219 protein-coding genes, 4 tRNA genes, 4 pseudogenes, 1 CRISPR repeat array, 2 riboswitches and 1 other annotated feature (2 of these 231 only partly in view) are annotated in these 230,686 nt (G+C 40.2%); of the genes and pseudogenes, 114 read left to right on the plus strand and 113 right to left on the minus strand.

Annotation, left to right across the window (positions count from 1 at the left end; all coding sequences use genetic code 11):
- Window positions 1–109: the 5' end (the start) of a BCCT family transporter gene (locus IEU81_RS06485; RefSeq protein WP_186089644.1), read on the minus strand. Its footprint begins 1,538 nt before the window's first position; 109 of the gene's 1,647 nt are visible here — the first part of the coding sequence; the start codon lies at window positions 107–109; its stop codon lies off the left edge, out of view.
- A gap of 425 nt (window positions 110–534) precedes the next feature.
- Between IEU81_RS06485 and IEU81_RS06490 the strand changes: the two genes are divergently transcribed.
- Complete coding sequence (locus IEU81_RS06490) at window positions 535–1,002, plus strand: YbaK/EbsC family protein (RefSeq protein ID WP_186089642.1); 468 nt, start codon at window positions 535–537, stop codon at window positions 1,000–1,002.
- A 112-nt stretch (window positions 1,003–1,114) separates the two neighbouring features.
- A CRISPR array of direct repeats spans window positions 1,115–2,268; the repeat unit is 37 nt; unit sequence AGCTTTACCACTTTCTAAACGATCATAGTTCTAAAAC.
- Between the two features lie 62 nt (window positions 2,269–2,330).
- Here the strand turns inward: IEU81_RS06490 and IEU81_RS06495 are convergent.
- The 7 genes from IEU81_RS06495 to IEU81_RS06525 all read right to left on the minus strand — a co-directional run bounded on the left by IEU81_RS06495 (window position 2,331) and on the right by IEU81_RS06525 (window position 11,741).
- Window positions 2,331–3,200: a hypothetical protein gene (locus IEU81_RS06495; RefSeq protein WP_188352521.1), complete on the minus strand. Its 870-nt coding sequence runs from the start codon at window positions 3,198–3,200 to the stop codon at window positions 2,331–2,333.
- Window positions 3,197–3,532: a CRISPR-associated endonuclease Cas2 gene (gene cas2 / locus IEU81_RS06500; protein WP_308807833.1), complete on the minus strand. Its 336-nt coding sequence runs from the start codon at window positions 3,530–3,532 to the stop codon at window positions 3,197–3,199. The genes IEU81_RS06495 and cas2 overlap by 4 nt, the downstream gene beginning before the upstream one ends.
- Window positions 3,529–4,404 carry a type II CRISPR-associated endonuclease Cas1 gene (gene cas1 / locus IEU81_RS06505; RefSeq protein ID WP_186089639.1) on the minus strand — a complete coding sequence of 292 codons (876 nt, stop codon included), beginning with the start codon at window positions 4,402–4,404 and terminating at the stop codon, window positions 3,529–3,531. Before cas1 ends, cas2 begins: the two co-directional genes overlap by 4 nt.
- Before the next feature lies 1 nt (window position 4,405).
- Entirely contained in the window at window positions 4,406–8,476 is a 4,071-nt protein-coding gene (cas9, locus tag IEU81_RS06510) for a type II CRISPR RNA-guided endonuclease Cas9 (protein ID WP_186089638.1), read from the minus strand.
- A gap of 297 nt (window positions 8,477–8,773) precedes the next feature.
- Window positions 8,774–9,673, minus strand: a complete 900-nt coding sequence (locus tag IEU81_RS06515) for an RluA family pseudouridine synthase (RefSeq protein WP_186089637.1) — start codon at window positions 9,671–9,673, stop codon at window positions 8,774–8,776.
- Window positions 9,674–9,823: 150 nt separating this feature from the next.
- Window positions 9,824–10,264, minus strand: a complete 441-nt coding sequence (locus tag IEU81_RS06520) for an SRPBCC family protein (RefSeq protein ID WP_186089636.1) — start codon at window positions 10,262–10,264, stop codon at window positions 9,824–9,826.
- A 67-nt stretch (window positions 10,265–10,331) separates the two neighbouring features.
- On the minus strand, window positions 10,332–11,741 hold the full coding sequence (locus IEU81_RS06525; RefSeq protein ID WP_186089635.1) for a YfcC family protein: 1,410 nt from the start codon (window positions 11,739–11,741) through the stop codon (window positions 10,332–10,334).
- 423 nt (window positions 11,742–12,164) lie between these two features.
- On the opposite strand from IEU81_RS06525, the gene codB reads away from it, so the two are divergent.
- The 5 genes from codB (at window position 12,165) to IEU81_RS06550 (ending at window position 15,921) form a co-directional block, all read left to right on the plus strand.
- A complete protein-coding gene (codB, locus tag IEU81_RS06530) occupies window positions 12,165–13,445 on the plus strand; it encodes a cytosine permease (RefSeq protein WP_092597647.1) in 1,281 nt (426 codons plus the stop codon).
- Complete coding sequence (locus IEU81_RS06535; RefSeq protein ID WP_269461380.1) at window positions 13,435–14,694, plus strand: cytosine deaminase; 1,260 nt, start codon at window positions 13,435–13,437, stop codon at window positions 14,692–14,694. Before codB ends, IEU81_RS06535 begins: the two co-directional genes overlap by 11 nt.
- A 103-nt stretch (window positions 14,695–14,797) precedes the next feature.
- On the plus strand, window positions 14,798–15,037 hold the full coding sequence (locus tag IEU81_RS06540; RefSeq protein WP_092597641.1) for a glutaredoxin family protein: 240 nt from the start codon (window positions 14,798–14,800) through the stop codon (window positions 15,035–15,037).
- A 60-nt stretch (window positions 15,038–15,097) separates the two neighbouring features.
- On the plus strand, window positions 15,098–15,274 hold the full coding sequence (locus tag IEU81_RS06545; protein ID WP_188352522.1) for a hypothetical protein: 177 nt from the start codon (window positions 15,098–15,100) through the stop codon (window positions 15,272–15,274).
- Window positions 15,274–15,921, plus strand: coding sequence for a DsbA family oxidoreductase (locus tag IEU81_RS06550; protein ID WP_092597638.1), 648 nt, complete (start codon window positions 15,274–15,276; stop codon window positions 15,919–15,921). The genes IEU81_RS06545 and IEU81_RS06550 overlap by 1 nt, the downstream gene beginning before the upstream one ends.
- Before the next feature lie 529 nt (window positions 15,922–16,450).
- Here IEU81_RS06550 and IEU81_RS06555 read toward each other — a convergent pair.
- Window positions 16,451–17,590 (minus strand): glycerate kinase family protein, encoded by a 1,140-nt coding sequence (locus tag IEU81_RS06555; RefSeq protein WP_186089632.1) that lies wholly within the window; start codon window positions 17,588–17,590, stop codon window positions 16,451–16,453.
- A gap of 141 nt (window positions 17,591–17,731) precedes the next feature.
- Here IEU81_RS06555 and IEU81_RS06560 point away from each other — a divergent pair, with 141 nt between their 5' ends.
- A complete protein-coding gene (locus IEU81_RS06560; protein ID WP_186089631.1) occupies window positions 17,732–18,724 on the plus strand; it encodes an acrylyl-CoA reductase family protein in 993 nt (330 codons plus the stop codon).
- A 41-nt stretch (window positions 18,725–18,765) separates the two neighbouring features.
- On the opposite strand, the gene IEU81_RS06565 is transcribed toward IEU81_RS06560, so the two are convergent.
- Both IEU81_RS06565 and IEU81_RS06570 read right to left on the minus strand, forming a co-directional pair.
- On the minus strand, window positions 18,766–20,133 hold the full coding sequence (locus IEU81_RS06565; RefSeq protein ID WP_186089630.1) for a lanthionine synthetase LanC family protein: 1,368 nt from the start codon (window positions 20,131–20,133) through the stop codon (window positions 18,766–18,768).
- A gap of 29 nt (window positions 20,134–20,162) precedes the next feature.
- Complete coding sequence (locus IEU81_RS06570) at window positions 20,163–21,761, minus strand: M20/M25/M40 family metallo-hydrolase (RefSeq protein ID WP_186089629.1); 1,599 nt, start codon at window positions 21,759–21,761, stop codon at window positions 20,163–20,165.
- 247 nt (window positions 21,762–22,008) lie between these two features.
- Here IEU81_RS06570 and IEU81_RS06575 point away from each other — a divergent pair, with 247 nt between their 5' ends.
- A complete protein-coding gene (locus tag IEU81_RS06575; RefSeq protein ID WP_186089628.1) occupies window positions 22,009–22,689 on the plus strand; it encodes a DUF554 domain-containing protein in 681 nt (226 codons plus the stop codon).
- A gap of 54 nt (window positions 22,690–22,743) precedes the next feature.
- Window positions 22,744–22,816: transfer RNA gene (locus IEU81_RS06580), tRNA-Ala, on the plus strand.
- A gap of 39 nt (window positions 22,817–22,855) precedes the next feature.
- On the opposite strand, the gene IEU81_RS06585 is transcribed toward IEU81_RS06580, so the two are convergent.
- The 7 genes from IEU81_RS06585 to IEU81_RS06615 form a co-directional block, all read right to left on the minus strand.
- Window positions 22,856–23,494, minus strand: coding sequence for a pentapeptide repeat-containing protein (locus tag IEU81_RS06585; RefSeq protein WP_186089627.1), 639 nt, complete (start codon window positions 23,492–23,494; stop codon window positions 22,856–22,858).
- Window positions 23,495–23,678: 184 nt separating this feature from the next.
- Window positions 23,679–24,707 carry a M42 family metallopeptidase gene (locus tag IEU81_RS06590; protein ID WP_092597617.1) on the minus strand — a complete coding sequence of 343 codons (1,029 nt, stop codon included), beginning with the start codon at window positions 24,705–24,707 and terminating at the stop codon, window positions 23,679–23,681.
- A gap of 80 nt (window positions 24,708–24,787) precedes the next feature.
- Window positions 24,788–25,087, minus strand: a complete 300-nt coding sequence (locus IEU81_RS06595; protein WP_092597614.1) for a cupin domain-containing protein — start codon at window positions 25,085–25,087, stop codon at window positions 24,788–24,790.
- A gap of 83 nt (window positions 25,088–25,170) precedes the next feature.
- Window positions 25,171–26,019 (minus strand): serine/threonine-protein kinase, encoded by an 849-nt coding sequence (locus IEU81_RS06600; RefSeq protein ID WP_176760620.1) that lies wholly within the window; start codon window positions 26,017–26,019, stop codon window positions 25,171–25,173.
- A 16-nt stretch (window positions 26,020–26,035) separates the two neighbouring features.
- Window positions 26,036–27,907 carry an ABC transporter ATP-binding protein gene (locus tag IEU81_RS06605; protein ID WP_186089626.1) on the minus strand — a complete coding sequence of 624 codons (1,872 nt, stop codon included), beginning with the start codon at window positions 27,905–27,907 and terminating at the stop codon, window positions 26,036–26,038.
- Between the two features lie 525 nt (window positions 27,908–28,432).
- Window positions 28,433–30,190: a GMC family oxidoreductase gene (locus IEU81_RS06610; protein ID WP_092597605.1), complete on the minus strand. Its 1,758-nt coding sequence runs from the start codon at window positions 30,188–30,190 to the stop codon at window positions 28,433–28,435.
- The gene (locus tag IEU81_RS06615) at window positions 30,190–30,999 is read right to left on the minus strand and encodes a gluconate 2-dehydrogenase subunit 3 family protein (RefSeq protein ID WP_092597602.1); all 810 of its coding nucleotides are present in this window, start codon (window positions 30,997–30,999) and stop codon (window positions 30,190–30,192) included. Before IEU81_RS06615 ends, IEU81_RS06610 begins: the two co-directional genes overlap by 1 nt.
- Before the next feature lie 728 nt (window positions 31,000–31,727).
- Between IEU81_RS06615 and IEU81_RS06620 the strand changes: the two genes are divergently transcribed.
- The 3 genes from IEU81_RS06620 to IEU81_RS06630 all read left to right on the plus strand — a co-directional run bounded on the left by IEU81_RS06620 (window position 31,728) and on the right by IEU81_RS06630 (window position 34,945).
- On the plus strand, window positions 31,728–31,922 hold the full coding sequence (locus IEU81_RS06620; RefSeq protein ID WP_092597599.1) for a hypothetical protein: 195 nt from the start codon (window positions 31,728–31,730) through the stop codon (window positions 31,920–31,922).
- Between the two features lie 39 nt (window positions 31,923–31,961).
- A complete protein-coding gene (locus tag IEU81_RS06625; RefSeq protein ID WP_186089625.1) occupies window positions 31,962–32,690 on the plus strand; it encodes a hypothetical protein in 729 nt (242 codons plus the stop codon).
- 110 nt (window positions 32,691–32,800) lie between these two features.
- Window positions 32,801–34,945, plus strand: coding sequence for a DNA topoisomerase III (locus IEU81_RS06630; RefSeq protein WP_186089623.1), 2,145 nt, complete (start codon window positions 32,801–32,803; stop codon window positions 34,943–34,945).
- 55 nt (window positions 34,946–35,000) lie between these two features.
- On the opposite strand, the gene IEU81_RS06635 is transcribed toward IEU81_RS06630, so the two are convergent.
- Window positions 35,001–35,687 carry a phosphoribosylaminoimidazolesuccinocarboxamide synthase gene (locus IEU81_RS06635; RefSeq protein ID WP_186089622.1) on the minus strand — a complete coding sequence of 229 codons (687 nt, stop codon included), beginning with the start codon at window positions 35,685–35,687 and terminating at the stop codon, window positions 35,001–35,003.
- A 164-nt stretch (window positions 35,688–35,851) separates the two neighbouring features.
- Window positions 35,852–36,772: a DMT family transporter gene (locus tag IEU81_RS06640; protein WP_186089621.1), complete on the minus strand. Its 921-nt coding sequence runs from the start codon at window positions 36,770–36,772 to the stop codon at window positions 35,852–35,854.
- Window positions 36,773–36,904: 132 nt separating this feature from the next.
- Between IEU81_RS06640 and IEU81_RS06645 the strand changes: the two genes are divergently transcribed.
- From IEU81_RS06645 to IEU81_RS06675, 8 genes are all read left to right on the plus strand, one after another.
- On the plus strand, window positions 36,905–37,819 hold the full coding sequence (locus IEU81_RS06645) for a DNA-3-methyladenine glycosylase family protein (RefSeq protein ID WP_186089720.1): 915 nt from the start codon (window positions 36,905–36,907) through the stop codon (window positions 37,817–37,819).
- Window positions 37,820–37,889: 70 nt separating this feature from the next.
- Window positions 37,890–39,359 carry a Na+/H+ antiporter NhaC gene (gene nhaC, locus IEU81_RS06650; protein ID WP_186089619.1) on the plus strand — a complete coding sequence of 490 codons (1,470 nt, stop codon included), beginning with the start codon at window positions 37,890–37,892 and terminating at the stop codon, window positions 39,357–39,359.
- A gap of 319 nt (window positions 39,360–39,678) precedes the next feature.
- The gene (locus IEU81_RS06655) at window positions 39,679–39,816 is read left to right on the plus strand and encodes a hypothetical protein (protein ID WP_186089618.1); all 138 of its coding nucleotides are present in this window, start codon (window positions 39,679–39,681) and stop codon (window positions 39,814–39,816) included.
- 15 nt (window positions 39,817–39,831) lie between these two features.
- Window positions 39,832–40,725, plus strand: a complete 894-nt coding sequence (locus IEU81_RS06660; protein ID WP_231957198.1) for a sodium:solute symporter family transporter — start codon at window positions 39,832–39,834, stop codon at window positions 40,723–40,725.
- Window positions 40,726–40,733: 8 nt separating this feature from the next.
- Window positions 40,734–40,961 (plus strand): hypothetical protein, encoded by a 228-nt coding sequence (locus tag IEU81_RS10985; protein WP_231957199.1) that lies wholly within the window; start codon window positions 40,734–40,736, stop codon window positions 40,959–40,961.
- A 136-nt stretch (window positions 40,962–41,097) separates the two neighbouring features.
- On the plus strand, window positions 41,098–41,421 hold the full coding sequence (locus IEU81_RS06665) for a hypothetical protein (RefSeq protein ID WP_188352523.1): 324 nt from the start codon (window positions 41,098–41,100) through the stop codon (window positions 41,419–41,421).
- Between the two features lie 25 nt (window positions 41,422–41,446).
- Window positions 41,447–42,622 carry a M24 family metallopeptidase gene (locus tag IEU81_RS06670; protein WP_231957200.1) on the plus strand — a complete coding sequence of 392 codons (1,176 nt, stop codon included), beginning with the start codon at window positions 41,447–41,449 and terminating at the stop codon, window positions 42,620–42,622.
- Between the two features lie 23 nt (window positions 42,623–42,645).
- Window positions 42,646–43,770 carry a tyramine oxidase subunit B gene (locus IEU81_RS06675; RefSeq protein WP_186089615.1) on the plus strand — a complete coding sequence of 375 codons (1,125 nt, stop codon included), beginning with the start codon at window positions 42,646–42,648 and terminating at the stop codon, window positions 43,768–43,770.
- Between the two features lie 37 nt (window positions 43,771–43,807).
- Here the strand turns inward: IEU81_RS06675 and cuyA are convergent, their stop codons facing one another.
- The 3 genes from cuyA to guaB form a co-directional block, all read right to left on the minus strand.
- Window positions 43,808–44,803 (minus strand): D-cysteate sulfo-lyase, encoded by a 996-nt coding sequence (cuyA, locus tag IEU81_RS06680; RefSeq protein ID WP_186089613.1) that lies wholly within the window; start codon window positions 44,801–44,803, stop codon window positions 43,808–43,810.
- Window positions 44,804–44,928: 125 nt separating this feature from the next.
- A complete protein-coding gene (guaA, locus tag IEU81_RS06685; protein ID WP_092597584.1) occupies window positions 44,929–46,473 on the minus strand; it encodes a glutamine-hydrolyzing GMP synthase in 1,545 nt (514 codons plus the stop codon).
- Window positions 46,474–46,487: 14 nt separating this feature from the next.
- The gene (gene guaB, locus IEU81_RS06690) at window positions 46,488–47,957 is read right to left on the minus strand and encodes an IMP dehydrogenase (RefSeq protein WP_092597581.1); all 1,470 of its coding nucleotides are present in this window, start codon (window positions 47,955–47,957) and stop codon (window positions 46,488–46,490) included.
- A gap of 261 nt (window positions 47,958–48,218) precedes the next feature.
- Between guaB and IEU81_RS06695 the strand changes: the two genes are divergently transcribed.
- Window positions 48,219–48,599: a hypothetical protein gene (locus IEU81_RS06695; protein ID WP_092597578.1), complete on the plus strand. Its 381-nt coding sequence runs from the start codon at window positions 48,219–48,221 to the stop codon at window positions 48,597–48,599.
- A 16-nt stretch (window positions 48,600–48,615) separates the two neighbouring features.
- On the opposite strand, the gene IEU81_RS06700 is transcribed toward IEU81_RS06695, so the two are convergent.
- The 3 genes from IEU81_RS06700 to IEU81_RS06705 all read right to left on the minus strand — a co-directional run bounded on the left by IEU81_RS06700 (window position 48,616) and on the right by IEU81_RS06705 (window position 50,184).
- A complete protein-coding gene (locus tag IEU81_RS06700; protein WP_092597575.1) occupies window positions 48,616–49,176 on the minus strand; it encodes a YfbU family protein in 561 nt (186 codons plus the stop codon).
- Window positions 49,176–49,307, minus strand: coding sequence for a hypothetical protein (locus tag IEU81_RS11055; protein ID WP_268884123.1), 132 nt, complete (start codon window positions 49,305–49,307; stop codon window positions 49,176–49,178). Before IEU81_RS11055 ends, IEU81_RS06700 begins: the two co-directional genes overlap by 1 nt.
- A 124-nt stretch (window positions 49,308–49,431) precedes the next feature.
- The gene (locus tag IEU81_RS06705) at window positions 49,432–50,184 is read right to left on the minus strand and encodes a helix-turn-helix domain-containing protein (RefSeq protein ID WP_092597572.1); all 753 of its coding nucleotides are present in this window, start codon (window positions 50,182–50,184) and stop codon (window positions 49,432–49,434) included.
- 126 nt (window positions 50,185–50,310) lie between these two features.
- On the opposite strand from IEU81_RS06705, the gene IEU81_RS06710 reads away from it, so the two are divergent.
- Window positions 50,311–50,910: a general stress protein gene (locus tag IEU81_RS06710; RefSeq protein WP_092597569.1), complete on the plus strand. Its 600-nt coding sequence runs from the start codon at window positions 50,311–50,313 to the stop codon at window positions 50,908–50,910.
- Between the two features lie 56 nt (window positions 50,911–50,966).
- Window positions 50,967–51,704 (plus strand): class I SAM-dependent methyltransferase, encoded by a 738-nt coding sequence (locus IEU81_RS06715; protein ID WP_092597566.1) that lies wholly within the window; start codon window positions 50,967–50,969, stop codon window positions 51,702–51,704.
- An 85-nt stretch (window positions 51,705–51,789) separates the two neighbouring features.
- On the opposite strand, the gene solA is transcribed toward IEU81_RS06715, so the two are convergent.
- The 20 genes from solA to rpmH all read right to left on the minus strand — a co-directional run bounded on the left by solA (window position 51,790) and on the right by rpmH (window position 67,617).
- Window positions 51,790–52,524 (minus strand): N-methyl-L-tryptophan oxidase, encoded by a 735-nt coding sequence (gene solA, locus IEU81_RS06720; RefSeq protein ID WP_186089610.1) that lies wholly within the window; start codon window positions 52,522–52,524, stop codon window positions 51,790–51,792.
- A gap of 159 nt (window positions 52,525–52,683) precedes the next feature.
- Window positions 52,684–52,923: a 30S ribosomal protein S18 gene (gene rpsR / locus IEU81_RS06725; protein WP_035810211.1), complete on the minus strand. Its 240-nt coding sequence runs from the start codon at window positions 52,921–52,923 to the stop codon at window positions 52,684–52,686.
- A gap of 141 nt (window positions 52,924–53,064) precedes the next feature.
- Window positions 53,065–53,847: a hypothetical protein gene (locus IEU81_RS06730; RefSeq protein WP_186089609.1), complete on the minus strand. Its 783-nt coding sequence runs from the start codon at window positions 53,845–53,847 to the stop codon at window positions 53,065–53,067.
- 1 nt (window position 53,848) lies between these two features.
- Window positions 53,849–54,175 carry a PadR family transcriptional regulator gene (locus IEU81_RS06735; RefSeq protein WP_092597551.1) on the minus strand — a complete coding sequence of 109 codons (327 nt, stop codon included), beginning with the start codon at window positions 54,173–54,175 and terminating at the stop codon, window positions 53,849–53,851.
- 336 nt (window positions 54,176–54,511) lie between these two features.
- Window positions 54,512–55,201: a molybdate ABC transporter permease subunit gene (gene modB / locus IEU81_RS06740; protein WP_186089607.1), complete on the minus strand. Its 690-nt coding sequence runs from the start codon at window positions 55,199–55,201 to the stop codon at window positions 54,512–54,514.
- Window positions 55,182–55,967 (minus strand): molybdate ABC transporter substrate-binding protein, encoded by a 786-nt coding sequence (gene modA, locus IEU81_RS06745; RefSeq protein ID WP_186089605.1) that lies wholly within the window; start codon window positions 55,965–55,967, stop codon window positions 55,182–55,184. Before modA (IEU81_RS06745) ends, modB begins: the two co-directional genes overlap by 20 nt.
- Window positions 55,968–56,082: 115 nt before the next feature.
- Window positions 56,083–56,979 (minus strand): molybdate ABC transporter substrate-binding protein, encoded by an 897-nt coding sequence (gene modA / locus IEU81_RS06750; RefSeq protein WP_186089604.1) that lies wholly within the window; start codon window positions 56,977–56,979, stop codon window positions 56,083–56,085.
- Between the two features lie 221 nt (window positions 56,980–57,200).
- A complete protein-coding gene (ssb, locus tag IEU81_RS06755) occupies window positions 57,201–57,701 on the minus strand; it encodes a single-stranded DNA-binding protein (protein WP_092597539.1) in 501 nt (166 codons plus the stop codon).
- Between the two features lie 26 nt (window positions 57,702–57,727).
- Entirely contained in the window at window positions 57,728–58,030 is a 303-nt protein-coding gene (gene rpsF / locus IEU81_RS06760; protein WP_092597536.1) for a 30S ribosomal protein S6, read from the minus strand.
- 196 nt (window positions 58,031–58,226) lie between these two features.
- Complete coding sequence (gene ychF, locus IEU81_RS06765; RefSeq protein WP_092597533.1) at window positions 58,227–59,327, minus strand: redox-regulated ATPase YchF; 1,101 nt, start codon at window positions 59,325–59,327, stop codon at window positions 58,227–58,229.
- Window positions 59,328–59,340: 13 nt separating this feature from the next.
- A complete protein-coding gene (locus IEU81_RS06770; RefSeq protein ID WP_092597530.1) occupies window positions 59,341–59,529 on the minus strand; it encodes a DUF951 domain-containing protein in 189 nt (62 codons plus the stop codon).
- 3 nt (window positions 59,530–59,532) lie between these two features.
- Window positions 59,533–60,462 carry a mechanosensitive ion channel family protein gene (locus IEU81_RS06775; RefSeq protein ID WP_186089602.1) on the minus strand — a complete coding sequence of 310 codons (930 nt, stop codon included), beginning with the start codon at window positions 60,460–60,462 and terminating at the stop codon, window positions 59,533–59,535.
- Window positions 60,463–60,480: 18 nt separating this feature from the next.
- A complete protein-coding gene (locus IEU81_RS06780; RefSeq protein WP_092597524.1) occupies window positions 60,481–61,254 on the minus strand; it encodes a ParB/RepB/Spo0J family partition protein in 774 nt (257 codons plus the stop codon).
- A gap of 98 nt (window positions 61,255–61,352) precedes the next feature.
- On the minus strand, window positions 61,353–62,165 hold the full coding sequence (locus tag IEU81_RS06785; protein WP_186089600.1) for a ParB/RepB/Spo0J family partition protein: 813 nt from the start codon (window positions 62,163–62,165) through the stop codon (window positions 61,353–61,355).
- Window positions 62,166–62,181: 16 nt separating this feature from the next.
- Complete coding sequence (gene rsmG, locus IEU81_RS06790) at window positions 62,182–62,895, minus strand: 16S rRNA (guanine(527)-N(7))-methyltransferase RsmG (protein WP_092597518.1); 714 nt, start codon at window positions 62,893–62,895, stop codon at window positions 62,182–62,184.
- On the minus strand, window positions 62,892–64,775 hold the full coding sequence (mnmG, locus tag IEU81_RS06795; protein WP_092597515.1) for a tRNA uridine-5-carboxymethylaminomethyl(34) synthesis enzyme MnmG: 1,884 nt from the start codon (window positions 64,773–64,775) through the stop codon (window positions 62,892–62,894). The genes rsmG and mnmG overlap by 4 nt, the downstream gene beginning before the upstream one ends.
- Window positions 64,776–64,792: 17 nt before the next feature.
- Complete coding sequence (mnmE, locus tag IEU81_RS06800) at window positions 64,793–66,169, minus strand: tRNA uridine-5-carboxymethylaminomethyl(34) synthesis GTPase MnmE (protein WP_186089599.1); 1,377 nt, start codon at window positions 66,167–66,169, stop codon at window positions 64,793–64,795.
- A gap of 13 nt (window positions 66,170–66,182) precedes the next feature.
- On the minus strand, window positions 66,183–67,013 hold the full coding sequence (gene jag / locus IEU81_RS06805) for an RNA-binding cell elongation regulator Jag/EloR (protein WP_186089597.1): 831 nt from the start codon (window positions 67,011–67,013) through the stop codon (window positions 66,183–66,185).
- 15 nt (window positions 67,014–67,028) lie between these two features.
- Window positions 67,029–67,364, minus strand: coding sequence for a ribonuclease P protein component (gene rnpA, locus IEU81_RS06810; protein ID WP_176760627.1), 336 nt, complete (start codon window positions 67,362–67,364; stop codon window positions 67,029–67,031).
- A gap of 115 nt (window positions 67,365–67,479) precedes the next feature.
- On the minus strand, window positions 67,480–67,617 hold the full coding sequence (gene rpmH / locus IEU81_RS06815; protein ID WP_026859410.1) for a 50S ribosomal protein L34: 138 nt from the start codon (window positions 67,615–67,617) through the stop codon (window positions 67,480–67,482).
- Window positions 67,618–68,054: 437 nt separating this feature from the next.
- Here rpmH and dnaA point away from each other — a divergent pair, with 437 nt between their 5' ends.
- The 6 genes from dnaA (at window position 68,055) to gyrA (ending at window position 76,728) form a co-directional block, all read left to right on the plus strand.
- Window positions 68,055–69,398, plus strand: a complete 1,344-nt coding sequence (gene dnaA, locus IEU81_RS06820; RefSeq protein WP_092597503.1) for a chromosomal replication initiator protein DnaA — start codon at window positions 68,055–68,057, stop codon at window positions 69,396–69,398.
- Window positions 69,399–69,567: 169 nt separating this feature from the next.
- Window positions 69,568–70,701 (plus strand): DNA polymerase III subunit beta, encoded by a 1,134-nt coding sequence (dnaN, locus tag IEU81_RS06825; protein WP_092597500.1) that lies wholly within the window; start codon window positions 69,568–69,570, stop codon window positions 70,699–70,701.
- 190 nt (window positions 70,702–70,891) lie between these two features.
- Window positions 70,892–71,110: an RNA-binding S4 domain-containing protein gene (locus IEU81_RS06830; protein WP_231957201.1), complete on the plus strand. Its 219-nt coding sequence runs from the start codon at window positions 70,892–70,894 to the stop codon at window positions 71,108–71,110.
- Window positions 71,107–72,210 (plus strand): DNA replication/repair protein RecF, encoded by a 1,104-nt coding sequence (recF, locus tag IEU81_RS06835; RefSeq protein WP_092597494.1) that lies wholly within the window; start codon window positions 71,107–71,109, stop codon window positions 72,208–72,210. Before IEU81_RS06830 ends, recF begins: the two co-directional genes overlap by 4 nt.
- A 14-nt stretch (window positions 72,211–72,224) precedes the next feature.
- Window positions 72,225–74,144: a DNA topoisomerase (ATP-hydrolyzing) subunit B gene (gene gyrB, locus IEU81_RS06840; protein WP_092597491.1), complete on the plus strand. Its 1,920-nt coding sequence runs from the start codon at window positions 72,225–72,227 to the stop codon at window positions 74,142–74,144.
- 16 nt (window positions 74,145–74,160) lie between these two features.
- Window positions 74,161–76,728: a DNA gyrase subunit A gene (gene gyrA / locus IEU81_RS06845; protein WP_092597488.1), complete on the plus strand. Its 2,568-nt coding sequence runs from the start codon at window positions 74,161–74,163 to the stop codon at window positions 76,726–76,728.
- 729 nt (window positions 76,729–77,457) lie between these two features.
- Here gyrA and IEU81_RS06850 read toward each other — a convergent pair.
- Together IEU81_RS06850 and IEU81_RS06855 are read right to left on the minus strand one after the other, a co-directional pair.
- Window positions 77,458–77,667, minus strand: a complete 210-nt coding sequence (locus IEU81_RS06850; RefSeq protein WP_092597485.1) for a helix-turn-helix domain-containing protein — start codon at window positions 77,665–77,667, stop codon at window positions 77,458–77,460.
- The gene (locus tag IEU81_RS06855; protein WP_176760619.1) at window positions 77,664–78,131 is read right to left on the minus strand and encodes a DUF2975 domain-containing protein; all 468 of its coding nucleotides are present in this window, start codon (window positions 78,129–78,131) and stop codon (window positions 77,664–77,666) included. The genes IEU81_RS06850 and IEU81_RS06855 overlap by 4 nt, the downstream gene beginning before the upstream one ends.
- A 163-nt stretch (window positions 78,132–78,294) precedes the next feature.
- Here IEU81_RS06855 and hutP point away from each other — a divergent pair, with 163 nt between their 5' ends.
- From hutP to IEU81_RS06955, 20 genes and pseudogenes are all read left to right on the plus strand, one after another.
- Window positions 78,295–78,741 (plus strand): histidine utilization transcription antiterminator HutP, encoded by a 447-nt coding sequence (hutP, locus tag IEU81_RS06860; protein WP_143016421.1) that lies wholly within the window; start codon window positions 78,295–78,297, stop codon window positions 78,739–78,741.
- Between the two features lie 97 nt (window positions 78,742–78,838).
- Window positions 78,839–80,329, plus strand: coding sequence for a histidine ammonia-lyase (gene hutH, locus IEU81_RS06865; RefSeq protein ID WP_186089596.1), 1,491 nt, complete (start codon window positions 78,839–78,841; stop codon window positions 80,327–80,329).
- Between the two features lie 48 nt (window positions 80,330–80,377).
- A complete protein-coding gene (gene hutU, locus IEU81_RS06870) occupies window positions 80,378–82,036 on the plus strand; it encodes a urocanate hydratase (protein ID WP_092597473.1) in 1,659 nt (552 codons plus the stop codon).
- Window positions 82,036–83,268 (plus strand): imidazolonepropionase, encoded by a 1,233-nt coding sequence (gene hutI, locus IEU81_RS06875; RefSeq protein ID WP_186089594.1) that lies wholly within the window; start codon window positions 82,036–82,038, stop codon window positions 83,266–83,268. Before hutU ends, hutI begins: the two co-directional genes overlap by 1 nt.
- Before the next feature lie 46 nt (window positions 83,269–83,314).
- Window positions 83,315–83,505, plus strand: a binding site (T-box leader).
- A 67-nt stretch (window positions 83,506–83,572) separates the two neighbouring features.
- Window positions 83,573–84,850 (plus strand): serine--tRNA ligase, encoded by a 1,278-nt coding sequence (serS, locus tag IEU81_RS06880; RefSeq protein ID WP_092597467.1) that lies wholly within the window; start codon window positions 83,573–83,575, stop codon window positions 84,848–84,850.
- A gap of 75 nt (window positions 84,851–84,925) precedes the next feature.
- Window positions 84,926–85,846 (plus strand): DUF2232 domain-containing protein, encoded by a 921-nt coding sequence (locus IEU81_RS06885; RefSeq protein ID WP_092597464.1) that lies wholly within the window; start codon window positions 84,926–84,928, stop codon window positions 85,844–85,846.
- A gap of 2 nt (window positions 85,847–85,848) precedes the next feature.
- Window positions 85,849–87,825, plus strand: coding sequence for a DHH family phosphoesterase (locus IEU81_RS06890; RefSeq protein WP_186089592.1), 1,977 nt, complete (start codon window positions 85,849–85,851; stop codon window positions 87,823–87,825).
- Window positions 87,822–88,268, plus strand: coding sequence for a 50S ribosomal protein L9 (rplI, locus tag IEU81_RS06895; protein WP_092597458.1), 447 nt, complete (start codon window positions 87,822–87,824; stop codon window positions 88,266–88,268). Before IEU81_RS06890 ends, rplI begins: the two co-directional genes overlap by 4 nt.
- Before the next feature lie 24 nt (window positions 88,269–88,292).
- On the plus strand, window positions 88,293–89,681 hold the full coding sequence (dnaB, locus tag IEU81_RS06900; RefSeq protein ID WP_092597455.1) for a replicative DNA helicase: 1,389 nt from the start codon (window positions 88,293–88,295) through the stop codon (window positions 89,679–89,681).
- A gap of 117 nt (window positions 89,682–89,798) precedes the next feature.
- On the plus strand, window positions 89,799–91,085 hold the full coding sequence (locus IEU81_RS06905; RefSeq protein WP_092597452.1) for an adenylosuccinate synthase: 1,287 nt from the start codon (window positions 89,799–89,801) through the stop codon (window positions 91,083–91,085).
- A 616-nt stretch (window positions 91,086–91,701) separates the two neighbouring features.
- A tRNA-Glu gene (locus IEU81_RS06910) sits at window positions 91,702–91,773 on the plus strand.
- Window positions 91,774–91,806: 33 nt separating this feature from the next.
- Window positions 91,807–91,879: transfer RNA gene (locus tag IEU81_RS06915), tRNA-Asp, on the plus strand.
- A 122-nt stretch (window positions 91,880–92,001) separates the two neighbouring features.
- The gene (gene yycF, locus IEU81_RS06920) at window positions 92,002–92,700 is read left to right on the plus strand and encodes a response regulator YycF (protein WP_092597449.1); all 699 of its coding nucleotides are present in this window, start codon (window positions 92,002–92,004) and stop codon (window positions 92,698–92,700) included.
- Window positions 92,701–94,551 carry a cell wall metabolism sensor histidine kinase WalK gene (gene walK, locus IEU81_RS06925; RefSeq protein WP_186089590.1) on the plus strand — a complete coding sequence of 617 codons (1,851 nt, stop codon included), beginning with the start codon at window positions 92,701–92,703 and terminating at the stop codon, window positions 94,549–94,551.
- Window positions 94,544–95,860, plus strand: coding sequence for a YycH family regulatory protein (locus tag IEU81_RS06930; protein ID WP_186089588.1), 1,317 nt, complete (start codon window positions 94,544–94,546; stop codon window positions 95,858–95,860). Before walK ends, IEU81_RS06930 begins: the two co-directional genes overlap by 8 nt.
- Window positions 95,860–96,597, plus strand: a complete 738-nt coding sequence (gene yycI / locus IEU81_RS06935; RefSeq protein ID WP_092597440.1) for a two-component system regulatory protein YycI — start codon at window positions 95,860–95,862, stop codon at window positions 96,595–96,597. Before IEU81_RS06930 ends, yycI begins: the two co-directional genes overlap by 1 nt.
- A gap of 5 nt (window positions 96,598–96,602) precedes the next feature.
- Entirely contained in the window at window positions 96,603–97,391 is a 789-nt protein-coding gene (locus IEU81_RS06940; RefSeq protein ID WP_092597437.1) for an MBL fold metallo-hydrolase, read from the plus strand.
- Window positions 97,392–97,706: 315 nt separating this feature from the next.
- A complete protein-coding gene (gene rlmH / locus IEU81_RS06945) occupies window positions 97,707–98,186 on the plus strand; it encodes a 23S rRNA (pseudouridine(1915)-N(3))-methyltransferase RlmH (protein WP_092597432.1) in 480 nt (159 codons plus the stop codon).
- A 1,007-nt stretch (window positions 98,187–99,193) separates the two neighbouring features.
- A complete protein-coding gene (locus tag IEU81_RS06950) occupies window positions 99,194–99,889 on the plus strand; it encodes a hypothetical protein (protein ID WP_188352525.1) in 696 nt (231 codons plus the stop codon).
- Between the two features lie 109 nt (window positions 99,890–99,998).
- Window positions 99,999–100,478 (plus strand): annotated as a pseudogene (locus IEU81_RS06955) (DNA topoisomerase III); the annotation flags it as partial.
- A 295-nt stretch (window positions 100,479–100,773) separates the two neighbouring features.
- Here the strand turns inward: IEU81_RS06955 and IEU81_RS06960 are convergent.
- The 17 genes and pseudogenes from IEU81_RS06960 to IEU81_RS07040 all read right to left on the minus strand — a co-directional run bounded on the left by IEU81_RS06960 (window position 100,774) and on the right by IEU81_RS07040 (window position 118,732).
- Window positions 100,774–101,940, minus strand: a complete 1,167-nt coding sequence (locus tag IEU81_RS06960; RefSeq protein ID WP_373867776.1) for a malate:quinone oxidoreductase — start codon at window positions 101,938–101,940, stop codon at window positions 100,774–100,776.
- Window positions 101,915–102,208 (minus strand): annotated as a pseudogene (locus IEU81_RS11115) (thiamine pyrophosphate-binding protein); the annotation flags it as partial. The gene IEU81_RS06960 and the pseudogene IEU81_RS11115, both read right to left, overlap by 26 nt.
- A 112-nt stretch (window positions 102,209–102,320) precedes the next feature.
- Window positions 102,321–103,004: an LrgB family protein gene (locus IEU81_RS06970; RefSeq protein WP_186089584.1), complete on the minus strand. Its 684-nt coding sequence runs from the start codon at window positions 103,002–103,004 to the stop codon at window positions 102,321–102,323.
- Window positions 103,001–103,387 carry a CidA/LrgA family protein gene (locus IEU81_RS06975; RefSeq protein ID WP_026867301.1) on the minus strand — a complete coding sequence of 129 codons (387 nt, stop codon included), beginning with the start codon at window positions 103,385–103,387 and terminating at the stop codon, window positions 103,001–103,003. Before IEU81_RS06975 ends, IEU81_RS06970 begins: the two co-directional genes overlap by 4 nt.
- A gap of 154 nt (window positions 103,388–103,541) precedes the next feature.
- Window positions 103,542–104,426: a cidABC operon transcriptional activator CidR gene (gene cidR / locus IEU81_RS06980; RefSeq protein WP_010529476.1), complete on the minus strand. Its 885-nt coding sequence runs from the start codon at window positions 104,424–104,426 to the stop codon at window positions 103,542–103,544.
- A 601-nt stretch (window positions 104,427–105,027) separates the two neighbouring features.
- Window positions 105,028–106,833 (minus strand): M3 family oligoendopeptidase, encoded by a 1,806-nt coding sequence (locus IEU81_RS06985; protein WP_186089583.1) that lies wholly within the window; start codon window positions 106,831–106,833, stop codon window positions 105,028–105,030.
- 276 nt (window positions 106,834–107,109) lie between these two features.
- Window positions 107,110–109,159 (minus strand): annotated as a pseudogene (locus IEU81_RS06990) (bifunctional glycosyltransferase/CDP-glycerol:glycerophosphate glycerophosphotransferase).
- Window positions 109,152–110,582: a glycosyltransferase gene (locus IEU81_RS06995; RefSeq protein ID WP_373867777.1), complete on the minus strand. Its 1,431-nt coding sequence runs from the start codon at window positions 110,580–110,582 to the stop codon at window positions 109,152–109,154. The pseudogene IEU81_RS06990 and the gene IEU81_RS06995 overlap by 8 nt, the downstream one beginning before the upstream one ends.
- A 463-nt stretch (window positions 110,583–111,045) precedes the next feature.
- On the minus strand, window positions 111,046–111,333 hold the full coding sequence (locus tag IEU81_RS07000; RefSeq protein ID WP_186089579.1) for a hypothetical protein: 288 nt from the start codon (window positions 111,331–111,333) through the stop codon (window positions 111,046–111,048).
- A gap of 74 nt (window positions 111,334–111,407) precedes the next feature.
- On the minus strand, window positions 111,408–111,755 hold the full coding sequence (locus tag IEU81_RS07005) for a PadR family transcriptional regulator (protein WP_186089578.1): 348 nt from the start codon (window positions 111,753–111,755) through the stop codon (window positions 111,408–111,410).
- Window positions 111,756–111,866: 111 nt separating this feature from the next.
- Entirely contained in the window at window positions 111,867–112,589 is a 723-nt protein-coding gene (locus IEU81_RS07010; RefSeq protein WP_231957202.1) for a glycerophosphodiester phosphodiesterase, read from the minus strand.
- A 137-nt stretch (window positions 112,590–112,726) separates the two neighbouring features.
- Window positions 112,727–113,473: a glycerophosphodiester phosphodiesterase gene (locus tag IEU81_RS07015; protein WP_092597406.1), complete on the minus strand. Its 747-nt coding sequence runs from the start codon at window positions 113,471–113,473 to the stop codon at window positions 112,727–112,729.
- Window positions 113,473–114,591 carry an ABC transporter ATP-binding protein gene (locus tag IEU81_RS07020; protein ID WP_186089574.1) on the minus strand — a complete coding sequence of 373 codons (1,119 nt, stop codon included), beginning with the start codon at window positions 114,589–114,591 and terminating at the stop codon, window positions 113,473–113,475. Before IEU81_RS07020 ends, IEU81_RS07015 begins: the two co-directional genes overlap by 1 nt.
- A gap of 29 nt (window positions 114,592–114,620) precedes the next feature.
- Window positions 114,621–115,511, minus strand: coding sequence for a carbohydrate ABC transporter permease (locus IEU81_RS07025; RefSeq protein WP_092597400.1), 891 nt, complete (start codon window positions 115,509–115,511; stop codon window positions 114,621–114,623).
- The gene (locus IEU81_RS07030; RefSeq protein WP_186089572.1) at window positions 115,504–116,415 is read right to left on the minus strand and encodes a carbohydrate ABC transporter permease; all 912 of its coding nucleotides are present in this window, start codon (window positions 116,413–116,415) and stop codon (window positions 115,504–115,506) included. The genes IEU81_RS07025 and IEU81_RS07030 overlap by 8 nt, the downstream gene beginning before the upstream one ends.
- 120 nt (window positions 116,416–116,535) lie before the next feature.
- Complete coding sequence (locus IEU81_RS07035) at window positions 116,536–117,873, minus strand: ABC transporter substrate-binding protein (protein WP_092597394.1); 1,338 nt, start codon at window positions 117,871–117,873, stop codon at window positions 116,536–116,538.
- Window positions 117,874–117,910: 37 nt separating this feature from the next.
- Window positions 117,911–118,732: an HAD-IIA family hydrolase gene (locus IEU81_RS07040; protein WP_092597392.1), complete on the minus strand. Its 822-nt coding sequence runs from the start codon at window positions 118,730–118,732 to the stop codon at window positions 117,911–117,913.
- A gap of 265 nt (window positions 118,733–118,997) precedes the next feature.
- Here IEU81_RS07040 and IEU81_RS07045 point away from each other — a divergent pair, with 265 nt between their 5' ends.
- A complete protein-coding gene (locus IEU81_RS07045) occupies window positions 118,998–119,564 on the plus strand; it encodes a glycerol-3-phosphate responsive antiterminator (RefSeq protein WP_092597389.1) in 567 nt (188 codons plus the stop codon).
- 364 nt (window positions 119,565–119,928) lie between these two features.
- The gene (locus IEU81_RS07050; RefSeq protein ID WP_092597386.1) at window positions 119,929–120,930 is read left to right on the plus strand and encodes an LLM class flavin-dependent oxidoreductase; all 1,002 of its coding nucleotides are present in this window, start codon (window positions 119,929–119,931) and stop codon (window positions 120,928–120,930) included.
- A 129-nt stretch (window positions 120,931–121,059) separates the two neighbouring features.
- Here the strand turns inward: IEU81_RS07050 and IEU81_RS07055 are convergent, their stop codons facing one another.
- Complete coding sequence (locus IEU81_RS07055) at window positions 121,060–121,914, minus strand: PhzF family phenazine biosynthesis protein (protein ID WP_092597800.1); 855 nt, start codon at window positions 121,912–121,914, stop codon at window positions 121,060–121,062.
- 169 nt (window positions 121,915–122,083) lie between these two features.
- Between IEU81_RS07055 and IEU81_RS07060 the strand changes: the two genes are divergently transcribed.
- Complete coding sequence (locus IEU81_RS07060) at window positions 122,084–122,668, plus strand: sodium/glutamate symporter family protein (protein ID WP_231957203.1); 585 nt, start codon at window positions 122,084–122,086, stop codon at window positions 122,666–122,668.
- A gap of 79 nt (window positions 122,669–122,747) precedes the next feature.
- On the opposite strand, the gene IEU81_RS07065 is transcribed toward IEU81_RS07060, so the two are convergent.
- Window positions 122,748–122,831 (minus strand) — tRNA-Leu (locus IEU81_RS07065).
- 134 nt (window positions 122,832–122,965) lie between these two features.
- Between IEU81_RS07065 and IEU81_RS07070 the strand changes: the two genes are divergently transcribed.
- Window positions 122,966–123,613: an HD domain-containing protein gene (locus tag IEU81_RS07070; RefSeq protein ID WP_186089569.1), complete on the plus strand. Its 648-nt coding sequence runs from the start codon at window positions 122,966–122,968 to the stop codon at window positions 123,611–123,613.
- A 51-nt stretch (window positions 123,614–123,664) separates the two neighbouring features.
- Here IEU81_RS07070 and IEU81_RS07075 read toward each other — a convergent pair whose 3' ends face one another.
- The 4 genes from IEU81_RS07075 to IEU81_RS07090 form a co-directional block, all read right to left on the minus strand.
- Entirely contained in the window at window positions 123,665–124,621 is a 957-nt protein-coding gene (locus tag IEU81_RS07075; protein WP_186089568.1) for a 2-hydroxyacid dehydrogenase, read from the minus strand.
- Between the two features lie 137 nt (window positions 124,622–124,758).
- Window positions 124,759–125,478 carry an aggregation-promoting factor C-terminal-like domain-containing protein gene (locus tag IEU81_RS07080; protein ID WP_186089567.1) on the minus strand — a complete coding sequence of 240 codons (720 nt, stop codon included), beginning with the start codon at window positions 125,476–125,478 and terminating at the stop codon, window positions 124,759–124,761.
- A 318-nt stretch (window positions 125,479–125,796) separates the two neighbouring features.
- Complete coding sequence (locus IEU81_RS07085; protein WP_186089566.1) at window positions 125,797–127,404, minus strand: BCCT family transporter; 1,608 nt, start codon at window positions 127,402–127,404, stop codon at window positions 125,797–125,799.
- Between the two features lie 157 nt (window positions 127,405–127,561).
- The gene (locus tag IEU81_RS07090) at window positions 127,562–129,214 is read right to left on the minus strand and encodes a YhgE/Pip domain-containing protein (protein ID WP_186089565.1); all 1,653 of its coding nucleotides are present in this window, start codon (window positions 129,212–129,214) and stop codon (window positions 127,562–127,564) included.
- Between the two features lie 143 nt (window positions 129,215–129,357).
- Between IEU81_RS07090 and IEU81_RS07095 the strand changes: the two genes are divergently transcribed.
- Both IEU81_RS07095 and IEU81_RS07100 read left to right on the plus strand, forming a co-directional pair.
- The gene (locus tag IEU81_RS07095) at window positions 129,358–129,948 is read left to right on the plus strand and encodes a TetR/AcrR family transcriptional regulator (RefSeq protein ID WP_186089563.1); all 591 of its coding nucleotides are present in this window, start codon (window positions 129,358–129,360) and stop codon (window positions 129,946–129,948) included.
- Window positions 129,949–130,066: 118 nt separating this feature from the next.
- Window positions 130,067–130,489 carry a universal stress protein gene (locus IEU81_RS07100; RefSeq protein ID WP_186089561.1) on the plus strand — a complete coding sequence of 141 codons (423 nt, stop codon included), beginning with the start codon at window positions 130,067–130,069 and terminating at the stop codon, window positions 130,487–130,489.
- Window positions 130,490–130,531: 42 nt separating this feature from the next.
- Here IEU81_RS07100 and IEU81_RS07105 read toward each other — a convergent pair whose 3' ends face one another.
- Window positions 130,532–131,617: an ABC transporter ATP-binding protein gene (locus IEU81_RS07105; protein ID WP_186089559.1), complete on the minus strand. Its 1,086-nt coding sequence runs from the start codon at window positions 131,615–131,617 to the stop codon at window positions 130,532–130,534.
- 155 nt (window positions 131,618–131,772) lie between these two features.
- Between IEU81_RS07105 and IEU81_RS07110 the strand changes: the two genes are divergently transcribed.
- Entirely contained in the window at window positions 131,773–132,195 is a 423-nt protein-coding gene (locus IEU81_RS07110) for a universal stress protein (protein ID WP_186089558.1), read from the plus strand.
- Window positions 132,196–132,226: 31 nt separating this feature from the next.
- Window positions 132,227–133,708 (plus strand): malate dehydrogenase (quinone), encoded by a 1,482-nt coding sequence (gene mqo, locus IEU81_RS07115; protein ID WP_186089556.1) that lies wholly within the window; start codon window positions 132,227–132,229, stop codon window positions 133,706–133,708.
- A 507-nt stretch (window positions 133,709–134,215) separates the two neighbouring features.
- On the opposite strand, the gene IEU81_RS07120 is transcribed toward mqo, so the two are convergent.
- On the minus strand, window positions 134,216–135,349 hold the full coding sequence (locus IEU81_RS07120) for a trans-sulfuration enzyme family protein (RefSeq protein WP_186089554.1): 1,134 nt from the start codon (window positions 135,347–135,349) through the stop codon (window positions 134,216–134,218).
- Window positions 135,350–135,495: 146 nt separating this feature from the next.
- Between IEU81_RS07120 and IEU81_RS07125 the strand changes: the two genes are divergently transcribed.
- Window positions 135,496–135,786 carry a hypothetical protein gene (locus tag IEU81_RS07125; protein WP_186089553.1) on the plus strand — a complete coding sequence of 97 codons (291 nt, stop codon included), beginning with the start codon at window positions 135,496–135,498 and terminating at the stop codon, window positions 135,784–135,786.
- Between the two features lie 56 nt (window positions 135,787–135,842).
- Here IEU81_RS07125 and IEU81_RS07130 read toward each other — a convergent pair whose 3' ends face one another.
- The 3 genes from IEU81_RS07130 to IEU81_RS07140 form a co-directional block, all read right to left on the minus strand.
- Entirely contained in the window at window positions 135,843–136,577 is a 735-nt protein-coding gene (locus tag IEU81_RS07130; RefSeq protein WP_186089551.1) for a DUF554 domain-containing protein, read from the minus strand.
- Window positions 136,578–136,755: 178 nt separating this feature from the next.
- Window positions 136,756–137,883, minus strand: a complete 1,128-nt coding sequence (locus IEU81_RS07135) for an NADH-dependent flavin oxidoreductase (RefSeq protein WP_186089549.1) — start codon at window positions 137,881–137,883, stop codon at window positions 136,756–136,758.
- A 96-nt stretch (window positions 137,884–137,979) separates the two neighbouring features.
- Window positions 137,980–140,238 (minus strand): ATP-binding cassette domain-containing protein, encoded by a 2,259-nt coding sequence (locus IEU81_RS07140; protein WP_186089548.1) that lies wholly within the window; start codon window positions 140,236–140,238, stop codon window positions 137,980–137,982.
- A 138-nt stretch (window positions 140,239–140,376) separates the two neighbouring features.
- Between IEU81_RS07140 and IEU81_RS07145 the strand changes: the two genes are divergently transcribed.
- The 6 genes from IEU81_RS07145 to IEU81_RS07170 all read left to right on the plus strand — a co-directional run bounded on the left by IEU81_RS07145 (window position 140,377) and on the right by IEU81_RS07170 (window position 146,062).
- Complete coding sequence (locus tag IEU81_RS07145) at window positions 140,377–140,766, plus strand: hypothetical protein (protein ID WP_092596040.1); 390 nt, start codon at window positions 140,377–140,379, stop codon at window positions 140,764–140,766.
- Between the two features lie 147 nt (window positions 140,767–140,913).
- Entirely contained in the window at window positions 140,914–142,461 is a 1,548-nt protein-coding gene (locus tag IEU81_RS07150) for a DUF6583 family protein (RefSeq protein WP_186089546.1), read from the plus strand.
- A 25-nt stretch (window positions 142,462–142,486) separates the two neighbouring features.
- The gene (locus tag IEU81_RS07155) at window positions 142,487–143,707 is read left to right on the plus strand and encodes an ABC transporter permease (RefSeq protein WP_186089544.1); all 1,221 of its coding nucleotides are present in this window, start codon (window positions 142,487–142,489) and stop codon (window positions 143,705–143,707) included.
- Entirely contained in the window at window positions 143,704–144,810 is a 1,107-nt protein-coding gene (locus IEU81_RS07160; RefSeq protein ID WP_186089543.1) for a hypothetical protein, read from the plus strand. Before IEU81_RS07155 ends, IEU81_RS07160 begins: the two co-directional genes overlap by 4 nt.
- Window positions 144,803–145,459, plus strand: coding sequence for an ABC transporter ATP-binding protein (locus IEU81_RS07165; protein WP_186089541.1), 657 nt, complete (start codon window positions 144,803–144,805; stop codon window positions 145,457–145,459). The genes IEU81_RS07160 and IEU81_RS07165 overlap by 8 nt, the downstream gene beginning before the upstream one ends.
- A 111-nt stretch (window positions 145,460–145,570) precedes the next feature.
- Window positions 145,571–146,062, plus strand: coding sequence for a dihydrofolate reductase (locus IEU81_RS07170; protein WP_092596027.1), 492 nt, complete (start codon window positions 145,571–145,573; stop codon window positions 146,060–146,062).
- Window positions 146,063–146,107: 45 nt separating this feature from the next.
- Here the strand turns inward: IEU81_RS07170 and IEU81_RS07175 are convergent, their stop codons facing one another.
- Window positions 146,108–146,689, minus strand: a complete 582-nt coding sequence (locus IEU81_RS07175; RefSeq protein WP_092596024.1) for a TetR/AcrR family transcriptional regulator — start codon at window positions 146,687–146,689, stop codon at window positions 146,108–146,110.
- A 143-nt stretch (window positions 146,690–146,832) separates the two neighbouring features.
- On the opposite strand from IEU81_RS07175, the gene IEU81_RS07180 reads away from it, so the two are divergent.
- Entirely contained in the window at window positions 146,833–150,069 is a 3,237-nt protein-coding gene (locus IEU81_RS07180) for an efflux RND transporter permease subunit (RefSeq protein ID WP_186089539.1), read from the plus strand.
- Window positions 150,070–150,122: 53 nt separating this feature from the next.
- On the opposite strand, the gene IEU81_RS07185 is transcribed toward IEU81_RS07180, so the two are convergent.
- A complete protein-coding gene (locus IEU81_RS07185; RefSeq protein ID WP_186089538.1) occupies window positions 150,123–150,689 on the minus strand; it encodes an FAD-binding protein in 567 nt (188 codons plus the stop codon).
- A 122-nt stretch (window positions 150,690–150,811) separates the two neighbouring features.
- On the opposite strand from IEU81_RS07185, the gene IEU81_RS07190 reads away from it, so the two are divergent.
- On the plus strand, window positions 150,812–151,678 hold the full coding sequence (locus tag IEU81_RS07190; RefSeq protein ID WP_186089536.1) for a LysR family transcriptional regulator: 867 nt from the start codon (window positions 150,812–150,814) through the stop codon (window positions 151,676–151,678).
- A 113-nt stretch (window positions 151,679–151,791) separates the two neighbouring features.
- On the opposite strand, the gene IEU81_RS07195 is transcribed toward IEU81_RS07190, so the two are convergent.
- Window positions 151,792–152,424, minus strand: coding sequence for a TetR/AcrR family transcriptional regulator (locus tag IEU81_RS07195; protein WP_176760577.1), 633 nt, complete (start codon window positions 152,422–152,424; stop codon window positions 151,792–151,794).
- Between the two features lie 117 nt (window positions 152,425–152,541).
- Between IEU81_RS07195 and IEU81_RS07200 the strand changes: the two genes are divergently transcribed.
- From IEU81_RS07200 to IEU81_RS07210, 3 genes are all read left to right on the plus strand, one after another.
- Entirely contained in the window at window positions 152,542–153,276 is a 735-nt protein-coding gene (locus IEU81_RS07200; protein ID WP_092595999.1) for a glucose 1-dehydrogenase, read from the plus strand.
- Window positions 153,277–153,495: 219 nt separating this feature from the next.
- On the plus strand, window positions 153,496–154,143 hold the full coding sequence (locus IEU81_RS07205) for an AraC family transcriptional regulator (protein ID WP_268884121.1): 648 nt from the start codon (window positions 153,496–153,498) through the stop codon (window positions 154,141–154,143).
- 83 nt (window positions 154,144–154,226) lie between these two features.
- Window positions 154,227–155,108 (plus strand): EamA family transporter, encoded by an 882-nt coding sequence (locus tag IEU81_RS07210; protein WP_186089534.1) that lies wholly within the window; start codon window positions 154,227–154,229, stop codon window positions 155,106–155,108.
- 62 nt (window positions 155,109–155,170) lie between these two features.
- On the opposite strand, the gene isaB is transcribed toward IEU81_RS07210, so the two are convergent.
- The 6 genes from isaB to IEU81_RS07240 all read right to left on the minus strand — a co-directional run bounded on the left by isaB (window position 155,171) and on the right by IEU81_RS07240 (window position 160,591).
- On the minus strand, window positions 155,171–155,737 hold the full coding sequence (isaB, locus tag IEU81_RS07215) for an immunodominant staphylococcal antigen IsaB family protein (protein ID WP_186089533.1): 567 nt from the start codon (window positions 155,735–155,737) through the stop codon (window positions 155,171–155,173).
- Between the two features lie 205 nt (window positions 155,738–155,942).
- The gene (locus tag IEU81_RS07220; RefSeq protein ID WP_186089531.1) at window positions 155,943–157,025 is read right to left on the minus strand and encodes an MGDG synthase family glycosyltransferase; all 1,083 of its coding nucleotides are present in this window, start codon (window positions 157,023–157,025) and stop codon (window positions 155,943–155,945) included.
- 169 nt (window positions 157,026–157,194) lie between these two features.
- The gene (locus tag IEU81_RS07225) at window positions 157,195–157,986 is read right to left on the minus strand and encodes an energy-coupling factor transporter transmembrane component T family protein (protein ID WP_092595994.1); all 792 of its coding nucleotides are present in this window, start codon (window positions 157,984–157,986) and stop codon (window positions 157,195–157,197) included.
- Window positions 157,979–159,385, minus strand: coding sequence for an ABC transporter ATP-binding protein (locus IEU81_RS07230; protein ID WP_092595993.1), 1,407 nt, complete (start codon window positions 159,383–159,385; stop codon window positions 157,979–157,981). Before IEU81_RS07230 ends, IEU81_RS07225 begins: the two co-directional genes overlap by 8 nt.
- A 2-nt stretch (window positions 159,386–159,387) precedes the next feature.
- On the minus strand, window positions 159,388–159,969 hold the full coding sequence (locus IEU81_RS07235; protein ID WP_186089529.1) for an ECF transporter S component: 582 nt from the start codon (window positions 159,967–159,969) through the stop codon (window positions 159,388–159,390).
- 61 nt (window positions 159,970–160,030) lie between these two features.
- A riboswitch (TPP riboswitch) is annotated at window positions 160,031–160,122 on the minus strand.
- 58 nt (window positions 160,123–160,180) lie between these two features.
- Window positions 160,181–160,591, minus strand: coding sequence for a 6-pyruvoyl trahydropterin synthase family protein (locus IEU81_RS07240; protein WP_186089527.1), 411 nt, complete (start codon window positions 160,589–160,591; stop codon window positions 160,181–160,183).
- A gap of 162 nt (window positions 160,592–160,753) precedes the next feature.
- On the opposite strand from IEU81_RS07240, the gene ggt reads away from it, so the two are divergent.
- Entirely contained in the window at window positions 160,754–162,514 is a 1,761-nt protein-coding gene (ggt, locus tag IEU81_RS07245) for a gamma-glutamyltransferase (RefSeq protein WP_092595990.1), read from the plus strand.
- 46 nt (window positions 162,515–162,560) lie between these two features.
- Here the strand turns inward: ggt and gltS are convergent, their stop codons facing one another.
- Entirely contained in the window at window positions 162,561–163,763 is a 1,203-nt protein-coding gene (gene gltS, locus IEU81_RS07250) for a sodium/glutamate symporter (protein ID WP_092595989.1), read from the minus strand.
- A gap of 154 nt (window positions 163,764–163,917) precedes the next feature.
- Here gltS and IEU81_RS07255 point away from each other — a divergent pair, with 154 nt between their 5' ends.
- On the plus strand, window positions 163,918–164,169 hold the full coding sequence (locus tag IEU81_RS07255; RefSeq protein WP_092595988.1) for a YbyB family protein: 252 nt from the start codon (window positions 163,918–163,920) through the stop codon (window positions 164,167–164,169).
- 160 nt (window positions 164,170–164,329) lie between these two features.
- Window positions 164,330–164,575, plus strand: coding sequence for a type 2 periplasmic-binding domain-containing protein (locus IEU81_RS07260; RefSeq protein ID WP_186089525.1), 246 nt, complete (start codon window positions 164,330–164,332; stop codon window positions 164,573–164,575).
- Between the two features lie 10 nt (window positions 164,576–164,585).
- On the opposite strand, the gene IEU81_RS07265 is transcribed toward IEU81_RS07260, so the two are convergent.
- From IEU81_RS07265 to IEU81_RS07275, 3 genes are all read right to left on the minus strand, one after another.
- The gene (locus tag IEU81_RS07265; protein WP_186089523.1) at window positions 164,586–164,972 is read right to left on the minus strand and encodes a GtrA family protein; all 387 of its coding nucleotides are present in this window, start codon (window positions 164,970–164,972) and stop codon (window positions 164,586–164,588) included.
- A 116-nt stretch (window positions 164,973–165,088) separates the two neighbouring features.
- Window positions 165,089–166,582, minus strand: a complete 1,494-nt coding sequence (locus IEU81_RS07270) for a pyruvate kinase (RefSeq protein ID WP_186089521.1) — start codon at window positions 166,580–166,582, stop codon at window positions 165,089–165,091.
- Between the two features lie 83 nt (window positions 166,583–166,665).
- Window positions 166,666–166,929, minus strand: a complete 264-nt coding sequence (locus tag IEU81_RS07275) for a 4a-hydroxytetrahydrobiopterin dehydratase (protein ID WP_231957205.1) — start codon at window positions 166,927–166,929, stop codon at window positions 166,666–166,668.
- 134 nt (window positions 166,930–167,063) lie between these two features.
- Between IEU81_RS07275 and IEU81_RS07280 the strand changes: the two genes are divergently transcribed.
- On the plus strand, window positions 167,064–167,483 hold the full coding sequence (locus tag IEU81_RS07280) for a pyridoxamine 5'-phosphate oxidase family protein (RefSeq protein ID WP_092595975.1): 420 nt from the start codon (window positions 167,064–167,066) through the stop codon (window positions 167,481–167,483).
- 109 nt (window positions 167,484–167,592) lie between these two features.
- On the plus strand, window positions 167,593–168,927 hold the full coding sequence (gene glnA / locus IEU81_RS07285; protein ID WP_092595973.1) for a type I glutamate--ammonia ligase: 1,335 nt from the start codon (window positions 167,593–167,595) through the stop codon (window positions 168,925–168,927).
- A 43-nt stretch (window positions 168,928–168,970) separates the two neighbouring features.
- Here the strand turns inward: glnA and IEU81_RS07290 are convergent, their stop codons facing one another.
- Window positions 168,971–169,699, minus strand: a complete 729-nt coding sequence (locus IEU81_RS07290; protein ID WP_186089519.1) for an SDR family NAD(P)-dependent oxidoreductase — start codon at window positions 169,697–169,699, stop codon at window positions 168,971–168,973.
- Window positions 169,700–169,737: 38 nt separating this feature from the next.
- Window positions 169,738–171,177: a phosphate--AMP phosphotransferase gene (locus IEU81_RS07295; protein ID WP_092595969.1), complete on the minus strand. Its 1,440-nt coding sequence runs from the start codon at window positions 171,175–171,177 to the stop codon at window positions 169,738–169,740.
- 168 nt (window positions 171,178–171,345) lie between these two features.
- Window positions 171,346–171,487, plus strand: a riboswitch (FMN riboswitch).
- A gap of 136 nt (window positions 171,488–171,623) precedes the next feature.
- Here IEU81_RS07295 and ribD point away from each other — a divergent pair.
- Genes ribD through IEU81_RS07320 form a run of 5 tightly spaced genes read left to right on the plus strand, consistent with a single transcriptional unit; the run spans window position 171,624 to window position 175,409 of the window.
- Entirely contained in the window at window positions 171,624–172,670 is a 1,047-nt protein-coding gene (gene ribD / locus IEU81_RS07300) for a bifunctional diaminohydroxyphosphoribosylaminopyrimidine deaminase/5-amino-6-(5-phosphoribosylamino)uracil reductase RibD (RefSeq protein ID WP_231957206.1), read from the plus strand.
- Window positions 172,655–173,269, plus strand: a complete 615-nt coding sequence (locus IEU81_RS07305; RefSeq protein WP_092595960.1) for a riboflavin synthase — start codon at window positions 172,655–172,657, stop codon at window positions 173,267–173,269. The genes ribD and IEU81_RS07305 overlap by 16 nt, the downstream gene beginning before the upstream one ends.
- Window positions 173,262–174,431, plus strand: coding sequence for a 3,4-dihydroxy-2-butanone-4-phosphate synthase (ribB, locus tag IEU81_RS07310; protein ID WP_092595957.1), 1,170 nt, complete (start codon window positions 173,262–173,264; stop codon window positions 174,429–174,431). Before IEU81_RS07305 ends, ribB begins: the two co-directional genes overlap by 8 nt.
- Before the next feature lie 13 nt (window positions 174,432–174,444).
- Complete coding sequence (gene ribH / locus IEU81_RS07315; RefSeq protein ID WP_092595954.1) at window positions 174,445–174,912, plus strand: 6,7-dimethyl-8-ribityllumazine synthase; 468 nt, start codon at window positions 174,445–174,447, stop codon at window positions 174,910–174,912.
- A 17-nt stretch (window positions 174,913–174,929) separates the two neighbouring features.
- Window positions 174,930–175,409, plus strand: a complete 480-nt coding sequence (locus tag IEU81_RS07320; RefSeq protein ID WP_092595951.1) for a nucleoside deaminase — start codon at window positions 174,930–174,932, stop codon at window positions 175,407–175,409.
- Window positions 175,410–175,454: 45 nt separating this feature from the next.
- Here IEU81_RS07320 and IEU81_RS07325 read toward each other — a convergent pair whose 3' ends face one another.
- Together IEU81_RS07325 and IEU81_RS07330 are read right to left on the minus strand one after the other, a co-directional pair.
- Complete coding sequence (locus IEU81_RS07325) at window positions 175,455–178,472, minus strand: efflux RND transporter permease subunit (protein WP_186089518.1); 3,018 nt, start codon at window positions 178,470–178,472, stop codon at window positions 175,455–175,457.
- A 129-nt stretch (window positions 178,473–178,601) separates the two neighbouring features.
- Window positions 178,602–178,943 carry a DUF6176 family protein gene (locus IEU81_RS07330; RefSeq protein ID WP_186089516.1) on the minus strand — a complete coding sequence of 114 codons (342 nt, stop codon included), beginning with the start codon at window positions 178,941–178,943 and terminating at the stop codon, window positions 178,602–178,604.
- Between the two features lie 166 nt (window positions 178,944–179,109).
- Here IEU81_RS07330 and IEU81_RS07335 point away from each other — a divergent pair, with 166 nt between their 5' ends.
- The 4 genes from IEU81_RS07335 (at window position 179,110) to IEU81_RS07350 (ending at window position 182,977) form a co-directional block, all read left to right on the plus strand.
- On the plus strand, window positions 179,110–180,561 hold the full coding sequence (locus tag IEU81_RS07335) for a SulP family inorganic anion transporter (RefSeq protein WP_186089514.1): 1,452 nt from the start codon (window positions 179,110–179,112) through the stop codon (window positions 180,559–180,561).
- Between the two features lie 18 nt (window positions 180,562–180,579).
- On the plus strand, window positions 180,580–180,984 hold the full coding sequence (locus tag IEU81_RS07340; RefSeq protein ID WP_186089513.1) for a universal stress protein: 405 nt from the start codon (window positions 180,580–180,582) through the stop codon (window positions 180,982–180,984).
- A gap of 136 nt (window positions 180,985–181,120) precedes the next feature.
- A complete protein-coding gene (exaC, locus tag IEU81_RS07345; RefSeq protein ID WP_186089511.1) occupies window positions 181,121–182,641 on the plus strand; it encodes an acetaldehyde dehydrogenase ExaC in 1,521 nt (506 codons plus the stop codon).
- Window positions 182,642–182,977, plus strand: a complete 336-nt coding sequence (locus IEU81_RS07350) for a DUF779 domain-containing protein (protein ID WP_184283313.1) — start codon at window positions 182,642–182,644, stop codon at window positions 182,975–182,977.
- 48 nt (window positions 182,978–183,025) lie between these two features.
- Here the strand turns inward: IEU81_RS07350 and IEU81_RS07355 are convergent, their stop codons facing one another.
- Complete coding sequence (locus IEU81_RS07355) at window positions 183,026–185,245, minus strand: choice-of-anchor I family protein (RefSeq protein ID WP_231957207.1); 2,220 nt, start codon at window positions 185,243–185,245, stop codon at window positions 183,026–183,028.
- A gap of 82 nt (window positions 185,246–185,327) precedes the next feature.
- Window positions 185,328–185,534: a YSIRK-type signal peptide-containing protein gene (locus IEU81_RS07360; protein ID WP_186089509.1), complete on the minus strand. Its 207-nt coding sequence runs from the start codon at window positions 185,532–185,534 to the stop codon at window positions 185,328–185,330.
- A gap of 160 nt (window positions 185,535–185,694) precedes the next feature.
- On the opposite strand from IEU81_RS07360, the gene IEU81_RS07365 reads away from it, so the two are divergent.
- The 3 genes from IEU81_RS07365 to arsC are packed head-to-tail and all read left to right on the plus strand — an operon-like array spanning window position 185,695 to window position 187,713.
- Window positions 185,695–186,009 carry an ArsR/SmtB family transcription factor gene (locus IEU81_RS07365; protein ID WP_186089508.1) on the plus strand — a complete coding sequence of 105 codons (315 nt, stop codon included), beginning with the start codon at window positions 185,695–185,697 and terminating at the stop codon, window positions 186,007–186,009.
- Complete coding sequence (locus tag IEU81_RS07370; protein ID WP_186089506.1) at window positions 186,010–187,299, plus strand: arsenic transporter; 1,290 nt, start codon at window positions 186,010–186,012, stop codon at window positions 187,297–187,299.
- Window positions 187,300–187,311: 12 nt separating this feature from the next.
- Entirely contained in the window at window positions 187,312–187,713 is a 402-nt protein-coding gene (gene arsC, locus IEU81_RS07375) for an arsenate reductase (thioredoxin) (protein ID WP_092595926.1), read from the plus strand.
- Window positions 187,714–187,755: 42 nt separating this feature from the next.
- Here the strand turns inward: arsC and IEU81_RS07380 are convergent, their stop codons facing one another.
- The 4 genes from IEU81_RS07380 to IEU81_RS07395 are packed head-to-tail and all read right to left on the minus strand — an operon-like array spanning window position 187,756 to window position 192,028.
- Window positions 187,756–189,027, minus strand: coding sequence for a M20 family metallo-hydrolase (locus IEU81_RS07380; RefSeq protein WP_186089504.1), 1,272 nt, complete (start codon window positions 189,025–189,027; stop codon window positions 187,756–187,758).
- Between the two features lie 23 nt (window positions 189,028–189,050).
- A complete protein-coding gene (locus IEU81_RS07385) occupies window positions 189,051–190,100 on the minus strand; it encodes a YkvI family membrane protein (protein WP_186089503.1) in 1,050 nt (349 codons plus the stop codon).
- Between the two features lie 18 nt (window positions 190,101–190,118).
- Window positions 190,119–191,225, minus strand: coding sequence for an o-succinylbenzoate synthase (gene menC, locus IEU81_RS07390; protein ID WP_186089501.1), 1,107 nt, complete (start codon window positions 191,223–191,225; stop codon window positions 190,119–190,121).
- Window positions 191,222–192,028 carry a GNAT family N-acetyltransferase gene (locus IEU81_RS07395; RefSeq protein ID WP_186089500.1) on the minus strand — a complete coding sequence of 269 codons (807 nt, stop codon included), beginning with the start codon at window positions 192,026–192,028 and terminating at the stop codon, window positions 191,222–191,224. The genes menC and IEU81_RS07395 overlap by 4 nt, the downstream gene beginning before the upstream one ends.
- Before the next feature lie 205 nt (window positions 192,029–192,233).
- Here IEU81_RS07395 and IEU81_RS07400 point away from each other — a divergent pair, with 205 nt between their 5' ends.
- The 8 genes and pseudogenes from IEU81_RS07400 (at window position 192,234) to IEU81_RS07435 (ending at window position 199,173) form a co-directional block, all read left to right on the plus strand.
- The gene (locus IEU81_RS07400) at window positions 192,234–192,674 is read left to right on the plus strand and encodes a MarR family winged helix-turn-helix transcriptional regulator (protein WP_186089498.1); all 441 of its coding nucleotides are present in this window, start codon (window positions 192,234–192,236) and stop codon (window positions 192,672–192,674) included.
- An 18-nt stretch (window positions 192,675–192,692) separates the two neighbouring features.
- A pseudogene (mhqE, locus tag IEU81_RS07405) lies at window positions 192,693–193,647 on the plus strand (ring-cleaving dioxygenase MhqE).
- Between the two features lie 14 nt (window positions 193,648–193,661).
- Window positions 193,662–194,555: a VOC family protein gene (locus IEU81_RS07410; RefSeq protein WP_186089497.1), complete on the plus strand. Its 894-nt coding sequence runs from the start codon at window positions 193,662–193,664 to the stop codon at window positions 194,553–194,555.
- An 11-nt stretch (window positions 194,556–194,566) separates the two neighbouring features.
- Complete coding sequence (locus IEU81_RS07415; protein ID WP_092595901.1) at window positions 194,567–195,181, plus strand: flavin reductase family protein; 615 nt, start codon at window positions 194,567–194,569, stop codon at window positions 195,179–195,181.
- An 18-nt stretch (window positions 195,182–195,199) separates the two neighbouring features.
- On the plus strand, window positions 195,200–195,799 hold the full coding sequence (locus IEU81_RS07420; RefSeq protein ID WP_186089495.1) for an alpha/beta hydrolase: 600 nt from the start codon (window positions 195,200–195,202) through the stop codon (window positions 195,797–195,799).
- A gap of 110 nt (window positions 195,800–195,909) precedes the next feature.
- Window positions 195,910–196,617 carry a gamma-glutamyl-gamma-aminobutyrate hydrolase family protein gene (locus IEU81_RS07425; RefSeq protein WP_186089494.1) on the plus strand — a complete coding sequence of 236 codons (708 nt, stop codon included), beginning with the start codon at window positions 195,910–195,912 and terminating at the stop codon, window positions 196,615–196,617.
- A gap of 81 nt (window positions 196,618–196,698) precedes the next feature.
- Window positions 196,699–197,409: a gamma-glutamyl-gamma-aminobutyrate hydrolase family protein gene (locus tag IEU81_RS07430; RefSeq protein WP_186089492.1), complete on the plus strand. Its 711-nt coding sequence runs from the start codon at window positions 196,699–196,701 to the stop codon at window positions 197,407–197,409.
- 93 nt (window positions 197,410–197,502) lie between these two features.
- On the plus strand, window positions 197,503–199,173 hold the full coding sequence (locus IEU81_RS07435) for an ABC transporter substrate-binding protein (RefSeq protein ID WP_186089490.1): 1,671 nt from the start codon (window positions 197,503–197,505) through the stop codon (window positions 199,171–199,173).
- Window positions 199,174–199,213: 40 nt separating this feature from the next.
- Here the strand turns inward: IEU81_RS07435 and IEU81_RS07440 are convergent, their stop codons facing one another.
- Window positions 199,214–199,894: a phosphatase PAP2 family protein gene (locus tag IEU81_RS07440; protein WP_092595890.1), complete on the minus strand. Its 681-nt coding sequence runs from the start codon at window positions 199,892–199,894 to the stop codon at window positions 199,214–199,216.
- 113 nt (window positions 199,895–200,007) lie between these two features.
- Here IEU81_RS07440 and IEU81_RS07445 point away from each other — a divergent pair, with 113 nt between their 5' ends.
- On the plus strand, window positions 200,008–200,640 hold the full coding sequence (locus tag IEU81_RS07445; protein WP_186089489.1) for a helix-turn-helix domain-containing protein: 633 nt from the start codon (window positions 200,008–200,010) through the stop codon (window positions 200,638–200,640).
- Between the two features lie 18 nt (window positions 200,641–200,658).
- Window positions 200,659–202,011 (plus strand): magnesium transporter, encoded by a 1,353-nt coding sequence (gene mgtE / locus IEU81_RS07450; protein WP_092595886.1) that lies wholly within the window; start codon window positions 200,659–200,661, stop codon window positions 202,009–202,011.
- Window positions 202,012–202,040: 29 nt separating this feature from the next.
- Here mgtE and IEU81_RS07455 read toward each other — a convergent pair whose 3' ends face one another.
- The gene (locus tag IEU81_RS07455) at window positions 202,041–203,072 is read right to left on the minus strand and encodes a S66 family peptidase (protein WP_092595884.1); all 1,032 of its coding nucleotides are present in this window, start codon (window positions 203,070–203,072) and stop codon (window positions 202,041–202,043) included.
- 137 nt (window positions 203,073–203,209) lie between these two features.
- Here IEU81_RS07455 and IEU81_RS07460 point away from each other — a divergent pair, with 137 nt between their 5' ends.
- Window positions 203,210–203,992: a hypothetical protein gene (locus tag IEU81_RS07460; RefSeq protein WP_092595882.1), complete on the plus strand. Its 783-nt coding sequence runs from the start codon at window positions 203,210–203,212 to the stop codon at window positions 203,990–203,992.
- A 111-nt stretch (window positions 203,993–204,103) separates the two neighbouring features.
- Here the strand turns inward: IEU81_RS07460 and IEU81_RS07465 are convergent, their stop codons facing one another.
- Entirely contained in the window at window positions 204,104–204,676 is a 573-nt protein-coding gene (locus IEU81_RS07465) for a thymidine kinase (RefSeq protein ID WP_092595880.1), read from the minus strand.
- 120 nt (window positions 204,677–204,796) lie between these two features.
- Here IEU81_RS07465 and IEU81_RS07470 point away from each other — a divergent pair, with 120 nt between their 5' ends.
- The 4 genes from IEU81_RS07470 to IEU81_RS07485 all read left to right on the plus strand — a co-directional run bounded on the left by IEU81_RS07470 (window position 204,797) and on the right by IEU81_RS07485 (window position 208,190).
- Window positions 204,797–205,441 (plus strand): Crp/Fnr family transcriptional regulator, encoded by a 645-nt coding sequence (locus IEU81_RS07470; protein ID WP_186089487.1) that lies wholly within the window; start codon window positions 204,797–204,799, stop codon window positions 205,439–205,441.
- 138 nt (window positions 205,442–205,579) lie between these two features.
- On the plus strand, window positions 205,580–207,433 hold the full coding sequence (locus IEU81_RS07475) for a heavy metal translocating P-type ATPase (protein WP_186089485.1): 1,854 nt from the start codon (window positions 205,580–205,582) through the stop codon (window positions 207,431–207,433).
- A gap of 89 nt (window positions 207,434–207,522) precedes the next feature.
- Window positions 207,523–207,744 carry a heavy-metal-associated domain-containing protein gene (locus IEU81_RS07480; protein ID WP_092595874.1) on the plus strand — a complete coding sequence of 74 codons (222 nt, stop codon included), beginning with the start codon at window positions 207,523–207,525 and terminating at the stop codon, window positions 207,742–207,744.
- Between the two features lie 95 nt (window positions 207,745–207,839).
- Window positions 207,840–208,190: a zinc ribbon domain-containing protein YjdM gene (locus tag IEU81_RS07485; protein ID WP_092595872.1), complete on the plus strand. Its 351-nt coding sequence runs from the start codon at window positions 207,840–207,842 to the stop codon at window positions 208,188–208,190.
- 45 nt (window positions 208,191–208,235) lie between these two features.
- Here IEU81_RS07485 and IEU81_RS07490 read toward each other — a convergent pair whose 3' ends face one another.
- From IEU81_RS07490 to IEU81_RS07510, 5 genes are all read right to left on the minus strand, one after another.
- Entirely contained in the window at window positions 208,236–209,141 is a 906-nt protein-coding gene (locus tag IEU81_RS07490; RefSeq protein WP_092595870.1) for an ABC transporter substrate-binding protein, read from the minus strand.
- A 95-nt stretch (window positions 209,142–209,236) separates the two neighbouring features.
- The gene (locus IEU81_RS07495; protein ID WP_186089483.1) at window positions 209,237–210,268 is read right to left on the minus strand and encodes a FecCD family ABC transporter permease; all 1,032 of its coding nucleotides are present in this window, start codon (window positions 210,266–210,268) and stop codon (window positions 209,237–209,239) included.
- Entirely contained in the window at window positions 210,265–211,320 is a 1,056-nt protein-coding gene (locus tag IEU81_RS07500) for a FecCD family ABC transporter permease (RefSeq protein WP_186089481.1), read from the minus strand. Before IEU81_RS07500 ends, IEU81_RS07495 begins: the two co-directional genes overlap by 4 nt.
- Window positions 211,313–212,116: an ABC transporter ATP-binding protein gene (locus IEU81_RS07505; RefSeq protein ID WP_186089480.1), complete on the minus strand. Its 804-nt coding sequence runs from the start codon at window positions 212,114–212,116 to the stop codon at window positions 211,313–211,315. The genes IEU81_RS07500 and IEU81_RS07505 overlap by 8 nt, the downstream gene beginning before the upstream one ends.
- 121 nt (window positions 212,117–212,237) lie before the next feature.
- Complete coding sequence (locus IEU81_RS07510) at window positions 212,238–212,720, minus strand: CHAP domain-containing protein (RefSeq protein WP_186089478.1); 483 nt, start codon at window positions 212,718–212,720, stop codon at window positions 212,238–212,240.
- A 160-nt stretch (window positions 212,721–212,880) separates the two neighbouring features.
- On the opposite strand from IEU81_RS07510, the gene IEU81_RS07515 reads away from it, so the two are divergent.
- From IEU81_RS07515 to IEU81_RS07535, 5 genes are all read left to right on the plus strand, one after another.
- Entirely contained in the window at window positions 212,881–213,738 is an 858-nt protein-coding gene (locus IEU81_RS07515; protein WP_186089476.1) for a fructosamine kinase family protein, read from the plus strand.
- A gap of 9 nt (window positions 213,739–213,747) precedes the next feature.
- Entirely contained in the window at window positions 213,748–214,335 is a 588-nt protein-coding gene (locus IEU81_RS07520; protein WP_186089474.1) for a class I SAM-dependent DNA methyltransferase, read from the plus strand.
- Between the two features lie 21 nt (window positions 214,336–214,356).
- Window positions 214,357–215,175: a sulfite exporter TauE/SafE family protein gene (locus tag IEU81_RS07525; RefSeq protein ID WP_186089472.1), complete on the plus strand. Its 819-nt coding sequence runs from the start codon at window positions 214,357–214,359 to the stop codon at window positions 215,173–215,175.
- A gap of 42 nt (window positions 215,176–215,217) precedes the next feature.
- Entirely contained in the window at window positions 215,218–216,066 is an 849-nt protein-coding gene (locus IEU81_RS07530; protein WP_231957208.1) for a DUF368 domain-containing protein, read from the plus strand.
- Window positions 216,067–216,238: 172 nt separating this feature from the next.
- Entirely contained in the window at window positions 216,239–217,108 is an 870-nt protein-coding gene (locus IEU81_RS07535) for a cation diffusion facilitator family transporter (protein ID WP_092595854.1), read from the plus strand.
- 51 nt (window positions 217,109–217,159) lie between these two features.
- Here IEU81_RS07535 and IEU81_RS07540 read toward each other — a convergent pair whose 3' ends face one another.
- Window positions 217,160–217,444, minus strand: a complete 285-nt coding sequence (locus IEU81_RS07540; RefSeq protein WP_176760573.1) for a GNAT family N-acetyltransferase — start codon at window positions 217,442–217,444, stop codon at window positions 217,160–217,162.
- A gap of 62 nt (window positions 217,445–217,506) precedes the next feature.
- Window positions 217,507–218,421 (minus strand): LysR family transcriptional regulator, encoded by a 915-nt coding sequence (locus IEU81_RS07545; protein ID WP_092595850.1) that lies wholly within the window; start codon window positions 218,419–218,421, stop codon window positions 217,507–217,509.
- Window positions 218,422–218,542: 121 nt separating this feature from the next.
- Here IEU81_RS07545 and IEU81_RS07550 point away from each other — a divergent pair, with 121 nt between their 5' ends.
- The 3 genes from IEU81_RS07550 to IEU81_RS07560 all read left to right on the plus strand — a co-directional run bounded on the left by IEU81_RS07550 (window position 218,543) and on the right by IEU81_RS07560 (window position 222,323).
- Window positions 218,543–219,634 carry a 5-methyltetrahydropteroyltriglutamate--homocysteine S-methyltransferase gene (locus IEU81_RS07550; protein WP_092595848.1) on the plus strand — a complete coding sequence of 364 codons (1,092 nt, stop codon included), beginning with the start codon at window positions 218,543–218,545 and terminating at the stop codon, window positions 219,632–219,634.
- Between the two features lie 14 nt (window positions 219,635–219,648).
- The gene (locus IEU81_RS07555; protein WP_186089471.1) at window positions 219,649–221,007 is read left to right on the plus strand and encodes an MFS transporter; all 1,359 of its coding nucleotides are present in this window, start codon (window positions 219,649–219,651) and stop codon (window positions 221,005–221,007) included.
- Between the two features lie 173 nt (window positions 221,008–221,180).
- Window positions 221,181–222,323, plus strand: a complete 1,143-nt coding sequence (locus tag IEU81_RS07560; protein ID WP_186089469.1) for a globin domain-containing protein — start codon at window positions 221,181–221,183, stop codon at window positions 222,321–222,323.
- A 43-nt stretch (window positions 222,324–222,366) separates the two neighbouring features.
- Here the strand turns inward: IEU81_RS07560 and IEU81_RS07565 are convergent, their stop codons facing one another.
- Together IEU81_RS07565 and IEU81_RS07570 are read right to left on the minus strand one after the other, a co-directional pair.
- Window positions 222,367–222,831 (minus strand): FixH family protein, encoded by a 465-nt coding sequence (locus IEU81_RS07565; protein ID WP_186089467.1) that lies wholly within the window; start codon window positions 222,829–222,831, stop codon window positions 222,367–222,369.
- Window positions 222,832–222,842: 11 nt separating this feature from the next.
- Window positions 222,843–224,180 carry a PepSY-associated TM helix domain-containing protein gene (locus IEU81_RS07570; RefSeq protein WP_231957209.1) on the minus strand — a complete coding sequence of 446 codons (1,338 nt, stop codon included), beginning with the start codon at window positions 224,178–224,180 and terminating at the stop codon, window positions 222,843–222,845.
- Window positions 224,181–224,314: 134 nt separating this feature from the next.
- Between IEU81_RS07570 and IEU81_RS07575 the strand changes: the two genes are divergently transcribed.
- The 5 genes from IEU81_RS07575 (at window position 224,315) to IEU81_RS07595 (ending at window position 229,677) form a co-directional block, all read left to right on the plus strand.
- Window positions 224,315–224,992, plus strand: coding sequence for a response regulator transcription factor (locus IEU81_RS07575; RefSeq protein WP_092595838.1), 678 nt, complete (start codon window positions 224,315–224,317; stop codon window positions 224,990–224,992).
- Window positions 224,989–226,374 (plus strand): sensor histidine kinase, encoded by a 1,386-nt coding sequence (locus tag IEU81_RS07580; protein ID WP_186089465.1) that lies wholly within the window; start codon window positions 224,989–224,991, stop codon window positions 226,372–226,374. The genes IEU81_RS07575 and IEU81_RS07580 overlap by 4 nt, the downstream gene beginning before the upstream one ends.
- A gap of 82 nt (window positions 226,375–226,456) precedes the next feature.
- Window positions 226,457–227,485, plus strand: coding sequence for an FtsX-like permease family protein (locus IEU81_RS07585; RefSeq protein ID WP_186089463.1), 1,029 nt, complete (start codon window positions 226,457–226,459; stop codon window positions 227,483–227,485).
- 2 nt (window positions 227,486–227,487) lie between these two features.
- Window positions 227,488–228,162: an ABC transporter ATP-binding protein gene (locus IEU81_RS07590; protein WP_186089461.1), complete on the plus strand. Its 675-nt coding sequence runs from the start codon at window positions 227,488–227,490 to the stop codon at window positions 228,160–228,162.
- 105 nt (window positions 228,163–228,267) lie between these two features.
- Window positions 228,268–229,677 (plus strand): YfcC family protein, encoded by a 1,410-nt coding sequence (locus tag IEU81_RS07595; RefSeq protein ID WP_092595830.1) that lies wholly within the window; start codon window positions 228,268–228,270, stop codon window positions 229,675–229,677.
- Between the two features lie 48 nt (window positions 229,678–229,725).
- Here IEU81_RS07595 and IEU81_RS07600 read toward each other — a convergent pair whose 3' ends face one another.
- On the minus strand, window positions 229,726–230,391 hold the full coding sequence (locus IEU81_RS07600) for an SDR family oxidoreductase (protein WP_092595828.1): 666 nt from the start codon (window positions 230,389–230,391) through the stop codon (window positions 229,726–229,728).
- Between the two features lie 37 nt (window positions 230,392–230,428).
- Window positions 230,429–230,686, minus strand: the final stretch of a protein-coding gene (locus IEU81_RS07605) for an aldehyde dehydrogenase (RefSeq protein ID WP_308807834.1). 1,197 nt of this gene lie beyond the right edge of the window; 258 of the gene's 1,455 nt are visible here — the last part of the coding sequence; its start codon lies off the right edge, out of view; its stop codon occupies window positions 230,429–230,431.

Here is a 230,686-nt window from a genome sequence, read left to right on the forward strand (position 1 = left end):
GAACTGATTCAACATTGGCAGGAAATATTGCACCCCATAAAATAAATACAAATGCGATTGCAAGTGAAATATAAAAAACAGGGGTTACAGATGATCTTCTGTTCTTCATGAAATATCCTCCTAATTTAGTTTTGTTGCCCTTATACAAAGACATACTCAAACAAACATAGAGCAGACTCCATATTGCAGACGATTGAAAATTGTAAACCTGTACTATTTTTTATGAGAAAAAAGATGGAAGTACGTATGTATTCCATAAAAAAAGAAATAGAAATGACTACTGCGAAAAGTGCGTCCTCATACTTACAATCAGACAGCAAAATGAATTGCGAAAACTCGCATAACAAAAGGGACGTCTAAATATGCTTTAAACAATTAATAATGCTAACATGAATATGACAAAAAGCAAACAGCTGCAGGCAATGAATACGTTTTAAACCGCATATTTGCGCAGTTATACTTACATATATTTCCTATATACAGTAAGAATATACTTATTGATGAAGTAAATAATTTTCTTTAAGGAGTGTTTTAATGTCATTAGAATCAGCTAAAAACTATTTAAGCCGCTTTAATGCAGCAGAAAGAATTCAGGAACTGCCTGCATCAAGCGCGACTGTCGCAGATGCAGCACAGGCATTAAAGTGTAAAGAAGAAGAAATCGCTAAAACACTGTCATTTTTAGTGGATGATCAGGTCGTTTTAGTCGTTATGGCCGGTGACGTAAAAGTATCTAACCCTAAATTCAAACAGCAATTCGGAAAAAAACCTAAAATGATTAAAAGCGATGAAGTTGAAGCGTTGACAGGCCATCCGCCCGGCGGCGTTTGTCCCTTCGGCGTCAATGAAGATGCTGAAATTTATCTGGATGAATCACTGAAACGTTTTAATAAAGTATATCCCGCGTGCGGCAGCGGCAACAGCGCCATCGAAGTGACTTTAGAAGAATTGGAATTATTCTCACAATATAAAGACTGGGTCGACGTCGCTAAAACGGTATAATAAAAGGGGCTGTCGGTGAGACACCCCTTTTTGTTAACCTGTTGGATACTTTCTTTAGTTTCTAAGCGATTATAGTTCTAAAACTAAGGGCGCACTTACACGTCATTCTGACGGCTTTACCACTTTCTAAACGATCATAGTTCTAAAACTAGCTATGCGTGGTTCACTAGGCATAAATGCTTTACCACTTTCTAAACGATCATAGTTCTAAAACTGTCAACATTAACCAGTCTACCCTCGACGTGCTTTACCACTTTCTAAACGATCATAGTTCTAAAACTAACAGCTTGATTTATCGCATTTCTAATTTGCTTTACCACTTTCTAAACGATCATAGTTCTAAAACACAATGGTATCTATCCTCTTTCTACATTTAGCTTTACCACTTTCTAAACGATCATAGTTCTAAAACACTAGGAATGCCTGGGCTTTGGCGTATACAGCTTTACCACTTTCTAAACGATCATAGTTCTAAAACCATATGCACTTTGGTTTTGTGCCTTTGACAGCTTTACCACTTTCTAAACGATCATAGTTCTAAAACACGAAAGTTGGTGGGACGTAGCAAGCAAAAGCTTTACCACTTTCTAAACGATCATAGTTCTAAAACAACTGGTTACATTGTTTCGGGTCAACTTCTGCTTTACCACTTTCTAAACGATCATAGTTCTAAAACAAGTGAAAAAGCAAAACAATCTGTTGAGAGCTTTACCACTTTCTAAACGATCATAGTTCTAAAACAGTTACACGCACGTATTTTTCTAACGAAAAGCTTTACCACTTTCTAAACGATCATAGTTCTAAAACTAATCTAAACCCTCTTTAACTGTATTCTTTGCTTTACCACTTTCTAAACGATCATAGTTCTAAAACTAGAAGTGTTGTTTTACCTTGTGAAGTTTGCTTTACCACTTTCTAAACGATCATAGTTCTAAAACCTCATCGATCTTCGCCTTCCTGTTCGTCGCACTTTACCACTTTCTAAACGATCATAGTTCTAAAACAAGTATTAGCAGATATGGTTTCATTTGAAGCTTTACCACTTTCTAAACGATCATAGTTCTAAAACTGTGAATGCAACAAACCAAGATGTCTCTTAGCTTTACCACTTTCTAAACGATCATAGTTCTAAAACCATGATGTTTACGAGGCTTGTCATTACTTGCTTTACCACTTTCTAAACGATCATAGTTCTAAAACCCTAACCTTATTCAGTTGGGCGGTTATTCTGCTTTACCACTTTCTAAACGATCATAGTTCTAAAACCTCGAAACGAAATAATTTACCAGATTAATTCGTAATAAAAACTATGATTGTTTAGACTGTAGCTATAGTTTACTGCTATTTATAAACTTACTATACTTATCACTTATCATTAATTCAGTTTCTGTGAAATCGAAATAGCTAAGCTGTAGTGACAAGGTTTCAATAACACTTTCACCAATATCTAAAAACAATCTAAGCTCGTTACTTAGGTCAATAATATTATATATATCTTTATTGTGTTTAACTAAGTTAACGTAATTATATTTCGTATTCTTTATAACCCTATAATCATTAGTTAAAATTATTATCGTAACGTTTAACTTCTTTAACCATTTCATAAATTTTTCAATTTCTTTTACACCCATGTGATTCTCAGGATAAATAATAAACAAAATTATTTCTTTTTTATCCACATTCATTTGTTTCATTATATCAAAAAAACATTCTCTCAACTCTAAATGATTCAAAGCAGAGCCATTTCTATGAATATCATATTTTAATAATTTCAACATTTTTTTCACGTCAAATGTCTCACTTTGGAATTCAATTGTATAGTGTGTTTTTGCTACTTCAAGTTTATTTACCAAATTATCTATGGAGACCTGCAGCTGATGAAATATTTCATTAACCTCGTCATGTTCAAAAACCATATTTTCAAACATACTTATAGTGTTATCTTTAAAACTTTTATCATCTGCTAAATCTAATTTTCCACAGTCCATCATAACTGGATACAAATTCTTATAGTTTAAATCTTGGAATTCATCATCCATTAAGTAAAATGCATGTTCATTCATCTCTTTTTTCTTTTTAATCAATAGATCAATACTTCTAATAAAATCTCTGGCTTGCTTGCCTTCTTCGAACATAAAAGTGGTAATCCCTTTTTCTTCCAGCGACACAGCTTGATGTGTATTGGTTTTTAAAATCATAATTCTACAACCCTATCACTGGTTAAAACTCTCTCATCTTCACTAGGTTCACCCACCAAGTATTTCATATCTGCAAATTGATTCTCTGTAACAACTAATGTTTGAACCTTACCGTTAGGTGGCACGTTCGCCATCAATTTTGCTTCATGATACTTTAAAACATTTCTGTTCATTACCAGTTTAGAATAAACTGAGTACTGCAGCCTAAGGTACCCATGCGTTTTTAAATATTTAATAAATGCTCGATAATCTCTACGGTTTTTAGACGTCTCGACTGGTAAATCAAACATCAATATCAGTCTCAAAAATCTTCCTCCCACATTATCCCTCATTTATCCCAAATGGGAAATTTTATATAATTTTCATTACCGGTTTCTAAATATTTGAAAATACTATCAACATAAATATCTACAGCATTTAAAAAATATTGTCTTTTACCATTGATTAAAATTTTGGCATTAAAAATATCCAGTAGTACCCGCTTCTCTTCTTTATCAAAAGTGTCTTCTATATTTTCAAATACAACCCTATCTACTAATGGACGGAATACTTCCATTAAATCACTCGATAGATTATGATGATTAAATTCTGAAGTATGGTTCACGCCGAGCTCTGTCAAATAGCCTTTACTCTTAATGATTCTGCTAAAAGTTGCACTTATTAATGAATATCCATAATTTAATCCCGCGTTAACCTCATCATCAAATGATCTTATAAACCATTCTCCAAATAACTGTCTAAAATATACTTTTGCTGCATGTCCTTCTCTGTTCGTCATATCATTAATTTCAACAGTATCGGCATAGACTGTAAAAGATTCTAAGTCAAATTCCGGATAGAAACTTTTTAATACTCTACCCTGATGTGATATTTTTTCTTTAATAATTAATTGCCATATCCTTTTTGAATTAACAGGGTTCCAATTTATTTGTTTTTTTATGTTTTTACTTTGCCTATGATGTCCATAGACAGACTCCACAACAGAACACGGCATATGATTTTTATCACAAAGTATGGTTAATATCTTACTATTCGCCAGTGCATTTAAGATATGACCTGACATACTGATATTAGGATTCTCTATCAGAAGAACACCAATTTCTGTTAACGGTATATGATTTAATTTGTCGCTCTTTACAACAAGATGATTCATTCTCAGGCTAATCTTAGAGTCTTTACTCAACAGAACAGTTCGAAAACTCATATTAATCCTCCAGGAATTTAATTAATCTTTTAGGTTTCTTATATTTCAATCCTGTTATAGAACTAGATGAATAGCTTCCATCTTGTATAGTTTTATTTGCTGAAGCCGAAGGCCGACCGCCAAGTTTTTCCGATCTAGCAGCTGATGGACTAGATACTTTTAACAACTCATTCACTGATGAGACAAAGTCTTCATGTGATAAAGATGTATTACTAAAATACCCCAAAATTTCTTGTGTTTTCTTTTCATATTTTTCTTGTGTAGCAGGGAGTATATGACTAAATTGATTAATTACTTCACTTGCAAGCTGCTCGTAAATTTTCAATGCTTCATCTTTTTCAAATGCCCATTTATTAAGCTGTTTCTTCAGATTTCTTTGTAGTTCAAAAGAAATATTTAGTTGTTTTGCATTATTCAACTCACCGCTAGACATAAAATAGAAGGGTTCTTTGTTGATATATATCAAATCTCCCTTATTTAATTTTAAGAGTAGACGCGCCTGTTCAATACTGCTGACATTCTCAAGCTTAGATGCGTAAAATTCAGCTAAGCTATTTGCATTTTCGAATTCATTCTGTGCTGCATCTATATTCGTAACATCTATCAATCTATGTTTTTTTATTAGTTCTCCTTTCTTATTCTTAATGAAGTAAGAAATAAATATACTATATGCCTTTTTCACCTCATCATGTACAAATTTTCCGTTTTTCGAAGACGTGTATTTAGGCACCTTAACTTTAGGTGATAAAATTGATTCTTTATAAAATGCAGACTCACTATTCTCTACTTTTTTCGTCACTAGTGGGTGGCTATTTTTTATAAGGTTTTCAAATATAAATTCAAATGTTCTATCATTTCTCAGTTCACTTTTTCTCATTTCTGTTATGAGGAATAATTCTGGGTTGAACTTATTAGACTCTTCTTCATTTAACTTACGCCATTTTTCTTTAGCCTTATGCTTTCTCAAATCAAACTTAAATAAATTTGGTTTTATCTCTTCACCAAATTGATGAATTCCGGCAATTAATAAAGCATCAATTGCATGATGATAATCATTTAATTCACGTATTTTAGGGAAATCCAATTTTTTACGTACTTCTGAAACTATTCCGGCTTTTAGGATATCAATGCTCACTTTATTATCATCAGTGCTGGCAAATCGTTCTTCTAATAAATTTTTCACATGAACAGTAATTTGGCGAGTTTCCACCAATTGACGTGCTATAAATCTTTCTTTATCAACATCTGAGAACTCTTCTTTCATCAGCTTATGCAGCTTACTTGCAGACATCATGTTATTGTCAGCTAACAGTCGCCAGTATCTAATGAGTTTAAGTTTTTTATCCCCGGCAATAGACAACGGCATTTTGTACCCTGATTTTCTTTGATTTGCTTCCTTAATAACAAGCACCTTATTATTGAGGCTGTCATCCTTAACAAAATTTCGAGGTAATATATGATCCACTTCATAATATCTTTGACCCGCTGGTTTTGATGAATCCATGATTAGAGCCTGTAAGTTTATTTTCTCTAGTGTATATAGACATTTTCCACCCTGTAACAAATACAGCTTCAGTTTCTCTAATTTGTAATCTAAATCTCCACGATAATTTGAAACATCTTTAAACATCTCACTAAATTCATCTTTTTTCATTAAATCATTATCTTTAATAAGAACATCCCATTGCTTCTTCCATTCAACGGTACGTTTCTTCTCTCCTTCTTCTCTTGCGAATTCTATTACAATATTTTTAGGCTCTCCAAATATACTGACTAATTCATCGACTATTTTAACAGTGCTCCAGATAGATTTTTTTAATGCAGGGGAACATTTTAGTTCTGCAATATCTGAGTACTCTATTTTATTTTTAATCCCTTTGAATTTTTTATTTATGTCTTCATAAACTTCTTTAAATCCATATCGGGGTGATGTATAAGCTTCCATAAAGTTATAGTCATCTGTACGCATTAGACTAATGATAGATTCATCATTATTAACCAGTGTCAGGGCTTTTTTCGATAATCTGCCCCATCCGCTATAATTTAATTTTAAGATTTTTTCTAACTCATCAGATTCTATGAAATCAAAATTATCTTGAATTTTCTCTCGTATAATACTTTTTTCATTAAAAATTGTTACCCAGCTAATAATGTGTTCGACTTCATCAAGATGTGATTCTAACTTTTCTTTACCTAGAATATTTCTAAAATCAATATACGATGACAAAGAGCTGGCAAATTCATTCTCTTTTTGCGTTCCAAAAACTTCTTTATCTTCATAACCATCAACTGATTTCTTTAAAAATTCCTTTAGGTTTTTATGAGTAACTTTTTTTGTGTTTTTAAAATGATTTTCAAAGACATTGTTCTTAACATCTTGTGGTAATCTATGTACCTTATCGCTTATCTGACTTTCACTTCTCAAATTAATCCCATTTAGTTCGTTTCTGACTTCCATTTCTTGATAAAGCAATGAGTGTTTAGGTAACACGTCCTCTTGCAACAAATAACTGCATTTATTTGTCATTCTATTTATAAATTCAGCAGCACTCGTACTTTTATCTATTACTTCATCAAAATTAAATGGTGTGATGTTAGTATCTTTAATCCTTGAACTCCAGGCAAATTCTGAATCTCCATCATTCTTTACTAACGGCCCAATATAGTATGGAATTCTAAAGGATATTAATTGTGCCACTTTGTCCACTAGATTTTGCGAGATATCTTTATGATATTTTTGCTGATTAAGAAGAATTTTTTTCGCTTCATACAATGAGTTTTGATGAGGAACTGACGAGTTTGAAACATTATTCAAGAATGGCAGAAATAACTCGTTTTCTACTTGTTCTAGTATTGATATTCTATTATTATCCGATTTTTCATCCTCTAAATTGTTTTTTAGTACTTTCTTAATTTCTGAAATAAATTTATCTTTTCCCTTATTCTTATTTAATCTATATTGATCAAAATATGAGAGTTTGGCCAAGTTTTTAACATCCGGTTTATTATAATACTCAGCAAAAACACTTTTCGGGGTAACAAAGAAATTTTTATAAGTTTGAGTATCATAATTTTCCTTTATTAACGATTTTAAAATTTTTAACTGTCTTTTATTTTTATTGAATTCACTCACTTTTGCTCGTGATACATAGTCAAAGTCTTTTAATACTTCTTTGAGAGTCATATCTAAATATAACTTTTTTGCTTGCTCAATGATTTCTAACTGATCGTCTGTTAAGACAGATAAATCTATATCTTCATCATCATTTGATAGTTTAATAGCAATTTTACTTTCTTTAATCTCATCATTATTTTCACAATTATAGAACACATTATGCAAATTTGATTTAAGTCCAGTTAACAATTTACCAATATCTTTTAAGTCTTTAGGAAGATGCTTTTGAACAGCCTTACTCTTATCATTACCTGTTGTCCTTGTATCCCCCAGTATTTCTGAGATAGATTCAACTATTTTCTCTGATACTGTTTCATCAATTTTGTTAATCTCATAGAGATTTTCCAGAAACTCTAAAAGCCCTTCTTTTTCTTCAGATGAATCTCTATCTTCCCAGCTATCTATGTTTAATAAAAAGTGCCCTCTAAACTTAACTAAGTTATGAATCGCTAAATAAATTAATTTTATATCTTGTTCTTCATTCGTAGATATTAAAAAATCTCTTAAATGATATATTGTTGGAAATTTAGTATGTATCTCTTCCTTAGAAAACCCTAGTTCTATCAAAGTCTCTGAGAGCGTCCTATTCTCAAAATTGTTACTGTTTTTCCACTTATGATCAGTACTTAAATTACTAAAAAAATCTTGATCGTTAATGAGTGGCTGAAATAATTCTTGCAGCATTTGAATTCTTTTAATTCTTCTATTATAACGTCTTCGCATTCCGCGCTTAAGTCTTCTAGCTTCCGCGGTATCTGCTGAATTGAACAAATTGACACCAATTGCTTTTCGATTTCTAAACTCTAATAGTTCGTAGTCTTTGTTGATGCAAGACCACCCGACAGAAGCTGTACCAATATCTAAACCGATAGTATATTCACCCTGAAATTTTTTCATCGCACACACTCCTTACAGTTATTACTTATATTGTAAGTATATCTAATAAATAGTTCAATTAAAGTTTTAATCTTTACAAAATTCAAATAATATATTAATATAAAAATTAGAAAGCTTACCACTTTCTAAACGATCATAGTAAGTTAAAATAAGCTTAAAGCGTTATCGTGATTAAATTCATCCCCTAGCCGTATCGGTTGGGGCATTTTTATATTCTGATTTGACTTTACCTATTTTATTATTATTCAAAAGAGAAGCACCGTCCTTGATATAGATAACCAAGGACGGTGCTTCTCTCTATTTAAACCCTCTCGTAAACGATGCAGGTGTTTCCGATTCAAATTTCATTACTTTTCCGCTTACCGGATGTTTAAATTTAATTGCATTAGCATGAAGTCCCAAACGATTAATAGCGTTGATTTCCGATCCGTATTTTTTATCGCCTACAATCGGATGGCCAAGGTCCTGCATATGCACGCGAATCTGATTTTTTCTTCCCGTATCCAGATTCACCTTTAATAATGAGAATCTGCGGTTCGTTTTCAAGACCTTGTAGTGCGTAATCGCTTTTTGACCATGGTTCGGTTTAGGACTCGAATGCATCATATATGTCTTATCTTCAGTGAGCCAAGATGTAATCGTCCCGTTTTTTTGAACGACTCCTTCGACAAGGGCAACGTATGATCTCTCCTGAACTGCTTCAGTCCAGGCTTTCTGCAGCCGCTGCTGAACCATTTTACTCCGGGCAAATATCATCACACCTGACGTGTCTCTATCTAATCGATGCACGATAAACACCCGGTTCTTCGGGTGAATACTCTGTACGTAATCCATCAGCTGCTTGTAGGCTGTCATCTGCCGTTCCTGTTTAGACCCCATGGACAGCAGCCCGCTTTCTTTATCGATTACGATAATATCATCATCTTCATGAAGGATATTCACACCTTTTAATTTTATTGAAGATGAGGCGACGCGTTCACGGATTTGAACATGGTCTCCCGGTTTCAGCTTATCGTCAAATTGTGTGGTCGATTTGTCATTCACGACAACCTGTCCGCGTTTTAAAATCCCTTTTACTGCATTCCGGCTTTTTGACGGCATGACTTTAAACAGGAATTCTAATACTTCTGTATGCTCTTTTACTGTCCACTCTTCGTGGCGCGGTATATCTGTTTTACTTTTAGCTTTCTTCTTCATTCTGTAATCCCTCATCTTTAATTTATTTACAGCACGTTCTTTTTCTAAGCGATTACTCTATTGTACTTTGTATATTCCTGAATTACAGTAAAATATTCATAATAAAAAGCTTCCCGCATATTTAGGCAGGAAGCTGACCGGCAGTTCGATTTAATTTTCACTGATTACTGCCGCTTCAAATTTTTTCATTTCTTTATTCATTACTGATTTAACAACAGGTTTTACAGTCATAATGAACATTCTGACACCCATGCTGCTCTCTATTGATGACTGAACTGACAGTTCCGAGCCAGCACCTTTCGGTTCTACACTAAATAACGTCGTTATAACGCCCTGTTTTAATTTCGTTTTCATGACGATTTTCTCGTTCTCAACGTATTCTGTGATTTCATTCCTAAAACGGTAGGTCTTATTTCTAACGCCTAGCGTTATTCTGAATTTCGCACCTTTAGAACGCTTCCCTTTCGTACTGTACTCAATGTCTTTAAGGATAGTGAAGATCTTTTTTAACTGCTCATCATCATTCACAATCTGAAATACTTCTTTCGGTGATGCTGCCAGCTGATCGCTGCGGTAGCTGTATACTTCCATCTGTGATCCCTCACCTCTTTTTATTTATCTTTTAATTATAACTATCTTACAGTAACGATTCTATCTCTTAAAGTGGACCTAAGTTAATCATTACTGCGACCGCCAGAAGCACAAACGCTATGCCTGTCCATATTAAGAATAATGGGAAGAACCATTTTGCCCATTTAATCCAGGCAACACCTGCCACAGCGAGACTCGCCATCAACGGCCCGGACGTCGGGAACAGAACATTTGAGAAACCGTCACCGAACTGGAAAGCAAGTACACTGACTTGTCTTGTAATACCAATCATATCCGCCAGAGGGGTCTGAATCGGCATCATAATCGCTGCCTGACCGCTGCCAGAAGGAACGAAGAAGTTAAAGACCGAGTTCATTAAGAACATACCGATCGCAGTGGCAATTGGCGGCAATGCTGATAAAGGCTGAGACAATGCGCTAACAAGCGTATCTAAAATCTGACCGTTTTCCATAATAACAAGTACCGCTCTCGCCAATCCGATAATCAAAGCACCATATACAAGATTTTTACACCCTTCTAAAAATGTGAATGCAATTGTATTGTAATTCATTCCTGCTATAATCCCTGCGACTAATCCGATAATCACAAAAAATGCAGCCATATGGTCGGTTGTCCACTGGAACTTGATCACAGCGAATACAAAGAACATTAATGAAGCCGCTGTCCAGATCAGAATTAATTTATGACGTCCTGTAAATTTCTCATCGAAGCCAAGTTCATTATCTTCAGCTGCTTCGATGCCAATCAGACTTCTGGAAGGATCATTTAAAATTATTTTACAGTAGCGCCACGTATACCATATTGTTGCTCCGACCAGTAAAACAAAGGCAACCAGTCTAAACACCATACCTGAAAACAGCGGAAGTTCTGCAATATTATGTGCAACACCGACTGTATAAGGATTCAGAAATCCTGCTGAAAACCCTATAAATGCCGCATTAAATGTAATTGCTACCGCAACAATCGCATCAAATTTCAAGGCTTTAACAAGCAGCACACCAATGGCTACAAATGGAATGACCGAGTTAGCCAGTGCCCCGACGGCTCCACCGAGCGCAAATAAAATAATAATCGTTGCAATTAAAAAGAATTCTTTCCCCTTCATCTTATCAATTGCCGAGTAGATTCCTGTATGTATTGCACCAGATTTATTTATAATCTCGAACATCCCGCCGGCAAACAGAACTAAGAAAATCAGACCGGCACTTTCTACCATCCCTGTTTGTACAGATAAGAACACATCCATAAACCCTGCAGGCGATGATTCTGTGTTTTCGTAAGTCCCGGATACAATCGTTGTGACGCCATCCGTTTCTACTCTGTCAAACGTTCCTGCCGGTACGATGTAAGTTGCTGCCACTGCTATAAGCAGTACCGCAAAAACGATGACGTATGTATCGGGAAACTCCCATTTCTTCTTATGATTTTTCTCTGTGCTGTTTGAAGCTTTTACCATACTACCATCCCCTTATTTTTAGAATATTCCTTAAATTTAAAAATATATTACTATCCTACCATAAATGAATAATTAGTATATGTATTTTTATGCATAATAATAACTATTCAATCATTACGATGAAGGAGTGTGATAAAATCAAGGAATTTTAAACGTGACAAGTTCTAAAATATATGTAATACTATTCATTAATTAAATACTGGTGCCTTTAAATCAGTCCAGTGAGACTGACAAGGACAGCGCGATGTAATATCTTGCGGCTAAGCATGCCCTGCTTTAAGGGAACTTTGCCGTACCTTATTATAGAAAAAAGCTTCTTGTCATGTTTCTGGCAGGGAGCTTTATTTTTTTGCCTGAAACACTACAGAAGTGCACTTTTCGGCGCCAGTTTCTGAAATTCAAAAGATACTGGAGGAGTTATGTATGTCATCTCATGACAAAGAATTCTCACTTGAGGCAGTGCCTCAGTCAAGTCGCAAAAGTTTCTGGAATATTTTAGCCGTAATGTTATCTCTCAGCTTTTTCTCAGCAAGTATGTGGTCCGGCGGAACGCTTGGCGAAGGTCTATCGTTTACAAATTTCATACTTATCGTACTTGCAGGCAACTTAATTCTCGGTCTCTATACAGGTGCACTCGCTTATATCGCTGCTAAAACCGGCTTATCTACACACTTACTCGCACGTTATGCTTTTGGTAAAACCGGCTCTTATATTACATCTTTCCTGCTCGCATCCACACAAGTCTGCTGGTTCGGTGTCGGTCTCGCAATGTTTGCAGTACCAGTCTCGCTTGCAACCGGCATTAATGTTTTTATCTTAATTGGTGTCTTTGGTACACTGATGACGATCTCTTCTATATTTGGCCTTAAAGCACTGGCAATCCTTGGTTTTATCAGTGTGCCGACAATCGCAATATTCGGCATGTACTCAGTGACAGACGCTGTTAACTCGATGGGCGGCATGGACGCACTGCTGCTCTACCAGCCATCTGAATCAGTCAGTATCGCTTTCGCCCTGACAATCTGTGTTGGATCATTTATCAGTGCGGGGACGTTAACACCTGACTTTACACGTTTCGCTAAATCAGCCAAGTCAGCAGTCAGCTCAAGTATTATCGCTTTCTTCTTAGGCAACTCTTTGATGTTTCTCTTCGGTGCGGTCGGTGCCATGGCTTTCGGCATTGCTGATATTTCAGAAGTGATGCTGATGCAGGGCCTGATGATTCCCGGGATCATCGTACTTGGTTTAAACATATGGACGACGAACGACAGTGCACTTTACGCATCAGGCTTAGGTTTTGCTAACATCTTTAAATTCCCTAAGAAATATATCGTTGTGTTCAACGGTATTTTAGGTACACTCGCAGCAATGTGGCTCTACAATAATTTCGTTGATTTCCTGACATTGCTCGGTTCTGCTTTACCATCAATAGGTGCCATTATTCTTGCCGATTACTTTATCGTTAGAAAGAGAAATTACGCTGCATATGAGACAATGACATTTAAAGCAATTAATCCGGTAGCAATCTTTGCCTGGGCTACAGGTATTGTACTTGCAAACTTCGTTCCCGGCATTCCGCCACTGAATGCTTTAATCGGAACCAGCGCCATTTACGTTATCGGGATGAAGCTCGCAGCATATAAATCAACAGTTTCAGTTAAAACCCCAATAAAAACAAAGGATGAGGTTGTACGTGATTATTAAAAATGCATCATTAAGAAATGAATCAGGCTTATGGAATATCGAAATAGAAGACGGTAAATTTAAAAATATTACACAGGACGCCATTCAGGGTGATGACGTTATCGATGTCGACGGGTCAGTGGTTTTACCTCCCTTTATTGAACCTCATATTCATTTAGATACGACGCTGACTGCCGGTGAACCTGAATGGAATTTAAGCGGGACTTTGTTCGAAGGAATTCAGAGATGGTCTGAGCGCAAAGAATGCCTTTCTACAGAAGATGTTAAAACCCGTTCTAAAAAAGCAATTAAATGGCAGATAGCACAAGGTATCCAGCATATCCGTACTCATGTGGACGTGACAGACCCTGAACTCACTGCATTAAAAGCCATGATTGAAGTGAAAGAAGAATTGGCTGACTACGTGAATATTCAGCTCGTTGCTTTTCCTCAGGAAGGGATTTTATCGTACCCGAACGGCAAAGAATTGCTGGAAGAAGCAGTAAAATTAGGGGCAGATGTCGTCGGCGGTATCCCTCACTTTGAATTTACGAGAGAATACGGTGTAGAATCGATGAAAATCGCTTTCGATTTAGCAGAGAAATACGATAAACTCGTCGACATTCACTGTGATGAAATCGATGATGAACAATCGAGATTCGTTGAAGTCGTGGCGAATGAAGCCTATCAGCGCAATTATGGCGAGAAAACTACTGCCAGCCATACCACGGCAATGGGCTCGTATAACGATGCCTATACAGCCAAACTGTTCCGTCTATTAAAAATGTCGGAGATCAACTTTGTGTCAAACCCCCTCATTAATATTCACTTGCAGGGACGCTTCGACAGCTATCCGAAACGCCGCGGTTTAACGAGAGTCAAAGAAATCCAAGCAGCCGGCATGAATATCTGCTTCGGTCACGATGATATATTCGATCCATGGTACCCGCTTGGTACAGGCAACATGCTGCAAGTACTGCATATGGGCATACACGCCGCTCAGCTAATGGGGTATGAGGAAATCGTTAACTCAATTGATCTGGTTACAAAAAATAGTGCAAAAACACTGCATATCGAAGACGAATATGGGATTGAACCAGGCAAGCCGGCGAACTTTATCGTCTTGAATGCTGATAATGAATACGATGTGATCCGCAAACAGGCCGCAGTGACGCATTCATACAGAAACGGCAAACTGATTGCAGGTACAAAACCTGCTGAAACGACTATTCATTTAGATACTGACGAAACTGTTGATTTTGAAAGATAAGATATTATCCGCCTGCGGTGCATAGCTGCAGGCATTTTTGTCGTTAGCATCTGTAAATCTTGTTAAGATAAATAGACTAAAAGAAAGTATGAGAGGTAGCAATATGACTGACAAAGTAACCATATATACATCAGCCACATGCCCTGTATGCGACATGGCAAAAGATCTGCTGGAATCTTTAGATGTTTCATATAAAGAAGTTAAAGTAGATATCAACCCGATTTCAGCCTTAAAACTGATCGGAAAGACGAGAAAATTCACAGTCCCGCAAACTGTTATTAACGGTCAGGTGATTTCGGGCTTTAATCCCGATAAAGTCATCGAGGCAAGTTACAATAAGTAAGCAGATTTATCGTGTTATTTAAACTAAGCTGATAAAATAATAGATAGTTAAAAAATTCGATTGTACGAAAGGAGACTGCAGATGGTGACAAAAGACAAGGAAAATACCGTTTCACAAAAAGAACCTGCGGAAATTAAAAGTATTGAAACACTGGATTTAGGCGGTTCAGGAATGGTTTGTGATTTTGAAACAGGCGTATGCGGTCCTATCACCGAAGAAAAAGAGGATAAAAAATAATGAAAATTACTATTTGGTCAGACTTTGTATGTCCGTTTTGCTTTATCGGGCAGGCAAACTTAGAAAACGCACTGAAAACATTTGAACATAAAGACGATGTGGAAATTGAATACAAAAGCTTCCAGCTGATGCCTGATGCTGACTACACTCCTGGTGAAACTTATGCTGAAACTTTCTCTAAAATGAAAGGCATCCCGGTAGAACGTGCTAAAGGCATGTTTGAACAAGTGACGGAAACAGCAGAAAAAGCCGGCGTTGAAATCAATTATGATATCGCTAAGCTGACAAACACATTTGATGCCCACCGTGTCTTCCAGCATGCCAGAGCAGAAGGCAAAGGCACACCGTTCTTTAAAGCGCTGTATGCCGCACACTTCACAAACGGCGAAGTGCTAAACGACGAAGAAACACTCGTCCGTCTGTCAGAATCAGTTGAACTTGACGGTCAAACAGTCCGCGATATTATCCACAGCGATCAGTACGCTCAAGACGTTAATGTGGATATCTCGCAAGCATCAAGCCTTGGTGTACAAGGCGTACCGTTCTTCTTAGTAAATGATAAATATTCAATCTCAGGCGCACAGCCTGTTGAACTCTTCCAGGAAGCTCTGGATAAAATTTACGCTGAAGAACAAGCTGAGAAATAATATTTGAACTTGGAAACCTAAGGTTTCCAAGTTTTTTTGATTTTCGGGTGCTTGTGCGCGGTTCATTGCAACGTATCTTGACTTGCATGCCAATGAGCACGGTTCATTGGAACGTATCTTGGTTTGCATGCCAATGAGCGCGGTTCATTGCAACGTATCTTGATTTGCATACCAATGAGCGCAGTTCATTGGAACGGAGCTCGACTTGCACACCAATGAGCACGGTTCATTGGAACGGAGCTCGACTTGCATGCCAATGAGCGCGGTTCATTGGAACGGAGCTTAGTTTGCATGCCAATGAGCGCGGTTCATTGCAACGTATCTTGACTTGCACACCAATGAGCGCGGTTCATTGCAACGTAGCTCGACTTGCACACCAATGAGCGCGGTTCATTGGAACGGAGCTTGACTTGCATGCCAATGAGCGCGGTTCATTGGAACATATCTCGGCTTGCACACCAATGAGCACGGTTCATTGGAACCCTACACATAAAAACGGACGGAAATCCAAAGAATTCCCGCCGCTTCTTTACATATTAATTTTTAAAACCCTAATTAACTGTGCTACTGTTCTTTCTATATTCTCAGCTGTCCGGCGACCATCCATCGCCGCTTCAACTGTCAACGGTTCTCTTTGAATAGAGAACACAGCATCAATGCCGGCCTCGTTTAACTCATAAGCATCCTCGGTCAAACTGCCGCCAACAGCAATCACTGGAACATCGAACCGCTTCGCCAGCTGAGCCATTCCAGCCGGCACTTTACCCATTGATGTCTGCGCATCGATTCTACCTTCTCCAGTAATGACCAAATCTGCTGTCTTTAGTTCTTCCTCAACACCGAGCACATCCATAATTAATTCAATGCCTGATTCGAGTCTGCCATTTAAATAACCATGAAAGGCAGCACCTAATCCGCCAGCCGCTCCGCCGCCTTCAACGTTTCTTATATCAATATCCATATTTTCCAAAGTCAGTTCCGCATAATGTTTTAAGCCAGCATCCAATACTTTCAGCATGTCTCTATCCGCGCCTTTTTGCGGCCCGAATACATAAGAAGCACCATGTTCACCATACAAAATATTCGATACATCGCAGGCCACTCGAAAGTCACAGTCTTTAAATTTTTCACTGCTGTCAGTTGGGGATATCGAATGAATTTGAAGCAGCGCTCCGCCGCCATATTCTACCGGGGCACCTTCAGCATCATTAAACGTAAATCCCAAAGCCTGCAGCATACCGACACCCCCGTCGTTAGTCGCACTGCCGCCGAGTCCGATGATGAATTTTCTCGCACCCTGATCATAAGCATGATTAATCAGCTCACCGACTCCATAAGTCGTTGTCACTAAAGGATTTAATTCCTTTGCATTCAGCAGGGGTAAACCGCAAGCTGCTGCGATTTCGATAATGGCCAGCTGTTCATCTGTAACCAAACCGTAAGCTGCATCAATCGAATGCCCCAGCGGTCCGGTCACCCTTGTTTGAACACGTCGCCCCTGCATACCGTCGACAAGTGTCTCCACAGTACCTTCGCCGCCGTCAGCCATAGCAAAAGATTTCACCTCAGCATGCGGATTAACGCTCTTTATCCCCTTTTCAACAGACAAATTCGCATTGACAGACGATAAACTCCCTTTAAAAGAATCCACTCCCGCGACTACTTTCATAGCGTTTTCTCCCCAGTCCTAATTTCTATTGATGCTTATTGAATTACATATATTATCACAATGATATAATGAGCAGTAAAGGAATAAAGAAATGCCCAAAGATGATACGCTGTAATTACATTAATATCAGGAGGCTAACTAATGAATACTTTTAAAGCTTTAATTGCTGATAAGACAGATGAAGGTACAGAAATTAGTATTAAAGATGTCAATATTGAAGCGTTAACTGAGGGTGACGTGCTGATTGATGTCCACTATTCCAGTGTCAATTACAAGGACGGGATGGTTGCGGCTCAAGGCGGCATCGCTGAGTATTTCCCGATTATTCCAGGTATCGACCTTGCTGGAGAGGTAATTGAATCTAGTGATGACCGTTTTAATCCTGGCGATAAAGTGATCGCAACCAGTTATAAAGTCGGCACGGGAATTTCAGGCGGTTTTGCAGAAACTGCGCGCATTCCTGCTGACTGGCTCGTACCGCTTCCCGACGGATTAACATTAAAAGAATCGATGGAACTGGGTACGGCTGGATTGACTGCTGGAATTTCCATAACTAAACTTGAGCAAGCTGGTATTACACCGGATAATGGCGATATTTTAGTTGCCGGCGCATCCGGCGGCGCAGGCAGTTTAGCAATCAGCATGCTTGCTGATTCAGGCTACACTGTTGTTGCCAGTACAGGCAGCATCGATGAGACAGATTACTTAAAATCACTCGGCGCAGCTAAAGTGATTCACCGTGGCGATGTCACAAATCAGGATGAGAAACCGACAGGCAAACCGCTCTTCCAGGCAGCGATTGACCCAGTCGGCGGTAAAACGACAGAATATATTATTAAAAGCCTCCAGCCGGAAGGTGCACTCGCGACATTCGGTTTAGTCGGCGGCATTGCAGTGAGTACGACTGTATTACCGTTTATCGGACGCGGCATTCACTGGCTCGGCGTCGATTCTGTCTTCTATCCGATGGAACTGCGTAAAAAAGTCTGGGACCGCCTGGCTAAAGATTTAAAACCAAAAATTCTTGATAAAGATGTCGTTAGCGAAGTGAGTTTAGATGAACTCCCTCAAGTGCTTCACGATATTATCGACGGTAAAGTCAGAGGCCGGACGATTGTTAACTTAAAAAAATAGACTAAAAAAATGCCTTGGCTGATAAGCCCAAGGCATTTTTCTTATATACTTTTTGGATACGGATCGTCCGGCAGTCTCAATACATCAAACTGACCAATGTCTGCCTGGTACAGCTGAAGTAATTCTGCTGCGATACCGGATGCACCGTCGAGATAGCCGATTTTAGCTGTTACATGTTCAGGATTTGTTCTGTCGAATGCATGATACCAGCACGCACCGGTATTTTCATCATAGACACTCTCACTCAACAGCTGCTTGCCGACACGTTTGGCATACGTTAAATATTTATCGTCTCCCGTTTCTGCCCATAATCCAAGAAATACGCTGCTCATACCGGCAGAGCCGCAGCACTGCGAGGCAACATTCCAATATCCATCTGAATGAAGTTCCGGAGCCCCCGTACTTAAGATCCCGTTAACGATATGTTCTGTCCATTCCTTATACTCCGCTTCACCCGTCACTTGATAGAGCTTATAAAATAAACGTACAGTCCCCGCGGCACCGTGGCATAAGCCTAAATAGTGCACATCTTTTAAGTGAGGGAAACTGTGCGGGAACAGAATATTTTCATTTTCCACCGTGGCAATTGATTGAATGTACTTTGCGCCTTTTACAGCAGCACTTAGATATCTGTCATCACTATTTTCCGCATATAAGGCAACGAGCGCATAAGCCACACCGGCAGTACCGTAAAAATAATTCGGCATGACACTGTCTTCAGGAATACCAAAATAAGCTGGACTAATTGTCGGCCAAGTCATTTTCCCATCATGTTCCTGTCCATCATTCAGCACTTTTTCTCCTGCATCTAACGCCAGCTTCAGCCAGTCTTTTCTGTCGTATTTTTCTGCAGCATGTATTAAAAACAAAATAATTCCGGAGTCAAAAAATATCGCCGGCTCATCTGTCCAAACAATACCTTTATCAGTCTGACGCGCGGCATCTGCGACTTCTTCAATCAGATGAACGGCAAATTCATTAAATTCTTCCAAACCTGAGACTGCTGCAAGCTCACCAAAGACAAAAGCAATACCTGACACACCATTCAGTACGCCCCATTCAGAATGGGCAATATTGCCGCCATACTGCTGCATCCTCACATTACATTCCCAATTGCTGATCATGTACTTGCCCGCTTCAACAGCGTCGCTTAAATACTCCCGGTCACCCGTCACTCTTGCCAGCTGAGCCAGAAAATAAATCACACCCGGTGACCCGCTGTACAATGAAAACTGCCCCATAAATGTATCGTCGTGCGGGTCAGCCGGAGAAAAAGGTTCCTCTTCCCAGTAGATCCCTTCCGGTGTTTTGACAGCAGTATTTTTAAACATCTCTGCCGCAGCTTTTGCCGCTTTCAAATGATCTTCAGCATCCGGTTCCAGAAATAAAGGTCTTAATTGATTCGACATTCAATCACTCCTGTTCTGCAGTTTCAGATTTAAAATAATTGCTGTATGACTGTCCTCAGAACTTCCGGCATCATTACAAAGGCATTTTTCTTATGGAGTCTTTCCGTCATCTTATGGGCATCTTTGCCGAACGGACCGATATTCATCACCGATGCACTCAGCTGCTGCATCTCTTTAAATGGAATTGAATACGATTCTCCCCAGAGCGGCGCATTGTTTTTAAACGACTGCCAGCCTTCATCATCCGGATTGTAGTTCACATAACTCAAATCAGAAATCCCGTTAAAATAATGCTTGTTCGTCACCTTATAATCAAAGCGGTCTTTCATCGTTTCTGTCGTGACTGCAATTAAACGCTGAACTAAATCATCATTTGACGAATTCACTGCCGGCATGTAAGGCGGTGCAAACATCAGCACTGTCGCAGGCGCGAGTTCCTGACAGTATTCCATCAGCTTATCTGCAATCATCAGTGTCAGTTTTCTCTGATCCACATCTTCTGCCTCTATCACTTTTTGAATCAGCGCATCCGCTTCTTCCCTGCTGTATTTATCGATAAAATAATCAAGCAATTCGTTATAATCAAGTACTCTAAAGCAGTTTAAAGGCGGAACATTGCTGTGTTGGCACACCGCTTCATAATCCGTCCGGCATTCATGCATGGCATCTTCTGCGATTTCTCTGAATGTTGCCATGACATCTTCCGCTGTCTGTGTCAAAGTCACCACATTGTACAAAGCATAACTGTGATGAGAGGTCTGCACATCGTAATGCGCCTTTAAATCGTTTGCTTGCAGACAAATCGGCAACGGTGTGGTTTCACCGTCATACGTTTCTGAAAACCGGCTGGTAAATTCCATGTGTTTCGTCAAATACGCACTTAAGAAATGAGCGGTCACACCATTCAAAGGTTCACCCGCGTGAGTCGGCACTCCGTAAAATAAGGCTGCGGGTAAAATCTTGCCGATTGATCCTGAATATATGTAGTGATTCTCATCCAATGGCTCCTGAGTAAATGACGGTTCGCCGTTTAAAAACAGTTTAATATTTAAATGCTTGGCTTTTGAAATCTCTAATACGCCGGGCACTGCCGCCAGCATACCTGCTGAACTAACTTCTTCATCCGGTACAGTGACGAGCAGCAGATTCACCGGCCATTCTTCTTGAATCGCCTGCTCCATTAAATGCATATGCAGCGTCAAGCCCATCTTCATATCCATAGTCCCGCGGCCAAATAAATATTCACCGCTTAAAGCATCCGCTTTGGCAACCAGTGTTAAGTACTCCGGATTATTCTGAAATACAGCCGTCAATGCATCCGCCTGGAATGCCAAGTCCTGCAGCTGACCGTATTCCTCTACACCCACCGTATCAAAGTGACTGAGCAGTACGACGGTATTGCTCGTTGCTTCCGATTGATACAAAGCCGTAAAAGCTTTGCGATCTTTCCCTGCATCAAACAGCTGAATGTTATCTTCATGTGTTTTAAAATATTCGAGCGCTTGAAATTTATCTTTTAATTTATACGGAAAATCAATCTCCCCTTGAGTTCCGGATACACTATTCCAGCTGACCAATTCCTCGAGCAAATTTTCTAACTGCGCTTCTGACTTCCAAAGACACCCCATCTTAATTCCCCCTGTTTTAAAAATTTCCCGGGAAAACTCCCTATTTAAATTATACACTTAAACTATGAATTAGCTTAAGATTCACTTGTATAGCTGACTTTTCCGGATGTAAGAAGTTCATTTTCTCACTTCTATTTATTCCAGTTACCAACTACTTTATACTAAAAGAACAGAATATTAAATTAATCATACTGAATAAGTGATATAGTTTATATTTAAATCTATCGTTTCACGAGGAGCCTTGCACATGATTGGAACAATTTTTAACGTCATAATGATACTGGTCGGTTCGACAATCGGCAGTCTGTTTAAAAAAGGAATTAAAAAGGAATATCACGATGTCTTGATGACAGCCATGGGGCTCGTCGCCTTATCTATCGGGGTTAACGCTATTGTCCAGTATATGCCAACGAGTACTTATCCGGTCTTATTCATCGTCAGTCTCGCACTCGGCGGTGTGATCGGCCAGATGCTGAATCTGGAAGATAAATTCAACAGCGCCGTCTCAAAATATTCAAAAGGAGATCTTGCCCAAGGCCTATCAACGGCAATCCTGCTCTACTGTATCGGAACGCTGTCCATACTCGGACCTGTAGAAGCTGCAGTGAATCAAAATTATACATATTTAATTACAAACGGTATTTTAGACGGCATTACATCTATTGTTCTGGCATCGACATTCGGCTTTGGCATTGCCCTGTCCGCAGTCGCAGTATTTCTATGGCAGGGCGCTATTTATGTCATGGCACTATTTATGGAAAATGCCATTAACACAGATATTATGAATGAAGTGAATATTATCGGCGGTATTTTAATATTAATGTCCGGTTTAGGCATTTTAAATATCAAAGCCTTTAAAACAATGAATTACTTGCCCGCTTTAGCTGTTGTCCCTGTCATGTTTGTGATATTCAGGTTTTTCAGCTAATCAGTGTAGACAAAACTTGAGAATATGGCCTACAATGTATGTAATGTAAAAATAGGGGCCATAGCTCAGCTGGGAGAGCGTTGCGCTGGCAGTGCAAAGGTCAGGGGTTCGAGCCCCCTTGGCTCCATAAGTAAAAGATCCGACTCAAAATTTGAGCCGGATCTTTTTAGTTATTCTTTACAACCAGTCCCATCAGCGACGCCATTTGAATCGCCTGTACGCTGGACACAATACAGCCTTCTAAATCTTCTCTTTTAATGCTTAAAGCTTCAAAATGAGATGAACTGATATCGATGCCGGACAGTGACGTGTCTACAAATCTTGCTTCAGTCAGATCGCAATTTTCGAAGCCGATATTTTTAAATCGGTTGTTAAAGAAGTCGGCTGTCACCATCCTTGCCCCGTCGAATAATACATTCTCCATCTTCGATTCACTGAAGCCGGACAAATTTAAAATCGATTCTTGGAATTTCACATTTTTAATTCTTGCCTCGTCAAAGCTGACACCGGTCATTTTGCAATTTACGAATTCTGCATTATGGATTGATGCGCCAAAAAATACTGTATTTGAAAAATCACAGTTCACAAATCTCGTATCGCTCAAGTCCGCGTTATCGAACTCGTTATTCGATAAATTGCTGTTTCTGATTATCGAATGATAGACAATCAGACGGTCTAAATCTGCATCTACAAATTCAGCATCCTGAATTTCAATATTCTCAAACATCTGGTCTTCATCTGCAGCAATCGTTTCATATGAAACAACCTCCAGATCGTTTGATATCTTCAGCGGTTTGATCTTCATTTAATATGCCTCCTAATATAAAAGGACCATAACACATTGAGTGCTACAGTCCATAATGATATTTCTACGTCCCGTCCGTTCGTTTCTTATAATGGAACTGGCTGACTAAAGGCAGCAGGATTAAAATGTTCCTTTAGACATAATCACAACACCTTGTTTAAAGTTTTATATCAAACATATAAAATTAATTTCTAATATACGCTCTAATCAGTTCGAAAGTATTTTCGAGCGCATCGATATGCGTCCGTTCCATACCATGGCTGCTCGCAACACCCGGTCCAATCAATGCTGCTTTTATATTCGCACCGCCGCTCATTGCTGCAGAGGCATCACTGCCGTACATCGGATAAATATCCACTGCATAATTCAATTCTTTATCTTTTGCATAATTAATCAGTTTGGTTGTCATATCGTAGTCATACGGACCGGATGAGTCTTTGGCACAGATTGATACATCGTATTCTGTACATTCTAAATCTAAACCGATACAGCCCATATCCACTGCCAATAGTTCCGTAATATCTTCAGGTATCCAGGCCGCTCCATGTCCCACTTCTTCATAGGTCGAGAAGATAAATTTCAGATTTGTCGACGGTGTCACGTTTTCCTGCTTCATCATTTTTAAAATGCTGACTAAAACAGCAACCGATGCTTTATCGTCTAAAAATCTTGATTTTATAAATCCTGAGTCTGTAACGACAACTTTAGGGTCATAGGCAACAATATCTCCGTTTTGAATGCCGATATTTTGAACATCTTCTTTACTTTCCACACGTTCATCCAGTTTGACGATTAAATTATCAATGTCTCGATCTTTTGTCGCTGCGTCTTTATAGACGTGAATCGACGGTGATTTAGACAAAATAGTCCCCGTATATACTTTGTCATCGCGCGTAATAATATCGCAGTATTCACCGTCCAGTGTCGGTGTCAGCGGCCCGCCGAGTTTCGTCAGCGACAAGGTGCCGTCTGAGTTGATTGAACGCACCATAAGCCCGAGTGTATCGACGTGGGCGCTCAAACCGCGTGTCACTTCACCATTGTCACCATCCACTTGGACAATCAGATTCCCTTTGGGTGTCGTCATTGTTTCGTAACCGATATCTTCAATCGTTTCTCTTAAAAAGCTTACAGCATTATTTGTGTAGCCTGTCGGACTGTTGATTGATAACAGTTTATTTAAAAATGAAATTGTGCCGTCGCGTTTAAACATAACTCCAGCTCCCCTTTGTTTAATTTAAGTCTTTTTATAAACTATACACTAATTATTTTCCTGATTCCCGACATTTAAACTTACTTTAGAAAGACAACGAGAAAATCAGTATCCGATACCGCTTCAACGCTGTGCATTTCCGCCGCTTCCATGAATAAAATATCATTGTTATACAGTACATATTCTTTATCTGTACAGATAAATTTCACACCGCCCTGACGGACAATAATAAAAATCGGGTGTTTAGAGTCGTGTGCAGGTATACCTTCTCCAGCTTGCAGCTGAATATTTACGATATTTGACTGCTCATGCTCAAATATTTTTTTAATCGACTTGGCTTTTGATGCCAGTACATTTTCCGTATGAATCAGTTTTGCCAATGCTATCCGCTCCTTTTACTCGTCATTATACAATAAAATAACAAAAAGCTCCCCGACAGAAAAAGTCTGGAAGCTTTGCTGCATTACTGCTTATTTTGGGTAATATAATTTTGGCAGATTTCAAAGATTTCTTGTACTGACGTTCTGTGGTCCGGCTTCGGTTCTAGGCAGCGGTCGATCATCTTAAGAAGTTCATCTCCTTCTTTTGCCTGCCTTAGGCTCGATACCGGCACTGCTCTTCTGACGAGCTGGTCATATCGGCCGTCATCAAAAGTTTCAAACGGCCGTTCGCATGTTGCCATGAAAAATAATACCACTCCAATTCCCCAAACATCTGCCTGAGCTGTTAGAGGGTCTCCCTTCGCTTGTTCAGGTGACATATATGGCTTCGTCCCCGTCCCTTTTCTCACTGTACCCGGTTCTGTGATCAGATTTAAATCAAATAATTTAGCCAGCGGCGGCTGCGATATAATATTGGAAGGTTTAATATCTAAATGCAGTATGTCCTTGCTGTGCAGATAGTTGATGACTGATGAGAGCTGTTTGCCGAACTGAGCTAACTGAATTAACGGCAATTCTTCGCCTTGTTTATACGTCTGGCGCACCAGATGCGAGATAGTTTCCCCTGTCAGTGTCTCCTGGATAACTACAGGCACATCGCCCCGATGCAGTTCGTATCCTCTGAGTAAGTTCGGGTGAGACAGTTTCGTAATCAATTCCCCTTCACGCGTCAGTCTGGCGGCTGCTTTTTCTTTAGCTGCAGCATTCGGCTGCACTGTTTTACCGATTACACTGCACATCCGCTCTTCGCTCCACAAATGATACAAATCGCAATCTTTGCCCCGCCTCATGTGCGTAATCACCTTATAGTTTTCTATCAGCGTATCTCCTTCTTCAAGCGGCTTAATTTCAATCACTTCTTCAGTCTTCATTTTTTTACCTCCAGTATTATTCTGCAGCCAGCTTTGGCATGACATAGGCGCTATTTTTATCATCACCCTGCTGATCGCTGTATAATTTTTTATAATTTCCGTTTAAAGCCATCAATTCTTCATGCGTACCGATTTCATTAAGCTCTCCTTTATTAATATAGAGAATTTTATCGGCTTCACGGGCTGTTTTTAAATTATGTGTAATCATCAGCGTCGCTGTATTTTGCATTAATTCCTTCATCACCCGCTTTTCTGTTGAACCATCTAAACCATCCCCCGGTTCATCGAGAATCAGCACGGATGCCTCTTTAATAATGGCCCGTGCGATAGCCAGCCGCTGCTGCTGGCCGCCCGACAGATTGCGCCCTTTCTGTCCGACATTGGTATCATAGCCGTCAGATAACTGTTCGATAAATTCATGCGCATCTGCTCTTTTTGCCGCTTCAATAATTTCTTCGTCCGTGGCGTCCGGTTTACCATACGCAATGTTCTCTTTGACAGTGCCGTCAAAGATTAATGCTTCCTGGAAGACGACGGATATTTTATCACGCAGCGACTGCACATTTACCTTTTCTACAGCGTAGTTGTTCAAGTAAATAAATCCTTTAGACGGTTCGTAAAAACGCATCAGCATTTTTAAAATAGTGGATTTACCCACACCGCTCGCACCGACCAGCGCAACTGTTTCACCAGCTTTTACAGAAAATGAAATATTCGATAAAACGTTCCGCTTCTTATTAGGATATTTAAAAGATACATTATCAAAAATAATGCCCGGCTGATCATTTTCAATCATGACCCCGGAATCAGATGTGACTGCCGGCTCTTCTTCCATGTATTCAATGACACGCTCCGCACTCGCTGAAGCTGAGTAAATCGTATTCAGCAGGCGGCTCAATCCCCTCACTGGACTGTACAGCCGCTTTAACAGTGTAATAAAAGCAACGAGAATACCAATCGTTACTTCACCTTGCATCAACAAAATCGCACCGAATACCATCACAGTTAAAGTTCCTGCCGTTTCTATTAAGGACACGGCCGGCGTAAAGACCGACTTCAATCTGACTTTATACATTTTTGCTGTATATGCAGCCAGGTTTTGATGATGGAATTTTTCGGATTCATTGCTCTCTTGATTAAATGCCTGCATGAGTGAAATATTTGAGAAATTCTCTTCGGTCAGGGCGTTTATCGCACCCATCCGTCTGGATCTTTCGCGGGATGCCATCTTCATCCGAATCGAAAAATATCGGGTGACCATGTAAAATAAAGGCACTACAATGAGTGAAATTAAGGCAAGCTTCCATTCCATAATAAATAACATACCGATGAAGACAATAAGCTGGAATATATAGGACAGTGCGGATGTTGCACCCGTCACAATCAGTCTTTCAATTGAAGCGATGTCCCCGGTCAGTCTCGCGATAATATCACCGAGTTTTCTGCCTTCAAAAAAATGAAGCGATAAACTTTGCAGATGCTCGTATACGTGTTTACGCAAGGCTAGAACAAATTTCTGCCCCACCCAATTCGTTGTAAATGTACCGAGAAAAGAAAAAATACCGGCTGCCAGACTAAAGGCAAAGTAAAGAAGGACAATCCAGTACAGCGGTGTCAGATTTTTGGCATCGAGTACATGGTCTATAAATATTTGAAGCAGCCAGACTGTCCCGGAAGATGCGACCGGCTGCAGGGCAATAAAAATTAATCCGAAAAACAGCCACTTGCGGTAATGTTTAGTAAAAGGCCAAAATCGGCTGAATATCTCTTTCACCGGCACTGGCGGTGCTTCTTTTATGATGTTGCCTTCTGTTGTTTCAAGCGTAAAGAACTGATTAATTTTCGCCTTTAATGATTGGCTCTGTTTATATTTATCTGTCCGCTGCATGCATGTATCCCCCTTTCACAATAAACAGGCGGCCCATAATATCATGGGCCGCCTGTTTCAAATATTATTGAAATTTTCACCCAGTTATTCTAAGAATATTAGTCAGATGAAACGCTGTTGTCTGCTGACTCAAATGAATCATAAGATTCACCTGAATATGAATCGGTCATTACTTCTGCCGTTACTGCCGGCTGGATTTCTTCAAAAAAGTTCATGGATTTCTCCTCCCTCTCTGTTTTGACTTCGCTTAATAATTAATCAGATGAAACGCTGTTGTCTGCCGACTCAAACGATTCACTTGAATAAGAATCGGTTGAAAAATCATTAGACGCTGCTGGTTGAATCTCTTCGAAATAACTCATGATTTTTCGTCCCCCCTTCGTTTGTGTTAACCCTATCATGCCCCTTCAGAGTTAAAGGAAAATTATCAGAAAATTAAAACATGATTAAAATTGGGAGTGTTTTTATTAATTTAAACAAAAAAATGCCTCTTCCGGAACAAACCGGAAGAGGCATGATAATATTTTATGCTCTCATTGTTTTGCTTTTTGCTGTTGCAAGCTGGCCGCCGTCTTCATCCAAGAAACGAATAACACCTTCTGCTGCTCTGTAAGCCAGCGCACCGATTGTCGGTGTCGGGTGGTGTCCGCCGAATTGCGGGAAGGCTGATCCGCCGACAACAAACAGATTATCAACATCCCACATTTGCAGGTAGTTATTCACTGCTGATGTTTCAGGATCGTCTCCCATAACGACGCCGCCTGTGTAGTGTCCGCCTGAGAATACATGGTTAAATTCTTCAGCAATTTCATCATCTTCGATAATGTCAGCGCCCATTTCTTCCATAATCTCGTGACATCTGTCGACACCAAATTGTGCAATCGGACGTTCATTTGAACCGAATTTGTATGTGACACGGAGTAAAGGATCACCGTACTCATCTTTGTAAGTCGGGTCAAGATCCAAATAGTTGTGCCAGTACGACATAGCGATACTTGTATACCAGATTTGAAGTGCACTGTAAGCATATTTCAGAGACTCTGCTTTGTAGTCTGCACCCCAGTTTGATACTTCTCGCGTATGGTTATTACTGCTTGAAATCGCAGCGAAACCGTATTGTCTCAATTCAATAGCACCGCCGCCGATAAAGTCGAGGTCAGAGTGATCGAAGTTGTCTGCAGCATAGTCGTTAACCGCTGCGCCCAGCGCACCGGCACCCATGTACAAGTTGAATTTCTCATTCTCAAAGAAACCGCGGACGCCGTGGAAGGCTGAGTTGTGCTGACCGTTAAAGTTACGTCCGATTAGTCCTTCTCTTGTTTCAGGATCATACTGTTCACCGATGTTTGACAGCATTAACAGTCTGTTGTTTGTAAATGCAAAGGCTGCAAGTACCACAACATCTGCAGGCTGTTCAAATTCTTCGCCTGTCGTTTCATCTACGTACATGACACCGATGGCTTCGTTATTCTCTTCATCGTAAAGGACACGGCGCACATTTGCACGTGTTCTCAATTCAAAGTTATCGTGTCTCATTGCTGTCGGAATCACCGTTGCAAGAGGATCTGACTTCGCATCGAAGTCACAGCCCGCTCTCGTACAGAAAGAACAGTACATACACGCGTTCAGTTTTTCTCCGTCCGGGTTCTCATAGTTTTGAGACATGTTCCCGGCTGCAATTTGGAAAGGATGCAATCCTAAATTCGCTGTCGCATCTTTAAATAATTTCAATGATGGTGTTTCATTTAACGGCGGGTTCGGCCATGGTTTATTACGTTCAGGTGCCAGCGGATCCTGCTCGCCTGAAATCCCTGCCGTATCTTCCCATTTTTCATAGTAAGGTTCTAATTCCTCATATGTAATACCCCAGTCCTGGAGATTCATATCTTCCGGAATTTTATCCTCGCCGTAACGATCAATAGTCTGACTGCGAATTTCGAATTCATATGGCCAGTATCTGTAAGATGCCCCTGCCCAGTGCACACTTGCACCGCCGAGATCTGTACCGAGCTGGTTATCTGCCATCGTTCTGACAGGCAACGCCGTTTCATCAATTTCGTTTCTTGAAGTCACAGTGTCACCTTTTAAAGGCTGCATAATTTCGAAACGGTTATCGAATCTCAACTCATCTTTAACACCGATGTAGTCGCTTCTTGTAGCGTGGTTCCCTTTTTCCAGACCAACGACGTCCTTGCCGGCTTTAGCAAGCTCAGCTGCGACGATACCGCCGGCCCAGCCCATTCCAACGACGACTGCTTCAACTTTATCGAGTCTCTCTACCATTACATTCCGCCCCCTTGATATGCTCTCAGACTTTCAGGTTCCATTTCGACGAACTCTTCAGAAGTAATCTGATCCATCCAGCCCATACGCGGCCCCGGATACTGAATCATCTTCCAGCCTTCCATATTTTTGTTGCCGCCGTAAACCGGATCTGAATATACGCCTTCGATTGTCGTATTTCTAAGCAGTGAGAAGAACGCTTCTGAACGCATGCCCGCAACTTCAACTTCGCCGGCCTCAAAGGCTTTCAGCACTTCATCCTGCACATCGCCTTCAAGATCGACAAACTCTGCATCGTGTTCTTCAACTGCATATTCTCTCATGCGGCGAATACCGAGTAAGAACATTTCTCCGCGATTCAGTTTTTCCTGACGGCCGTGAGTATCGGAAGCCATCGGCTGGAAAGGCCCCATGCGGTAATCTGTCCCATTCGACCCCCAAGTGCCGTAGCACTGTTTATCGATAAAATACGGTACGCCGAGTTCAATCGCACCCGGTCCATTGTCATCTTCAGGATAAATTCTCTCTGCAGCGGCTGCGAGTGCTGCAAAATCTTCCTGTCTGCTGAAATAAGTACGCGCTGCATACTCAGGCGCTTCAGAACCGCCCTCACCGCCAGCAGTTTCACCGCCGGTGCCTGTTTCTGCTGAATCAGACTCCTGATCTGAACCGAACTGGAAGCCTGTAAAACCGCCCAGTAATGCACCGCCGGCAATCCCTCCGGCTGCAACTCCAGTTGTTTTCAAGAAATCACGACGTGAAAATTGTTTTTCTTCCTGACCGTTATTCCCAGAATTTTCTTTAACCATGAAAATCATCCCCCTCTTTTCTGTGATAAAAATATTAAAAGCCTATACACTTGTAAGTTTAGTATTCATTCACAAAGTTGTCAAAACTCTTTTAAGCTAATAAATACAGTACTAATATTCAAAATATTTACATTAAACACATACCCTAAAGCACAGCTGATATCCCTAAATGATGCATATGCTAAAGCAATATTCAAAAAATGGTATTAATTTTGAAATCAGATTCAAAGAAAGTGATGTATTCACGGAATAAATGAATAGATATTAAACTAAAGGGTAATAATACTCATAAGGATAGTACACTAAGTCAGAACGAATATGCCGCTCCGTAATATAATTGAAACAATAGTAACATAATTGCAATAATTCTTAACCTGTGTTACCTTGACCGTAGAAATAAAGTTAGATATTCAGAAAGGTGATTTTCATGAAGAAAGTAACTTTATTAAGTTCATTATTAGTCGCAGGCGCATTGACGTTTACGGGTGTAAACAGCACAAGCGGACGAAATTGAATACGATGACGCGAGAACAGTATGGGGTACTGTAGTAGACGCTCAAAGTGATTTAAATGGTGACGGATGGTCTAACGGCGGTTACAGTCTGGACTGGCTTCCAGATGATCAAAGAGAAAAAATTTCGGATCTGACGAATCAGCGCCAAGTTGGTGATATTAATCAAGTTGAATATAACGAGATTGTCACAGAGATTTTTGATGAAGAACACGTCTTGATTAATGGACCTTACGGCGGTATTGAAACAACTGAAGAAAATCTGGCCAGTGTTGCTTTTAATGCACCGAAAACATTAAACGCTGCGCCGATTAAAGACGAACCTTACAACTACGACTTTGTTTACGACGGATATAACTTTAAATTTTCATATGACGGCAACGAATGGACATGGTCATACGAAAACAAATAATCTTTTAATCCTCTTTTAAAATCAGGAAGGTGAATTTAAATGAAAAAAGTAACAGTTCTCAGTTCACTATTAATCGCAGGAGCATTAACGTTTACAGGTGTTCAAGGTACTGCACAGGCTGACGAAGAAGAAGGTGCAAAAACTGTCTGGGGCGAAGTATTGCCGGCAGACACTGATCCGGATGGTGACGGCTGGGCAAATACCGGATTTGATCCTACTTGGATGTCACAAGAAGGACAGAACAGAATTAGTGGTCTTGCAGAGTCTAAAGACAATGGAGAAATATCACAGGTAGAGTTTAACGAAGCAGTCGCAGAGATTTTCCAAATAGAACAAGCACGTCAGATGGACGGCCCTAATGAAAATGCTAATGCAGAGAATGCCTCACAAGAAATGGTGCCTCATCAAAAAGTTGATGCCATGGATATAGATGTCACAAAGGAAAATCTGGCTAAACTGGCACTGTATTCACCAGCTGCACTTGATGCTGCACCGGTACAGGAAGAGCCTTACAACTATAACTTTGTCTACGGTGATTATGGATTCCATTTCTCATATGACGGTGACTACTGGAACTGGTCATATAGTGAATTAATGCAAGACTTCACAGACGATGAACTGTTGTATCTTGTTCACAACAATCCTGAAGTGTTAAATGAAAATCCGGTGCAAGCCGGCAAATATAACTTTAAAATATCGGATGACAATTATGTTTATCACTTCATGTCAGATGGCAAAAAGTGGGAATGGTCGTATGAAGAAAAATAATATTAAATAATGAAGCGAACATACTGCAGGAAATCTTCCTGCGGTATGTTTTTTTGTTTATAAAATGTATAATTAACAGATACATTGAATGAACGAGAGGATGAATATTTTTGGCAAAAAGTGTTGTACTTGCTGAAAAACCTTCAGTAGCACGTGACATTGCCCGTGTGCTGAACTGCAGTAAAAAAGGTAATGGTTATTTAGAAGGCAGTAAATATATTGTGACCTGGGCACTTGGACATTTAGTGACGCTCCAGGACCCTGAAAAATATGATACAAAATATCAAAAGTGGGAACTCAACGATTTACCTATGCTCCCTGCCCCGCTGAAATTGACTCATATTCCTAAAACAACGAAACAATTCAAAGCTGTGCAATCGCAGCTGAAACGAAAAGATGTAGATGAAATTATTATCGCTACAGATGCCGGCCGTGAAGGTGAACTCGTTGCACGCTGGATCCTTGATTATGCGAAAGTTAATAAGCCGGTAAAACGGTTATGGATATCTTCAGTAACCGACAAAGCGATTGCGAATGGCTTTAAAAACCTTCAGCCGGGAGGTAAATATGTCAATCTTTATCAGGCAGCCGCTGCAAGAAGTGAAGCTGACTGGTATGTCGGTTTAAACGCGACCCGTGCACTGACGACAAAACACAACGCCCAGCTTAACTGCGGCCGTGTACAGACACCAACACTCGCAATTATTCAAGCGCGGGATGAGACAATTAAAAACTTTAAACCGAAAACGTTCTACGGACTTGATGTCGTTACGGATAAACTGACCTTTAAATGGACAGACGGCAAAGGCTACTCGACTTTCGATGAAAATCAAATCGATAAAGTCAGCCAAAAGCTGAATGCTGCTTCATTAATTGTTAAAGACGTTCAAAAGAAGAAAAAGAAACAATTCGCTCCTGGTCTGTATGATCTGACAGAACTGCAGAGAGATGCCAATAAGATATTCGGCATGTCTGCAAAAGAAACACTGCAGACGATGCAGGCTCTGTATGAACGTCACAAAGTACTAACCTATCCAAGAACGGACTCTAAATTTATTTCGGAAGATATCGTGGATACATTGAAAGAGAGAGTCGAAGTCAGCGGCATCGGTCAGTTCAGTAAAGTTGCCGCACGTGTTTTAAGAGCACCGCTTAAAACAAACAGCTCCTTCGTCAACGACAGCAAGGTAAGCGATCACCATGCTATTATTCCAACTGAAAGTCCGGTTTTTCTTGCTGACTTTACAGAACGCGAAAAACGGATTTATGAATTGGTTGTTCAGAGATTTATGAGTGTGCTGCTGCCGCCGTATGAGTATGAAGTGACAACTGTCACTGCTGAAATCAACGGTGAACAACTCGAAGCAAAATACAACAGAGTATTAAATCAGGGCTTCAAAATTGTTTATAAAGAAGAATCATCTGACATTACAACTGATGTAAAACAAGGTGATAAACTGACTGTAAACAAGATCAGGAAAACAACAGGCGAAACAACCCCGCCTGCACGTTTCACGGAAGCATCACTGCTTCAAGCTATGGAAAACCCTGCGAAATACTTCCAGATGGACAAAGAACATAAGAAAACACTGGCAGAATCCGGCGGGCTTGGCACAGTCGCAACACGGGCAGATATTATCGATAAACTGTTCAATACTTTCTATCTGGAGAAGAACGGCCAGGCAATTAAACTCACTTCAAAAGGAAGACAGCTTTTAGATTTGGCACCGGAGATCTTAAAATCCCCTGTCACTACTGCTCAATGGGAAACCCAGCTTGAACAGATTGAAAAAGGTAAAATGAACAGACGGAAGTTTATCGAAGATATGAAAGAACATACGAAAGAGATTGTCAGAGAAATCAAGGCGAGCGAGAAGAAATTCAAGCACGATAATCTGACAGGCAGAGACTGTCCTGAATGCGGCAAACCGCTGCTGGAAGTCAAAGGCAAAAAAGGCACGATGCACGTATGCCAGGACAGAGAATGCGGATATAAACGTAACGTTGAAAAAATAACGAACGCGAGATGTCCGAAATGTAAGAAGAAAATGACGCTGAGCGGATCGGGCGACGGGCAGGTTTTCAGATGTGTCTGCGGTCACCGTGAAAAAATGTCGAGCTTCGAAGCGCGGAAGAAAAAAGAAAACAGAGGCCGTGTCGATAAGCGTACAGTGAATAAATACGTTAATCAGAAAGAAGAACCGATTAATAATGCCCTGGCTGAACAGCTGAAAAAACTGAAGCTGGATGACTAAGATATACACTGAAAAACCTTCCAATCACAATTAGTGACTGGAAGGTTTTTTAAAATTATTCCTCAAACATATATCCATTCAATTTCAACGGTTCAATATATGCCCCATCTTTATAAACACGCATATTTCCGCCTGATATTTCATCGATTAAGAGAATCTCACCTGTTTCTTCATCTCGGCCGAATTCCAATTTAATATCGTAAAGTTCCAAGTCTTTTACTGCCAGTTCTTCTTTAACCAGCTCACTGATTTTCACTGTTAATTCTGCGATTTCTTTGTATTCTTGACCACTTAAAATATTCAGTGCTTCCAGCGCCGCTTCATTGATTACAGGATCCTGACGTTCATCGTCTTTTAGAGTGACTTCTACATACGCCGGAAGTTCTGCACCTTCTTCTACATAGGCACCGTATCTGCGAAGGAAGCTTCCCACTGCTCTGAATCGGCAAATTACTTCCAGTCCCTGTCCGAATACAGATACTTTTTTAACTCTCATTTCACGTTTTTCCACATCCGCACTAATATAGTGTGTCGGAATATCCGCTGCATTTAATTTTTCGAAGAAAAAGCTCGTCATTTGAAGTCCGGCTTTACCTGACCCTTCAACTTTCAGACCCACCTGATTCTCTCCCGGATCAAAAACTCCATCTTTACCTGTCATGTCATCTTTAAAATATAAAACAGTTTCTCCATTATTATCTTTATAAACGTCTTTAGTTTTACCCCGGTAAATTAAATCCAATTGAATACACTCCTATAATCAATTTTATCTTGTTTCATATTTTACGGGTTAAAGTCGAGTTAATCAAGCTAAATAACGAATATAATTTAATATTAATTTATAAATGTTCGGTTTAAATAGATTTTTATCGTTTATTTATTAAAAATTATAATTAACGTACGATTTTACCTCACCTTTTTACTTTGTCTCTTCATCCACACTCTTTCTATATATCCCGTACCAAAGAGCACACCTGCGACGATAAATACAAAGCCGATCAGCTGAGCTGGTTCGATCATTTCATTGAGAAAAATGACTGAAAACAGGACACCAAAGAACGGCACAAAGTTATTAAAGATCGCTGTTTTTGACGCCCCGATTTTTTGGATAGCTGAATTAAATACCATGTGCCCGATGCCTGTCGCAACGATACCGGATGTAAAGAGCACTATGTATACCCCTAATGATGCTGACGTCATGTTGGATAAACCGTCTGGTTCTGCAATAAAGGCAATCAGGAGCAGCCCGACGGACCCCGCCAGATTCATAATTGCGGTCACGGCTTTTGAATCCAGCGTTGCTGTCGCTTTTTTAATAAAAATAAAGCTGATTGCTTGAGCAAACATCGATGTAAATAATAATAGTTCACCCTGTGATAATTTTAGTCCTGAAAAGGAACCGCCCTGAATGAAGAAAACACCTGTCAGCGCTAATATGAAACCCAGCACTCTCATTTTAGTCAGCTGCTCACCTAAGAAAATGACAGCAAGTACAGCTGTTGCCAGAGGGACTAACGACAGTATCAGCGACCCCGTTGAGGCTGCTGTGGTCATCAGACCCAGCGCCAGTGTCAGGTGATGCAGAATCACACCGAATATCATACCGAATGCTGTGTAAAGCCACTCTCTTACCGATAAAGCTCTCAGTGACTTAGCAAAGTAAACAATAATAATCGCTGTAATACCAGCAATCATTATACGAAAAGCTGTCATCGTCTGAGGCGGAAGGTTTTCTACGAGGACTTTTAAAAAGACGACGTTCAAGCCCCAAATTGCGGTAATTAAAAATACTAATCCATAAGTTAACATTAAGCTCTGCTGCTTCATTTTCTCACCACCCTCATGATTTGATTACACATATCATACTTGTAATTTTAAAAATAAGACAATGAATTGTATAAAATATCTGACAGTTCTAAAATGATAATAAGCACTCTATTCGAAAGGACGATGATACTGATGCAATGGACAGAACATAATCAGTCTATTGATATAGAACTTCCGGATATATTTAACTTCAAAAATAATCTCGATTATTTACAGAGAGATCCCAACGAGTGTATGTACGAAGTGATTGAAAATACAGTCATAAAACTTATTCATATCGGAGATTTACAAGTACTCGTACAGCTCAGCGTTAATAACGAGGACTGCCTAACCGTACATTTCTTAAGAGGAACTGCACCAAAATCAGCAGCAGATAAAGCAGCCGTCGTACAGTATATTTGTGAGTGGTTTGATTTAGATCGTGATATCCGTCCATTTTATAACATGGCCAGTCAGGATGACTTGCTTAAAGATGCTGTCAAAAAAGTACAGGGCTTAAGATTAATTGGAATACCGGATCTTTTTGAAGCTTTATGCTGGGCAGTATTAGGCCAGCAAATTAATTTGAAATTTGCTTATTCTTTAAAAAGACAATTTGCAGAAAAGTACGGAGAATCTATCACATACAATGATAAGAAATACTGGTCTTTTCCCTCCTGTGAAACCATCGCCGAACTGAATGCTGAAGATATGTCAGATATAAAAATGACAGGCAGAAAAAGTGAGTACATTATAGGCTTGGCTAAGCTCATGACAACAGGTGAACTATCTAAAGATAAACTCTTAAAAATGAGCGACTTTAAACGGGCGGAAAAAGAATTGACTCACATTCGCGGCATTGGGCCATGGACTGCAAATTATGTATTAATGCGCTGCCTTCGTTTCCCTGCTGCTTTTCCAATCGATGATATCGGGTTGATCAATTCAATTAAGTATCAGCTGAACATGGATAGAAAGCCCACTAAACAAGAGATTTTAAATTATACAGCGGGCTGGAAAGGCTGGGAATCCTATGCAACTTTTTATATGTGGCGATTACGTTATTAAGAAATATTGTCCGCCCTCTTGAGAAAGCGCTTTCTCTATGTATAATTAAAGCAAACAAAGGGGGATTACAATGGCCAAAGAAGATTTATTTGAGCATGAGACAAAGAAAGAATTTAAGTTTTTCATGGCAATCATACCGCTGCTTGTTATGGTAGTAACGATGCTTTACGCAATTGTTGTTCTAGAAACAGACCCGCATCTGCCGCTGATTATTGGCACGATAACAGCTGCGCTTGTTGCAATCATTAATGGATTTAAGTTCGATGACCTAGAAGAAATGATGTATAAGGGGATTAAACTGGCTCTGCCGGCAGTTGTCATCATTATGATGGTAGGTCTGATTATCGGATCATGGATCGGCGGCGGTGTTGTCGCTACGATGATTTACTACGGTTTAATGATTATCAGCCCACAGTATTTCCTTGTGACGATCTGTATTATTTGCGGCATCGTTTCACTCGCAATCGGCAGTTCATGGTCTACAATGGCAACGATTGGTGTTGCCGGCATGGGGATCGGCGTCAGTATGGGAATTAATCCTGCCATGATTGCCGGTGCAGTGATTTCAGGCGCTTATTTTGGAGATAAAATGTCGCCATTATCCGATACGACAAACCTCGCTTCCGGTCTGACAAACACTGATTTATTTGAACATATCAGGCATATGATGTTTACGACAGTTCCGGGGTTGATTGTTTCATTAATTGTCTTTTTTATTATTGGAATCAACGTGATTGGCACCAATACATCATCGCCCGAAGATATTCAGGTCATGATGACATCTATGAATGAAAACTTTGTTATCAGCCCCTGGCTGCTGCTAGTACCTGCGTTAGTTATTCTATGTATTGTATTAAAAGTTAAAGCAGTACCGGCATTAATTGTCGGTGTCATTCTCGGTACACTGTGTGCAATTTTAGTTCAGGGAGAAACACTCGCTGCATCTGCATCATTTTTAATGAACGGTTTTGTCCTCGAATCAAATAACGAGATGGTCAATGAACTGTTTAACCGCGGCGGTCTGCTCGATATGATGTATACAGTGTCCATGACTATTGTCGCCATGACTTTCGCAGGGATTCTGGAATACACTGGAATGCTCCGGGCAATCATGAATCAGATACTTAAAATTGCCAAAGGCACATTGGGTATTATATCTGCTACGATTGTTTCGTGTTTTGCAACAAACGCAACATGCTCTGAGCAATATATTTCTATTGTTGTGCCGTCACGAATGTTTTTAAGAACATATATTGAAAACAAGCTTCATTCTAAAAACCTGTCGCGTTCGCTTGAAGACGGCGGTACACTAACTTCCGTATTCATTCCGTGGAACACTTGCGGTGTCTTCATTTACGGTACGTTGGGTGTCGCAGCATGGGAATATGCACCATTCGCTATACTTAACTTTACAGTCCCTGTGATTGCAGTCATTCTCGCTGCAACAGGATTTGGTATTGCTAAAATATCATCTGAAGAACGCGATGCATATATTAAAGAGCACTACCCTGAAGAAGTAGAAAATCCTCCAGCAACATAAAAAATGTCCCCTGGGCTGGAGAATATCCAGCTTTAGGGGATGTTTTTAAATTACTCTCACTAAATAGCTGTATCATTTATATATATTTCGAGACACGCTCACACATTTACATTATTTTGGTCGTGTGTTAAATTTTAAGTAAAATTGAAAATTCTTTATATTTCGTTTTTTTAGATTTATTCGACATATTTAAACAAGTTTTAGGCAAAGGGGATGCGCAACATCATCCACTTTGCCTAAAAGTGTTTATAAATATAATTTATCTCGCGAATGCATATCGGGAAATATTTAAGAATACATGTGAAAGGAGTTGCAAGAAATGGGCGGTTTTCCTTTAGAAGGCTGGATTATTATCGTTGTCCCGCCAGTTTTAATGATTACATCAGTTGTCATTTGGTACTTCAAAGAAGTAAAACGAGAAAAACTGGAAGATGAATTAATAAAAAAGAGAAACTAAAAGGAGAGGTTTAGTTTGGAAAGTACAGGTATATTAATCATACTCATACTCTACTTGCTTATGCTGCTCGGTATCGGTCTATGGTCCGGTAAATACAGTTCAGAAGGATCTTCTGCATATTTCTTAGGTGGAAGACAGTTAAATCCATGGGTGATTTCGATGAGTGAGAAAGCATCTGAAAGCAGCGGGTTTATGACTGCCGGCTTACCCGGAGAAGCGTATTCTACGGGTCTCAGTGCAGCTTGGAATGCTGTTTCAAGCGTGTTTTCAATTATAAACTGGGTATTTTTCGCAAAACCAATACGCCGTCTGTCAGAAATTTTAAACTCTCTCACCGTTCCCGATTTCCTATCTGCACGTTTTAAAGATGATTCAAATGTAATGAGAATTATATCTATCATCGTCATGACAATATTTCAAACCGTGTACATATGTGCTCAGTTTGTTGCTTTCGGTATATTATTTGAAGTTATTTTGGGCATTGATTTTTCTGTCGGCGTAATTATCGGCGGGATTATTACAATACTCTATACAGTCGTTGGCGGTTTCTTCGCAGTGACAGTCACTGACTTTATCCAAGGGATATTAATGGCTTTTGTCTTTGTCGTTCTGCCAGTTGTAGGGATTTTTAAAATCGGCGGATTTAATGAGATGGGCTTTGCACTGACAGAAGCGATGGGTTCAGATTTCTTAAAACCCTTCTTTGGTAATCCCGCTCTTACGCTTGCAGGTATAGTTGCGATTATCAGTTATCTGTTTATCGGTGTAGGTTTTAATGGTGCACCGCACGTGCTCGTACGCTATATGGCTTTAAGAAATAGCCGCGATGTTAAAATGATTGCACTCATCGGTATTTCTGGTCTCCAATCGATATCTATGAAGGCGGTCCAGCATTCATTGCTGCTCTGATCACTATTGTGATTGTCAGTCTCTTTACAAAACCACCGGAAGGCGAACAATTCGAAAAAATGTGGGAAACGTATACAGAGAAAAATGAAGTGGGCACACCAGAATTCTTACCTTCTGATCAACTAGCTGTTAAACAAGTGAACACAAGTAACATTAAACTAAAAACTGATAAAGATATTGTATCTGCCTTGTTGGAAAATAATATTAACAGCGCCAAACCTTTTACTCAAAAATAACAGAGGAGAAAAGTGAGCGATGGATGATATAAAAAGTGTAAACATTATAAAAACACCATATGACTTAGACGGAAGAGAAATTGTTTGTTATCCTAATTTAATTTTATACGCAAAAATCAAAGTCCCGAGAATGTTCATGAAACCAAGAATAATCTACTCGGCTATTACTGTCGATTTAGTCAGAGGCGAAGCTGCACTTTCAAATATGTTCCCTGAATATGAACCGCTGAACATCGACAGCAGTGCTTTAATAAAGTCAGCAATAAGTATAGAAAAATCTGTGGCAAAAACAGAGAAATTACTGATCAAATGGGCTAGACACAAATATAAAATCTATAAGGTTCCTGAAATTGAAATTCTAAAACAGGAAAAAGTGTATAAGGCTTTCTTTTACACTGAATTTAAAGATCAAAAATTATTAGTGGATTCTGTCAAAGGGGTCGAAACATCAGCCATGTAAATTGCAATATCAGGGGGGATGAAAGATGTCACACATGAAGTATTTTATGCAAAGAAGAAAAAGATTGCTTGAGCATATGACGCGCCTCGATTATTCACTCATACTGATTACAGATCCGAGCTATATTTTCTATTTCACAGGTTATCACAGTGCACTAGGGGCCGAATGGGGACGACCAGAACTGTTTGTGTTAATGCAAAATGGTGAGTCATATTTGATTACACCCTCGATGGAAGAAGAAATGGCCAATGCTCAAACTGACTTAACACAAGTAATTCCCTGGACAGACGGTCTTGATAACGAGTGGAGAAAACCGTTATCACAGCTGCTAAGTAAAGCAGACAGTGAGCGTCTCGGCATCGATTATCTTAAAATACCAAGAGTAGTTTGGGACTTTATCGTAGAACACAAAAATCAAAATAATATCGAGGACATTTGCCCTATCGTTGAAAGTATGCGCATGATTAAAGATGATTATGAGATACAAATCGCACGTCATACTGGAGAAGTTGCTGTTGCTATGCTGGAAGCTGCAATGGAAGTTGCAGCACCGGGGGTTTATGAATTCGAAGTGTCATTAGCTGCTGAAAGAGCCGGGACCTATAAAGCTGCAGAATTGATGAAAAAATATTATGAGGAAGATGAACCTTTCAACTATCCGAATATAAGTAATCACCAGCAGATTATGGCTGCTGGTAAACTTACAACGATGTGCCATCACAGAGCCGGCATGACACAACTTAAACATGGTGAGCCATTATTTATATGTCATTGCGGTGCTGTCAGTTTTAAAGGTTTCTATCTCGGCTTTGACCGAACCTTATTTGTCGGTAAAGGCAATGAAGAAGTATCGCGTCTGCTGAATATAGCAGAAGCTTCTCAGAAAGCCGCTTTGTCGGAAATCAAACCTGGTGCAGTGGCCGAAGATGTTTTTTCAGCCTATGCAGAAGTCATTCAGTCGGCCGGCTACCCTATACCTTTCAGAGCAGGACGTTCCTTGGGATTCTCTGTCAATGGCGCGCCTCAGCTGGCTAAAGGAGACCAGACGATATTAAAAGAAGGGATGATATTTGCAGTCGACGGCGGTGCAGATGGTCAAAATTACCGCACTCAAGTTGGTGACAGCATATTAGTAACAAAAGACGGTTACGAGTTCATTACACCATTTACAAAAAAACACGATGAACTCATTGTCTATTAATGATTCATAAAGGGGATGAATATATGACACCAGCCAGAGTAGATTTTCTGTACCTAGATGAAAAAGATATGATAGCTGCCGGCGTACTGAATATGCATGAATGTATTAATGAAATGGAAAAAGTATTCACCCTGTTAAGTAACGGCGATTATATCATGGGCGGACTAAACGATAATTCACATGGTATACTGATTGATTTTCCAGAGAAACCTCAACATGACAAGATGCCTAAAGACGGACCTGACAGAAGATTCATGGCCATGCCGGCCTATTTAGGCGGAGAATATAACGTGACGGGCTGCAAATGGTACGGATCAAACATTGCAAATATCAGTAAAGGCATGCCGCGCTCCATTTTAATGATGACATTAAATGATACCGATACAGGGGTACCACTTGCCTACCAATCGGCAAACCTGTTGAGTGCATGGAGGACAGGTGCGATTCCGGGAGTCGGTGCAAAATATTTAGCCCGTCCGAATTCCAAAGTATTCAGCATCGTCGGTGCAGGATCGATTGGCGTTTCCAGTGCTGAAGCCATACTCGACGTCTGCCAGACATTGGAGAAAGTTAAAATTTATGATGTAATTAAATCTACCGCCGAGACTTTAAAAAAGAGACTGAACGATAACTTCCCAAAACTAGACGTCCAAGTTGTCACCACATTAAAAGAAGCAATTATAGAATGCGATATTATTAACTTGGCTACTGCCGGTGAAGCTAATCCAAAAATCGAAAGTAACTGGATTAAAGCCGGCGCTTTATTTACAGTATCTTCGAGCGGAGATTTTGATTCTGTATTTGCAATTAACTCAATGAAACTGGTCGTCGACAACTGGGCAATGTATGAAGCAGCCTCAGATGAAGACTCCTACCCATACTACAATCCGACTATGGGTGTCATCGGCAGGCAGTTTTTAGACTGGATACACGAGAATAAAATGACGCCAGAGATTATTACGAACATTGGGGACGTTATTACCGGAAAGGCTGAAGGCAGAACATCAGATGAAGATATCATCCTGTACGGCTTAGGCGGACAACCGGTCTACGATGTGGCTTGGGGCTATAGAATTTATCAGAATGCATTAGAGAAAAACATTGGCACTAAGTTAAATCTCTGGGATGAGGCATACCAAGCAAGATAGTATAGCACAGTAAGAAGGGCTGATATCAGCCCTTTTTTTATTGAAATAATGAACCGTAATTAAATAATGCCGGTGAACCGCCCGTATGCATGAATAACACTTTATCGTCTGTTTTGAAATATGCTGATCGAATTAAATCAATTAAACCGTGCATCGTTTTACCTGTGTATACAGGGTCTAATAGAATACCTTCACTTTGAGCCAGCAGTTTAACCGCTTCTATCATTCCATCACTCGGCAAGGAATATCCTAGACCAATATAATCATCCAGCACCTTAACCGCACTTTTTTCTATTCTATTTTCTATATTTAAATACTCCGATGTTTGTTCAAGCAGCTTAAAAATCTTCTCTTCCTGAGCCTTTGTTTGATTATTTACACTGATGCCTATAATTGGAATGCTGCGACTACTCTCTCCCATTCCTAAAAGCAGACCAGCATGTGTTCCACTACTTCCGGTAGGTGTAATTATATAATCAATATCTATTTGATCTTCCTTCAGCTGTAAATTGATTTCTTCTGCACACGCTGCGTATCCAAGTGCACCGATTTCATTTGAACCGCCCATTGGAATAATGTAAGGTTTTTTACCTTCCGCTTCTACTTTTTTGGCAACCTTCTCCATCTCTTTAATCATATCCGAACCGCCCGGCACGACTGTTTTACTATCTGCATCCAATACACTGTACAGTAAATTATTGCCGGTTGCTGTTGGGCTGTAACTATTAGGGACCCTTTCTTCCAATACCAAATGACAGTCTATTTTTTCTTTTTTCGCTGCTGATAAAGTTAGCCGGCAATGATTAGACTGTACAGCACCGCATGTAATGATAGTATCCGATTTATTCTTTAAGGCATCAGCAAGTAAAAACTCCAGCTTTCTCGTTTTGTTGCCGCCGCCGGCCAAGCCAAGATAGTCATCTCTTTTTATAAAAATATCCGGACCATTTAAAAGTTTAGAAAGATTTTCTAAATACTCAATAGGTGTAGGGCCGCTGGTATAGGCTCTTCTCGGTACACTTTTAAAATCCATGTTTACGCCTCCCGATAATATGATTACATTTTTTCTGGCTTTATATTGAATAGATACCCTGTCCTAGTCTGAATGAGAGAAAAAAGAGCCAAAAACCTTTCAATAAGGTTTTTGGCTCCATAGTGTTATTCCCACTCAATCGTCGCAGGCGGCTTGCTTGTAATATCGTAAACCACACGGTTAATGTGTTTCGATTCATTGACTAAACGTTTAGAGATTTTCTCCAGCACTTCCCAGTCAATTCTTGCAAATTCACTTGTCATACCGTCGATACTCGTTACCGCTCTAATACCAATTGTATAGTCATATGTTCTGTAGTCTCCGGTTACACCGACTGAACGGATATTCGGCAGCACTGTGAAGTATTGCCAGATATCTCTTTCAAGTCCTGCTTTACGGATTTCATCTCTTAAAATCCAGTCGCTTTCGCGTACGATTTCTAATTTCTCAGGTGTGATCTCACCCAGTACACGGATACCCAGTCCAGGACCAGGGAATGGCTGTCTCCAAACTAAGTGTTCAGGGATGCCGAGTTCTACCCCCAGCTCACGTACTTCATCTTTGAACAGCGTATTTAACGGTTCGATTAATTCAAACTGCATATCTTCTGGCAGTCCGCCCACATTATGGTGTGATTTAATCGTTGTCGCTGTTTCTGTACCTGATTCAATAATATCAGTATACAAAGTCCCTTGTGCCAGGTAATCAATACCTTCCAGTTTCGATGCTTCATCATCAAAGACGTAAATAAATTCGTTACCGATAATTTTACGTTTCTGTTCCGGATCAGAGACTCCGGCAAGTTTAGATAAGAAGCGTTCTTGTGCATCGATTTTAATAATATTCATATTGAAGCCTTCACCGAACTGCTCCATGACCATGTCCGCTTCTCCTTTACGAAGCAGGCCGTGGTCTACAAATATACATGTCAGCTGATCGCCGATTGCTCTATGCAGCAGCACTGCTGTGACAGATGAATCGACACCGCCGCTCATCGCACATAATACTTGTTTGCCGCCGACTGTTTCACGGATTTTTTCAACTTCAATATCGATAAAATTCTCCATTGTCCATTCGCCAGTACAGTTACAAATATCACGGATATAGTTTTTAAGCACTGTGTCACCATTCACTGTATGTTTTGCTTCCGGGTGGAATTGCAGTCCGTAGAATGGCTTTTCAATGTGTTTCACTGCTGCATTTGCACACAGTTCTGTTTCACCAATAACTTCAAAACCATCAGCCAGTTTCGTTACTTTATCACTGTGACTCATCAATACTGTTTCTGATGTCGCCAGTCCTTTAAAGATATCCGCTTCAGTGTTGACTTTAATATCAGTTGCACCGGATTCTTTTTCGTTAGATGCAACGACTTCTCCGCCGTTTAACTGCATCATCAGCTGCATACCGTAGCATATACCTAATACAGGCACGCCGAGGTCAAATACCGCAGGGTCAACGGTAAATGCATCGTCTGCATATACCGAACGCGGTCCGCCTGACAGGATAATCCCTTTAGGATCTAATTCTTTAATTTCTTCAATTGTGATACTCGGGTTATGCAGCTCGCTGTATACTCCAAGATCACGAATACGGCGTGTAATTAACTGATTGTACTGACTGCCGTAATCAATTACTAAAATAAGTTCCTGCTCTTTAGCCATTTCCATAAAAGAATTACTCCTTATATACTGTAGTTTGGTGCTTCTTTTGTTACTTGAACATTGTGAGGGTGACTTTCAATCAGTCCAGCACCTGTAATTTTAACAAATTGTGCGTGTTCTCTTAACGCTTCTAAGTTGGCACTTCCAGTATAACCCATACCTGAACGTAAACCGCCTAACAGCTGATACACTGTTTCAGATAATGGCCCTTTGTATTCCGTGCGTCCTTCGATACCTTCCGGAACGAATTTTTTCGCTTCAGTGTCTTCCTGGAAATAACGGTCTTTAGATCCCTGTTCCATTGCACCCAATGAACCCATACCGCGGTATGTTTTATAACGGCGACCTTGGAACATTTCCGTCTCACCTGGTGATTCTTCCGTTCCAGCTAACAGACTGCCGAGCATTACAGCATGTCCGCCTGCTGCTAAGGCTTTAACGATATCTCCTGACAGTTTGATTCCGCCGTCAGCGATAATTGCCTTATCGTGTTTTCTCGCTTCTGAAGCTGCATCATAGACAGCAGTGATCTGCGGTACTCCGACACCTGTCACGACACGTGTCGTACAAATAGAACCCGGGCCGATACCGACTTTAACGACATCAACACCAGCTTCGATGAGTGCACGTGTACCTTCTGCAGTAGCTACGTTCCCAGCGATTAATGTCGTATCAGGGAATTTGCTGCGAATATCTTTAATCGCATCGAGCACACCTTGTGAATGTCCGTGTGCAGTATCGATAACCAATGCGTCAGCGCCGCCTTGAATTAACTCTTCTGCGCGTTTTTCTGTTTCTTTCGCAATACCAATTGCTGCTGCAACAAGAAGTCTGCCCTGATCATCTTTCGCTGCATTCGGGAATTCGATAACTTTTTCAATATCTTTAATCGTAATTAACCCTTTAAGTACATCGTTTTCATCAACAAGCGGTAATTTTTCAATACGGTGCTGCTGTAAAATACGACCTGCGTCTTCTAATTTCGTACCGACAGGTGCTGTGACGAGATTATCTTTTGTCATTACTTCATCAATAGTCATCGAGAAGTTTTCAACAAAGCGCATATCTCTGTTTGTAATAATTCCGATCAGTTTTTTCTCTTCAGGATTGTTAACAATCGGCACACCTGAGATTCTGTATTTGCTCATTAAATGTTCTGCAGCAAATACCTGCTCTTCTTTAGTCAGGAAGAACGGATCTTTAATTACGCCGTTTTCTGAACGTTTAACTTTTTCTACTTCATCACGCTGACGCTCAATAGACATGTTCTTATGAATAACTCCAAGACCGCCCTGACGTGCAACAGCAATCGCCATTTTCGATTCAGTCACTGTATCCATTCCCGCACTGATTAGAGGAATGTTCAACTTAAGATTCGGTGCTAATTCAACACTCAAATCCACCTCTTTAGGTAGTACTGCTGAGTGAGCCGGCAGAAGTAATACATCATCAAATGTAAGTCCTTCTTTTTTAAACTTATCTTCCCACATAAAAAACTGCCTCCTGATTAAATTATTTGTCGTATTCTGCAACTGATATAAAATATTAATTTCCCTATTATAACAAAATCCGAACGGTCAAACAATAATGCATAGATAATAAATATGTCTTATTATAAAACACTATCGTTAGATATGGAAGCCACTCTTAATGTTCGGAATTTTGAGAATTTAAGCGTTTTTGCAGGGAAGTTTAATTGTGAGCGCTCGGGGAATAGACTACTAACAACTTTTAAGCGAGAGGTGAACATAATGCAATACATTGAAAAGTATACTTCATTAGATGAGATTTTAGAAAGAATAGACCTGTTGAAACAAGAAGAAAATTATTACGAAGAAGACTTTAATATTCTGGGACTTGAAGATTTAGAACCGGACTGGACAGACTATATGGGCTGTACTTACAACCCACATTCAAAAAACTTATCTTTTAAAGATTTCTTTACCCAAAATGCTAAAGCTGAAGATTTCCTAAATGCTTCAGGCTTGAATCCGGATCTCGTGTCGACACATTTAAAGACATTGGAAAACGGAAACTTCCTGCTCGCATTTGATGATGATTCTTTAAATCGTGATGTAAACCGCAGCAGCGTAGAAGCGGATATAGAAAAGGGACCGGGAGATAATTTATAAATTATCCCCCGGTTTTTTATAGTATTAATTTCATCTGCTGCTCACGTCTGACACAAATATCCATCATCATTTCCTCGGTCAGCCGCGGGTATCTCTTATAACGTTCATATCTCAAAAGCATATCCCGGTAATGAATCAAAGTAATCGGCAAAGCTTCTTTAAATATAGGCACGCGGTATTGTTGAGTCCTGACTAAAAATATGTAATAGGAAAGATATACCGCCGCTGAAGTTTCAAAACCGCAAAACTTTGTGTAACATTCCAGTTCTACATAATCCGCTGCTGCACGGGGCAATTTCGATAAAGATAATGAAATATGGTCGAACATTTTCATAATAAATATCACTTCAATTGAAACTTCAGCGGGCACAGGCTCGCTGGTCACTCCGATAAAATCAAGAACTTCATAATAATTGAACTCTACTCCCTGCCTGACAATATCGATACAGTACTTGCAGTGATCAATATATTCCTGATCATCATTGAACTTAAGCATATTCTCAAGTGCAGTGATGACCTGAATTTTGCCTGCTGTACTGATAAAGTCAGGACTGCCGGGCGGCATCGCCCTGCGCATCAAAACTCAAAGTCAGGGCAGTCACAATTATTATGCTGAGAAATCTCTTCAGCATCTGCTGCCGTATTAAAAACAAACAAAATTGCAATGATGCCAAAAGACATCAAAGTTTTCCTGAAAATATTCTTCATAAATCAAGTTCTCCTTCTAAGATTTTCTCTGTTTATCAGAGTGACTTAATTATATACAGTTCAATTGTCAGAAAACTATTAAATTATTCGCCCGATATCATATATGAGAAATTTTTAATGTTTGTCACACAACTTCATCCCCATTTAAATATTTACCGGCTTTATTTTCAAGATCTGTTATTTTACCAATCAAATAAGTCGATTCATGTTTATTAAGCAGACATTTCGCTTTTTTGGCATAGCTGTTTATATTTTCGTAATTTCCAGTCCGGCAATACCCATTCATAATATTGAAGTACAGTTTAACCCCTGTCTTATAATTAATTTTCCTAGAATACCGATTATAAATCCGGCCCGCTTCAATGTAGCACGACAGCCCGTTCTTTTTGCTGAGATACAAAATATTGCCCTTTGCCATATATAGACTGACTTTTAAATATTCCAAAGAATCCTTATTATGTGTACGCTTCAGTGCTGAATTTATAAGTTTCAGTGCAGCGGCATACTTTTTTTCTTCTTGAAGCAGAATTGCCTTATGCCAATCATAATAGATGGACAGTTTTTCTTTGCTGCGCCATTCAGCCAAAGTTAATTTTTTCAGGGTAGTCTCGAGAGAATACAATAAGCGCTGTTCTCTAATTCTGTCGAGCTCATCCAGTATGTCCAAATCCGCTGCAGGCGACACCCGGATAATAATATCTTCGAGTGTTAAATCCAATGCTTCCATTATTTTTACAACCGAAAGAAAAGTAACGTTCTCACCCCGTTCAAGACGGCTGACCGTCGAAACAGACACGCCTATTTTTTGAGCCAGAGTTTTTTGGGACACGCTGTATTCCTGACGACGGGACATAATTTCCAGATGATTTAGTTGCATAATTGCCCTCCCTCACTTATAAATATAAGTAATAAGAAATATTTGTCAATATAGAAAAATAGTGAGAGTTTCGGACATTCGTATCAGGGTATAAATACTATAAAAGAACGTGATGGAGGATTGAGTATGACAACAATTGAAATCTATTCAAATACAGATGCACTCAGCGATAAAATTTACGAACTGCGGGCAGAAGGTGTGAAAGACTCCAATATGACGGTCGTCGCTAAAGACCGTTTTAAAGCAACATTTTTAAGATATACACGTGTCCCTTTTAAAAAAGCAGACGGGACAATGTGGGATAAAGTTGCAGCCAAGTTTTTAGATGAGAATTCTAAAGCACGTGTCGCAAACCAGTTAAACTTAACTGGAGAAGATTATTCTAAATATAGAGATGCGGTCGACAACGGCGATATTTTATTACTCGTCCGCACGGAGGAAGATAAAATCAAGCAGACCGAAGACAATGCAGGCGAGCTCATTACACAAGATGATGTTTTAAAAGCACAGGAAACACATACGGATCAGCCAATGCAGCTTGAAGACATCAATCATCCAGGACAGTCAGAGAACAGTAAATCAGCAAAAAGAAAACATGACAGCTATATGGATGCTGCACAAATTATTCATGAAGACGGCAACAGACGCACCGTTGAACTGGAAGGTAAATCATTTACGATCGTTAATATGAAAGAAGAACTGACAGATACAGAAAACAATAAATAGATTCAAAGCTATCCTCTATAAATTTTTTATAGAGGATTTTTTCAGGAGGAATCAGGATGCATAACCAGTACGATGAAGAGAATTTTTTTAATATGTATAAAGAAATACGCCACTCGCCTTTAAGCTACAATGAAATTGTTGAGTTTCCTGAAATTCAACGATATATGCCCGATTTAAAAAACAAACATGTTCTCGATATCGGCTGCGGATTTGGGCATCTTTTAAAATATATACAGAATTTCCAGCCGAAATTGTTAACTGGCATCGACGCTTCAGAAAAGATGATTCATCATTGCCGCTCAGAGGAAAGTTTAAACAATATGGATTTCATTCATGGAGACATTTTAACAGCATCTCATCTCGACAAGTATGATGTCATAATCTCTTCACTGGTATTTCATTACATTGAAGATTTTGATGCTTTGGCTAAAAAACTTTATTCACTTTTAAACCCAGGCGGAAATGTACTGTTTACGATTGAGCACCCGATTCAAACAGCAACTGAAACAAAAAATCTTGTTATGAAAGATACGCATGGGTTGTATGCACGGGTCGATCACTATTTTAAAGAAAGCAGCAGAAACTCTTATTGGCGTGATGGCATTGTGATAAAAAAGTATCATCATAAAATGGATACTATCTTAAATAGTCTGATTCAAAATCAATTAAATATAGAAGTTGTAAAGGAATTAGGAGATTCGCCCGAGGTACGTGAGCATTATCCAGAAGACAGAATCCAAAAGCTAAACACCTTTCCGCCTTTCCTTTTAATCAAATGTACCAAAATAAAATAACCTCCAAAAATTGGAGGTTATTTTTCCTGAAATGCTTTTTCCAGCTTATCAATATCAAATTTTTTCATTTTAAGAAACGCTTCTGTCACGCGCCGAAGCTGCTCCGGTGTACCTTCTTCGAACATACGTAAATATTATCTTCAAGCGGTTTGAACCAACTGATGGTTTTCCTGACGGGCTGTATATGTAAATCAATTTCAGGAAGTAATTTTTGAAGCCAGGCACCTGCAGTGACAATGACCTTTTTACCCTGATAAGTGCCCTTATCAGTTTCAACTGTCACACCGTCCTCTGTCGATTTTAAAGCAGTAACTGCTTCATTTTCATGAATCTCAGCGCCGAATTTGATGGCACCGTCTTTATAAGCTGTAATGCAGTCCTCACTGAATAAAAACCCGGCACTGGAATCCCAGCAACCAATAAAATCATCGGCGATGTTGAAACCGCGCCATTTTGCTCTCAATTCTTTGGCATTCATCACCTTGTGAGGAATACCATGATCTGCTGCACTCTCTATCGTCTCTTTTAGAAAATTTGAATCCGCCGGACCGATTGTAATTGCACCGGTCGGCCTGAATAATTCTCTGCCGGTCTCCGCTTCAAGTTCGCGCCATAATTTTATCGAATCTAGAGCAAGCGGGACGTAACTGCTGCCGTGACCGTAATTCAATCTGAGCATGCGCGTCATGCCATGATGACTCCCCATTTGGTTAGGTATTTCAAACTGATCCAGCACCAACACACGTGCCCCCTGTTTTGCTCTAAAATAAGCCGCGGCAATTCCCATAGAGCCGCCGCCTGCAATAATTACATCATACATATTATACGCCCCTTCTATGTTTTCCCAGATAGTAGCATTTATCAGTGTGAAAGGAAAGATTTCACTATTTAAAAATTTGAATATGGGTAAATAATATAAAGAATAAATCCAAAAAAGAAAAACACCTGATATCAATGATATCAGGTGTTCAGTAATATATTACTGTTCTTCTTTAACGTATGGTAACAATGCCATGTGACGTGCACGTTTGATCGCACCAGTTAACTGACGCTGATACTTCGCTGAAGTACCTGTTACACGTCTAGGAAGAATTTTCCCACGTTCAGAAATGAACTTTTTAAGAAGTTCTACTTCTTTGTAGTCGATGTGTGTAATTCCGTTTGCTGTGAAATAACAAACTTTTTTACGACGACGACCGCCTCTTCTTGGACCTGCCATAGTAAGCCCTCCTCTACAGATTAGTATATTCGATTGTGTGGATCGAATGTGTAATCCATAACTTAGTTATTTACTAAACGTGTGTTTTATAATGTGTGTATGTGCACGATATATACTACAACTTTTATGGTAAAAAGTCAATTATTTTTTCTGCGCGTCTCTCTTGCTGCTAATAATCAAGATACTGAATATTATTATTACAGCCGCAAACAATGCAACACTTGAAATAATAATATAATTCTCACTCTCTGGTCCGCCGTCCGCAAATATTTTCGCGATAATTTCGGGAGCCGCTAACAGGAAAGCGAGTACTGCATAGAACCATTGTTTCATTAGCAGTGATCCAATAACCAGTACTGCCAGTAATATAAAACCGATTGTGATATTGACGTTACTTGCTGGTTCAAAGAAAGTCACAAGCGGATAACGCCGAACTAGAAATAGGGAACCGACTAATACCCCCATAAATAAAAAGCTGAAAATAAAACTGACTGCGTATCCTTTAATATCAAGTTTTTCAGTTTTAAAGTTGGCATAATTTACAAGAATCTTTTTAAACCCTGCATATAAAGCAAATGGACCGAGTACGATAATCGCCGCGTAATATAACAAATTGCTGAGTGTCCATTCAAAAGTACCTGAAATTAATGTGGGCACCGTTAAGATCCCTGCAAGATACACGATAAACAAAGTAATATACTTTTTAATATTATTTGCAGCAGGCATTTCCCCGGAAATATTTTTGATATACTCTTTTACTGAACCGCCTGTAATATCTTTTACGGACTTACCGTCTTTTTCAGCCTGAATTAAATGGTCTTCAAGCTCTGCCTCCATATCATCGATCGCCTCATCATCTTTACCGTGTGCCATCATCTCAATTCTAAATTCTGTTAAAAATTTCTCCGCTTCTTCACTTAACATTTTACTCACCCCTGACCAAGCTGTTCATGCCTGAGTTTAATTTTTCCCATTTATCTTTAAATATCTTCAATTCTTCTTTTCCGGCCTCACTGATAAAATAATATTTTCGCTTCGGTCCGCCGCTGTCTGACTTCACCATTCTCGTGTTAACGTATCCTTTTTTATTCAGACGGAGCAGCACAGGATAAATACTTCCTTCACTGATATCCGGAAATTGATGGTCTTCTAATTTTTTTGTGATTTCGTAACCGTAAGTTTCTCCCTGAGAAATGAGCCCCAGTATTGCACCATCCAGCAGTCCTTTCATAATCTGATCACTGACTGACATTTCCGGCCTCCCGCCTTAACTATCTGTTATAGAAAGATAGTTGGTGTTTTTATAAGACAGCCGTTAGTTTGACTATCTTGTAATGAAATATACTAGATGTGAAAGCTCCCGTCAACTATCTTACATAAAAAGATAGTGGTTTGATAAAAAATGGTTCTTTGCAAAGCTGCTGGTGAGGGGTTCAGTTTAAGTTTAGTTCGCGGAGGACAATGGCGGTTTCCCGTTGTGAATGAACTGTCCATCAAAGCTCAATTGCTCTGATTTTCATCAAAATATGCGCTCTCAACATAGAAATACCCCTAAAGTTGAACGCTGGAGTTCAACCTTAGGGGATATTTATTTCACTGATTTTGTCCGTACAAATAGCAGCATCACAAACGAGATAATGATGATTGTCACGACCCACAGCCAGGCCAGCGTCATATTGCCAGATTGCAGTGCGACATAGATTGCTGTCGGCAGTGTCTGCGTCCTTCCCGGAATATTCCCGGCAATCATCAAAGTGGCACCGAATTCTCCGATCGCTCTGGCAAAGCTCAAAATGGCACCTGTCATTAATGGTATTACCGACATCGGCAATGTAATTTTCATGAATACTTGAAAATTATTCGCCCCGTCAACTCTCGCTGCGTCTTCGATATCTTTATCGATACTTAAAAATCCAGTTTTCGCCGCCTGGTACATTAAAGGAAATGCGACGACCGTACTCGCCAGCACTGCCCCGTACCAAGTAAAAATAATCGAACTGCTGAACAGCCATTCCATCAATTCGCCGACAATGCTGTTATTGCCAAATATAACGATCAGAATAAAACCTACGACTGTCGGCGGCAAAACGATCGGCAGCATGATGATAGTTTCTAAAATAACTTTTCCTTTAAATTGTTTCTGCGTCATAAACTGTGCAGCCAGTGTACCGAAGATAAACGACAGTACTAGCGCAATCGCCGCTACTCTTAAGGACAGAAGAACCGGTGTCAAAAACTCCTCTGTCGTAATTCCGTAATTACTGAGCAGTGAATCCATATTCTTCAAATATGGCTAAAGCGTCTTCTGTCTGCAGAAATTCATAAAATGCCTCTGCTGCTTCAGCATTTTCAGATTCGTTTATCAGGCCGACAGGATACACTATCGGTGAGTGAGCGTCTTCCGGTGCCGTATCTGCCACTTCAACTGCATCACTCGTCAAGGCATCTGTTCTGTACACCAGTCCTGCATTAACTTCACCGCGTTCTGCGTATGTTAAAACAGCACGAACATCTTCTGCATAAACGAGTAATGGATCCAGTGTTTCTGCGATGCCCATTGTTTCAAAGGTTTCCATCGCATATTTCCCTGCGGGGACTGATTCCGGTGTCCCGACAGCAATTTGGTCTGCTTCAGTAATATTTTCAAATGAGTCTACTGTTTGATCGTCTTGTGGTGTCACCAGTACCAGTTCATTCATCAGCAGTGCTTTCGAGTGTTCTGTATCAATTTGCCCATTTTCAACCAGGACATCAAAGTCGCTTTGTGATGCAGAGAAGAACATATCTGCCGGTGCCCCCTGACTGATCTGCTGCTGCAGCGCACCAGAACCGCTGAAGTTAAAGTCTATTTGTATTTCGGGGTGTTCATCGTGAAACACATCTGCGGCTTCCTGAAGTGCATCAGTCAGACTTGCTGCTGCTGAAACAGTTACTGTCGTTGTTTCAGTCTCTGACGTCTCCCCGCTGCTGCATGCGCTGAGTCCTGCTGCAGTTAGTATAAGAATCATCACCATAGCAGCTTTCAGCTTATAACTGTTTTTCATTTGATTTTCTCCTTCACAAACAATGTTAATTTAATATTAGTCTTATCTTTTATAAAAGTAAATGAATGAAAAAAGGCAGAACCTTTCATAAGAAAGGTTCTGCCTGATACAGCAATTAAACAATGTAGCCATGGTTCGTATAGATTTCAAGTGCTTCTTCCGACTGTAAGAAATCGTAGAAAGCGCGTGCTGCGCTGCCGTCTTCAACACTGTGGGACAAGCCCAGTCCGTATACTAAAGGACTCAATATTGAACGCGGTGCACGTGAAATAATTTTTAAATCTTCATTATCCGATACATCTGTACGGAGCAGAAAACCTGCATCTGAATCTCCCTGAGTAATTTCTTCTACGACACTGTCGGTATTTTCAAGTGCCTGCATGCTCTCGGGATTCAGGTTTTTATCTTCTTCACCCTGAATCAGCTCTTCGGCATATGTACCGGACAGTGATTCTTCAGGATCTACGATTGCCAGTGACGTATCATCATTGCTGAAAATATCATTGTAAGTACTAATATCGTCATTGTCAGCATCTGTCACAAGAACCAATTCATTAATCAGCAAATACTTCGTCGCGAGCTGATTTAATATTCCCGCATCGACCAGCGAGTCATATCCATCATCATCGCTCGAAAAATAAATGTCCATATCCTGGTCGTTGCCTTCAATTAAATCTTCAGTCAGCGATGTCGTATGGCCATATTGAACATCGATTTTAATACCTTCGTTATTTTCTTCAAAGTGGACGATGAGCTCATTCATGACATCTTCGAGACTCTGCTCGGCAGTCACGTGGACGACTTCATCCTCCTCCGGCACCTGCGCTTCTTCAACAGTATCATCTGCCTCTTCTGAAGCATCTTCAGCTTCTTCTTTTGTACTGGTTTCAGTTTCGCGGGTTTCATCTGTTTCAGATTCATTATCAGAGGATTCGTCATTATTACTACAAGCTGCTAAAATCACGCACAGCGATAGTAAAAGTGCCCATCCAAGGACATTTTTTCTAATCATTGCGATTTCGCTCCTACTTAAAAAATTGTATATAGTTCATTATAAACACTATAAATCGAAAACGACACCTAAATATAATTATAAAAACGATAAAAATTGCTTATGTATTTATGATTCTCTTTAAAAATAAAAACCTGAGATACAGTATCTCAGGTTTTCACACACATTTCACACACATTAATAAAACACACGATAACAAAGTTTGGATTGTTATATTTTATTTAGAATGGTAGATCATCATCACTGATGTCTACTGGACCTTTAGAGTTAGCAAAAGGATTTTCCTCTGCGTTATTATCTTGACGCTGCTGGCTGCGGCCAGTTGACTGGTTGCCGCCGTACGCATTTTGATAAGAGTCAGCAGAGTTATAATCATTATTGCTTTGAGATTGATTACCGCTGCCTTTAGGCTCTAAGAACTGAACGCTTTCACACACAACTTCAGTTACATATACTCTTTGCCCGTCTTTATTCTCGTAGTTACGAGTTTGAATTCTGCCATCAATACCCACTAAGCTGCCTTTTTTAACGTACTGGTTAACGTTTTCTGCCTGTTTGCGGAAAACGACACAGTTGATAAAATCAGCGCCTCTCTCACCATTCTGGCTAGTGAAAGGACGGTTTACAGCTAAGTTAAAAGTAGCGACAGCAACATTGTTTTGACTGACTCTAAGTTCAGGGTCTCTTGTTAAGCGACCAACTAAAACTACACGGTTTAGCATGTAATCAACTCCACTCAATATTTAACTTATTTTTTTTCTTCAGCTTGTTCGTCACGAACAACGATATGACGGATAATGTCATTGTTGATCTTCGCTAAGCGGTCAAATTCATCAGACGCGGCACTGTCACCGTTAAACTTGATGATTTGGTAGTATCCATCTTTGAAATCTTCGATTTCGTAAGCCAGACGGCGTTTACCCCACTCTTTAGATTCGACGATTTCCGCACCATTGTTAGTAAGAATTTCATCAAAACGTTTAACTAACGCTGATTTAGCTTCTTCTTCAATATCCGGACGGATAACATATAAAATTTCATATGATCTCATCTTCTGCACCTCCTTATGGTCTTTGCGGCCGAAAACACTCGCTTTCAGCAAGGAATAATTTTCATTACTCACAATCAGGTATTATAGCAATAAAAACGGCATTTTACAATAGATTCGCGATATTTAACTTTTAAATTTTTTAAGCAGGTCAAAAAAATACGAAATCCCGAAGTAGGGATTCCGCATTATTTAGTATTTATACGTTAAATCTGAAGTGAACAACGTCGCCGTCTTTCATAATGTATTCTTTACCTTCCAGACGGACTTTCCCTGCTTCTTTTGCTTTCGCTTCACTGCCGGCTTCGACGAGATCGTCGTAGCCGACTGTTTCCGCACGGATAAATCCTTTTTGGAAGTCGGTATGAATAATTCCCGCACATTCCGGAGCAGTCATCCCTTTTTTAAATGTCCATGCTCTGACTTCCTGCACACCTGCAGTGAAGTAAGTCGCCAGACCGAGCAAATCGTAAGATGCTCTGACAAGTTTGTCGAGGCCGGATTCTTCCAAGCCCAGTTCCTCTAAGAACATTTCTTTTTCATCGTCATCTAGCACTGCGATTTCTTCTTCAACTTTTGCAGAAATAACGATAACTTCAGATCCTTCTTCTTCAGCATATTTTTTAATTGCTGCTAAATGCGCGTTGTCTTCTAGTGATGATAAGTCATCCTCGGAAACGTTCGCCACATATAAGGCCGGTTTTTGAGTCAGCAGGTGGAAGTGTTTGACCGATTTAATTTCTTCTTCTGAAAAATCGAGTGAACGCACAGGTTTTCCAGCTTCCAAACCTTCTTTGATTTTCGTTAAAATTTTCGCTTCAGCCATGGCATCTTTATCTTTTTGTTTCGCCATTTTTTCTACTTTCGGCAAACGCTTGTCGACACTTTCAAGATCGGCAAAAATTAATTCCATATTGATGACTTCAATGTCATCAAGGGGATCGACTTTACCTGAAACGTGAGTGACATTCTCGTCATTGAATGCACGGACAACCTGACAGATTGCATCCACTTCACGGATGTTTGCCAGGAATTTGTTACCGAGTCCCTCGCCTTTAGATGCACCCTTTACAATTCCTGCAATATCCGTAAATTCAAATGCTGTCGGCACAGTTTTTTTCGGTTCGACCATTTGTGTCAGGATATTTAATCTCTCATCCGGCACTTCTACGATTCCGACGTTTGGATCGATTGTTGCGAAAGGGTAGTTGGCAGCAAGTGCACCCGCTTTTGTTATTGCGTTAAAAAGTGTTGATTTACCGACGTTCGGCAAACCGACTATTCCTGCAGTTAAAGACATTTTAGTTGCTCCTTTAGTTTAAAATTACTTTTTTGAGACGTTTATCAAAGTCGCGGCGCGGCATCATTATCGTCCGGTCGCAATTCGTACATCTGATTTTTATATCCGCACCCATCCGGACAATTTGAAAATTGTTCGTTCCGCAGGGGTGCGGTTTTTTCATTTCAACAATGTTATTTAAATCATATCTCTTTTCCGTCATCACTTACACCTCGGCATCTGTTTGATCGAAATCACTAATATCCATCGTTGGTACAGATACAAATACACCTTGAGATTCTAAGTACTGTTTCAAGCGTTTACGCGTTCTTCTGGCTGCACCGAAGTGTTCCATCGGCTGAGCGGTCAGCATAATGCGGATCGTCGCTTCACCCTGCTGGATATCCTGAACACCGAGTATTGCCGGCTGCTCTACCAGCACTTCTTCTTCACGCCAATGATTTTCAAAATACTTATCGATCGTTGATTCCACTTGATCCAGATCTTCCTGAATAGAGAAATTCATATCTAAAAATGCGATTGAATTATAACGTGAAAAGTTAACCACTTCGTTAATCGTACCGTTTGGAATCATGTACAATTCGCCTTCGTAACCCTGAATGCGTGATGAACGCAATCCTAATGATAACATTTCACCTTCTGCAACAGTAGTCCCCGATGTATTGACTCTGACAAAATCACCTTTATCAAATTGATTTTCCAAGATGATAAAGAATCCGGTGATCATATCTTTCACTAAGCTCTGTGCACCAAAACCTATAGCCAGACCGACAACACCGGCCCCGGCTAACAGTGTAGCAACCGGAATATTGAATGATTCAAGCACTGCCACGACAACGAAGAACCAGATAAATATCGTGACCCCGTTCTGCAGTACATTAATCAGCGTCTGATTACGTTTATCCGAACCTTTCAGACGGGATTTTGATTTATATTTAAAGAAATTATCTATTAAGCGGTTGGCTATTTTTGTCAGAATATAACCTGCGATTAACAGAATAACTGATACAAGGACGCTCGTCCCGATATTGATCCATAGCTCAGGAGAAGTCAGTTCCTGATAGATCTCCTCGAAAAATGTCAGGTCAAGCGGTTCTTCTGTATTTGCTGTGTTAAATAGAGTTAAAAACTTCATACATCCAAGCCTCTTTCTTTATTTTTTCTGAAGCATCGCCAAAATTCTTTTGAATTCTTCTTCCGATGTAAACTCCAGCTGTATCAATCCTTTATTTTTCACTTTTTTTATTTCTACATTTGTACCGTAATGTTCTTTCAGCTGATTTTCGTAGCCCTGTAAAAATTTAAGCTTTTTACTCGTTTTTCTAATTTTTTTCTTCTTATCGAAAGTCTTCACATAGGCTTCAAGCGCCCGCACACTCATATGTTTAGCAATCGCCTCACTGGCCACCTGCTCCATCAGTACAGGATCTCTTAAGGATAATAGTGTCCGCCCATGCGCACTGCTCAACTTGTCCTGATTCATTGCAGATTTAACAGCTGCCGGCAAGTTTAACAGACGGAGCATATTAGCAATATACGATCTTGATTTACCGAGACGCTGAGACAGCCCATCCTGAGTCAGACCCGCTGTATTCATCAGCTGTTTATAACTCTCCGCTTCCTCCAGCGCACTTAAATCTTCACGCTGCAGATTTTCTATAATCGCAAGCTCCATCATTTCCTTATCAGACATATCGGTAATGATGGCAGGAATTGCAGCGAGCCCTGCTTTCTTGCTCGCCCTCAGTCTCCGTTCACCAGCGACCAGTGTGTAGCCTTTAACTGCCTTTCTGACAGTAATCGGCTGCATAACACCGTGAGTTAGAATACTGTGTTTTAAATCTTCCAGTTTATCCTCATCGAAAGTCTGCCTCGGCTGATATGGGTTTTTGCGTATTTCTTTAATTGGCAGTTCTACAATTTCCACCGCGCTTCACCGACTTTGCATAGTTAAAATACAGTTCAATTATAACAAGAAGCGTACTGTTTGTAAGTTAAAAAAGCACCCGTACAAAAGTACGGGCACTATTTATATATACGTATCGTTACTTCGTGCATATCATCGGTTTCCGATGATTCCATTTTTACTTCTATGCCTTTGTCCCGAAGTTTTTTAAGATCCCGCTCAAAGTCATTCAGCATGAAGGTCACATCGTCATTAAAATTAATCTGCTCCATCCGAACCTTCTGCCGGTTCTTTACAGCGAGCTCAGTCTCTTTAACGGTCAAGTTATCCTTAACGATATTTTTCAGCACGTCGCATTGGGTATCGTTATCCAGTATAAGCAGTGCCCGCGCGTGTCTTTCAGTAATATCATCGTTTTCGAGCGCCGTTATAACGTCGTTAGATAATTTTAAAAGCCTTAATTTATTAGCGATAAACGATTGGCTTTTCCCGATGCTTTCAGCAAGATTTTTTTGCGTAATATCATCCATCTGCAGCAGCTGCTTGTACGCTCTTGCCTCTTCGATACTGGATAAATTCTCCCGCTGTATATTTTCGATCAGTGCAATGGCTGCAGACTCCTGATCGGTTAAATATTTAACAATGGCCTGGGTATCTTCATATCCTAAATGTTTCAACGCTCTGAATCTGCGCTCACCGGCAATAATTTCATACATGCCTTCTTCAATCGGACGCAGTGTAATCGGCTGCAGCAGTCCGTGCGCTTTGATGGAATGTGCGAGTTCCTCAATACGCTGATGATTAAATACTGTCCGCGGCTGATACTGGTTCGGCACGATGTGCTCTACGGGTACAGTGACTAAAGAGTCGTCATCAGAACGCGTTTCACTTTTATCTATTAGATTAAATAATTTTGAAAATGGCTTTTTCACACATTCCACCACCCTTTTATTTTAATGGGGATTTGTTAGGCGTACCCGGTTTACGCGGATACTTCTTAGGTGTCTTACGTATTTTATCGATCATCATAATATAACGGTCACTGTCTTCCTGCGGCAATGACAGCTTATGAACTTCTGACAGTTTTCCGCCAAGCAGCTCGAGAGCAAATTTACTTTCATCGAGCTCTTCCTGTGCTTTTTTACCTTTCATAACGATAAACTGTCCCCCTGTACGAACGAGCGGCAAGCACAGTTCCGATAAGACATTCAGCTGGGCAACGGCACGTGCTGTGACGACATCAAACATATGTCTCGCCTGATGCTGGCCAAACGTCTCTGCTCTGTCGTGTACCAGATGAATTTTAGTTAATCCAAGCACAGCCGTTAATTCATTTAAAAAGTTAATACGTTTATTCAGTGAATCAACGATTGTAATTTTTAAATCCGGACGGATAATTTTCATTGGAATACTCGGAAATCCTGCACCTGCACCGACATCGCAGAGACTTGCATTCTCTTCAATGTCAGCATAGAACAGCGGTGTAATCGAGTCGTAAAAGTGTTTCAAATACACTTCTTCGAGTTCGGTTACTGCAGTCAGGTTAATTTTTTCATTCCACTCGACAAGCTTAGTGTAATAAAGTTTGAATTGTCCAATCTGATCAACAGTCAGCTCAATTCCTTTTTCTTTCAGTGCATTTATAAATTCTGTTTCGTTCATGATCCTACCCTTTTCACACTACCTTGTTCGATATAGACTAAGAGAATGGAAATATCCGCAGGATTTACTCCGGAAATACGGGATGCCTGTGCGATGTTCAGCGGCTTCACTTCTTTTAGTTTCATGCGCGCTTCTGTCGCGATAGAATTCACTGCATCGTAATCGATGTTTTCAGGAATTTTCTTATCTTCCATACGCTTCATCTTATCGACTTGCTGTAATGATTTTTTAATATAACCATCGTATTTAATTTGAACTTCAGCCTGCTCATACTCATCCTGCTTCAGCGTAATCTCTTCGCCGAGAATTTCCATAATAGAGGTATAATCCATTTCTGGACGTCTCAGCAGATCAGCTGCCAGTATACCGTCTTTTAAGGCTGTACCGCCGCGTTCTGCAACGATTTTTTGAGTATGTTCATTCGGTTTAATACGTACTGTGTTCAGGCGGTCCAGTTCCGCTTCAATATTTGCTTTTTTCTGGTTGAATCGTTCAAAACGCTCATCGCTGATCAGTTTCTGCTCATGGCCGATTTCAGTCAGACGAAGATCTGCATTATCGTGACGGAGCAGCAATCTGTGTTCCGCACGGGACGTTAAGAGACGGTAAGGTTCATTTGTACCTTTAGTCACCAGATCATCGATTAAAACACCTATATAAGCATCTGTACGGCTTAGAATCAGTTCTTCTTCACCAAGTAAATTATTCGCAGCGTTAATGCCTGCGATTAACCCTTGTCCTGCCGCTTCTTCATAACCGCTCGTACCGTTAATTTGTCCAGCAGTGTAAAGATTTTTAATTTTTTTAGTTTCCAGTGTCGGCCACAGCTGAGTCGGTACCAGTGCATCGTACTCGATGGCATAGCCTGCACGCATCATGCGTGCATTTTCAAGTCCGGGTATGCTCGTTACCATTTCACGCTGTACGTTTTCCGGCATACTTGTCGATAGCCCCTGCACATAGACTTCTTTTGTATTGCGGCCTTCCGGCTCTAAGAAAATCTGGTGGCGGGGTTTATCGTTAAAACGAACGATTTTGTCTTCAATTGATGGACAATATCTCGGACCCGTACCTTGGACGACACCTGAATACATCGCTGATAAATGAAGATTTGCCGTAATAATTTCGTGTGTATCCTGCGACGTATAAGTCAGCCAGCATGGCAGCTGGTCCATAATAAATTCTGTCGTATCGAAGCTGAAAGCGCGAGGAACATCGTCGCCGGGCTGAATTTCAGTTTTCGTATAATCGATAGAATCTGCATTGACGCGCGGCGGTGTTCCAGTTTTGAAACGGATAATTTCAAAGCCTAAATCCTTCAGCTGATCTGCCAGTGCAAGCGATGGAATCTGATGATTCGGTCCACTTGAATATTTAAGATCGCCGAGAATAATTTCTCCGCGTAAAAATGTCCCTGTCGTAATAATGACAGCATCCGCATCGTAGACAGAACCGATATTCGTTTTAACACCGCGAACGACATCGTCTTCAATAATAATTTCGTCAACCAGCCCCTGAAGAATATCTAAATTCGGTTCATCTTCAAGTACTGATTTCATTTCCTGCTGGTAAAGCACTTTATCTGCCTGTGCACGCAGTGCACGGACTGCTGGTCCTTTACCTGTGTTAAGCATCCGCATCTGGATGTGAGTTTTGTCTATCACTTTTGCCATTTGGCCGCCGAGTGCATCTATTTCACGTACGACGATTCCTTTTGCCGGTCCTCCGACAGAAGGATTACACGGCATAAATGCAATGTTATCCAGATTGATTGTCAGCATTAGCGTTTTTAATCCTTTGCGGCTCGCTGCAAGTCCCGCTTCGACACCAGCGTGACCTGCGCCGATAACGATGACATCATATTTAATATTGCCGGTCATTATTTAACCTCCTGTATTTACTTCCCTAGACAGAATTGACTAAAGAGTTTATCTATTAATTGTTCCGATACATCTTCACCGATAACTTCACCGAGCAGCTCCCAAGTTTTAATGAGATCAATTTGGACAATATCTACCGGGACATCCATTTCCGCTGAAGAAATGGCATCTTCGATAGATGTTTTTGCCTGCTCGAGTAAATTGATATGACGGTTATTCGATACATAAGTCGAATCCGTCGATGACAGGCTGCCGTCGAAAAACATTTTTTGAATTTCATTTTCGAGTGCATCGACACCCTGGTCATTAATAATGGACGTTTTAATCAACGGTATTTTAAAATGCTCTTCCAGATATTTAATATCCAGTTTATTATCAAGATCGAGCTTATTCACAATACCGATTACTTTTTTATCATCTGCTGAGTTTAACAGCTCTATATCTTCAGGTGTTAATTCATCATTGTTGTTCATCACATATAAAATCAGTTCTGCACCTTTCAGCGCCTCTCTTGAACGTTCTACACCGATTTTTTCTACGATATCATCCGTTTCTCTGATCCCTGCCGTATCGACAAGTTTTAACGGGATGCCGTTGACGTTGACATATTCTTCTAAAATGTCGCGCGTAGTACCGGCAACATCAGTGACAATCGCCTTATTATCCTGAATCAGATAATTTAACAGCGAACTTTTGCCGACGTTCGGCTTACCGACGATGACCGTGCTCAGACCTTCGCGTAAAATACGGCCTTCAGTACTTGATTTTAATAATGCCTCAATATCCTGAAGGACTGATTTAGCCTCTGTCAGCAGTAAAGCTGTCGTCGCTTCTTCGACGTCATCGTATTCCGGATAATCGATATTCACTTCGACTTGAGCCAGTATATTTAAAATACTCTGACGCAATGATTCAATATATGTTTTTAAGCGCCCCTGCACTTGCTGGTTGGCAACTTTTGATGCTTCGTTTGTTTTCGCACGGATAAAATCCATCACCGCTTCAGCCTGTGACAAGTCCACCCGTCCATTTAAAAAGGCGCGTTTCGTAAATTCACCGGGTTCTGCCATTCTGGCACCGTTGTTTAATGTCAGCTGCAGCACACGGTTGACTGTATGAATACCGCCGTGGCAATTAATCTCTACAATATCTTCTCTCGTGTAGGTCTTCGGTGCACGCATTAAAGCCACCATCACTTCTTCCACCGTTTCACCTGACTTCGGATCGACAATGTGTCCGTAATTAATGGTGTGCGAATCTGTTTCAGCTAACTTTTTCGCTCCTTTATACAGACGGTCTGCAATTTCAATCGCATCTTCACCTGATAAACGAACGATTGCAATCGCTCCTTCACCAACCGGTGTGGAGATGCTTGATATCGTTTCAAATTGCATTTTAAAAACTCCTTTATTTCTTAATAATCACAACGCGGCGATTCGGTTCCCGTCCTTCGGAATACGTTTCTATATCCTTCATTCTGCTGAGCACATGATGCATGATTTTACGTTCAAACGACGGCATCGGCTCCATTTTTACCGGTTCTTCGGTCCGCAATGCTTTTTTCGACATGTTAACTGCAAGATTCTCCAGTGTTTCCCGGCGTTTCGCACGGTAATCTTCCACATCTAAAAATACTGAGCCATAGCTCTTATATATCGTATTAAAATAATTTTGCGCCAGCTCTTGCAGCGCATTCAAAGTCTGTCCGCGTTTGCCGATAATTTTCGCTGCAAGTTCTGCATGAAATTCAATTGTCACCTGATTATCTTTAATGCTGGTCACTGTCTCATTCGGAATATTCATTTCATGCACGATTCTGGAAACATACTGTGCCGTTTCTTCAGCTGCACTGTTGATCGGCGATTCGTTAATCATTTCTTCGTCGTCAGTACGCACTTCATCAACAGATATTTCGACACTTTCTTCTTCAGGAACGTCTTCCTCAGGAATTTCAGGCTGAACAGCTTCTTCAGTTTCACTTGTTATATCCTCTGTCGCTGTTTTCGGACTTGCTGCCTGATTCTTCTCTTCTATTAATGCTTCGATAGAACCATACGTTTTCAGTTCGGGGTTGATCACCGTCAATTTCACTTCTGCATCGCGTTTGCCGAATCCTAAAAAACCGCTGCTGCCGCTGTCAGTCACTTCAATCTTAATATCATCTTCTGTGACACCAAGCTCATTCAAACCTTTGGCAACTGCATCATCTACTGTCTTTTCAGTATAAATTCTGTACATAATACTACCTCCGTATTATTTAATACATTTTGCGATTCTTAAGACATGCAATAATGATTTCTCCATCTCATGATAGTCCATATCTTTGACGGGATTTCTTGCGATAACCACATACTCGCGCGGTTTCAATTCTGTTTTATGAAGCTGATAAAAAGCGCGGATGCGCCGTTTGATCTGATTTCTTTTTACCGCATTGCCGAGACGTTTAGATACGCTGATGCCAAGTCTCAAGTGAGGGACTTCAGCATTGTCTTTCAAATAGACAACAAACTGCCTGTTGGCAAACGATTTACCTCGTTTAAAAATGAGTTTAAAATCTTTTTCTTTTTTAATTCTATATCGCTTTTTCATCATTATTACGCTCTTTCATATCTATGATTAATTATTATACTAAAAAGCACCTGTTTTATAAAACATCCGACATTGGCGCAAAAAAAAAGATCATCTTCGTCAGATGATCTAAGTGTTATGCAGAAAGAACTTTTCTTCCTTTTCTTCTACGACGGGCAAGCACTTTGCGGCCGTTTTTAGTACTCATTCTCTCACGGAAACCGTGTACTTTTGCACGTTTACGTTTATTTGGCTGATAGGTACGTTTTACCATTAATTACACCTCCGTTTAAATATATATCTCTGTCTTTTATCTTCTCTTAGAATTGCAACTACTAAAGAATACCAAAAACACGCAGTCTTTTCAACTTTTTATTTAAGATTCCTTCTATGAATGATTCATGGATTCATAATAAAATGTGGATAACTTTAAGAGGCAGATGAGTTATCAACAGCTTAAAAATCGGTTTTCCCACAGTTTCACATGCTGTAGACAAAGATTTTGTGGAAAACTGTTAATTCTGTGCATAACTCTTAAAACTATTGATATACAAGATAAAATTAGTTATAATTCAAGGCATATCGTTGTGGATAAGTCAGGAATAGATTATAGTTATCCACAAAATGTGCATAACCTGTGGGTAAATTTTCTACACCTGTGCAAATCAGTTATCCACAGGCTGTTATTTGTGAATAAGAAAGGAATATTTTATGAGCAGTTTAAATAGTATTTGGGAAAATGTGCTGGAAAATATCAGTGAAAACATTCCCACCGTCAGTTTTCAAACCTGGTTCAAAGATACAAAACTGATCGATTTAAACAGCAGCAGTGCTGTCGTAAAAGCGGATAATGAATTCCAAAAAGGCTGGTTATCCGAAAAATATTTAACTTTAATTGAAACGAGCATCTACAGTGCGATCGGCGAAAATGTCTCAGTTAAAATCGTCTTTGAAGGCGAACAGCTGGACGAGACTCATGCTGCCGAGGAAAAGTCAGCTGAAAAATCCGATAATGTTCAAATGAATATACCAGTGAAACATGCTCTAAATGAACAGCATACATTTGATACGTTCGTTATCGGCAACGGCAACCGCTTCTCTCATGCCGCTTCACTCGCTGTTGCAGAAGCTCCGGCCAAAGCCTATAACCCGCTCTTTATATACGGCGGCGTCGGGCTCGGCAAAACCCACTTGATGCATGCGATTGGCAACTACGTGCTTGAACACCGTCCGAACGCTAAAGTCGTTTATTTATCGAGTGAAAAATTTACTAATGAATTTATCAACTCAATTCGAGATAACAAAACAGAACAGTTCCGTAACAAGTACCGCAATGTCGATGTACTGTTAATTGATGATATTCAATTTCTTGCCGGTAAAGAGTCGACCCAGGAAGAATTCTTCCATACTTTCAACTCCCTGCATGAAAACGGCAAGCAGATCGTTATCTCGAGCGACCGGACACCAAAAGAAATTCCAACGCTCGAAGACCGCCTGCGCTCGCGTTTTGAATGGGGTCTAATGACGGACGTTACACCGCCCGATTTAGAAACAAGAATTGCGATACTGCGTAAAAAATGCGAAGAAGAAAATGTAGAGATTCCAAACGAAGCAATGATCTATATTGCGAACCACATTCACACCAATATTCGTGAACTGGAAGGTGCATTAACGCGCGTTGCCGCCTATGCCAAAATTTCCAACCAGCCGATGACACCGGAAGTGGTCTCCGAAGCCTTAAAAGACTTAGTCGTAGCGACGAAATCAAAACGCATGACGATTCAGGATATTCAAGAAGCTGTCAGCGAATATTACGGTATTCATATCGATGAACTCGCATCTAAGAAGCGGACGAAATCCATCGCCTTTCCGAGACACGTTGCAATGTACTTGTCGCGTGAGCTGACGGATAACTCGCTGCCTAAGATCGGTGAAGTATTCGGCGGCCGGGATCACACTACAGTGATTCACGCACACGAGAAAATATCAAAACTCGTGTCGGAAGACGAATTGTTCAGAGATGAACTGAAGGAAATCGAGAAAAAGCTGAATTAAAAAATAATGTGAATACTGTGGATAAATGTTACACTGTAGTCAACACTTTGTGCACATGTGGATAACTTTATGAGTATGGCTTCAGCCCAGTTTTCCACATATCCACAGGACCTACTATTATTACTATTATTTTATATACTATATATCTATTAATAAGGAGTACGTACTTATGAAAATCAGTATTAAAAGACAATATTTTATCGAACAGTTAAATCATTGTTTAAAAGCTATTTCACCAAGAACAACTTTACCAATTTTAAGCGGGATAAAAATCGATGTCTCAGATGATCAAATGGTACTTACTGGCAGCGACTCAGAAATATCTATTGAAATTACAATTCCAACTGAAATTGATAACGAAGAAATTCTCGAAATTGAAGAACCTGGATCAGTCGTTTTAACTGGCCGTTTCTTCGTCGATATTATTAAAAAACTTTCCGGTGATTTTGTAGATTTAGAAACAGCTGATAACTTCCAGACTAAAATCACCGCAGGAAAATCAGAATTTAACTTAAGCGGTAATGATTCTAATCAGTATCCGCTGCTGCCTGAAGTTAATAATGCAGACAGCCTGGTACTGTCATCTGCTGTTTTAAAAACGATTATTAACCAGACAAACTTTGCAGTATCACTATCTGAAACCCGTCCGGTGTTAACAGGTGTAAACTGGAATTTTAACGAAGACAATATTTCATTTACAGCAACAGACTCTCACCGTCTGGCTTTAAGAAAATTATTGGATAAATCATTCAATACTGATCTTTCAAATGCAATTATTCCAGGTAAATCACTATCCGAACTCAGCAAGATTTTAACGGATTCTGAAGAAGATGTTGAAATTAACCTGTCTCAAAACCAGGTGCTCTTTACTTACGGCAATATGCGCTTTATCTCCCGTCTGCTTGAAGGAAATTATCCGGATACATCCCGTTTGTTCCCTGAAAACTACGAAACTAAAGTGAGTGTAAACAATTCAGAGTTCTACCATGCAATCGACCGTGTGTCACTGCTGGCACGTGAAGGCGGCAACAATGTAATCCGCATGACTGTGGAAAACAGCAAAGTCGAATTGACATCGAACTCTCCGGAAGTCGGAACAGTAAACGAAGACATTAATGCATCAGCTGTTGAAGGTGAAGGAATTAAGATTTCATTCAACTCAAAATACATGATGGAAGCGCTCCGTGCGATCCAGGATGAAGAAGTGACTATCGAATTCTTCGGTACGATGAGACCATTCACTATTACACCGAGCGAGTCTTCAGAAGTCGTTCAGCTGATTTTACCGATCAGAACATATTAAACTTCAAACTAATATTTGAGACCATGCCTTTTTTTGATAAAAAACGGGCCTCTGGTCTCTTTTTTTGTTTATCGGTAGGTAAAAGCCTTTTTACCCATAAATCGCTCTAATCGCTTTATTTGCCCTTAAATAATGAAAATATATGAAAAATGTAGTATAATGAATGAGTATGTAATAGGAGGTTATGTCTATGGAAACGATTCATTTGGATGGCATGATAACACTCGGTAAATTTTTAAAATATAAAAATATTATCGGCACCGGCGGCGAAGCGAAATGGTTCTTAAGCGAACATGAAGTGTTCTTAAACGGTGAAGCCGAAAACCGCCGCGGCAAAAAACTGTACGACGGTGATGAGCTGATCATTAAAGATGTCGGCGAATATAAATTTAAGATTCCGGTGCAATGATACTTAACGATATTAAACTGACTAATTTTAGGAATTACGATTCATTATCTTTATCATTTCATCCTAAACTGAATATTTTTATCGGGCATAATGCTCAAGGTAAAACCAACCTGCTCGAGGCAATATACTTTTTATCTCTGGCTAAAAGTCACAGGACTTCTAAAGATAAGGAACTGATTCAATTCGACAGTGAAGAGGCTTATATTAACGGCTCTATCACGACTCAAAATAGTACGCTGCCGCTGTCGATCAGCGTGTCAAAAAGCGGCAAGCGGGCTAAAGTGAACCATCTCGAGTCGGCAAAGCTGTCTCAGTATATCGGTCATTTAAATACCGTACTTTTTGCACCTGAAGATTTGAATATCGTTAAAGGTTCTCCTCAGGTCAGACGGAAATTTATCAATATGGAGTGCGGTCAAATATCAAAAATATATTTGAACCAGCTGTCCAGCTACAACAAAGTCCTTGCCCAGAAAAATCAGTATTTAAAATCCAGAAATGTCGATTCAATTATGATCGAAGTTCTAAACGAACAGCTTGCAGAGCATGCAAGTTTAATTATTTTAAAACGCGAACAGTTTATCTCAGCAATTGAGCGTCACGCGTCTAAAATTCATGGAGATATTTCAAATGGCAGGGAAACGCTGAAAGTCATTTACAAGCCTAATATTAAATATCAGAGCAGTGAACCGAAAGCATTGAAAGAAGAGATCACCGCTCTATTAGCAGAAAACTTAAGTAAAGAAATCGAACGCGGCACGTCACTAGTCGGGCCGCATCGGGATGATATCGGTTTTACGATTAATGATTTTGACGTTCAAACATACGGTTCCCAAGGCCAGCAGCGCTCGACTGCACTGTCGGTAAAACTTGCGGAACTCGAATTAATTCATGAAGAAGTCGGTGAATATCCAGTACTTCTTCTGGACGATGTTCTCAGCGAACTCGATGAAGTCAGACAGGCACATTTACTAACATCTATCAGAAATCGTGTACAGACATTCGTTACGACGACGTCAATCAGCGATATCAACCACCGGATTATGGATGATATGCAGCTGTTTGAAATAGAAAACGGCAAAATCAAAATCGATGAATAACGGAAGGTGAAAACATGGCTGAACAAAATATGGATCAATACGGCGCGAGCCAGATACAGGTATTAGAAGGTCTGGAAGCGGTCAGAAAAAGACCGGGAATGTACATCGGTTCAACATCATCACGCGGACTGCACCATCTCGTGTGGGAAATTATCGATAACAGTATTGACGAAGCACTGGCAGGATATGCTTCTGAGATTAACGTGACTATAGAAGAAGACAACTGGATTAAAGTAACGGATAACGGCCGCGGTATTCCAGTCGATATTCAAGAGAAGATGGGACGTCCGGCAGTTGAAGTTATTCTAACTGTGCTGCATGCCGGCGGTAAATTTGACGGCGGCAGCTATAAAGTATCAGGCGGTCTGCACGGTGTGGGTTCATCAGTGGTTAACGCACTGAGTTCAACGCTTGAAGTGTACGTCCACAAAGACGGAAAAGTACATTATCAAAGCTATACACGCGGTGTGCCTGATGCAGACTTAAAAGTAATCGATGATACGGATAAAACAGGAACTGTTATCCGCTTTAAAGCAGACAGCGAGATTTTTACAGAAACGACTGTTTATGAAGTTGAGATTCTGCAAAAACGGATTAAAGAACTCGCTTTCTTAAATAAAGGACTCGAGATTAATTTAATCGATGAACGCGGCGAGGAAACTGTTGAATTTAAATACCACTATGAAGGCGGAATTAAGTCTTACATTGCGGAGTTAAATAAAACAAAAGAAGCCCTGCATGAAGAAATTATTTATATGGACGAAGCTAAAGATGACATCGAAGTTGAAATTGCCATGCAGTACAATCTCGGTTATACATCGACTCTCTTAACTTATGCTAATAATATTTATACACATGAAGGCGGCACGCACGAAGACGGCTTTAAACGTGCACTGACAAAAGTGATTAATAATTATGCGACCAAACAGAATCTGATTAAATCGACGGAAGAACGTTTATCCGGTGAAGACGTCAGGGAAGGTTTGACCGCTATCGTCTCAATCAAACACACAGATCCTCAGTTCGAAGGCCAGACGAAGACGAAACTCGGTAACTCCGAAGCTCGTACAATTACGGACCAGCTCTTCTCTGCCGGTTTTGAAAGATTCTTAATGGAGAACCCTCAAACGGCTCGAGTCATTGTGGATAAAGGGATCACAGCTCAGCACGCCCGCGTTGCTGCTAAAAAAGCACGTGAAATGACACGCCGCAAATCTGCACTCGAAGTATCGAGTCTGCCTGGTAAACTTGCGGACTGCTCGAGTAAAGATCCAGCGAAGAGTGAACTCTTTATCGTTGAGGGTGACTCTGCCGGCGGTTCGGCAAAATCAGGACGCAACTCTAAAATACAAGCAATTTTACCCTTAAGAGGTAAAATTCTGAACGTTGAAAAAGCGCGCCTCGACCGGATTCTCGGCAACAACGAGATCCGTTCTATGGTTACAGCACTCGGCAGCGGTATCGGCGAAGAGTTCGATATTACAAAAGCACGCTACCACAAAATTGTGATTATGACCGATGCGGATGTCGACGGTGCACATATCAGAACCTTGCTGTTAACGTTCTTCTACCGCTTTATGAGACCGTTAATCGAACACGGCTATGTATATGTCGCCCAGCCGCCGCTTTATAAAATTGAGCAGGGTAAGAAAAAACATTACGTCTACGATGATGAAGCACTTGATGTGCTTCGGAGCACCTTGCCTGAAACACCGAAAATTTCAATGTCGAGATATAAGGGTCTCGGTGAGATGAATGCGGATCAGCTTTGGGAAACGACGATGGATCCGGAACACAGAAATCTGCTGCAGGTTCAGCTGGATGATGCGATTGAAGCGGATCAGACCTTTGAAATGCTGATGGGTGATGTCGTAGAGCACAGACGTAACTTTATCGAAGAAAATGCGAGATACGTTGAGAATCTCGACGTTTAAAAAGGAGATTTAATTTATGGCGGACCATGATGAACAATTTCAGAAAATAAATATTACGAAAACGATGCGCAGCTCGTTTTTAAGCTATGCCATGAGTGTTATCGTATCTCGTGCATTGCCTGACGTCAGAGATGGAATGAAACCCGTTCACCGCAGAATTTTATACGGTATGCACGATAACGGGATGACTTCTGACAAACCATTTAAAAAATCAGCGCGTATCGTCGGGGACGTTATGGGTAAATATCACCCCCACGGGGACTCCTCGATATATGACGCAATGGTGCGTATGGCTCAGGACTTCAGTTACCGCTACCCGCTAGTGCACGGCCAGGGGAACTTTGGTTCCATGGATGGCGACGGTGCCGCAGCGATGCGTTATACAGAAGCTAAAATGAGCAAAATTTCGATGGAACTGATGCGCGATATTAATAAAGATACGGTCGATTTCCAGCCGAACTACGACGAGAACGAAAGAGAACCTTCAGTGCTGCCGGCACGCTTCCCTAACCTTCTCGTCAACGGTACGAGCGGGATAGCAGTGGGTATGGCAACAAATATACCGCCGCACAACCTGACCGAAGTGATCAATGCGGTACTGGAACTTGCGGACAATCCAAATGTGACGACATCAGATTTGATGGAACACGTTACCGGACCGGACTTCCCGACTGCCGGTTTAATTATCGGCAAGAGCGGTATTAAACGCGCTTATGAAACAGGACACGGTTCTGTCATTATGCGTGCCCGCTGTGAAGTTGAAATCATGAAGAGCGGCAAGGAACGTATTGTTATTTCAGAAATTCCTTACCAGGTTAATAAAGCGCGTCTCGTTGAGAAAATTGCGGAATTAGTACGCGATAAAAAAATCGAAGGTATTACAGATTTACGCGATGAAACAAGCTTAAAAGAAGGCGTCAGAATCATTGTGGAAATCCGCAAGGATAAAAATGCCAATGTCATTCTGAATAACTTATATAAACAAACGCCGCTGCAGACATCATTTGGTGTGAATATGCTGGCGCTTGTTAACGGTGAGCCGAAAGTACTCGGCTTAAAAGAAGTGCTTTATCATTATTTAGAACACCAGAAAGTCGTTGTGACCCGCCGGACGAAGTATGAATTAAAACGTGCTGAAGACCGCGCGCACATTTTAGAAGGATTGCTGATTGCACTCGATCATATCGATGAAATCATTAAAACAATCCGCGCATCTGATACGGATGAAGAAGCGAAAAACAGCCTGATGAGCGAGTTTGACTTGTCTGAACGCCAGGCTCAAGCCATTCTCGATATGAGACTGCGCCGTTTAACAGGACTGGAACGCGGTAAAATCCAAGCTGAATATGATGAGATTCTGAAAAACATCGAATATCTGAAGAGTATTCTAAACGATGATGCTAAACTGCTTGAAGTCATCAAAGAAGAACTAATCGATATCCGTGAACGATTTGGAGACGACCGCCGAACTGAAATTACGCTCGGCAGCATTTCTGATATCGAAGACGAAGACCTCATTCCGAGAGAACAGATCGTTGTGACTTTAAGCCATAACAACTACATCAAACGCCTGCCGGCATCGACATACCGTGCACAACACCGCGGCGGACGCGGAATTCAAGGTATGAACACAATCGATGACGACTTTGTCAGCCAGATTGTGACGATGAGCACGCACGATTACATTCTGTTCTTTACAAACACAGGGCGCGTATACCGTCTGAAAGGTTACGAAATACCTGAACTGTCACGCCAGTCTAAAGGACTGCCGATTGTTAACCTGATTGAAATCGGAAAAGAAGAAAAAATCAGTACGATGATCAGCGTGAAAGATAAAGAAGAAACAGAAGGCTACCAGTTATTATTTGCAACGAAAAACGGTCTGGCTAAACGTACACCGCTCGACGACTTTAAGCAAATTAATAAAAACGGTAAAATTGCCATCAGCTTCAGAGGCGAAGACGAACTTCTCGGTGTGCGTCTCACAGACGGCTCTAAAGAAGTCATTCTCGGTACACGTGAAGGATCGCTGGTACGCTTTGAAGAAGAACAGGTCAGAAGCATGGGCCGTACCGCAGCAGGAGTTCGCGGTATTAAACTGAGAGGCGACGACGAAGTAGTCGGCGTAGACGTGCTCGATCCCGGCCAGCACGTATTGATTGTTACCGATAAAGGATACGGCAAGCTGACACCAGAAGACGAATACCGCTCAATTAAACGCGGCGGCTTCGGTGTGAAAACAGCTAATCTAACAGATAAAAACGGTAAACTGGTGTTTATCGCGTCAGTTGACCGTGATGAAGACATGATGATCGTTACCGATAAAGGTGTAATTATTCGCCTGACTATCGATGCAATTTCCATTACGAGCCGCAATACTCAAGGCGTTCGACTGATTCGCTTAGACGAAGAGCAGGACGTGGCGACAGTAGCCGTAGTGAAAAATGAAATTGCCGAAAAAGAACTGACAGAAGACGGTTCTGAACAGGCAGAAGAAACACTGGAAGCAGAAGACAGTCTGGAAACAGAAACTGATGAAGTAGAAGACGATCTAAATCCTGAAACAGAATCAGAAGAAGAATAAAGAAAAAGGAACCCGCCCTTCACGCGAATCTTGAGAAAAGATTTGTGGAGGGGCGGTTTTTTTGATTATTTGAGTGGAATTATGGGTTGTGATTGGTGAATCCGGGGGCAATCGGGTGATTCGCCCGCATGAGTGGGTGACAAGCGGCCGCAATCGGGTGATCGACCGCATGAGCGAGTGACAAGCGGCCACAATCGGGTTATCGTCCGCATGAGCGAGTGACAAGCGGCCGCAAGCAGATTATCGTCCGCATGAGCGGTTCACAAGCGGCCGCAACTAGATTATCGCCCGCATGAGCGGTTCACAAGCGGGCGCAATCGGGTTATCGCCCGCATGAGCGAATCACACGCGGCCGCAACTAGATTATCGTCCGCATGAGCGAATCACACGCGGCCGCAACTAGATTATCGTCCGCATGAGCGAATCACACGCGGCCGCAACTAGACTATCGTCCGCATGAGCGGTTCACAAGCGGCCGCAATCGGGTTATCGTCCGCATGAGCGAGTCACACGCGGCCACAAGCAGATTATCGTCCGCATGAGCGAGTGACAAGCGGCCACAAGCAGATTATCGTCCGCATGAGCGGTTCACAAGCGGCCGCAATCGGGTTATCGCCCGCATGAGCGGTTCACAAGCGGCCGCAATCGGGTTATCGCCCGCATGAGCGAATCACAAGCGGCCGCAAGCAACCGCCCCGCCCCAATCCTCCAATCCACCCAATCCCCTGCTTAATCTTTCCTGTACTCCAATATATCTCCGGGCTGGCAGTCCAGCACCTCGCATATTTTCTCCAGTGTTGAGAAGCGGACGGCTCTCGCTTTATTGTTTTTCAATATCGAGAGGTTTGCCATCGTCACGCCGACTTCATTGGCGAGTTCGGTCATGCTCATTTTTCGTTTGGCCAGCATTACATCAAGATTTACTAAAATTTTTGTCATATTGTCAGCTCATTTTCTTCTTTGATTGACACGGCTTTACTGAGTATTTCTCTCAGCACAGCGACGAGTACATAAATTGAAAAGGGAATGAAGACAAATCCCGCACCGATTAAAACGAATCCGGGTGCGTCATCCAGCTGCCCGACGGTAAAGAAAAACGGCATAATACCGATTGTTGCGACAGCAATTGCCAGAGTAAGTCTCTGAATATGTTTCATAATTTTTAAAGTTTGTACGGAAAAAATTTCATTCGTATCGATTAATTTTAAAAGTCTGTTTAAAGAAAATACGATCATCAAACCTAAAATGACATCGATCCAAACGATTCCGACGGCGATATAAATAACGAGTAATACTTCTTGTTCCGAAGTGAACAGCTGAATGCCCATTAAAACTCCAAACAGTAACATTATGGCAGCGATTATCAGCAGCGTCAGACGGAGGACTATAGTTTTTTTAATCATCATTTTTCCTGCTTTCAAATTTTATAAATTAAAAGTATCACCATTCACATTTATAAACAATAAATATATATTGTTTATCGATAAAAACCAGCGCTCCGGTCTGCTTGTTTTTATCTTATGAAAGCGCTATAATGTAATCAGTTATTAGTGATTAGGCAGGTAAATTATGACTCAGCATACACATCGTGAATTTGGTAAATTCACTACACTCGTTGCATTGACTGATGAAGAAACGGCACTCGGTCTGCTGCCCCATTTTGAATCGTTTAAAGTAATGACGGGCAAAGTTGGGTCGATGGATTTAAGTAAAGTCATCTCGTCAGTTGAAACAGCTGCTAAACGCGGCGCTTTAATCGATGGAAACATTTATCGTGAAACGCATTCTTTATACCATGCGATTTTAGAAGCACTTCAAGGTGTGACCCGCGGTGATTTAAGTGTCGGGGAAATTATGCGTACTGTCGGACTTCGTTTTGCGATAGTCAGAGGCAATCCATACGACAGCGATGATGAAGGCGAATGGCTGGCGGTGTGTTTCTACGGCACAATCGGTGCGCCGATCAGAGGGAAAGAACACGAAGCTTTAGGGCTTGGGATTAATCATATTTAAAAAGTAAATAGAATTGTCATAGACATTAGTAATTAGGGACATAAAAATCTAAGGGATTTTTGTGTCTTTTTTTGTACGTAAATTTAGGAGGGATTACATGTCAGTTTTACAATTGGACGGCGAACATTTAACAATCGATAAAATTAAGGATTTCCTGGGAAATTCCGAAAGTACAATCGAAATTACGGCGGATGCGTACAAACGCGTCGATGCGTCAAGAAGAGTTGTAGAAAATATTATTGCAGAAGAGAAAACAATTTACGGTATTACGACTGGTTTTGGACTCTTTTGTGATGTACTTATTTCAAAAGAAAAAGTAGAAGATTTGCAGATCAACCTGATTCGTTCACATGCATGCGGCGTCGGTAAGCCTTTCGGTGAGCCTGAAGCACTGCTGATGATGGTTTTTCGTTTAAACACTATGTTGAAGGGCCATTCAGGTGTTACGAGAGGCCTGGTGGAACAGTTGAAGCTTTATATTAATAAACGGATTATTCCTGTCGTGCCGGAACAGGGTTCACTCGGAGCATCCGGAGACCTTGCGCCGCTGTCTCATATGGCACTGACACTGATTGGCGAAGGTGAAGTCTTCTTTATGGGCGAAAGAAAAAATACGCGTGACGTTCTGGAATCGCTCGGTATTGAATCGATCACACTGCAGGCAAAAGAAGGTCTGGCACTGATTAACGGCACACAGCCGATGACCGCTCAAGGTGTAGTTAACTATATCGAAGCCGATAAACTCATGCACGACAGCTTGTGGATCGCATCACTGACGCATCAGGCATTAAACGGGATTACTGATGCTTACAACCATCAAATTCATGAATCTCGCGGCTATCCGGAGCAGATTTACGTCGCTGAAAAAATGCTTGAATACTTAGAAGGATCGAAACTGACAACGCGTCAGGGTGAGCTGCGTGTCCAGGACGGCTACTCTATCAGATGTATTCCGCAAGTTCACGGTGCCTCCTTGCAAACGTTGAAATATGTTAAAGAAAAACTGGAAATTGAAATGAATGCAGCAAATGATAATCCGCTGATTTTTAGTGAAGACGAGGTATATTCAGGCGGTAACTTCCACGGGCAGCCGATTGCGATTGCTATGGATCTGTTGAAAATCGGTGTTGCGGAAATTGCGAATATTACAGAACGCCGAATTGAACGCCTGGTAAACCCGGCCTTAAACGGAGATTTGCCCGCCTTCTTAAGTCCTGAAGATGGGCTGCAGTCCGGTGCCATGATCTTACAATATTCGGCAGCCAGTCTGGTGTCGGAAAACAAAACACTCGCTCACCCTGCCAGCGTTGACTCAATCCCGTCATCGGCTAACCAGGAAGACCACGTATCGATGGGAACAATCGGTGCGCGTCATGCGAGGGATATTATCAATAACACGCGTTTCGTTATAGCGACTGAGATGTTTATCGCGATGACAGCAGCTGAAATTAAAGGAAAAGATAAATTATCACCTGCGACGCGCAAAAAATTCGATGAATTCCGCCTGATTGCAGATTTCATCGATCATGACCGTAACTTCAGTATAGAAATTAATGAACTTGCTAATGCGCTGACTGAGGTTAATTAAAGTAATCACGATTTTTCACATTATTAATATTTTAAGGGGATGACATTTATGTCTAGAAAAATTACTGCAAAAACAGGTTTGGAATTAGAATGTAAAGGATGGGAGCAGGAAGCGGCGCTTCGCATGCTGTATAACAACTTAGATCCGGAAGTGGCGGAACGTCCGGAAGATTTAGTGGTATACGGCGGTATTGGTAAAGCAGCCCGTAACTGGGAGGCTTTTGAAGCGATTGAAAATACACTTCGCAATTTAGAGTCAGATGAAACGATGCTTATTCAGTCTGGTAAACCGGTCGCGGTGTTTAAGACACATGTTGGTGCACCGAGAGTGCTGATGTCTAACTCTGTACTCGTGCCGAAATGGGCAAATTGGGAGCACTTTAACGAACTCGATAAAAAAGGCTTAATGATGTACGGACAAATGACTGCCGGTTCATGGATTTACATCGGTTCACAAGGGATTGTTCAGGGGACATATGAAACATTTGCGGAACTTGCCAATCAGAATTATGACGGGACATTGCGCGGTACGATTACACTGACTGCCGGTCTTGGCGGCATGGGCGGCGCTCAGCCTTTATCGGTAACGATGAACGAAGGGGTTGCACTGTGCGTGGATGTCGATGAAACACGAATCGATAAGCGCATCGAAACACGCTACCTCGATACAAAAACAGATTCACTGGATGAAGCTTTAAAACTGGCTGCAGAAGCACGCGATGCAGGGAAACCTTTATCGATTGGTCTTATCGGAAATGCTGCTGAAGTACACCACGAAATTTTAAACAGAGGCTTTGAAATCGATGTGGTTACGGATCAGACGTCAGCGCATGACCCTTTAAATGGTTATGTTCCCGAAGGTTATTCACTGGAAGAAGCGAAAAAATTGCGTGAATCAGATCCGGAAGAATATGTGAAATTATCGAGTGCATCGATGGCCAAACATGTTGAAGCGATGCTGGAGTTCCAGAAAAACGGGGCTGTCGTATTCGATTACGGTAATAATATTCGTCAGGTTGCTTTTGATACCGGCGTTAAAAATGCCTTCGATTTCCCGGGCTTCGTTCCCGCTTATATCCGTCCTTTATTCTGCGAAGGGAAAGGTCCGTTCCGCTTTGTCGCTTTAAGCGGAGATCCTAACGATATCGCTGTTGCAGATAAGAAAATGCGCGAACTGTTCCCGGATAACGAGAAATTAATCCGCTGGCTGGATATGGCAGAAGAAAAAATTGCTTTCCAGGGACTGCCGGCCCGTATCGCATGGTTAGGTTACGGCGAGCGTGCTAAAATGGGTCTCGCTTTAAACGAACTTGTTAAATCCGGAGAAATTTCAGCACCGATTGTAATCGGACGCGACCACCTGGACTCAGGTTCAGTTGCCAGCCCGAACCGCGAAACAGAAAGCATGAAAGACGGCAGTGATGCGGTCGGCGACTGGGCAATTTTAAATGCCCTTGTAAATACAGCGGCCGGCGGTTCATGGATTAGTGTCCATCACGGCGGCGGTGTCGGGATGGGCTACTCACTGCACGCCGGCATGGTCGTCGTTGCAGACGGTACAGATCTTGCTGCAGAAAGATTGGGACGTGTATTAACGTCAGATCCGGGTATGGGAGTAGCAAGACACGCCGATGCAGGATATGACATCGCAATTGACACTGCCAAGGAACGCGGCGTAAACATTCCAATGTTAAAGGAGAATAAATAATGAATGATGTACTGATTACAAATATAAAGTCACTGATTTTACCGAAGAAAACCGAAACACCTTTAAAAGGCAAAGAGATGGATGAACTGAACATCGTCGAAGACGCGATTGTCGTTATTAAAGATGGCAAAGTCGTTTATGCGGGTGCAAAAACAGACGATTATGAGGCGAAAGAAACAATTGATGCAGAAGGGAAAATCGTTTCCCCTGCCCTCGTTGAACCTCATACGCATATCGTGCACGGCGGTTCACGTGAACATGAGATGTCTATGAAACGCCAAGGCGTCGATTACTTAACGATACTCGAACAGGGCGGCGGTATTTTAAATACGGTCAAACAGACACGTGAGGCATCATTTGATGAGCTGTTGAATAAGGCATCGGTCAATATGACACGTATGATCCAGCATGGTGTGTTAACAGTTGAAAGCAAGAGTGGTTACGGTCTCGACCGTGAAAATGAATTAAAACAGCTGAAAGTATCGAAAGCACTGGAAGAGAAATTCCCTGTTTTAATGCGCCATACTTTCTTAGGACCGCACGCGATTCCTAAAGGACGGCAAGCCGAAGAGTTCCTGCAGGAAATGACAGATTTACTCGATGAAGTAAAAGATTATGCGGACTTCGCTGATATCTTTACGGAAACTGGGGTTTTCTCTGTTGAACAGTCAAGAAAATATATGGAAGCGGCAAAAGAGAAAGGCTTCCGTGTTAAAATTCACGCGGATGAAATCGATCCGCTCGGCGGACTTGAATTGGCAATTGAACAAGATGCAATCAGTGCAGATCACTTAGTTGCAGCAAGCGAAACAGGTAAAAAACAGCTGGCTGATTCTGATACAGTTGCTGTGCTCTTGCCGGGGACAACATTCTATCTCGGTAAAAATGAATTTGCAGATGCACGCAGTATGATTGATCAGGGCGGCGCTGTTTCACTGGCAACGGATTATAATCCGGGCAGCTGTGTAACGGATAATTTGCAAATGATTATGGCTATCGCTGCCTTAAAACTGAAAATGACACCGAACGAAATCTGGAATGCTGTCACAGTTAACGCTGCGCATGCAATCGATGCCGACCGCGGCACATTGAATGCGGGTGACGATGCGAATATCGTTGTCTGGGATGCACCAAACCACGAGTACATTCCATATCACTACGGTGTAAACCATGCCTATAAAGTCTTTGCAGATGGCAAACTTATATTTGAACGTCCGGTCTTAAATTTATAAACTTGCGTTTTTAAGAACAGCGTTATAAAATAGCACCAAGTTAATATTTACTACTTTGAAAGAAGCAGTAGCGTATCTGCGCTGTCAGAGAGATCATGGCTGGTGTAAATGATCACGGGATATGTGAATTTCTGTCTTTCGTTAAATAAAGTAGCCGGTGAAAACCGTTAAAATGTTAGAGATAGTATCAGTAAATGATGCTAATTAGGGTGGCAACGCGTAGACCACGTCCCTTTCAGGGGGACGTGGTCTTTTATTTTACCCTGAATTAAGCATTAAATATAAAATTTTTGGAGGTATGCACATGTTAGATATTAAAGTACTGCGCAACGACACTGAAACGGTGAAAAAGAAAGTATCACAACGCGGACTGGAACCTGTGTTAATCGATGATATTTTACAGCTGGATAAAGAAAGACGCGCGCTGATTGTTGAAACTGAAGAACTGAAAAGCCGCCGTAACAAAGTATCCCAGGAGATTGCTGTTAAAAAGAAAAATAAAGAAGACGCTGACGATGTTATTAAAGAAATGCGCGACGTCGGAGAACGTATTAAAGAAATCGATGAAAGACTGAATACGATTCAAACGGACTACCACGATAAGATGAGCCGTATTCCAAACTTAATTCACGACGATGTGCCGGAAGGTAAAGATGATACTGAAAATGTTGAAATCCGCCGCACTGGTGACGCACGCACCTTCGATTTTGAAGCGAAACCGCATTGGGATATTTTAGAAGATTTGAAACTGGCTGACTTCGAGCGGGCTGCCAAAGTATCAGGTGCGCGCTTTGTTTACCATACCGGTGACGGTGCCCGTCTCGAGCGCGCACTCATGAACTTCATGCTCGATGTGCATAATAATAACGGCTACCGTGAAATGATGACGCCGCAAATCGTCCGTGCGGATGCAATGTATGCAACCGGTCAGCTGCCAAAATTTGGGGAAGATTTGTTTAAAATCGAAGATGAGGAAATGTACACGATTCCGACATCAGAAGTGACTTTAACAAACTTCCACAAAGACGAAATTCTTGAAGATGAATCATTACCTGTGAAATTCACAGCGCAGACTGCATGCTTTAGAAGTGAAGCGGGTTCTGCCGGCAGAGACACTCGCGGTCTGATCCGTCTCCACCAGTTCAACAAAGTAGAAATGGTCCGTCTGGAACGTCCTGAAGACTCATGGAACGCACTTGAAGAAATGACTCAGCACGCTGAGAACATTTTAAATCTGCTTGAGATCCCGCACCGCACAGTGCTGCTCTGCACAGGCGACATCGGTTTTGGATCTTCGAAAACATACGATGTGGAAGTTTGGCTGCCGAGCTACAACGACTACAAAGAAATCAGTTCTATATCGAATATGACTGACTTCCAGGCGCGCCGGGGCAACATTAAATTCAAACGCGATAAAGACTCAAAACCCGAGCTCCTTCATACTTTAAACGGCAGCGGACTGGCTGTCGGAAGAACGATGGCAGCCCTCTTAGAAAATTACCAGAACGAAGACGGCACAGTGACTGTACCGGAAGTGCTTCAGCCATATATGGGTGGTCAGAAGAAGCTTGAAAGGTTATAATATAAATACTGAATGCTCCTATTCAACATTAGATAGGGGCATTCCTTTTTAAAAGGATCAAAGAGGAGTGTAAAATTGAATAACAAAATACCAACAGGGACTCTGGCCCTTACACTGCTCGCTGTTGTCGCTTATATTATGCTCACAGAAATTACTTTGGTTTTCGGACCTGTCGTGATGCCTTTTGCAATATACTTATTGTTAAAAATTAAGAAACAGTCTACAGTGAATTACTGGATTTTATTCTTTAGTTTTCTAATACCGGCAATGCTGTTTTTATCACCGCTTGCCTCAGCCAGCTTTATCATTTTATATATTGTTTCCAGCCTGCTTGCTTACACGCTGGAGCAGAAAGTATCTCAGGAGATGACACTCTTTTACACGACTTTTGCACTCGGACTCAGTACGATGGCAGCAGTCGTTATCATGCAGATGCTTGGATTTTTAAGACCTTTATCAGACTTGTATTCATCATTTAGAAACTGGTATGAAACACAGCTGGAAACAGTCAGCTCATTGACAACGGATGCTATGGACGCTGATATGATTCTGCAGTCGTTGGATTTATATTTCCAAAACATGCCGGCCTTTGTCATGATTGGCAGTTTCTTTTTGGCGCTGTACATCGTACTCATGGTTAGAATACTGCCGCAGGATAATACAAAAATGTGGACTTACCGTACATTCGACAAGTGGATGATGCCGAGAATGCTGCTGTACTTATACTTATTACTCTTTTTCATTATGCTTTTCAGCGGCGGCTGGGAAGAAAGTACAGTGACACTTATCAGCAATATTTCATTGATTTTAGAATGGGCACTGTTCATACACGGTCTCGCATTTATTTATTACTTCATGCTCAGAAAAAGTATGAATAAGGTGCTGGCGGCCGTTGTTTTAATACCGTTTGCACTGTTAAGACCAATTACGGTTCTGATTGGATTATTTGAAATGATCTTCAGAATTAGACTGATTATGGAATTGAGGAGGAAATAGCAATGTTTAAAGTTTTAGATAAAAGATTGATGCTTATACCATTTATTGTGCTGGCATTCCATATTTCTATACTTAGCATTGCTATCGTCATCAACTATACTGTTTTTGGCGTCATCAGTATCATTGTCAGTATCGTAATCCTCGTCCTGGTATACATTTATTTATACCGCTGGCTGGATTTAACTGAACACAGACTCGTCGAATTGTCGAAAGACATGTCGGGGGCGAGACAGTACACGATCGATCACTTGCCACTCGGTGTGATTTTATTGAACGATGATGAAGAAATTACTTGGCTTAATGATTTTATGACGGAACAAATTTCCGAAGAATTTCACCATGAGCCGATTAACCGTGTCTTCCCGAATATTATGACGACGCTGAAGGCGAATAATATTCAGTCGATCGACTCATCATACGGCGAGAAGAACTATCAGATTCACTATTACGAAGAAAATAACGCACTCATTTTACTCGACATTACAGACGAGAAAACGATGCAAAAACAATTAGAAGATAAAGACCCGGTTATCGGTATTTTGTTCCTGGATAACTACGATGATATGACTCAGAATATGACTGAAGCACTGAAGAGTGACTTGAATAACAGTCTGACAAATACCATTAACGACTGGGCACTTGAACACAATATTTATCTTCGCCGCTTTTCAAACGACCGTTTTATGATGGTAATGTCTGCCAAAAGTTTAGCGGAAATTGAAAAAACTAAGTTTGTCCTGCTTGACCAGATCCGTGAAAATTCTGCCGAGCACGGTGCTCAGATTACAATCAGTATGGGTATCGGCGAAGGCTCGATGAACTTTATCGAAGTGGGAGAACTGGCTCAGTCCAGTCTTGACCTGGCACTTGGCCGCGGCGGCGACCAGGTGGCGATTAAAACCATTAACGGCAGCGCGAGATTTTACGGCGGTAAAACCGATCCGATGGAAAAACGGACACGTGTTAAAGCACGCGTAATGGCACATGCCCTCCGGGATATACTGCTTGAAGGTGACAACGTTATTATTATGGGTCATAAGAGCCCGGACGTTGATTCGATCGGTTCATCGATCGGTGTCGCTAAAATTGCCAGTTCCAACGGCATTGAGGCGCATATCGTATTAAATGATGAGGATATCGATGATACGCTGTCCCGCCTGATGAAAGAAGTCGAGTCACGTGAAGAATTGTACGAAACGTTTATCAGCAGTGAAGCAGCCTGGGATAAACTGACGCCGAAGACAACGGTCGTTATTGTGGATACGCACCGCCCGTCTATGGTGCTGGATGAAGATATTCTGAACAAAGCGACGCGTAAAGTAGTCATCGATCATCACAGACGTGCAGATGAAATGATTTCAAATCCTCTGCTCGTTTATATGGAACCCTACGCGTCCAGTGCCAGTGAACTGGTTGCTGAGCTGCTCGAATATCAGAACAGACAGAACAAGTTATCGCGGATTGAAGCGACGATTATGCTGACAGGTATTATCGTTGATACGCGCAACTACACGCTCCGTACAGGGTCCCGGACCTTTGATGCGGCAAGTTATTTAAGAAGCAACGGTGCCGATCCGGTACTGGCACAGACTTTCTTAAAAGATGATATCGATACGTTTATCGCAAGAAGTGATTTAATTAAATCAGCTGAAATTCGCGATAGCGGTATTGCGATCGTCAAAGCGGATGAAACGATGACCTACCACCCTGTCACTGTTGCTCAGGCAGCCGATCAGCTGCTGCAGATTGAAGGCGTACAGGCATCATTCGTGATGGCGCTTCGTGAAGATGAGACAATAGGAATCTCAGCCCGTTCTCTAGGTAAAGTAAACGTCCAGATTATTATGGAAAAATTAAACGGCGGCGGGCACTTAACGAATGCTGCAACGCGTATGGAAGGTAAATCCATCGAGGAAGCGTATGAAGAATTAACTGCGGCAATCGATACTTTTATATATAACAGGAGTGAAGAAGAATGAAAGTAATCTTTTTAAAAGACGTTAAAAATAAAGGTAAAAAAGGTGAAGTTAAAGATGTCGCATCAGGCTATGCGCATAACTTCCTCTTCAAGAAAGGCTTGGCTGAAGAAGCGAACGCTGTAAACTTGAAGAAATTGGACAATCAGAAAGAAGAAGTCCGCCAGCAGGAAGCTGACGAACTTCAGGCAGCTAAAGATCTGAAACAAGAACTCGAAGGCAAAGAAGTGGAAGTTAAAACGAAAGCTGGAGAAGACGGCCGTCTGTTCGGTTCAGTCAGTTCTAAACAGGTGATTGAAGCCTATCAGAAACAGCACGATATCAAACTCGATAAACGCAAGCTGGATATGCCTGAGACTTTCAAGAGCCTCGGCTATCACAAAGTATCAATTAAGCTGCACAATGAAGTGGAAGCAGAGTTAAAAGTACACGTTGTTGAGCAGTAATATAATTAAAAGGAGGACTCGATAATGGAAATGAATCGCCAAATGCCGCATGATAATGATGCAGAACAATCGGTGCTTGGGGCAATCTTTATCGATTCCTCCATTTTTTTAAATGTCACTGAAATATTGGATCCGGAAGATTTTTACCGGCCGGAGCATCAGCAGATTTACCGTGCGATGATGCTCTTATCTGAAGAAAATGCCGAGCTCGATGTTGTGACAATTACCGACAAGCTGCGCAGCATGGATGAGCTGAATAATACAGTAAATCCGCGTTATTTAGGTGAATTGTCGAACGTCACACCGACGAGCCGAAACTGGCAGTTCTACGCGGATATTATCGCCCGCCAGTCACTCCGCCGGAAACTGATCGCAGTGGCGGATGAAATTGCGAGTGACGGATTCCAAAATGAAGTCGATATTAATGAATTGCTGGCAGAAGCTGAGTCACGCATTATGGGCGTGTCTGAAGGCCGCCGCAATGACGGTTTTAAATCGATGAAAGAAGTCGTTCATGAAGTTTACGAACAGATCGAAGCACTGGCTGGAAATAATACAGGGATTACAGGTATACCGACAGGTTACCGCGATCTTGACTTTATGACGTCCGGTTTTGGCCGGAATGATTTAATCATATTAGCAGCCCGCCCTTCCATGGGTAAAACGGCGTTTGCATTAAATATTGCAGGCCATGTCGGTACGTCGCCAGACGGTTATACTGTCGCAGTATTCTCGCTCGAGATGGGTGCAGATCAGCTCGTCAGCCGGATGATTTCGAGTCAGGGCATGATCGACGCTACGAAACTGCGTCAAGGTTCGCTCGACCATCAGGACTGGGATAACTTTACGACAGCCATCGGTACACTGGCTAATTCTAAAATATTCATCGATGATTCAGCGGGTATCCGCGTTAATGAAATTCGTGCGAAATGTTTGCGTTTAAAACAGGAGCACGGGCTCGATATGGTAATTATCGATTACCTGCAGCTGATTCAGGGCTCAGGCAGCCGCCAGGGTGAGAACCGTCAGCAGGAAGTCTCTGAGATTTCACGAATGCTGAAAGGGCTGGCACGTGAAATGCAGTGCCCGGTAATCGCCCTCAGTCAGCTGTCGCGGAGTGTAGAATCACGGCAGGATAAACGTCCGATGATGAGTGATCTGCGTGAATCCGGTTCGATTGAGCAGGATGCCGATATCGTTGCCTTTCTTTATCGCGATGACTATTACAACCGCGGTGACGGTGAAGAAGAGGACGAAGGCGCTCAGAGCACCCAGGATGAAATCGAGATTATTTTAGCCAAACACCGTAACGGTCCGACAGGAACCGTGAAATTAATATTCAATAAAGCCTACAGCAGCTTTTTTGACCAGGATACACGTGATTTTGGCGATAATTATATACCGCCAGCTTAGAAGTCCGAATGTTTTTCAAGAGTCACTTGAAAAACGTTCGGACTTTAATTGATTTTTGGCGTAATTATTGGTAACATTGGAAACGGTAAAATTAATCAATCATTTGGGGGCAATCATATGTCTGGAACAGTAGTTGTTGGAACACAATGGGGAGACGAAGGTAAAGGTAAGATTACGGACTTCCTGTCGGAAGATGCACACGTCATTGCAAGATTTTCAGGTGGGAACAACGCAGGTCATACGATTCAATTTGGTGGCGAAACTTACAAACTTCACCTGGTACCATCAGGTATTTTCTATAAAGATAAATTATCTCTAATCGGTAACGGTGTCGTTATTGACCCGCTGTCACTGATTAAAGAACTCGATGGCCTGCTTGAACGCGGCATCAGCGTGGACAACCTGCGCATTTCAAACCGTGCACAAGTCATTCTGCCATATCATCTGACTCAGGATGAGCTGGAAGAAGAAGCACGCGGCGACAACAAAATCGGTACGACTAAACGCGGTATCGGTCCATCTTATGTCGATAAAGTACAGCGTATCGGTATCCGTATGGCAGATCTAATCGACGACAAAGTATTCACACGCCGTCTGAAAGAAAACCTTGAACTGAAAAACCATACACTGAAAGCATTATACGGTCACGAAGGATTTACTTTCGATGAAATCTACGAACCATATAAAGCAGCTGCAGAACGTCTGGCGCCATACGTATGCGATACTGCTAAACTGCTCGATGATGCATTTACAGCAGGAGAAAACGTACTATTTGAAGGTGCACAAGGCGTAATGCTCGACGTTGACCACGGGACATACCCATTCGTGACATCAAGCAACCCGATTGCAGGTAACGTTACAGTCGGCTGCGGTGTTGGCCCATCACACGTTAAAAACATTGTTGGTGTATGTAAAGCATATACATCACGCGTTGGAGACGGCCCGTTCCCTACTGAATTGTTCGACGAAGACGGACATCATATCCGTGAAGTCGGCCGTGAATACGGAACAACAACAGGACGCCCAAGACGTATCGGCTGGTTTGACTCAGTCGTTGTCCGTCACTCGAGACGCGTCAGCGGTATTACAGATCTGTCATTAAACTCAATCGATGTCATGAGCGGACTAAAAACAGTTAAAATCTGTACAGCATATGAAATCGACGGTGTTGAAATTACAGAATACCCTGCAACACTTGAAGATTTAAAACGCGCGAAACCAATCTACAAAGAAATGCCAGGCTGGTCAGAAGACATCACTGGTGTGAAAAAATTAGAAGACCTTCCGGAAAACGCATATAACTATCTGCGTGAAATCGAGAAACTTTGCGGTGTGAAAGCATCAATATTCTCAGTCGGTCCGGACAGAAACCAGACGAACCTTCTTAAAAACTTCTGGAACTAATATGAATATGGGATTCCCCCGGCACATTATTGATGTGCTGGGGGATTTTTTAGTTTTGCGGTGCTGGTGAGGTGTGTGATGCTGACGGCTAAGCATTTATCGACCGCTTGTGCTCTGTTCATGCGGTCGCAATCTGTTTATCATCCGCTTGTGCTCTGTTCATGCGGCCGCAATCTGTTTATCATCCGCTTGTGCCTCGTTCATGCGGCCGCAAACTGTTTATCGTCCGCTTGTGCCCCACTCATACGGCCGCAAGTTGATTATCGTCCGCTTGTGCCCCACTCATACGGCCGCAAGTTGATTATCGTCCGCTTGTGCCTCGTTCATGCGGTCGCAATCTGTTTATCATCCGCTTGTGCCTCGTTCATGCGGTCGCAAACTGTTTATCATCCGCTTGTGCCTCGTTCATGCGGCCGCAAACTGTTTATCATCCGCTTGTGCCTCGTTCATGCGGTCGCAAACTGTTTATCATCCGCTTGTGCCCCACTCATGCGGCCGCAAGCAGCTAATCTCCTCACCCCTCACCAAATTTTCCACAATCCCTCTAAAAAAGTGTTGTATTAAAAATTCCACTCATGTTATAATAAATCTTGTGCAATTCACACATGATTACCATGGCCCGTTGGTCAAGCGGTTAAGACACCGCCCTTTCACGGCGGTAACACGGGTTCGAGTCCCGTACGGGTCACTTTTTTTAAAAATATACAATTGCATATAAACTGGTCCCGTGGTGTAGCGGTTAACATGCCTGCCTGTCACGCAGGAGATCGCGGGTTCGATTCCCGTCGGGACCGTCTGATTAAAGTCTCCAGCATTTATGCTGGCAGACTTTTTTATTTGTCTGAAAAGTGATACATTTAAAGATGGATAAGTTTACGTACACAATAATGTATACCGGAAATGAGGGACATCTAAAATGGCCAAGAAAATAGTTGTTGTTGATGATGAAAAACCAATTGCAGATATTCTTGAATTTAACTTGCAAAAAGAAGGATACGAGGTACATTGCGCATACGACGGTAATGATGCATTGGAACTGATACTGGATATAGTGCCGGATCTTGTTCTATTGGATATTATGCTGCCGGGCATCGATGGTATGGAAGTCTGCCGTGAAGTTCGGAAGAAACATGATATGCCGATTATAATGCTGACTGCCAAAGATTCCGAAATCGATAAAGTACTCGGTCTTGAACTGGGTGCAGATGATTACGTTACAAAACCTTTCTCAACACGTGAATTAATTGCGCGTGTGAAAGTGAATTTACGCCGTAATAATACGGTGACTGCAAAAGAAGAACCGGAAGATAAAAATATATATATTCGGGATATTACTGTTATCCCCGACTCTTATGCGATTAAAAAATTCGGTAAAGATATCGATTTAACGCATCGTGAATTTGAACTGTTTTTATATCTTGCCAGACATAAATCACAGGTGATGACTCGTGAGCATCTGCTGGAAACAGTATGGGGCTACGATTATTTTGGTGATGTGCGGACAGTGGACGTAACAGTGCGCCGTTTGAGAGAAAAAATTGAAGATGATCCGAGTCACCCGGAATATATTATGACACGCCGCGGTGTCGGCTACTACATTAAAGGTGATGACTAGATGAAGCAGTTTTTAAAAAATCTGCAATCTCTCCAATTTAAATTAGTCATGATTTACATGCTCCTGATTATTATCGGTATGCAGATTATTGGTTTGTATTTTACCAATAGCTTGGAGCGCGATCTGACAGGAAATTTTAAAAATAATATCGATTCTCAAGTCACTTTAATCGATACTCGCATTAAAGAGATTTTCCAGGAATCGGGAGATGACCGCGAGCAGATGCATTCGGATATTCAAAGTCTGCTTGCGGATTACGGCAATCGTCCGGAAATTGAAGAGATTCGTTATATTAATGCAGATAACATACTTGTCGGGACAAGCAGGATTTCTAATGAATCCCTCGTCGGCTCCCGAATCAATGAACCGATGACCCGGGATGCACTGCAATCCGGCATCGCCAACGACGAAATCTTTGTCAATGTGGACAAAGATAATCAGCGTGTCTGGATTTTAAACCAGCCGGTCGTCGTCAGTGATGAAGTCGCCGGTGTTATTTACGTTGAATCAAATGTTGAGAGTATCTATGCTCAGCTCGAAGCGATTAATAATACATTTATCATTGCGACCCTCTTCTCACTTGTCATTACGAGTATTCTCGGTATCTTTGTCGCGCGTACAATTACGAAGCCGATTACGGATATGAGAAACCAGGCCCTTTTAATGTCCGAAGGGGATTATACATCCCGCGTACAAATATACAGCGATGATGAAATCGGCCAGCTTGCCGGCAGCTTTAATATACTGTCTAAAAAAGTTCAGGAAGCTCAGGCCAATACAGAAAGCGAGAAAAAACGTCTCGACTCCGTTATTACGCATATGTCCGACGGTATTATTGCCACGGACCGCAGAGGCCGCATCCGCATCGTCAATGAAATGGCAGTCGGTATGCTGAACCTCCGTACGCAGTCTGATGATCTGCATGGTAAAAATATGCTGGACCTGCTCCGCCTCGGTGAAGAACTGAATTTAGAAGATATTATCCAGGAAGCAAATGACAGTCATTTAATCTTTATCGACTCGGGAGATGACGTTACAACGCTCCGTGTAAACTTCTCGACAATCGTTACAGATACCGGATTTATCAACGGTTATATTGCTGTACTGCATGACGTTACAGAACAGGAACGTATCGATGCAGAGCGCCGCGAATTCGTTGCGAATGTATCTCATGAATTAAGAACGCCTCTGACGTCTATGAGAAGTTATATTGAAGCACTGCAGGACGGAGCATGGCAGGATGAAGAAATTGCGCCGAAATTCCTCAGTGTGACGCGTGATGAGACTGACCGCATGGGCCGTCTCGTCGAGGATCTGCTGCAGCTGTCTCGCATGGATAACGATGCAGAAGAAATACAAAAAGAAGTCGTCGATTTTAAATTGTTCATCAACCGCGTGATCGACCGTTTTGAAATGACACACAAAGATGAAGTTGTGTTTACACGCCACATACCGGATGCGCCCATATTTACCGATATTTCAGTCGATAAGATGGGACAAGTGCTGGATAACGTACTGTCGAACGCGATTAAGTATCAGCACGGTGATCCTAAGCGTGTCGATATTCATCTGAAACAAAATACACTTTACAATCGCATGACCATTCGCATTAAAGACTACGGTCTCGGAATTCCAAATAACAAAGTGGATCGCATTTTTGACAGATTTTACCGTGTCGATAAAGGCCGCGCGCGCAAAATGGGCGGCACGGGTCTTGGTCTCGCGATTTCAAAAGAAATTATCGAGGCACATAACGGTAAAATATGGGCGAACAGTGTAGAAAACGAAGGGACGACGGTCTTTATCAACTTACCTTGTGAAGTGATAGAGGAGGATGAGTGGGATGTATAAAGAATGGCTGAAATCCATCCTGTTAATCGTGCTCGTCGCCTCCAGTGCGGTGCTGACTTACCTGGTCTGGAGCTACGAACCGGAGTTTTCTCAAATCGATACGTCACTTGAAGGGACGACGAATATCAGTCAGGGTGAGCGGGTCACTTTCGAAAAAGTGATGAGCACCTACCAGCTCGTCTGGATTCAGGGTGAAAACAACACGAGAGGCACGACAGACCCTAGAGCCTTAATTGGTATCAGAGAACATCTCGACGGCTCTAACGTAACGAGTATGAACGTTTATAACAGTATTAACCGTTTAAACGTCAGAGGTGAGGAATCAGGCGAAGAAGAATTTCTGCTGATCGATTACTACTCCGGCCTGCCGTCTAAATCTCTGTTTCAAATGCTTGGTCTCGCCTATGATACGACCTTGCCTGCCTTTGAATTTGACCGGATAGTCGTGGATATGAAAGAAGGTCACGTCGTCTTTAATTTACTGGATGAAGACCGCTCGAGAGTCGCCGTCGTGGAGACGGATATTGATGCCGGCTTTTTACAAGGTTTAGTTGAAGATTACAGCGATACGTTCGAAGCCTATACACCGATTATTACTAATCAGAGAACATCGAATAATATGACGGCGATATACGGACCATCATCACCCGGAACTGTTAATACTGAACGATTTATGATTAACCAGATGAATACTGATGTAATGAACCGGATTTTATTCTCAGATCCACCGGCGGCCAGCCCGTCATCAGATGAAGTATCGATTTACGAAGATGAAAACCAAATCGCGACATATAATAACTCTACTTATGAGTACAGTTATACTAATTTAAATGAGTCATCCGCTTCTAGCGGCAGAAATCACCAGACCCTGCAGGATATATATTTCTTCCTGAATTCGCATAATGGCCTGTCGCAAAATAACGTGCTGTTTGATTATAACGGCAATGAAAATGCAGCGACTTTCCGGTCTACATTAAATGGACGCGTCGTGTTCAGTGAAAATCTCAGTACGTCGATTACTGTTAAGTACGGCGAAAACTCAGTCTACGAATATACGCGCCCGCTGATTCGTACCAATGCGAAAGTATCGGATGAAGAAGAAGTCGAACTGCTCGATATCGAAAATGTGCGCTATCAAATTGCACTGCACGATAACTTTGATCTGCAGAAAGTATCTAAAATCGTTCTCGGATACGATATGACTTTTGCAGACGATGAAACGGATTTGGAGTTTATCGATTATACACCGCAGTGGTACGTTAAATACGACGGTGCCTGGATGAAATTCAATGAAGGAGGGCTGTCCTGATGGATTGGAAATTAACAAAATCCCTGTTTGTTGCAGCCTTTCTGCTGATGAATTTCGTCCTGATTTATATTTTGTATAACGAATCAAACGATGAAGTCAGAGAACTGTCGGAATCGACCAATGCACTGTCGGAAACGAATATCGATACGAGCGCACTCGAATCATTTGAAACCGTGCAGATGCAAATTATCGTCGGTGAACCCGCCGCATTGGAAGATGAAGCAGATACGTCAGATGAAGAAACAGAACTGACCGTGCCTATAGAAGATGGTGTCACCTTTGCACCGGAAGGATTAAATACTTATAAAAACAATTCGATTTACAGAGGCGAAGAATACCATTATGATGAAGTAATGAGTGATCCGGAAACGCTGATTTTTAACCAGCATTATGAAGACTATCCAATCTTCAGCCATGAAGCAGCCCGTCTGTACTTCAGTGAAGAATCAGCGAGCATGACTCAGGGTTATGTTGAAAACATCGAAGCAAGTGACTATTCAGTTGAACAAAATGTGCGTCATCCTAAAGTTATCGTGGAAGAACTTTATCTGCAGGAAAATATTACAGAAGACGCCGTTATCAACAGCGCAACACTCGGCTATTACATCATTCTGGAAGAAGAAGATCAGATTATGATGCGCCCGAAATGGCAATTTGAAATTACTGACGAAAACGTCGAACGTATACTGTACGTCGATGCGATCAGTCAGACAGAAGATATTATTGAAAGAGAGTGAAAGAAATGAAGATGAGCGTATTAGCAAGCGGCTCAACAGGCAACAGTACATTCATTGAAACGGATAAGGGAAGTGTACTTGTAGACGTTGGACTGTCATGTAAAAAAACTGATGAAACGCTCAATCAAATAGGTAAATCACTCCAGGATATCAATGCTATATTCATTACACATGAACATGTAGACCATATTAAAGGCTTAAAAGTGATTGCAAAGAAATACGATATACCTATATATGCCAATGCGAAAACATGGGAAGCCATTGAGCGTAAAGATATCATCATTAATTCAGCGCAGAAATTCCATTTCAACCCGCTGGAAGAACAAGATATACTTGGCATGAACGTTCAGTCATTCAACGTATCGCACGATGCGATTGATCCGCAGTTTTATACATTTTCACAAAACGATAAAAAAATATCACTGATTACGGATACAGGTTATGTTTCCGACACGATGAAAGGTATCATTAAAGAAAGTGACGTCTTTCTGTTTGAATCAAACCACGATGTGGATATGCTCAGAATGGGCCGTTATCCCTGGAATACAAAACAGCGTATTCTGTCAGACGTCGGTCACGTATCAAACGAAGACGCTGCACACGCGATGAAAGACGTTATTACTAACAATACAAAACGCATTTATTTAGGCCACCTGAGTCTGGATAATAACATTAAAGAACTCGCGAGAATGAGTGTGGAACAGATTTTGAATCAGTACGATATCGATACGCACAGCGATATAATGATATGCGATACAGATAAGGCCGTGCCGACCGAAATTTATCAAGTATAATAATTAGACCAAATTGTGAGAAAAACGGCGCAATTTGGTCTTTTTTAATGGCTGTTAACAAGTTGTCCACAGGAATGGTGATAAACTGTGGGAAAGTTAGAGAAAAACGTGGATAAGTATGTTGAAACATGGAAAATACATAAAATATGCAGTAGTAAACCCAAAAAAAGTGCGTAATCATGGGGGTTATGGTAGAAAAGTTATCAACAGCCTGTGGATAACCCGTGTATAACTTATAAAATTGCATGATATATACGAAATTGTCCACAGTTATGTATAATTGAAAAAAAGACTTAATAAATGGGTGTGGAATAAATGAAACTGACAGTAATCACTGTGGGAAAATTGAAGGAAAAATATTGGCTGGATGCTGTAAAAGAGTATCAGAAAAGAATTAGTAAATATGCAAAAATAGAGCTGATTGAAGTTGCGGATGAGAAAGAGCCGAATAATGCGAGCGAGAAAGATTTAGAGCAGATAAAAGATAAAGAAGCTGAGAGAATTTTATCGAAAATAAAAGACACACAGCATGTCGTAACGATGGAAATTAACGGTAAGGAATATACGAGTGAGAAACTGGCGAATGAATACCAGCGGTGGATGAATATCGGTAAAAGTGATGTAGTATTCGTGATCGGCGGGAGCAATGGGATTGGCGACACTGTGAAAAAAAGAAGCAATCAGGAAATCAGTTTCGGTGCCCTCACCTACCCGCACCAAATGATGAAAGTGATGCTGCTTGAGCAGCTGTTCAGGGTGAATAAGATATTGAGGAATGAAGCGTATCATAAATGATGCGGTTTTCAAGTACTTTTAAGTAAGGTAATCTGAAATGTCTTATCGTTAATAATGTTATAAGGAATTATGGTAATTTAATCAAAAAGTAATGAGAAGATTACCAATCGAAAAAGCAGAAAAAGAGAGGTTGTCAGTAGTTCCAACCTCTCTTCTAAACATATACAATTTTAGAAGTGAAAAAATCAGTGTATTAATTGATAATTCATTTGATTTTATACAATTTATTTTGTAATACTCTTGAATTTCACATAGAAATATATCAATTCCAAAAATAAAAGAATGATTGCTATAAGTGTTAAAAAATAGCTGAACGAAAAAGAAACATATAAGACAAATAATGTAAAAGAAACTACTATCGATATTTTATAAAATAGTTTAGCAATTATCGGCCATGTTTCTTTAGGAATATCAGAAGTGTCTATAGATGCGATTATATTCAAATTATTAGTTTTGTAAACATATAAACCGAAAGAATACATAACAAGTGATATAACGGCGCCTATAATTATATCTATATACATTAATTCTCACCAAGGCGTAAAAAAATGGCTGTAAATTTTACATTGTTCTTCACTAATAGTATCGGGAGTGCACTGGTATATCTATGTATAACTCGATGTAAGAAATCGCTACTACTCAGTGTATTATGGGTTTCTTTTAAGTCCGTATATTGTAATACTCTCTTATTGGACGTAACTAATATTGTGTTATCAAATTCTACAGTTTCAACAAGGTCAAAGTAATCTACTATAAAACTTGCTGCTTCAGTGATGTTAAGGTACTCAAGAAAATTTTTATATGGATGAGTTTCATGATATTTAAAATGCATAACGGTTTACTCCTTTATATACTTTTGAGTCTTTTTTTATAATACATACTTGAAATACAGAATGCTATACTTATTCTGTAATGCGTAGTTAAAGTGAAGAAATCGTCTAACTATAATATGAAGGAATTGATAAAGAATAATGATTGGTGGATGTTTTACAGTGTTGGAATACATGATGACGTTATCAGAACACATAACTTTTGGTGGTGTTTCAGAATGGGAGCTTTCCAGTTTCGACTGGTCTATAATTGCGGCATTTTTTTCTGCAGTAGCAGCTTTAGGCTCGCTATTTATTGCGATATCACAATTTAATTATTTAAAAAATAAAGAATCTGCGATTTTAGGACTCAGCTCTAGATTTGAAGAAATATCATTGAATTATGATTCTACCCAATTTGAAGAAATAATAGAATCACATTACTTCGTTCTTCAAAATTTATCAGTATTACAAATTAATCTAGTCGAATTAGAATTGGGACAAGACCTAAACAAAAATAAAAAAAAGTTTTTTCAAGATGCAGATGACAATCCTGCTTTTATAACATTAGGATTTCCTATGCAACCTGTAATAAAGAATTTCCAAGAATATTTCACATCTAAATTAAAATTTAACTACATTAGATCGGATGAAGTTATAAAAGTAGAGTTACCCTCGTTCATATTAAAAGAATTTATACATGCTTCATATAAAATGAGAGACGGAAAACCATTTTCATATAATAACTATTTAATAATTAAAGTGAAATATTTTGATAAAGCAAAATCTAAATTTCAGTATCAAATTACTAAGATGCCATACGAAATAAAATTTATGGGGGCTAGGGCTGTGCTGCATTTCAATATTGAACCGGCAGTTATAAAATTAGATTGATTATTAAGGTAGTAAAGTAAAATTCGCACCATAAACTGATACGTTGAAGCATATCACAAGTAGTGCGTGTTAAGATACAATACGCACATGTGGTAACCAGAAAATTATCATAAATAGATATAAATTAAAAAAAGATGTGTTCATTAATGAAATGAAAGAGCACACAAAAGAAATCGTTGCCGAAATTAAAGCAAGCAATAAAAAATACAAGCACGACAATATCTCAACAAAATCGTGCCCTGATTGCGGTAAGCCGATGCTTGAAGTGAATGGTAAAAAAGGTAAAATGCTAGTATGTCAAGATCGTGAATGTGGACATCGTAAAAACGTGTCACGTATAACAAACGCTCGCTGCCCTCAATGTAAAAAGAAAATGGAACTACGTGGCGAAAGAAAAGGACAAATCTTTGCATGTAAATGCGGCTATCGTGAAAAGTTGTCTTCCTTTGAAACTCGTCGAAAAAAAGAAAAGGGGAATAAAATGGATAAACGTAGCGTACAGAAGTATTTAAGGAAGCAAGATAAAGAAGCTGAACCAATTAATAACCCATTTGCAGATTTATTAAAAGGAACGAAGTTTGATAAATAAAGTGAGGTCAGATGGTTTATGAAATATCTGATATAATTAAGTTGGCAAAGTAGTAGTGTGGCAGTTCCAAATCCGAACCAGTTCGTGGAATAGATTCTTTCAGCTAGTTAAGGAACAATGGTAAATGCTCGCATAATTAGAATGAAAGGTGCATATAAACTAAGCTACGTTGGCACAGTAAAGGAATCCAGGGAAATAACAGGACTTTCCCAGCAGAAAAAGTAAGAAAGCATAAATCTGTCAAAAAGGCAAATTGTGCTTTCTTTTACATACAAGTTTTTCAATTATACAGTGGTTACTTTTCATTCTTCTTATCCACTAAACCAAGTGTTAGTGAGCTTGAAGCATAAACCGCATGAAGTAGTTCTGGATTCTCCGCCAGTGACTCACCGTAAGAAGGAATCATTTCTTTAATTTTCGGCTCCCACTCTTTTAAATATTGTGGGAAACATTTTTGGATGGCATCCAACATAATCGAAACGGAAGTCGATGCACCTGGCGAAGCGCCCAACAATGCAGCCATTGAACCGTCTTTTGAATGGATCACTTCCGTACCAAATTGAACTGTACCTTTGCCATCAGCCTCCGTATCCTTAATCACCTGTACGCGTTGTCCAGCTACCACGAGATCCCAGTCTTCACTTTTAGCATTCGGAACAAAATCTCGCAACGCTTCAATACGTTGTTCTTTTGACAACATCAGCTGTTGGACGAGATATTTGGTCAATGGAATATTCTTAGCGCCTGCTGCCAGCATGGTGATGACATTATTTGGTTTAATAGAGCCCAATAAATCCATATATGAGCCGGTCTTTAGAAATTTAGGCGAAAAACCAGCAAACGGTCCGAATAGTAATGTTTTTTTGCCTTGGATGTATCGTCGATCAATATGCGGCACAGTCATAGGCGGAGTGCCCACAGGTTCTTTGCCGTATACTTTTACATGATGTTGATCTACAACCTCCGGATTGCTACAAACCAAGAATTCACCACTTATCGGGAATCCGCCGATATGCTTGCTTTCGGGAATCTCCGTTTTTTGCAGTAAAGGTAAGGCACCTCCACCAGCGCCGATAAAAACGAAATTCGCAGTATGGTATTCAAGCATATCGTCTTCGAAATTGTGCACTTTCACTTCCCATGACCCGTTTTCCATACGTTTGATATCATCTACTGAATGATTATAATGGATATCCACATTATTTTGATTCTCTAAGTTTTCGAACAATTTGCGTGTCAGTGCTCCAAAATTAACATCTGTTCCAGAAGCGACTTTTGTTGCTGCTATATACTCTTCTGGTGCACGGCCTTCCATTATCAAAGGAATCCATTCTTTTATTCTTTCTGGGTCGTCAGAAAACTCCATCTCTTGAAACAATGGATGGTTGGAAAGTGCTTCAAATCGTTTCTCTAAAAGTTTTACATTATCTTCCCCATTGAGGGATGTTGTCCAGTTTTGCATCATACATTCCATTTATTAAGTGGATAGCTCCAGGGCCCCCGATACTTAATGCCACACCGATTTTACCAGTCAGTTTTGTGAAACTGGAGGCGGCCAGACTTGCTACTTCTTCATGTCTAACATGATAAAAATCAATTTCATCTTCTACAACTTTTAATCCATCAACGACCGCATCAATGGAATCTCCTGGAATTCCGTATACATGATCAATATCCCATGCTTTCAAGGCTGAGATTAATGCGTGATTTGCTTTGATTTTTTTAGGCATACATACATTTACTCCTTTATTTTTCTTGATTTAGTGTGCCAATTTGCGTATTCAATTATGCATCAAGGGATTAACGTGCACTACCGTTATTTAAAATTACTTCAACAAGGAATTAATAGAATAATGTGATGATAAAAGGCAAAAATATTGAGCTTAAAACGGCAGTGAGTATCATACCAATTGAACTAAAAGCACCAGACTCTAAATCCAGTTCAAGTGCTTTTGCGGTACCAAAGGCGTGGGATGCATTACCATAAGTTAATCCTTTGGCAATTGAGCTTTGGAAGTTACCTATCTTTATTAAAGAAGAACCTAATATGCTCCCTATTAATCCGGTTGCTATAATAAAGATAATGCTAAGTGTTTCTAATCCTCCCATTTGGTGGGATACTTGAATTCCAACTGCTGTCGTAATGGAACGCGGCAGCAATGTAACAATCATTTGTTTTGAAAATCCAAATAAATTCATAACGAAATAGATAATGATAAAATTAAGTAAAATACCAAATACCACACTGGTCATTATGACTTTAAGATTACGCATTATCATATGTCGATATTTATATAATGGGTAAGCTAGACATACAACGGTACAGTCTAAAAATTTGGAAATCCATTGGCCGCCAATCATATAATCTTTATAATCAAGGCCGCATATAATTAAAATGAAGATGATTGCCAGTGATGCAATCAGTGCCGGGTTCAGTATGGAATAGTTGAATTTGTTCTGGATATAGCATGCAATGACATACATACATATTGTTAAAATAACCATCATAAAGCCCGTTAAAATCATGGTGAATCATGCTTTTCGTTAGGTGTCCATTTTTGCACCATTTTTTCGGCCAAATAACCAGATGCTAACGCAACAATACATGTACCTAATATGATTAAAGCGATAAATATTAAGTAATTAAGGTTGATTTGTTCAATGATGTTCATACCTCCAACTATAGAGGGAATGAAAAAGAGAGCCATTGTACCTAATAATATATTAGCCCCTTCTTGAACCCATCTTTCAGGTATCACTTTGAATTGAAGTAATAAAAAGAAAGTCGCTAACCCTACAATACTTCCGGCAATTGGTATGTGTAACACACTTTGTATCTTATTACCTAACGCGGTGATTAAAAATATTATGGAAATCTGTGACAGAATTCTAAAAAACTTAAATAACATTCGGCTTCATTCCTTATTGTCTTTTGCTTCTAAAAAATCCTTAATTCTTCCTCCCTCGTTTTGTTTACATACTCATTATAAGACGGAACATGTTATTACAAAAATAGTGGTTTGTCATAATAGATATTACGTTTATCTATGTAAGCGATATCTTCTATTTTGAATCCAGCTGTTTTTGCATAAAGTGAAGCCATTCTTTAGTGACAAAATTCATGTATTTATTGTTTTTCCATATCACACCAAGTTGCCATACAATAGATGGCGACTCGATACTAACGCTTCGAACATCGTCACTTAGCATTTCAATAATACTTTTAGGAAGGATACCAATACCAATTTGTGCAATAATCATTTGTTCAATAGAATTCCACTGAGAAATTTTCGAAACAATATGAGGTATAAAGCCCGCGCGTTTACAAGAGTCAGTTATTATGTCGTTCAGATAAAAATTTTCGTTAAATAATATAAAGCCTTCATTTTCTAGTTGTATTAAAGACACTTTTTCTTTATCTGCTAAAGGGTGATTTTTATTTACAACAAGTTTTAATTCTTCTTCGTAAAATGGAAAGGATTGAAAAAGACGATCATCAACAGGTAAAGCAGTAATTCCAACATCGAGTTCATCAATTTGAATACTTTGCTCTATTGTTTTTCCACCATTTTCGATAAGCTCATAAGTGATATTGGGATAGCAATTATGAAAATCGGCTAAAATTTTTATGAGTTTCTTAACATTCATAATTGGAGAAAGACCAATTTTGAGATGTCCAGTTTTAACCCCAAGTAAATTATCCATCACAACTGGTAAGTCTTTGTATAAATTTACAATTTCATTACATTGTTCAAAAAAGATTTTACCTGCATCTGTTAGTTTTAAACTTTTTTTGCTTCGATCAAATAAAATTAATTGCAATTCATCCTCTAAGTTTTTAATCGTTTTACTGATAGTAGGTTGGGCGATAAATAGTTTTTCCGATGCTTTAGTCATACTTCCTTGTTTTACAACTTCAACAAAATAGACCATGTGTTGTATATCCATATTATTCCTCCTGTGTTTCAGATGCTTAATGAAGATATTATCATAAAGTAAACAGGTTATGAATGGCATGGTAAATCCCTATAATTTAGGTCATCTAAATTAGTGGCGCTAGGAGACTTCCAATTTTACACTCTGGTGATACGATAGTGATTTAGCGATTAGTGAAGCCTTGGGTTACAATTAGAGTATTCAACCGATGTTATTGGGGAAGTCCTTGATGAATAAGCGTAACAAAATGATCTATGAGGCAACTTTGGCTTCAACTGATGAAATAATTTGTGGACGTAACTTGTTTGCCAAGTAATACTCATAATTCCATAAACAGTCGATTGTAATATGATGAAATTACAATCGCCCTAAATAAGCAGAAACGGGGGGGTCTACATTTATTCATTGAATACATGGATACAATGAAATAACATTGACTAATTCATACTTTTTAATATATAGGTATTGATAACAAGAAAACTATTTAATAATATTATCATGATATATATAAGATTTGAGCTCGGTATTCTACCGAACTCAAACCTTAGAAGTTATCTAAAACTATTTTTTAAATTCATGGTGTCAGCTTATAGATGGGCTTATCATTTATAAATTAAACATATGATTCTGTTAGCTCTAAAAATTCTTCAATATCTTTATGCACTGAATCCAGTGCTTCCTGCCAGAAGTCTGGTTTTCTCAGGTCAACATTTAAGTGCTTTTCAGCAAGGTCTTCAGTAGTCATGCTCGCAGTATCGCGAAGAAGTGCAATATAGTCATCTTCAAGTAACGTATCGTCTTCTAAGAAACGGTTGTATATACCTAAGCTGAAAAAGTATCCAAATGTATAAGGGAAGTTATAGAATGGTACGCCTGTAATATGAAAATGTAACTTTGTTGCCCAGAACATTGGATGGTATGAACGAAGTGCATCTTGATAGGCTTCTTTTTGTGCTTCTTCCATCAGTTCTTGCAGTCTGTTGCTGTCTACAGTTCCTTGTTGGCGTTCATCATATAAATTGCGTTCAAAGATATAGCGTGCATGGATATTCATCATGAAAGTCGCACTTCTAGCAATTTTTTCATCTAGTAAGTTGATTTTTTCTGCATTGGACGTTGCATTTTCAATCGTTGCATTTGAAACGACAAGTTCTGCAAATGTAGAAGCTGTTTCTGCAACGTTCATTGCGTAACGTTGGTTAAATAGTGGTAAATCACGCAGGACATAACTATGGAATGCGTGTCCGAGTTCATGTGCGAGTGTTGACACGTTGCTTGTGCTACCGGCAAACGTCATAAAAATACGTGACTGTTTAGATTCAGGAAGATTTGAACAGTATCCACCTGGACGTTTTCCTGGACGATCTTCCGCTTCAATCCACTGCTCTTCAAAAGCTCGATGTGCCATCTCTGCCATTTTTGGACTGAATGATTTAAAGTTATCGATAATAAACGTTGCTGCTTCATTGTAAGTATACCGCTTGCTCGTATAATCACCTACGTCAACACTTGCTGTAACATCGAGCCATCCTAATTGATCAACACCAATTAATTGCGCCTTTCGTTCAAAGTATTTTTTGAAAGGTGCTTTATTTTTTGTAATAGTATCCCACATCGTATCGAGTGTTTCTTCTTCCATACGGTTGTAGTCTAGTGGTACTTTCATATAATCTTTATAGTCGTGAAGTTCATAGTCGTTTAAACGGAATCCTGATAAATGATTTAGCGTTGTAGAGAATAAATCAGCTTTTTTCTTCCATGTTTCTTCCCAAGTTTTTAAAAGTTTTTCACGATGTTTTGGATTTTCTTCTGACTTCATCTTGTTTTCAAATTGACCGGCTGAATAATAAACGGTTTCATTATCTTCAGTTACCGGAATTTGAATAGAAGCGACGAGTTGATTGTACATATTATTCCAGCCCTGTAAGCCGTCTAGTGACAAATGATTGATGATTGTTTCTTCTTGAGTTGATAGTAAATCTTTTTCTTTTTGTCGTATTTCTTCTAACGGGAAATGCATCGGTTTAAAGAAATCTTCCTCTAACAGCTTGCTAAATTGATCTTCAGTCAGTGCACTGATCTTTTTATTTAAAATAATATTCTGTGATGAGAGGTCTTTACGTAAGTTCGCAACCGCATTTAAATTCTGCATTGCTTTTTGATCGGTAACATCTGCAGATACTAAACCATTCGCAAAACTCCCCATCTCACCAAGCGCGTTTGAAATTTTTTCATAGTTTTGTAAGATTCCTTTCAGTGACGTAAAATCATTTGAATGTTCGTCCAGCTCCCAATTATCGAGTTCGTGAGAAAAAGCTGTAATACTATCTCTTACTTCTGATAATCGTTTTTGGAAAGCTTCAGATCCACTTCCACCAGGAAATATACTCTCCATATCCCATTTTTCTTTGTAGTTCATCAATTACCTTCCTCTCTAAATTAAAACTGTATTTATTTTTATCATACAGGAAATGAATGTAGAGAAACATTAATCACGCTGATATACATTATTAGTCCGAGCATGCACCTATGCTAAACGATAAAGCAGGAACAATATTTGTAGAATTTAAACTAATAAGAAAATGCGATTTTAATTAACACAGCAAGAGTTAGGATTGTAGATGAGATGACTCTTGTTGAATACTGTAGCAAAAAGACGGGGCTAATTTAAATTAGTCCCGTCTTTTCTAAATGCTTATTTTTCGAATACTGCATCAACAACTTTTTCTGACGATCTTCCGTCATCCCAGCTGCAGAATCTTTCATAAAATTCGTTATACCGCTCTTTGTATTTTTCAGTAACTTCATCGATATTTTCAATCGCATTCATTATGTCATCATTGTTCATGAGCAATGGGCCTGGCAGTTCCGTCTCCATGTCGATGTAAAAACCGCGCAGTTGTCCCTGATATTTTTTAATGTCATAAGTAAAGAACAATATCGGACGTTTCAGGTTGGCATAATCAAAGAATACTGATGAATAGTCAGTGATGAGAATATCAGACATCAAGTACAGTTCACTGACATCACTGTATTTTGAAACATCGTATGCAAAATCTTCTAAGCCTGTGAAGATCGAGTTTCAGATTGAATTTGTACTTCCCAACTTTGAAATATTCATCATCGCGCCATGTAGGTGCGTATAGAATGACTTTCTTATTAGTTGGTATCTGGTTTATTCTTTTCAGTCCGTTGATGGTTTCTTTATCATTATGGTTTGTTAAGATATCATTTCTTGGGTACCCGGTTGGAAGCATTTTGTTATTGAACCAAAAAGCTCTTCTGAAGATTTCAGCAGAATACTGGTTAGGTGCAATCAGATAGTCCCATTTATTAGTTTCATGGTTAAAGTTTTTCTTATACCGTGCAGCATTGGTACCTGGCATATGAACATTGTCCATGTCGCCTGCAAGTCTTTTAAGCGGTGTACCATGCCAAGTCTGGAGATATGACTGTTCGTTCCTTTTGATGTATTTGTTTGGCATTCTTACATTGCTGACGATATATTTTGCTCTTGCAAGATAGTAATAGTATTTGAGTGAGAATCGTTTAACAGTTCTAGGGTTCCCTGGTATCCTGGACGGTTCGTTCATAACCCATACGAATTTATAGTTACTTTTGTTCTTAAGCATGTATTCATAGATATATTTAGGATTGTCAGAATAAGCTTTACCCTGGAAACTCTCAAAAACAACAAGATTATCTTTGATATCTAAATTATTAAATACACGTTTATAAAACAATTCTTTTCGGCCTTTTCTGGAAGTAATGCCATTTTTAATGTCTCTAAGAAAATGGTTGAAATTGCTTAGTTTTCGGAAGTTGTTTATCTTGTTTGATTTTATTGCTTTGACATCATTTTTCAGGATAAAATCTTTGTTACTCAGTCGATCCGGGTCAATTTTATTTATACTTTCCACAAGCCCTGCAAAATAATAATCGATGGTGGTATCATCTTTAAATTCGGTCACCAAACGTTTTCTATAGAAATTAAGGAGTTTATCATCTAGATATTTCTGCCCCTCCTCACTCAAGTCATCTGTTCTCAACTGATTATAGACACCAAATAGATCAGTTGCGAGTTGTTCCAGGGAAGACTGTCTAAGAGAAGGGTTATTAATTGGATCGTTTCCTCTTCTTCTGAAATAGATCGCTTCGTAAGAATAAGGTATTACCTCAACTTCTTCCATTAATGGAATCATGAATGTAAGATCAGAATAAGTTTTGAATTGTTCGGAAAACCTTAGATTCATGCTGTCTATGAATTTTTTTGAAATCAGGTAGTTAATTGCTGACTCTGTTCTGAGTAAGTCGTGTCTTTTGTCTGAATACATTTTTATTTCATTTGTACCAGGCAGTATGATGGCAAAGCTGGTGCTGAAATCCGTCGATTTCATTCTCCCCCGTATTATCGGAAATTCTCCGATATTATCATGCAGCAGCTGCAGTATGTTTTCGGATACATGATCGTCGCTGTCGAGGAAGTATACATAATCGCCTTTTGCTTCTTCAATACCGATATTGCGTGCAGCACCTACATAAATATCTGCGGGTGTATTAATAAATCTGTATCTGTCATCATCCAGGTATTCATCATTAACCACTCTTTTCAATGCATCTATATCTGAGTGGAGTACCAGCACCTCAAAATTTGTGTATTTCTGGTTTTTTAATGATTCTAAAGCAGTATTTATATATTTTTCATTTTTTTCTGCTGGAGTGATTACAGAAATTAGGTTATTCATTGTTATTGTTCCTTTCTAATTCTTCAAGCAGTTTATCCGTAAGAGAAAACCATAGTTTCTGATAGATTTCCTTGCTAAATTTCGTTTGTATTGTTTTATCTGCTTCATTGCCCATATCTCTTGTTTTTTCAGGGTTTTTCAGCATTTGTATGATTCTTTCTGATAATGCTTCTATGTCATTTTTTTCTATGAGAAAACCATTTACACCATCTTCAATCATGTCAGATGGGCCATACCTTATATTATAACTGACGACTGGTGTTTTATTTGCCATGCTTTCCATGACCGCAAGGGAGAAACCTTCAGCGTTGGAAGTCAGGACGGATAAAGCACCGCTTTGGTATATTTTTCCTGGATTCTGAGTATATCCCTTAATCAGCACGTTATCATCGAGCTCCAATGATTCTATCATGCCTGCATATTCTTTTTCTTTATCCCCCGAGCCCCAAATTTCTAATTTAGCTTCCGGTACTTCCGCGATGACTTCTTTGAATGCCTGGATGATATGGTCTATATTTTTGATTCCTGAAAATCTTGATACGATGACAACTTTAGACATGTCTCTTTCACTTTGACTGCTGTCTTGCTTTACAGTGGTAAAAATAGATTTTAATCCTTTGATTTTAGAGACATTCGGATCATAATAGTTTGGAATCACATAAACTTTGTCTTCATGTCCATAACGGCTGACTATATCATGTTTCTGTTTTTCTGTAAGAACGATAAGTGCATCGACACTTTGTATATTTTCTATTGCAAAGCCGTTTCGTTTATTCAGTTCGGAATCAGGATTATCTGGATTTTTAAGGTGGTTGCTGTGCATACGCAGTGCTTTTGTTGTGTATGAATGTTTCAGTTTAACAAGCAGTTCGTCGGTGCTGCGTGTATCAGAAATGGCCATTACTCTTGACTTCGATTCGTTCAATACACTTTTTAACCAGTAGAGTTTATGGGGCACAGTGTTGCCAGTTGTTTCACTGATGACTTCATTATTTGAACCGAAATGGATAACCCGGCTAATTTTCCCAGTGGAAGACTCGCGCCAGAAACTAAAGATGGCCTTTCCTCTTTTGTCAAAGAACACTTGCTGCTTGAACTTGTTGTCTTCATAGCTGAAATACTGTACTCTGCTTACCTGACCGTAATAGTTATAATTCTCTCGTCTCATCCTGTAGCGGTTTTCATTGAAGTAGTCTATGAAATCGAGAGTGTTATCATCCCGAAGAGCGATATATTTTTCATATATCCCATTGTTGTATAGTCTATAAGCATTGTAGTTCTTCCTCTGGGTTATGGCATAGCTTTTTTCATAATCGGAAAGGTTTACTTTCAATTTACGGATATTAACCTTATCTTTATCAGTGTATAATGCCAGTTCCTCAAACATATTACGTATAACAACTTTTTCGCTGACCTTACCCATTTCTTTGAGCTTTTTACAGATTATCGGGAAACGTGGTTCATAGTGGAATGTCAGTATCTGGGTATCATAGCCGGCATCAGCAAAAGTACTGGCCTGCCTCAGAGATGCGTGCGTAAGCCCGCCCTTATTTACGTCTATGGAATTAAGTAGAATAATAATCCTGGGTTTCATAAAGTCATCCTTATCTGATTCTCATTCATTAGAGTACTATTATATTACTTTGAATCTATAACAAAAGAAAAGTTTTGCGTACATATATTTACTTAAATACAAGCTTAACGAATTGTGCAGCCTTAAATTACTATTTTAACATGTATAGACTGCATACCCTTAACTCGACCATTCTAATAAAAAGACGATACGATGAGAATTACCACAAATAATTCGCGTTAACAGCTGTAAAAAAGCATCTAACCTGACGAAATGGTTAGATGCTTTTATAATTTAACGGAGGATTTTACAGTTAATCTGCAAATTGCTTGTTATTTCTATGCTTAAGATGTTCTATACTGATTAACATTAATAGAATCCCTGTGAATATCCAGCTGGTGGTAATGTTCAGGATACTAAGTCTCTCAATAGTCAGCATTATAAATGCAATAGTTAATATAAAAAATTCTATTTTTGATAGTGTTTCTTTAGACAATAAGAAAAATACAACTGTCAGTACAGTAATAATACCGTAAATCACCGGCAGTAATATAGTTAAGAAAGGTACATGATATTTAAAGATAACTATTGAATCAAGCATGGGATGACGTGAAAAAAATATCATCTTCTATAAAATACTCTCTGTCATTTTTACTCATCTCTTCAAGCATTTGTTCATACTCTTTTACGATCTGTTTCATAATGAGTATCCTCCAAAAATATCGTATTTACTGCAGAGTCAATTCTGTCCCAATTATCTTTATAAATTTTTAAATATGATAAACCCTCTTCTGTCAGAGAGTAATATTTTCTCATCGGTCCCTGCTTTGATTTAATACGGGTGCCTTTAATATAGCCTGATTTTTGTAATTTTAAGAGTAATGGATAGATACTGCCTTCGCTTACCATATCTAGATTAAATTCATGAAGGCGTGTAATTATATCGTAGCCGTACATGGGTTCTTTCTCGATTAGTTTTAAAATACAGCCCTCTAGAATACCTTTTAACATTTGTGAATTCATTTATATCAGCACCTCCTAACTTGCAAAGCAATTTAGTGGAAATATAAAACAAAGCCGCTAACTTGTAAAGTAAGTTAGCGGCGGAAGGTTTTGATTTGTTTGTTACCTCTGCTATTCTTTTAGTTCTTCAGCATAGTCGGGATAATCTGTAATAAGTCCGTCGACACCGAATTTATAAAGCCGTTCTGCTTCTGCTTCGGTTTTTATTGTGTAGGGGCTGATCTTCATTCCTGCTTGATGTACTTTGTCTACCAATTCAGATGATGCGATTTTTAAATTAGGGTTAAAGTACTCTGTGTATGCTGCGAATTCTTGCAACTGCTGATCTGTTACGTTTTTATAATTCTCCCCGGCGAGTACACCGTGGGTGATTTCCGGCAGCAGTTCTGCTGATTTGATAACAGAGGGATGATTGAATGACTGAATAACGATATTGTTTGAAGTATCCAGCTGATATTTGGCTAAAGCTTCTGCCACTTTTTCCTCAACTCCCGGATAAAGTTCGGGAGATTTTAATTCTATTAAGATATTTATCTTCTCACCGTACATTTCTAGGACTTCATTTAAAGAGGGAATCTTTTCCCCTGCATATTTTTTATCAAACCAGCTGCCGGCATCCAATGATTTTAATTCCTGTAAAGTGTAAGCCGAAATATTTCCTGTACCATTTGTAGTTCGATCCAGAGTGTCATCGTGAATGACGACCGGTAAATCATCTTTTGACAGCTGCACATCAATTTCTATATAATCTGCCTGCATCTCAACAGCTTTATCAAAGGCGGCTAAAGTATTTTCCGGTGCATAACCGGAAGCGCCTCGATGAGCAATATTCATTATCTTGTTTCTGCTTTCGTCTGTATCTCCTCCGGAAATAACGGTGAAAGTGGCTGTCACTCCAAAAGATAAGATAATTAAGAAACTAACAATTATAGCGAATCGTTTCATCTGATATCTTTCCTTTCCCCTGTGTTTTATAACTTATGACTTTTAACTATTTTTACTGCCATTTTAGGATCATCCGTGATAATGCTGGTAAGACCTAAAGGCAGCATTTCCTTAATTGATTCAGCATCATTTAAAGTCCAAATGTTTAATCCTGTATTAGAGTTTTTGCAGTTTTTAACCAGCTCTTCGTCAATCATTAAATGATTCGGATGGTAATACTCCACACTGTATTTTCTGCAATACTGTTCAGGATCAAGTAAGTTATGCATCGTTAAAAATCCACAGCTAATCCCGGGGTTCTCTTTCTTCATTTTTAAAATGCTTTTATGATTAAAGGAAGAGATAATCACACTTCTTTCCTGCTGATAATTTACAATGATTTTATTCACCATTTCCTCTATTCCATCATTCTTTACAGTACTTGTTTTTAATTCAATATTTGTGATTAAATCTTTATCCTTTGCCCATTCAAAATACTCCTGAAGTGTCATTATTTTTTCTTCAGCTTTTTTCTGATATTCATCATTGGACTCAAAGTTTGCTGCAAAATCAAAACCTTTCAGCTGTTCTAAATTATATTCGTATATAAAACCACTGCCATTTGAAGTTCGGTCGATTCTATCATCATGACAAATTACCACTTCTCCGTCTTTTGACAGATGAACGTCGATTTCTATTCCGTCTGCCTGTTCCTGATATGCACTTTCAAAAGCTGATTTTGTGTTTTCCGGGTATTTAGAAGCGTATCCGCGGTGAGCAATAATTTTAGTCATTATAATCCTTCCTCTCTAAGCATTGTTTCCTCAGTATCAAAATCAAACAAATAAATATTTTCCAGATTAAAAGACACTTCGATAACATCATCAACAAAAACTTCTTCTGTCGGGCTTAGACGGGCAACTATATCCTTTTCAGCATTTACAGAATTGAAGTATACGTAGGTATCGCTCCCCACCTGCTCCACATTACTGGTTTTAATTTCCAGCGGAAAATCCTGCTGATTATTTACATCATAAAAATTAAAGTGTTCCGGCCGCACACCAAGGTAAATATCTTTTTCAGAACCTTTAAAGTCCAATCTGTCGGAAACTGAAGATGGGAGCAGCATTTTTCGATCTCCCATATAAAGATGTACGCCGCCTTCTCTGATAAGCTTTGCTCTGAAAATATTCATTTGAGGACTGCCGATAAATTGGCCGACAAATAAATTGTTGGGGTTTTTATAAAGATTTCGCGGGGTATCGAATTGTTCCAGCACCCCATCACGCATCACTGCTATACGGTCTCCCATGGTCATCGCTTCTGTCTGATCGTGTGTGACATATATAAATGTTGTTTCCAGTTTACGATGAAGTTTTACTAATTCTGTCCGCATAGTTACACGTAGCTTTGCATCCAGATTGGATAAAGGTTCATCTAATAAGAACACTTTGGGATTTCGTACCATAGCTCGTCCGAGAGCCACCCGCTGTCTTTGCCCTCCGGACAAGGCACCCGGCTTTCTATCCAGGTATTTTCCTAATTCCAGAATTTCAGCAGCAGCATCCACCTTTTGCTTTATTTGAGCTTTAGGTTCTTTTTTCATTTTTAAGGCAAATCCCATATTATCTCTTACTGTCATGTGGGGATATAAGGCATAATTTTGAAATACCATCGAAATATCTCTGTTTTTAGACGGCAGTGTATTCACCAGTTTATCGTCTATAAAAAGTTCCCCGCCTGAAATGCTTTCCAGTCCAGCAATCATTCTTAATGTTGTTGATTTTCCGCATCCTGAAGGGCCAACAAAAACAATAAACTCTTTATCTTTAATATCCAGATTCATATTATTTACTGCTTTAACATCTCCATCATAAATTTTTGAAACGTCTTTTAATACTAGATTTGCCATCTTATGTTCTCCTTTTATTTTTACTTTAATCAGCCTTTAACCGAACCGGCTGTTAACCCTTTAATCATGTTTTTCTGACCAAATATAAAGATAAGCAGCGAAGGCACCATACAGATTACGACTCCTGCCAGCATAAGAACCATAGACTGCGAGTCCACACTGTTCAGCATGCTGACACCGATTTGCACGGTCCTGTATTCATCAGCATTTGTAACCAGCAGGGGCCACATAAACATGTTCCATGCACCGAGGAATGATTGAACTGCCAAGGCACCTATGGTTGGTCTTAAAAGGGGAATTAAAATTGTAATGATAAAACGAATATTAGAGCAGCCGTCCATGCGCGCGGATTCGTAAATTTCTGCCGGGAATGAATGGAGAGCCTGACGAAATAAAAAGATACCGAGAGCCGAAGTCATAAATGGAATGATCAGTACTCTCAGACTATCAACCCATCCCCAGCCGCTCACCATAATATATTGAGAAACAATTACAGATTCTCCGGGAATCATCATCGTGGCTAATATGACTGCAAAGATAACACTGCTTCCTTTGAACTTTAAAAAGTGGAAGCTGAAGGCAGCAAATATTGAAGTAATGATTTGCGAGAAAGTTATTGCAACTGCGACAATAAGCGAGTTTTTAATATATGTAGCAATCGGCGCTGTTTTAAATACATCTATATAATTCGAGAAAACAGGAGCCTCTGGAAAGAAAGAGGCGTCCTGCTGATATACTTCTGATGGAGCTTTCAGTGACATGCTGATTGCATAGATCAAGGGGAAAAGCACAATCCCTGCAACTGCAAGGTTCACAATAAGTAAAATAATTGACCGCCAATTCCAGAATTTTTTAAAATCAATGGCTAAAGATGTTTTTCTTTTCTTTTGAGGCAAAGTATCCACTTCGGTACTATGCATTGATTCTTCCTCCCTTATTCACTTTAAAAATGATGATTGTTAAAATTACGACAATAACAAACAAAACAATAGACTCAGCTGAGGCATAACCGTAGCGGTAATTCATAAATGCATTGCGGTAAATGTCGTAAACAATCACGTTAGTAGATTCTCCGGGACCACCGCCTGTCAAAATTCTGATTTGAGCGAACCCTTGAAAGGCATTGATGATATTGGTTACAACGACAAAGAAAGTGATGGGCTTTAAACTTGGTATCGTAATATGACGTATTTTGTTCCACCAATTTGCTCCATCAATTGATGCACTCTCATATAAAGATTCATCAATACTGGAGAGACCGGCACTAAAATATAAAAAGTTTAAACCGCTGTTCAGCCATCCTGTCAGAATTCCTATACTTAATAAAGCGTATGTGGGGTCAGCCAGCCAGTTAATATCTGTCCCGAGAATCTGGTTGACGATTCCTATGCTTTGATTGAGCATCACTTGGAACACCAGTGCTATACCGCTGGTAGCGATAGCTATAGGCAGAGCATAAGCTGCAGAAAAAAGACGAATTCCAGGAAACGTGCGCTGACATAAAAGTGCAGTAAAGAAACCTAAAAGCACTCCGACTATTACAACTATAAAAACAAAAAAGATTGTAACGATTAAACTGTTATGAAATGAACTGCTTTTAAACAGTTCAATATAATTTTCCAAACCTACAAATAAAGCATTTCTTCCGAGGTTATCTGTTATATGCAGACTGCGTATAATTGTTTGAAAAAAAGGCCAGAATAGAAATATCCCGAGTAAAAGCAGTGCCGGAGATAAATACAGAAGCGGCTCAATTTTTTCAGTCAGCGGTCTTTGTGATATTTTGTTGCCTTGAAATTTTTTTGGCTTTTTTGAAGCTTCCATTGAACCACAGTCACCTTTCAAAGATATAATTTATTATTAAGTACCGGGTAACCGGCTCCTTGCTGATCTAAGAAAATACCAGCTGTACTAAAAGAAAACAGCTACCCGATAAACTTAATTTTATTGATTATTTACGCGATTATAATTTTCAATTGCATTATTTGACTGGTCTATAATATTTTGAGCTGCTTCTTCCGGTGTTGTGCTTCCATTCAGCATATTTTCAGTTTCTGCTTCCTGAATTTGACGAATTTCCTGATAAACGGTGCTTAATCCGCCTTGAGATTCCGGGTTGGAATCATGCAGCTGATCTATTGCTGTTTGGAACTGCGGGTATTCTTCCAGGTTTTCTTTAAATTCCGGTTCCTCGTGAGCATCAACAGTAATTGGGAAATAACCAGTTTTTGCATTCCAATAGGCTTGCGATTCAGGTTCAATCATAAACTCGATAAAATCCCATGCTGCATCTTTTCTTGCTTCATCTTCAGAGTCAATCATATAAAGCGAAGCACCGCCGATGGAAACCTGACCTTCATCTTCTTCAGTAAGTGAAGGGAAGTATGCAGTACCTACTTCAAAGCTGTCGCCGACTTCGTTCAGGATTGTTCTTAAAGTTGCTGTTGAGGCAAAAGTCATAGCTGATTCCCCGGCAACAAATTCAGGCTGTCCGCCATTACGTCCAACGTTTGGAGCATAACCATCCTCATAAAGCTGATTCCAAGTGTCTAAAGCATTTTCTATTCCTTGATTTTCATCAAACACAACTTTAGAAGGGTTTTCTTCGCGTCCATTTCCATTATCGAACATATCTAATCCCTGTTTGTTCATCCATTGATCAAACCACCAGCCGTAGATATTCATTGAAATCGGCATTTCAGCACCGCCTTCTTCCATAAGTGCAGCACCAATTTCATTAATTTCTTCCATACTTGAAGGTGCTTCTTCAATTCCTGCCTGTTCGAACATATCTTTGTTGTAATAAAGAAGAGGTGTAGACGAGTTAAAAGGCATAGAGTTTAATTTGCCCTCAATTGTGTAATAAGCTGCAAGGTTAGGCTCTATTTGATTAATGTCATAGCCCGACTTATCAATATAATCCTGTACGGGAACAATCAAACCGGAGTCAATCATATTACGTGCGCCTAATTCAAAAACTTGTACAATATCAGCGCCTACTTCAGAACCTTGGGTAGAGTTTCTCAGTTTTGTAAGAGTATCATCATAGCTGCCCTGATATTCTGCAGTAACATTTACATTTTCACTTTGCTCATTGTAACGTTTGACTAATTCATCGATACCTTCACCAGGTTCGCCGCCCATGGAATGCCAAAAGGTCAATTCAACCTTTCCATCCGCAGTACCTGAAGCTTCTTCATCTGCTGAACTTTCATTACTTCCGCAAGCTGTAAGTATTACCGCAAAAGTCAGTAATAAAGTGAATAACGTAAATTTCTTCATTTTTATCCTCCTGGTTATATAAATAATTTTTCAATCACTACGTTATGCTTTTAGTATTTAAAGATAGTTCTTTCATTAATTGAGATAAATCCTCGTATATCCTATGAGGTGTGATATTCGTGTTTTCTGCTTCCTCTGCTGAAGTGACTCCAGTTAGGACGAGTGCGGTGTTCATACCGGCATTGCTTCCAAATAAAATGTCAGTATCCAGACGGTCGCCAATCATTAAACATTTTTCTCCTGCCAAATCAGTTTTTGAAAAGATATAATCAGCAGGGAACTTTGACGGTTTCCCTATAATATTTTTTGCCTTTATGTTACTTGCTGACTCAATTGCCTTAATTAAAGTACCAGCATCCGGAATAACCCCATTTTTCATAGGACAGAAAGGATCAGGATTAAGGCCGATTAATTGTGCGCCTTTCCGGACTGCTTCAGCAGCCGAATTCAGTTTTTTATAAGAAAATTCTTTGTCTAAACCGACAAGTACATGTGTGATTTCGTCTGGATTATTTGTAAGAATTATTTTTGCTTTTGCTAACTCGCTTTTAACTGAATCTCCTGCAATTACCATTACTCGCGGCACTTCCGAATATGTACGAAAATAGCTGCTGATTAAACTTACAGGTGTAATGATGTCCGAAGATTCAGCGGGTATAGAAAGGAAGTTTAAATGCTCAGCCACCTCTTCATTTGTGCGGGTTGATGAGTTCGTAAGAAAATAAATTTTCTTATTAAGTCTGTTTAAAAATTGAATAGTTTCCTCAGCATAGGGCAGTAATTTATCTTCCAATAAAATAGTGCCATCGATATCAAATATAAATAATTCTATTTCTGTCAAATCAACTATCGTTATCACCTCCTTTTAAACAGCAAAAAACCCTTCGAAGGCAAAACGAAATTATCGGACTTAAAAAAGCCGATATACTTCAGATTGCAACGAAGGGTTTTTCTCCACATATTCTCTAACCCAGAGTGCTATATGTAATTTTCACACAAGTATTATTATAGAGATTCCTTATTAATAATAAGTTAAAAGTATGTATATATTCAGTAAATTTGCACTGCTTAAATATTTACTTGTTATAATTTAATTATTATCCTAGAAGGGAACATAATATTTTATGACATCTATTAATTCGTTATTAAAAACCAACAAAGTATTCGCAGCATGCAAACCAGAAAATATTGCTACTGTATACGAAACTGAAGTAAGCGGCGCCATCTTAATGAACGGGACATTAAATTATTATTTAAATAACGTCGAAGAATTGAAGGTCTGTCCCAAACCCTTATTCATTCATACAGACCTTATAAAAGGACTTTCTAATGATAAAGAAGCTATTCATTTTATTGCAAAACACTTGCAGCCGGCGGGTATTGTTTCTACAAAGAGCGGAATGATCCGTACGGCGAAGAGTGAAGGACTGCTTACTATTATGCGTATTTTCCTAATCGATACAAGCTCCTTGAAAAACTCAATTAAACATATTAAAGACAGTAAACCGGATGCTATTGAAATTATGCCTGGCATTGCTCCGGAGATTGTTAAAACATTAAGAGAGCACGTCGAACAGCCGATTATTCTCGGCGGTTTGATCTGGAATAAAGAACATATTGACGATGCATTTCAAGCCGGTGCAGATGCTGTCTCACTCAGTAAAGAGCAATTTTGGGATTTGCGTTACTAAAAAAACGAATGTGATTTGATGTACTAAAGCGTATCGTAACTAATCCATAAAACGTTTCGCCCACAAGATATGAGTGCAAAAGCCATCATGCTCAAAAGTGACGTAGAGAAAGTAATTAAATGAGAGTATATCGTGAGTTATTCAAAAAAGTGATTCATCATAAGCCGGTGGGCTACGATGAATCGCTATTTAATTTTCACGCTATTTATTTCAGATTTAAAATATAGAAGTTAATTTAGTGAATTTGCATGCAGTTTAAAAATTTCCAATTAACGTAGTCGAAAGTTATGATGAAACCATCGCAGTACTTAATGCTGCAAAAAAATGAAGATTTAATAAGATTTATAAAGGAGAACTAATTTAAATGACAAAACATATACCTTTAAATGTTCTGGAACTGGTGGGCATTTCTGATAACCAGACAGTCAGAGAAGCCATTGAAGCCTCGTTGGATAATGCGGCGCTGATAGACGAGCTCGGATTCAAGAGACTCTGGTTCGCTGAACATCATAATACAAGAAGTCTTGCATCCGCTGCGACTTCCCAGCTGATTGCAATGGCAGCAGCACGGACAAAAAATATCCGTGTTGGATCCGGAGGCATTATGCTGCCTAACCATTCACCGCTGCAAGTAGCAGAAAATTTCGGAACTATAGCCCAGCTGTATCCGGATAGAATTGATCTTGGTTTAGGCCGTGCACCGGGTACAGACCAAAGAACATCACAGTTAATTACTCGTACCAGCAGTGATGCGCAAAACTTTGCCAATTCAATTTATGATCTTATCGGCTGGTTCAGCGATGAAGGACTAGGCCATAGTGTTCCCGTGACTTCCACAGTAGGCACAGGGACAAATATTCCAATCTGGGTACTCGGCTCAAGTATGAACGGCGCATCTATTGCCGGTCAGCTTGGATTACCCTATTCGATTGCGACTCACTTTACTCCTGAAGATTACAAACAGAAAATCGATATGTACCGTTCGTCATTCAGAACAGACTCGCCGACTGCACAAATCGATGCACCTTATGTGATGGCAGGGATTAACGTGATAGTCGCACCGACGGATGAGGAAGCAGAGAAAATATGGACAACGACACAACAAATGCTGATGGATATGCAGACTGGCCAGCAGCGTAAACTGCAGCCCCCTGTGGAGCCAGAAGAATTAGGTTCAGCAGAACAGCGGAAAATGATGGATGGTATGTTCAGTCTTAAAGCTGTCGGTTCACCAGAAACAGTTCAGAAGAAACTGGAAGAGTTTACTGAAGAGACAGGTGCGGATGAACTGATTATTGTGACTTACACTTATGATCCGGAAAAACGAAAACAATCGATGGAACTGCTGGCGGATTTGTGGTTCTAAATACAAGATAACCATAAGTTTTTAAAAAAACAGCGATTCAACAGTCCTTGCTAAATGGATTGATGAGTCGCTGTTTTGTTTTCCATGCTGAGCGTGAACAGCCAGTCACTCATACTGCCAATATACTATCTAATGAATCACAGCTTTACCAATCACAGCGTTTTTAAGTTTGTTGTCTTCAGTAAGTATATTTTTAACGATAATCTCACTCGGACGATTCATTGCCTCACCCTGGATAATATATAAATTCTCCGTTTTGGAATCTGCCAAATGATGCTGATATACATATATGCCTAAAGCAGAAGCGGCGACACCCGTCGCCGGGTCTTCGTTATAGCCGGTATTATTCGGAAATTGTCTGGCAGCAAAAGTATTTTCTTTTTGTTTATATTTTGCAAAAGGATAAAAACCTGTCGACTGGTACTTATCGCAGATTTGCCACAGTTTTTCAAAATCGGGTGTGAGCTGATTCAGGACATCTGCAGATTTCAATTTGACGATAGTTTTATAACGCGACGTTGAAATATTATTTACCGGGAAATAATCAATATCATTTACACTGATATTGAGTGCATCTGCAACTTCTGTTTTATTGGGCTGGTCTGCTGAAATTTCATGTAAGAGCTGCTCCACTTCCACCAAAATTTCACCGGATGATTGATCTATTGTTACCGGCATTTTTCCTGCCAGTGTTTCTATCATTAAGTGATTTTTTGCGGTCATCTTTTGATGAACAAGCACGGTGGCACAGGCAATTGTTGCATGGACACACATTTCCATTTCATGATTTGGTACAAAATATCGGAACTGAAAATCGCAGTCTGCATGCTTAGATTGACTGATAAATCCCGCCTCAGCTTTATATTTTTCAGCAACTGCTCTCATCTCTTCATCAGATAAATGATCTGCGTTTAAAGTGACAGGGCAAGGGTTGCCTCCTTCTTTACTGTATGGAAATACAGTTGTTTTTATTAGAGTATTCATCACACATCACATCTCCTTCATTGACATAATATTACTATACTTTCATGAAATAATATAAAAAAATAGGGGTTCAATTTTAAGGAAATTCCCCTTATTTTTGTTAGACTTGTCGTATAAATATAATTATTTATTTCTGAATTCTAAATATATAGAAAAGGATGTGGAAATTATGAGTCCGGAACAAGTCGGTTTCGCTCTGCTTTACTTAGGAATATTTCTGCTGCTTGGTAAATGGATCAGGCTGCACTCAAAAGGGATGCAGAATTTATTTCTGCCGGCATCGGTGATTGGAGGGTTTCTCGCCCTGCTTTTAGGTCCTGAGATCCTTGGACGAATCATAGGCAATTTTGCCGGAGAGGATGCTTTTCTGGCCAATGGAATTATGACTGCTGAAATTATGGAAGTCTGGTCTGCCCTGCCCGGTTTAATGATTAATGTTGTCTTTGCAACTTTATTTATCGGTACGGTACTGCCGAATATGAAAAGAGTCTGGAATGTCGGAGGACCGCAGCTCGCATTTGGCTGGACGCTTGGCTGGGGTCAGTACGTTGTCGGCTTGCTGATTGCATTACTGATACTCGTTCCATTTTATGATCTCCCGCCATTCATCGGTGCTCTGATTGAAGTGGGATTTGAAGGCGGTCACGGTACTGCTGCCGGACTGCAGGGAACATTTGAAGATCTTGGCTTCCCTGAAGCTTATGATATTGCTGTCGGTCTGTTTTATTTTGGTAAACGAAAACCAATAGAATAGTATGTATAGACACTCCGAAATCGGGGTGTCTTTTTTTATAAGAAAAAAAGACCATTCGAATGAATGGTCTTTAAAATGATGCGGATAAAGGGAGTCGAACCCCCACGTCGATTAAGACACTAGAGCCTGATTCTAGCGCGTCTGCCAGTTCCGCCATATCCGCTAACTTATTAATATTAATTAACAATAATACAAAAACCATGATTGTGTCAATACATTTATATCATTTTTGTTAAATCCAATTAAATCACAGTATAATAGAAATATATTAAAAACAGTGACGGAGGTAAGCGTTTCATGAATGAAAAAACTGTAATCAACAATATAGAATTCTGGGTGAAATCAGAATTGATGAATGAAAAGAGCGGGCATGACTGGTATCACATAGAAAGAGTAACTAACCTTGCAAAAACCTTATTAAAATCAGAAGAAGCCAATGCGTTTATCGTTGTTGCAGCAGCATTACTGCACGACATCGCTGATGATAAGGTGACTGATAATGAAGACGCTGCGCTCGATCGAATTAAACAGTTATTAAAAGATAATGCGGTCGATGAGGCTTCAATAGAAATGATTATTGATATTATTACGACGATATCATTTAAAGGCGGTACGGGAAAACAGCTGACTTATCCTGAAGCTAAAATTGTCCAGGATGCTGACAGACTGGATGCCATAGGTGCAATAGGTATCGCCAGAACATTTCAGTACGGCGGCTCAAAGGGACAGGCAATGTACGATCCGGATATTCCTGTCCGGGACAGTATGAGTTTTGAAGAATACCGTCATGGCCAATCGACTTCGTTTAATCATTTTTATGAAAAGCTGCTGCGCTTAAAAGATCAGATGAACACGCCGGCTGCTGTAAAAATCGCTGAAGAACGGCAAGTGTTTATGGAAACATTTTTAGATACCTTCTTAAAAGAGTGGAACGGTGAACGGTAAGCAATATAAAAAAGCTCTCCATAAACTAAGGAGAGCTTAATCACTATAAAATTATTCATTAACCTGATAATCGAGCGCTGATCCGGTTAATGCTTTGACTGCCTGGTCCGCTGCGACTTCGGCCATTTTATTTCTGGCTTCATAAGTGTCGTTGCCGATGTGCGGCGTCAGAATCACATTATCAAGTTTAGCCAGTGCTTCATTGATGTGCGGTTCTTCTTCATGCACATCCAGGGCTGCAGCTTGTATCTGCTTGTTTTTCAGTGCGTCAAGGAGTGCTGCTTCATCAACAACTCCGCCGCGTGCAGTATTAATGAAATATGCAGATTCTTTCATCTGTTCGAATTCTTTTTTACCAAACAAATGATGAGACGTTTCATTATAGTTCACTTGAGTGATCAGATAATCTGCTTCTTTCAATGCCTCATCCATACTGACTTTTTTAGCGTTAAGATCCGTATCTTTTTCTTCCAGATCCACATATAACAGTTTCATATTAAAGGCCTGTGCCAGCTTGCCGATAAACTGCCCGATTTGTCCAAATCCAACGATGGCCAGTGTTTTATCGACAACTTGATTACCGCCGAGGTAACCCATAACCTGCCAGCCGTTAAATTCATTTTTAACAGCCATTTCATGACCGGGAAGTACGCGGCGCGACAAGGCCAGCATCAATGTAATTGCGAGCTCAGCTGTCGATGCAACGGATTCGTGTACAGGAGTATTAGTCACTGCGATATTATGCTTATTCGCTTCATCTACATCAATATTATTAAAACCTGAACCGACATTAGCAATGACTTTCATATCCGGATTCGCTTTAATCACTTCTGCGGGTGCCTGTACATTAACACCTGTAATTAAACCGTCGGCATTTTTAACTTTTTCAATCATTTCTGCCGTTTTTGGAGTGGTTAATTCATTATGCATATCCAGCTCAATATTCTGATTTGCAATGATTTTAATTGCAGACTCAGGAAGTTTTACTGCACTGTAAATTTTAGTCATACTCATCCTGCTTTCTATAAATACTCTTTATAGCTTATATAGCCTAAAGTTAATAAATTAAACTCATCCAATGACAACAAAAAAACCGTACTATCTGGATAACCAGATAGTACGGTTTTTAATATTGGTGTTAGATCTTACCACCAGTTGTTAGCATTACGGAATTGGATTGCTGCATCGATTGAACCGTAACGTTGTTCAGCATAGTTAAGCATACCTGATGTTTGTTCTGCTACTGAACCAGTACCCCATGATTCTTTAGTTTGGCCAAGTCCTTGGTAGCCGTTCGGGCTTACTGCATTTGGATTACCGCTTGATTCTGGTAATACGATTGAGTTCCACATTGCTTCAGTTCCGCCAGCAGCTAAGAATTGTGACTTAGTAGATCCGCCAGTTGATTGTGTTGTTTGTGGAGCTGGTGTTGCTGCTGCAGGTTCTTCTACAGTTTGAGTTTCTTCTTGAACAGCTGGAGCTGCTTCTTGTGTATTGTTAACTTCTTGTGTTTGTGCAGTTTCATAGTTTTGTACTGTTTGTGTTTCTTCTTGAACAGCTGGAGCTGCTTTTTCTACTGCAGGTGCTTGGTTTTGTGCATCTGCTTGGCCATTCATTTCGTATGCCCATGAGAAGTTAGTTCCATCTGATTCGAAGTCGTAGTTAAAGTTGTTGTGGTTAAAGTTGTAGTCATATTCACCTTCGTGTAATGCTGATGCATTTAAAGCACTTGGGTTATTTTGAGCTGTGTGAGCAAGTTCTTCTTTATTAAGATCGTATGATGATGCTTCTGCGTCCTGACCTGCTGCAATTCCTGTTACGCCTAAACCTAATACTAATGTAGTAGCTAATACTGTTTTCTTCATAAAAATTTCTTCCTCCATTTAAATAAATTATATAGTAAACTGATTTGATATTTTTTTCTCTAAAGCTAATCACACTTTTTATGTCTTGCTTCCTGACGACAGTTATCAATGTAACACAGAATATTTTTACGTGTGTTACAGCTCAATAATAAAGAAGTTACAATTCCTAACGGAACTGTAATAATGACATCTCACTGTATTATTTCTGACTATTACCATTAAACGGACATATTCGTGTAACACAACTGCCAAATTAGACACACGTTTGATAAAAAAACACCGTATTCTGAAAAAATCAGATACGGTGTGATTGATTATTTACAGATCTCTTTCATCGACACCTGCATTTTTTTGCTCTTCATATTGTTTTTCTTCTTTTTCAAGATATTCTTTCATACGTTTCGTATTTGGCGTTATCGTTAAGCCAAGATATTTTCTTTCTTCGTTTGCATCCTTATAGAAGGAAATCATCATCATGATAATGACGAAGCTGAATGGCAGTGCAGCGATAATCGCTGCGGACTGCAGGGCTTCAAGTCCGGTATCTCCGCCGGAGAGCAGGAGCACATAAGCGATTGCTGATAAACTCACACCCCAGACAATCTTAATGCTTGCGGATGGACGGAGTGAACCGTTGGATGTCTGCATACCAAGAACAAATGTTGCAGAGTCCGCTGATGTAATAAAGAATGATGCAACGAGTATAATCGCGACAATGGACAGCGGCACACTGAGCGGTATTTCATTAAATATTGCAAACAGCTGAGTTTCCGGACCGTGTCCAATAATCTCATTTACGCCGCTGGCAACTTCTATCCCGGTCACACCAAATACGGTGAACCAGATTATACCGATTGTTGTCGGGACAGTGAGCAGAGCTAGTACGAATTCACGAACCGTTCTGCCTTTTGACACACGGGCGATAAAGATACCAACGAAAGGACTCCAGCTGAGCCACCATGCCCAGTAGTAAATCGTCCATGTTTGCAGCCAGCTGTTTTTATCGCTGCTGAGCGGTGCGGCATCAAGTGTTCTTGCAACAAAAGTATTAATGTACTCACCGGCTGCAGTCGGCAGCATGTTTAAAATGAGCATTGTTGGACCTAAAATCAGAACGACGAGCAGTAATATAGAAGCAAGTATCATATTTAGATTACTTAAATACTTGATTCCTTTACTTAAACCGCTCCAGGCGCTGGCAAGGAAAAGTATAGTGACAGCAGCGATGATTAAGCCTTGTGCAGCGAGATTAATCGGCACACCGAATAAGTAATTCAGGCCGCCGTTAATTTGTGTTGTACCGACACCTAATGAAACAGCAACACCGATAACAGTTGCGAAAACTGTCAGAACATCGATCAGAACACCAATAGGGCCGTCGACTTTATCGCCTAAAATAGGTCTCAATGTTTTAGATAAAAGGCCTGACTCCCCTTTTCTAAACTGGAAGTAAGCGAGCGCTAATGCAACTGCACCGTACATTCCCCAGGCATGTACGCCCCAGTGGAAAATCGTTGCCCGGATAGATTCGAGCATAGCTTCTTGTGATTCCGGTGTCGCAGTGGCAGGCATGAAGTAATGCGAGATTGGTTCAGAAGTACTGTAGAACACAACACCGATCCCCATGCCGGCGCTGAACAGCATGGTCAGCCATGAACGTGTGCTGAATTCCGGTTCATGATGCGGTTTGCCGAGTTTTAATTTACCGATTGGGCTGAAAATAAGAAAAATACAGAAAAACAGTGTGGCTGAAGTAATAATCATGTAGTACCAGCCAAAATAGTTGCTGACCCAGTCTGCAATCGCACCTGCAACGGCACCGAACTGCTCTGGATTAATTGCCCCGATGATAACGAGTATGCCAACGATGACTACTGAATATATAAATACATTCGACAATTTTTTTGGATTGGGAGAATCCTTCATTAATTTGCTCCTTAATATTTAATAGAATATTGTTCAATACCCTAAATTTCTAAAATGTGCTAAAAGAATAACCTATTGATAGTACCAAATTTATATAAGAAGCGCAATTTGCTTTTAAAAAAAGAGCCTGTATTTAAACAGACTCTTTTGCTGGCAATTAATTTTCAAATTTAGCCATTTTATTCGCTTTTTCTTCGTATTTAGGAAATTTATCTTTCAGCAGCAGAATGACGAGTGCAAGAACATATGCAGCAGCTGCGGTTGCGAGCAAGGTATAGATCACTGTGCTGAATTCCATATTAAAGGCCTGGTTGAAAATCGCATCTTTAAAGCCGGATACGATGAAGGCCATCGGTAAGAATTCATACAATGTCTGATAGAAATTATTCGCAGTTTCTATCGGGAAGGTACCGCCGCTGGAAGATAATTGTACGATTAACAGGACGATACCTAAGAACTTGCCGAAGTTTCCGAAAGTCATCACTAATAATCCAATCAGGGAAATCGACACGAGAGACCAGACCAGCATGGCGAGGTAGAATCTCCAGTGGCTGGCCACTTCAATCTGCATGACCCAGACTATGGCTGCGTAGAGCAGTGTTGTAATAATGACTGAGTGAGATAAAAATAACATGCCGCGGCTGATCCACTGGCTGAATACAGATTTTTTATCTTCGAATATTTTATTCATCGGGTAGACTACATTGAATGTAATACCGCCGATAAACAGGCTGACGGCAATAATGAGCGGTGCAAAGCTCTGTGCATAGTTTTGGGTTTCGACAGAAGACTCGATGTCCATGTTCACCGGGCTGGCAATTGCTTCTGCCCCTGCATCGCTGAAGACGATATTCTGTTCGTCTATTTCAGCAAGCAGGTCATTAAACCTGCTGTCCACTTCAGTCAGTGCATTTGCAATTTGTTCAGAACCGGCTTTCAGTTCGCCGATGCCGCTGTTCATTTGTGTCATACCGGTATTCAATTCAGAGGCACCGCTGTTTAAAGCAGTGCCAGCTTCACTCAGCTGACCGGCGCCGTTCTCGAGTTCTGACTGAGCCCCTTGTACCGGCTGTGCGTAGTTTCCAAGCATCGGAGCCAGCTGATTCATTTGACTGCTGAATTGCTGTTCGCTGCTGTAAAGTGCGGCGGCCCCTTCATCGATTTGAACTGCACCGTTAGCGAGACTGCCCGCTCCGTTAGTAAGTTGTAGGGAACTTTCCTGCAGCTGGCCGAGTCCATTGTCTAATTCAACAGCCCCATTTTTAAGTTCTGCGATAGCAGATTGAGCTTCATCACTCTCATCAGATAAGCTGCTGAGTTCTCCAATCAGTGTTTTGGTATAAGTTTCTGTAATTTGAGTTTGTACTGTATCCACTAAAACTGAACCGACTTGTTCAGACATAATTGACCCGATAAAGTTAAATCCGGGATTAGTCTTTAATGTCAGGTTAACGTTTTTTGGTGAATCCGTTAAAAATGTCATGGCATTATCTGAAGCATCTTTAGGAATGACGAGATAGCCGTATGACTCCCCGCTTTTAATCGCTTCTTCTGCTTCATCCAGATTAGAAAACTGCCAATCCAGCTGGTCATTGTTATTTAGCTCATTCTCAATTTCTTTACCCAGTTCGATATCTTCATTTCCAGTATCTTCATTAACTAGGTGGAATTTCATATCATCAGTCCGGTCGTAGGGATTCCACATAGCGCCGAGAAATGTGATGGCATATATTACCGGCAGCAGAGATATGAATGCAAGAGAAATTAATAAGAGCGGTTTTTTCAATATAAATTTAAAATCTTGAAACATCTAATCATCCTTCATATTTTGTGTTAAAGTTATCGTACACGATGTACAATAACTCATTATAAGATGATTAAAATATACTTCAATGGTCGATATATCAAGCTGTGTAGGATAAACGACACATTGTACCGAAGGGTTGTTTATTTTTGAAAAAAGATTTAAGAGTACAAAAAACATTGCATGCTATTGATCAGGCGATTATTTCCCTGTTGGAGAAGAAAGCTTTCGAAAGTATTACTATTCAGGACATCAGTTCAGAAGCGATGATTAACCGCGGGACGTTTTATACTTACTATAAAGATAAATACGAACTGATTGAAAGCTACCAGCAGTCTATGATGGCGGATATCGAACAGCTGCTTTATAAAAATATTACCGGCAGCAGTTTTAAAGACTTAAATGAACATGATCTCAACCAGACCATTTTAAAAATGTTCCAGTATCTTAAAGATAACCGGAAACGGGTGCTGGTTATCGCCAACAGTCTCGGCAGTGCAGAGCTGGCAACATATTTTTCGCAGCATATGTTTGATTTTTATAAAGTGAAAAGCCGGGAGTTTGGAGTTGAATTGGACTCCGAAGTATTTACGGATTACTTAATTACGTACATTACTAACGCTCATATGGGAATACTTTTAAAATGGCTGAAAGGCGGCTGTGAAGAGTCAATTGATGAGATGGCGATGTTTATCGAAACATTTACTATAAATGGTGTATTCAAAACTGTTGGAATCTGATATGCTAACTTGAATACTTTTTCATTGGATAAAATGTGTAAATATTTCTGCTTAGGGAATACTACTATATAAAGCGTTCATTATATAAAATATGACGAAAATAAAAGGATGTGTAAAAATGTATAAAACTATATTACTGCCATATGATTTTGGGAATTCTTTTGAAAATGTCCCTGACCAGCTGGCTAAAATGACAGAAAACAGCGAAGGTGCCAAGATTACAATTTTTAACGTGATTACTGAAAACGAGATGTCCAGTGACGTGAAATTTAATGGTAAGAGATTTAATGCAATCGCTGAAGAAAAGCGCGAGCAGCTGAAACCTTTTACGGATGAACTGGATAAAAGAAACCTGGCATATGAAATTCGTTTTGAAGTCGGCCGTGTCATTACTGAGCTTTTAAATGAAATCAATAATCATGATTATGAAGTGGTAGTAATGAGCAACAGACGTTCTAAAAGAGACATCAAGCATGTACTTGGGCATGTGACTCACAAAATTGCTAAACGGGTCAATGTACCTGTGATGATTATAAAATAATAGTATTGAAAAACCTGCTTACAACATTGTAAGCAGGTTCTTTTAGAAGTGATCGATGCGCTGTTCACTGTTTAAATCAAAGTAATGCGCGTGTGACATATCGAATGAAACTGCCAGATTATCTCCGGGCTGCAGGGGCGTATTTGCTTTGATGCCGATATCAAAACCTTCAAAATCCCCGTCAATTAAATATTCCGAACCCAGCAGTTCGCTCACTCTGACTTTAATGTTAAATGATTCAGCGTGAAGGCTGCCGGGATGAATATTCTCGGGACGGATGCCGAAGTAAATCTTCTGCTGTGTATAGCCCTGCTCTGCCAGCATCTGCTGAGCTGACTTCGAAATTGGAATCTGACTGCTGCCGATTATTAATTCTGAGCCGTCAAAAAAGACTTCAAATATATTCATCGCAGGCGAGCCGATAAATTTTGCTGTAAACAAGTTTTCTGGTGACTTGTAGACTGCCTGAGGCGTCCCTGTCTGCATCATTTCACCCTGATTCATTACGGCAATCCGTGATGCCATAGTCAGTGCTTCAGTCTGATCGTGAGTCACGTAAATCGTTGTTGTTTTCAGCCGCTTATGAAGCTGAATTATCTCTTTTCTCATTTTAATGCGCAGCATGGCATCTAAATTTGAGAGCGGTTCATCCATTAATAGAAGATCTGCATCTCTGACAATGGCGCGGCCAAGGGCTGTACGCTGCCGCTGACCGCCGGACAATGACTGCGGTTTTCTATGGAGATAATCCGTTAAGCCAAGTACGGCTGCAGCATCTTCAACTTTTTCTTTAATGTCCTGTTTGCTGGTTTTCTTTATCTTCAAACCAAAAGCAATATTATCAAAGACCGTCATATGAGGATACAAGGCATAATTTTGAAAGACCATTGAGATGTTGCGGTCTTTAGACGGAATGCTGTTCATCTTAGTGCCGTTCATGAAAAACTCACCGGCTGTTACATCTTCAAGACCGGCAATCATTTTCAGCATAGTAGATTTGCCGCAGCCGGAAGGGCCGACAAGAACGATGAATTCTCCGTCTTCAACTTCCATATTAAAATCTTTGATCACTGGACCGTCAGTGCTGCTGTATTGTTTTTGAATGTGTTTAAAATGAAGATGAGCCATTAATCTGTCTCCTCAGTCGTAATAATGTAATTATAACTTTTTGATTATATATGTAAAAGAAGGGAATAATATTGCCAAAACGTCTGTATTCCATTTAATATTAAATGTGATAGGAATGATATAAATTTTTTAAATATTAGAGAGGGTGTGTGAATATGTATAAAAATATATTACTGCCATATGATTTCGGAAACTCTTTTGCTAATGTTCCGGAACAGCTGGTGAAATTAACAGACAACAGCAGCGAGTCTATGATTACAGTTTTCAATGTTATCTCAGAAAATGAAATGGCAGATAACGTGAAATTTCACGGTAAACATTTTGATGACATTGCCAAAGAGAGAGTTCAGGATATGAAACCATTTACTGATCTTTTAGACGAACACAATTTAAATTACAAAGTGTATTTTGCAGCAGGCCGTATTTTACATGAGCTCCAAAAAGAAATTGAGGACCATGATTACGATGTTATTGTGATGAGCAATAAACGTTCTAAAAGAGATATTAAGCATGTTTTAGGACACGTGACACATAAAGTGGCAAAACGTGTAAACATACCGGTAATGATCATAAAATAACTCAGGTTAAAACTAAGAAAGCTGGCTAAATATGACTAACAATACTTCCAAAGATATCATATTAATTGGTGCAGGGATTATGAGTACCACTCTCGGATCCTTTTTGAAAAATTTAGAAGGCGGCTGGACCATTAAATTATTTGAACGTCTGGACGTCCCCGCTAATGAAAGTTCGCATGAAACGAATAATGCAGGCACTGGCCACGCGGCCTTATGCGAACTGAATTACACAGTAGAACAGCCGGATGGTTCAATAGATATTGAGAAAGCTAAAAGCATTAATGAACAATTTGAAATTTCTAAGCAGTTCTGGTCCTTTTTAGTAAAAAATAATCACATTCAGGACCCTTCGGCCTTTATCCGGCCGCTGCCCCATATCAGTTTCGTTACTGGCAAGGAAAATGTCGATTATCTGAAGCGGCGCTTTGATGTACTGTCGATTCATCATATGTTCCAGGGCATGGACTATACGGAAGACAAAAATATTATGAAAGAATGGATTCCTCTAATGATGGAAGGCCGTTCGCCGGACGAGCCCGTTGCCGCCAGTAAAATTAACAGCGGCACAGATGTGAATTTTGGTGAATTAACCCGCCGGCTGGCAAAGAATATCGAGTCGCATGAGAATGCAGCAGTATTTTATCAGCATGAGGTATTAAATCTCAGACAGCTGGATAACGGGAAATGGGAAGCCGAAGTTCGTGACCTAAATACGAATAAGATTGAATATCACATCGCGGACTATATATTTATCGGTGCAGGCGGTCATGCGATTCCCCTGCTCCAAAATACAGGCATTCCAGAAAGCAAACACCTCGGCGGATTTCCGATCAGCGGTGCATTTTTAGTATGCAATAACCCTGAAGTTGTTCATCGCCATAATGCGAAAGTATACGGTAAAGAACCGCACGGCACGCCGCCGATGACGGTTCCTCACTTAGATAGACGCTATATGGGCAGTAAAGAAAGCCTGCTGTTTGGCCCATTCGCTGCAATTGGACCTAAGTTCTTGAAGAATGGTTCAAATCTGGATTTATTTAAATCGATAAAAACCGATAATCTGTTAACGATGATGTCAGCCGGCGTGAAAAATCTGCCGCTGGTAAAATACTCAATTCAGCAAGTGCTGATGCGTAAAGACGACAGAATGCAAGAGCTGAGACGATTCGTTCCAGATGCTAAAGATGAGGACTGGGACCTTCACATCGCAGGTAAACGCGTGCAGGTCATTAAAGACACAGAAGAGCATGGCAGAGGATTTATCCAATTTGGTACAGAAGTCGTGAGTTCTGAAGACAACTCTATGATTGCCCTCTTGGGAGAATCCCCGGGGGCATCAGTCTCTGTATCCGTTGCTCTAGAAGTATTTAAGAAAAGCTTCCCTGAGTATATTGAGAAATGGGACGCAAAACTGAAAGAAATGATTCCGTCATACGGTCAGTCGCTAATTGAAGACAGCGAGCTGTTATTAGAAATAAGACAGATGACCGCAGCAGACTTAAAACTTGAATAGATTATTGAAGCATCCCGGACGATGATAAAAGTCCGGGATTTTTGTGTTTTCTAGGCGGGTTGAGTGAGATTTGAGTGAGTCGGAGATGATATTTAGGTTGATTGGATGAATAAGGGATCTAGTCGGCCAATGAGATGAGTTGATTGTCCGAATAAGGGGTCTGGTCGGCCAATGAGATAAGTTGATTGTCAGAGTAAAGGGTCTAGTCGGCCAATGAGATAAGCTGATTGTCCGAGTAAGGGGTCTGGTCGGCCAATGAGACAAGTTGATTGTCCGAATAAGGGGTCTAGTCGGCCAATGAGATAAGTTGATTGTCCGAGTAAAGGCTCTAGTCGGCCAATGAGATAAGCTGATTGTCCGAGTAAGGGGTCTGGTCGGCCAATGAGACAAGTTGATTGTCCGAATAAGGGGTCTAGTCGGCCAATGAGATAAGTTGATTGTCCGAGTAAGGGGTCTAGTCGGCCAATGAGATGAACTGATTGTCCGACCAGAACCCGCCCCATCCCCCTACACCTGATCCAGCGCCTGCTCCAAGTCTTCTACTAAATCGTGAACGTTCTCGAGTCCGATGGATAAGCGCAACAGGTTTTGCGGTGCTTTCGTCAGTTCTTTTTCTACCGAGGAGCGATGTTCGATGTAACTGTGTGTTCCCCCGAGGCTGGTAGCCTGGGTGAATATGTTAACCGCGTTTGCAACCGTCAAGGCCTCTGCATCACTGCCTTTAACTTGAAATGACATGAGTCCGCCAAAGTCGCTCATTTGTTTCGCGGCGATGTCGTGTCCGGGATGGTCCGGCAGTCCTGGATAATGTACGGCTTCTACTTTATCGTGTTGACTTAAAAACTCCGCAACTATTTTCGCACTGGCAGTATGGACTGACATTCTTGCCGATAAAGATTGCACCCCTCGGAGGGCGAGCCAGCAGTCAAATGATGACGGTACAGCACCTTTTGCATGCTGCCATGTTCTTAACCGCTCAAGCATTTCACTCTCTTCTTTTGCAACAACGGCGCCGAGCAGTAAATCGCTGTGTCCGCCGATGTATTTCGTTACTGAATGAAGTGCGAAGTCAGCTCCCAGTGTAAGCGGGTTTTGCAGGACAGGTGTTGCCGTCGTATTATCCACAACAGTCACGGCACCGTTAGCTTTCGCAATTTCAGCAACAGCTTCGATATCGATAATTTTAATTTGAGGATTTGACGGGGTTTCAATCCAAATCAATCCGGTGGGTTCACTTTCGACAACATCTTTCAGTGCATTAAGATTTGTCATGTCTGCTGAGACGATATCAAATTTTTTGCTGATATCCGTTTCATTAAGTAAAGTGAGAACACCAAAATACATATCATCCGGCAGGACGATTCTTCGAGGTTTATCCTCATGAAGCACTTCGATAATCGATGTGATTGCCGCCATGCCGGAAGAAAAAGTAACACAATCGTGCCCTTCCTCAAGCGCTGTCAGACATTCTTCAAGGGAACGGCGATTTGGATTATCGCCTCTGCTGTACATAAAACCGTCAGTATAAGACCCGTCATGAGATCTTTCGTAGGTTGTCGATAAATGAATAGGTGTCGTCACAGCGCCGGTCACCGGATCGACCTGTCTGCCTGCATGAATTGCTTTCGTTTCAAAACGCATAGATATCCCTCACTTTTAAAGTTTGTATGAATCAGTATACAGCTGAGGCTTTGAATTATCTATAAATTCAGATAAAATATAAATGGAAGAGGATTTCTTAAAGACAAATGTCACCGGCAGATTATAAAGCCGAAAGGAGCATTGTGATGGAAATTAAAAATGTTGAGTCTGAAGCAATTGCAGGTTTTGAAGAGGAACTGCAGCTTGAAAATGTTAAATATTTAACGCTGTGTACAGAAGAAGGCATTGTTGCCTGGCTGGCAGGAATTCAAAGTGATCAGAACGATGAAATCGAAGTTCAATACGGATTTGAAGAGAACTTTAATGAATCTGTGGCCAAACAATTGTACGTATCATTTATGGAACATAATATTCCTGAAGAGATTGTTTTCAATCCTGAAAGTGAAGATGAAGAGAAGTTTATAGAATCATTATAAGAAAAAATCCGTCTGGCATACTCTGATTCGAGTACCCCAGACGGATATTTTTGTATCTAGAATATTTGTATAAAGAATAATGAAATAGTTTCCCAATAATATTGAATAACAACAAACAGTACTGCAAACAATATGGCAGGCAGCATATTGGCAACCCGGATGTTCAAAATGCCGAGCAGCCTGATGCCGATGGCAATAATCATGACACCGCCCGTACCGGTAATAGCGATAATAATATCATCCATTAAGTCCGGCTGAATGAAGCGGTTAATTTGGGAAGCGGATAAGGCAATGGCTCCCTGGAAAAGAAAGACAGAAACAGCTGAGAACATAATACCGATGCCCATCGTTGATGTCAGGAAAATTGCGAGTACTCCGTCGATTAAAGCTTTCGTTAAAAGTACGGTATGGTCATTTCTTAAACCGCTGTCCAAAGCACCGATAACGCTGACTGCACCGACGACGTAGACTAAAGTGGCCGTCACAAACGCAGCGGCTGCTCCGCCTTCTGTGGCGCCGGTTTTTGTCTCCAGCCAGATTCCGAAGTGATTCATTTTATCCTCAATATCCCATTTCTCGCCCAGCATGGACCCAATTGCAAGACTGGCCACAACGACAATCAGTATGCTGTTGGCTTCAAGTGCCATATCGATTCCGATAATCAGTATGGTAATTGATAATGCCTGGAGTATAGTAACTTTCATGTTTTCATTTATATTTTTCCAAAAAAGACCGATGAAGCTGCCGATAATAATAGCGAGCGTATCGACAATCGTTCCAAACAGCGCCATAAAAATTCCTCCAGGTCGATAAATATCTAACTTAATATATCATACAGATTCAACAGTAGATATAAAAAATGAACTATCCGGAATAGTTGGATAGTTCATAAATATTTCATTTTATTCATAAGTTTACAGTTGTTGTATTTTGTTTTTCTGAAGGCAAAGGTCAAGCCTAGTTGCTAGCTTAATCTTTCTTCGGCATCGGATACACGCCGTTATACAGCTGTTTCCATAATAATTCAGGCAGCTCGTATTTATCTTCTCTTGCCGGATCAAAGTACTCAAAAATTTCATCTTCTTTACCGTCTTCAATTTTACTGATGAAGTTGTAGTCAAGCAGCAATACTCTGCCGAGGGCAATCATTTCCATATTGCCTTCCTCTATTGCTTTCAGTGCCTGATCTGCTGTGAAGACAGAGCCGATACCGATTAAGGGCATTTGTCCATCAATCCATTTGTGCAGGAGTTCTACACGTTCGATCCCTTCGTATTTACCGTCACGGGTTTTAGAGTGAACGTCGCCCAGTGATACGTGGAGATAATCGAGCGGATATTTTTTTAGTTTACCAATCAGTGTTTCCGTAATTTCCATATCAATACCGGGTGTCTGCGGTTCTTCCGGAGAAAAACGGTAACCGACTATAAAATCATTGCCGGCATGTTTTTCTTTAGCTGCCAGTACTGATTTTACAACTTCTTCAGCAAATAAATAACGGTCCTGCCCCCACTGATCTGTGCGCTGGTTAAAGTGAGGCGAAACGAACTGATGAATAATGTAATGGTTTGCACCATGAATTTCAACACCGTCAAACCCTGCTTCAGCAGCTCTTCTCGTCGCTTCGCCGAAGGCATTGATTGTTTCTAAGATCTCTTCTTCAGTAATTTCACGGACTTGATGGGGTTCTGTTTCATCAAAGCTCTGCATAGTTATCGGACTCGGACCTGCAGAATCAGATCCCGGTGTCAGTCTAGGTATCGCCTGTGCACCGCCGTGATGAATTTGAAGTATTGCCTTAGCACCGTTTTCTTTCATGGCATCAGCCAGGCGTTTTAAACCTTCGACGTCAGAGTCGTGGACGACTGACGGCTGCCCCGGGAATGCTTTTCCGAGATCAGTCACGTTTGATGCTGCAGAAATTGATAGACCGACGTCTTTAGAACGGAGGCGCATATATTCAATCTCAGCATCGGATGCTGTCCCGTCATCGTGCGATGAAATATGTGTCATCGGTGCGAGTGCAAACTTATTCTTTAATTGAACGCCGTTTTTTAAAGTGACGGATTCAAACAAAGTTTTATATTTTTCATTCATAGATAAAAATCCTCCAGTAAGCATTGTTGAAATACTGATACAGTTTAAAATCATAACGAAACAGCACCTGTGACGCTATGTTTTTGCTCACAGCAGTTAGTGTTTTATATAGCTGTTTAAGTGGGAAGCAGTGACAGATTCTTTTACTGACAGTAACCCTTCAGGTTCACCGCTGTATAAAATCTTGCCGCCCTTCAATCCCGGACCGGGACCAACATCAATCAGCCAGTCGGCATGCGACATCATCGTTAAATTATGTTCGATTAGAATAACGGTATTATGCTGTTCAATCAGCTGCTCGAAGCAGGAAAGCAACGCCGGTATATCGTCCTCGTGAAGGCCGGTAGTCGGTTCATCAAAGATGAATATTTTATCTTTTGCATCACTATCTAAATACCGGCTCAGTTTCAAACGCTGAATCTCGCCGCCCGACAGTGTATCGAGAGATTGTCCTAAAGTCATGTAATGCAGGCCTGTCGCTTCTAAATTTTTTAGACGCGATACTACATTCTCATTATTTTTAAACAGTTCAACGCCTTCTTCAACGGTTAATGCAAGAACATCGGCGATAGAATAACCGTTGACCGTTGCTTCTAATACTTCTTTTTTGTAACGGGTGCCGTTACACACTTCACAGACTTGGGAAAAGTCAGCCATAAAGGCAAGTTCTGTTTTTATCACGCCTTTACCATGACATTCCGGGCAGGCACCGTCTGAGTTGTAGCTGAACATACCTTTTTTCAATCCGGTCTCTTTACTGAAAAAGCTTCGGACTTCATCAAATAGGTCCATATAAGTTAATAAGTTGGATCGGTTTGTTGCCTGGACGCCCTTTTGATCTATAAATATTGAACAGTCAGATTTTTCTAACCCTGTTTTAATCAGCGTACTTTTCCCTGAACCTGCAACACCTGTGATCACGCTTAAGAGTCCTTCTGGTATATCAGCTGAAACATTCTTTAAATTATTTCTGCTGATATTTTTTAGGTGGATAAATGATTCCGGCTGTCTCGGTGCGTTTTTTAGCTGATGTTTTCTGTTGAGTGCTAGACTGGTCGGTGTATTGGTCTGCATCAATTCTTCATAGGTTCCTGTAAATATAATTTCACCACCGTGCTGTCCGGCACCGGGTCCGATATCGACAATATGGTCTGCTGTATGAATAACGTCCGGGTCGTGCTCGACAATCAGTACTGTATTGCCCTTATCCCGGATGGAACGCATAATCTCATTAATCTTTTGTATATCTTCCGGATGCAGGCCGACACTTGGCTCATCGATAATATAAACAAGGTCTGTTAAAGGGCTGTTCAAATGACGGATCAGTTTAATCCGCTGTGACTCCCCGCCTGACAGCGTTGGTGTTTCACGGTTCAGCGTTAAGTAGTTTAATCCGATATAAGACAGAGCTTCCATCTGTTCAAGCAGCGGTTTAACGATAAACTTCGCTTTCTCATCGTTCAATTCTTTTAAGAAATCAATCGCATCATCAATCGATAAGGCAGTGAAATCTGAGATACTTAAACCGTTAATTTTACAGCTCAGTATTTTATCGTTTAGACGCTGGCCGTGACAATCCGGACATTTTTGGCTCGTTACAACACGTTCTACATCTGTTAAAAACCTCTTTTTCTCAAAATTATCATTGAGCAGGAAAGAACGGCGAAAACGGTGAATTAAGCCTTCGAATTTCGCTGTTCTCGGCCAGTTATCCGGCGGATTTTTAATTTTTCTCGGTTTGGTATAAAGAAAAGTATCCATTTCTTCTGTCGTATAATCTTTTAGCTTTTTATCATTATCAAATAAGCCGCTGTATAAATAACGTTTACCGCGCCAGCTGTCCGGTCTGAATGACGGGAATTTAATAGCGTCTTCGTTCAGAGATTTGTTAAAATCGAGCAGTTCATTCAAATCGATGTCTTCGACGTAACCGAGACCTTGGCAGCGTTCGCACATGCCGCTGGTATTATTAAATGAAAAAACATTGGAATAACCGACGAAAGGCTCGCCAACGCGTGACCATAAGAGACGGACTGATGAGTAGATATCAGAAATGGTGCCGACAGTAGAACGTGAATTGCCGCCGAGCTTCTTCTGGTTAATAACCATAGCGACAGGCAGATTTTCAATTCGGTCTACATCCGGTTTTTCATATTGGGTCAGCTGATGCTGTATATAACTGGAGTATGTTTCATTTAAAAGGCGCTCGGACTCGGCTGCCAGCACGCTGAACACGAGCGACGACTTGCCGGAACCTGAACGTCCGGTAAAAACAGTTAATTGATGTTTAGGAATATCGATACTGATATTTTTTAAGTTATTCTGGTTTGCACCATGTACGCGTATATAAGACATAACATTCACCCTTAGCTAATTTTGTTGTCATATAAATCATACCCTGTTTTAAAAATGAAAATCAGTTTTAAGCGTTCATATTGCGTTCATATAAAGACTGTATAATAAAAAATAAACAGTTAATGAAAGGGAGTTATTATGAAAAATCCAGTTAAATTATTACTTGTCTTCGCCGGTATTTTCGGCTTGATTGGATCTTTAATGGGCGCCCACATGGCCGGTTCAGGATCATATGCACTAAGACCGATTCATGCACACATACTTGTTGTCGGCTGGCTCAGCCTGTTTTCATGGTCAGTATTTTATAAAGTTTTTGATGTCGAGTATAATGCATTATCGAAATTCCATGTCTGGTCAGCAATCATCGGGACGACTGGCCTGGTTATCGGCATGTTCCTAACGAATGTTATATCGTTTAATTTACCTGAAGTATTTACACTGATTGTGTATATCGGCGGCGGTGTTGCCCTCTTGCTGAGCTTCGTAGCATTCTTCGTACAGACAATACTCTATCAGCCTAAAAAGTAAAGCGACGGTCATTTGACCGCCGCTTATTTTTATAGCTATTAAGCTTAGAAATTTTTAAGGATGTCACATTTTAGACAAAATATATGCTAACATATGAACTAAATAAAATAATATAGTAAATTAACTCACTATAAAGGAGATAAACTTATGGGGAAAAAGGGCTTAACAATACTTGGCGTCTCTGTCGGAGTAATTGCGGTACTCGCGATTGGTGCATTTATTCTTTTTCAAACGATGGTAAATACTCCAAAGAACAGTTATCTGTTAGCAGAATTGAATGAAGTGGAAGATACATTTGATGTGTTCGATGAACGTTTTGAAAGTGAAATGGATTGGTACGAACATGCCCAGTCAAATGCGATTGAATCTACTGTAGGAATTACTGCTGAAACGAATGACCCCTCTTTTCAGGAAATGGGGATTGATCAGATGATTAACAATTCTAATATAGAATTAACAGTCGGTCAGGATATCAACAATGAAGTCAGTACTCTGGGATTGAATGCGAATATTGCTGAGCTGTCTATTTCAGATGTTAATGCTTATATCACGGGAGACAAAGCAGGACTGACCTTACCTTTCATAGAAGAGTATATGGTCGTGAATGAAGCAGATGCAGCAACCTTTTTAAATACTATAAACCCTGAAGCATTTGACGGCAGTGAAGAAATTGATTACTCAATGTTTTTTGAAAGCAGTGCTATAAGCGAAGAACAGCGTGAATATATTACGGATGAATATTCTTCATTCATTAAAGATAACTTGCCGGATGATGCTTTTGAATCAGACACTGAAGAAGTGACTATAGGTGAAAACACAGTGAACGCTGATAAACTGACAATGACTTTATCAGAAGAACAAATCCATACATTTTTAAGAGATTTATTTAATAAAATGGCGGAGGATGAAGAGATTGCCAGCATAATAGAGACACAAATGATGGCTGCAAGTTTTGGTAATCCAGAAGCCCCTTCTGCTGAAGAAACCGCTTCTGAGTTTAACAGTTCATTAAAAGAAGCCGCAGAAAATGTAGAAAATGTCGGTTTCCCGGATGGTTTAACATCAGTCGTCTGGACTGACGGCAATGATAATATCGTTCAGCGGGACTTTGATATGTCAGTAACTGTCGATGATGCAACAGATCAAATCGCAATAGACGGAACGAATGAAGTGCAGGAAGACAGTCAGCTCATTAATTACGACATGACAGTCACTGCAGAAGACGGTAATGAAGGCGGAATCGGTATTACCGCAGACTTAAAAGAAACAGAAAACGGTTATGAAGATGTTCTGACTTTAAGAGCAGACACTGAAGATCTCATTGTACTAAACTCTGTAAAATCAGAGGAAGAAGACAATGAAGTTTGGAATGCGGATGTCAGCTTTAATGAACAGGCATTTGGTTCTCCGCTGACGGTATTCATGGAAAGCTCTTCAGTATATGACGGTGACCAGGCGACAAGTGACGTGACCATTTACGCAGAAGACGGCACGAGTATTACGAGAGATACTGCCGCTTTAAATATTACGGGTGAGAGCCAGACAGTCGATGAGATTGCAGTGCCTTCAGCAGATAATGAGAAGGACATCGGTCAAATGAGTATGGATGAGCTGAATGACTACTTCAATAATGAAGTCGGTCCGCAATTTGAAGAGTGGATGACGGAAAACTTCGGTGCACCGTCAGGATTTTAATTAAAAAAGAAAGGATGCGTCAGCGATGAGAAAAATGAGACATGTATTTGTATTCATCGCTAACGACATCAGCAGATTGAGGAGGAAGTGGCTGACACTTCCTCTTATTTTCATTTCTCCGCTTATTTTTATCGGCCTATTGCTTTGGATTATGAGCAGTGTCTTCATGCCTGATGAGCCGGAGGACATTGAAATTGGTCTGGTTAATCTGGATGACAGCGAACCGGCGTCTATGATTGTATCCGCTTTGGCTGATTCAGCTGAAGTTGCAGAAGGACTGGAAATTAATGAAATGACTCAAGCTGAGGCTGAGGAAATGATCGGCGATAATACACTCGTCTCATATATATTATTTCCCGAGAAATTTACGGATAAGATGATGCGGGGAGAATCCAGCCAGCTGGAAGTTGTGGGTAATCCCGATATGCAGCTGGAAAGTTACGTCATCAGCGGTGTGATAGATACAGTCGTCAGACATATTAGAAATTCACAAGCAAATATTTTAACGATAAACCACTATGCTGAAACGCTGGGTATGTCTGATGAGGAACGGGAGGCTTTGATTTTCCAGGAATTCGTCAATCAATTTATCCAGGTGTTATCGAGTGATACTTTAATGGATGAACATGAAATTTCACAAAATATCAGTGCTGGAGCGATGTATTTTATCGTTAACGGCCTATTTATACTGATGACTGTCTGGGTTTACATGCTGCATATCGCGTTGATGCGGGATACAGATCATCAGTTAAAAGAGCGGATAAAGCTTGCCGGGGGTACTTATTTCGTACAGGGTGCCGCAAGGAGTATTACAACGAGCGTTATTGTTTCATTGTTCAGTATCTTGCTGATGCTGGTGATATTGAAGCTGTCAGCAGCAGATTTGCCTGTTGAAAATATAGGACGGCTGGCAGTTCTTATGATACTTCACATCATTATAACGTCGATATTGTTGATTATTAGCGGCTGGCTGATACGCTCTTTTAAAATCAGCATGACCGTCCAGCTGTTCGTTATTCTGCTGGTTATTTTATTCGCCGGCAGTATTATTCCGAGAATCTATTTCCCAGTATATCTCGACCCGGTGTTTGATTATATGTACAGTTATCAGACATTATTCTGGATGGAAGAACTGCTTTTAAACGGCAGATTCATTATTGAAACTGAAGTTCTGTTAATTACGCTGGCTGTACTGTTCGTCGTCTTTTTAGCAGCAGCCTTGTATAAGGAGCGTCGGTTCTTATGAGAAATGTACTCTATGCAAGGTTCCTGCTTATTAAACGCTATATGCCAAAAATGATTTTCTGGATGATTATGCCGCTGATGGCAGCAATCGTTATTACCCTGCTGGTCAATCGTACGAGTGATGATTTCAAAGTGCCGGCAGCTCTTGTTATACATGAAGAAAGTGCAGAAACAGAAATGATGATCGAGGGGTTCAAGGACAGCCGATTTATAGATGTTCAAGTGTTTAGCGGAATCAGGCAGCAGGATGCACTCAGGAAGCTCGAACAGTATCAGTTTGACAGCGTCTTTATTTTCACTGAGGGGTTTAGTGAAAAACTGAAAAATGGACAGCGTAGAAACTTGCTGGAATCGTATTACACAGACCGTTCACTCTATTATGAACCATCTAAAGAGTTGATTGCTTCACTCGTACAGGAACAAATCGGTGTGCATACGACAGTTGATAATATATTAAAATTAGAGGAAGACTTAAACGGCGGCATGACACTGGCATCAGAAAAGATTGTTGATGAAAGAAAGAGAATTGAAACAGAAACTAATCTCGTTGAACAGATATTTTATTTCCTCGGTGAGCATACGCAAGATAAGGATGAGCGTATCTTGAACCCCTGGACAGTATGGGCATATTTTACATTTGCTGTAACGATTTTTATATTTGATTTTGTTACACGTGAAACGATGAGTACAGCCAGCAGCAGATTTTATTATATGAAATACTCATTCACCTATTTTATGATAGTGTCCTTTACTGCGTTGACAGGGATGATGCTGTTTTTCGATATGATTACCTATGTTATAATAAACAACTTTCTGCAAGCTGATACCTCGCTGCTCTCGCTACTGTTGTTCAGACTTGCAGTCAATGGCATTGCCTTCTTCTTGGCATATTTAATGAAGTCTGAGATGAAGCTGTATCAAACAGCAATTGGATTAACAGTTATCCTGCTGGCGCTTGACTTAGTAATTATATTTACCGGGCTTGATATTATAACGATGCTGCATCCTGTCGTTAATTTCACAGAAGACCGTCACAATATTTTATGGATTGTAATACTGCTCATCATAACGTTCATCTGGATCAGGAGGGATAAGCTTGCTTAAGGTTACAGAGTTATCTAAGAGTTACGGCAAACGGAAGGTATTTGATAATTTAAATATTACAGCTGAGCGCGGAGAAATCATCGGCCTGGTCGGAGAAAATGGTGCGGGGAAATCGACACTGCTGAAAATACTTGCAACTTTATCTAAGCCGGATGACGGAGAAGTATTTTTAAATGATCAATCGTATAAGAAACATTATAGGGCGCACAGAAAAATTATCGGATATGTGCCTCAGAATATAGCTGTTTGGGAAGATTTGACGGTGTTAGAGAACATGAAATTTTTTGAAAAACTATCGCCGGTCAAAAAGTCAGTTAAAGAAATGAAACATCTGCTCGATAATATTCAGCTCGACAGATATAAAACAAGAGTCAGTCAATTATCAGGCGGCATGAAGCGGAAACTTAATCTCGCTATCAGCTTAATTCATGAACCTGAATTTCTGCTGCTGGATGAACCGACTGCCGGGATAGATTTGAAGTCGAGAATAGAGATTGGTGAATTTCTTAAAAATCTTGCGAGAAATAATAACATGCTGATTATGTATACTTCACATGATATGAATGAAATTAAGGAAGTTTGTGACCGGGTAATTATTATTGGAGAAGATAACTTTTATAGAGAATTACTGTCTGACTACATGGTATAACGCTATGCGATATAAAATAACGACATACGTTATGCGGGCTGATTTGATAGCTTGTTATCATGAGTAAATTGACGTGCGACAGGGTATGACAGTTATAAAGGAGAGATGAATATGATCGCTTATGTATGGGCAGAAGATGAAAACAAGCTCATAGGAAAAGGCAGCTCGCTTCCCTGGAGACTGCCTGCAGATGTAGCTTTCTTTAAAAAAATTACGATGCAGGGCGATATAGTGACGGGGAGAAAAACGTATGAGACGATTCCGAATCGCCCGCTTCCCGGCAGACGTAATATCGTACTGACCAGACAGAAAGATTATCAGTCACCTGGAGCAGTCATTGTTCATTCTAAAGAAGAAGTACTTGAACTGGAACAAAACGGTAAAGAAGATCTGTATGTTATCGGCGGTGCGGATTTATTTAAGATGTTTGAAAATGAAGTTGATGAATTATACCGCACAGTGATTCACGACAGTTTCGAGGGCGATACTTATTTTGATGAAAACTTTGATTATGACAAATTTGAACGGGTTAAATCAAAAGATGGTATTGTCGACGAGAAGAATATATACTCCCATACTTATGAGTTATGGCGAAGAAAATAATGAAAACATCCTGGCCCCCTTACTGTTTTTTCAGAGGGGGCTTTTTTATTCTTTGTTGTTCAGCATTTCTGCCAGCATCCTTGTGGCACCATTACATGATATGTCTTCAGCAAATTCACTGAGTTCAACTTCATCTATTCCTCCATGTTTTTCCAGCCATAATTGGAACATGCCGATTAAGGCTGAAATCTGATACTCTATCAAGTATTCTATTTTTTCAGGCTCCTTAATTTTCAGTTCATGTATATAGTCCATAATAATTTTACGAATACGCATTTTAAATTCGTGTACAAATGCAGGGTCACCTTCAGGTCCAATTAACACAGCGATTTTTTCACTGTGTTCTTTAATATATTCATTAGTCCGGTCGAGTGTATCAAATACGTTATTGCTCGTTTTATCAAGCTGCATGAGCGGGCTAAGTAAAATATCTTTAGTCGGTATAAGCTGTTCTTTCAGCAGGGCTTGAATTTCATTGATATCACTGAAATATGTATAAAATGTTCCGCGATTATAGCCCGCTTTATCCGTGATTTCTTTGACAGTAATTTTTGGCAGGGGTTTGACTTTGTATATACTCCAAAATGCTTCGATAAGATTATTCTTTGTGATTTCTTTTTGACTCATTTTAGACACTTCTTTCTTTTTTCAACAGATTTCAAGTTATTGTTTGTTGATAGTATTCAACTACTTTATTATGATTATAAGGGATTATACAACACGTTGTTGCCTAAGACAATTGAACAATATGTTTAAGGAGAGTACTTAATTTGAAATTATCGGATTTTTCCATAAGACGCCCTAAATTTACGATCGTCATTATGATTATACTTATGCTGCTCGGTATAGTGTCCTTAACCAGACTGCCCTTGCAGCTCATGCCCAATATACAGCCGCCTATAGCCGCTGTGGCCACTACTTATCAGGGGGCCGGTCCTGAAGAAGTCATGGATGATGTGACTAAGCCGATAGAGGAAGAATTATCATCCATTAACGGACTGACTAACATATCTTCACAATCACAAGAAAGCTCTTCGGTCGTAATTTTAGAATTCGGTTACGATATGACAATCGATGAAGTTGAAAGTGATATTACGAGAGCACTTGAAAGTGTTGAACTGCCTGAGCAGGCGGGAGATCCTTCATTCCTTGAGTTTGATATCTCTATGCTGCCGAGTATTCAAATGGCAGTAACATCAAATGGTGAAAGTGTTGCAGATTATCAGGGACAGGTCGATGACTTAGTGACTGAACTGGAAAATATTGAAGGTGTTGCTTCAATTTCAGAGAACGGCACTGTCGTTGAAGAAATTCAAGTCAACCTTGATATTGATGCACTTTCAGAAGCAAATATGAGTCAAAGTGATGTTGCAGGCTTAATAGAAGCCAACAATATTTCGATACCTAACGCAACTATCGTAGATACTGAAAACCGCAATTCGATTTCTACAAGGACAATCAGTGAAATTGACGGCGTAGAGACACTACGTGAACTCGTGATTGCTGATTTGCCCGGAGGAGAAACTCTGACACTCGATGATGTTGCAGATGTTTCTGTTGAAGAACAGGACAGCAATACAATTACAAGACTAAATCAGAGTGACGCGTTATCAGTTGACGTCATGCTGGCATCTGATGCAAATGCATCGAACGTTAACAGCGAGTTCAATGAAGTACTCGATGAAAAACTGAGTGAAGATGAATTCAGTAATCTGACTGTTGAAACACTATACGATGAAGGTGAATATATTGACCTTGCCATTAACAGTGTTTATACATCGCTGATCAGCGGTGCAGTACTGGCAATGATTATTCTATTTGCTTTCCTAAGAAACTTAAAAGCACCGCTGATTATTGGTATAGCGATACCATTCTCGGTCATTACAACATTCGCACTGCTGTTCTTTACAGATATCAGCATTAACTTAATGACACTTGGCGGGCTTGCCCTCGGTATCGGTATGCTGGTGGATAACGCAGTCGTCGTTATTGAGAATATATACAGGCACTTGGCGATGGGCAAAACACCGAGACAGGCAGCCAGTGAAGGTACCAAAGAGGTTGCATCAGCAATCGTCGCTTCAACATTAACAACCGCGGCAGTCTTCCTGCCAGTTGTATTTGTCAGCGGGCTTGTTGGTCAGCTCTTTACGCCGCTCGCAATTACTGTAGTGTTCAGTTTATTCGCTTCGCTGTTTATCGCACTGACTGTCGTTCCGATGCTGGCGAGCCGTATTTTAGATGCGCCTGAAGAAAACTTGGAACAAGTAAGAAGCGAACGCCCGTATATGAAAGTTTTAACGCGCTTCACACGATGGACTTTAGAACATCGCCTATTGGTTATGATTATTACTGTGCTGCTCGTTATCGCAGGTATTTTTGGTATCTATAATCAGGGGATGACATTAATGCCTGAAAGTGATGAAGGTGCCATTACAATAGAGATAGAAAAAGAACAGGGTACAATTTACGAAGATACTTTTGAGACAGTTCAAAGTATAGAACAAGAGCTTGAAGATCATTCTGAAATAGAAATGTACTTAAGTAACGTTGGCTCAACCCAGCCGATGATGTCTATGTCGGAAGAAACCAACAAAGCAAGTATTACCGCGACACTCGTAGATCAGAGTGAGCGCAGTGTGACAACAAATGAATTTATCAGCAATGTTGAAGATGACATTGAGGCACTTGATGAGTCTGCGGATATAAATGTTATCCCAATGTCTCAGTCAGGTATGAGCTCAGAGCCGAATACACTGATGCTGAAAGTGTCTGATGATGACGCAGAACGATTAAGAGAATCTGAAGCAACAATCATCGAAGAACTGGAAGCAGATGACAAAATCGAAGGTGTCAGCTCTTCGAGAGAAGATATGGTTACTGAGATGCAGATTAATGTAGACCGTGCAGCTGCTCGTGAAAACGGTCTTCAGCCGGCACAAATTGGCCAAGCGATATACGAAGCATCAAATGGTGTGAAAGCATCAACTGTTGAAGCGGATAATGACTTCCTGTCAATCAATGTGAAATATCCGGATACGTTCCTCGACAGTGTATCTAACTTTGAATCAATGGAAATTCCAAATGCTGAAGGTGAGTATGTTCAAATCAGCGAAGTGGCTGAATTGGAAGAAGCAGACATGCTGCCGATGATTACGAGAGACAGCCAGGAAGAAACAAGCGAACTGACAGTCACTTATTCTTCTGATATGTCACTGAATGAGGCAGGAACTTACGTCGAAGATATCGTTGCAGGTGCAGACTTCAGCGATGACACACACTACTCTGTCGGCGGGGATCTTGAGATGCTGGGAGATGCGATTCCTCAAATGCTGCTCGCCATTGTACTGGGTGTAATCTTTATTTACCTGGTTATGGTTGCTCAGTTTGAATCATTTAAACATCCATTTATCGTTATTATGGCGATGCCGTTAAGTATCGTTGGTATCATGGCGGCACTTGTTGTGACAAATAGCCCGTTAAGCGTCGTATCGTTCGTCGGTATTATTATGCTGCTGGGTATAGTGGTCAATAACTCCATACTGCTGGTGGATTATACAAACCAGCAGAAAGAAAAAGGAATGCCGACTATAGAAGCACTGGAAATCAGTGTTCAGCACCGCTTCCGTCCGATCGTCATTACTGCACTGACGACAGCACTTGGAATGCTGCCGCTGGCAATAGGTATCGGTGAAGGCGGCGAAATGATCGCCCCTATGGGTACAGTCGTTATCGGCGGACTCGTCAGCAGTACATTCTTTACCTTGTTCGTTATCCCGATATTCTATAGTTATATCGATAAAGAAACGCGCAATATGCATAAGAAGTACATGACACCTGAAGGTGAAGTCATTACTCAAAAAGAAGTGGATGCTGCTAAGAGAAAAGAAGCAGAAGAAGAACAGATGAGTATTGATGAAATTGACGAAGAAGAACAAGAAAGAAACTATATCGATGAAATGCAGGCACTCATTGATAAGATGAAGAACCATCGCAATAATAAATAGAAGATACAGTAATAACTGCCTCACCCGTTTACAAATTGGGTGAGGCAGTTTTTTTATTTGTTCAGCAGCTCTGATATAAGATTATCCATTTTTTCAGGTTCATCCTGCGGGCCGAACCTTTTAACAACTTCACCATTTCTGTCTATCACAAATTTAGTAAAGTTCCACTTTATTTTATTACTCAGCAATCCGCCCCAGAATGTTTTCTTGCCGTCAGTCTCATAAAACTGATTTTCATTCATAATAAATTTGACGCCTTGTTCCTTCATCCATAGAATCGTTTCGTGAGATTTAGAAACGAGATGATCTGCAAGTTTTGGATTACTCTTTCCCTGAGTGACTTTCATTAAATCATCATGGAAGTCCTGAACACTGTATTCAGGCATTTCAACATTATCTTCATCCGATAAATCTTCTACAATGCTTCTAATGCCATCTAGATCGTTATATGCAAATCGGATAGCGCCGTCAGTAAAGTAGGAATTACCGCCGCGTTTATGTTCTGGTCCTTTTTCAAGCATCAGCACTTTTCTATTCTTTTCACTGGCTGTGACTGCCGCACTCAGTGCAGCATTCCCCGTACCTACGACGACGACATCAAAGTGTTTATTATTTTCCATAGTCATTATCCCCTTAAATTTAATATTAACTTTAATGATAAGAGTCCAGTTGACATAAGTGAAATATATATATTTAATTATAATCAATAGAATTATTCTATTTCAGGAAGCGGGTGAAGAGATTGGATGAGAAGGATTGGAAATTGCTGGTTAATCTTTATGCTGAAAAAAATATTACGAAGACTGCTAAGAAACTGTACATATCACAACCCTCATTGACCTATCGGATTAAGCAGCTCGAAAAGGAATTTGGCATTACTTTGCTTCATCGGGGCAATAAAGGAATTACATTTACAAGTGAAGGTGAATATTTAGTAAAATATGCTGAAAAAATGCTCAGTGAATTGAGGCAGGCTGAAGACGCTCTGGCAAATATGAATAATCAGCTGCAGGGTACGCTCCGGCTGGGTTCATCAAGTAATTTTGCACATTATGAACTGCCGTCAATTCTGGAGGGTTTTATCTATTTATATCCAGATATCGATGTACAATTAAAAACCGGCTGGAGTACGGATATTTTGGAACTGCTCCAAAGTGAATCTATTCATGCAGCGTTTATTAGAGGGGATATTAAATGGAGCGGTGAGAAGATGCTGTTAAGTGAAGAGCGTATGAGTATTGTCTCAAAGCATGAAATAAATTTGGGAGATCTCCCACAGCTGAATTATATTAAATATGATACGGATCAGCATTTGAAAACTACGCTCGATAACTGGTGGATAAAAACCTTTGATGTTCCAGCCCATGTATCTATGGAGGTCGACAGGATTGAGACATGTAAAGAGATGGTAAAAAAAGGACTCGGTTTTTCCGTTATGCCTAATATGAGTCTTCGGGGAGAAGATGATTTATATACTAAGGAGATAAAAATAGACGGACAACCAGTGACCAGACAGTCCTGGCTTCTATATAAAAGTGATATGATCGATTTGAAAATAGTCGAGAGTCTGAGTCATTTTGTAAAGCAGTATTACAACTTAGATTCTTAAATAGAAAAAGGCGTTGAATAGAAGCAGAAGAATGTAATGTGTTCCATACAAAGCAAATAAAATCCGTGCGTTAGACTCTCCCAGGGGAAGCTAGCGTACGGATTATTTTTAGTTCAAATATTTTTTAAACGAGACATATACATGTCATGCATAATTTTTAGCTGGGTGGCGGGACTCGGGTTTTTCTCAAGAGCCATTATATTTTTAATCAGTGCGAGTTTTCTTGCAAACATATTGTAATTATTAATCATCGTCATAATTTCATCGGTCACACCTTCACCTGACGGCAACGTTTGATCAGCCTGGCCTTTTTCAACAATGTCACTGACGATATTCGAAATTTCATTTCTGATTGCAAAATAATCAGCTGCTGCAGTTTGAAATTCTTCAAAATCATCGATATTCGATTCGAATATATCGATAAATTTAGATCGTTTCAAGAGCTCTGGATGTTCCAGTCTGTTTGCTCTTTGAAATACCGCTTCAATTTTCTCGATGCCGGTCAGCTGTTTTTGGCTGATAGCACGGTAAAAATCCAACTCGGTTGATAAAATCTTATCAGCCACTGCAATAATCAGTGTTTGTTTTTTGGGGAAGTACCTGAAAAGCGTTGCCACACCTAAGCCGGCTTCTTTGGCAATATCCTGCATCTGTACACTGTCTGCATAGCGTTCTAACAGAAGTTTCTCACCTGCATCTACAATGGCGTTATAACGGCGTTCTTTATTTTTAAGCTGTTTTGACATGACGTCTTCCCCTTTCGAATATTCATTATAATACATGATTAAATAATAGCCTATTAGTTTAATAAGCGTTATAATAAAAGTGAGAGTCGAACTATCAATAATTATGGAGGTTATGTGATGACAAGATTATTAGATAAAGTTGCTATTGTGACAGGCGGAGCGAGCGGTATGGGTGAAGCTCATGTACGCCGTTTTGTAGAAGAAGGCGCGAAAGTTGTGTTTACCGATATCAATCAGGATGCAGGGAGCAAGATGGCAGAAGAGCTTGGTGAAAATTCACTGTTCGTGAAACATGATGTGACTGATGAAGCGGGATGGCAGGCAGTCGTTGAGAAAACTGAAGCAGTTTTCGGACCGGTAAATATATTGGTCAATAACGCTGGTATCAGTATGAGTAAAAGTATTTTCGATATGTCATTAGAAGACTATAAAAAGATTGTTAATATTAATCAGGTATCAGTATTCCTGGGAATGAAATCAGTACTGCCTTCTATGCAAAAAGCAGAAGGCGGCTCAATCGTAAATATTTCATCTATGAATGGAATCGTTGGCGGTGCAGTCGGCTATACAGATACTAAGTTTGCTGTCAGAGGAATGACAAAAGCAGCGGCATTACAAGTGGGACATTTAGGAATCAGGGTGAACTCAGTGCACCCGGGTGTAATTGAAACGCCAATGGTGACTCAGGGTGATGCTGTAGAACAGATTAAAGAATTTGCTAAAAGCATTCCAATGCGCCGCATGGCACAATCTGAGGAAGTAACAAACATGGTATTGTTCCTGGCTTCTGATGAATCAAGCTACTCAACAGGATCAGAATTTGTTATCGACGGCGGCTTAACAGCGATGTAATTAATTTTTAACAGATAAAGGCGGCGGATCGATACAAATCCGTTAAGCAATTTTTAGGAGAGACTCTGCAGCTTTTGCAGAGTCTCTTTTTTTTATTTAAAAAGTATTGAAAAATAGAATTTGCCTTTAAATTATGGTTTGATGAAACAAAGAGGATTCAACATGCATAAGGAGGGTTATGATGATAAACACTAGTAAAAGCGGCACTATAATGAAACGGTGACGTCGCATTATCATGAACATGGCCAATTTTTGTTTCCGCTGCAAGGGTCGATGGAATTAAAAACAGGCAGTCAGACAATCAATCTGACACCGGATCATTGTTTTTATCTGGCGCCATACTCGGACCATGATTTTCGTTCTGTTAACCAGAATGAATTTCTGGTGCTGGATATACCTGAAAGAATTTTACCTGGAAATACCAGTGATATGTATGAAGAAATGAATGACAGCTGGACAGCAGTTAAATATTTGCTACTGCAGGAAATTAATAATACCGGTCATTCGGATGCACTTGGCAATTTAACGAGTTACATTACGCATAAAATTAAAACGATGACGCCGTCGTCGATTGAATATATTAATAAAAATTATAAACAGCGTCTCAGTTTAGAAACATTAGCTGCGATTGAAAACTATCATCCATCATATTATTCAAAATGGTTTAAAAATCAAACAGGTAAAAGCGTTAAAGATTACATCAACGAACTTCGTCTGAATGAGACGAAGTCTATGCTGCTGTCGACCAGCTGGTCTATTACGCGGATAGCCGGGGATATGGATTTTGATAATTTATCATCATTCACGCGCTGGTTTGTAAAAAATGAAAGTGTATCGCCGAACGTTTACAGGGCGCTTAAGAAATGACAATAATAATGTTGCCGCTGGCAAAGTAAAGTTTCGTATTATCGAATATAGTGTATTTATTAGAAATTATACGAGGTGATATTATGAAACAGCAACTTGCGCCTATTCTTATTTTATTTGCTGCGATGCTGTGGGGAACGACAGGGACAGTTCAGGCCCTGGCACCGGACTCCGCACATCCTGTTGCAATCGGAGCGGCCAGATTGTTTATCGGCGGTCTGTTTTTACTTATTATTTTACTTTTGTCAGGCAAGCTTGATCTATCAAAAATCCCTGTCAAAGCAACGATTACAGCAGCAATATGTATTGGTGTGTATCAGCCGTTATTTTTCTCTGCTGTGGCGATAACGGGCGTTGCCATAGGAACGGTTGTTGCCATAGGAAGTGCACCGGTGCTGGCAGGAATGATTGAAATGCTGTTTTTGAAAAAGAAACCCGCACGTATTTGGTGGATATCAACTATACTTTCTATTGCAGGCGTGATTTTATTGTTCTCAAATCAGGGATCAGTCCAGGCGGACCCAGTCGGAATCTTACTTGCACTCTCTGCGGGGCTGGCATTTTCGGCTTATACGACAGTAAACAAAGAAGTTGTTGTCAGCATGAGCGCTCTGCCGGCAGTAGCAGTCGTATTTACACTGAGTGGTATTCTGCTGTCTCCATTCTTATTTATTTTAGATATGAGCTGGATATTCACTGTTGAAGGTATGATTACCGGCTTGCATCTAGGTGTCATTGCGACAGGCATTGCGTATTATTTATTCGCTACGGGACTGTTTAAAGTATCGTCCTCAACAGCAGTAACTTTGTCGCTTGCTGAGCCGCTGACAGCGACAATGCTTGGTATCTTCTTCTTAGGAGAGCATATGAGTCTGCCATCATGGGCGGGGCTCATACTCATGCTGTTTGGTATCGGTGTACTGATACTTTCAGCGAGGAAACCGCGACCGGTTATAACAAAATAGAATACTTTAAAAAAGAAGCGGTCAGGATAATCATTATTATCCTGACCGCTTTTCATAATTAATTATTTATAGGATTTTGAATAGCCGATAGTACTTTGTGTGACGTAGCCGTCCTCGACTTTAAAAGCGATGATATTTTTCTTAGTATCATCTTCCTGGTCGCCAAGTTTATAAACATATGTCTCGTGCTTTCCGTCTTTACTTTCTTCTATTTCAAAATCATCACCATAAGCTTCAGTGATATCCTCGATTGCGAGTTCCTCATCCTGGATTGGGAATACAACTTTTGTAGCCGTCCCGCCGTATGTTGTAAATTTCTGATCTTTTTCTTTTACGAGTTTATATTCTTTATCCGAGTGTTTTTCATAATCATCTTCAGAGGCTTCAATTATATGACCGTTAAATGATAAATCGCCATCTTCTTCAAGTGTATTGATTAATGCATCATTGGTAAGGAAACTGCCGTCTCCATATCCAGTATCGCCTTGATATTTGTAGTGTGTATTTGTAGATTCAGCGGCTTCGACAGTATTATGTCCGTCTTCTTCAGCTGCAACATGCGCACTTGTTACGACAGTCGCTGCAATTCCTGCTGATGCCAGTACTCTAACTAAACTGTGCATGTTCATTGGAACCATCTCCTAAATGTTTATTACTAAGTCTCGATTGTGACATAAAAAGATAAAAACTTCAATTCAGGACCTGGAAGACGAATGTAATGCATGGCGTTATTTTATAACGCCATGCATTACATTGTTGATATATCGGTGTTTCGGGACGCTTAAACATTATAAGTTTAAGCTGCAGAGTCAATTATGTTTCACGTCAAACAATTTATAAGATGTTCTCTATTATATTTTCCGCGGCCTGCTGATTTTTTTCTTTACGCATTTGGCTTTTTATCGTGTGTCGAATTGAGTGGTTTCTGATTATGCTTTCGGTATGTGTCATTAGCTCTTTTTTATTATTCGCAACCAGCGCCATTTTATTGGTCTGGAAATATATTGCGTTTTCCATTTCCTGGCCTGGTGTCGGTTTGTATAAGATTACAGGAGTTTCTGTTACCAGTGCCTCGGTCAGAGTAATGCCGCCGGGTTTAGTAATGAGTACATCAGAGGAAGACATCCAATGTTTCATGGATTTTGTATAACCGATTATAACGACGTTACTGCAGGTTCTAAAGTCATTTTTAAGTTTTAAACGGAGGGAATCGTTCTTGCCGCAAATAATTACGAGCTGTGTATTTATATCGTCAGCACAGCTTTTAACATATGATTTAAAACCTTTCAGTATGCCGAGTGCTCCGGTGCTGATTAGAATGGTCTTTTTATCTGGAGATAAATTAAATCGTTTGAGCCAGGCTGTTCTGTCAGTTTTAATTTTAAAATTCTGGGCGATTGGGATACCGGTAATTTTAATCATGCCAGCAGCGACGCCTTTAGATATGAGATCAAATTTGATTTTTTTAGTGGCAACATAGTAAGTGTGGGTGTTTTCGATGACCCAGTTTTTATGGGCACAGTAGTCTGTAATCACAGTATGAATAGGAATGGTGATATCGAGTTCTTTTTTTATTAAGCCGAGAACTGGGGTCGGAAATGTATTCAGGATTAAGTCAGGCTGATGAATATCGATAATGGTTTTTAAATGATTTAAGCCATACTTTTTGTAAATGCATGAGTTCAGCTGATCCTGCCGTGCATAGTAAAACAGCTTATAGGTCGGTTTAAAATGAGTGAAGCATCGCATATACCAGTCTTTAATGACTCTGGTTAAAAGAGGATGGGCTTCAAGATATAAATCGTGCTGTATGACATCGATGTTGTAGTGCTCAAGTATTGTGTTAAGGCTATTGCTGACCATTAAGTGTCCGTTGCCGAATGAACCTGTAATGACTAATACTTTTAGATTTTTCATTGTTCTCCCCTGGTTTTAATTATTTAAAAGCTAAGCTTCATCAATTAAAACAATGCTGTATCTTCAGTACGAACGGCTGTAAATCGGTGTTTTCAAACAAATTGTATCATGAAATTTATAACTTATTGGAAAACAAACAGACTCTTAACAATTGTTAAGAGTCCGCATATTATCTTGCGTCAGTAATATTTATTACAGGAATAGATGAGCCCAGAAGAATGGCTATCCAGATGGATGCTAATACTAGAAGAATGAAATATAAATCATATTTTGAAAATGAGGTTTTATAATAATATGTGCGTTTGTTATCACTGAAGCCTTTGGATTCCATTGCAATCCCCAGGCGGTAAGCTCTTCGTATACTTTGACTTATGAGCGTTACAATCGTTGTTTTAATCCCTTTAAAGCCGGAAATATGTTTTTTATAAATGAGCGCTTTGCGTACTTTTTTTGCCTGTCTAAGCTGCATGTATTCAGAAATTATGAGGGGCACCATACGAATCGCTGCCATAAAAGAATATGCATATTTTGCTTTCACCTTCAGCTGTATCATCAGAGAATAAAAGACATCGGTAATTTTCACAGTGAATATCAATAACGCTCCGAATAACGATAGTATAACGCCGCGCATAGCCACGTGAATACCTCTGATCAGGCTTTCTTCAGTAATGTTTATAATTCCGAATTCAAATAGTAACGTAGTGCCTTCGCCGTAAAATATCATATACATACTGGATATTAGTCCGGATATAAAAATGAACAGCAGCAGAATAATCAAATATTTGTACTGAATGCCACTGAGTACAATGAGAAGGAAAAGCATAAAAATCATCAGGTAAAATAAAGTATTAGGATTATGAATAAAAATCACTGTGACAAAAAGAATGACAGCAAGCATGATTTTTGTCAGCGGATTTGTCTGATCTGTAAAAGTGCTGTATTTTTTAACGGCTTCAAACATCGTCCGACCTCTTCTCGTGCAAAATCCCATCTTCTATTAACAAGCGCCGTGACGGATATCGTAATTTAATATTCTCATCATGTGTAATCATAATAATTGTGACGCCATCAGCGACCAGGTGATGAAACAATTCCAGCATAGAAAAAGCATGTTTTTGATCGAGACCGAAGGTTGGTTCATCGAGCAGCAGTACTTTTGGCAGACCGCCGAGTGCTGTAGCAACACTCAGCCGTCTCTTTTGACCGGTTGAAATTTCAAGCGGATGAAGGTGTGCTGTGCTGCTGAGGCCCATCTGCTTTAGTATTTCCTCTGTTTTATGAACGGCATCATTGTATTTAAAGTGCGGTTCCATGTTGATATATATTTCATCGAATACTTTGTGGGTAATAAACTGCAGCTCCGGATTCTGAAAGACAGGGTAAACGTCTCCAGCAATCTGTTTTGTTTTTTTAATTAATTTATTTTGATAATAAATTTCGCCGTCGGATGGAATGAGTTTCATCAGTGCCAGCAGTAGACTGGATTTCCCTGTACCGTTTTTGCCTTCCAGAGTAATCCATTCTCCTTTTTGAATAGACAAATAATCGATATTCAAAATATCCTGGCCGCGCCGCTCAAGTTTAAAATCTTTAACCTCGAGCAATGTTTCTGACATACTCTCAATCTGATTAAATTCCGGCGCGCCCTGCCATGAATCCGGATGCCAGACGCCGTACTGATTTAACAGTATCTTATGATGACTTAAAATATAGTCCGGTGTACCCTGCTGGATAATTTCTCCTTTATCACTCATCAATATAACTCTGTCAACTTTGTCCCATATATAATCAAGCCGGTGTTCTACAATTACGACAGTTCTATCCTCCCAAATATTCTCAATAACATTCCATAAAGATTTGGTAGATTCATCATCCAGCATACTCGTAGGTTCATCGAGAAATAGAGTATCGGGATCTTGCAGCAGTGCTGAAGCGATAGCAAGCTTTTGTTTCATACCGCCGGATAAATGATTGATATTCAGATCAAACGGGATATCGAGGCCGGTCTGTTTGAGTGCAGTTTGAAACATCGGCTCCATTTGTTCTTTTGGTATACTTCTGTTCTCCAAAATAAACGCGAGTTCTTCATTGACTTGCGGCATGGTGAACTGAGCATCGGGGTCTTGAAAAACGTATGCCCTGTCTGACGGGATATTTAGGACTTCTGCTTTCATAGGCGTATGGATTACAGCGGGGATTAATCCGCCCATAACATTTAACAGTGTACTTTTTCCAGAACCGCTTGGTCCGAGCAGCAGAACCTTTTCTCCTGAGCGAATAGACAGACTTAAATCCGTGAATAATTTTGACTGTGCCTCCGGGAATCTTAAGTTCAGCTTGTGTATATTTATATCTGTCATTTTTACAAGCCTTCAGTAGAGTCAGAAGACGAGCTGCCTATAAATTTCAATACGCCCGTCTCTTTGACTGCACGGTACAAGACATGACCCAGCCAACCTGCAACAACAGCGCCACTTAGTATTCTTAAGGAGAACATGAGAATTAAATTCCAGCTTTCCAAGTGCCCGAGATAACCGTAATACCAGTCGAGTGGCAATGTGATAAGAGCTGCAGCAATCCCCGCCATTACAACAACCATCAAATGTGTACTTTTGTATTTAAAAATAAGGAATATCAGTTCGCATACCAAGCCTTGTAACAGTCCGTACATGATTAGTGAAATATCGAACTGCAGCAGGACAATGGTTTCTCCAGATGCTGCTGCAAATTCAGCAATTAAGGCAACACCCGGCTTTCTAATAATTAAATAAGCAACGATTGCAGCGATAAACCACATACCGTAAACCAATTCATTTAAATGCAGTCCGAACGGCTGGAGTATGGTGTAAATACCATCCCATAAAGAGTAAATAACAGCAAAAACGAGTGCGATTACGACAGTAATTAAAACATCTGTCAGTGTTAAACCTTTTCTTTTAGTCATGTTGAAGCCTCCGTTAAAAATTTCAAACAAAAAAACACACCACTAACGGAATGGTGTGCATATAAAAAATATGCCACTTCCCTACGCTAGTATGATCTAGATCAGGTGATAAGGGTCAGTCTCAGTCCAAAATGGACACCCCCAGTGGTGGTGATTTATTTATTTGATTATCACTATCATAGTCCAGTTCACTGTTTTTGTGAAGCAGGATTTATTTAGTTACTGTGATTCCTTGATTATCAGTCTCATAGAGCGTCACACTTTGCAGCACATCTTCAGCAGGAAGATGTTTATTAAACTGCTCGAAAATCCAGTACGCGATGTTCTCGGCAGTCGTATTCATATCTGGTAAAGTTTGATTGATTAGACAGTTATTAAGCTTCACACTGATATAATCGTTATAAATTTTATCGATTAAATGGAAATCGGTAGCGAGACCAAGATCGCCGACATGGGATTGTATTTCCAGATTGAAAGAATAACGGTGATTTTTTAAGTCCTTAAATGCTGTATCAGAAAAAAATATACGGTTGTCGCATGTGAAAGTATAGTGTTTGTGGATCGTAACGGGTTTGTTAAAATATTTGAACATATGCGGCGGTTTTACTTCTTGGATATCCATCTTTTTCTCCCCTTTTTAAGTATCAACACTGTTAATTATATACGAAAAATTTTATTAGTATCAATTGTGTCAAATAATTGACAGCGTTTTCAGATGTGATAAGGTATACAAAAAGATGCTAGTTTTCAGAATATTTCAGATTTAATATACAGGGGGAATTATATGAAATATTATCTAAGACGTTTAGGCTTGGCTTTTAGTTTAGTGTTGCTGGTATTTACTGCGGCACATCCCGTTGTCTCTGCAGAAGCGTATCAGCCGGACTATACGGAAGAGAATGATGTTGCGACAGGTAATGAAGGAATGGTTGTTTCAGCGCATCCTCTGGCTTCAGAAACGGGTTACAATATACTTAACAATGGCGGTAATGCCATGGATGCTGCGATTGCTATGCAATACGTACTGACAGTTGCTGAACCTATGATGTCAGGTCTTGGCGGCGGCGGTTTCATGATGGTTCACGAGGGTGAAACAGGTAAGACATCGATTATAAACAGCAGAGAACGCGCGCCGGGAGGTGCGGATTCTGAAATGTTTTTGGATGATGAAGGGGAAGCTTTACCTTTTGAAGAACGCGTCAGAAGCGGTAAATCTGTGGGAGTACCGGGAACATTGCGAGGTCTGGAACACGCCCATGCACAATGGGGAACAATTGATATGAATGAGCTGATTGCGCCTGCGATATCCATTGCTGAAGAAGGATTTGCAATCGATGATTTCCTTGCCAACCAAATTTCTGATAATGCTGAGAAACTTCAGGCTACAGCTGCAAAAGATGTTTTCTTTGAAGATGAAGAGGCATTAAAAGAAGGCGATGTCCTTGTACAGAAAGATCTGGCGAAAACTTTAGGTCTGATTAGAGATAATGGTATTGATTATTTCTATAACAGTGAGATTTCAGAAGCTACTGCGAATGCAGTTCAGGAGTTCGGCGGGTCGATGACTAAAGAAGACTTATCGAATTATCAGGTAACACAGGATGAACCAATCTGGGGCGAATTTAATGGCTACGATATTGCGACCATGCCGCCCCCAAGCTCAGGCGGTGTCTTCATGCTTCAAATGCTGGGGATGCTTGATGATTTTGGTTTATCACAGTACGATTCAAAATCTGCAGAGAAATATCATTTACTGGCTGAAGCTATGCATTTAGCCTATGCAGATCGTGCTGAATATGCAGGAGACCCTGAATTTGTAGATGTGCCAGTTGAGGGGTTACTCAATCCAGATTATATCGATGAACGGAAAAACCTGATTAGTCTGGATGAGGTAAATGAAAATCCTGAAGCGGGAAATCCATGGGATTACCAGGAAGGTAAAGATGAAGTAGAAAATGTTGAACAGCCAAACGATAAAGTAGACGGCCAGACGACTCATTTCTCTGTTGCTGATAAATTCGGCAATGTTGTATCTTATACTACAACTATTGAGCAGGTATTCGGGTCCGGTATTATGGTGCCGGGTTACGGCTTCATGCTGAATAATGAGCTGACAGACTTTGATGCGGAGCCGGGCGGTGCTAATGAAGTACAGCCGAATAAACGTCCGTTAAGCAGTATGACACCGACAATTGTCTTCGATAACGGAACCCCTGTAATGACTGCTGGGTCACCGGGCGGCCAAACAATTATCACGTCAGTGCTGCAGACAATTATAAATACGTATGAGTATAATATGGATATACACTCAGCAGTAACTGAACCAAGAATCTTTTCAAGCGATATAGAATCATATAGATTTGAAGAAGGTGTGCCTGAAGAAGTCATTCAATCATTAAATGAAATGGGACATAACTTTGAAGATGAATCTGAAGCAATCGGCAATGTAAGCAGCATTAAGATTGATCCAGATACAGGAGAATATTCAGGTGCGACAGATAGAAATAGAAACGGCGCAGCATTTGGACTGCAATCAGGTGAATAAACGGCATGAAAAAAAGGCAGCCTTTAAAAAGCTGCCTTTTATTTATTTAACTAAACATGTTTATAAAGAACACAATAACGGGAATATTAACTATATCGATAAGAAAAGCGCCGACAACAGGTACAATTAAGTAGGCAGTCTTCGAATCCCCGAATTTACTCGTAATAGCATCCATATTAGCCATAGCAGTAGGTGTCGCACCTAAGCCGCTCCCGATCAGGCCGTTAATCATAACAACAGCATCATAGTTTTTACCAAGTAGTCTGTAAACAATAAATATTGTATACAGAATAATGACGATTACATGCACTGAAACGATCAGCAGAATTGGTAAAGCTAAGTCTGCAAGTTCCCACAGTTTGATGCTCATCAATGCGAAAGATAAGAACAAGCCAAGAGATACCGCACCGATCTTATCATTTACAGTTGTATCAAAATCAAATTTAATCCGATCCTGAGTGGCATCTATTAATGTTCTGACTACAATCGCAACAAACATTGCACCGACATAGTCAGGTAAAATAACTCCTGTTAAATCCGAGAATATTCCACCGATATAAGTACCAAGTGACATTGCAAAAGTAATGATTGCTAAATAAATAAAGAACTGATCTATACTTACTTTATTATCTTTTTTGTGAGCTTCAAATTCATATTCACCGGCTTCGAACTTGGGTTCGTTGCTTTTAAGATTATGTCTGTTAATCATGAAGCGTGCAACTGGTCCGCCGAAGACTCCGCCTGCGATTAGGCCAAGTGTTGCTGCAGCGATACCGACAGTCGTCGCCCCTTGTACGCCAAGACCGTCAATTGTTTCACCAAAAGCAGCTGCACCCCCGTGTCCTCCTATCATTGCAGGAGAAGAAGCCATAAGGCCAAGCAATGGATCAATACCCAGAACGCTTGCTAATGAGACACCCAGTGTATTTTGAATAACGGATAAGGCGCTGGCTGCCAGCAAGTAAATAACAAGCAGTTTCCCACCTAATTTAATCAGTTTAAAACTGGCACCGAGACCGACTGTTGTGAAAAATATAATCATAAATAAAGACTGCAGAGAAGTATCAACAGTAATGGTCACCAGGTCAGAAGTGTGCATAATTAATGTGAATACAGCAAATAGCAGCCCTCCGACAACCGGTGCCGGTATAGAGTATTTATCTAAAAAGTATATTTTTTTAACCAGATAAGCACCGATAAGATAAACTACCACTGCTAAAAATAATGATGTTACTAAATTTAATTCCATATCCCATCCTCCATCGTTTAAAAAATACATCAGAAATCTCATTCTAATCTATAATTCTGGAATAACCAATGATAACTTTTACATATTTAAAAAAATATGTTTATGTCTATACATCACATATAAATGAGCGAATTAATGGAGGGAGTGAAAAGGCATGAAAAAAAGAACTAAATTGATTATTGGTGCAGGGCTGGCAGCGGGTGTTTTGTATGCATCGAAGACGGAAAACAGACAATTTGTTATAGGACAGGTAGCGGATACGATTAATAAATGGACTGACGATGATTATATTATCAACCTCGGAAAGCCGGAAAATGTTCGAGATGCAAATATGGTGGATGAAGGTGCAATGACCAGCGTGCAGTTTTACTATGATTTGCGGGATAAGGCGAATAAAGTAAGTTAAAGAAAAACCGCCCGGTTTGTAAGCCGGGCGGTTTTCATATAGCGGTGATACAATATAACGCTATGCGTTACACTTTAAATGCAGCACGGCTTTCAAGGTTTAGCTGTCCCATTTAGAATGCAGTATGCAAGTGCAGAAATTATCATTGCTGTAATCAGGAATGGAATTAAGTGATTTGGCAGTCGTTTACAATATGGTGAATAACGGTTTTGGAGTATCGCTTGTGTCAGATACTTCGCTGTTATTTTATGATTCCGATGATTTAAATGTGCTGAAGATTAAAACCGGGGGACTTAAGCGTAATGTGGTGATGCATCATAATGGAAATCTTAATATAAATCAGCATCACCAGGAGTTTTATAATATGACGGTAAAAGAATTGAAAAAATTACGTATTATTAAATAAAGTTCAACAATCAAACTCTGTACCTTCTAAAGGAAATATAACGGTTTAGAAGGTATTGAATCACAGTTGCGAACATAGTCGCACCAATTTTAACAATGATAGCATTCCAGCCCATTGTCTGAACGAATACTAATACCAGCAGTGCGACAATTATAAAGCCGACTGTACCTATAGTTAAGAATGAAAAGTATCGTTTTAAAAATTTGCTGTGAGCTTTAAAGTTATAATGATAATTTAAAATGAAATTAGTGGTTACTCCTGTAAACATACTGATTAGATTAACCACTTGTATGTGAATATCTGTATATGTGTGCAGCAGGATAAACAGTGCCAGATCTAAAATACCGCCGACACAGGCTATCATACAGTATTTGGTAAATTCTTTTAATTTTTGCATGGAAATACTTCTCCCAGCTGTTTTTACGTTGGATTATACCATAAAAAAATTAGCTGTATGAGAGAATAAGCCTGTAAATACGCCATAAAAAACGATTCCGTTTAAGGAATCGTTTTTTATTCAAACATTGCTTTAGAAATGTTTAAAGCCCTCAGCATCGCTGTTTTTTTGTAATTATGGTTTTCACTTTTACTTAAGATATCATCGACGGTTTTGACACCTTCAGCGATATAATCTCCTTTATTTAGCATTATACATTCAGCTCTTGCACCGGCAACGACATCGGATATTTCTGACCGCGTCGGTATACCAGTTTTAATTAGAGATTCCAGCACTTGAGTCGCCCAAATGACAGGAATTTGAGCGGCTTCACATATCCACAGCAGCTCTTCTTGTATTTCGCTGAGACGTTCATAACCGATTTCTACAGCAAGGTCTCCTCTTGCTACCATCACACCAAACGGTCTTACAGCAGCAGCTTCCGCAATAATATTAGCGATTTCACCAATCGCTTCCGTCGTTTCAATTTTAGCGATTACAGGCAAATCTTTTTTATTTTTAGGGAGTAATCTTTTAAATTTATCTTCAATATATTTTATATCTTCAGCACTTTTAATAAATGAAAAAGCAATGACGTCTGCATGACTGACTGCGAATTCTAAATCTGATAAATCTTTTTCCGTCAGTACTTTCAAGTTGATGTCGAGATCCGGAAAGTTAATGCCTTTCTCTGTTTTTACTTTTACTCCTTTATCTTTTGCTGCTTTAGTCACTTGGCAAATCAGACCGCCGTCTTCTATTTCAGTGACTTCTGCTTCAATTTGTCCGTCATCAATTTTAATTAACTGCCCGATGTCGACATTTCGAAGTACTTCAGGCACTGAAGTATTAATGGCAACTTCTATTTTATCAGGAAGTACCATTGCCTCCTGATTCGATAAAAGAAAAGTATCGCCAATTTTTAGTTTCGGATTTCTTCTGGACGTTAAGAGTGTCTTGATTCTGACCTTGGGACCGCTAATATCCATCATGATTTTACAAGGCTGACCAGTTTCAGCGGATCCTTTTATAATATTTTCTATCATTTGAGACCATGCGGACTCATTATCATGCGCACAGTTGATACGTGCTGAATTCATGCCGGATTCAAGAAGTTCTTTAACCAATTCATAATCTTTAGCTGCTGTTGACGGCATAGTCACCATAATCTGAGTATGACGGCTTCCGCTGCTTTTACCAAGCAGTGTCTCAGTGTTCTTTTCCAGCAGGCTGTTTCTGTCCGCTGATTCAGGGTATTTGAAGTATTCCGTATCATCCTGTTTTTCTCCAGTAATATAGCCCAGTGTCTTAATAACGGCATCAAGTGTACCTGATACATTAGGCTCGAGACGTCCGAGAGAAGACACACCCCATGGTATTAATGCGTTCTGTATATCTCTGTGGTCGTGCCGCCTAAAAGCCATATAGGCGGCAAGGTTATGAAGACTGTATTCTGAGTCTTCCCTTATTTGATCGTGCTGCCAGCCGCTGAGTATCTCTCTGCTGTCATTTTTAACCTGCTCTCGTATCTGCTTGACGTCATTTAATAACGGTACGGCTTCTTTATTCATAATCTCCTCCTGGATGTTTGCTGATAGTATATGAATATAAACAGAACTGCCCGGTAAATAGAGCCAGGCAGTTCATTACTTTTTTAGGCGAAAATTTTATCGGTGGCTCTTGCACCTTCGATATCGCGTTCTTTCAGTTCATGGGTTGAAAATGTTGTCCATACGACTGTTACTGTCGTGTAATTGATTCTTATACCGGGATGATGCTGTTCTTTTTCTGCATGCTGCGCAAGTGCATTTACAAATTCAATGCCGTCTAAAAAGCGTTCAAACTTAAATTTTTTAATTAATTTCTCGTCTTTTAATTCCCAGCCATCGAGTTTTTTAGCTTCTTCTTTAACATCCATAATCATTACCCCCTGATCATTTTATTTATATATATTTTATACCCTGATACAGGCAGAAGAAATCATTCAGATGATTGAGCAGTGGATATTGTGGTATTTAAATAAAAAATGCTAATTAAAGAAAGGTGATATCAGTGGAACAGTCCAGAGCACTTGAACGTATTGAAGAAATACTGAGGGAGTCAAAAACCGGCGTGTTATCGACAGCTAAAAATAATGTACCCAACGCCCGTTATATGTGGTTCTATAATGATGGGCTGACACTTTATGCTAAAACCAGTGATCAGTCGCCAAAATATGATGAGCTTGATGAAAATCCTGAAGTTCATGTCCTGTTAGGCTTTAATGATACAGAGAATCATGCTTTTGTTGAAATAAACGGCCGGGCAGAAAGAATCAATAATCAGGAAACTATCGACTGGCTGTGGGAGGAAAAAGATGAAAAATTCTTTGGCTCTAAAGAAAATCCACATTTGAAGGTTTTAAAAATTACGCCTTCGGCAATTAAAATTATGAATGATAATCAAGAACCTGCAGAAGTGAATCTTCTTTAAAGTATTTTCAATATGTCCTTATAGAGATCTGTTTAATCATGTCCCAAAGAGGGTTTATAAACTAAGAGAAGATTTATGCCTTAAATATATTTAGGAGTGGTCATTTATAATGAGTAAAATATCTAAAGAGGATATTTTAAAGATTGCTGCAGAGGAAAACATTGGATATGTGAAGCTGCAGTTTACTGACATACTGGGAGCGCTTAAAAACGTAGAGATCCCTGTTGAACAGCTTGAAGAAGCTTTAAACGGTCAGATAATGTTCGATGGTTCTTCCATAGAAGGATTTGTCAGAGTCGAAGAATCAGATATGTTTTTAAAGCCGGATTATAATACATGGTCAATATTCCCATGGTCTGATGAAGATTGCAGAATCGCCCGGCTGATTTGTGATGTTCACAATTTTAATAACGAACCTTTCGAAGGGGACCCGAGAAGTAATTTAAAACGCATTGTGAAAGAAATGGAAGATATGGGTTACGATGCGTTTAACTTAGGACCGGAACCGGAGTTTTATCTCTTTAAACTCGATGCTGACAGTAACCCGACGACTATAGTTAACGATAAAAGCGGCTATTTTGATGTGTCTATTACAGATACCAGTGAAGCGTGTCGCCGTGAAATTGCAAAAACTTTGAAGGACATGGATTTTACAGTTGAAATGTTCCATCATGAAGCGGGGCCGAGTCAGCATGAAATCAGTTTTAAATACAGTGATGCTGTGACTTCGAGTGATAATATTCAAACCTTTAAACTCGTTGCTAAAACTGTCGCAAGAAAATACGGTCTGCATGTAACATTTATGCCGAAGCCGCTGTACGATGAAGCCGGAAGCGGTATGCACTATAATGTATCGCTATTTAAAGACGGTAAAAATGTCTTTGATGATCCAAGTGATGAATTTGGACTCAGTTCAGAAATGAGATACTTTATGGCTGGTTTACTAGACCATGCGCGGGGGTATACAGCGGTGTGTAATCCGCTGGTCAACTCATACAAACGTCTAAGTTCAGGATTTGAAGCACCGCGTTATATTGCTTGGAGCGGGCGCAACCGTACACCGCTTTTACGAATTCCTTCAACTAGGGGTGCTGGTACCCGTGCAGAAGTCAGATCTCTTGATCCTTCGGCAAATCCATATCTTGCCACAGCGGTTATTTTAAAAGCAGGATTAAGCGGCATTCAGCATCAGAAGGATTTAACGACACCGGTAGATGAGAATATTTTTGAGATGAGTCATAAGGAACGTCAGGCAGAAGATATCGAGGATCTTCCGACGACTTTATATACAGCCCTGAAGGCTCTAAAAGAAGATGACGTCATTCAGGATGCTTTAGGAAAACATATTTGTGATCATTTCATTGAGAATAAAACCTACGAGTGGAAAATGTACAGTGCACAAATCACTGACTGGGAAAAAGAAGTCTATTTAAATCAATATTAATAGTAAAAGACAGGAATAACGCATAGCGTTATTCCTGTCTTTTTTATACGTAATCTTTCACGTCATAACTAGCTTCACTGCCGAAATCATCAAGCGTTACAACGGTATGTAATGCTGCGGCAACTTCTTCCGCCCGGCGCAGTACCTTGTTTTCTTTATACTCTTTAAATCTGCCAAGATCCGGGAACTCATTAATGTCTGATGCGCGTATTGTTTCCTGCATACCTGTATCGATAACACCCGGATAAAATACAGCACTCTTAATATTGTTTTTCTGGCTGATATTTTCTTTGTCGAGCACGCTGTGAATCATATTGACTGCGGCTTTTGAACTGCAATATATACTCCAGCCCTCCACTGGACCGCGTGCAGCACCGCTCGTTACTGTAACGATACGCTTTTCTCCGCCAAACGTTTTAAAACGGTTAATAAAACCTTGAATTAGCAGCGTAGGTGCGACGACGTTGACTGTATAGTTTTTCATCATCTCTTCTGCTGATATGTTACTGACGGACTTCACCGGGTCAACAATGCCTGCCACATTCAGTAAGTACACTTCGTCTGTTTCGTCAGGTTCTACAGAATTGAAAATTTCTGGAATAAATTTTTCCATTGCATCGGCATTGCTGAAGTCAACAGAGAAAGCCTTATGGATATTCTCCGACTCTTCCACTGAACTTCTTGTAATGCTGATAATTTTACTGTCTTTAAAAGTTTCGGCTGCAGCTTGGCCAAGTCCTCTGTTAGTCCCTGTTAAAAATACATATCTCATTAATATTTCCCCCTTGTATTTATATCTCAACGATTTTATTATACTCTTTTATTTGCTTCTGCTAAACGTTCTTCACATATTTCTATAATTGTTTTCAGTGCTGTAATCCGGGCGAAGCGTTTATCATTCGCGGGTATGATTTTCCACGGTGCATATGACGTATTCGTTTTATTTATCATATCTTCAGAGGCTTCCAAGTATAGCGCCCAATTCTCGCGGTTTCTCCAGTCCTCATCAGTAATTTTCCATTGTTTTTCAGGCGTGTTTTCACGCTCTTTAAATCTTTCAAGCTGTTCATCTTTATCCAGTGACAAAAAGAACTTAATGATAATGGCGCCGGAATTATGCAGTGATTTCTCATAGTCATTGATTTCGCCATAGGCCTGCTGCCATTCGCGAGTTTTTGCAAAACCTTCGACACGCTCGACGAGCACTCGTCCGTACCAGCTGCGGTCAAAAAATCCGATGTGACCGCTTTTTGGTATACGTTTAGCGAAGCGCCATAAGTAGTGGTGGTTCAATTCAATATTTGACGGCGGGCCAGTGGCATTGTTTTTATAGCCGGTCGGATCAAGCAGAGCCCTCGTTCTCTTTATGTTGCCGCCCTTTCCTGCCGCATCCATCCCTTCATAGACGAGTACAAGAGGTATTTTTTTCTGATAGAGCTGAAATTGTATTTCTCTCATTCTGGACTGCAGTTTGGGGAGTATTTCTTTATACTCCTTCTTTTTAATTTTTTCCTTTTTCAAATCAAAGGTGAACATTTTCGTTTTGAAATGATCTGTAAACATGCCGTCTTGATCTGTTGTCTGTTCTGGAGCACTATTAATACGTTTTTTGAGCTGTTCTATAATTTTTGAATATAAGTTGGCAGCAGCATCTTCCTTGTTATGAAAATCGATGCAAGTCCACGGCAACTCTGTATTTAAATCTAAAAAGTGTTTCATTTCAGTATCATAGTCATAATGCTGAAGCCTGCTTTGAAATTCTTCAGCTTTCCATTTGAGTACAGGATTATCTTTTAACTTTTGCAGGTGACGGTCCCTCACCTTTTTGTCAGTATTAATATAAAATTTTAAAATTTCATAGCCGTTATTCTTTAAAGTTTCCTCAAAATTTTTCATATCTTTTTCAATTTGTTTAAAATCGGTATTGATATTGCGTTTGATATCGAAGTCTTTGTACTCAATGTATTGTGAGTACCAGCTTCTGAAGTGAATATTTATATTGCCGTTTTTAGGTAAATGGTACCAGTAACGATGTAAAAACGGATAACGCAGATCCGATTCTTGTGGCGGTCTGGCAGCTACAAAGTCAGTGTATTTAGCATCTAGTGACATATATAATGCGTTGGCCAGTCTCGATTTTCCCGATGCTGGCGCACCCTCTATAATAATCATGACAGGTATATTCATTTCATACGCCTGTCTGGTGACTTCACCCAGTTCAAATTCGAGTGCTTTATCTATTGAAATCATCAATCATCCATCCCCATTTCTGAATATGCTATTTCAATTAAAGAAAAATTCTTATTAACCAGTATAACTTTATAAGCTGCAAATACCATAAAATAATAATATGAGTTTAATGCATTGCCTTTTTCCTAGTGCTGTACTATATTTTAAATAGAGTTTTTCAACTGAATACTATTCTTTCGGGGCAGGGTGTAATTCCCAACCGGCGGTAATCTTTCGAGAGAGCCCGCGACCTGTACGATATTTTTATCGTATGGCTGATCCAGTTAAAGTCTGGAGCCGACAGTGAGAGTCTGGATGGGAGAGAGAATAATGTAGCATCGTAAAATTTTTAATTCTTTTACGTTTATTTAACATTGTGTCAAACACTGTGTTAATTCAGCATACATTTTTTTAGCGCCGGCGGATGATTATATTCGCGGGCGCTATTTTTTTCAGGAGGTAAAAACTTGAACAGATATATGGATATGGCCGTAAATTTAGCTAAAATGTCCGCCGGACAAACTTCGGTTAATCCGCCGGTCGGTGCTGTGATTGTTAAAAATGGCAGAGTAATCGGCTACGGCGCACATTTAAAAAGCGGTGAACTTCATGCGGAACGGGCAGCTTTAAATCATTGTACGGAGTCAGCAGAAGGTGCTGAAATATATGTCACGCTTGAACCATGTTCACATCATGGAAAGACGCCGCCGTGTACCGATGCGTTAATTGAGGCGGGAATTAAACGCGTGTATTATGCTTCCAGAGATCAAAACAGCAAGGTCGACGGTTTAAATGTTTTAAAAGACCGCGGTATCGACACTGTGCACTTGGAGCATCCTGATATTGATGCACTTTACCGGCCGTTTTACACGACTATGAAAGACAAGCGGCCCTTTATTACTTTAAAAAGTGCCTTAACGCTGGACGGTAAAATGGCCCGTGAAAATGGTGACAGTCACTGGGTAAGTAATGAGCTCTCCAGACAGGATGTTCATCAGCTTCGACAGCAGCATGACGGGATTTTGATCGGTGGACATACGCTTCGTAACGATAATCCAAGCTTAACGACTCGTTTGTCAGATAACGATAAACACCCGGTACCAGTGATTTTGCTTGGTTCGCAAAAATTGAAGCGGGATATGAATATTTTTAATCATCCTCACCGGCCGCTTATATTTACAAATAATAAGGAGAATATGCAGTTTAAAGATGCTGCAGAAATATACTTAGGACATTATGAAATCAATGAAATAATGCAAATTTTATATGAGAAATATGAAATTGCTTCAATTTTAGTGGAAGGCGGTTCGTCCGTTCACACTCAATTTTTAAACGATAACTTATTCGATGACCTCATCATTTACATTGCCCCGAAAATATTTGGTTATTCTGAATATCAGCTCCACAATGGCGACTTACACAGTCAGCCGGATTTGATATTGGATCATGTTGAAAAGCTCGAGTCAGACATTAAATTAACTTACAGGAGGACTCCAGCATGTTCACAGGATTAATCGAACAAACTTCACCCGTACTTTCTATCAGTAAAACACATGATTTAACAAAAGTTGAAATAAGAAATAAGTATTTTGACGACTTGAGTATCGGCGATTCAGTCGCAGTTAATGGTGCCTGCTTAACTGTTACAGCACTCACGGCAGACGCTTTTTCTGTTGAGATTGTTAACGAAACAAGCAGTATAACGTCGTTATCTGAACTTGAAGCAGGAGATATTCTCAACTTAGAGCGAGCTATGCGGCTCGATCAGCGTTTAGGCGGACATATCGTATCCGGCCATGTCGACGGTACAGGTGAAATATCTTCAATCGATAAGGACGGCGACGCTTTAGTCATCTCTGTAAAATGCAGCAGACAGCTGATGAAATATATGACTTTAAAAGGTTCTGTAACGATAGACGGTATCAGTTTGACGCTGTTTGATATTCAGCCTGAGCACAATACAATCATTTTAAATATTATTCCAGAGACGCAAAGTAAAACGAATATCTTACAAAGAAAGCAAGGAGATATCGTCAATATGGAGGCGGATATCATGATTAAACATCTTGACCATCTGCTTAATTTTGAGAAAGCGGGTGAACTTCATGTTTGATTCTATAGACAGTGCACTGGAAGATTTAAAACAGGGAAAACTGATTATCGCAGTCGATGACGAGGATAGAGAAAATGAAGGTGACCTTGTCGGGATTACAGAGTTTATCGATGCGGCAGCAATTAATTTTATGGCAAAGTATGCCAGAGGACTAATCTGTACGCCGGTATCGTCAGAAATTGCTGTCAAGGCCGGACTTCAGCCAATGACAGAGCATAACAGCGACGGCTACCAGACAGCCTTCACGACTTCAATCGATCATGTGAATTCAACGACAGGTATTAGTGCATTTGAACGCTTTAATACAACACGCGCTCTGATTGATGAGAATGTTTCACCTGAAACATTTAACCGTCCGGGTCACGTCTTTCCGCTGATTGCAAAAGACGGTGGTGTGCGTGAAAGAAACGGGCATACAGAAGCGGCAGTGGACCTTGCAAGACTGGCAGGTGCCAAACCTGCAGGTGTGATTTGTGAAATTATGAATGATGACGGGACCATGGCGCGTTTGGACGACTTAATGATTTATAAAGAAAAACATAACCTTAAAATTATCACGATAGAGATGCTACAAAAATATATTGAAAACATTCAAACAGTTGCACTGGCGAGCCAAGTAAAGCTGCCGACAAAATTTGGCCGATTTAAAATGTATGATTTTGTCGACCGAAGTGGCAAGGAGCACTTGGCACTGGTTCATGGTGAACTTAAACCGCATATGAATGTCCGCATTCATTCTGAATGTTTGACAGGTGATGTATTTAAAAGTGCGCGCTGTGACTGCGGTGATCAATTGGATAAAGCAATGCAGATTATGAGTGAAGAAGATGGCATTATTTTGTATATGCGCCAGGAAGGACGAGGCATCGGTTTGACGAATAAGTTAAAAGCGTATGAACTGATTGAACAAGGCTACGATACAGTGTCAGCCAATGAACATCTGGGCTTCGATGCAGACCTTAGAACATACGAAGAAGCTGCGGCAATGCTGAAGCATCTCAATGTTGAAGAAGTGACTCTCCTCAGCAATAATCCCCGAAAGATTAAGGGGCTGGCTGATGAAGGTATCATCGTGCATTCACGTGAACATATTACAGCAGCAAATATATATAATCAGGACTATTTAAAAACAAAAAAAGAGAAGCTTGGACATCTTTTATAGGAGGACTCAAATCATGAATGAATTGACAAAAACAATGAACGGTGAAGATTTAAAAATAGCAATTGTGACTGCGGAGTTTAATGATTTTATTACCAGCAGACTTTTAGACGGTGCACATCACACTTTATTAAAGCATGGTGTGAAAGAAGAAAATATTGATTCAGTCCATGTACCGGGAGCTTTTGAACTGCCGCTGACAGCAAAAACACTCGCTGAAACAAATAAATATGACAGCGTAATTACACTCGGCTGTGTTATCAGAGGCAGTACAACGCACTATGATTATGTTTGCAATGAAGCTGCAAAAGGTATAAGCCATGTAGGACTGTCAACTGGGATCCCCGTTATTTTTGGCGTTATAACGACTGAAAATATTGAACAAGCGATCGACCGTGCGGGTGCTAAAGTTGGTAATAAGGGGTCGGAAGCTGCTATAACGGCAATAGAAATGGCAAGTGTACTTCAAAGTATCAAAGGATAATATCTGGAGGTCATTGAATGATAACCGAAACGGACAGAGCATACTTAAAACGCAGCGTAGAACTTGCAGAGCAGGCACTGAATACAGGGAACTCCCCCTTTGGCTCAGTGCTCGTTTCACAAGAAGGTAAAATACTGTTTGAAGATCATAACCATGATAAAGATGGAGACAGAACGCAGCATCCTGAGTATGCTGTCGTTAAATGGGCACTGGAACACTTGACGGAAGAGGAACGCCGAAATACCGTTGTCTATACTTCAGGGGAACACTGCTCGATGTGTTCTTCGGCACATGCCTTAGCAGGCCTCGGCCGTATTGTTTACGCCAGTTCTTCAGCACAATTAAGAGCATGGCAAAAAGAACTGAGTGTTAATCAGAGTGGACCCTTAAAAGGTTTGAGTATTGAAGACGTCGTTAACGATACACCAATCGACGGACCAGATCAGGAGTTGTCAGAAGCAGTTAAACAGCTGCAAATTGAATACTATAAAAAATAAAAACAGGCAGCGGAATAATTTCCGCTGCCTGAACTATTTTGTGAGCTATTTTTCCTTGCCGTATCTAAATTTGTAATAAAAGTAGTAAAGCGCCGGTGTTGCAATCATTGATAACAGTGTCGAGAAAGCCAGTCCGGCAATGACAGTGACTGCGAGGGGCTCAAACAGGACATCACCGCTTAATGCTACTGGTACGAGTGCAAGTATGCTCGTGACTGTCGTTAGAATAATCGGCTTAAATCTGGCGCGGCCGCTTTCGTAAATCGCTTGGTATATATCATTGACGCTGCCGTCTTTACGGCGCAGTTCGATAAAGTCAATTAAGACTATCGCATTCCTGACGACGATACCAGTTAAGGAGACCATCCCCATAATACCGAGGAAGCTGATCGGTGTCTGAGTGACAAACAAGCCGATAATTCCTCCGCTGATTGCCAGGAAGATACTGAAAACAATAATCAGCGGCAGAATGAGTGAATTAAATTCAAATGCAATAACGAGATAGACCAGTATCAGTATTACTGAGAATAATATACCGATTTCAACAAAGAAGTCTGTCTGGTCGGACGATTCACCGCCAACGATAACTTCTGTGCTGCTTTCAAGGTCTTCACAGTATTTGCTGATTAAAGTTTCCAGCTCGGCTTCATCGGCTGCGTATACTTGAAGTTCGGCTGTTCTTTCACCGTTCTTATGCTGGATGACGGAAGTATCTTCTGTTTCTTCGACCGTGACAAAATCACTTAGCGGATACATCACAGGCCGGCCATCTTCCATGTTCACAATTTCAATGTTATTAAGATCGTATTCATCAGAATATTTTAGAGATAATTCTTTGCTGCTGCCGTTTTCTATAACTTCCTGCAGCGGTATGCCTTCAGACATCATGTTCAGTTCATTCTTCACTTGTGAAATCGATATGTCATTTTCTTCAAGTGCCTCGAAATCGATACTGTACTGAAGTGTTTCTACAGAATTTCCAATATTACTTGTAACAGTTATTTCTTCATTTTCAAGTAAGTCAGTGAGCCCGCCAACAGCTGCATCTAGAATATTTAAATCTTCTTCATAGAACTCTACAGTTACTGGAGCACTGGCAGGCGGCCCCTGGATGATGGTTTCCATAAAGATTTTCGCATCGGGGAAGGCTTCCTGGAGTTCTGATTCGTATTCATCGATCGTCGCTGAGGCACTCATCTGTTCTTTATCGATTTGAAGTGCAATCTGTGCCGTATTCTCTCCTGCCTGATCAAGCGAAGCACCAAATAAATTCGGCAGACCCTGCCCTGTAAAGATTGATGAATTTTCAACATGATTCATTTCGCGTAGCAGATAATCTAAAATCTCTTGTGAGGACTCGTGTGTCTGCTCTATCGTCTGTCCTTCATCAAATATTAAATCTATCGTTACTTCAGAACGGTCAGCCTCAGGGAAAAACTCAAACGGTGTGAAGCGGACGAGTCCGATAGATAGTAAGGCAACTGCAAGTATAATAATAAAGGCCAGCAAGGGACGTTTTAATACTTTCGGCAGCACTTTATCTGCATAGATTTTACTGCCCCATTCAAATGCTTTACCTAAAATACCCGGGTGCTCAGGTACCTTTCTTGATGAAATCACATGACGCATAGCTGGAATAAATGTCAGTGCGAGCACCGTTGAAACAATCATGGTAGATATTAGAATACTCGGCAGAGCCTTTATAAAGTCGCCATTTGCGCCGGACAGCAGCAGGAGCGGTGAAAACGTAAAGACAATCGCTGCTGTCGAGGCAATGACTGACGGTGCGACTTCTTTGACACCATTATATATAGCCTCTGATTTGCTGTCACCAAGTGAAAATCGGCGTTCAATATTATCGTTGACGACGATAGAGTCATCGACGAGAATACCGAGTGCGATAATTAATCCAATAACTGAAATCTGGTTTAAATCGACACCGAGCCACGGTACTGGAATCAAGCCGATAAAAATCGAAATCAGCACGGTAAGCATGACGGTGATTGAGCCGAACAGCGACAGACCGATCGATGTACCGATAATCACTGCGATCACTGCAATTAGAAGTGATGTATATAAACTGATAAAGATATCCTCGACATTTTCACGTTCAGACGAAATGTTATCCACTGTCACAGTGTCAGGTAAGTTTTTAAAGCCGTCATTAACGACTGCTTCAACATTTTCTGAGACTGAGGGCACATCTTCCCCGCTCGATAATGACACGGTAAACGATATTGCTTCCCTGCCGTTGTACTGCACGATATCTTCCGGTGCATTTTCAACAGTTTCGATAGATGCAACATCTAAAAGCGGCACCCGATTTTCACCGATACGCACTTGCTCCAGTGTTTCAAGAGCTGCTGTATCTTCAAATGAAAGACGGATTATATTTTCATCCTCGACATCCTGTAAAAGAGCGACGGGACTGAGAGACGAGTCAATTTCATTCATAATTTCATTGGGATTCAGCTGTTCTACTGACATCGCGTCCCAGTCCAGCTGGATTTCGTATTCAGAGTCCCGGTAGCCTTTAATTGTAACGCTGTCGACACCATCCATCTGTGACACTTCTTCTTTTAAATTTTCAATATCATCCCTTGCTGATTCAAGGTTGTCAAAAGAATCACTATGTATTTGATAACTTAAAAGCGGAAATGCATTAGTAATAGATTCTACCTCCGGCTGGGCAGCATTTTCAGGCAGACTACTGCTGATGCCCTGTACCAGATTATTGACGTCATTCAGAACATTGTCGGGAGTACTATCATCACTGAGAGAAAGTGTGATGACCGAAACGTTATCTTCTGATACGGAAGTGACGTCTTCAATATCTTCAATACTGAACATTTCAGTTTCAATAATATTGGTAATGTTTTGTTCTATGTCATCTTTATTAGCGCCCGGCCAAGCAGTGACAACATTAATCAAATTCACTTCTGTTTCGGGAATCTCACGCTGATCAATCGTTAGAAAAGTATATACGCCGACAATCGACAGCGTAAAAATTAAAACGATAAATAAGAGACTTCTCTGTAATAGTAAATCTGCCAGTTTCTTCATCTTGCATCCTCAATTCTATTCGTAACATTTTTATGCTCGTAACTCTAGTATATAGTAAACAAAATGCGGGGATACATTAATTGGTAATTAACTTAAAAAATACTCACCAATATTATTGGTGAGTTTTCTTTATCTGATTAACTGTCTTAAATGTTCGGGCAGCATGACAACTTCTGCCTGCATGTCTGCAGGACGGAATGTCTGATCAATACATGCCTCCATATATTCAAGGTGTTTTTCATCAAGAGGAGTATCGTCGATCGTCTCGCTGCCGTCGTCACTCTGAATGCTGTACCAGTATAAGTATTCAACATCCATAAAGACTTCGCGGAAAATTGTTTCAACATACATTTTTTCACCTTCAAGATTTAAAAGCACATCATCCATATTATCGCGCATATATTCGATCCACTCATCGACCAGGCTGCTCTTTCCCTCTTTAACTTTGAACTTTGTCAGTTCAGCTCTCATATTATCCCTCCCTGTAAATCTGCTGTACTTCGTATTTCGTATCTTATTTATATTTTATATGAAAATTAATACGGATGCGAATTTCTAATATGCATCTATAAAGAAATTTATATATTTCATCTGCTATACTTACAGTAAACACTATGTATTAGGAGCTAAAATAAATATGAAAGAAAAGCTTAAAAGGGAATGGCTGACTGCTCCAGGGACGAATATTATGGCAGGAATCGTCGTCGCTTTGGCATTAATTCCGGAAGCCATTGCGTTCTCCATCATCGCAGGAGTCGATCCGATGGTTGGATTGTACGCTTCGTTTTTAATTGCAGTCATTATTTCATTTGTCGGCGGCAGGCCGGCAATGATTTCAGCTGCCACTGGTGCAGTTGCACTGATTGTTGTACCGCTGGTTAGAGAGTATGGTGTAGAATACTTATTTGCAGCAACGATATTAATGGGGATCATTCAAATCATCCTCGGTATTTTTAAAGTCGGAAAGCTGCTTAAATTTATTCCGAATTCAGTGATGATCGGTTTCGTAAATGCTTTGGCAATCATGATTTTTATCGCGCAGCTGCAGCATATATTTGGCATTTCATTTGATACATATATTTATGTCATTATTACGATAGCAATTTTATATATACTGCCGAGGTTCCTCAAAAAAGTACCAGCACCGCTTATCGCTTTAGTTGTACTGACAGGATGCTATATTCTATTCGGTGCTGAAGTGCGTACGGTGGGAGATTTAGGGGTGATTGAAAAGTCACTGCCCTCATTTATCATACCGGATGTGCCATTTAACCTAGAGACTCTAAAAATAATTTTCCCCTACTCGCTGTCTATGGCGATTGTCGGACTGGTTGAGAGCCTGCTGACGGCACGTATTGTTGACAATGCAACGGACACATACAGCAGTAAAAACAAGGAGTCACGCGGACAAGGGATTGCCAACCTGATTACCGGCTTTTTCGGCGGTATGGGCGGCTGTGCAATGATTGGACAATCTGTCATTAACGTAAGGTCAGGTGCGACAACGAGACTGTCAACCTTTACAGCAGGTGTCGTATTGATGATTTTAATTATTGTTTTTGGTGATCTCGTCGTTCAGATTCCGATGCCGATACTGGCCGGGATTATGGTAGTCGTCACAATCAGTACTTTTGATTGGAAAACATTTAAGTATATGAAGGCGGCACCGCGTACGGATGTTTTTGTAATGGTTATGACAGTGTTTACTATTCTCCTCACTAATAACTTGGCAGTTGGTGTCATTCTTGGCGTATTCTTTAGTGCGATCTTCTTTGCAACTAAAATATCTAAAGTGAAAGTCACTGAAGAATTGATCAATGATCATCACGTATTTTATTTTGAAGGTCAAATATTCTTCGCTTCTATCGACACGATGATTGAGCAGCTGGAATTTAAAAAGTATGATAAAGATATTCGTCTGAACTTTTCTAAAGCACACCTTTGGGATGATTCTGCTGTAGATGCAATCGATACTATGGTGAGAAAGTTTGAAGATAAAGGCAATACTGTTTACGTTGATAAATTGAATGCAGACAGCAGGAAAATTGTAAAAGAACTCAGTCAGCTGAACGAGCAGCATTTAACATAAGTACCGGGAGGAATTTTTATGTATAAATCAATATTACTTGCAGCAGACGGATCAGATAACAGTTTCAGAGCAGCTAAAGAAACTTTGAATTTTATCAATGAAAATACGAAGGTGACTATACTCAATGTAATACAAGTTGAGAAGTCTAAAGATGCAATACTTCACGGCGAAGATATTGTTAGGGAACAGAAAGAAAAACTGGCAGATATAATGCGGCTATACGAAAATGAAAACGTTACTTATAACGTTATATTCGAACGTGGCATACCTGATGAGACTGTGGTTAAAGCAGCTAACGACGGAGATTTTAACATAATAGTGCTTGGCAATAGAGGTTTAAATGCACTGAAGGGAATGATGATGGGCAGTGTCAGTCATAAAGTAGCGAAGCGGGCTAATATTCCAGTGTTAATAGTTAAATAAAAGTAAGGTGAGTGTAGAAGACGCTCACCTTTTTATATTCAGTTATTTTAATTATCAGTAAATTGAAAGCCTTTACATTTGGCTTTGGATTTAGGTAGAATGAAAGTATCAATAAATATAACAAGGGGGAAATGTAATGGTATTTGAATTTCCGAATAAAGCAGACGCTAAGTATAAGATTAAAACGCAGTACGAAAACTATATCGGCGGAGAGTGGACGGCACCTTCAGACGGGGAATACTTCGATAATGAATCACCGGTAATCGGTGAAAAAGTATCAAAAGTACCTCGCTCAAAACAGGACGATGTAGATAAAGCGGTCGCAGCAGCACGTGAAGCGCAGAAGTCTTGGGGATTGACTTCAGTGACTGAACGAAGCAATATACTTTTGAAAATTGCAGACCGGGTTGAAAAACATTTAGAAGAACTGGCTGTACTGGAAACGTTCGAGAATGGTAAAGCTGTTCGTGAAACCCTGAATGCTGACTTGCCGTTAGTCGTTGATCACTTCAGATATTTTGCAGGTGTTATCCGAGGACAAGAAGGCGGTATTTCACAAATTGACAATGATACAGTCGCGTACCACTACCACGAACCGCTGGGTGTTGTTGGACAGATTATTCCGTGGAACTTCCCGCTCTTAATGGCGACCTGGAAAATCGCACCGGCACTTGCTGCGGGGAACTCGATTGTCCTAAAGCCGGCAGAACAAACGCCGACGACAATTCTTCACTTAGCAGAACTTATAGGAGACCTGCTGCCTAAAGGTGTACTCAACATCGTTAACGGCTTTGGTTCAGAAGCAGGACAGGCACTTGCAACTCATACAGGAATTAATAAAATTGCCTTTACCGGCGAAACGACGACAGGCCGTATCATTATGCAGAATGCCAGTCAAAATATTATCCCTGTAACGCTGGAATTAGGCGGGAAATCACCGAATATTTTTGCTAAAGATGTTATGGATGCAGATGATGAATATCTGGATAAAGCAATCGAAGGTTTAGTAATGTTCGCATTAAACCAAGGGGAAGTATGTACTTGTCCATCACGTGCATTAGTGCATGAAGATATCTTTGATGAATTTATGGAACGCGTCATCAAACGTGTTGAAGAAATTAAAGTCGGCAATCCGTTAGATCCGAACACTATGATGGGTGCTCAGACTTCAAATGAACAGAAAGAAAAAATTGCTTCTTATCTTGATATCGGTAAAAAAGAAGGGGCAGAAATACTGACAGGCGGAAACTTAAAAGAAGTCGACGGCGATATCGAAAACGGATATTATTTCGAACCGACTATCTTTAAAGGCCATAATAAGATGCGCATCTTCCAGGAAGAAATTTTTGGGCCGGTACTTGCAGTAGCCACTTACAAAGATGACGATGAAGCAATCGAAATTGCAAACGATACACTGTACGGACTTGGCGCAGGCGTATGGACACGCAGCCAGAACAGAGCATATCGTTTAGGACGTGCAATTCAGGCGGGTCGTGTATGGGTAAACACTTACCATGACTACCCTGCTCACGCAGCATTTGGCGGTTATAAAATGAGTGGTATTGGCCGGGAAAACCATAAGATGATGCTTGGACACTATCAGCAGACTAAAAACCTGCTGGTCAGCTACAGTGAATCACCAAAAGGATTTTTCTAATTGGCAGTACTTGAACAAGTCTATGCGACTGATCAGGCCAGATCACTTATTAAAGAATTAAAAGAAGAACACGGAGACTTAATTTTTCACCAGTCAGGGGGGTGCTGCGACGGTTCCAGTCCGATGTGCCTAAAAGAAGGCATGATGATTATAGGAGATGTCGACGTGCAGCTTGGTGAAATAGAAGGTGTGCCTTTTTATATGAACCATAAGCAGTATGAATACTGGAAGCATACGCAAATTACGCTTGATGTTGTTAAAGGCATCGGCGGTATGTTTAGTGTAGAAGGACCGAGAGGTGTCCGGTTTCATATTAGAAGTGAACCGATAGAATAAAAAAGAGTCACATATGACTGAGTAATGTCATATGTGACTCTTTTATTTTTAAAGCTCTTCTTTTTTAGTTCTTCTAAAGACCGTGAAAACACTGCCGACCATGAGCAGTAAGCTGGCAAGAAGCGTCGTGTTTCTAGCCGCTTCACCTGTATTTGGAAGGATGTCTTCTATCGTTGAAGTAGCGGCGTTGCCATTGTCTGAAACGACTGCTGTATAAGCATTTTCTGTATGATCTGAAATGTTATTTTCAGTGGCCGATATGATGCTTGAATCGACTGTCTGCTGTCCGTCAGCAATCATATTTTCAGCTGATGAAGATACTTCAGAAACAATATTCTCTTCAGCACTTTCATTGCCGTTACTACTAGAATTATCACTGTTCTGATCTATTATGCCGGCGGCATCTTCATCTGTGTTGTCTTCATTCGTATTTTCTTCTGCTGTTTCAGACTCGAGCAGAGACTCAAGTGAGAAGGTTGAAATAGTACCTGAGAGTTCGTGTCCGATAACAAGCATTGGAATGCCATCAGGGCTATTTTCTGCTGAAACGAAGTCCATGCCCTCAGGAGAAATATCAGTCAGTGAAGCATCGTAAATATAGTCCACAAAATATGGCGCATCTGGATTTGTAACATTATATATGAAAAATCCTCCAGTTCTTTCGGAACCGATAAAGGCATACTGCTGCTCTCCGACAGTACCGACAACAACCGACTCTGTTTCAGGACCTTTGTTATCGCTGCGTCCGTCCATAGTCAGTTCATCCGGCGCTTCGATGTCAACATTAAACCAGTCTGGATTGTATTTTAGAGTCTGCTGTTCAAAGTCATCACCGCTGTCGTAAACCATCTGCATATCAGAAGCACGCAGTATAGAGAATGAACGTGCACCGAACGCCACGATTGCTCTGTGGATATCGCCATCTTTAAACGGATGATCCATAGTGACGGTTAATCTTCCAAGCTGATCATCATCAAACAAACCATTTGCGACTAGTAAATCGAGCTCTTCCTGAGTAAAGCCTTCATAGTACTGAGCATCCAGTTGAATCAAATCTTTAATATCGCTGACTCTCGTTTCTTCACTGTACCCATCGTAATCTTGAGAATCACCTTCGTTAGCAGTGACAATATATGTTTCTCCGTTTACTTCATATAGAGAAACTTCATCCGGCTGATACATACCAAGAACAGGAACGGGTTTAATATTTGCACCGCCGTCTTTATCGGAAGCATCGAGACCCATGCCTGCTACAGAATGATCTTTATATCCCATAGAAGAAATTTCGGTAAATTGTTTATTTTCGATATCAAACTTTCCAATAGCGCTGACTTCCTGGAAAGCAACATAGGCATACTCGCTATTTTTATCTACAACGATATATTCAGGCTCGGCATTCAGGTGATACGCTTCGGGATTCGGACCGAGCGGTCTGAAATCTTCAGGTAAATCTTCAGCAGTAACATCGACAGTTGTGACATCGTCTTGAGTCAGCTGATCCGGAGATTGGTCAGTAGAAATGACAGACACACCGCCTGCAGGGTTTACAGTATATTCATCGTTTAATTCACCCTCATTTGCAACGAGTAAATAACGGCCGTCAGGTGTGAAAGTAACCATATCAGGCAGAGCACCGACTGTTAAACGATTTAAATAAGCACCGATACTGTCGAAGAAAACAACTTGACCATTATCCGTTTTAACTTTAGCGGGAGCCGCAACGGCAATGTATTCACCGCTGGGATTAATAGCGACACTAGTTAAGTCACCTGCTTCAATACCGTAATCTTCTAAAAAGATTTGGTCGACTAATGTCATGTTATCAGTAGAGGCATCGATAATATCGAGAGATGTTTCATAGCCGTTGACTGAATATAAATATTTGTTTTTGCTGTTGAACTGTACGATTTCAGTACCTGCTTCATCAAATGGGGCACCAGTTTCGTAACGGCCCTTATGAGACACTTTTACTTCTTCGTTCGATGTCTCAGGATAATCAGATTTTACTGTTTCTTGTGAAACATCATCTTGAGTCACTTCGGATTCTGCAACATTATCTGCAGGCACTTCAGTCACTGTTTCTTCAATTGCCGGTTCCTCAGTCATTACTTCATCCTGTAAATGTGATTCAACTGGTTCATTCTCAGTATCTTCAGCAATTTCTTCAACAGTCACTTCTTCTTCAGTAATTACAGCTTCATCAACAAGAATATTTGACTCTTCCTCAGGTACTTCTTCAACTTCAGTTTCTAAATTGTCTTCAGTCACTTCCTCAGTAATGACAGTTTCTTCAGTGTTATCATTATGAGCAATCTCATCTGCAGGAGCAGCTTCGGATACAGGAGTTTCTTCAGCAGGGAGTTTCTTCAGCAGGGAGTTCTTCAGTCTGTTCAGCAGTTTCGTCAGCAGCTGCAGTATCTTCAGTCACTTCTGCCCCTTCTGCAGTTTGACTGAAACCTGTAATAAGTAATGATCCCAGGAGAATAGACCCTACCCCTGTTTTCAATTTTCTAATACCATATGTATTCCTTTTGCCAGTGCTGTTTTGAATGTTCATAAGTATCCTCCGATTATTTAGTTTTCGTAATTAAAAGTAGCATAGCACTGTTAAGTTAATGTTTATTTAAGTATAGAAAATGTAAAAATTTTTAAAATATCTATATAGACGAATATATATATAGATGGTAATCTATATATAATTTAATGGGGGTTAAAATATGACTTACAATGAAACTGCTTCACTATTAAAAATAATAGCGGACCCGAGCCGTCTCGAAATATTAGATTTACTATCCTGCGGAGAGCTGTGCGGATGTGACTTACTTGAACACTTTGATTTTTCTCAGCCAACTTTGAGTCATCATATGAAGATGCTTGTAAACAGTAATTTTGTGTCAAAAAGAAAAGCGGGCAACAAAGTGATGTACCAGATTAACCATTCAACGATGAACAATCTTTCTAATCATCTGCAGTTAATCAATACAGAAAATGACAACTGTGCATGTCGAACGATGAAAAAAGGTGTCTGTTAAATGATCATACTTGCAAGCGTTATTTTTATAATTACTTTAATATTTGTAATCTGGCAGCCTAGAGGTCTGGACATTGGTATTACTGCAATGGCTGGTGCAACGCTAGCCGTTATAACAGGTGTTGTATCGCTTGGCGATATAGTAGAAGTCACAGGGATTGTCTGGAATGCGACGCTGACATTTGTTGCCGTTATTCTCATCTCTCTAATCTTAGATGAAGTAGGTTTTTTTGAATGGTCTGCACGTCATATGGTTAAAGCTTCTAAGGGAAACGGACTGAAAATGTTTATATATATTGCAATCCTTGGATCTGTTGTCTCTGCATTTTTTGCCAACGATGGTGCTGCATTAATCTTGACACCAATTGTTTTAGCTATGGTGCGCAATTTAAACTTTAAGGAGAAAGTGATTTTTCCATTTGTCATTGCCAGCGGCTTTATTGCAGACACGACTTCACTGCCTTTAATCGTCAGTAATTTAGTTAATATCGTGTCAGCTGATTATTTTAGTATTGGATTTATTGAATATTTTTTACATATGATTATACCGAATATATTTTCACTGGTTTCAAGTATTCTCGTTCTGTGGTTATTCTTTAGAAAGTCCATTCCTGGATCGTTTGATGACAGCAGTTTAAAATTGCCGCATGAGGCGATTAAAGATAAAAATATGTTTAAACTATCATGGGCAGTACTGATACTGCTTCTGACAGGTTATTTAGCCAGTGAATTTATACAGGTACCCGTTTCATTCATTGCAGGATTTATCGCTATAATATTTCTGCTTCTGGCAAGTAAATCTGAAGTAGTCAGCGTGTCGAGGGTTGTCAAAGGCGCGCCGTGGAACATCGTTGTATTTTCTATTGGAATGTATGTAGTTGTCTTCGGTTTAAGAAATGCGGGTCTGACTGATGTCTTGGCAGATCTTATTGTCGATATAACTGAATATGGTCTTTTGGCGACCGTGATGGGTATGGGGGCAATTGCAGCGATACTGTCATCTGTTATGAACAATATGCCGACAGTTATGATTAATGCGATAGCAATCAGCGACACCGGAACAACTGATGTGATTAAAGAAGGCTTAATTTATGCGAACGTTATCGGTTCTGATTTAGGTCCGAAAATAACACCGATTGGTTCATTGGCGACGCTCTTGTGGCTTCACGTACTTGCGAAAAAAGATATGAAGATATCATGGGGCACATATTTTAAAATTGGGATATTGATTACACCACCTGTGCTAATTATGACATTGATGGGTCTGTATCTTGCACTGCTGTTATTTTAAAGGAGGATGAACATGAAGAAAAAGACGATATATTTTGTATGTACAGGAAACTCGTGCCGCAGTCAGATGGCTGAAGGACTGGGTAAGGAAATACTAGGTGAAGGCTGGAATGTATATTCCGGCGGTATAGAAGCGCACGGCGTGAATGCTAATGCCGTAAAAGCTATGTTAGAAACAGGTATTGATATCAGCGGGCAAACCTCTGATTTGATTCAGCAAGATATTTTGAATCAATCAGATTTAGTCGTCACTTTGTGCAGCGATGCAGATAAGAATTGCCCAGTACTGCCGCCTAATGTCACGAAGGCACATTGGGGATTTGATGATCCGGCAGGAAAAGAATGGGCAGAATTTCAAAGAGTCAGAGATGAAATTGGGGAACGGATTAAACAGTTTAAAGAAACCGGGAGATAAAAATTGGCTGGGACTCTTATAAATGAAGTTCCCAGCCATTTTCTATTTTTTCATTTGTATCTCTAAAAGTGTTTTCAAAACATGCACCGTCGTCACGCAGTCGTCCAATGATGTCCATTCCTTCGGATTATGGCTGATGCCGTCTTTACTGCGTGCAAATATCATAGCAACTGGAAGTTCCAGGCCGATATTCATAGAATCATGCCCTGCTCCGCTCGGCAGTTCCATCGGCTCAATACTCATATCTGTTAAAATATCTTGCAGTTCATTTTTATAAGTATCATCAATTGGAATGGGTTTTACACGGGAAGTAACGCTCGCTGTAACGCCGATATTCCTATCTACAGCAATTGTTTCTGCTCTATCTTGGACAAGTTCAATCAGCTGATTACGAGTATCTTCATGAATATCTCTAATATCGACAATCATTTTTACTGATTCGGGTATAACATTAGCACCGTTTGGTGTAACGGTCAGTTTACCGACTGTAGCAACTGCCGTATCGCTGACTTTTGGAGGAAGTTTTTCCAGTTCACTGACAAAGCGTCCTGCAGCAACCAATGCATCTTGTCTGTCATTCATTGGTGTATTTCCTGCATGTCCGGCTAATCCTTTAAATTCAACTTCGAGCCAAGCCTGTCCGGCAATACCGCTGACAATACCTACCGGGAGATTGTTTTTCTCCAATAATTTACCTTGTTCGATATGAGCTTCGGTAAAGAAGTTCCAGTCTCTTTTTTCAATGTTTTTAAATGCTTCCAGTGAAGAACCGTAGGCTTTTAATACCGTTGATAAGTCCGAACCATCGCTGTCTCTTAAAATACTGATGAGTTGATCATCCACTAACCCCATATACGCTCTGCTGCCGAATACCCCGCTCGAGAAACGTGCGCCTTCTTCATCAGAAAAGATAACGACTTCATATGATTTTTCAGGAGTATACGATGAAGCTTTCCATGCTTCTGCGACTTCCAATGCCGCCAGTACCCCAAGTACACCGTCAAAGTTCCCGCCTGAGGGTACTGTATCAAGGTGTGAACCGGAGGCAATAGATGAAGTATCATCATTGCCTTTCAATCGTCCGAAGACATTACCTGCAGCATCTTCCGTCACAGTTAATCCGGCATCCTTCATCCAGCTGATGACTAAATTCTTGGCTTGCCTTTCTTCTGGGGAAAATCCCTTACGACTGACGCCGCCTTCAGGTACTGTACCAATTTTAGAAATAGCATCGAATCTTTCAGCCAGCCGTTTTCCATCTATTCCATCTGAACTCAGTTCGGTATTATAATCTTTTAATAATTTTTCTAGCATAAGGTTATTTCCTCCTGTGTAAATTACTTTCTGACTGGCTTACGCAGCCATGCCGCAATAGCGAGTATAATTAATGCAAAGCCGAGATAACCCATAACAACATAGACACTGCCGACAAGAGTTGTAAACCCGACCATGCTTGCGATGAATCCAAGGATGCCAATCACAATGACCGCCGGACGGAAAGACTTGCTTTCAGGTGCTATAAAACGAACTGTAAAGGAATACAGCATACCGACAGCAGTATTATATATCATTCCAAGCAATGCGATTGCGGTCAGCAGCCCTACTGCCGGGTGTATTTGACTGGCAAGTTCAAGAGTAGGCATTTCTTTGCCGCCAACGATATCAATTCTAAACAACATGGCAATATGAATCAGTATAATTAAAACACCTAACATCAAACCGCCGAGTATACCGCCCATACCTGCGACTTTTTTATTCCTTTCATTTCCTGTCATTATAATCAGTAGTGCTGCACCTGCTGCCAAGTTATAAGATACATACAAGAAAGCACTTAAGAGCCAGTTGGATGTTGCTGAAGTTTCTTCTCTAGCCAGGGCATCTGCTTCAGCTAATGACAGGTCCATCGTAAAAATAGAGTATATTAAGATGATAAAAATAATGGCAATTAAATACGGCGTGATTGTCGCTATAATACCGATGATTTTATTTGTATTAAGCAATAACGTTAAAATAACGGCAATGGCCATAATAACACTGCCGGCTGCTGCACTAATTCCGAACATTTGATTGAATGTTGATCCTGCTCCGGCAAACATGACGACTGCGACTCCAAAAAGGAAAAATGTAATCACTATATCGAGTATCGGCCCAATGTATTTACCGCCTATGTAATATAAAACTGTTTTATGAGAATCAGCTTTTAAGTTTGTTCCCAGTCTTGCAAAAGTGAAGCCTAGAAATATAAAAAGCAGAGCAGTAACGATACCGCCTATAGTCCCCATCATTCCAAAGCTGGTAAAGTATTGCATGACTTCTTGACCGGAGGCAAATCCTGCTCCGACGATTAAGCCGACAAAGGCACTCCCTATTTGAAAACTTCTTTTCATATGCATCTTTCCTTTGTCTTATTTATAGTGTTTTTTTGATTTAGTAAATGACTCAACAGTGTCGCGATTAATTTTATATCCAATACCAGGAAGTTCAGGTACTTTAATTACACCATGTTCCGAGACGACTTCAGGTTCTATAATATCTTTATCCCAATATCTGCTGGAGCTGGCTGTATCGCCGGGTAAAGTAAAATTAGATAAAGTTGTGAGCGCAACGTTATGCGCCCTGCCGACACCCGATTCAAGCATTCCGCCGCACCATACGGGAATGTTATTTTCCTTACAGTAATTATGGATTTTAACGGCTTCAGTTAAACCGCCGACTCGTCCTATTTTAATATTGATAATTTTAGTGCTGCCGAGCTCCACTGCTTTTCTGGCATCTTCAAGAGAGTGGATACTTTCATCTAGACAAATTGGTGTTTTCAGTTCTTTTTGTAATGTTGCGTGGTCGATAATATCATCTGAAGCGAGCGGCTGCTCAATCATCATCAAGTCAAAATCATCGAGCTGTTTTAGTAAATCTATATCCTCCAGACGGTAAGCAGAATTCGCGTCGGCCATAATAGCGACATCTGGGAAAGTGTTGCGCAGTGTACGCATTACTTCGACATCCCAGCCTGGCTTAATCTTAACTTTTATTCGTTTGTATCCTTCATTGATAAAACCATCTACAATCTCTACCAATTCTTCAATAGAATCCTGTATACCTATGCTTATACCAACATCGATTGTTTTTCTTGTACCGCCGAGAGCACTGGCAAGAGACTGATTAGTCTGCTGGGCATATATATCCCATACAGCAGCTTCAATTGCAGATTTTGCCATATTATTTTTACGAATTGATGAAAATATTTCAGTTACTTGATCAGGATGGCTGATTTCTTTATGTAAGATAAGGGGTATTAAAAAATCTTCCAGCATATGCCAGTTCGTTTGTACGGTTTCTTCGCTGTAAAATGGAACATTAAAAGCGACAGATTCTCCCCAGCCTGAAGTTCCATCTGTATCGACTGCTTCCAGCAGCAGAAACTCCCTAGTTTCAAATGTACCGAAGCTGGTTGTAAATGGTGCTTTTAAATCCATTTCCATATGTCTAATAGTTATATTGTCTATTTTCATTTTTGATTTCCTCCAAGTTTTAACGTATCTTTTTTTACAAATATGTAGTGTGCCGTATATTTCCCGGGAATTAATTGAATAGCTGCATAGCCGGATTCAAATAGTTTATTAAATAATTCTCTCGTCTTCATTCTCCAGTCGAGTGCAGCGTTCTTGTCTTCATTTTTTATACGCTGGAAATCTTTTGGAACTTCTACAGCATAAACTGCTTCAGTAAGTGATGTATCGTCCAGCTGACTGCAGACCGGTACTTGACTGTGATTACTGACTGAATTTAAGAAAATTAGATTGTCATATACCGGCGGGTTTTTAACATGGTCACTCGTGATATGCCAGTGGACTTCAAAACGGTCAGATGGAAGTCCTTTGTTTAAACCGTCTTTCATCTCGCCGTATGCATTTTCCATATACACTGAAGAAATGCCATTCAGTTTTGATAAATTTAAATATCCGTTTCTTGTTTCAAGCGGATCGTAGGTCCAATGAATCTCTGTATAGCCTTTTTGCTGTGCAATTTCCAATTGCTTTTTCTTCAGCTGTTCTCCTATTTTCTTAGAACGGTACTCAGTTTCAATCCCAAGCATATGTGAGCATAAATAGACCTGATCATCTTTAAATCCGGCAAATCCATAGCTGAAGCCTATAATCCTATTGCTGTCGAATGCACCGACAATTATCCCGCCATTTTTAACTGCGGTTAATGTCTGATGAACCGGAAGAGATTCCATGCCCCACACGTTTTGCTCAATGATTTCTAATTGTTCCAGTTCTTCGATATTAGTCAGTTCTTTGAGTGTAATCATGTCTAACCTTCTTTATCTGAAAAAGTAATTTTTTCCTAACATTAGCACAATAGATGTCGGAATACAACAAATTTTCTGATAACGTAAAGTTTGTAAAAATATATTAAATTTAATATAAAATACTTGATATTTAGAATTCGAAGTATTATACTTCATATATATTAAATTTAATATATTACTCTGTGCTGGAAAGGGAGGTGCAAACATGAACGAAAAAGAAGCGAGAATTAATGCATTTACAGTGTTTATCAAATCCTCACAGTCAGTCCAAAAACTCATTAAACAGGATTTTTTGAAGAAAGAAATTAACCTCAATGAATATGCAGTAATGGAACTGTTGTATCACAAAGGAGACCAGCCGATTCAAGCTATCGGTAAAAAGATACTGATGGGCGGAGGCAGCATCACGTATGTCATCGACAAACTTGAGAAGAAAAAGTTTCTGTACAGAAGAAAATGTCCTGAAGACAGAAGAGTAATGTTTGCTTGTATGACGGATGAAGGCAGAGCATATATGGATAAAAGAGTCACGGAACAGGAAGCGCTGATCAATACGATTTTTGATGAGTGGAACGATGATGAAGTTGAAGATGCAATTCAATTATTGAAGAGAATCGGTATGCACGCAGAGAGCTTATTAAAATAAAATTTGGAGGAATTTATAATGACCAATAATAATTTAAAAGGGATACACCACGTTACTGCAATGACGAATAAGGCGATGAGAAATTATGAATTTATGACCGAAGTTGTCGGTATGAGACTGGTTAAAAAAACTGTAAATCAGGATGATATTCAAACCTACCATACATTTTTTGCAGATGACGTCGGTTCACCAGGTACAGATATGACATTTTTTGATTTCCCGAACAATCCTAAAGGATCTAAAGGTACAAACTCTATTTCAAGAACGGGTCTCAGAGTGCCGAATGATGCAGCGCTTGAATATTATTTAAACCGCTTTGAAGAACACAATGTTAAGCATGAGGGGATTCAAGAATTATTCGGTAAAAAAGTACTGCCTTTTGAAGAAGAAGACGGGCAGCGATACCAGCTGTTTTCTGATGAAAATAACGAAGGTGTCGCTCCGGGTCAGCCATGGAAAAATGGTCCGGTCCCTGAAGATAAAGCAGTTTATGGTTTAGGACCCATTGAAATTACTGTCAGCTACTACGATGATTTCAAAAAAGTACTGACTATATGGTATGAAACCCATTCTTGAAGAAGATAAAGTAACGCTCTTAAACGTCGGCGAAGGCGGTAACGGCGGTCAGGTTATTCTTCGTAAAGATGAAGGTGCGGAAGGACGTCAAGGCTACGGTGAAGTTCACCACGTATCATTCAGAGTAGAAGATCAGGCTGCATTAGCATCATGGGAAGAAAAATATAAACAAATCGGTATAGGCAATTCAGGTCTCGTAGACCGCTTTTATTTCGGTGCTTTATATGCACGTATCGGTCATATTCTTATTGAATTGTCTACAGACGGACCTGGTTTTATGGATGATGAACCTTATGAAACATTAGGTGAAAGCCTGGCACTGCCGCCATTCCTTGAGCCAAAACGCGAATATATTGAATCGCAGATCAGACCATTCGACACGACGCGAAATAAATAATAGGAGTAATTAAAATGCAGGCAATTAAAAGAATTCATCATATTACAGCTATCGTTGGAGATCCAAACGAAAACATTAAATTTTACAGAGATGTTCTGGGCTTAAGAATGGTTAAACAGACGGTCAATTTTGATGATTCCGGTGTTTATCATCTGTACTTTGCAGACTATGACGGGACTCCGGGAACGGTAATCACTTTCTTTAACTGGATGGTGGACAGACCCGGACAAAAAGGAAGCGGACAAGTTGGACGAATCGGCTTTAGAATTCCCAAAGGCAGCATGAGCGAATGGCAGCAGCATTTTGATAAATTGAATATCTCGACTAAGATCAGCCAATTATTCGGACAGGACACGTTGGAATTCGATGATGTTCACGGACTTGAACTCGCTTTAATTGAAGATGATACAGCACGTGAAAACCATGAAATTATTGGATTCCACGGTGCAGTACTGTTATCATCTGATCCAGATGGCACAAAGGAATTATTAGTCAGAACGATGGGCCTAAATCAGCTGGATATCAATGATCGTAACTACCACTTCGAAACAGCGGGTGAAGAAAAACATCATATAATTACTGAAATTCCGCCATCACCAAGAGGACGATTCGGTATCGGGACAGTCCACCATATTGCATGGTCGCTGCCGGAATTATCAATGCTCGAAGAATGGCAAGGCTTATTGCGTGATAAAGGATTCGCAGTTACTGAAGTCAGAGATAGAAATTACTTTAAATCTATTTATTTAAGTGAACGGGGGGATGTTGTCTTTGAATTTGCAACGGACGAACCCGGTTTCGATGTGGATGAAGACAAATCGAAACTTGGCACATCATTACAATTGCCGCCGCAATATGAAGACAGAAGAACACAGTTTGAAAAGGAACTGCCTAAGCTGGATTTGTAAGGAGTGACACTATGTTCAGTTTTTCTGATAAAGATTTAGATACGAAAGCTAAAAATAAAATCTTAATCGGTACCGTAGTGCCGAGACCAATTGCTCTCGTTACAACAAAATCCAAAGATGGTGTAATTAATGCAGCGCCGTTCAGTTACTTCAATATCGTGACTTATAAGCCGCCGATGTTGTCGATTGCTGTGCAGAGAGTAAACGGCAGAACAAAAGATACGGCGAGAAATATATTAGAAACGAAAGAAGCGGTTGTCCATGTTGTCGATACAGATAATGTTGACTTAGCGAATATTACTGCAGCACAATTAGCGCCGGAAGACAGCGAACTAAATTATGCTGCATTTACACCGGTAAAATCGACAGCAGTCGATGTCGAAGGATTAAATGAATCCAAGGTCAGATTTGAAACAACATTGTATGATAATCACGTGATCTATCATGGTGATGAAGCGACAACTGATGTTTTATTTTTAAAAATTGAACATTATCATATCGATGATTCAGTATACGATGAGTCAAACGGTTACGTCGATATTAAGGCGCTTGGTGCAGTCAGCAGGCTGGCAGGCAATGATTACGCAGAAATCGGTAAGATGTTTACGATAGAAAGACCAGAATAATCTTAGGAGTGATTAGTAATGGAGCACGTTTATAAAGAAAATAAAAAAGGCGCACCTGTATTTGTACTGCTGCACGGTACAGGCGGTACAGAAACGGACTTACTGCCGCTGGCGCAAGCTTTAAACCCGGAATATAATGTACTGGGCATACGGGGTAACGTTAAAGAAAACGGTATGAACCGATACTTCAGACGTCTCGGTGAAGGGAATTATGATTGGGAAGACCTTGAGTTCAGAGGCAATGAGCTTTACACATTCATCGCAGAAAAAGCGAAGGAATATGATTTTAAATTAGAAGATGTCATCTTCGTCGGCTTTTCAAATGGGTCAAATATTGCGATTCAGCTTATGCTGCAGCAGGCAGATAAATTTAAAAAAGCGATGTTGTTTGCACCGTTATATCCAGCAGATATCGAAGTGAAAGAAGACTTTAGCGATGTGAATGTATTCCTGTCGCTGGGCAAAGCGGACCCAATCGTGCCGGAAGTAGAAAGCGAGCGGGTCATTCAGTTATTTGAAAACCGTAACGCCGATGTAACGCATATATGGGTAAAAGGCCATACGCTCCCGCAAGAGGCATTAGCTGCTGGTAAAGCATGGCTTGATAAACAAAATTAATGGAAGTGACGTGTATCCTTGAGGTATGCATCTTTTTTTTATAATAAAAAGGTTGAGTGCTAAATAATCGGGCTATATATAGCTATTGAGATATAAAAAGGAGAATTGCTATGAAAAAGCCGCTTATTGGTATTACAACATTTATCGGTAAAAATAATTTGGAAATCCCTAAAAGATTTATAGATGTTATTAGTTCAGAGCACGGTGTTCCGGTACTGCTGCCGGAGATAGAAAATGAGGATTTAATAGAAGCACAAGTAGATAGTATAGATGCTTTGCTGCTTACAGGCGGGGATGATGTAGATCCAGCTTTATACGATCAGGATCCACATCAGAAACTGGGCAATGTGGAACCTGAGCGCGATCAATATGAATGGAAGCTTATCGATTTTGCCTTAAAGAGAGACATTCCTATTTTAGGAATATGCCGCGGTTCACATATGCTGAACATTCACGAGGGTGGAACGATTTATCAGGATATTTACAGTCAGATTGATGGGAAAGAACTGATTAAGCATCAGAGAAATGACAGCAAGGAGCACTTTACACATAAAGTGACAATCAAAAAAGAAAGCAAGATGTACGACATTGTGAAGCAGGAAGAGATATTTACTATAAGTAATCATCACCAGGCAGTGGATAAAGTAGCACATGGCTTCCATGTTGCGGCAAAAACAAATGACGGCATTACTGAAGCGATAGAAAGTACAGATCATGCCTTTGTCATCGGTCTGCAGTGGCATCCAGAAGAGCGTTATCATACTGATGAATCTTCGCAAAATATTATAAGAAGTTTCGTCGAAGCAGCGGGCAAATAGCCTGCTGTTTCTTTTTTAACTGTTAAATTTAAAATATTCTGATAGTATGAAGTTCAAATATAGGGATAAGGAGAGAGTGATATGGCAAATCCGGTTATTGGAGTGACAACATTTATAAGCAGTGACGGTCTCAGACTGCCTGAAAACTACAGTATTGCAATTTCAGGTGAAAAAGGGGTGCCGGTCATACTGGCTAAAGTTGAAGATGAGACGTTAATTAGAAAGCAGATAGAGAGTATAGACGGTCTGCTCTTGTCCGGTGGTGACGATGTAGAACCTAAATTTTTTGGAGAAAACCCGCATCAAAAGATGGGGGCAATAGAGCCGGGACGCGATCTATATGAAATGAAGCTGATAGAATATGCACTGGCAGCAAATAAACCGATTTTGGGAATTTGCAGAGGCGCTCAAATATTGAACGTGCAGCAGGGCGGTACATTGTATCAGGATATCTATTCACAGCATGGTGACGTGACGATTAAACATAATCAGGATGCAGCGAAGGACTACTTATCTCACAGTGTTTCAATAAGTGAGGGGACGAAGCTGCATGAAATAATCGGAGAGACAGAAATACGCACAAACAGTTTCCATCATCAGGCGAATAAGCATAATGCTGAAAAATTTATCATATCCGCAACATCGGAAGATGGAATTATTGAAGCGATTGAAAGTACAGAACATGACTTCGTGTTAGGTGTTCAGTGGCATCCAGAAGGCACTTATTTAGCGGATGAAGCATCGCAGAAAATTTTCAAAGCATTTCTAAAGGCTGCAGATTCACAAACTTAATTTACAGAATCTTTCAAAATCTTATTGTAATTTCGGTTACCGAAAGGTATGCTCTATATGTAAGCGTATACATATAGAGGGGATGAAATGTTTATGCAGAAAAAGATATGGCTGTTTATGCTTTTTGCGATGCTGCTGATTGTGGCTGCCTGTACGGATGACAGTGATGTGGATGAAGCGGCAGAAGGTGAATCAAGCGGAGATGCTTCTGGAAATGATTTAGTTATCGGAATGATTAATGAAGCGGTGTCTCTTGATCCGCATGTATCGAACGATATTCCGTCAGCTCAGCTGCGTACTCAGATTTTTGACACGCTGGTAGAACAGAATGTCGACATGGAATTTGGGGAAGGACTTGCAACATCTTTTGAACAGGATGATGATCAATGGACTCTTCAGCTGAAAGAAGATGTTACCTTCCATAACGGCTCAGATTTTACTGCAGAAGATGTTGAAGCAACTCTCGACCGTGTAATGGATCCTTCGGTCGGTTCATCCGTTGCTTTTATGTTTGAAATGATTAACGATATTGAAATTGTAAATGATCATGAAATTGTCTTTACGACGGATTATCCATTTACACCGCTGCCGAGTCATCTGGCGCATAATACAGCGGGAATCTTAAGCAAGGAGGTCATCGATGAAGATTATCAGAATGCTTTAGATGAAGCAGGCTCTGATGTTACGCTCGAAGAATATTACGAACTGCGTGAAGAAGGCGGAGATGAGTTCGAAGCGGTGTCTGAAGAAATCGGTTCTCATGTCGGTGCGATAATTTCCGAGAAACCTGACGGTACAGGACATTTGAAGTTGCAGGAACGTATACCGGGTAATGAAATCGTACTTGAGAAATTTGAAGATTTCCACGGCGGAGAACGTGAGTTCAATACTGTGACATACCGTGTTATTCCTGAGAACTCAGCACGTCTTGCCGAGCTTGAAACCGGCGGTATCGGCGTTACTGATAACGTCGATACAGAAGCGATGGACCGCGTTCGGGATCATGAAGATACAGATATTATCGACCAGGATGGCTTATCCATGACCTATGTTGCATTCAACTACGAGAAAGAGCCGTTTGATGATGAAAATGTCAGAAAAGCAATTTCTCATGCGATTGACAGAGAGCAGATTATCAGCGGTGTATTAAATGACCGCGGGCTTCATGCGAAGAACCATATTTCACCCTCAGTATTTGCACACAATGCTGATATGGAAGAAGTACCGTTTGATCTTGAATTAGCTAAAGACTATATGGCTGAATCCAGTGTGCCTGACGGTTTTGATACTGTGATTTGGACTTCTGATTCCGAACAGAACAGAGATATTGCTCTGATTATTCAGGAGTCATTAAGTGAACTTGGTATCAATGTTGAAATTGAACAATATGAACACGGAGCCTTTTTAGAAATGGCGGACCAGGGTGATCATGATATGTTCATGCTTCAGTGGATTACAGTTACGGGGGATCCAAACTACGGGCTGTATCCGATGTTCCACACGGACTCTGTAGGGTCGGGCAACCGCTGGAACTACTCTAATCCGGAACTCGACAGTTACCTTGAAGAAGGGCAGCAGACTTCCGGTGATGAAGAACGTATTGCAGCATATGCGACAGCACAGGAAATACTAATGGAAGATCTGCCGATTACACCGCTGTATTACGGTGAGCTCGGTATAGGGGTTAACAATACACTTGTAGAAGATGTTGAACTTGATCCCGTGGGAATCGTCAGAATTGAAAATGTAACATTCCCTGAATAAGACAGTAAAAAAAGCATTGCCGTAATCGGCAATGCTTTTTTTATTGGAAGAGGGAGGGGCTTTTATCTTGTATATTTTTACTGGACAGCCATGCTTGAAATTTTGTTCTGACAGACTGGTATAAAACGAGTGAGAAAAGCACACTGGCAGTACCGAAAGAGAAGCCGGCCAGAACGTCTGTTGGAAAATGGACTCCAAGATATATTCTTGAAGCCATCACAAACGAGATGAGGGCAAACGCCAGAATACCAATCAGAACTCTTTTCCATAACGTATGGATTAACAATATAAGACTGACAGCTATCAGACCATAAAATACAGTAGATGCGGTCGAATGGCCGCTTGGGAAGCTTTGAGACGATTCAAAAGCGAGCCTTAAAAAATCCGGGCGGTCGCGGTCAACGATTAATTTTATGATGCTGACGAGAACTCCCGGACTCACAAACACTGTCAGTCCGAACCAAAATCCTGCAACGTACATTTTTCTGATGAACAAGATGATAACAGCGGCAAGAGTAAAGATAATAATTTCTTCTACTCCGCCAATATTAGTCAAAATCGATATGACAGAAGCTCCGGTTTCTGTAACGTTAGCCTGAAGAAGACTGATTAACGATAAGTCAATCTTTTCTACCCACCTGCTGCCCGTCATAACTCCGGCTGCAATGATTAAAAATATTATTAAAAAAATAAATGCTGTAATATTAAAAGTTTTTTTCATTTCTAATCTTCTTTCTTGTTTACGATAGATTTATCTAATCTAACATGTTGTTGACAATTTGTCATCATTCTAATAACATTCATTATGCTTATATAGAGAAGAGTGGTGATATTATGGATAATCAAAAAGAGCTGCAGAATTTTTTAAAAAATGAGGTTAAAAGCCGCAGTCTCTCGTTAAGAGAACTGAGTAAACTTACGGACATCGATCATGCAACGCTGTCTAAAATTATAAATGGCAAAAGGACAGCAAATTTAAATCATTTAAAAAAACTTTCAGAGAGTTTCGGAACAGAGCTGGAACAGTTATTAAAGATGGCAGGATTTACGGATTCTGAAAGTGATGAACTTAAACAGACGTGGAAAGCAGTACAAAAAGTAGTTCATGAACTGGGTGGAACGGATGAAGAAATTACTTACGAACGCGTCAATCAGGAAATCGAAGTTTTTAAAAAACGGAGTCAAACAATATCGGGTAAAGAAAAAATACGTAAAGAATTTAAAGCTAAGATGGAAAAAACATCGGGCATCGGCAAATATATAGATCAGCTGAAGGCAATGTACTGTCATTTTCTACAAGGGAACGGTCACCCTAGAGATCAAATATTAATTGGGGCAGCCCTGCTTTATTTTATCGTAACGACAGACCTGCTGCCAGACTATCTGCTGCCTATCGGTCTTCTGGATGATGCATTTATTGTGCAGGCAATTTCACAGCGGCTGGAAAATAAAAATATACTGCTGTAGCTGAGGAGGCGGGAATAGATGGTTCAAAACTTACATCAGATTGTCCATAGCGTAACATATACACTGGAGCAGAAAGATGAACATGCATTTCAGGAAAATATTAAAGATTTACAAAAATATGATTTGACCCGGATATTTTTGGAGCTGTCTTCAGGGGAACAAAAATTATTTCTAGAATTTATATCGATTCATCAGCTGGCAGATATATTATCAGAACTGGATGGTGATAATCAGCGCAAGGTAATCGATATGATCAGTCCGCATACCGGAACGCTGGTCATCACTCAGATGAATAATGATGATTTAATTGAAATGCTCAGCAATCTCGGTGAAAAGAAAGCAACGGAACTTCTGTCAGATACAGATGAAGAGTTTTCTCAAGATATAGAAACATTGATGGAATATCCTCCGGAAACAGCCGGCCGGATAATGAATAACCAGATGGTTTGGATTAATAAATCCTATAGCGTGCGTGAAGCGGTGGACAAGCTGAAACATTTTGCGGAACTGGCAGAATATCTCAACTACCTGTATGTTATCGATAATGATAAAAAACTCGTCGGAGTGGTGTCTTACAGAGACCTGCTGCTCGCTGATTTACCGCAAAAAATAGAAGATATTATGAAAACGCGCATCGTTACAGTAGATGCAATGATGGATCAGGAAGAAGTAGCAAGAATAATTCAGCGTTATAATTTTGTAACAATCCCGGTCGTTGATGAAGAGGAAAGATTGCTTGGTATTGTTACAGTAGATGATATTTTGGATGTTGTCTATCAGGAAGCTGAGGAAGATATTGAGAAATTTTCTGCCTCAGGAAAGGCGATTGACTTTAACACGAAACCTTTTACTGCAGCGAAAAGAAGGCTGACGTGGCTAGTACTGCTGCTTTTTATCGGGATAGTATCAGGAAGCATTATTGCAAGTTTTGAAGAAACGCTTGAACAAGTTGTCGCGCTGGCCTTTTTCATGCCGATGGTTGCGGGAATGACCGGTAATACAGGGACCCAGTCACTTGCTGTCGTTATCAGGGGGCTGACGAAAGAACGCGTAAATACAAAACAGGTGCTGAAGCTTTTGTATAGAGAATTAAGGGTCGGTATAATTATTGGTCTGACTTGCGGAGCACTCATTTTTGTTATTGCCTACCTTTGGCAGGGCAGTGCAATTTTAGGTTTAGTTATTGGCACATCGCTGCTATGCACTTTGATTATCGGAACACTGGCAGGTACGATTATACCGCTTGTGCTGAACCGTTTAAATGTCGACCCTGCTGTAGCATCAGGACCTTTAATCACAACAATTAATGATATACTTTCTTTATTAATTTATTTTGGAATCGCAACAGCATTCTTATCTCATTTAATGTGAAAAATCCGAAGAGGTTCCTCTTCGGATTTTTAATCTTTTACTGCACTTTCCAATATTTTAAAGGTGAGATTCTCCGTATCTATTTCAGCCTCGAGACCGTATGGAATAATGGATTTCGGTTCATTATGACCGAAGCTGCCGTTATACAGCACCGGCAGGTCACTTCGTCCAGCTTCGGTGAGTATACGTCGCCATGATTCTTTATATTCAGTGTAATAGCGGCCATCCTGAGGACGTCCGATAACTATGCCGTTAATATGCTCAAATATACCGATAACAGACATAGCACGTAAATAATCTTCAAATATTTCTGGATCAAGATAACATTCAGAGGTTTCAAAGAATAATATAGCATCTTTAAAATCACTTAATTCAGGGAAATATTTTGTGCCGCGTAAATTATTAAAGACTTCCAGACAACCGCCGATTAAATGACCGCGGCCTTTACCAGAAGCGCCGATACTTTCATAGCCAGGATTATTGTCTTTTGGACGTTCGGTACTTTTGTTTTCGGAATCCCAGCTGAGTCCGATTTTTCTAATATGCGGAGAAGTCTTAATTTCACCAATCGGTTCAGCTGAAAACCATGTTTTCTCAATTGAGTTCACAGTATACTCATCCATGGCGATATTTTCAGCGAAATCGGTTAATAGAGCAGGACCGTAACTCGTCGATATACCGTGCTTATAAAAGAATAAATGGTTCGCTGTTGTATCGGAATAACCTGTGAATATTTTCGGATTATTTTGCAGTGCATCGGTGTCTACAAACGGCAAGATACGCACTGTTTCATTACCGCCGATTGCACAGATAATTGCCTTAACAGAGTGATCTCTTAGAGCTTCATTTAAATCCTCTGCTCTTTTCTCAGGATGGTTATAAACGTAATCAAGACCCTTCAAGGCATGAGGCATTACTTTTACTGTTAAGCCGAAAATACTCTCCAGCCGCTCGATCCCCTGTTCAGTTCTCCATTTTATATCTTCTTCACCTGCGAGTCCGCTCGATAAAGATACGAGTGCAACTGTATCACCAGGCTGTAATTTACTAGGTTTAATCATAAGATCGCCTCCAAAGTATTTTCCAACAGTATAGCAAAGAATAAGTAATTAGTTACTAAATATATCAGTTTGCTATTCGTTCGCTTAAATTTTATAATTAAGAAAATGTTACGAATTTGTGAATGGAGTGTAAATGAATGAGAAAACTTAAATTACTATCTGTATTATTTATTAGTTCTATTATATTAAGTGCGTGCAGTAACACTAACCCTTTTGATGAGCTTGCTGATGAAATTAACAGCTGGCTGGGTGCAGACAGCACGAACACAAGTGAAGAAAGCACTGATCCTGAGGAGGAAACTGAGAACAATACCGATACCGAAAGCAATAACGAAGCAGATAATGATACTGCTGGTGACACTGAAGATATTGAAACTTTGGACTACAGTCACTTAATGAATCAAGGTGAGGCAGTTACACTCGATGAAGGCATGCATGAAGTCGGTAAAGATATCGAGCCTGGCCGCTATGTCATTACAGCAGACTCAGGATACGGCAATATATATGTTAAGAACGAAGAAAATCGCGGAGGCTTCAATGAAACGTTAGCAGGAGAGTCGGATAGTCCTGAAGGTCAGACGACTAAAATCGTTGGATTTCTTGACGAAGGATATTCAGTTGAGATAGCTAATTTTGAGCAAGCAACATTCACTCCGTATGAAACAGTATCTGTGGAAACAATTTTTCCTGGTCAGTGGGTAGCCGGTGAAGATTTCCCTGCAGGTGTATATGATGTGAGTGTGCCTGAAACTGAAGAAACAGGATCGCTTGAGGTGTCATCACATCCTGATTATAATAAATCGCGACATACACTGGGGAATGCAAAATATGGTGGCATGACTGAGTTTACGATGTCCTTTGAAGATGGAGATATTGTGAACTTGAGATATGTGCCAGAGGTAACATTAACAGAAAGGTAGCACGTTATATCAGCGTTATTAACATCAAACAAGGAGCAACGCATAGCGTTACTCCTTGTTTGATTTCTAGTAGAAGTGCTTTAGTTTCACGGGAAACATTATATAATTTTACTAGATCAGTTCAAGACGTTCTTTATAGCACTTTCGGCAAACAGGAACATATTCTTCGTCGCCAATCTGAATAGATTCTCCAACGTTAATTGGATTTCCGTTATGGAGCCTCATATTAAGAGTCGCTTTTTTATTGCAGTACTGGCAAACTGTTTTCAGTTCGTCGATAGCATCAGCAAGTTCAAGTAATATACGGCTGCCTTCGAATAGTTCATTTCTAAAATCTGTTTTTAAACCAAAGGCAATAACAGGAATACCCAGGTGATCCGGAATGTCGCTCAAGTTATGAATATCTTTCTTCGATAAAAACTGGGCTTCATCGACGAGAACAACATGTACTTCTTGTTTATCATGTTCCTGTTTTACTTTGTCGAAAATATCATCTGTTATATATTCAGCGTCAAGTTCAAGACCGACTCTGGATTTAATTTTTTTATGTCCGCTTCTTGAATCAATAGGTGTTGTATATGCCAAGCAGCGTTTCCCCTGAGTCGTGTATTGATGGTGTGTCGTAATAATCTGGTTGCTTTTGTTACTTTGCATTGTGCCGTAGCGGTAGTAGAGTTTTGCCATAAGTATCCCCTATCATCTCGTAATCAGCATTAATTTTAACATGAAATTGCGGCATATATATTATCAATTTGCTCATGATATAATTACAGTAGCAGAATAATCATTTTGGAGGGCGAAGATATGGAATTACAAGGGCATGAGAGATGTGTAAGCAGAGTTCCGATTTTTAGTCATTTAGAAATGGATGAACTGGAAGAAGTATTTCAAAAGGTAAATCACAGGCAGATGAAAAAAGGAGAATACCTTTTTATGGAAGGTGATATTTCATCAGCTTTATACGTGATTCATAAAGGAAAAGTGAGAATTTACCGTTTGAATGATAATGGTGAAGAACAGTTGATCAGAGTGCTCACCCATAGTGATTTCACTGGAGAGTTATCATTGTTCAGTGATGATAACGAAAGTAAATCGTATGCTGAAGTGCTTGAAGATGCAGAGGTATGCCGTATTGACCAAAAGGATATCTATGACTTAATGAATAAGTATCCTAATATCAGCATTAAAGTCATTGAGAGCTTTGCAGAGCGTCTGAATGATTCCGAATCTTTGACCACGAATATTTCATTGTTAAACAGCAAAGAAAAGCTGTTAGAGTATATTAAAACGCACAGATCAGATGAACAGCTCGTACTGACGATGACTAAAAAACATCTGGCCTCATATTTAAGTATGCAGCCTGAGACACTGACGAGAACGTTTAACAAATTAGAAGCTGAAGGTTACATCAGTAAAATAAATAATAAATCCTACGATATTTTAAAATAGAGCAAATTTGCTGTACTGGTTCCCTTTTCGGGAACCTTTTTTGTTTTCTTGACCAAGGTCAATTTATATTATCTGAAATGACAGTAACATTATAAGTGAAGAAGCAAGGAAAATAAATTAGGAGGAAGGAGAATTGCAATGGTCAGATTTATATTTAAACAGGAAAGTAAAATTACCTTAATCGCATTTATCTTAATTATAGCTGGTCTTATGTTAAGGTTTTTCAGTTATACCGGTGCCGGGAATACAGCATTGATTGCGGCGACTCTTATTGCTATGCTGCCAATCGGAATTAAGGCTTACCAGGCATTGATAATGAAAGTATTCAGTATTGAGCTGCTGGTATCTATCGCCGTTATAGGGGCGTTATTTATCGGAGAGTATGTCGAATCATCAGCAGTTACATTCTTATTTCTGTTCGGAAGTTACTTAGAGGCGAGAACGCTTGAAAAAACGCGATCGTCTATTAAAGAATTAACAGATATGGCACCACAGGAAGCGAATCTAATACAGCCGGACGGCAGCAGAAAAGTGATTGATGCAGATGAAGTAGAAATTGGAGACAGAATAGCGATTTTACCAGGCGGGATGATTCCTGTTGACGGGAAAGCAGTCAACGGGGAAGCAAAAATTAATGAGGCAGCTGTCAGCGGTGAGTCTGTGCCAGTATCAAAAATGAGCGGGGATCAAGTCTTCAGCGGAACGATTTTAGATTCTGGATATTTAGAAATAAAAGCTGAAAAAGTTGGAGACGATACGACTTTTTCTAAAATTATTGAACTCGTTGAGGAAGCTCAGGATTCAAAATCTAATGCAGAAAGATTTCTAGATAGATTTTCACAATATTATACTCCAGGCGTATTAATTCTTTCAATTATCGTCTGGGCAATTACGAGAGATCTTCATCTCGCAATTACTTTTCTCGTGATTGCTTGTCCAGGTGCACTTGTAATCGGCGCACCGGTATCGAATGTTGCCGGTATCGGTAATGGTGCTAAAAACGGTTCGCTGATTAAAGGCGGAGAAGTCATTGAAAAACTTTCTAAAGTCGATACACTCGTATTTGATAAAACCGGTACTTTAACAAAAGGACGTCCAGAGGTAACCGACTTCAAAGTTTTAAAAGGTGACAAAGAGGAGCTAATAGGTTTAATCGGCAAACTTGAAAAGGCGTCCGAACATCATCTTGGAAGAGCAATTACAGAATTCGCAGAGGATACTAGAGATCTGTCTGCATATACTATGGATCATGCGAGCGGTGTAAAGGGACGCGGAATTGCCGGTTCAGTAAATGGTCATTCCATTATTGCAGGCAATAGAAAAATGATGAAAGAGCACGGCATCGTGATCGCAGACAATATTGAAGACTATGCATTAAATAGAGAGAAGAAAGGAAATACAGCAATCTTTGCAGCGGTAGATTCAGAACTTTTAGCAGTTATATCAATTGCTGATAAAATACGTGATGATGCAAAAGAAGCCCTGGAAACGATGAGAGAAAACGGCGTTAAGCATATAGTGATGCTGACTGGTGATAACCGCCATACAGCGTCAGCAGTTGCAGAGGAACTCGGTATTGATGAAGTCCATGCAGAGCTGCTTCCGGAAGATAAAGTAAGGCATGTCAAACGTCTGAAAAGTGAAGGCAGAGTAATATCGATGGCAGGAGACGGTATTAATGACGCACCAGCGATTGCTTCAGCAGATGTCGGACTTGCTATGGGGAAAGGCGGTACTGATATATCGATGGAGACCGCTGATGTCGTACTAATGGCTGACAGACTCAATCAGTATGCCCATGCACTGTCGCTGTCAAAAAGTACGATGCGGAACATGAAGCAGAACATTATTATCGCACTCGTTACAGTAGCGTTACTTTTAGCGGGTGTACTGATGGGCGGAGTTAACCTCGCTATCGGAATGTTTGTACACGAGGCGAGTGTGCTCATCGTTATATTTAACGGGATGAGATTAATTAAATTTAAACCTTAAAACTTGATGCAGGTCAATTTTTAAAATTCAAATACTGCTTATAATAAAGATAGAGATAAGAAGAGAAAAAAATAAAGGAGGCGTACATGATGAGTAATGTAACAATGCAATTAGAAACATTGAGCTGTCCGACATGTATTAAAAAAATTGAAGGTGCACTGCTAAAAACTGCAGGTGTTGAATCGGCTAAACTAATGTTTAATGCAAGTAAAGCAAAAGCAGAATACGATCCTGAAAAGGTAACTGCAGATGAATTAAAAGGAGTCGTAGAGAAGTTAGGTTACGAAGTACTCAAAGTTAAAGAAGCATAATTTATTAAAAGCCGAAGTTCATTTTATGAACCCGGCTTTTATTTATGAGAAATTATGGTATCTTAAGTAACAATACAGTGATATGGAGGATTACAATGACAGCATCATTACCAAATTGTCCGAGCTGCAATTCAGAATATACATATGAAGATGGATCTCTGTTAGTCTGTCCGATGTGCGCACATGAGTGGACACGTGAGTCTGCAGAAGCAGAGGCACTGGCAGCACTTGTAAAAGATTCTAACGGAAATGTTCTAAATGACGGCGATAATGTAACAGTGATTAAAGATTTAAAAATTAAAGGTTCTTCCAACGTTATTAAGCAGGGAACAAAAGTGAAAGGTATTAGACTAGTTGATCCTGAAGATGGCCATGATATCGACTGCAAAATACCGGGAATTGGTCAGATGAGTTTGAAGTCGGAATTTGTGAAAAAGATAGATTAACGGAAAATGCGTTCAGATATTCATTGATATCTGAACGCATTTTTTTTATTTTGATAAACCTTCGCTGTATATTTCCAGCAGGTATTCAAGTGTCGTTGGATCACTGTAGCTCGTTGCAGCAGTATCAATTTCAATGACATTGCCGTTTTGAACAGCAGGAATTGATTGCCATACATCACTTTCTGTAAATGACATATCTGTGTCTTCACCGCGGCTTAAAATAATATAATCACCGGCGTACTCTGCTAATACTTCTTGTGATAACTCATAATAGCCATCTTCTGAAACTGCTTCTTCAACTTTTTTTGGCATTTTTAAATCCATCGCCTGATACAAAATCTCAGTGCCTCGGCCCCAGGCATCTCCGAATACATAAAATCCCTTACCGTCTGTTTCAATTACAGAAACGGTCGTATCATCACCGTGCTGTTTTTTAATATTACTGCCGATATCCGCTGCTCTTGTTTCGAAGTCATCTGCCCATTCGCGCGCTTCTTCTTCCTGACCGACAAGTTTCCCAATTTCAATCTGCTGTTCTAAATAGTTTAGTTTCCCCCATGTAAAGGTCACTGTTGGTGCTATTTTTTTAAGTTCGTCCAGATTTTCCATATTAGCTCCGGCGATTATTAAATCAGGATTCTCAGCTAAAATACTTTCAGGTTCAGCTTCTGTGATTTGAGGAGTATCTGATAAATCTTCTTCAAACAGCGGGTTATTTTTAGACCACTGATCCACACCTGCCATGTCCACACCCAATGAGTGCAAATTAGGACCATAGGTTAATGCTGCAATACGCTGTGGATTTTCAGGGATTTCTACATCTCCAAATTCTGATTCGTATGTAACAGTGTCGCCGGATTCTGAGTTGTTTTTCTGTGTCTCGTCAAAACCGCATGCCCCAAGTGCTGCTGTGATTAGTAGTAAAAGTGTAATACTGAACAATCTTTTCATAATTCTTTCTCTCCCTTTATAATTGATAACCATTCTCAATGAGTATTTATAATGTAATCCGGCTGACTGAACGGCCGGATTAGAATTACTGAAAGCTAATCATTTAATTTTGCTAGCAGGTATAAGAAGTACGGTGCACCAATGACTGCAACAATGATGCCGGTTGGAATTTCCGCCGGCTGCAGAATGACACGGGCCAATGTATCTGCAGTGAGTACCAGGACAGCGCCTACAAGCGCACATATAGGAATAACGTATTTATGTTTGCTGCCGACGAGCTGTCTCGTCATATGAGGAGCGATTAAGCCGACAAATCCGATGCCGCCGCTGACTGAAACACTTGCAGCGGCGAGACCGACGGCGGCGGCAAGCAGTATACGCCGTTCTTTCTCAAGATTCATGCCGAGACTGACCGCGGTATGGTCGCCGAGATTTAAAACATCCAGGACTCTCGATTTCATATAGACAAATGGAATCAATACGACCAGCCAAGGTAATAAAGCCAATACGAAATTCCAGTTTGAGCCCCAGATACTGCCGGCAAGCCAAGTAGCAACAAAGTCGTACACTTTTGGATCCAGTTTTAATGTCAATACGATCATTAAAGCGCTGATTCCGGCAGCGACAGCGACCCCGACAAGTATTAAGCGAATCGGAGAGACGCCTTCATCTTTTTTGTATGAAAAGATGTAAATAATAGCTGCTGTTATACCTGCACCAGCAAATGCCAGAAGCGGCATTAGGAAAACAGAGTTGCCGAGTTCAGTAGAAAAATACGTCACGAACAGCATAACAGCTAGTCCTGCGCCTGCATTGATCCCGATAATTCCTGGATCTGCCAGAGGGTTTTTAACAATACCCTGCAGCACAGCACCAGACACAGCGAGGCCCATACCAATTAAGACGGCGATAGTGATTCTCGGCAGTCTGAATTCGAACAAGAGCAACTCATCGCGGGGATCACCGCCGCCGAAAATTGTCTTAACAACTGTAACCGGGTCAATTCGTATCAGTCCTGTGTTTAAACTGATCATTAACATAACAAGCAAAAGGACAATAAGGATAATGGCGATTGCAACAGCACGACGCTGTTTTTTTAAGACGCCTTCAGGTTTAAACTGATTCATATCTCCTTACCTCCTTTACGTGCCAGGTATAAAAAGAAAGGAACGCCGATTAATGAGATCAGTGCACCAATCGGTATTTCAAATGGTGCGTTTAAAGTGCGGGCGGCTAAATCTGCGGCAACGACCAGAATAGCTCCGACGACAGCACTGACTGGTATAATCCATCGGTAATCGTAACCGACAAGCCGTCTGGTTAAGTGGGGCACAATCAGTCCAATAAAACTGACAGCACCGACAACGGATACTGCAAGGCCAGCCAGTACGACAATCACCCCGGCACTAATCAGTTTTGTTCTTACAGTGCGTTCACCGAGGCTGACGGCGACTTCTTCACCCAGGCTTAGGATGGTAATGGATTTAGATATTCGTATGGCTATAAATAACATCACAATAACGATAGGCGTTATGACTGCGAGATGGCTCCAGCGCGTGCCGGAAACCCCGCCTGCATACCAGAACGCCATATCTTGACCCACATTAAAATAAAGTGCGATACCTTCAGCAAGCGCTGTTAATAACGCCGTTACAGCAGCACCGGCCAGCACCAGACGTATAGGTGTTAAGCCATTTCTGCTCATCGAGCCGATACCGTAGACAATACCTGCACCCAATGCTGCACCGAAAAATGACAGCAGGACAACATAGACATAAGGCAGGCCGGGAAAGAAACTGAAACTGATAGCGAGCATCATTACAGCCCCTGCATTTAAACCGAGTAAGCCGGAATCGGCCAGGGGATTTCTAGTCATCCCCTGCATCAATGCCCCGGCTACACTGAAAGCAGCACCGACTATGGCAGCGCCGATAATTCTTGGAAATCTTAACTCCCATATTATCTGGTGCTGGGTAAGTGATTCGTTAAAATTAAACAAGGCATTCCATATCGTCGATAAATTTATATCTGCAGCACCGAGAGAAATAGAAGCGGCGAATGCAAATAAAAGAAATATCAGCCCGCCTGTAATAATAAGAGTTCCGCGGACTGGTTTTGCAGTATTTTTCACTGCTTTAACTTGTTCTTTTTCAGATAGTGATGAATTAAATTTACTCATGATTATTATCCCTGCTGCTTAAATGATAAGAAGTGAAAATCGGATGTCCGCTGTAAGGACATTTCTGAATATCAGCTTCGATATTAAACAGGGTTCTTAAGTTGTCATGAGTCATTACATCATCAGGTGATCCCTCAGTAATCAGATTGCCGTCTTTCATCGCTATCATATAGTCAGAAAAGCGGGAAGCATGATTTAAATCGTGCAGCACCATAATAATGGTGCGATGTTCTTCAATATTCAGTTTTTGAAGAAGGAGCAATATATCGAGCTGATGTGCGAGATCGAGATAAGTCGTCGGTTCATCCAGTACAAGAGTCTCTGTACCTTGTGCGAGAGACATAGCAATCCATACGCGCTGGCGCTGGCCGCCTGACATGTCACTAATTTGACGGTCTGCAAATTCTTCCAGGCCAGTTACTTCAATTGCCCAGTTAATATACTGATAGTCTTCTTTGCTGAGAGAGCCTAAGGCTTTTCTATATGGGAATCGTCCGTAGGATACTAATTCAAATACAGACAGTCCGCCCGGGGATTCTGCTGTTTGGGGCAGTATCGCCATCTGTTTGGCAATTTCTCTCGTATCAATTGTATTTATGGCTTTGCCGTCAAGAAGTATGGTGCCTGACTCAGCTTTTAAAATACGGGAAACTGTCTTTATCAAAGTCGATTTACCGCAGCCGTTCGGGCCAATAATAGTAGTAATCTTATTTTTCGGTATCGATACGCTCAAGTCATTGATAACTGAACGGTTCTGATAACCGGCTGCGACATTATTTATTTCAAGTGCGTTCAACACTGTCACCTCTCATCTATGATTCTTAAGATAATTGAGAATCATTATCACTCTAAAAAGTTTATGCCAATAAGGTATCAATGTCAATTAAATTTATAGGCAATAGATAGATTTGCAGATTTTACTGTGTGTCGGCATGTTTATTTACTTTGGGATGGATAAACTGATAATCATTAATATTTTTGGAATCAATAACCCGCTCTGTTACCTCATATGGTTCTGTCAAATTCATCTCTGTAATATTAAATGAACCATCATCATTTACAGACTCTATATAAGCAACATGGCCAATTTCACCGCGGTCAGTTTGCATCAAAGCACCGTCTTCAGGACTATTATTTACAGTGTAGCCATCCCTTTTTGCACGATCTGCCCAAAATTCTGCGTCGCCCCATGAACGTTCAATCATCATGCCGTCTGCTTTGACTTTATCGAATACATAAAATGTACATTCCCCGTCATCGTAAGTATTGTTTTCCATTGGATCAGGTGTCAGGAGAATTGTCAGTTCTTCTATAATGCCATTATCAGTTTTGCTGTCTGCGTAAATTAAACCGAATAAAGCAGCGGCAGCGATGACAATGATTATTAAAATACGTTTCATATGTATTCCTTCCTTAAATATAACGCCTGGCGTTATAAAATAACGATATAAGATATAGCAGTGGATGTCAGATGCTGCAATGGGTTTACTGAACTTGTGTTTCACATTTATTTTAAAGGAAATAGAGAGAAGTATAAAGTTTAAGGAAGGAGAATAATCCATGAACGAAAAATGGTCAGCTCAATTGCCTCTCGAATATATTAAGAATATAACGCCTGTCAGCGGCGGCGATGTCAATGAGGCCTATCGTATTGAAACGGAAAATGGTATATATTTTCTCCTAGTGCAGCCGAATAGAGAAGCGGATTTCTATGCTGCAGAAATTTCAGGACTGAAAGATTTTGAACTGGCGGGGATTACCGCACCGCGAGTGATAGATTATGGTCAAATTTCAGGCGATGCTTATCTGCTGCTTGATTTTCTTGAAGAAGGGCGAGGCAGTCAGAAGGACCTTGGTGTAATGGTGGCACAACTTCACATGACATATCAGAAAGATGGCAAGTACGGTTATCATTTAGCATATGAAGGCAGTGATATTACATTCAGCAACGGCTGGATGGATACCTGGAGCGAAGTATTTATAGATCAGCGTTTGACTCATCTTTATAAAGAGATTAATAAACAAAGTCTATGGAGTAATAAGGATGACGAGAGATTTTTAGAAGTACTCGAAATAATTAAAGAAGAACTGAAAACTCATCAGAGTAAACCGTCGCTTTTGCATGGTGACCTGTGGGCTGGGAATTACATGTTTCTTAATGACGGCAGTCCTGCATTGTTCGATCCATCACCTTTGTATGGAGACAGAGAGTTTGATCTCGGTGCAACACAAGTATTCGGCGGCTTCGGTACTGATTTTTACGAGGCCTACGATGCAGCATACCCGCTAGAGGAAGGTGCAGCTTTCCGAATAGAATTTTATAAACTGTATTTACTGCTTGTACATCTTGTTAAGTTTGGAAAGATGTATCTTGGCAGCGTAAATAGTACAATGGAGAAAATTATAAATAAGAAATAGGAGAGTTTTATGGCAGAGAATGTATTCAACAAAATGGCACAGCGATACGATAACGAAGAGAGAGTGGAGCTGGCAAATACAATTGCACGCGGCATAGGGCAGTATTTACCTCAGTCTGCTGAAAAAACACTGCTGGATTATGGTGCAGGCACAGGACTGGTTGGATTACAGTTTAAAGATAATTTTAAGCATTTAATATTCAGTGATTTGTCTGAAAATATGATGGAAGTCGTAGATGAGAAAATTCAGGCAGGTGATATCAAACATGCTGAAACGCGGAGTATTGAAAATCTGAAAGAAAATGAAGCAGATGTCATCATCGTTTCGCTCGTTATGATTCATGTTCCTGAATACAAAGCGCTGATAAAAGAATTGTACAGTTTATTGAGCCCGTCGGGTCAGCTGATTATAGCCGATTTTGATAAAAATGATGCAGTCTATCATGAGAAAGTGCACAACGGCTTTACGCATGAAGAGATGAATACGGCAATAATCGAGGCCGGTTTTAAAAGTGCAGAAATTAAAACATTTTATGACGGGAAAAATATATTTATGAACAAAGATGCTTCAATGTTCATCGCCTCAGCTTTAAAATAACTTAAAAGGAAAAAGATATATATGGAATTTATTCTGCTCGCAGTTATCGGTTTGATTGCAGCAATTGTCGGGTCGCTGATTGGACTCGGAGGCGGTATTGTCATCGTCCCGGTACTTATCTTTTTAGGGACGGAACTTGGCTTGCTGGATGGAATTACGCCTCAAATTGCTGTTGGCACGTCCAGCCTGGTACTGGTGTTTATCGGATTATCATCTGTGATTTCATACAACAAAAATAAACAGGTCGATTGGAAGAACGGTAAATACTTACTGCTGGGTATTATTCCGGGTGCTATGCTCGGATCCTATACAAGCAGTCTGTTTACAGTCGACAGTTTAAAATTGTATTTCGGGCTCTTTATTATATTGGTCAGTTTTATATTGCTTGTACGAGATAAAATCAAGCCGCTTAAAATATTTCAAAATGATAAATATATGAGACCGCACACTGACGCAGCAGGGCAGGAACATTATTACGGTTTCCCGCCATACATAGGCGTTATTGGGAGTCTGCTGGCAGGCTTTTTAGCAGGTCTCTTTGGAGTAGGCGGCGGTGCACTGATGACACCAATGATGATTATTTTATTCTTAATGCCGCCATCTATTGCAGTTGGCACCAGTATGTTTTTAGTGCTCTTTGGCAGCATTTCGTCAGCAGCCGGCCACCTTTTTCAAGGGAATATTCACTTCCTGTACGCACTCGTTCTGATACCGGCAGCTTATATCGGCGCCAAGCTCGGAGTCAGGCTGAACAGAAAACTAGAATCAGATACTGTTATTTTTATTTTAAGGATGGTTTTACTCCTTCTCGGCGTATATATGATTATTGACAGCCTGTAAATTATGATAAAATAAAAGAAAAAATGAAATGGAATTGAATATATGTTTAATTGGAAAAATGTGCCCAAAGGCTTTCTAATGGGAATCGTTGAATTAGTACCGGGAGTCAGCAGCGGTACGATGGCGTTACTCTTAGGAATATACGATCAGTTTCTCGGTGCAATCAGCCGGATAGTATCTAAGTACTACAAACAGGCGATTGCCTTTTTACTGCCGCTGGTTATCGGTATGGCCATCGCTATTTTAACGATGTCTTCAGTACTCGATTACTTTTTACAAAATCACACTGTGCCGACGCATTGGTTTTTCATGGGGATGGTTCTCGGTGTGATACCAATGATGTTTAGAATTTCAAATGTAAAAGTGGAATTTAGTGCAGCGCACTATATTTTAATTATTTTAGGTATCGTTTTATTATTTGTGATGTCTCTGTTTAATGGCGAGGCGCCGCCGGCAGAAAGTGCAGGCATGGCGGTTGGGGATTTATTTAAATACTTCCTTACCGGCATACTCGCTGCATCAATGATGCTGCTGCCCGGAATATCCGGCTCGCTGGTTATGCTAATACTCGGTGTTTATCCGATCGTCATCTACGCGATAAACGAATTTACTTCATTAAATTTCGAAGTATTGCCGATTTTGATTTCTGTAGGTTTAGGTATTGTGATCGGAGTGCTGGGAGCCAGCAGGATCATTTCATATCTTCTTAAAAACTATACTTATCTCACATATGCAGGCATCATTGGCCTGTTGTTCGGATCGATGTTTGCAATTTATCCCGGTCTCCCTGAAGGTGTGACGGGCTGGCTGATTTCAATCGTCATTTTCGTCATTGGTTTTAGTATTAGTTATCTTTTCGGCAAAGAACAAAATAAGAGCGGCACTCCATAATAATGGAGTGTCTTTTTTTAAAAGAATAATTTAGGAAGAGTTAATTTATTATTTAGGATAATCTAAAAAAATATTTCATCCAATATAAAGTTTTATAAATAGGCAAAAGCAGTTGATAATTTGACGAAAGCAGTGCATAATTAATCTCCATTAATTTTTAGGAGCTGTCATGATGGGTAATATAAATAATTTGAAACTTGCCCAAAGAGGCGCATATTTAAGTATCTTCACCTATATTATTCTAGCTGTACTGAAATATTATTTCGGTGTAGAGTATGATTCTGCGGCAGTTCGTGCCGATGCATTGAATAATATGACCGATATTTTTGCATCTCTGGCAGTTCTGATCGGTTTAAAAATATCGATACGGCCGCCGGATGACAACCATCCGTACGGGCATTTGAAATCTGAAAATATTGCATCTCTGGTCGTTTCATTTATTATTATTTTTGTCGGACTTCAAGTTTTAATGGAAAACGTCCCGGCCGTTTTCTCTCCAGCAGAACAAGCACCAAACCCTGTCGTTATATATGTAAGTATTTTTAGCGGTCTCGTGATGCTTGCAGTCTTTTTTATTAATAGAAAGCTTGCTGAAAAAACAAAGAGCACATCTTTAAAGTCGGCATCGATGGATAATTTTTCAGACAGTATGATTAGCCTTGGAACAGCAGCCGGTTTAATTTTAACCCAGCTGGGATTGCCGATTGCCGATGTTATCATTGCTTCGATACTTGGACTCTTGATTATGTATACCGGTTTAAAAATATTGAAAGACGCAGTATTTGCCTTGAGTGACGGCTATAACGATGCTGATTTAATTGAACATAAGGAAGATGTCTTGGAAGTGAACGGGGTCCTCGATGTTAAATCGATTAAGGGCCGCTATCACGGCAGCAGTATATTTTTAGATGTGACAATTATTGTTGATCCTGATATTTCAATCACTGATGCACATATGATCTGTGACCGTGTGGAAGAACATATGCATGATAAAGGAATTATGTCGCTCTATGTACATCCTGAACCAAAATTACATGAGTAAAATATAAAAATCCCTGTGTTTGTCCTTAAGGATAAACACAGGGATTTATTTTTATGCTTCTGCAAAGATAACATCTTTATATTTCTCGGGAAATTCATCAAATCGTTTCGCTACGAATGGACACTCACCCACTAATTTCTTATTGTTTTCCCGGGCATAGTCAGCGGCTGCATCGAGCAGCACGTCACCGAGACCTTGTCCGCGCAAGTCTTTATTGACGACGACGCTGTCAATGACAAGTTTGTTCATATCATCGGGAAGATACGTTAGTTCACCATCCGGGTTTTGCGGGTCATCACCAAAATAAAATTTATTCGTTCCATGTTTGATATCCACTATAACGGCACCTCCATAATTATATGTAGTACTCCTATACCCTTAAAATAAAAGAACACACATTACAGCAGATTATAGTTTTCAATCGTTTTAACAAGCTCTTCCAGATAAAGTTTAGCTACCCTGCTGAGCTGGGTTTTGTTATTGGTAATCCAGCCGACTTTAATTTCATCGTCCACATCCAGCGGCACCGGAATAATATCCGTACCGTTTAATTCTGCACTCAAAATACCACTCGAAATAGTATAGCCATTTAAACCAATCATACAATTAAATATCGTTGCCCTGTCGCTGACCAGTATATTTTTAGGGCTGGTCAGCGTACTGAGTATTTCTTCTGAAAAGTAAAATGAACTGTGCTCACCCTGATCAAAGGATAATCTTGGATATGGTGCAAGGTCATCTAAAGTAACTTTAGCTTTTTTAGCGAGCGGATTCGTTTTACTTATAAATACGTGAGGTTTAGCAGTAAACAGCAGTTCAAATGTTAAATGACTTTCTTTTAACAGCTGAGTCAGAATTTTTTCATTAAATTTATTCATATAGAGCACACCGATTTCACTCTTTAAGTTTTTAACATCATCGATAATTTCATATGTGCGGGTTTCACGAAGTGAAAACTGATACTTATCTCCGCCGTGGTGTTCAATCATTCTGACCATGGCATCGACAGAAAATGAGTAGTGCTGTGTGGACACTGACAACAGCTGTTCCTGATAGGGTGTGTCTAAATATTTATTTTCAAGCAGTTCCACCTGTTCGGTAATCTGTCTGGCGTAGCTGAGAAACTCTGCGCCGTCCGGACTCAAAACAATGCCTGTCGAGGTGCGCTGTAAAATTGTAATACCCATTTCCTTTTCAAGTTCTTTTATCGCCTTAGATAAAGTCGGCTGAGAGATATAGAGTTTTTTTGCTGCTTCATTAATAGAACCGCTGTTAACGACAGCAATTAAATATTTGAGCTGTTGCAGAGACATAATTTCCTCCTTTGTTATAGTCAAAAGTTATAACGAGACATGAATTTAATCAGTTAGTCTATAGCATACCGCCATGATAATATTTATACAATCATTAAAAAGAGATGGAGTGGCAAAAAATATGACTAAAGAAGTATACAGAGCAGATCACGTCGGCAGCTTGTTGAGACCGGCAGCACTAAAAGAAGCACGCAAACAATTTGAAAATGGTGAAATTAAGATAGAAGAATTAAGAAACGTTGAAGATGAATCAATTGCTAAAGCTGTGAAAAAGCAAAAAGAAGCAGGTTTAAAAGCGGTCACTGACGGCGAATACCGCAGAGCATGGTGGCATTTCGATTTTCTGGAAGGCCTCGGCGGCGTAGAAGGTTTTGACTCTGGCGGCGGTATTGCCTTTAAAGAACGTCAGACTAAATCCCGCGCGATTAAAGTGACCGGGAAAGTGCATTTCGACGGACACAGAGAAATTGAATTCTTTAAATATCTTCAGTCTCAAGCAGGTGATACAACAGCTAAATATGCAATTCCAAGTCCAAGTATGCTGCACTTCAGAGGAGAGATAGATAAGAATGTCTATCCTGATGAGGAAGATTTCTTTAACGATTTGGCAGCGGCTTATAAAAACGTTCTGAAAAGTTTCTATGAAGCCGGCTGCCGTTATCTTCAGCTGGATGACACGTCATGGGGTTACTTTTGCTCAGAAGAAGAAAGACAAAAGCTGATAGATAAAGGCCAAGATCCTGAATACTTAAAAGGAAAATATTTACAAGTACTGAATGAAGCAGTGTCAGACCGTCCGGCTGATTTTAAAATTACCATGCATATTTGCCGTGGGAATTTCCGTTCAACATGGATATCTTCAGGCGGCTATGAACCTGTTGCAGAAATTTTGTTTGGGCGTTTAAATATTGACGGATTTTTCCTGGAATATGACAGTGATCGTGCAGGCGGCTTTGAACCATTACGCCACGTTAACCGCAAAGACTTAACGATCGTACTCGGACTCGTCACTTCTAAGAGCGGTGAATTGGAAAATAAAGAAGATATTAAAGCGCGTATCCATGAAGCGGCTCAATATGTACCGCTGGATCAGCTTGCACTGAGCCCGCAATGCGGCTTCGCTTCGACTGAGGAAGGGAACGTCTTAACAGAAGAAGACCAGTGGAGAAAACTAAAATATGTTGCAGAAATAGCAGCAGAAGTCTGGCACTAGAAAGGGGCAAGAGAATGGCGAATATCAACCCGGAAACGGTTATAGCAAATAGTAAATTCAACACATTTCATATGCTCGTATTTATATGGTGTTTTATAGCAATAGCAGCGGATGGTTTCGATATCGCAGTATACGGGCTGGCACTGCCGGAGATGATGAATGATTTTAATATTACTCCGGCAGCAGCAGGCGCTATCGGCAGTTATGCAATGATGGGCATGATGGCTGGCACATTTATATTGGGTACACTGACAGATGTCATCGGACGTAAAAGAGTACTTGCCCTGTGTCTTGTCATCATCGGTCTGTTTAATTTTTTAGCAGGCTTCGCTCAAAATGAAACGATTTTTATCATTTTTAGATTTATTGCATCTGTGGGAATGGGGGGCTTAATGCCTGCAGTCATTTCACTGATGACGGAATATTCTCCGCGTAAAAACAGGGCAATGACCGTTGCTTTAATGTACTGCGGCTATTCTATCGGCTCAATCATTGCTTCACTTTTTGGAATTTACTGTTTAGAGCATTTAAGCTGGAGACTGTTTTTCTGGGTCAGTATATTTACTGTTGTGATTACGCCATTCTTCTTAAAGCAATTTCCTGAATCGGTGGTCTTTCATATAAGAAGAGGCAACAAAGCAAAAATTGCGGAAATTTTAAACAAAGTCACTCAAACGAATCAGTATAGTGAATGGGATAATTATGAAATTACGGCTGGGACGACAAACAGCAGTTCAGGAATTTCTTTTAACAAAATTTTTAATAATAATAAAGGCTTGTCGACAGTCATGTTTTGGATAGCAGTCATCTGCTGTCTAATGATGATTGCCGGGCTTGGCACTTGGCTGCCGAACATTATGCAGGAGTCAGGGTACGGCGTATCTTCCGCTATGATATTCACAATCACACTGGCTCTCGGGCAAATGGCAGGGTCACTTGCAGGAGGCTATATGGTGGATAAAATCGGCCACCGCAATGTCTTATTATCGCTGCTCAGTATCGGGGGAATCACTTTTGTCCTGCTCAGCATAACGGGCAGCACGGCGCTCTTATTTATACTGATCGCTGTTGCGGGAGCGTGTACAGCTGGTTCTCAAAACCTGATTAATCCGTATATTACAATGTTCTACCCGCCGGATATACGAGGTGCAGGATTGAGTTTGGCCGTCGGTATGGGCAGAATAGGGTCAATCACTGGTCCGCTGCTTATCGGCTTGGTATTGATGACGAATGTACCGCCGCAGCTCTCATTTTTAGGGTTTGCCTTACCGTGTGCAATTGCATTTTGTGCACTTCTCTTTGTACAGGAGAAACATGGAACAGAGGTTCAAAAAAGACAGTTTAAGAAGAAATCAGAAGCTTTGGCATCTTAAAATTACTCAGGCGTGAATCTTACACCGATTCACGCCTCTTTTCTATGTTTTTAAGATATTGTCAAAAAACATTCAAAAATTTGTGAAAAAATTAACAATATAAGGAGATTTCATTGAGAAAAGAGCATTAATATTAGATAATGAAATAAATACAACAAATAGGGAGTGTAAGAATGGTTAACAAAGAAGAAATTGAAATTATTCACAGTACAGTACCGATTCTACAAGATAAAGGTGTGGAAATTACTTCTAAGTTCTATAAGAGAATGTTTGAAAACCACCCGGAACTTCGCAATATGTTTAATCAGCCTAACCATAAACAGGGTCTGCAGTCTACAGCACTGGCAACAGCAGTATTGGCTGCTGCACAGCATATTGAAGATCTGACACCAATTGTTCCTGTTGTGATTCCAATTGCTCATAAGCACTGCGGACTTGAAGTGAAACCGGAACATTACCCAATTGTCGGTGAGAATCTGCTTGCTGCAATTATGGAAGTCACAGGTCTGGAAGCAGATGATCCGATTATTGAAACTTGGGGTAAAGCTTACGGGGAAATTGCTGATGCCTTTATCGGCATTGAAAAAGATATCTATGCGAACTTGGCGTGGGAAGGATTCAAACCATTTGAAGTTCTGGCTGTACGTGAAGAAACAGATATCATTAAATCATTTACAGTTAAATCTGATGAAGTGAAAAATATCGATTACTCGCCTGGTCAATACATCACAGTGGATGTTCAGGTGCCTGATCTGCCATACAGAGCAAAACGCCATTATTCAATCGTTGATGTTCAGGACGATAAGTTAACATTTGCAGTCAGAAAAGAAGAGTTAGATGGCAATCGCGGGGAAGTTTCAACATACCTGCATGAACAAATCAACGAAGGCAGCACGATTAATCTGTCTGCTCCAGTCGGTGTATTCGGACTGGAAAATACTGATAAACCACAGTTATTCATCGGTTCAGGTATCGGTGTAACGCCGTTATTCCCAATGTACAGAACGGCAGCAGAAACGGGTGCAGATGCGCAGTTTATCCAAGTATCAGACGATGCTGACCGCGTTGCATTTGAAGTTGAACTTAAAAATATCGCAGCAGCTGATAATGCAGAACTTCACACACATCTTAGAGATGAAGAAGGCTATCTGATGAGTGAAGAAGTTCAAAAATTCCTGAAAGACGAGCAGGAGATTTATGTTTGCGGCGGCGTCACATTCATCCAGTCTATCGTTAAAGAGCTCGGAAAAGCTGGCGTCGATAAAGGACGTATTCACTATGAAATCTTCATTCCGCGCTTAAGCCTTGCAGTCTAAATAATTTAAAAAAACTCCCATTCTAAAATGAATGGGAGTTTTTTTAATGGTGACTGTGTGTCTGCATGCTGTCGTCATTACTAAATTCCTGAATAAATACTTCTTCAAACATATCGAGAGAACCGACTGTAAAATATTTAGTCGGCAGTGCGTCGATCGTGTCATTTTTAACATGTGCCTTGATTAAATAGAGACCTTCTCTCGGAATGTCCAGCTCAGCAGTGTATGCACCGTCTCCCTCATGGGAGACATCATATTCTTCACTCCATACTTCAGCATCTTTAGCAGCCCACATTGTTAATGTAATATCAGCATCATCTACCGGTTCGCCGTCTTGGAGAATATGCATTGTCAACATTTCAGAAGGACTGACACCGGTAATGTTTTCAGTATCCATAATGATATTAGTTTGCGGAATATCGTTGTATTTATCGTGTGTGCTTCTATCCACCATGCTGCAGCCTGACAGCAGTAAGAAGGACAAGACAATATAAAAATATTTATACATAAGATGCCTCCTTAATAGTTCAGCCAGCGGCGTAGTGTTTTGTTTTTTCTAATAATCAGCCGGTCTGTCAAAAAGAGAATAATCAGCGACAGTCCGACGAGCGGAAAGATGATTCCAAAGCCAATCATTACTGCCAGTAAGCCTTTGTATTCAAAAATACTCTTCGCTTTCGGTGCACCGACAGATCCTTCAGGCTTACGTTTATACCACATATATACGCCGGTAATGACCATGCCGATCAGGCCGATACAAATGATCACACCGATAATCTGATTGATTAGACCGAATTCCAGTCCCTTATGGATAGTAATGGCCAGTGCCATGATTTTGCCGAGCGGGCCGTAATTATCGTAACGGTAATCGGCGATGACAGAGCCTGTATACTGGTCGATATGTATCGTCGCTTCATCTTGTGCTTTTGGCGGGAAGACAGACAGTGTGAAGACGCCTTCCGGCGAAGCGGGATAAAATATATCATAAGATGGGTGGACTCCGGTCTGTTCAGCCATTTTAACGACTTCATCGATAGTAATTTGTCTGAATCCTGACGACGGATCTGAGTCAGCTACAGGCATCTGCTCAGCAGCCCAGGAAACATCGGCAACATCTTCTGCAACCGTAGTGGATTCCGGTGCTGGCCCCACCCAGATGGACGGCGGATAGCCTGCGCCGGAAGCGGTGGTCAGCTGCTGGACTCCATTGCCCCAAAAACCGGTCCAGAGCATGCCTGACAAGAGGAAGAATAAGAGGCCGCCTGATATCCAAAAAGCAGGTACGGCATGGAAATCACGCTGTCTAATACGGCCTCGTTTGTTAAAGCGTATAGTCACTGCCCCTTTAATTTTCTCTGTTGCTTTTGGAAACCATAAAAATAAGCCGGAAATCAGCATTATAATTGTCCAGCAGGCAACGAGTTCGACGATGCGGTCACCGAAAGTGCCCGCCAACAGCTCGCTGTGGAGTGCGGCTAATATTTCCATGGGACGCGTGCTGTCATTAATAATACCGAGAACTTCCCTGGTAAACGGGTTAACAAAAGCGGTCAGCGATTCACCGTCCTCATCTGTAATACCGACTTCCACTGAACGCGTGTCACTCTCGCCGGGACGGTAGCGGGTAATATCTTCACCGCCGGTTACAGTATTCAAGGCAGTGAAGGCAAGATCGCTCGGCGGCAATTGTTCACCTTCTGCTTCAACGTAATAGTAATCTTTATATATGTATTCCTCTATGTCTGCTCTAAACAGATAAATTGCACCCGTCACTGCAATTATAATCAGAAATGGGGCCAGTATGAGCCCGGCAAACAGGTGCCAGCGCCATATTAAGGGCTGCAGTTGTTTTTTCAATTTTTGAATCCTCCCAGCAAAACTTCATAGTTTGAGTATGGATGACATTCCATTACTTGTACATCCCGGAATGTTAAAAAGTATGCAGATTTGATGATATAATATCAGTATTAAGTCAACAAAAGGAGAACGGTATGGATAGAATATTAGTCGTCGATGATGATCCGAACATCGTAAAATTTGTCGGACTTAATTTAACGGAAGCAGGTTACCGTGTCGTAACGGCCAATGATGGCAGACGCGCATTAGAGTGTTTGAAAGAAACACCATGCGCCTTGGCTGTTGTTGATGTCATGATGCCGTTCATGGACGGACTCGAGCTGACCAAGGTGATTCGGGAAGAATATGATATTCCTGTTATAATTTTAACTGCCAAAAGTCATATAGACGATAAAGCAGACGGCTTTAAAGCCGGCACAGATGACTATCTTGTTAAACCATTTGAACCTAAGGAACTTTTATTTAGAATAGAAGCATTGTTAAGACGGTATAAAGCAGAAGGAGAACATGATTTAATCCGCATCGGCGAAGTCACTATTCATCCCGAGAATTACTCGGTAGATATTCACGGCAAGATATATATGCTGCCTTTAAAAGAGTTTGAGCTGCTGCATCTGCTGGCAGAATATCCTGGCCAGGTCTTTTCCAGGGAGCAGCTGATAGAACAAATTTGGGGTGCATTCTACGAAGGCGACGAACGCACAGTAGATGTTCATATTAAAAGGCTCAGGACACGCTTTACAAAATTGACAGATGCTTTTTCTATTAAAACAGTACGCGGAGTCGGCTATTTTCTGGAGCAGAAATCATGAAATCCCTCTACGTAAAATTTGTTGTGATGACACTTGGAATTATGATTCTGAGTTTCTTTATCGCGTTCGTCGTTTCAAATGCTTATTATCAATACAATTTAAAAGACAGCAACGATGCTAAAAATACAGAAATCGCAACAGAAGTCGCGGCCTTTATCGAAGAAAATCCCGATGTAAGCATAGAAGATTATTCTGCGACAATTGCTGATGCCGGCTATCAAATATATCTGGCTGATGCAGCGGGAAATACTCAATTTTTTGGTGCTGAATTTGGTGAGCTGAACTTAGAAGATGAAGTGACCGGTAATGTGATTGGCGGGGAAGTTTACCATGGTATGGCGAATTTTGAAGCGGAAATATTTGTTACAGGTTTTTTCGCCAATGAATTGAGCAATACAATTGGTGTGCCTGTTGAACATGACGGGACGTCATATGCCTTATTCTTACGCCCGGATATAAATCTGCTGTTTAACGAAATGCACCTTCTATTTGGCTTGTTATTCGCATTGACAGTCTTACTCAGTATTATTCTGGTCTTTATCAGCGCACACTTTTTAATCAAGCCTGTGACTAAACTCAGTGAGGCGACTAAACTGCTTGCTGCCGGTGATTATTCTATTCACGATTTAGATACGAATCGGAAAGATGAGCTGGGTGAATTATCGTCAAACTTTGCCAGCATGTCAAAACAGATTGAATATAACGATAAAATTCAAAAAGATTTTATTTCGAATATATCCCATGATATTCAGTCCCCGCTGTCGAGCATTAAGGGCTATAACAAACTGTTAAATAAGCCCCTCACGCCAGCGGAACGGAATGAATATACTGAGACTGTCGATTTTGAAATAGACCGCCTGTCTACAATGACTAAACAGCTGCTTATTTTATCTTCGATTGATCATGAAGATTATTTACTGAGAAAAGAAACGTATAACTTAAGAGAGCAGCTGGAGCGCTTAATCAAAGTATATGAATGGAAGGTGAATGAAAAAGGCCTGATGCTGTCCCATAAACTGCATGATACTGAAATCAAAGCCGATAAAGCTCTGATGAATACGGTCTGGGATAATCTCTTATCGAATGCAGTAAAATATAATGCCGAAGCCGGCAGCATCGATATTGAAATGACAGAGTATAAGGCACATACGGTTATCGCAATCAGCGATACCGGTGAAGGGATTGACGATACGAGTATCGATAAAATATTCGACAGATTCTACCGCGTAGATACTGCCAGAACGAGTAATGTTGCTGGAACAGGTCTCGGGCTGTCGATAGTTAAAAAAATTATCGATATGCATAACGGCTCAATCAATGTCAGAAGTAATGAAAACGGCACAACAATCACTGTCAGACTGCCATTAGACAGCAGTGAATAAAATATTTCCTCCTCGTTCATAATGAGTTCACATACGAAGTGTAAAGTATGACTCATAGATAGTTAGCGAGGAGGAATTTTTCATGAAAATGGCATGGAAAGAAATGAAAAAATATAAAATGCGTTATACGATACTAGGTTCGATCATATTCTTAATCAGCCTGCTGACTTTAAGTATTTCAGGTTTAGCTAACGGCTTGTCACAGGATAATGCCGCACTGATTAAAAATATGCCGGAAGGTACATTTTATATGGAAGAAAGTGCAGAAGAGAATTACAGTTTTTCCAGCTTAACGGATGAACAAATGAACGATGTGGAGAATGAAACAACAGATCCGGTATTCTTTTCTATTCAAATGGGCGAATTTAGTGATTCGGAAGAACAGAAACACAGTCTGGCGTATGTCAGTTCAACCGAATCTGACTACTTCCCCAATGTAGAATCTGGAGAAATTATTCTCGACCAGGCGTTTCAAGAAGAAGGCTTTGAAGTGGGGGATACAATCTCAAGTGAACTGTTAGATAAAGATTTAACAATTACAGATTTTAGAGCGCAGGAAAAATTCAGCCACTCATCAGTTGGTTTTATTAATAACGATGATTTCTTTGAAATGTATGGAACAGACACATTCCAAATGGCATTTACACCCGATTCTAATCAGACAATTGATGAATTATCAGGTTTCAGCAACTCGGATTTCTTAAATACAATACCAAGCTACAGTGCAGAACAGCTGTCACTCAATATGATTATTGTATTCTTGTACGTCATCAGCGGTATGCTGTTTGCAATATTCTTCTACATGATTAACGTTCAAAAACTGGGTACATTCGGAATCTTAAAAGCGATAGGGGTTAAGACATTCACTTTATTTAAAATGATGTGGGCTCAGATGATTATTATTACAATCATATCTCTGATACTTGCGATTGCCGTCAGTCAGTTATTCAATGTACTGGCACCGAGCGGTATGCCGTTCCACTTAACAATGAATACAGTGCTCTTATCTTCTGCAGCATTTATAGTCATTGGGTTTATCGGCGCAACATTATCGGGCATTCAAATTAAAAAAGTAGAACCGATGCAGGCAATTAATCAAGGAGGCGCGTAAAAATGAGTGTATTCCAATTAGAAGATATTAAAAAAGAATTTAAACATGGCAATACGAGCGAGCAAATTTTAAAAGATATAGATTTAAAATTGAATAAAGGTCAGTTAACGGCATTGGTCGGTGCATCAGGATCTGGTAAAAGTACGCTTTTAACTATTGCAGCCGGTCTGCAGAAACTGACTGACGGAACCATTTCATTCGGCGGTCAAAATCTTTCAAGCATGAATGATGAGCAAGTCCGTGAAGTCAGAGCTAAACATTTCGGCTTCGTTTTCCAACATGCTCATCTTGTACCGTTCCTTACTGTACAGGAACAGCTCGAATTGATGATCGATACGGCAGAACTAAAATGGTCTAAAAAAGATAAACAGTCCCGCATTGAAGATGTACTGAAAACTGTCGATATGTGGAATCACAAAGACAGCTTCCCTGAAAATCTCTCTGGCGGTGAGAAACAGCGCGTCGCGATTGCCCGGGCCATTATCCATGAACCGGAAATACTGTTCGCGGACGAACCGACTGCGAGTCTTGATTCTAAACGTTCTGTTGAAGTCATGGAACTGATTGAAAGACTGGCCAGTGAATTAAATATAACGGTCTTAATGGTGACTCACGATAACGACATGCTTAAATACGCAGAACGTATCGTTGAGATGAAAGACGGAAAAATTATCTAATTATGGTGAAGATGGGTGAGAAACCCATCTTTTTTTATCCATATACATAGTTTTAGAGTGTGCTCATTTAAGTTACAATGAAAAATAAAAAAGGAGTTTATATAGATGAGCAATGAAAAGAAGAACAAAAGCGGCTTTAAAATGCCGCATATATATGTCATTTTATTCGTATTCGGTATCGTTGCAGCTGCAGCGACGTATTTAATTCCAGCCGGTGAATTTGACCGGGTTGAATTAGAAAATGGCCGTTCCGCAGTTGATCCGGAATCTTTTACATATGTTGAATCAACGCCTACAGGCGCAGTAGAATTTTTAACGGCAATCCCAAGAGGTTTAGTCGATGCAGGAGAAGTTGTCTTCTTCACGCTGATTATCGGCGGCATGTTTATGGTTCTCCGAGAAAGCGGCATTATAGAAGTTGCAGTCGATAAACTCGCGCGTAAGTTCTCGTCGAGGAGTATTTTAATTATACCGGTACTGATTACAGTCTTTGCATCCATTGCGACACTGATCGGTACGGCGGAGTTGTCTCTGGTCTACATACCGGTTATTATTCCGCTGATTATTGCACTCGGCTACGATTCGATGACCGCAGCTGCAATTGCACTGTGCGGTACGGTAGTCGGTTATTCTGTCGGTGTTCTGAATCCTGTAAATACCGGTTTGGCACAAACGATTGCTGAACTGCCGACATTCTCAGGGCTTGGATTCAGACTGACCTTATTCGTTGTGGTACTGGCGATAACAATTTTATTCGTTATGCGCTATGCGAGAAAAGTTAAAAAGAACCCTGAAGCCAGCTTAGTTTACGAAGATGATGCAGAAAAACGTAAAACTTATACTTCAATTGGTGAACATGAACCATTAACGGCGACAAAACGTCAAATTGCAGGTGCCTTTACTGTACTCGTCTTTTTTGCAGTACTGATTTGGGGTGTGACGACCCAGGGCTGGTTCATGATTGAGATGGCCGGGCTGTTTATCATTATGGGTGTAGTGGTCGGCTTGATTTCAGGTTTAAACTTAACGCGTATCAGTGAAGCATTTACTAAAGGGTTTAAAGAAGTGTTAATGGGTGCAATTATCGTCGGACTGGCCCGCTCAGTAGCGGTGATTTTAGAAGATGGACAAGTGATGGATACAATTGTTAACGGTCTTGGTTCAGTCGTTGGCGACTTGCCGCCAACCTTTGCTGCAGCAGGCATGTACTTCGTTCAGCTGATTATTAACTTTGTGATTCCATCGGGCTCGGGACAAGCTTTAGTCACGATGCCGATCATGGCGCCGTTAGCAGATATGGTTGATGTTACGCGCCAGACTGCAGTTCTCGCCTTCCAGCTCGGTGACGGCTTTGCACATATCCTTTATCCGACAAGCGGTTATTTCATGGCTGCCTTAGCAATTGCGGGCGTTGAATGGCATAAATGGATTAAATTCTTTTTCCCGCTGTTCGTTATTTTCATGGTAATTTCATTAGGTGCTTTAACAGTGGCTCAAATTACAGGATGGTCTTAAATTTCATATAAAAAAGGAAATCCATAACGGATTTCTTTTTTTTTAATACTATTTATTTTTAAAGTTTTTAACTGCTTCACCAACGTCAGTGCTGCCATCGAGAATTTGAAGCTCTTTCCCTCTATTTTCTTCATTCGTTACGATTTCAAAAAGGACACTTGCAATATTTTCGCGGGAAACGTCTTTAATCTCATCAAAGTATAAATCAACATCAATTTTTCCGGAACCTGCTTCATCTGTCAGCATACCCGGATGAACGATCGTGTGAGTCAGACCTGAATTTCTTAAGTGAACATCTGCAAAGTGTTTGGCGATAGAATACGGTTTAATTTTAGCTGCTTCCGAAGTATCGAATGCTTCCCGTCGCGAGTCCCAAGTTGACACCATAACAAAGTGGTCAACGCCAGCTTGTTTACTTGCTTCAACTGCTTTTACTGCACCGTCTAAATCAACGATAATTGTTTGATCAGCGCCTGTGCTGCCGCCGGAACCGACTGAGAATACCACCTGTTCAAAGTCCTTCATTTGATTAGCGAGTTCTTCAATAGAATTTTTTTCAACATCGATCAGAGTTGCCTTCACATCTTTATTTTGTAAGTCAGCGATTTGTTCCTCTTTACGAACACCTGCTGTAAAATCTACAGAATTCTCTTTAAGCTGCTGAACGAGGTGCTGGCCAACTCCGCCATTTGCACCAATTACTAAAATACTCATTACTGCATGCACTCCTTTAAATGTTTATACTGTCAGTCTAACTTAAAAACTTGCGCAAAAGCTTGGATTTTGTTTCTGTAAACGGTCCGTAGCGTACGGGAATATCAAATATAGTGGTGTTCTTAACAATACTTTTCTCATGAGTGAAGGTATCAAAGGAATATTTTCCATGGTAATGTCCCATACCGCTGGCACCGACGCCGCCAAATGGCATATCGTGATGGGTTAAATGCATCAGCGTATCATTGATGCAGCCGCCGCCGAATGATAGCCGTGACAGCAGCATGTCCGACAC

The organism is Jeotgalicoccus aerolatus (assembly GCF_014635205.1).
Classification (GTDB): Bacteria; Bacillota; Bacilli; order Staphylococcales; family Salinicoccaceae; genus Jeotgalicoccus; species Jeotgalicoccus aerolatus.

What these genes read in the sequence shown, in the direction of transcription:
- IEU81_RS06490 (WP_186089642.1), top strand. Translation starts at nt 535, where the DNA reads ATGTCATTAGAATCAGCTAAAAACTATTTAAGCCGCTTTAATGCAGCA.
- IEU81_RS06495 (WP_188352521.1), bottom strand. Translation starts at nt 3,200, where the DNA reads ATGATTTTAAAAACCAATACACATCAAGCTGTGTCGCTGGAAGAAAAA.
- cas2 (WP_308807833.1), bottom strand. Translation starts at nt 3,532, where the DNA reads ATGAGGGATAATGTGGGAGGAAGATTTTTGAGACTGATATTGATGTTT.
- cas1 (WP_186089639.1), bottom strand. Translation starts at nt 4,404, where the DNA reads ATGAGTTTTCGAACTGTTCTGTTGAGTAAAGACTCTAAGATTAGCCTG.
- cas9 (WP_186089638.1), bottom strand. Translation starts at nt 8,476, where the DNA reads ATGAAAAAATTTCAGGGTGAATATACTATCGGTTTAGATATTGGTACA.
- IEU81_RS06515 (WP_186089637.1), bottom strand. Translation starts at nt 9,673, where the DNA reads ATGAAGAAGAAAGCTAAAAGTAAAACAGATATACCGCGCCACGAAGAG.
- IEU81_RS06520 (WP_186089636.1), bottom strand. Translation starts at nt 10,264, where the DNA reads ATGGAAGTATACAGCTACCGCAGCGATCAGCTGGCAGCATCACCGAAA.
- IEU81_RS06525 (WP_186089635.1), bottom strand. Translation starts at nt 11,741, where the DNA reads ATGGTAAAAGCTTCAAACAGCACAGAGAAAAATCATAAGAAGAAATGG.
- codB (WP_092597647.1), top strand. Translation starts at nt 12,165, where the DNA reads ATGTCATCTCATGACAAAGAATTCTCACTTGAGGCAGTGCCTCAGTCA.
- IEU81_RS06540 (WP_092597641.1), top strand. Translation starts at nt 14,798, where the DNA reads ATGACTGACAAAGTAACCATATATACATCAGCCACATGCCCTGTATGC.
- IEU81_RS06550 (WP_092597638.1), top strand. Translation starts at nt 15,274, where the DNA reads ATGAAAATTACTATTTGGTCAGACTTTGTATGTCCGTTTTGCTTTATC.
- IEU81_RS06555 (WP_186089632.1), bottom strand. Translation starts at nt 17,590, where the DNA reads ATGAAAGTAGTCGCGGGAGTGGATTCTTTTAAAGGGAGTTTATCGTCT.
- IEU81_RS06560 (WP_186089631.1), top strand. Translation starts at nt 17,732, where the DNA reads ATGAATACTTTTAAAGCTTTAATTGCTGATAAGACAGATGAAGGTACA.
- IEU81_RS06565 (WP_186089630.1), bottom strand. Translation starts at nt 20,133, where the DNA reads ATGTCGAATCAATTAAGACCTTTATTTCTGGAACCGGATGCTGAAGAT.
- IEU81_RS06570 (WP_186089629.1), bottom strand. Translation starts at nt 21,761, where the DNA reads ATGGGGTGTCTTTGGAAGTCAGAAGCGCAGTTAGAAAATTTGCTCGAG.
- IEU81_RS06575 (WP_186089628.1), top strand. Translation starts at nt 22,009, where the DNA reads ATGATTGGAACAATTTTTAACGTCATAATGATACTGGTCGGTTCGACA.
- IEU81_RS06585 (WP_186089627.1), bottom strand. Translation starts at nt 23,494, where the DNA reads ATGAAGATCAAACCGCTGAAGATATCAAACGATCTGGAGGTTGTTTCA.
- IEU81_RS06590 (WP_092597617.1), bottom strand. Translation starts at nt 24,707, where the DNA reads ATGTTTAAACGCGACGGCACAATTTCATTTTTAAATAAACTGTTATCA.
- IEU81_RS06600 (WP_176760620.1), bottom strand. Translation starts at nt 26,019, where the DNA reads ATGAAGACTGAAGAAGTGATTGAAATTAAGCCGCTTGAAGAAGGAGAT.
- IEU81_RS06605 (WP_186089626.1), bottom strand. Translation starts at nt 27,907, where the DNA reads ATGCAGCGGACAGATAAATATAAACAGAGCCAATCATTAAAGGCGAAA.
- IEU81_RS06610 (WP_092597605.1), bottom strand. Translation starts at nt 30,190, where the DNA reads ATGGTAGAGAGACTCGATAAAGTTGAAGCAGTCGTCGTTGGAATGGGC.
- IEU81_RS06615 (WP_092597602.1), bottom strand. Translation starts at nt 30,999, where the DNA reads ATGGTTAAAGAAAATTCTGGGAATAACGGTCAGGAAGAAAAACAATTT.
- IEU81_RS06625 (WP_186089625.1), top strand. Translation starts at nt 31,962, where the DNA reads ATGAAAAAAGTAACAGTTCTCAGTTCACTATTAATCGCAGGAGCATTA.
- IEU81_RS06640 (WP_186089621.1), bottom strand. Translation starts at nt 36,772, where the DNA reads ATGAAGCAGCAGAGCTTAATGTTAACTTATGGATTAGTATTTTTAATT.
- IEU81_RS06645 (WP_186089720.1), top strand. Translation starts at nt 36,905, where the DNA reads ATGCAATGGACAGAACATAATCAGTCTATTGATATAGAACTTCCGGAT.
- nhaC (WP_186089619.1), top strand. Translation starts at nt 37,890, where the DNA reads ATGGCCAAAGAAGATTTATTTGAGCATGAGACAAAGAAAGAATTTAAG.
- IEU81_RS06655 (WP_186089618.1), top strand. Translation starts at nt 39,679, where the DNA reads ATGGGCGGTTTTCCTTTAGAAGGCTGGATTATTATCGTTGTCCCGCCA.
- IEU81_RS06665 (WP_188352523.1), top strand. Translation starts at nt 41,098, where the DNA reads ATGAAACCAAGAATAATCTACTCGGCTATTACTGTCGATTTAGTCAGA.
- IEU81_RS06670 (WP_231957200.1), top strand. Translation starts at nt 41,447, where the DNA reads ATGTCACACATGAAGTATTTTATGCAAAGAAGAAAAAGATTGCTTGAG.
- IEU81_RS06675 (WP_186089615.1), top strand. Translation starts at nt 42,646, where the DNA reads ATGACACCAGCCAGAGTAGATTTTCTGTACCTAGATGAAAAAGATATG.
- cuyA (WP_186089613.1), bottom strand. Translation starts at nt 44,803, where the DNA reads ATGGATTTTAAAAGTGTACCGAGAAGAGCCTATACCAGCGGCCCTACA.
- guaA (WP_092597584.1), bottom strand. Translation starts at nt 46,473, where the DNA reads ATGGAAATGGCTAAAGAGCAGGAACTTATTTTAGTAATTGATTACGGC.
- guaB (WP_092597581.1), bottom strand. Translation starts at nt 47,957, where the DNA reads ATGTGGGAAGATAAGTTTAAAAAAGAAGGACTTACATTTGATGATGTA.
- IEU81_RS06695 (WP_092597578.1), top strand. Translation starts at nt 48,219, where the DNA reads ATGCAATACATTGAAAAGTATACTTCATTAGATGAGATTTTAGAAAGA.
- IEU81_RS06700 (WP_092597575.1), bottom strand. Translation starts at nt 49,176, where the DNA reads ATGCGCAGGGCGATGCCGCCCGGCAGTCCTGACTTTATCAGTACAGCA.
- IEU81_RS11055 (WP_268884123.1), bottom strand. Translation starts at nt 49,307, where the DNA reads ATGAAGAATATTTTCAGGAAAACTTTGATGTCTTTTGGCATCATTGCA.
- IEU81_RS06705 (WP_092597572.1), bottom strand. Translation starts at nt 50,184, where the DNA reads ATGCAACTAAATCATCTGGAAATTATGTCCCGTCGTCAGGAATACAGC.
- IEU81_RS06710 (WP_092597569.1), top strand. Translation starts at nt 50,311, where the DNA reads ATGACAACAATTGAAATCTATTCAAATACAGATGCACTCAGCGATAAA.
- IEU81_RS06715 (WP_092597566.1), top strand. Translation starts at nt 50,967, where the DNA reads ATGCATAACCAGTACGATGAAGAGAATTTTTTTAATATGTATAAAGAA.
- solA (WP_186089610.1), bottom strand. Translation starts at nt 52,524, where the DNA reads ATGTATGATGTAATTATTGCAGGCGGCGGCTCTATGGGAATTGCCGCG.
- rpsR (WP_035810211.1), bottom strand. Translation starts at nt 52,923, where the DNA reads ATGGCAGGTCCAAGAAGAGGCGGTCGTCGTCGTAAAAAAGTTTGTTAT.
- IEU81_RS06730 (WP_186089609.1), bottom strand. Translation starts at nt 53,847, where the DNA reads ATGTTAAGTGAAGAAGCGGAGAAATTTTTAACAGAATTTAGAATTGAG.
- IEU81_RS06735 (WP_092597551.1), bottom strand. Translation starts at nt 54,175, where the DNA reads ATGTCAGTCAGTGATCAGATTATGAAAGGACTGCTGGATGGTGCAATA.
- modB (WP_186089607.1), bottom strand. Translation starts at nt 55,201, where the DNA reads ATGGATTCACTGCTCAGTAATTACGGAATTACGACAGAGGAGTTTTTG.
- modA (WP_186089605.1), bottom strand. Translation starts at nt 55,967, where the DNA reads ATGAAAAACAGTTATAAGCTGAAAGCTGCTATGGTGATGATTCTTATA.
- modA (WP_186089604.1), bottom strand. Translation starts at nt 56,979, where the DNA reads ATGATTAGAAAAAATGTCCTTGGATGGGCACTTTTACTATCGCTGTGC.
- ssb (WP_092597539.1), bottom strand. Translation starts at nt 57,701, where the DNA reads ATGCTAAACCGTGTAGTTTTAGTTGGTCGCTTAACAAGAGACCCTGAA.
- rpsF (WP_092597536.1), bottom strand. Translation starts at nt 58,030, where the DNA reads ATGAGATCATATGAAATTTTATATGTTATCCGTCCGGATATTGAAGAA.
- ychF (WP_092597533.1), bottom strand. Translation starts at nt 59,327, where the DNA reads ATGTCTTTAACTGCAGGAATAGTCGGTTTGCCGAACGTCGGTAAATCA.
- IEU81_RS06770 (WP_092597530.1), bottom strand. Translation starts at nt 59,529, where the DNA reads ATGACGGAAAAGAGATATGATTTAAATAACATTGTTGAAATGAAAAAA.
- IEU81_RS06775 (WP_186089602.1), bottom strand. Translation starts at nt 60,462, where the DNA reads ATGAAGTTTTTAACTCTATTTAACACAGCAAATACAGAAGAACCGCTT.
- rsmG (WP_092597518.1), bottom strand. Translation starts at nt 62,895, where the DNA reads ATGAACGAAACAGAATTTATAAATGCACTGAAAGAAAAAGGAATTGAG.
- mnmG (WP_092597515.1), bottom strand. Translation starts at nt 64,775, where the DNA reads ATGACCGGCAATATTAAATATGATGTCATCGTTATCGGCGCAGGTCAC.
- mnmE (WP_186089599.1), bottom strand. Translation starts at nt 66,169, where the DNA reads ATGCAATTTGAAACGATATCAAGCATCTCCACACCGGTTGGTGAAGGA.
- jag (WP_186089597.1), bottom strand. Translation starts at nt 67,013, where the DNA reads ATGTACAGAATTTATACTGAAAAGACAGTAGATGATGCAGTTGCCAAA.
- rnpA (WP_176760627.1), bottom strand. Translation starts at nt 67,364, where the DNA reads ATGAAAAAGCGATATAGAATTAAAAAAGAAAAAGATTTTAAACTCATT.
- rpmH (WP_026859410.1), bottom strand. Translation starts at nt 67,617, where the DNA reads ATGGTAAAACGTACCTATCAGCCAAATAAACGTAAACGTGCAAAAGTA.
- dnaA (WP_092597503.1), top strand. Translation starts at nt 68,055, where the DNA reads ATGAGCAGTTTAAATAGTATTTGGGAAAATGTGCTGGAAAATATCAGT.
- dnaN (WP_092597500.1), top strand. Translation starts at nt 69,568, where the DNA reads ATGAAAATCAGTATTAAAAGACAATATTTTATCGAACAGTTAAATCAT.
- IEU81_RS06830 (WP_231957201.1), top strand. Translation starts at nt 70,892, where the DNA reads ATGGAAACGATTCATTTGGATGGCATGATAACACTCGGTAAATTTTTA.
- recF (WP_092597494.1), top strand. Translation starts at nt 71,107, where the DNA reads ATGATACTTAACGATATTAAACTGACTAATTTTAGGAATTACGATTCA.
- gyrB (WP_092597491.1), top strand. Translation starts at nt 72,225, where the DNA reads ATGGCTGAACAAAATATGGATCAATACGGCGCGAGCCAGATACAGGTA.
- gyrA (WP_092597488.1), top strand. Translation starts at nt 74,161, where the DNA reads ATGGCGGACCATGATGAACAATTTCAGAAAATAAATATTACGAAAACG.
- IEU81_RS06850 (WP_092597485.1), bottom strand. Translation starts at nt 77,667, where the DNA reads ATGACAAAAATTTTAGTAAATCTTGATGTAATGCTGGCCAAACGAAAA.
- IEU81_RS06855 (WP_176760619.1), bottom strand. Translation starts at nt 78,131, where the DNA reads ATGATTAAAAAAACTATAGTCCTCCGTCTGACGCTGCTGATAATCGCT.
- hutH (WP_186089596.1), top strand. Translation starts at nt 78,839, where the DNA reads ATGTCAGTTTTACAATTGGACGGCGAACATTTAACAATCGATAAAATT.
- hutU (WP_092597473.1), top strand. Translation starts at nt 80,378, where the DNA reads ATGTCTAGAAAAATTACTGCAAAAACAGGTTTGGAATTAGAATGTAAA.
- hutI (WP_186089594.1), top strand. Translation starts at nt 82,036, where the DNA reads ATGAATGATGTACTGATTACAAATATAAAGTCACTGATTTTACCGAAG.
- serS (WP_092597467.1), top strand. Translation starts at nt 83,573, where the DNA reads ATGTTAGATATTAAAGTACTGCGCAACGACACTGAAACGGTGAAAAAG.
- IEU81_RS06890 (WP_186089592.1), top strand. Translation starts at nt 85,849, where the DNA reads ATGTTTAAAGTTTTAGATAAAAGATTGATGCTTATACCATTTATTGTG.
- rplI (WP_092597458.1), top strand. Translation starts at nt 87,822, where the DNA reads ATGAAAGTAATCTTTTTAAAAGACGTTAAAAATAAAGGTAAAAAAGGT.
- dnaB (WP_092597455.1), top strand. Translation starts at nt 88,293, where the DNA reads ATGGAAATGAATCGCCAAATGCCGCATGATAATGATGCAGAACAATCG.
- IEU81_RS06905 (WP_092597452.1), top strand. Translation starts at nt 89,799, where the DNA reads ATGTCTGGAACAGTAGTTGTTGGAACACAATGGGGAGACGAAGGTAAA.
- yycF (WP_092597449.1), top strand. Translation starts at nt 92,002, where the DNA reads ATGGCCAAGAAAATAGTTGTTGTTGATGATGAAAAACCAATTGCAGAT.
- walK (WP_186089590.1), top strand. Translation starts at nt 92,701, where the DNA reads ATGAAGCAGTTTTTAAAAAATCTGCAATCTCTCCAATTTAAATTAGTC.
- IEU81_RS06930 (WP_186089588.1), top strand. Translation starts at nt 94,544, where the DNA reads ATGTATAAAGAATGGCTGAAATCCATCCTGTTAATCGTGCTCGTCGCC.
- yycI (WP_092597440.1), top strand. Translation starts at nt 95,860, where the DNA reads ATGGATTGGAAATTAACAAAATCCCTGTTTGTTGCAGCCTTTCTGCTG.
- IEU81_RS06940 (WP_092597437.1), top strand. Translation starts at nt 96,603, where the DNA reads ATGAAGATGAGCGTATTAGCAAGCGGCTCAACAGGCAACAGTACATTC.
- rlmH (WP_092597432.1), top strand. Translation starts at nt 97,707, where the DNA reads ATGAAACTGACAGTAATCACTGTGGGAAAATTGAAGGAAAAATATTGG.
- IEU81_RS06950 (WP_188352525.1), top strand. Translation starts at nt 99,194, where the DNA reads ATGACGTTATCAGAACACATAACTTTTGGTGGTGTTTCAGAATGGGAG.
- IEU81_RS06960 (WP_373867776.1), bottom strand. Translation starts at nt 101,940, where the DNA reads ATGCAAAACTGGACAACATCCCTCAATGGGGAAGATAATGTAAAACTT.
- IEU81_RS06970 (WP_186089584.1), bottom strand. Translation starts at nt 103,004, where the DNA reads ATGATTTTAACGGGCTTTATGATGGTTATTTTAACAATATGTATGTAT.
- IEU81_RS06975 (WP_026867301.1), bottom strand. Translation starts at nt 103,387, where the DNA reads ATGTTATTTAAGTTTTTTAGAATTCTGTCACAGATTTCCATAATATTT.
- cidR (WP_010529476.1), bottom strand. Translation starts at nt 104,426, where the DNA reads ATGGATATACAACACATGGTCTATTTTGTTGAAGTTGTAAAACAAGGA.
- IEU81_RS06985 (WP_186089583.1), bottom strand. Translation starts at nt 106,833, where the DNA reads ATGAACTACAAAGAAAAATGGGATATGGAGAGTATATTTCCTGGTGGA.
- IEU81_RS06995 (WP_373867777.1), bottom strand. Translation starts at nt 110,582, where the DNA reads ATGGGTAAGGTCAGCGAAAAAGTTGTTATACGTAATATGTTTGAGGAA.
- IEU81_RS07000 (WP_186089579.1), bottom strand. Translation starts at nt 111,333, where the DNA reads ATGCTTGATTCAATAGTTATCTTTAAATATCATGTACCTTTCTTAACT.
- IEU81_RS07005 (WP_186089578.1), bottom strand. Translation starts at nt 111,755, where the DNA reads ATGAATTCACAAATGTTAAAAGGTATTCTAGAGGGCTGTATTTTAAAA.
- IEU81_RS07010 (WP_231957202.1), bottom strand. Translation starts at nt 112,589, where the DNA reads ATGAATATTGCTCATCGAGGCGCTTCCGGTTATGCACCGGAAAATACT.
- IEU81_RS07015 (WP_092597406.1), bottom strand. Translation starts at nt 113,473, where the DNA reads ATGACTAAAATTATTGCTCACCGCGGATACGCTTCTAAATACCCGGAA.
- IEU81_RS07020 (WP_186089574.1), bottom strand. Translation starts at nt 114,591, where the DNA reads ATGGCAAATCTAGTATTAAAAGACGTTTCAAAAATTTATGATGGAGAT.
- IEU81_RS07025 (WP_092597400.1), bottom strand. Translation starts at nt 115,511, where the DNA reads ATGCATAGTACCGAAGTGGATACTTTGCCTCAAAAGAAAAGAAAAACA.
- IEU81_RS07030 (WP_186089572.1), bottom strand. Translation starts at nt 116,415, where the DNA reads ATGGAAGCTTCAAAAAAGCCAAAAAAATTTCAAGGCAACAAAATATCA.
- IEU81_RS07035 (WP_092597394.1), bottom strand. Translation starts at nt 117,873, where the DNA reads ATGAAGAAATTTACGTTATTCACTTTATTACTGACTTTTGCGGTAATA.
- IEU81_RS07045 (WP_092597389.1), top strand. Translation starts at nt 118,998, where the DNA reads ATGACATCTATTAATTCGTTATTAAAAACCAACAAAGTATTCGCAGCA.
- IEU81_RS07050 (WP_092597386.1), top strand. Translation starts at nt 119,929, where the DNA reads ATGACAAAACATATACCTTTAAATGTTCTGGAACTGGTGGGCATTTCT.
- IEU81_RS07055 (WP_092597800.1), bottom strand. Translation starts at nt 121,914, where the DNA reads ATGAATACTCTAATAAAAACAACTGTATTTCCATACAGTAAAGAAGGA.
- IEU81_RS07060 (WP_231957203.1), top strand. Translation starts at nt 122,084, where the DNA reads ATGAGTCCGGAACAAGTCGGTTTCGCTCTGCTTTACTTAGGAATATTT.
- IEU81_RS07070 (WP_186089569.1), top strand. Translation starts at nt 122,966, where the DNA reads ATGAATGAAAAAACTGTAATCAACAATATAGAATTCTGGGTGAAATCA.
- IEU81_RS07075 (WP_186089568.1), bottom strand. Translation starts at nt 124,621, where the DNA reads ATGACTAAAATTTACAGTGCAGTAAAACTTCCTGAGTCTGCAATTAAA.
- IEU81_RS07080 (WP_186089567.1), bottom strand. Translation starts at nt 125,478, where the DNA reads ATGAAGAAAACAGTATTAGCTACTACATTAGTATTAGGTTTAGGCGTA.
- IEU81_RS07085 (WP_186089566.1), bottom strand. Translation starts at nt 127,404, where the DNA reads ATGAAGGATTCTCCCAATCCAAAAAAATTGTCGAATGTATTTATATAT.
- IEU81_RS07090 (WP_186089565.1), bottom strand. Translation starts at nt 129,214, where the DNA reads ATGTTTCAAGATTTTAAATTTATATTGAAAAAACCGCTCTTATTAATT.
- IEU81_RS07100 (WP_186089561.1), top strand. Translation starts at nt 130,067, where the DNA reads ATGTATAAAACTATATTACTGCCATATGATTTTGGGAATTCTTTTGAA.
- IEU81_RS07105 (WP_186089559.1), bottom strand. Translation starts at nt 131,617, where the DNA reads ATGGCTCATCTTCATTTTAAACACATTCAAAAACAATACAGCAGCACT.
- IEU81_RS07110 (WP_186089558.1), top strand. Translation starts at nt 131,773, where the DNA reads ATGTATAAAAATATATTACTGCCATATGATTTCGGAAACTCTTTTGCT.
- mqo (WP_186089556.1), top strand. Translation starts at nt 132,227, where the DNA reads ATGACTAACAATACTTCCAAAGATATCATATTAATTGGTGCAGGGATT.
- IEU81_RS07120 (WP_186089554.1), bottom strand. Translation starts at nt 135,349, where the DNA reads ATGCGTTTTGAAACGAAAGCAATTCATGCAGGCAGACAGGTCGATCCG.
- IEU81_RS07125 (WP_186089553.1), top strand. Translation starts at nt 135,496, where the DNA reads ATGGAAATTAAAAATGTTGAGTCTGAAGCAATTGCAGGTTTTGAAGAG.
- IEU81_RS07130 (WP_186089551.1), bottom strand. Translation starts at nt 136,577, where the DNA reads ATGGCGCTGTTTGGAACGATTGTCGATACGCTCGCTATTATTATCGGC.
- IEU81_RS07135 (WP_186089549.1), bottom strand. Translation starts at nt 137,883, where the DNA reads ATGAATGAAAAATATAAAACTTTGTTTGAATCCGTCACTTTAAAAAAC.
- IEU81_RS07140 (WP_186089548.1), bottom strand. Translation starts at nt 140,238, where the DNA reads ATGTCTTATATACGCGTACATGGTGCAAACCAGAATAACTTAAAAAAT.
- IEU81_RS07145 (WP_092596040.1), top strand. Translation starts at nt 140,377, where the DNA reads ATGAAAAATCCAGTTAAATTATTACTTGTCTTCGCCGGTATTTTCGGC.
- IEU81_RS07150 (WP_186089546.1), top strand. Translation starts at nt 140,914, where the DNA reads ATGGGGAAAAAGGGCTTAACAATACTTGGCGTCTCTGTCGGAGTAATT.
- IEU81_RS07155 (WP_186089544.1), top strand. Translation starts at nt 142,487, where the DNA reads ATGAGAAAAATGAGACATGTATTTGTATTCATCGCTAACGACATCAGC.
- IEU81_RS07160 (WP_186089543.1), top strand. Translation starts at nt 143,704, where the DNA reads ATGAGAAATGTACTCTATGCAAGGTTCCTGCTTATTAAACGCTATATG.
- IEU81_RS07170 (WP_092596027.1), top strand. Translation starts at nt 145,571, where the DNA reads ATGATCGCTTATGTATGGGCAGAAGATGAAAACAAGCTCATAGGAAAA.
- IEU81_RS07175 (WP_092596024.1), bottom strand. Translation starts at nt 146,689, where the DNA reads ATGAGTCAAAAAGAAATCACAAAGAATAATCTTATCGAAGCATTTTGG.
- IEU81_RS07185 (WP_186089538.1), bottom strand. Translation starts at nt 150,689, where the DNA reads ATGGAAAATAATAAACACTTTGATGTCGTCGTCGTAGGTACGGGGAAT.
- IEU81_RS07195 (WP_176760577.1), bottom strand. Translation starts at nt 152,424, where the DNA reads ATGTCAAAACAGCTTAAAAATAAAGAACGCCGTTATAACGCCATTGTA.
- IEU81_RS07200 (WP_092595999.1), top strand. Translation starts at nt 152,542, where the DNA reads ATGACAAGATTATTAGATAAAGTTGCTATTGTGACAGGCGGAGCGAGC.
- IEU81_RS07210 (WP_186089534.1), top strand. Translation starts at nt 154,227, where the DNA reads ATGAAACAGCAACTTGCGCCTATTCTTATTTTATTTGCTGCGATGCTG.
- isaB (WP_186089533.1), bottom strand. Translation starts at nt 155,737, where the DNA reads ATGAACATGCACAGTTTAGTTAGAGTACTGGCATCAGCAGGAATTGCA.
- IEU81_RS07220 (WP_186089531.1), bottom strand. Translation starts at nt 157,025, where the DNA reads ATGAAAAATCTAAAAGTATTAGTCATTACAGGTTCATTCGGCAACGGA.
- IEU81_RS07225 (WP_092595994.1), bottom strand. Translation starts at nt 157,986, where the DNA reads ATGTTTGAAGCCGTTAAAAAATACAGCACTTTTACAGATCAGACAAAT.
- IEU81_RS07230 (WP_092595993.1), bottom strand. Translation starts at nt 159,385, where the DNA reads ATGACAGATATAAATATACACAAGCTGAACTTAAGATTCCCGGAGGCA.
- IEU81_RS07235 (WP_186089529.1), bottom strand. Translation starts at nt 159,969, where the DNA reads ATGACTAAAAGAAAAGGTTTAACACTGACAGATGTTTTAATTACTGTC.
- IEU81_RS07240 (WP_186089527.1), bottom strand. Translation starts at nt 160,591, where the DNA reads ATGGATATCCAAGAAGTAAAACCGCCGCATATGTTCAAATATTTTAAC.
- ggt (WP_092595990.1), top strand. Translation starts at nt 160,754, where the DNA reads ATGAAATATTATCTAAGACGTTTAGGCTTGGCTTTTAGTTTAGTGTTG.
- gltS (WP_092595989.1), bottom strand. Translation starts at nt 163,763, where the DNA reads ATGGAATTAAATTTAGTAACATCATTATTTTTAGCAGTGGTAGTTTAT.
- IEU81_RS07255 (WP_092595988.1), top strand. Translation starts at nt 163,918, where the DNA reads ATGAAAAAAAGAACTAAATTGATTATTGGTGCAGGGCTGGCAGCGGGT.
- IEU81_RS07260 (WP_186089525.1), top strand. Translation starts at nt 164,330, where the DNA reads ATGGAATTAAGTGATTTGGCAGTCGTTTACAATATGGTGAATAACGGT.
- IEU81_RS07265 (WP_186089523.1), bottom strand. Translation starts at nt 164,972, where the DNA reads ATGCAAAAATTAAAAGAATTTACCAAATACTGTATGATAGCCTGTGTC.
- IEU81_RS07270 (WP_186089521.1), bottom strand. Translation starts at nt 166,582, where the DNA reads ATGAATAAAGAAGCCGTACCGTTATTAAATGACGTCAAGCAGATACGA.
- IEU81_RS07275 (WP_231957205.1), bottom strand. Translation starts at nt 166,929, where the DNA reads ATGGATGTTAAAGAAGAAGCTAAAAAACTCGATGGCTGGGAATTAAAA.
- glnA (WP_092595973.1), top strand. Translation starts at nt 167,593, where the DNA reads ATGAGTAAAATATCTAAAGAGGATATTTTAAAGATTGCTGCAGAGGAA.
- IEU81_RS07290 (WP_186089519.1), bottom strand. Translation starts at nt 169,699, where the DNA reads ATGAGATATGTATTTTTAACAGGGACTAACAGAGGACTTGGCCAAGCT.
- IEU81_RS07295 (WP_092595969.1), bottom strand. Translation starts at nt 171,177, where the DNA reads ATGATTTCAATAGATAAAGCACTCGAATTTGAACTGGGTGAAGTCACC.
- IEU81_RS07305 (WP_092595960.1), top strand. Translation starts at nt 172,655, where the DNA reads ATGTTCACAGGATTAATCGAACAAACTTCACCCGTACTTTCTATCAGT.
- ribB (WP_092595957.1), top strand. Translation starts at nt 173,262, where the DNA reads ATGTTTGATTCTATAGACAGTGCACTGGAAGATTTAAAACAGGGAAAA.
- ribH (WP_092595954.1), top strand. Translation starts at nt 174,445, where the DNA reads ATGAATGAATTGACAAAAACAATGAACGGTGAAGATTTAAAAATAGCA.
- IEU81_RS07320 (WP_092595951.1), top strand. Translation starts at nt 174,930, where the DNA reads ATGATAACCGAAACGGACAGAGCATACTTAAAACGCAGCGTAGAACTT.
- IEU81_RS07325 (WP_186089518.1), bottom strand. Translation starts at nt 178,472, where the DNA reads ATGAAGAAACTGGCAGATTTACTATTACAGAGAAGTCTCTTATTTATC.
- IEU81_RS07330 (WP_186089516.1), bottom strand. Translation starts at nt 178,943, where the DNA reads ATGAGAGCTGAACTGACAAAGTTCAAAGTTAAAGAGGGAAAGAGCAGC.
- IEU81_RS07335 (WP_186089514.1), top strand. Translation starts at nt 179,110, where the DNA reads ATGAAAGAAAAGCTTAAAAGGGAATGGCTGACTGCTCCAGGGACGAAT.
- IEU81_RS07340 (WP_186089513.1), top strand. Translation starts at nt 180,580, where the DNA reads ATGTATAAATCAATATTACTTGCAGCAGACGGATCAGATAACAGTTTC.
- exaC (WP_186089511.1), top strand. Translation starts at nt 181,121, where the DNA reads ATGGTATTTGAATTTCCGAATAAAGCAGACGCTAAGTATAAGATTAAA.
- IEU81_RS07360 (WP_186089509.1), bottom strand. Translation starts at nt 185,534, where the DNA reads ATGAACATTCAAAACAGCACTGGCAAAAGGAATACATATGGTATTAGA.
- IEU81_RS07365 (WP_186089508.1), top strand. Translation starts at nt 185,695, where the DNA reads ATGACTTACAATGAAACTGCTTCACTATTAAAAATAATAGCGGACCCG.
- IEU81_RS07370 (WP_186089506.1), top strand. Translation starts at nt 186,010, where the DNA reads ATGATCATACTTGCAAGCGTTATTTTTATAATTACTTTAATATTTGTA.
- arsC (WP_092595926.1), top strand. Translation starts at nt 187,312, where the DNA reads ATGAAGAAAAAGACGATATATTTTGTATGTACAGGAAACTCGTGCCGC.
- IEU81_RS07380 (WP_186089504.1), bottom strand. Translation starts at nt 189,027, where the DNA reads ATGCTAGAAAAATTATTAAAAGATTATAATACCGAACTGAGTTCAGAT.
- IEU81_RS07385 (WP_186089503.1), bottom strand. Translation starts at nt 190,100, where the DNA reads ATGAAAAGAAGTTTTCAAATAGGGAGTGCCTTTGTCGGCTTAATCGTC.
- menC (WP_186089501.1), bottom strand. Translation starts at nt 191,225, where the DNA reads ATGAAAATAGACAATATAACTATTAGACATATGGAAATGGATTTAAAA.
- IEU81_RS07395 (WP_186089500.1), bottom strand. Translation starts at nt 192,028, where the DNA reads ATGATTACACTCAAAGAACTGACTAATATCGAAGAACTGGAACAATTA.
- IEU81_RS07400 (WP_186089498.1), top strand. Translation starts at nt 192,234, where the DNA reads ATGAACGAAAAAGAAGCGAGAATTAATGCATTTACAGTGTTTATCAAA.
- IEU81_RS07410 (WP_186089497.1), top strand. Translation starts at nt 193,662, where the DNA reads ATGCAGGCAATTAAAAGAATTCATCATATTACAGCTATCGTTGGAGAT.
- IEU81_RS07415 (WP_092595901.1), top strand. Translation starts at nt 194,567, where the DNA reads ATGTTCAGTTTTTCTGATAAAGATTTAGATACGAAAGCTAAAAATAAA.
- IEU81_RS07420 (WP_186089495.1), top strand. Translation starts at nt 195,200, where the DNA reads ATGGAGCACGTTTATAAAGAAAATAAAAAAGGCGCACCTGTATTTGTA.
- IEU81_RS07425 (WP_186089494.1), top strand. Translation starts at nt 195,910, where the DNA reads ATGAAAAAGCCGCTTATTGGTATTACAACATTTATCGGTAAAAATAAT.
- IEU81_RS07430 (WP_186089492.1), top strand. Translation starts at nt 196,699, where the DNA reads ATGGCAAATCCGGTTATTGGAGTGACAACATTTATAAGCAGTGACGGT.
- IEU81_RS07435 (WP_186089490.1), top strand. Translation starts at nt 197,503, where the DNA reads ATGCAGAAAAAGATATGGCTGTTTATGCTTTTTGCGATGCTGCTGATT.
- IEU81_RS07440 (WP_092595890.1), bottom strand. Translation starts at nt 199,894, where the DNA reads ATGAAAAAAACTTTTAATATTACAGCATTTATTTTTTTAATAATATTT.
- IEU81_RS07445 (WP_186089489.1), top strand. Translation starts at nt 200,008, where the DNA reads ATGGATAATCAAAAAGAGCTGCAGAATTTTTTAAAAAATGAGGTTAAA.
- mgtE (WP_092595886.1), top strand. Translation starts at nt 200,659, where the DNA reads ATGGTTCAAAACTTACATCAGATTGTCCATAGCGTAACATATACACTG.
- IEU81_RS07455 (WP_092595884.1), bottom strand. Translation starts at nt 203,072, where the DNA reads ATGATTAAACCTAGTAAATTACAGCCTGGTGATACAGTTGCACTCGTA.
- IEU81_RS07460 (WP_092595882.1), top strand. Translation starts at nt 203,210, where the DNA reads ATGAGAAAACTTAAATTACTATCTGTATTATTTATTAGTTCTATTATA.
- IEU81_RS07465 (WP_092595880.1), bottom strand. Translation starts at nt 204,676, where the DNA reads ATGGCAAAACTCTACTACCGCTACGGCACAATGCAAAGTAACAAAAGC.
- IEU81_RS07470 (WP_186089487.1), top strand. Translation starts at nt 204,797, where the DNA reads ATGGAATTACAAGGGCATGAGAGATGTGTAAGCAGAGTTCCGATTTTT.
- IEU81_RS07475 (WP_186089485.1), top strand. Translation starts at nt 205,580, where the DNA reads ATGGTCAGATTTATATTTAAACAGGAAAGTAAAATTACCTTAATCGCA.
- IEU81_RS07480 (WP_092595874.1), top strand. Translation starts at nt 207,523, where the DNA reads ATGAGTAATGTAACAATGCAATTAGAAACATTGAGCTGTCCGACATGT.
- IEU81_RS07485 (WP_092595872.1), top strand. Translation starts at nt 207,840, where the DNA reads ATGACAGCATCATTACCAAATTGTCCGAGCTGCAATTCAGAATATACA.
- IEU81_RS07490 (WP_092595870.1), bottom strand. Translation starts at nt 209,141, where the DNA reads ATGAAAAGATTGTTCAGTATTACACTTTTACTACTAATCACAGCAGCA.
- IEU81_RS07495 (WP_186089483.1), bottom strand. Translation starts at nt 210,268, where the DNA reads ATGAATCAGTTTAAACCTGAAGGCGTCTTAAAAAAACAGCGTCGTGCT.
- IEU81_RS07500 (WP_186089481.1), bottom strand. Translation starts at nt 211,320, where the DNA reads ATGAGTAAATTTAATTCATCACTATCTGAAAAAGAACAAGTTAAAGCA.
- IEU81_RS07510 (WP_186089478.1), bottom strand. Translation starts at nt 212,720, where the DNA reads ATGAAACGTATTTTAATAATCATTGTCATCGCTGCCGCTGCTTTATTC.
- IEU81_RS07515 (WP_186089476.1), top strand. Translation starts at nt 212,881, where the DNA reads ATGAACGAAAAATGGTCAGCTCAATTGCCTCTCGAATATATTAAGAAT.
- IEU81_RS07520 (WP_186089474.1), top strand. Translation starts at nt 213,748, where the DNA reads ATGGCAGAGAATGTATTCAACAAAATGGCACAGCGATACGATAACGAA.
- IEU81_RS07525 (WP_186089472.1), top strand. Translation starts at nt 214,357, where the DNA reads ATGGAATTTATTCTGCTCGCAGTTATCGGTTTGATTGCAGCAATTGTC.
- IEU81_RS07530 (WP_231957208.1), top strand. Translation starts at nt 215,218, where the DNA reads ATGTTTAATTGGAAAAATGTGCCCAAAGGCTTTCTAATGGGAATCGTT.
- IEU81_RS07535 (WP_092595854.1), top strand. Translation starts at nt 216,239, where the DNA reads ATGGGTAATATAAATAATTTGAAACTTGCCCAAAGAGGCGCATATTTA.
- IEU81_RS07545 (WP_092595850.1), bottom strand. Translation starts at nt 218,421, where the DNA reads ATGTCTCTGCAACAGCTCAAATATTTAATTGCTGTCGTTAACAGCGGT.
- IEU81_RS07550 (WP_092595848.1), top strand. Translation starts at nt 218,543, where the DNA reads ATGACTAAAGAAGTATACAGAGCAGATCACGTCGGCAGCTTGTTGAGA.
- IEU81_RS07555 (WP_186089471.1), top strand. Translation starts at nt 219,649, where the DNA reads ATGGCGAATATCAACCCGGAAACGGTTATAGCAAATAGTAAATTCAAC.
- IEU81_RS07560 (WP_186089469.1), top strand. Translation starts at nt 221,181, where the DNA reads ATGGTTAACAAAGAAGAAATTGAAATTATTCACAGTACAGTACCGATT.
- IEU81_RS07565 (WP_186089467.1), bottom strand. Translation starts at nt 222,831, where the DNA reads ATGTATAAATATTTTTATATTGTCTTGTCCTTCTTACTGCTGTCAGGC.
- IEU81_RS07575 (WP_092595838.1), top strand. Translation starts at nt 224,315, where the DNA reads ATGGATAGAATATTAGTCGTCGATGATGATCCGAACATCGTAAAATTT.
- IEU81_RS07580 (WP_186089465.1), top strand. Translation starts at nt 224,989, where the DNA reads ATGAAATCCCTCTACGTAAAATTTGTTGTGATGACACTTGGAATTATG.
- IEU81_RS07585 (WP_186089463.1), top strand. Translation starts at nt 226,457, where the DNA reads ATGAAAATGGCATGGAAAGAAATGAAAAAATATAAAATGCGTTATACG.
- IEU81_RS07590 (WP_186089461.1), top strand. Translation starts at nt 227,488, where the DNA reads ATGAGTGTATTCCAATTAGAAGATATTAAAAAAGAATTTAAACATGGC.
- IEU81_RS07595 (WP_092595830.1), top strand. Translation starts at nt 228,268, where the DNA reads ATGAGCAATGAAAAGAAGAACAAAAGCGGCTTTAAAATGCCGCATATA.
- IEU81_RS07600 (WP_092595828.1), bottom strand. Translation starts at nt 230,391, where the DNA reads ATGAGTATTTTAGTAATTGGTGCAAATGGCGGAGTTGGCCAGCACCTC.